This window comes from Arthrobacter sp. Z1-15 (genome assembly GCF_054792395.1).
Genome location: NZ_CP096454.1, coordinates 223,960 through 454,645 on the forward strand (window position 1 = coordinate 223,960; position 230,686 = coordinate 454,645).

At 64.6% G+C, this 230,686-nt stretch carries 200 protein-coding genes, 6 tRNA genes, 6 rRNA genes and 1 riboswitch (2 of these 213 running past the window's edge); of the genes, 126 read left to right on the plus strand and 86 right to left on the minus strand.

Going from position 1 to position 230,686, the window contains the following annotated elements; translation table 11 throughout:
• Positions 1–223 carry the 3' end of a PhzF family phenazine biosynthesis protein gene (locus tag M1D40_RS01135; RefSeq protein ID WP_461169895.1) on the plus strand. 614 nt of this gene lie to the left of the window's left edge, so 223 of the gene's 837 nt are visible here — the last part of the coding sequence; its start codon lies beyond the left edge, outside the window; the stop codon is at positions 221–223.
• Between the two features lie 88 nt (positions 224–311).
• On the opposite strand, the gene M1D40_RS01140 is transcribed toward M1D40_RS01135, so the two are convergent.
• The gene (locus tag M1D40_RS01140) at positions 312–731 is read right to left on the minus strand and encodes a MarR family winged helix-turn-helix transcriptional regulator (RefSeq protein ID WP_461169896.1); all 420 of its coding nucleotides are present in this window, start codon (positions 729–731) and stop codon (positions 312–314) included.
• A gap of 302 nt (positions 732–1,033) precedes the next feature.
• Here M1D40_RS01140 and M1D40_RS01145 point away from each other — a divergent pair, with 302 nt between their 5' ends.
• Entirely contained in the window at positions 1,034–1,609 is a 576-nt protein-coding gene (locus M1D40_RS01145) for a GNAT family N-acetyltransferase (RefSeq protein ID WP_461169897.1), read from the plus strand.
• Positions 1,610–1,662: 53 nt separating this feature from the next.
• Here M1D40_RS01145 and M1D40_RS01150 read toward each other — a convergent pair whose 3' ends face one another.
• Entirely contained in the window at positions 1,663–2,022 is a 360-nt protein-coding gene (locus M1D40_RS01150; RefSeq protein WP_341395337.1) for a universal stress protein, read from the minus strand.
• Positions 2,023–2,325: 303 nt separating this feature from the next.
• Here M1D40_RS01150 and M1D40_RS01155 point away from each other — a divergent pair, with 303 nt between their 5' ends.
• The 3 genes from M1D40_RS01155 to M1D40_RS01165 are packed head-to-tail and all read left to right on the plus strand — an operon-like array spanning position 2,326 to position 5,364.
• Complete coding sequence (locus M1D40_RS01155; protein WP_461170976.1) at positions 2,326–3,282, plus strand: tripartite tricarboxylate transporter substrate binding protein; 957 nt, start codon at positions 2,326–2,328, stop codon at positions 3,280–3,282.
• On the plus strand, positions 3,282–3,857 hold the full coding sequence (locus M1D40_RS01160; RefSeq protein WP_461169898.1) for a tripartite tricarboxylate transporter TctB family protein: 576 nt from the start codon (positions 3,282–3,284) through the stop codon (positions 3,855–3,857). Before M1D40_RS01155 ends, M1D40_RS01160 begins: the two co-directional genes overlap by 1 nt.
• Position 3,858: 1 nt before the next feature.
• The gene (locus M1D40_RS01165; protein WP_341395339.1) at positions 3,859–5,364 is read left to right on the plus strand and encodes a tripartite tricarboxylate transporter permease; all 1,506 of its coding nucleotides are present in this window, start codon (positions 3,859–3,861) and stop codon (positions 5,362–5,364) included.
• A gap of 154 nt (positions 5,365–5,518) precedes the next feature.
• Here M1D40_RS01165 and M1D40_RS01170 read toward each other — a convergent pair whose 3' ends face one another.
• The gene (locus tag M1D40_RS01170; RefSeq protein ID WP_461169899.1) at positions 5,519–6,928 is read right to left on the minus strand and encodes an acetamidase/formamidase family protein; all 1,410 of its coding nucleotides are present in this window, start codon (positions 6,926–6,928) and stop codon (positions 5,519–5,521) included.
• Positions 6,929–7,223: 295 nt separating this feature from the next.
• Between M1D40_RS01170 and M1D40_RS01175 the strand changes: the two genes are divergently transcribed.
• The 11 genes from M1D40_RS01175 to M1D40_RS01225 all read left to right on the plus strand — a co-directional run bounded on the left by M1D40_RS01175 (position 7,224) and on the right by M1D40_RS01225 (position 15,984).
• A complete protein-coding gene (locus M1D40_RS01175; protein ID WP_461169900.1) occupies positions 7,224–8,000 on the plus strand; it encodes a DUF3592 domain-containing protein in 777 nt (258 codons plus the stop codon).
• A 69-nt stretch (positions 8,001–8,069) separates the two neighbouring features.
• A complete protein-coding gene (locus M1D40_RS01180; RefSeq protein ID WP_461169901.1) occupies positions 8,070–8,675 on the plus strand; it encodes a class I SAM-dependent methyltransferase in 606 nt (201 codons plus the stop codon).
• A gap of 233 nt (positions 8,676–8,908) precedes the next feature.
• Positions 8,909–9,433 carry a CGNR zinc finger domain-containing protein gene (locus tag M1D40_RS01185; protein WP_461169902.1) on the plus strand — a complete coding sequence of 175 codons (525 nt, stop codon included), beginning with the start codon at positions 8,909–8,911 and terminating at the stop codon, positions 9,431–9,433.
• Positions 9,434–9,714: 281 nt separating this feature from the next.
• On the plus strand, positions 9,715–11,046 hold the full coding sequence (locus M1D40_RS01190; RefSeq protein WP_461169903.1) for a DUF2252 domain-containing protein: 1,332 nt from the start codon (positions 9,715–9,717) through the stop codon (positions 11,044–11,046).
• A 123-nt stretch (positions 11,047–11,169) separates the two neighbouring features.
• The gene (locus tag M1D40_RS01195) at positions 11,170–11,448 is read left to right on the plus strand and encodes a hypothetical protein (protein ID WP_461169904.1); all 279 of its coding nucleotides are present in this window, start codon (positions 11,170–11,172) and stop codon (positions 11,446–11,448) included.
• A 63-nt stretch (positions 11,449–11,511) separates the two neighbouring features.
• Positions 11,512–12,531 carry an NADPH:quinone reductase gene (locus M1D40_RS01200; protein ID WP_461169905.1) on the plus strand — a complete coding sequence of 340 codons (1,020 nt, stop codon included), beginning with the start codon at positions 11,512–11,514 and terminating at the stop codon, positions 12,529–12,531.
• Positions 12,532–12,587: 56 nt separating this feature from the next.
• Positions 12,588–13,355 (plus strand): SDR family NAD(P)-dependent oxidoreductase, encoded by a 768-nt coding sequence (locus tag M1D40_RS01205; RefSeq protein WP_461169906.1) that lies wholly within the window; start codon positions 12,588–12,590, stop codon positions 13,353–13,355.
• 97 nt (positions 13,356–13,452) lie between these two features.
• On the plus strand, positions 13,453–13,800 hold the full coding sequence (locus tag M1D40_RS01210; RefSeq protein WP_461169907.1) for a PadR family transcriptional regulator: 348 nt from the start codon (positions 13,453–13,455) through the stop codon (positions 13,798–13,800).
• Positions 13,793–14,227 (plus strand): hypothetical protein, encoded by a 435-nt coding sequence (locus tag M1D40_RS01215; RefSeq protein WP_461169908.1) that lies wholly within the window; start codon positions 13,793–13,795, stop codon positions 14,225–14,227. The genes M1D40_RS01210 and M1D40_RS01215 overlap by 8 nt, the downstream gene beginning before the upstream one ends.
• Positions 14,228–14,362: 135 nt before the next feature.
• Positions 14,363–15,610 (plus strand): MFS transporter, encoded by a 1,248-nt coding sequence (locus M1D40_RS01220; RefSeq protein ID WP_461169909.1) that lies wholly within the window; start codon positions 14,363–14,365, stop codon positions 15,608–15,610.
• Entirely contained in the window at positions 15,607–15,984 is a 378-nt protein-coding gene (locus tag M1D40_RS01225) for an ArsR/SmtB family transcription factor (RefSeq protein WP_461169910.1), read from the plus strand. The genes M1D40_RS01220 and M1D40_RS01225 overlap by 4 nt, the downstream gene beginning before the upstream one ends.
• Before the next feature lie 63 nt (positions 15,985–16,047).
• On the opposite strand, the gene M1D40_RS01230 is transcribed toward M1D40_RS01225, so the two are convergent.
• Positions 16,048–17,067 carry a DNA polymerase IV gene (locus tag M1D40_RS01230; protein ID WP_461169911.1) on the minus strand — a complete coding sequence of 340 codons (1,020 nt, stop codon included), beginning with the start codon at positions 17,065–17,067 and terminating at the stop codon, positions 16,048–16,050.
• 408 nt (positions 17,068–17,475) lie between these two features.
• On the opposite strand from M1D40_RS01230, the gene M1D40_RS01235 reads away from it, so the two are divergent.
• The gene (locus M1D40_RS01235) at positions 17,476–17,847 is read left to right on the plus strand and encodes a DUF6355 family natural product biosynthesis protein (RefSeq protein WP_461169912.1); all 372 of its coding nucleotides are present in this window, start codon (positions 17,476–17,478) and stop codon (positions 17,845–17,847) included.
• A gap of 23 nt (positions 17,848–17,870) precedes the next feature.
• On the plus strand, positions 17,871–18,176 hold the full coding sequence (locus M1D40_RS01240; RefSeq protein ID WP_461169913.1) for a DUF6355 family natural product biosynthesis protein: 306 nt from the start codon (positions 17,871–17,873) through the stop codon (positions 18,174–18,176).
• A 259-nt stretch (positions 18,177–18,435) separates the two neighbouring features.
• Here M1D40_RS01240 and M1D40_RS01245 read toward each other — a convergent pair whose 3' ends face one another.
• From M1D40_RS01245 to M1D40_RS01260, 4 genes are all read right to left on the minus strand, one after another.
• Entirely contained in the window at positions 18,436–19,467 is a 1,032-nt protein-coding gene (locus M1D40_RS01245) for an isopenicillin N synthase family dioxygenase (protein WP_461169914.1), read from the minus strand.
• Between the two features lie 159 nt (positions 19,468–19,626).
• The gene (locus M1D40_RS01250) at positions 19,627–20,466 is read right to left on the minus strand and encodes a thiazole synthase (RefSeq protein WP_461169915.1); all 840 of its coding nucleotides are present in this window, start codon (positions 20,464–20,466) and stop codon (positions 19,627–19,629) included.
• Between the two features lie 2 nt (positions 20,467–20,468).
• Positions 20,469–20,708, minus strand: a complete 240-nt coding sequence (thiS, locus tag M1D40_RS01255) for a sulfur carrier protein ThiS (RefSeq protein WP_341395356.1) — start codon at positions 20,706–20,708, stop codon at positions 20,469–20,471.
• Entirely contained in the window at positions 20,708–22,051 is a 1,344-nt protein-coding gene (locus M1D40_RS01260) for an FAD-dependent oxidoreductase (protein ID WP_461169916.1), read from the minus strand. Before M1D40_RS01260 ends, thiS begins: the two co-directional genes overlap by 1 nt.
• Positions 22,046–22,149: riboswitch (TPP riboswitch) on the minus strand. It overlaps the preceding gene by 6 nt.
• Before the next feature lie 204 nt (positions 22,150–22,353).
• Here M1D40_RS01260 and M1D40_RS01265 point away from each other — a divergent pair.
• From M1D40_RS01265 to M1D40_RS01285, 5 genes are read left to right on the plus strand one after another with little or no spacing between them, the layout of a single operon-like run.
• Positions 22,354–23,487 carry an ABC transporter substrate-binding protein gene (locus M1D40_RS01265; RefSeq protein ID WP_461169917.1) on the plus strand — a complete coding sequence of 378 codons (1,134 nt, stop codon included), beginning with the start codon at positions 22,354–22,356 and terminating at the stop codon, positions 23,485–23,487.
• Positions 23,480–24,673, plus strand: a complete 1,194-nt coding sequence (locus M1D40_RS01270) for a FecCD family ABC transporter permease (RefSeq protein WP_461169918.1) — start codon at positions 23,480–23,482, stop codon at positions 24,671–24,673. Before M1D40_RS01265 ends, M1D40_RS01270 begins: the two co-directional genes overlap by 8 nt.
• Positions 24,670–25,626, plus strand: coding sequence for an ABC transporter ATP-binding protein (locus tag M1D40_RS01275; RefSeq protein WP_461169919.1), 957 nt, complete (start codon positions 24,670–24,672; stop codon positions 25,624–25,626). Before M1D40_RS01270 ends, M1D40_RS01275 begins: the two co-directional genes overlap by 4 nt.
• On the plus strand, positions 25,623–26,330 hold the full coding sequence (locus tag M1D40_RS01280; RefSeq protein WP_461169920.1) for a hypothetical protein: 708 nt from the start codon (positions 25,623–25,625) through the stop codon (positions 26,328–26,330). The genes M1D40_RS01275 and M1D40_RS01280 overlap by 4 nt, the downstream gene beginning before the upstream one ends.
• Positions 26,327–27,052, plus strand: coding sequence for a hypothetical protein (locus M1D40_RS01285; RefSeq protein WP_461169921.1), 726 nt, complete (start codon positions 26,327–26,329; stop codon positions 27,050–27,052). Before M1D40_RS01280 ends, M1D40_RS01285 begins: the two co-directional genes overlap by 4 nt.
• Positions 27,053–27,084: 32 nt before the next feature.
• Here M1D40_RS01285 and M1D40_RS01290 read toward each other — a convergent pair whose 3' ends face one another.
• Both M1D40_RS01290 and M1D40_RS01295 read right to left on the minus strand, forming a co-directional pair.
• Positions 27,085–27,402: a hypothetical protein gene (locus tag M1D40_RS01290; RefSeq protein WP_461169922.1), complete on the minus strand. Its 318-nt coding sequence runs from the start codon at positions 27,400–27,402 to the stop codon at positions 27,085–27,087.
• Between the two features lie 96 nt (positions 27,403–27,498).
• Positions 27,499–28,095: a LysE/ArgO family amino acid transporter gene (locus M1D40_RS01295; protein ID WP_341395364.1), complete on the minus strand. Its 597-nt coding sequence runs from the start codon at positions 28,093–28,095 to the stop codon at positions 27,499–27,501.
• A gap of 70 nt (positions 28,096–28,165) precedes the next feature.
• Here M1D40_RS01295 and M1D40_RS01300 point away from each other — a divergent pair, with 70 nt between their 5' ends.
• Together M1D40_RS01300 and M1D40_RS01305 are read left to right on the plus strand one after the other, a co-directional pair.
• Complete coding sequence (locus tag M1D40_RS01300; RefSeq protein WP_461169923.1) at positions 28,166–29,035, plus strand: LysR family transcriptional regulator ArgP; 870 nt, start codon at positions 28,166–28,168, stop codon at positions 29,033–29,035.
• 420 nt (positions 29,036–29,455) lie between these two features.
• The gene (locus M1D40_RS01305; RefSeq protein WP_341395366.1) at positions 29,456–30,376 is read left to right on the plus strand and encodes a hypothetical protein; all 921 of its coding nucleotides are present in this window, start codon (positions 29,456–29,458) and stop codon (positions 30,374–30,376) included.
• Between the two features lie 406 nt (positions 30,377–30,782).
• Here the strand turns inward: M1D40_RS01305 and M1D40_RS01310 are convergent, their stop codons facing one another.
• On the minus strand, positions 30,783–31,676 hold the full coding sequence (locus tag M1D40_RS01310; RefSeq protein WP_461169924.1) for a Cof-type HAD-IIB family hydrolase: 894 nt from the start codon (positions 31,674–31,676) through the stop codon (positions 30,783–30,785).
• Positions 31,677–31,863: 187 nt separating this feature from the next.
• On the opposite strand from M1D40_RS01310, the gene M1D40_RS01315 reads away from it, so the two are divergent.
• Positions 31,864–32,163 carry a type II toxin-antitoxin system VapB family antitoxin gene (locus tag M1D40_RS01315; protein ID WP_152222701.1) on the plus strand — a complete coding sequence of 100 codons (300 nt, stop codon included), beginning with the start codon at positions 31,864–31,866 and terminating at the stop codon, positions 32,161–32,163.
• Positions 32,156–32,848: a LytR C-terminal domain-containing protein gene (locus tag M1D40_RS01320; protein ID WP_341395368.1), complete on the plus strand. Its 693-nt coding sequence runs from the start codon at positions 32,156–32,158 to the stop codon at positions 32,846–32,848. The genes M1D40_RS01315 and M1D40_RS01320 overlap by 8 nt, the downstream gene beginning before the upstream one ends.
• Before the next feature lie 75 nt (positions 32,849–32,923).
• Here the strand turns inward: M1D40_RS01320 and M1D40_RS01325 are convergent, their stop codons facing one another.
• The 3 genes from M1D40_RS01325 to M1D40_RS01335 form a co-directional block, all read right to left on the minus strand.
• Complete coding sequence (locus tag M1D40_RS01325; protein WP_461169925.1) at positions 32,924–34,105, minus strand: Gfo/Idh/MocA family protein; 1,182 nt, start codon at positions 34,103–34,105, stop codon at positions 32,924–32,926.
• A gap of 134 nt (positions 34,106–34,239) precedes the next feature.
• Positions 34,240–35,349: a Gfo/Idh/MocA family protein gene (locus M1D40_RS01330; RefSeq protein WP_341395370.1), complete on the minus strand. Its 1,110-nt coding sequence runs from the start codon at positions 35,347–35,349 to the stop codon at positions 34,240–34,242.
• Positions 35,346–36,086, minus strand: coding sequence for a sugar phosphate isomerase/epimerase family protein (locus M1D40_RS01335; RefSeq protein WP_461169926.1), 741 nt, complete (start codon positions 36,084–36,086; stop codon positions 35,346–35,348). Before M1D40_RS01335 ends, M1D40_RS01330 begins: the two co-directional genes overlap by 4 nt.
• A 224-nt stretch (positions 36,087–36,310) precedes the next feature.
• Between M1D40_RS01335 and M1D40_RS01340 the strand changes: the two genes are divergently transcribed.
• On the plus strand, positions 36,311–37,609 hold the full coding sequence (locus tag M1D40_RS01340; RefSeq protein WP_461169927.1) for an ROK family protein: 1,299 nt from the start codon (positions 36,311–36,313) through the stop codon (positions 37,607–37,609).
• A 16-nt stretch (positions 37,610–37,625) separates the two neighbouring features.
• On the opposite strand, the gene M1D40_RS01345 is transcribed toward M1D40_RS01340, so the two are convergent.
• The 4 genes from M1D40_RS01345 to aceA form a co-directional block, all read right to left on the minus strand.
• Positions 37,626–38,342, minus strand: coding sequence for a DsbA family oxidoreductase (locus M1D40_RS01345; protein WP_461169928.1), 717 nt, complete (start codon positions 38,340–38,342; stop codon positions 37,626–37,628).
• A 12-nt stretch (positions 38,343–38,354) separates the two neighbouring features.
• A complete protein-coding gene (locus M1D40_RS01350; protein ID WP_461169929.1) occupies positions 38,355–39,809 on the minus strand; it encodes an amino acid permease in 1,455 nt (484 codons plus the stop codon).
• 283 nt (positions 39,810–40,092) lie between these two features.
• Positions 40,093–41,724: a malate synthase A gene (aceB, locus tag M1D40_RS01355; protein ID WP_461169930.1), complete on the minus strand. Its 1,632-nt coding sequence runs from the start codon at positions 41,722–41,724 to the stop codon at positions 40,093–40,095.
• Positions 41,725–41,860: 136 nt separating this feature from the next.
• Complete coding sequence (aceA, locus tag M1D40_RS01360; RefSeq protein ID WP_341395376.1) at positions 41,861–43,174, minus strand: isocitrate lyase; 1,314 nt, start codon at positions 43,172–43,174, stop codon at positions 41,861–41,863.
• Between the two features lie 148 nt (positions 43,175–43,322).
• Here aceA and M1D40_RS01365 point away from each other — a divergent pair, with 148 nt between their 5' ends.
• The gene (locus tag M1D40_RS01365) at positions 43,323–44,822 is read left to right on the plus strand and encodes a helix-turn-helix domain-containing protein (protein ID WP_461169931.1); all 1,500 of its coding nucleotides are present in this window, start codon (positions 43,323–43,325) and stop codon (positions 44,820–44,822) included.
• A gap of 57 nt (positions 44,823–44,879) precedes the next feature.
• Positions 44,880–45,776, plus strand: coding sequence for a DNA-formamidopyrimidine glycosylase family protein (locus M1D40_RS01370; protein ID WP_461169932.1), 897 nt, complete (start codon positions 44,880–44,882; stop codon positions 45,774–45,776).
• Between the two features lie 135 nt (positions 45,777–45,911).
• Here M1D40_RS01370 and M1D40_RS01375 read toward each other — a convergent pair whose 3' ends face one another.
• On the minus strand, positions 45,912–49,811 hold the full coding sequence (locus M1D40_RS01375; protein ID WP_461169933.1) for a S8 family serine peptidase: 3,900 nt from the start codon (positions 49,809–49,811) through the stop codon (positions 45,912–45,914).
• A 346-nt stretch (positions 49,812–50,157) separates the two neighbouring features.
• Here M1D40_RS01375 and M1D40_RS01380 point away from each other — a divergent pair, with 346 nt between their 5' ends.
• Both M1D40_RS01380 and M1D40_RS01385 read left to right on the plus strand, forming a co-directional pair.
• Positions 50,158–51,111: a glycosyltransferase family 2 protein gene (locus tag M1D40_RS01380; RefSeq protein ID WP_461169934.1), complete on the plus strand. Its 954-nt coding sequence runs from the start codon at positions 50,158–50,160 to the stop codon at positions 51,109–51,111.
• A complete protein-coding gene (locus M1D40_RS01385) occupies positions 51,108–52,649 on the plus strand; it encodes a polysaccharide pyruvyl transferase family protein (RefSeq protein ID WP_461169935.1) in 1,542 nt (513 codons plus the stop codon). The genes M1D40_RS01380 and M1D40_RS01385 overlap by 4 nt, the downstream gene beginning before the upstream one ends.
• Before the next feature lie 248 nt (positions 52,650–52,897).
• On the opposite strand, the gene M1D40_RS01390 is transcribed toward M1D40_RS01385, so the two are convergent.
• From M1D40_RS01390 to M1D40_RS01400, 3 genes are all read right to left on the minus strand, one after another.
• Complete coding sequence (locus tag M1D40_RS01390; RefSeq protein WP_341395382.1) at positions 52,898–53,743, minus strand: hydroxymethylpyrimidine/phosphomethylpyrimidine kinase; 846 nt, start codon at positions 53,741–53,743, stop codon at positions 52,898–52,900.
• A 101-nt stretch (positions 53,744–53,844) separates the two neighbouring features.
• Positions 53,845–54,306: a hypothetical protein gene (locus tag M1D40_RS01395; RefSeq protein WP_461169936.1), complete on the minus strand. Its 462-nt coding sequence runs from the start codon at positions 54,304–54,306 to the stop codon at positions 53,845–53,847.
• Complete coding sequence (locus M1D40_RS01400) at positions 54,299–54,985, minus strand: TetR family transcriptional regulator (RefSeq protein WP_461169937.1); 687 nt, start codon at positions 54,983–54,985, stop codon at positions 54,299–54,301. Before M1D40_RS01400 ends, M1D40_RS01395 begins: the two co-directional genes overlap by 8 nt.
• Before the next feature lie 249 nt (positions 54,986–55,234).
• Between M1D40_RS01400 and M1D40_RS01405 the strand changes: the two genes are divergently transcribed.
• Together M1D40_RS01405 and M1D40_RS01410 are read left to right on the plus strand one after the other, a co-directional pair.
• On the plus strand, positions 55,235–55,975 hold the full coding sequence (locus M1D40_RS01405) for a queuosine precursor transporter (RefSeq protein ID WP_461169938.1): 741 nt from the start codon (positions 55,235–55,237) through the stop codon (positions 55,973–55,975).
• A gap of 355 nt (positions 55,976–56,330) precedes the next feature.
• Positions 56,331–56,642 carry a hypothetical protein gene (locus M1D40_RS01410; protein ID WP_461169939.1) on the plus strand — a complete coding sequence of 104 codons (312 nt, stop codon included), beginning with the start codon at positions 56,331–56,333 and terminating at the stop codon, positions 56,640–56,642.
• 230 nt (positions 56,643–56,872) lie between these two features.
• On the opposite strand, the gene tgt is transcribed toward M1D40_RS01410, so the two are convergent.
• Positions 56,873–58,147 carry a tRNA guanosine(34) transglycosylase Tgt gene (gene tgt / locus M1D40_RS01415; protein WP_341395387.1) on the minus strand — a complete coding sequence of 425 codons (1,275 nt, stop codon included), beginning with the start codon at positions 58,145–58,147 and terminating at the stop codon, positions 56,873–56,875.
• Between the two features lie 179 nt (positions 58,148–58,326).
• Between tgt and M1D40_RS01420 the strand changes: the two genes are divergently transcribed.
• Complete coding sequence (locus M1D40_RS01420) at positions 58,327–59,376, plus strand: FUSC family protein (RefSeq protein WP_461169940.1); 1,050 nt, start codon at positions 58,327–58,329, stop codon at positions 59,374–59,376.
• 61 nt (positions 59,377–59,437) lie between these two features.
• On the opposite strand, the gene M1D40_RS01425 is transcribed toward M1D40_RS01420, so the two are convergent.
• Together M1D40_RS01425 and M1D40_RS01430 are read right to left on the minus strand one after the other, a co-directional pair.
• Complete coding sequence (locus M1D40_RS01425; protein ID WP_461169941.1) at positions 59,438–60,310, minus strand: DUF6707 family protein; 873 nt, start codon at positions 60,308–60,310, stop codon at positions 59,438–59,440.
• Between the two features lie 60 nt (positions 60,311–60,370).
• Positions 60,371–60,910: an NUDIX hydrolase family protein gene (locus M1D40_RS01430; RefSeq protein WP_341395390.1), complete on the minus strand. Its 540-nt coding sequence runs from the start codon at positions 60,908–60,910 to the stop codon at positions 60,371–60,373.
• Positions 60,911–61,047: 137 nt separating this feature from the next.
• On the opposite strand from M1D40_RS01430, the gene M1D40_RS01435 reads away from it, so the two are divergent.
• Positions 61,048–61,665: a YdeI/OmpD-associated family protein gene (locus M1D40_RS01435; RefSeq protein ID WP_341395391.1), complete on the plus strand. Its 618-nt coding sequence runs from the start codon at positions 61,048–61,050 to the stop codon at positions 61,663–61,665.
• Positions 61,666–61,817: 152 nt separating this feature from the next.
• The gene (locus tag M1D40_RS01440; protein ID WP_461169942.1) at positions 61,818–62,681 is read left to right on the plus strand and encodes a class II glutamine amidotransferase; all 864 of its coding nucleotides are present in this window, start codon (positions 61,818–61,820) and stop codon (positions 62,679–62,681) included.
• Between the two features lie 65 nt (positions 62,682–62,746).
• Here the strand turns inward: M1D40_RS01440 and M1D40_RS01445 are convergent, their stop codons facing one another.
• The gene (locus M1D40_RS01445; protein WP_461169943.1) at positions 62,747–63,865 is read right to left on the minus strand and encodes a glycoside hydrolase family 76 protein; all 1,119 of its coding nucleotides are present in this window, start codon (positions 63,863–63,865) and stop codon (positions 62,747–62,749) included.
• A gap of 191 nt (positions 63,866–64,056) precedes the next feature.
• Between M1D40_RS01445 and M1D40_RS01450 the strand changes: the two genes are divergently transcribed.
• Entirely contained in the window at positions 64,057–64,830 is a 774-nt protein-coding gene (locus M1D40_RS01450; protein ID WP_461169944.1) for a 3-hydroxyacyl-CoA dehydrogenase, read from the plus strand.
• Between the two features lie 127 nt (positions 64,831–64,957).
• Positions 64,958–66,142 (plus strand): acyl-CoA dehydrogenase family protein, encoded by a 1,185-nt coding sequence (locus M1D40_RS01455; RefSeq protein ID WP_461170977.1) that lies wholly within the window; start codon positions 64,958–64,960, stop codon positions 66,140–66,142.
• 119 nt (positions 66,143–66,261) lie between these two features.
• Here the strand turns inward: M1D40_RS01455 and M1D40_RS01460 are convergent, their stop codons facing one another.
• The 4 genes from M1D40_RS01460 to M1D40_RS01475 are packed head-to-tail and all read right to left on the minus strand — an operon-like array spanning position 66,262 to position 71,822.
• Positions 66,262–68,232, minus strand: coding sequence for an IucA/IucC family protein (locus tag M1D40_RS01460; protein ID WP_461170978.1), 1,971 nt, complete (start codon positions 68,230–68,232; stop codon positions 66,262–66,264).
• Between the two features lie 10 nt (positions 68,233–68,242).
• Positions 68,243–68,812: a GNAT family N-acetyltransferase gene (locus tag M1D40_RS01465; protein ID WP_461169945.1), complete on the minus strand. Its 570-nt coding sequence runs from the start codon at positions 68,810–68,812 to the stop codon at positions 68,243–68,245.
• Positions 68,809–70,347 carry a lysine N(6)-hydroxylase/L-ornithine N(5)-oxygenase family protein gene (locus tag M1D40_RS01470; RefSeq protein WP_461169946.1) on the minus strand — a complete coding sequence of 513 codons (1,539 nt, stop codon included), beginning with the start codon at positions 70,345–70,347 and terminating at the stop codon, positions 68,809–68,811. Before M1D40_RS01470 ends, M1D40_RS01465 begins: the two co-directional genes overlap by 4 nt.
• Positions 70,344–71,822: a pyridoxal phosphate-dependent decarboxylase family protein gene (locus tag M1D40_RS01475; protein WP_461170979.1), complete on the minus strand. Its 1,479-nt coding sequence runs from the start codon at positions 71,820–71,822 to the stop codon at positions 70,344–70,346. Before M1D40_RS01475 ends, M1D40_RS01470 begins: the two co-directional genes overlap by 4 nt.
• Before the next feature lie 325 nt (positions 71,823–72,147).
• Here M1D40_RS01475 and M1D40_RS01480 point away from each other — a divergent pair, with 325 nt between their 5' ends.
• Both M1D40_RS01480 and M1D40_RS01485 read left to right on the plus strand, forming a co-directional pair.
• On the plus strand, positions 72,148–72,621 hold the full coding sequence (locus tag M1D40_RS01480; protein ID WP_461169947.1) for a hypothetical protein: 474 nt from the start codon (positions 72,148–72,150) through the stop codon (positions 72,619–72,621).
• 245 nt (positions 72,622–72,866) lie between these two features.
• Positions 72,867–73,172 carry a hypothetical protein gene (locus M1D40_RS01485; RefSeq protein WP_341395399.1) on the plus strand — a complete coding sequence of 102 codons (306 nt, stop codon included), beginning with the start codon at positions 72,867–72,869 and terminating at the stop codon, positions 73,170–73,172.
• A gap of 19 nt (positions 73,173–73,191) precedes the next feature.
• On the opposite strand, the gene M1D40_RS01490 is transcribed toward M1D40_RS01485, so the two are convergent.
• From M1D40_RS01490 to M1D40_RS01535, 10 genes are all read right to left on the minus strand, one after another.
• Positions 73,192–74,121, minus strand: a complete 930-nt coding sequence (locus M1D40_RS01490) for an NADP-dependent oxidoreductase (protein ID WP_341395400.1) — start codon at positions 74,119–74,121, stop codon at positions 73,192–73,194.
• A 300-nt stretch (positions 74,122–74,421) separates the two neighbouring features.
• Entirely contained in the window at positions 74,422–75,201 is a 780-nt protein-coding gene (locus M1D40_RS01495; RefSeq protein WP_461169948.1) for a hypothetical protein, read from the minus strand.
• 646 nt (positions 75,202–75,847) lie between these two features.
• Entirely contained in the window at positions 75,848–76,780 is a 933-nt protein-coding gene (locus M1D40_RS01500; RefSeq protein WP_461169949.1) for an RluA family pseudouridine synthase, read from the minus strand.
• Positions 76,781–76,931: 151 nt separating this feature from the next.
• Positions 76,932–77,468: a MarR family winged helix-turn-helix transcriptional regulator gene (locus tag M1D40_RS01505; protein ID WP_461169950.1), complete on the minus strand. Its 537-nt coding sequence runs from the start codon at positions 77,466–77,468 to the stop codon at positions 76,932–76,934.
• Between the two features lie 193 nt (positions 77,469–77,661).
• Positions 77,662–78,471 (minus strand): Fpg/Nei family DNA glycosylase, encoded by an 810-nt coding sequence (locus tag M1D40_RS01510; RefSeq protein WP_461169951.1) that lies wholly within the window; start codon positions 78,469–78,471, stop codon positions 77,662–77,664.
• A 44-nt stretch (positions 78,472–78,515) separates the two neighbouring features.
• Entirely contained in the window at positions 78,516–83,654 is a 5,139-nt protein-coding gene (locus M1D40_RS01515) for a DNA glycosylase AlkZ-like family protein (RefSeq protein WP_461169952.1), read from the minus strand.
• 87 nt (positions 83,655–83,741) lie between these two features.
• Positions 83,742–85,667, minus strand: coding sequence for an HNH endonuclease signature motif containing protein (locus tag M1D40_RS01520; RefSeq protein WP_461169953.1), 1,926 nt, complete (start codon positions 85,665–85,667; stop codon positions 83,742–83,744).
• Positions 85,668–85,790: 123 nt separating this feature from the next.
• On the minus strand, positions 85,791–86,456 hold the full coding sequence (locus tag M1D40_RS01525; protein WP_461169954.1) for a DUF4232 domain-containing protein: 666 nt from the start codon (positions 86,454–86,456) through the stop codon (positions 85,791–85,793).
• 81 nt (positions 86,457–86,537) lie between these two features.
• Complete coding sequence (locus M1D40_RS01530) at positions 86,538–87,290, minus strand: YcnI family copper-binding membrane protein (protein WP_461169955.1); 753 nt, start codon at positions 87,288–87,290, stop codon at positions 86,538–86,540.
• Between the two features lie 129 nt (positions 87,291–87,419).
• Positions 87,420–87,875 (minus strand): 23S rRNA (pseudouridine(1915)-N(3))-methyltransferase RlmH, encoded by a 456-nt coding sequence (locus tag M1D40_RS01535; protein ID WP_341395407.1) that lies wholly within the window; start codon positions 87,873–87,875, stop codon positions 87,420–87,422.
• A gap of 78 nt (positions 87,876–87,953) precedes the next feature.
• Here M1D40_RS01535 and M1D40_RS01540 point away from each other — a divergent pair, with 78 nt between their 5' ends.
• From M1D40_RS01540 to M1D40_RS01550, 3 genes are all read left to right on the plus strand, one after another.
• Positions 87,954–88,832: a patatin-like phospholipase family protein gene (locus tag M1D40_RS01540; RefSeq protein WP_461169956.1), complete on the plus strand. Its 879-nt coding sequence runs from the start codon at positions 87,954–87,956 to the stop codon at positions 88,830–88,832.
• 284 nt (positions 88,833–89,116) lie between these two features.
• The gene (locus M1D40_RS01545; protein ID WP_461169957.1) at positions 89,117–89,584 is read left to right on the plus strand and encodes a DUF4383 domain-containing protein; all 468 of its coding nucleotides are present in this window, start codon (positions 89,117–89,119) and stop codon (positions 89,582–89,584) included.
• Positions 89,585–89,782: 198 nt separating this feature from the next.
• Positions 89,783–90,565 carry a GAF and ANTAR domain-containing protein gene (locus tag M1D40_RS01550; RefSeq protein ID WP_461169958.1) on the plus strand — a complete coding sequence of 261 codons (783 nt, stop codon included), beginning with the start codon at positions 89,783–89,785 and terminating at the stop codon, positions 90,563–90,565.
• Between the two features lie 18 nt (positions 90,566–90,583).
• Here the strand turns inward: M1D40_RS01550 and M1D40_RS01555 are convergent, their stop codons facing one another.
• Complete coding sequence (locus M1D40_RS01555; protein WP_341395411.1) at positions 90,584–90,859, minus strand: hypothetical protein; 276 nt, start codon at positions 90,857–90,859, stop codon at positions 90,584–90,586.
• Positions 90,860–91,075: 216 nt separating this feature from the next.
• On the opposite strand from M1D40_RS01555, the gene M1D40_RS01560 reads away from it, so the two are divergent.
• Positions 91,076–91,654: a hypothetical protein gene (locus tag M1D40_RS01560; RefSeq protein ID WP_461169959.1), complete on the plus strand. Its 579-nt coding sequence runs from the start codon at positions 91,076–91,078 to the stop codon at positions 91,652–91,654.
• A gap of 140 nt (positions 91,655–91,794) precedes the next feature.
• Here M1D40_RS01560 and M1D40_RS01565 read toward each other — a convergent pair.
• The 3 genes from M1D40_RS01565 to tadA all read right to left on the minus strand — a co-directional run bounded on the left by M1D40_RS01565 (position 91,795) and on the right by tadA (position 92,975).
• Positions 91,795–91,882, minus strand: a tRNA-Ser gene (locus M1D40_RS01565).
• Positions 91,883–91,956: 74 nt separating this feature from the next.
• Positions 91,957–92,442: a pyridoxamine 5'-phosphate oxidase family protein gene (locus M1D40_RS01570; protein ID WP_341395413.1), complete on the minus strand. Its 486-nt coding sequence runs from the start codon at positions 92,440–92,442 to the stop codon at positions 91,957–91,959.
• 62 nt (positions 92,443–92,504) lie between these two features.
• Positions 92,505–92,975, minus strand: coding sequence for a tRNA adenosine(34) deaminase TadA (tadA, locus tag M1D40_RS01575; RefSeq protein WP_445818939.1), 471 nt, complete (start codon positions 92,973–92,975; stop codon positions 92,505–92,507).
• A gap of 103 nt (positions 92,976–93,078) precedes the next feature.
• On the opposite strand from tadA, the gene upp reads away from it, so the two are divergent.
• The 3 genes from upp (at position 93,079) to M1D40_RS01590 (ending at position 95,697) form a co-directional block, all read left to right on the plus strand.
• Complete coding sequence (upp, locus tag M1D40_RS01580; RefSeq protein WP_341395414.1) at positions 93,079–93,714, plus strand: uracil phosphoribosyltransferase; 636 nt, start codon at positions 93,079–93,081, stop codon at positions 93,712–93,714.
• Positions 93,715–94,250: 536 nt separating this feature from the next.
• Positions 94,251–95,114, plus strand: coding sequence for a winged helix-turn-helix domain-containing protein (locus M1D40_RS01585; protein WP_341395415.1), 864 nt, complete (start codon positions 94,251–94,253; stop codon positions 95,112–95,114).
• A 58-nt stretch (positions 95,115–95,172) separates the two neighbouring features.
• Positions 95,173–95,697, plus strand: a complete 525-nt coding sequence (locus M1D40_RS01590) for a SixA phosphatase family protein (RefSeq protein WP_341395416.1) — start codon at positions 95,173–95,175, stop codon at positions 95,695–95,697.
• Between the two features lie 12 nt (positions 95,698–95,709).
• Here the strand turns inward: M1D40_RS01590 and M1D40_RS01595 are convergent, their stop codons facing one another.
• Positions 95,710–97,137, minus strand: coding sequence for a dihydrolipoyl dehydrogenase family protein (locus M1D40_RS01595; RefSeq protein WP_461170980.1), 1,428 nt, complete (start codon positions 97,135–97,137; stop codon positions 95,710–95,712).
• Positions 97,138–97,359: 222 nt separating this feature from the next.
• Between M1D40_RS01595 and M1D40_RS01600 the strand changes: the two genes are divergently transcribed.
• Positions 97,360–98,571: an NAD(P)/FAD-dependent oxidoreductase gene (locus M1D40_RS01600; protein ID WP_461169960.1), complete on the plus strand. Its 1,212-nt coding sequence runs from the start codon at positions 97,360–97,362 to the stop codon at positions 98,569–98,571.
• Between the two features lie 119 nt (positions 98,572–98,690).
• Here M1D40_RS01600 and M1D40_RS01605 read toward each other — a convergent pair.
• Positions 98,691–98,766: transfer RNA gene (locus M1D40_RS01605), tRNA-Arg, on the minus strand.
• 307 nt (positions 98,767–99,073) lie between these two features.
• Here M1D40_RS01605 and M1D40_RS01610 point away from each other — a divergent pair.
• Positions 99,074–100,966, plus strand: coding sequence for a phosphoenolpyruvate carboxykinase (GTP) (locus tag M1D40_RS01610; RefSeq protein WP_461169961.1), 1,893 nt, complete (start codon positions 99,074–99,076; stop codon positions 100,964–100,966).
• Between the two features lie 173 nt (positions 100,967–101,139).
• Here the strand turns inward: M1D40_RS01610 and M1D40_RS01615 are convergent, their stop codons facing one another.
• Together M1D40_RS01615 and M1D40_RS01620 are read right to left on the minus strand one after the other, a co-directional pair.
• Entirely contained in the window at positions 101,140–101,616 is a 477-nt protein-coding gene (locus M1D40_RS01615; RefSeq protein ID WP_461169962.1) for a hypothetical protein, read from the minus strand.
• 4 nt (positions 101,617–101,620) lie between these two features.
• A complete protein-coding gene (locus M1D40_RS01620; protein WP_461169963.1) occupies positions 101,621–103,027 on the minus strand; it encodes a phosphomannomutase/phosphoglucomutase in 1,407 nt (468 codons plus the stop codon).
• Between the two features lie 171 nt (positions 103,028–103,198).
• On the opposite strand from M1D40_RS01620, the gene M1D40_RS01625 reads away from it, so the two are divergent.
• Positions 103,199–105,400, plus strand: a complete 2,202-nt coding sequence (locus M1D40_RS01625; protein ID WP_461169964.1) for a RecQ family ATP-dependent DNA helicase — start codon at positions 103,199–103,201, stop codon at positions 105,398–105,400.
• On the opposite strand, the gene M1D40_RS01630 is transcribed toward M1D40_RS01625, so the two are convergent.
• Together M1D40_RS01630 and M1D40_RS01635 are read right to left on the minus strand one after the other, a co-directional pair.
• The gene (locus tag M1D40_RS01630) at positions 105,345–106,649 is read right to left on the minus strand and encodes a FadR/GntR family transcriptional regulator (protein ID WP_461169965.1); all 1,305 of its coding nucleotides are present in this window, start codon (positions 106,647–106,649) and stop codon (positions 105,345–105,347) included. The two genes, M1D40_RS01625 and M1D40_RS01630, sit on opposite strands and share 56 nt — an antisense overlap.
• Positions 106,650–106,734: 85 nt before the next feature.
• Complete coding sequence (locus tag M1D40_RS01635) at positions 106,735–107,559, minus strand: crotonase/enoyl-CoA hydratase family protein (protein ID WP_461169966.1); 825 nt, start codon at positions 107,557–107,559, stop codon at positions 106,735–106,737.
• An 87-nt stretch (positions 107,560–107,646) separates the two neighbouring features.
• Here M1D40_RS01635 and M1D40_RS01640 point away from each other — a divergent pair, with 87 nt between their 5' ends.
• Positions 107,647–108,432, plus strand: coding sequence for a hypothetical protein (locus M1D40_RS01640; protein ID WP_461169967.1), 786 nt, complete (start codon positions 107,647–107,649; stop codon positions 108,430–108,432).
• Here M1D40_RS01640 and M1D40_RS01645 read toward each other — a convergent pair.
• The 6 genes from M1D40_RS01645 to M1D40_RS01670 all read right to left on the minus strand — a co-directional run bounded on the left by M1D40_RS01645 (position 108,429) and on the right by M1D40_RS01670 (position 113,577).
• Positions 108,429–109,448, minus strand: a complete 1,020-nt coding sequence (locus M1D40_RS01645; protein ID WP_461169968.1) for an aldo/keto reductase — start codon at positions 109,446–109,448, stop codon at positions 108,429–108,431. The genes M1D40_RS01640 and M1D40_RS01645 overlap by 4 nt on opposite strands.
• 174 nt (positions 109,449–109,622) lie before the next feature.
• A tRNA-Ser gene (locus M1D40_RS01650) sits at positions 109,623–109,710 on the minus strand.
• A 99-nt stretch (positions 109,711–109,809) separates the two neighbouring features.
• Entirely contained in the window at positions 109,810–110,418 is a 609-nt protein-coding gene (locus tag M1D40_RS01655; RefSeq protein WP_461169969.1) for a class I SAM-dependent methyltransferase, read from the minus strand.
• Positions 110,408–111,016 carry an ArsR/SmtB family transcription factor gene (locus M1D40_RS01660; protein WP_461169970.1) on the minus strand — a complete coding sequence of 203 codons (609 nt, stop codon included), beginning with the start codon at positions 111,014–111,016 and terminating at the stop codon, positions 110,408–110,410. The genes M1D40_RS01655 and M1D40_RS01660 overlap by 11 nt, the downstream gene beginning before the upstream one ends.
• 24 nt (positions 111,017–111,040) lie before the next feature.
• Positions 111,041–113,161 (minus strand): prolyl oligopeptidase family serine peptidase, encoded by a 2,121-nt coding sequence (locus tag M1D40_RS01665; protein ID WP_461169971.1) that lies wholly within the window; start codon positions 113,159–113,161, stop codon positions 111,041–111,043.
• A gap of 65 nt (positions 113,162–113,226) precedes the next feature.
• Positions 113,227–113,577 (minus strand): hypothetical protein, encoded by a 351-nt coding sequence (locus M1D40_RS01670; RefSeq protein WP_461169972.1) that lies wholly within the window; start codon positions 113,575–113,577, stop codon positions 113,227–113,229.
• Between the two features lie 138 nt (positions 113,578–113,715).
• Between M1D40_RS01670 and M1D40_RS01675 the strand changes: the two genes are divergently transcribed.
• Both M1D40_RS01675 and M1D40_RS01680 read left to right on the plus strand, forming a co-directional pair.
• On the plus strand, positions 113,716–115,752 hold the full coding sequence (locus M1D40_RS01675; protein WP_461169973.1) for an FAD/NAD(P)-binding protein: 2,037 nt from the start codon (positions 113,716–113,718) through the stop codon (positions 115,750–115,752).
• 53 nt (positions 115,753–115,805) lie between these two features.
• Positions 115,806–117,026, plus strand: coding sequence for an MFS transporter (locus M1D40_RS01680; RefSeq protein ID WP_461169974.1), 1,221 nt, complete (start codon positions 115,806–115,808; stop codon positions 117,024–117,026).
• A 10-nt stretch (positions 117,027–117,036) separates the two neighbouring features.
• On the opposite strand, the gene M1D40_RS01685 is transcribed toward M1D40_RS01680, so the two are convergent.
• The 3 genes from M1D40_RS01685 to M1D40_RS01695 all read right to left on the minus strand — a co-directional run bounded on the left by M1D40_RS01685 (position 117,037) and on the right by M1D40_RS01695 (position 120,203).
• Complete coding sequence (locus M1D40_RS01685) at positions 117,037–117,543, minus strand: VOC family protein (protein WP_461169975.1); 507 nt, start codon at positions 117,541–117,543, stop codon at positions 117,037–117,039.
• A gap of 41 nt (positions 117,544–117,584) precedes the next feature.
• On the minus strand, positions 117,585–118,496 hold the full coding sequence (locus M1D40_RS01690) for an alpha/beta fold hydrolase (RefSeq protein ID WP_461169976.1): 912 nt from the start codon (positions 118,494–118,496) through the stop codon (positions 117,585–117,587).
• A 213-nt stretch (positions 118,497–118,709) separates the two neighbouring features.
• Positions 118,710–120,203 (minus strand): aldehyde dehydrogenase family protein, encoded by a 1,494-nt coding sequence (locus tag M1D40_RS01695; protein ID WP_341395434.1) that lies wholly within the window; start codon positions 120,201–120,203, stop codon positions 118,710–118,712.
• Positions 120,204–120,430: 227 nt separating this feature from the next.
• On the opposite strand from M1D40_RS01695, the gene ctaD reads away from it, so the two are divergent.
• Positions 120,431–122,185, plus strand: coding sequence for an aa3-type cytochrome oxidase subunit I (ctaD, locus tag M1D40_RS01700; RefSeq protein WP_461169977.1), 1,755 nt, complete (start codon positions 120,431–120,433; stop codon positions 122,183–122,185).
• 62 nt (positions 122,186–122,247) lie between these two features.
• Here the strand turns inward: ctaD and fmdA are convergent, their stop codons facing one another.
• Positions 122,248–123,663 carry a formamidase gene (gene fmdA, locus M1D40_RS01705; RefSeq protein WP_461169978.1) on the minus strand — a complete coding sequence of 472 codons (1,416 nt, stop codon included), beginning with the start codon at positions 123,661–123,663 and terminating at the stop codon, positions 122,248–122,250.
• A 2-nt stretch (positions 123,664–123,665) separates the two neighbouring features.
• Positions 123,666–125,126, minus strand: coding sequence for an aminotransferase class I/II-fold pyridoxal phosphate-dependent enzyme (locus M1D40_RS01710; protein WP_461169979.1), 1,461 nt, complete (start codon positions 125,124–125,126; stop codon positions 123,666–123,668).
• Between the two features lie 160 nt (positions 125,127–125,286).
• On the opposite strand from M1D40_RS01710, the gene M1D40_RS01715 reads away from it, so the two are divergent.
• Positions 125,287–126,444 carry a glutamate--cysteine ligase gene (locus M1D40_RS01715; protein ID WP_461169980.1) on the plus strand — a complete coding sequence of 386 codons (1,158 nt, stop codon included), beginning with the start codon at positions 125,287–125,289 and terminating at the stop codon, positions 126,442–126,444.
• Between the two features lie 130 nt (positions 126,445–126,574).
• Here the strand turns inward: M1D40_RS01715 and M1D40_RS01720 are convergent, their stop codons facing one another.
• Together M1D40_RS01720 and M1D40_RS01725 are read right to left on the minus strand one after the other, a co-directional pair.
• Positions 126,575–131,083 carry an ExeM/NucH family extracellular endonuclease gene (locus M1D40_RS01720; RefSeq protein ID WP_461169981.1) on the minus strand — a complete coding sequence of 1,503 codons (4,509 nt, stop codon included), beginning with the start codon at positions 131,081–131,083 and terminating at the stop codon, positions 126,575–126,577.
• 364 nt (positions 131,084–131,447) lie between these two features.
• Positions 131,448–131,535, minus strand: a tRNA-Ser gene (locus M1D40_RS01725).
• Between the two features lie 64 nt (positions 131,536–131,599).
• On the opposite strand from M1D40_RS01725, the gene M1D40_RS01730 reads away from it, so the two are divergent.
• From M1D40_RS01730 to M1D40_RS01760, 7 genes are all read left to right on the plus strand, one after another.
• A complete protein-coding gene (locus tag M1D40_RS01730; RefSeq protein ID WP_461169982.1) occupies positions 131,600–132,577 on the plus strand; it encodes an NAD(P)H-quinone oxidoreductase in 978 nt (325 codons plus the stop codon).
• Positions 132,578–132,814: 237 nt separating this feature from the next.
• On the plus strand, positions 132,815–135,106 hold the full coding sequence (locus M1D40_RS01735; RefSeq protein WP_341395438.1) for a carbon starvation CstA family protein: 2,292 nt from the start codon (positions 132,815–132,817) through the stop codon (positions 135,104–135,106).
• The gene (locus M1D40_RS01740; RefSeq protein ID WP_341395439.1) at positions 135,103–135,300 is read left to right on the plus strand and encodes a YbdD/YjiX family protein; all 198 of its coding nucleotides are present in this window, start codon (positions 135,103–135,105) and stop codon (positions 135,298–135,300) included. The genes M1D40_RS01735 and M1D40_RS01740 overlap by 4 nt, the downstream gene beginning before the upstream one ends.
• A 171-nt stretch (positions 135,301–135,471) precedes the next feature.
• Complete coding sequence (locus M1D40_RS01745; RefSeq protein ID WP_461169983.1) at positions 135,472–135,732, plus strand: hypothetical protein; 261 nt, start codon at positions 135,472–135,474, stop codon at positions 135,730–135,732.
• Positions 135,733–135,775: 43 nt separating this feature from the next.
• Complete coding sequence (locus M1D40_RS01750; protein WP_461169984.1) at positions 135,776–136,522, plus strand: bacterial proteasome activator family protein; 747 nt, start codon at positions 135,776–135,778, stop codon at positions 136,520–136,522.
• A 5-nt stretch (positions 136,523–136,527) separates the two neighbouring features.
• The gene (locus tag M1D40_RS01755; protein ID WP_341395442.1) at positions 136,528–136,992 is read left to right on the plus strand and encodes a hypothetical protein; all 465 of its coding nucleotides are present in this window, start codon (positions 136,528–136,530) and stop codon (positions 136,990–136,992) included.
• A gap of 112 nt (positions 136,993–137,104) precedes the next feature.
• The gene (locus M1D40_RS01760; RefSeq protein ID WP_461169985.1) at positions 137,105–137,941 is read left to right on the plus strand and encodes an aldo/keto reductase; all 837 of its coding nucleotides are present in this window, start codon (positions 137,105–137,107) and stop codon (positions 137,939–137,941) included.
• A gap of 74 nt (positions 137,942–138,015) precedes the next feature.
• Here M1D40_RS01760 and M1D40_RS01765 read toward each other — a convergent pair whose 3' ends face one another.
• Genes M1D40_RS01765 through M1D40_RS01780 form a run of 4 tightly spaced genes read right to left on the minus strand, consistent with a single transcriptional unit; the run spans position 138,016 to position 141,212 of the window.
• Positions 138,016–138,414 carry a flagellar assembly protein FliW gene (locus M1D40_RS01765; RefSeq protein WP_461169986.1) on the minus strand — a complete coding sequence of 133 codons (399 nt, stop codon included), beginning with the start codon at positions 138,412–138,414 and terminating at the stop codon, positions 138,016–138,018.
• Positions 138,411–139,298 (minus strand): flagellar hook-associated protein FlgL, encoded by an 888-nt coding sequence (flgL, locus tag M1D40_RS01770; RefSeq protein WP_461169987.1) that lies wholly within the window; start codon positions 139,296–139,298, stop codon positions 138,411–138,413. Before flgL ends, M1D40_RS01765 begins: the two co-directional genes overlap by 4 nt.
• Before the next feature lie 3 nt (positions 139,299–139,301).
• The gene (gene flgK, locus M1D40_RS01775) at positions 139,302–140,705 is read right to left on the minus strand and encodes a flagellar hook-associated protein FlgK (RefSeq protein WP_461169988.1); all 1,404 of its coding nucleotides are present in this window, start codon (positions 140,703–140,705) and stop codon (positions 139,302–139,304) included.
• Between the two features lie 21 nt (positions 140,706–140,726).
• Positions 140,727–141,212: a flagellar protein FlgN gene (locus tag M1D40_RS01780; RefSeq protein WP_461169989.1), complete on the minus strand. Its 486-nt coding sequence runs from the start codon at positions 141,210–141,212 to the stop codon at positions 140,727–140,729.
• A 214-nt stretch (positions 141,213–141,426) separates the two neighbouring features.
• On the opposite strand from M1D40_RS01780, the gene M1D40_RS01785 reads away from it, so the two are divergent.
• From M1D40_RS01785 to csrA, 30 genes are all read left to right on the plus strand, one after another.
• Complete coding sequence (locus tag M1D40_RS01785) at positions 141,427–142,254, plus strand: sigma-70 family RNA polymerase sigma factor (RefSeq protein ID WP_461169990.1); 828 nt, start codon at positions 141,427–141,429, stop codon at positions 142,252–142,254.
• A 128-nt stretch (positions 142,255–142,382) separates the two neighbouring features.
• Positions 142,383–143,291, plus strand: a complete 909-nt coding sequence (locus M1D40_RS01790) for a flagellin N-terminal helical domain-containing protein (protein WP_461169991.1) — start codon at positions 142,383–142,385, stop codon at positions 143,289–143,291.
• 142 nt (positions 143,292–143,433) lie between these two features.
• A complete protein-coding gene (gene fliD / locus M1D40_RS01795) occupies positions 143,434–144,795 on the plus strand; it encodes a flagellar filament capping protein FliD (protein ID WP_461169992.1) in 1,362 nt (453 codons plus the stop codon).
• Positions 144,792–145,226 carry a flagellar export chaperone FliS gene (gene fliS / locus M1D40_RS01800; RefSeq protein WP_461169993.1) on the plus strand — a complete coding sequence of 145 codons (435 nt, stop codon included), beginning with the start codon at positions 144,792–144,794 and terminating at the stop codon, positions 145,224–145,226. The genes fliD and fliS overlap by 4 nt, the downstream gene beginning before the upstream one ends.
• Complete coding sequence (locus M1D40_RS01805) at positions 145,216–145,563, plus strand: hypothetical protein (protein ID WP_461169994.1); 348 nt, start codon at positions 145,216–145,218, stop codon at positions 145,561–145,563. The genes fliS and M1D40_RS01805 overlap by 11 nt, the downstream gene beginning before the upstream one ends.
• 179 nt (positions 145,564–145,742) lie before the next feature.
• A complete protein-coding gene (gene flgB / locus M1D40_RS01810) occupies positions 145,743–146,087 on the plus strand; it encodes a flagellar basal body rod protein FlgB (RefSeq protein WP_461169995.1) in 345 nt (114 codons plus the stop codon).
• Positions 146,084–146,476 carry a flagellar basal body rod protein FlgC gene (locus M1D40_RS01815; protein ID WP_461169996.1) on the plus strand — a complete coding sequence of 131 codons (393 nt, stop codon included), beginning with the start codon at positions 146,084–146,086 and terminating at the stop codon, positions 146,474–146,476. The genes flgB and M1D40_RS01815 overlap by 4 nt, the downstream gene beginning before the upstream one ends.
• Positions 146,476–146,781: a flagellar hook-basal body complex protein FliE gene (gene fliE / locus M1D40_RS01820; protein WP_461169997.1), complete on the plus strand. Its 306-nt coding sequence runs from the start codon at positions 146,476–146,478 to the stop codon at positions 146,779–146,781. Before M1D40_RS01815 ends, fliE begins: the two co-directional genes overlap by 1 nt.
• A gap of 11 nt (positions 146,782–146,792) precedes the next feature.
• The gene (gene fliF, locus M1D40_RS01825) at positions 146,793–148,397 is read left to right on the plus strand and encodes a flagellar basal-body MS-ring/collar protein FliF (protein WP_461169998.1); all 1,605 of its coding nucleotides are present in this window, start codon (positions 146,793–146,795) and stop codon (positions 148,395–148,397) included.
• A gap of 92 nt (positions 148,398–148,489) precedes the next feature.
• Positions 148,490–149,488: a flagellar motor switch protein FliG gene (gene fliG / locus M1D40_RS01830; RefSeq protein ID WP_461170981.1), complete on the plus strand. Its 999-nt coding sequence runs from the start codon at positions 148,490–148,492 to the stop codon at positions 149,486–149,488.
• A complete protein-coding gene (locus tag M1D40_RS01835) occupies positions 149,478–150,092 on the plus strand; it encodes a FliH/SctL family protein (protein ID WP_461169999.1) in 615 nt (204 codons plus the stop codon). The genes fliG and M1D40_RS01835 overlap by 11 nt, the downstream gene beginning before the upstream one ends.
• A complete protein-coding gene (locus M1D40_RS01840; RefSeq protein ID WP_461170000.1) occupies positions 150,089–151,420 on the plus strand; it encodes a FliI/YscN family ATPase in 1,332 nt (443 codons plus the stop codon). Before M1D40_RS01835 ends, M1D40_RS01840 begins: the two co-directional genes overlap by 4 nt.
• A complete protein-coding gene (locus M1D40_RS01845) occupies positions 151,417–151,851 on the plus strand; it encodes a hypothetical protein (RefSeq protein ID WP_461170001.1) in 435 nt (144 codons plus the stop codon). The genes M1D40_RS01840 and M1D40_RS01845 overlap by 4 nt, the downstream gene beginning before the upstream one ends.
• Complete coding sequence (locus tag M1D40_RS01850) at positions 151,848–152,537, plus strand: C40 family peptidase (RefSeq protein ID WP_461170002.1); 690 nt, start codon at positions 151,848–151,850, stop codon at positions 152,535–152,537. The genes M1D40_RS01845 and M1D40_RS01850 overlap by 4 nt, the downstream gene beginning before the upstream one ends.
• 686 nt (positions 152,538–153,223) lie before the next feature.
• On the plus strand, positions 153,224–154,111 hold the full coding sequence (locus tag M1D40_RS01855) for a flagellar hook-length control protein FliK (protein ID WP_461170003.1): 888 nt from the start codon (positions 153,224–153,226) through the stop codon (positions 154,109–154,111).
• Positions 154,112–154,132: 21 nt separating this feature from the next.
• Positions 154,133–154,672: a flagellar hook assembly protein FlgD gene (locus M1D40_RS01860; protein ID WP_461170004.1), complete on the plus strand. Its 540-nt coding sequence runs from the start codon at positions 154,133–154,135 to the stop codon at positions 154,670–154,672.
• A 12-nt stretch (positions 154,673–154,684) separates the two neighbouring features.
• The gene (locus M1D40_RS01865) at positions 154,685–155,851 is read left to right on the plus strand and encodes a flagellar hook protein FlgE (protein WP_461170005.1); all 1,167 of its coding nucleotides are present in this window, start codon (positions 154,685–154,687) and stop codon (positions 155,849–155,851) included.
• 130 nt (positions 155,852–155,981) lie between these two features.
• On the plus strand, positions 155,982–156,299 hold the full coding sequence (locus M1D40_RS01870) for a flagellar FlbD family protein (RefSeq protein WP_461170006.1): 318 nt from the start codon (positions 155,982–155,984) through the stop codon (positions 156,297–156,299).
• Entirely contained in the window at positions 156,299–157,105 is an 807-nt protein-coding gene (locus M1D40_RS01875) for a motility protein A (protein ID WP_461170007.1), read from the plus strand. Before M1D40_RS01870 ends, M1D40_RS01875 begins: the two co-directional genes overlap by 1 nt.
• Entirely contained in the window at positions 157,102–158,016 is a 915-nt protein-coding gene (locus tag M1D40_RS01880; RefSeq protein ID WP_461170008.1) for an OmpA/MotB family protein, read from the plus strand. Before M1D40_RS01875 ends, M1D40_RS01880 begins: the two co-directional genes overlap by 4 nt.
• A gap of 71 nt (positions 158,017–158,087) precedes the next feature.
• Complete coding sequence (locus M1D40_RS01885) at positions 158,088–158,996, plus strand: flagellar motor switch protein FliM (protein WP_461170009.1); 909 nt, start codon at positions 158,088–158,090, stop codon at positions 158,994–158,996.
• A complete protein-coding gene (fliN, locus tag M1D40_RS01890) occupies positions 158,993–159,688 on the plus strand; it encodes a flagellar motor switch protein FliN (protein ID WP_461170010.1) in 696 nt (231 codons plus the stop codon). The genes M1D40_RS01885 and fliN overlap by 4 nt, the downstream gene beginning before the upstream one ends.
• A complete protein-coding gene (locus tag M1D40_RS01895) occupies positions 159,689–160,177 on the plus strand; it encodes a FliO/MopB family protein (protein ID WP_461170011.1) in 489 nt (162 codons plus the stop codon). It abuts the gene before it with no gap.
• Positions 160,178–160,242: 65 nt separating this feature from the next.
• On the plus strand, positions 160,243–161,025 hold the full coding sequence (gene fliP, locus M1D40_RS01900; protein WP_461170982.1) for a flagellar type III secretion system pore protein FliP: 783 nt from the start codon (positions 160,243–160,245) through the stop codon (positions 161,023–161,025).
• Complete coding sequence (gene fliQ / locus M1D40_RS01905) at positions 161,025–161,300, plus strand: flagellar biosynthesis protein FliQ (protein ID WP_461170012.1); 276 nt, start codon at positions 161,025–161,027, stop codon at positions 161,298–161,300. The genes fliP and fliQ overlap by 1 nt, the downstream gene beginning before the upstream one ends.
• Positions 161,300–162,058, plus strand: a complete 759-nt coding sequence (locus tag M1D40_RS01910) for a flagellar biosynthetic protein FliR (RefSeq protein ID WP_461170013.1) — start codon at positions 161,300–161,302, stop codon at positions 162,056–162,058. The genes fliQ and M1D40_RS01910 overlap by 1 nt, the downstream gene beginning before the upstream one ends.
• A complete protein-coding gene (locus M1D40_RS01915; protein ID WP_461170014.1) occupies positions 162,059–163,189 on the plus strand; it encodes an EscU/YscU/HrcU family type III secretion system export apparatus switch protein in 1,131 nt (376 codons plus the stop codon). It begins immediately after the preceding gene.
• A 17-nt stretch (positions 163,190–163,206) separates the two neighbouring features.
• Complete coding sequence (locus tag M1D40_RS01920; RefSeq protein ID WP_461170983.1) at positions 163,207–165,234, plus strand: flagellar biosynthesis protein FlhA; 2,028 nt, start codon at positions 163,207–163,209, stop codon at positions 165,232–165,234.
• The gene (locus M1D40_RS01925) at positions 165,209–166,138 is read left to right on the plus strand and encodes a hypothetical protein (protein ID WP_461170015.1); all 930 of its coding nucleotides are present in this window, start codon (positions 165,209–165,211) and stop codon (positions 166,136–166,138) included. Before M1D40_RS01920 ends, M1D40_RS01925 begins: the two co-directional genes overlap by 26 nt.
• A gap of 58 nt (positions 166,139–166,196) precedes the next feature.
• Complete coding sequence (gene csrA, locus M1D40_RS01930) at positions 166,197–166,466, plus strand: carbon storage regulator CsrA (protein WP_461170016.1); 270 nt, start codon at positions 166,197–166,199, stop codon at positions 166,464–166,466.
• Positions 166,467–166,559: 93 nt separating this feature from the next.
• On the opposite strand, the gene M1D40_RS01935 is transcribed toward csrA, so the two are convergent.
• From M1D40_RS01935 to M1D40_RS01970, 8 genes are all read right to left on the minus strand, one after another.
• Positions 166,560–166,635 (minus strand) — tRNA-Thr (locus M1D40_RS01935).
• A 67-nt stretch (positions 166,636–166,702) separates the two neighbouring features.
• Positions 166,703–167,017, minus strand: coding sequence for a VC0807 family protein (locus M1D40_RS01940; RefSeq protein ID WP_461170017.1), 315 nt, complete (start codon positions 167,015–167,017; stop codon positions 166,703–166,705).
• 8 nt (positions 167,018–167,025) lie between these two features.
• A complete protein-coding gene (locus tag M1D40_RS01945; RefSeq protein ID WP_461170018.1) occupies positions 167,026–167,196 on the minus strand; it encodes a hypothetical protein in 171 nt (56 codons plus the stop codon).
• A gap of 214 nt (positions 167,197–167,410) precedes the next feature.
• Positions 167,411–168,991 (minus strand): alpha/beta hydrolase, encoded by a 1,581-nt coding sequence (locus tag M1D40_RS01950; RefSeq protein WP_461170019.1) that lies wholly within the window; start codon positions 168,989–168,991, stop codon positions 167,411–167,413.
• Between the two features lie 60 nt (positions 168,992–169,051).
• Entirely contained in the window at positions 169,052–170,194 is a 1,143-nt protein-coding gene (locus tag M1D40_RS01955) for a DNA polymerase III subunit delta' (RefSeq protein WP_461170020.1), read from the minus strand.
• Positions 170,191–170,841, minus strand: coding sequence for a dTMP kinase (tmk, locus tag M1D40_RS01960; protein WP_461170021.1), 651 nt, complete (start codon positions 170,839–170,841; stop codon positions 170,191–170,193). The genes M1D40_RS01955 and tmk overlap by 4 nt, the downstream gene beginning before the upstream one ends.
• 13 nt (positions 170,842–170,854) lie before the next feature.
• Positions 170,855–171,979 (minus strand): hypothetical protein, encoded by a 1,125-nt coding sequence (locus tag M1D40_RS01965; protein WP_461170022.1) that lies wholly within the window; start codon positions 171,977–171,979, stop codon positions 170,855–170,857.
• Positions 171,980–172,068: 89 nt separating this feature from the next.
• A complete protein-coding gene (locus M1D40_RS01970) occupies positions 172,069–172,518 on the minus strand; it encodes a hypothetical protein (protein WP_461170023.1) in 450 nt (149 codons plus the stop codon).
• 186 nt (positions 172,519–172,704) lie between these two features.
• Here M1D40_RS01970 and M1D40_RS01975 point away from each other — a divergent pair, with 186 nt between their 5' ends.
• The 5 genes from M1D40_RS01975 to M1D40_RS01995 all read left to right on the plus strand — a co-directional run bounded on the left by M1D40_RS01975 (position 172,705) and on the right by M1D40_RS01995 (position 177,417).
• The gene (locus tag M1D40_RS01975; RefSeq protein WP_461170024.1) at positions 172,705–173,931 is read left to right on the plus strand and encodes a cupin domain-containing protein; all 1,227 of its coding nucleotides are present in this window, start codon (positions 172,705–172,707) and stop codon (positions 173,929–173,931) included.
• A 3-nt stretch (positions 173,932–173,934) separates the two neighbouring features.
• Positions 173,935–174,951 carry a flavodoxin family protein gene (locus tag M1D40_RS01980; RefSeq protein WP_461170025.1) on the plus strand — a complete coding sequence of 339 codons (1,017 nt, stop codon included), beginning with the start codon at positions 173,935–173,937 and terminating at the stop codon, positions 174,949–174,951.
• 126 nt (positions 174,952–175,077) lie between these two features.
• Positions 175,078–175,839, plus strand: a complete 762-nt coding sequence (locus M1D40_RS01985; protein ID WP_341395448.1) for a YoaK family protein — start codon at positions 175,078–175,080, stop codon at positions 175,837–175,839.
• Between the two features lie 69 nt (positions 175,840–175,908).
• A complete protein-coding gene (locus M1D40_RS01990) occupies positions 175,909–177,087 on the plus strand; it encodes a trans-sulfuration enzyme family protein (RefSeq protein WP_461170026.1) in 1,179 nt (392 codons plus the stop codon).
• A 9-nt stretch (positions 177,088–177,096) separates the two neighbouring features.
• Complete coding sequence (locus M1D40_RS01995; RefSeq protein ID WP_341395450.1) at positions 177,097–177,417, plus strand: DUF2516 family protein; 321 nt, start codon at positions 177,097–177,099, stop codon at positions 177,415–177,417.
• A gap of 16 nt (positions 177,418–177,433) precedes the next feature.
• Here M1D40_RS01995 and M1D40_RS02000 read toward each other — a convergent pair whose 3' ends face one another.
• Positions 177,434–178,156: a class I SAM-dependent methyltransferase gene (locus M1D40_RS02000; RefSeq protein ID WP_341395451.1), complete on the minus strand. Its 723-nt coding sequence runs from the start codon at positions 178,154–178,156 to the stop codon at positions 177,434–177,436.
• Between the two features lie 239 nt (positions 178,157–178,395).
• Between M1D40_RS02000 and M1D40_RS02005 the strand changes: the two genes are divergently transcribed.
• Complete coding sequence (locus M1D40_RS02005) at positions 178,396–179,148, plus strand: phosphoglyceromutase (RefSeq protein WP_341395452.1); 753 nt, start codon at positions 178,396–178,398, stop codon at positions 179,146–179,148.
• A gap of 90 nt (positions 179,149–179,238) precedes the next feature.
• Here M1D40_RS02005 and phoU read toward each other — a convergent pair whose 3' ends face one another.
• Entirely contained in the window at positions 179,239–179,901 is a 663-nt protein-coding gene (gene phoU / locus M1D40_RS02010) for a phosphate signaling complex protein PhoU (protein WP_268910053.1), read from the minus strand.
• 182 nt (positions 179,902–180,083) lie between these two features.
• Between phoU and M1D40_RS02015 the strand changes: the two genes are divergently transcribed.
• Together M1D40_RS02015 and M1D40_RS02020 are read left to right on the plus strand one after the other, a co-directional pair.
• The gene (locus tag M1D40_RS02015) at positions 180,084–181,307 is read left to right on the plus strand and encodes a sensor histidine kinase (protein ID WP_341395453.1); all 1,224 of its coding nucleotides are present in this window, start codon (positions 180,084–180,086) and stop codon (positions 181,305–181,307) included.
• The gene (locus tag M1D40_RS02020) at positions 181,304–181,984 is read left to right on the plus strand and encodes a response regulator transcription factor (RefSeq protein WP_341395454.1); all 681 of its coding nucleotides are present in this window, start codon (positions 181,304–181,306) and stop codon (positions 181,982–181,984) included. Before M1D40_RS02015 ends, M1D40_RS02020 begins: the two co-directional genes overlap by 4 nt.
• 104 nt (positions 181,985–182,088) lie before the next feature.
• On the opposite strand, the gene M1D40_RS02025 is transcribed toward M1D40_RS02020, so the two are convergent.
• The gene (locus M1D40_RS02025) at positions 182,089–182,691 is read right to left on the minus strand and encodes a hypothetical protein (RefSeq protein WP_461170027.1); all 603 of its coding nucleotides are present in this window, start codon (positions 182,689–182,691) and stop codon (positions 182,089–182,091) included.
• A gap of 267 nt (positions 182,692–182,958) precedes the next feature.
• Here M1D40_RS02025 and M1D40_RS02030 point away from each other — a divergent pair, with 267 nt between their 5' ends.
• The 6 genes from M1D40_RS02030 (at position 182,959) to glgX (ending at position 189,714) form a co-directional block, all read left to right on the plus strand.
• The gene (locus tag M1D40_RS02030; RefSeq protein ID WP_104055910.1) at positions 182,959–183,441 is read left to right on the plus strand and encodes a CarD family transcriptional regulator; all 483 of its coding nucleotides are present in this window, start codon (positions 182,959–182,961) and stop codon (positions 183,439–183,441) included.
• A 227-nt stretch (positions 183,442–183,668) separates the two neighbouring features.
• Entirely contained in the window at positions 183,669–184,433 is a 765-nt protein-coding gene (ispD, locus tag M1D40_RS02035) for a 2-C-methyl-D-erythritol 4-phosphate cytidylyltransferase (RefSeq protein WP_461170028.1), read from the plus strand.
• A 3-nt stretch (positions 184,434–184,436) separates the two neighbouring features.
• Positions 184,437–184,952, plus strand: coding sequence for a 2-C-methyl-D-erythritol 2,4-cyclodiphosphate synthase (gene ispF, locus M1D40_RS02040; protein ID WP_461170029.1), 516 nt, complete (start codon positions 184,437–184,439; stop codon positions 184,950–184,952).
• A 34-nt stretch (positions 184,953–184,986) separates the two neighbouring features.
• Positions 184,987–186,441, plus strand: a complete 1,455-nt coding sequence (gene cysS, locus M1D40_RS02045; RefSeq protein ID WP_461170030.1) for a cysteine--tRNA ligase — start codon at positions 184,987–184,989, stop codon at positions 186,439–186,441.
• A 134-nt stretch (positions 186,442–186,575) separates the two neighbouring features.
• Positions 186,576–187,574: a 23S rRNA (guanosine(2251)-2'-O)-methyltransferase RlmB gene (rlmB, locus tag M1D40_RS02050; RefSeq protein ID WP_341395459.1), complete on the plus strand. Its 999-nt coding sequence runs from the start codon at positions 186,576–186,578 to the stop codon at positions 187,572–187,574.
• A gap of 28 nt (positions 187,575–187,602) precedes the next feature.
• Positions 187,603–189,714: a glycogen debranching protein GlgX gene (gene glgX, locus M1D40_RS02055; RefSeq protein ID WP_461170031.1), complete on the plus strand. Its 2,112-nt coding sequence runs from the start codon at positions 187,603–187,605 to the stop codon at positions 189,712–189,714.
• A gap of 35 nt (positions 189,715–189,749) precedes the next feature.
• On the opposite strand, the gene glgP is transcribed toward glgX, so the two are convergent.
• Entirely contained in the window at positions 189,750–192,374 is a 2,625-nt protein-coding gene (glgP, locus tag M1D40_RS02060) for an alpha-glucan family phosphorylase (RefSeq protein ID WP_461170032.1), read from the minus strand.
• Positions 192,375–192,637: 263 nt separating this feature from the next.
• Here glgP and M1D40_RS02065 point away from each other — a divergent pair, with 263 nt between their 5' ends.
• From M1D40_RS02065 to M1D40_RS02120, 12 genes are all read left to right on the plus strand, one after another.
• Positions 192,638–194,617 carry an alpha-1,4-glucan--maltose-1-phosphate maltosyltransferase gene (locus M1D40_RS02065; protein WP_461170033.1) on the plus strand — a complete coding sequence of 660 codons (1,980 nt, stop codon included), beginning with the start codon at positions 192,638–192,640 and terminating at the stop codon, positions 194,615–194,617.
• On the plus strand, positions 194,617–196,386 hold the full coding sequence (gene treS, locus M1D40_RS02070; protein ID WP_341395463.1) for a maltose alpha-D-glucosyltransferase: 1,770 nt from the start codon (positions 194,617–194,619) through the stop codon (positions 196,384–196,386). The genes M1D40_RS02065 and treS overlap by 1 nt, the downstream gene beginning before the upstream one ends.
• Entirely contained in the window at positions 196,383–200,249 is a 3,867-nt protein-coding gene (gene glgB / locus M1D40_RS02075) for a 1,4-alpha-glucan branching protein GlgB (RefSeq protein ID WP_461170034.1), read from the plus strand. The genes treS and glgB overlap by 4 nt, the downstream gene beginning before the upstream one ends.
• Before the next feature lie 451 nt (positions 200,250–200,700).
• Positions 200,701–202,230, plus strand: a 16S ribosomal RNA gene (locus M1D40_RS02080).
• Positions 202,231–202,757: 527 nt separating this feature from the next.
• Positions 202,758–205,923 (plus strand): 23S ribosomal RNA (locus M1D40_RS02085).
• 313 nt (positions 205,924–206,236) lie between these two features.
• Positions 206,237–206,353 (plus strand): 5S ribosomal RNA (rrf, locus tag M1D40_RS02090).
• The 16S, 23S and 5S rRNA genes sit together here, the layout of an rRNA operon.
• A 907-nt stretch (positions 206,354–207,260) precedes the next feature.
• Positions 207,261–209,159, plus strand: coding sequence for a DUF5979 domain-containing protein (locus M1D40_RS02095; RefSeq protein WP_461170035.1), 1,899 nt, complete (start codon positions 207,261–207,263; stop codon positions 209,157–209,159).
• Positions 209,160–209,921: 762 nt separating this feature from the next.
• A 16S ribosomal RNA gene (locus tag M1D40_RS02100) occupies positions 209,922–211,451 on the plus strand.
• Between the two features lie 527 nt (positions 211,452–211,978).
• A 23S ribosomal RNA gene (locus M1D40_RS02105) occupies positions 211,979–215,144 on the plus strand.
• A gap of 313 nt (positions 215,145–215,457) precedes the next feature.
• Positions 215,458–215,574 (plus strand): 5S ribosomal RNA (gene rrf / locus M1D40_RS02110).
• 456 nt (positions 215,575–216,030) lie between these two features.
• A complete protein-coding gene (locus tag M1D40_RS02115; protein WP_461170036.1) occupies positions 216,031–216,516 on the plus strand; it encodes an SRPBCC domain-containing protein in 486 nt (161 codons plus the stop codon).
• Between the two features lie 9 nt (positions 216,517–216,525).
• A complete protein-coding gene (locus M1D40_RS02120) occupies positions 216,526–217,899 on the plus strand; it encodes an FAD-binding oxidoreductase (RefSeq protein WP_341395745.1) in 1,374 nt (457 codons plus the stop codon).
• Here the strand turns inward: M1D40_RS02120 and M1D40_RS02125 are convergent.
• The 5 genes from M1D40_RS02125 to M1D40_RS02145 all read right to left on the minus strand — a co-directional run bounded on the left by M1D40_RS02125 (position 217,896) and on the right by M1D40_RS02145 (position 224,666).
• The gene (locus M1D40_RS02125) at positions 217,896–219,611 is read right to left on the minus strand and encodes a glycoside hydrolase family 13 protein (RefSeq protein ID WP_461170037.1); all 1,716 of its coding nucleotides are present in this window, start codon (positions 219,609–219,611) and stop codon (positions 217,896–217,898) included. The genes M1D40_RS02120 and M1D40_RS02125 overlap by 4 nt on opposite strands.
• Before the next feature lie 121 nt (positions 219,612–219,732).
• The gene (locus M1D40_RS02130) at positions 219,733–221,097 is read right to left on the minus strand and encodes a DUF4032 domain-containing protein (protein WP_461170038.1); all 1,365 of its coding nucleotides are present in this window, start codon (positions 221,095–221,097) and stop codon (positions 219,733–219,735) included.
• Between the two features lie 103 nt (positions 221,098–221,200).
• A complete protein-coding gene (locus tag M1D40_RS02135) occupies positions 221,201–222,292 on the minus strand; it encodes an ABC transporter ATP-binding protein (protein WP_341395742.1) in 1,092 nt (363 codons plus the stop codon).
• A 131-nt stretch (positions 222,293–222,423) separates the two neighbouring features.
• On the minus strand, positions 222,424–223,200 hold the full coding sequence (gene otsB, locus M1D40_RS02140) for a trehalose-phosphatase (RefSeq protein ID WP_461170039.1): 777 nt from the start codon (positions 223,198–223,200) through the stop codon (positions 222,424–222,426).
• Positions 223,197–224,666 carry an alpha,alpha-trehalose-phosphate synthase (UDP-forming) gene (locus M1D40_RS02145; protein WP_341395740.1) on the minus strand — a complete coding sequence of 490 codons (1,470 nt, stop codon included), beginning with the start codon at positions 224,664–224,666 and terminating at the stop codon, positions 223,197–223,199. The genes otsB and M1D40_RS02145 overlap by 4 nt, the downstream gene beginning before the upstream one ends.
• Before the next feature lie 169 nt (positions 224,667–224,835).
• Between M1D40_RS02145 and M1D40_RS02150 the strand changes: the two genes are divergently transcribed.
• A complete protein-coding gene (locus tag M1D40_RS02150; RefSeq protein ID WP_461170040.1) occupies positions 224,836–225,708 on the plus strand; it encodes a DsbA family protein in 873 nt (290 codons plus the stop codon).
• Positions 225,709–225,860: 152 nt separating this feature from the next.
• A tRNA-Thr gene (locus M1D40_RS02155) sits at positions 225,861–225,937 on the plus strand.
• A gap of 177 nt (positions 225,938–226,114) precedes the next feature.
• Here the strand turns inward: M1D40_RS02155 and M1D40_RS02160 are convergent.
• A complete protein-coding gene (locus M1D40_RS02160) occupies positions 226,115–227,092 on the minus strand; it encodes a DUF5692 family protein (RefSeq protein WP_461170041.1) in 978 nt (325 codons plus the stop codon).
• Positions 227,093–227,220: 128 nt separating this feature from the next.
• On the opposite strand from M1D40_RS02160, the gene M1D40_RS02165 reads away from it, so the two are divergent.
• The gene (locus M1D40_RS02165) at positions 227,221–227,814 is read left to right on the plus strand and encodes a TetR-like C-terminal domain-containing protein (protein WP_461170042.1); all 594 of its coding nucleotides are present in this window, start codon (positions 227,221–227,223) and stop codon (positions 227,812–227,814) included.
• 67 nt (positions 227,815–227,881) lie between these two features.
• Positions 227,882–228,187 carry an NUDIX hydrolase gene (locus M1D40_RS02170; protein WP_461170043.1) on the plus strand — a complete coding sequence of 102 codons (306 nt, stop codon included), beginning with the start codon at positions 227,882–227,884 and terminating at the stop codon, positions 228,185–228,187.
• On the opposite strand, the gene M1D40_RS02175 is transcribed toward M1D40_RS02170, so the two are convergent.
• Positions 228,150–229,220: an alpha-hydroxy acid oxidase gene (locus M1D40_RS02175; RefSeq protein ID WP_461170044.1), complete on the minus strand. Its 1,071-nt coding sequence runs from the start codon at positions 229,218–229,220 to the stop codon at positions 228,150–228,152. The two genes, M1D40_RS02170 and M1D40_RS02175, sit on opposite strands and share 38 nt — an antisense overlap.
• A gap of 151 nt (positions 229,221–229,371) precedes the next feature.
• Between M1D40_RS02175 and M1D40_RS02180 the strand changes: the two genes are divergently transcribed.
• The 3 genes in view from M1D40_RS02180 to M1D40_RS02190 are tightly spaced (at most 10 nt apart) and all read left to right on the plus strand, a layout consistent with a single transcriptional unit that may run on beyond the window.
• The gene (locus M1D40_RS02180; RefSeq protein ID WP_461170045.1) at positions 229,372–229,851 is read left to right on the plus strand and encodes a DUF1801 domain-containing protein; all 480 of its coding nucleotides are present in this window, start codon (positions 229,372–229,374) and stop codon (positions 229,849–229,851) included.
• Positions 229,848–230,300, plus strand: coding sequence for a helix-turn-helix transcriptional regulator (locus M1D40_RS02185; RefSeq protein WP_461170046.1), 453 nt, complete (start codon positions 229,848–229,850; stop codon positions 230,298–230,300). The genes M1D40_RS02180 and M1D40_RS02185 overlap by 4 nt, the downstream gene beginning before the upstream one ends.
• Positions 230,301–230,310: 10 nt before the next feature.
• Positions 230,311–230,686, plus strand: the 5' portion of a protein-coding gene (locus M1D40_RS02190; RefSeq protein ID WP_341395733.1) for a VOC family protein. It continues 35 nt past the right edge of the window; the window shows 376 of its 411 coding nt (coding positions 1–376); the start codon lies at positions 230,311–230,313; its stop codon lies off the right edge, out of view.

The following is a 230,686-nucleotide window of genomic DNA, read 5'->3' on the forward strand; positions in this document are numbered from 1 at the left end:
CTTCGTCGGAGGAGACCCCGTCTGGGAAGATGCCGTGACCGGCAGCCTGAACGCGGGCCTGGCACGGTGGCTGATCGACACAGAGTTGGCGACGGCGCCCTACACTGCGTCGCAGGGAACAGTACTCGGCCGGCAGGGCCGGGTGCACGTCAGCCTCCGCGACGGAAAGATCTGGGTTGGCGGCCACGTCACGAGCTGCATCGAGGGATCGGTCCGTCTTTAGCGACCGCCCGCCGCACGGTTCCGCAGCCCAGCAGTTCCTTCAGGGCCGGCGGGCGTCGCCCGTGTAGCTCTGCCCCGCTCACGGTGCGTCAGGCCGGCGTGGGCTCGAGCCGATTGATGAGGGCGATCAGCTGGCCGCGGAGAAGCTGGTCCGACAATCCCGCTGATTCCACCGGCGACCCACGCAGTAGATCGATACTCTCGACTACCGCCTGGCCTCGAACGGTGATGCGGGTGCGTATCGAACGCGTGTCCAGCGTGTCGCGAACCCTGGAGACCAACCCTTTAACCTCAAGCTTTTCGAGGACTCTTCCCATGGTCTGAGCCTGGATATGCACCAGATCGGCAAGGCGCGTCTGGCTGATCGGGCCGCTGTGGGCAAGTGCCTCCAGCGTGGTTGCGCCGGCATGGGTGACGTCCAGGCCCGTCAAACGTTGGCTCTGGTAGTGGTCGTTCAGACGTGCGGCCGTACTCAACAAGCGACTGCTCGTCCAATGTGCTGTACTCACGTACGTACTCTCTTCCTTTGACCACCATCCTCTGTTCCAAACCAGGAAGACCTGCGACCGGAACAGTAGCGGCAACCGGACAGGACCTGCCGCGAGGCCGGTGTCTGTCGGTGTACAAGCCAGCCTAGCGGCCTAAAATCTCACGGATCACCACATCGAACGTCCCTGTCACTTCTTGTGCCTGTCCCGCAAAGGATCGGATCACGCGCATAGCAGGATTAACCAGGCGCCAGTCCCCGGCCCTCCGGCCCGCCCAACGGGGCGATATTCGCCCCGATCACGTCGGGGATAGGGTCGGTGGTGTGAGCCACATCCTTCGTTCTGCGACCGCAGCAGATCTTCCCCAAGCGGCCCGAACACTTGCCCTCGCCTTCGATCGCTATCCCTGGACCCGATGGTCCATTCCGGCGGATCACTACGAGGCGCGTCTTGAGGAACTCCAAACTCTCTATTTGAAGCACGCCCTATGCCACGGACTCGTCTTAGTCGACGAGGGGGTGCGAGGGGTGGGGGCTTTCCTTCCGCCTGATACTCCTGAGCCCGGAGGCGATACACAAGCACGCATTGCGGAACTGCTGGGCAACCGACTAGAGATCCTCATGGGACTGCAGCTTCCGAGTCTCCCCTCTGACGCCTGGAACCTGGCGACTCTCGGCGTGCATCCTGCCAGTGCAGGAAAAGGCATTGGATCCGCGATCATCTCTGAAGGCCTTCGACAGATCGACGGTATTGGTTCGGTGGGGTTGGAGACCTCCGACGAGCGAAATGTACAACTATATGAACGCCACGGATTCACCATCACTGCGACGACGCAAATTTCAGGTGGCCCCTCCGTCTACTCCATGTGCCGCGATCTCCCCACAAAGGAAGAAAGATAGTGCACTAGACACGGGCCAAACGGGTCGCCCTTAGCGTCGTCCTCTGTATCGCCTTAGAGGCGCCGGGCCTTAACCGAGATCACCGGGGCGTTGGCCTCGAGCAGGATCTGCTGCGCCGCGCTGCCGAGCAGGAACTTGCCAACCGGGCTGCGGTGCTTGACACCGATGACCACAGCGGAGGCGTCGATCGCTTCAGCAGCGTCGAGGAGATCGCCCACGGCGTCGTGGTTGCGGGGATCCGGCATGCGGTAGGTGACCGGCACGCCGTCGAGCTCGGTGCCTTCGGGGTCGAGCTGGGTGCCTTCCAAATTGAAAACCACCAGGTCTTCCTGGCGGCGCCGGGCTTCTTCGATGGAGGCGCTGAGCGCGGCCTCGCCCTCGGGAGTGCTGGTGCGGGCAACGATGACGGTCATGAAGTCTCCGACGTGGGTGGGGGTGAAGAAGGACGATGAAAAAATTCATCTTGCGGGCGAATTTTGTTCTTCAGGTTCTCCGCACTGAGCAGAAAAAGCAAAACAGGTGGAGTTTGTTAAGAGCGGCAGCCAGGCCGACCCCGTCAATATGACAGGGATCACTTAGGATCTTTGGGTGGTTACTACGACGTTGAGTACTGACCAGCGTTCATGTCCCTTCTCCCCCCACTAAGGACAGTTGATTTCGTGAGCTCTTCACCAGATCGAGCCGGGTCCGGCACACGCCGCAAGCATCCGATCTTTTTGGCCGCCTACGGCATCGTGGCTGTCGCCACGATCGGCTTGGCCAGCTTCTTTTCCATCCAGTCCGCTTCCGGCGGCTCCGATATTCGCGCAAACCTCACCCTGATTGCTCCGGCAGGCGCCGGCGGGGGCTGGGATACGTTCATGCGCGAGCAGCAACAGGCCATGCGTGCCAACGGTTTGGTGAATAACACGCAGGTGGTCAACATCCCCGGGGCTGCCGGCACCATTGGCCTCGGCCAGCTCTCCACCATGTCCGGGCAGGCCAACAACCTGATGGTCACGGGCGCCGGGCTGGTCGCCGGCGTGGCGCAGCTGGACTCCGCCGTTACGCACGACGACGTGCGGCCCATCGCCCGTGTGGTGGAGGAGTACGACGTCGTTGTGGTTCCGGCCAGTTCCCCGTACAAGACTCTCGACGACCTGGTGCAGGCCTGGAAGGCTGACCCGGCGGCGATTGCCTGGACCGGCGGCGGCACCTTTGACCAATTGGTCATGACCGAGCTTGCTCTCGCTGCCGGTGTGGACCCCTCCGTCACAACGTACATCCCGAAATCCGGCGGAGGAGAGGCGGCTCAGGCGCTCATCACGGATACCGCCAAAGCTGCCACATCCGGGTACAAGGATGTTGCAGATCAGGTTGATTCGGGGCGCCTGCGCGCTCTCGGTTTGGCTGCCCCGCAGCGGCTCGACGGCGTCGACATGCCCACGCTGGCCGAGCAGGGCTACGACGTGGATCTCGCCAATTGGCGGGCCATCGTGGCACCTCCGGGAATTACAGATGAGGAATTCGCGGAGCTGAGGACCCTGATCGAGGAAACCATCGCGACCCCCGAGTGGAAGGACGCCGTGGAGCGCAACAAATGGGCCGATGTGTACCTCACCGGTGACGAGTTCGATGAGTTCATGATTTCGGAGCAGCAGCGCATCGGTGAACTAGTGAAGGAGATCGGCTGATGAGCACTCCAGGGCCCTCATCCGCAGGTACTGCGGAGCAGCACCCGAGCGAAAGTACTGAGACTACGGACGGACGGACCCCCGTCCGCACCTCGTGGCGGGACGGTCGCAGCGGGCTGCTCTTGTCGCTCCTTATGGTGGCGTTTAGCACTTATCTACTGTTCGGAATCCTCACGATGGACGTGGGGGAGGGCACGGACTTCCCCGGTCCGAGGTTCTTCCCCGGCATTCTGATGGTTGCCGGGTACGTCCTGGCTGTGCTGCTGGCGCTGCACTACGTGCGTTCTCCGGAACATCCCCAGGAGACGTCCACCCAGCGTTACCGCACCTTCACGGACTGGTCAGCAGTCCTGTGGGCGGCAGGAGGTTTCCTGCTCTTCGCCCTGACCCTGGAAACACTGGGCTGGATCATCGCCGCCGCCCTGTTGTTCTGGTCGGTCGCCAAGGGGTTCGGCAGCCGCCGGCCGGTCTTCGACATTTCATTCGCCCTGCTCTTCAGCAGTGCGGTTTACCTGGCATTCTCGGTCGGCCTGGGGCTCAACCTCCCCTCCGGCATCCTTGGAGGAGGTTTCTAACATGGATTCACTCAATCTCTTGATGGAGGGCTTCTCCTCAGCCCTGACGCCGATGAACCTGCTGTGGGTACTCGTCGGCTGCCTGCTGGGCACCGCCGTCGGTGTCCTGCCGGGACTGGGTTCCTCGATGGCGGTGGCTTTGCTGCTGCCCATCACCTTTGCCCTCGACCCGACTGCCGCGTTCATTATGTTCGCCGGTGTGTACTTCGGCGGCATGTTCGGCGACTCCACCATGGCCATCCTCATGAACACCCCGGGGCAGGCTTCGGCCATCGCGTCCACGTTCGAGGGGCACAAAATGGCCAAGGACGGCAGGGCCCCGCAGGCCCTGGCCACCGCAGCCATCGGCGCGTTCATCGGCGGCATGGTGGCCTCCGTTCTTGTCGTGTTCCTCGCCCCGGCCCTGGCCGATTTCTCGGCGAACTTCGGTCCGGCTGAATTCTTCGCGTTGGCCTTGTTCGCTTTTGTCGCCACGTCCTCCGTGGTCTCCGACTCAGCGGTGAAGGGCCTCGCGGCCCTCGTGATCGGCCTGGGTATCGCCACCGTGGGCATCGACCCGTTCTCAGGCGCCGAACGTTTCAGCTTCGGTGCGCCCGAGATGTTCGACGGCATCTCGCTGATTACCGTGACCGTAGCCATCTTGGCCCTGGGCGAGGTATTCCATATCGCCTCCCGGATACGCCGGGATCCGGCCGACCAGCAGGTCAGCTCCGCAGGCCGTCCCTTCCTCTCACGCGCCGAGCTCAAAGAGGCAGCCCCGGCATGGGCCCGAGGCACCGCGATCGGCTTGCCCTTCGGCGTCATCCCGGCCGGCGGGTCCGAGATTCCGACGTTCATCTCCTACGACGTGGAGCGGCGCATTGACCGCCGCCGCAAGAACCCGAAGTTCGGCAAAGGCGCCATCCGCGGCCTGGCCGCTCCCGAGGCCGCCGGCAACGCCACCACCGGCACCGCCATGGGAGCTCTGCTCGCCCTGGGCCTGCCGGTCTCGGCCACGGCAGCGATCATGCTCGCCGCATTCCAGCAGTACGGACTGCAGCCGGGCCCCCTGCTGTTTGACCGTTCCCCCGACCTGGTCTGGGCACTGCTGGCTAGCTTCTTCATCGCGATGATCGTGCTGCTCATCATCAACCTGCCCTTCGCAGGGCTTTGGTCCAAGCTGCTCCTCATTCCGGCCCCGTACCTGTACGCCGGAATTACCGTATTCTGCGGCCTCGGCGTCTACGCCACCTCCGGGGCGGTGTTCGACCTGCTGATGCTGCTCGGGCTCGGTATGGTCGGCTTCCTCATGCGCCGCCACGGAATGCCCCTGGCTCCGCTGATGATTGGTGTGGTGCTGGGTCCGCTGGCGGAAACCAGCATGCGCGATGCGCTGCTGTCCTCCAACGGTGACTACTCCGTGTTCGTGGACGGGCCGATCCCGCTGGTGCTTTACGCGTTGCTTTTCATCGTGCTGGCGGTCACCGTGCGGTCCAAGATTGTGAACAGGACCCGCAAGGACGTGTAGTTTCCACCTCTCAGCAGCACAATCTCCGAAGGGCCTCGCCGATCAGCGGGGCCCTTCGGCGTTGTAGGAGCCAGCCGGTTCCGCGGCGACCGTCAGGTGGTTCTTTGCATCCGTGACGCCAGCGTAGCGCCGGTCGGCAGAGCAACCGGAGCCCTCAGCCGAAGTCCGCCTTGCGGATCAGCCCGTGGACGCCCACGGTCCGGTCCACCACCTGGGAGACGGCGAAATCGGCGGCCGCCGAAAGGTAGGCGTAGGCCACGGCCCGGTCCATGCCCTTTTCCTGCTCCAGGAAGTCCAGGGCATTGACCACCGCCCTGCGCATCGCCACGTTCAGGTCGCTGCTCACGCCGCCGCCGCCCAGACCGTCCGGGTCGGACAGGCCGATGGGAATCCAGGCCTCCGGCGTCTCCCCGAAGGGGTAGTGGTGCGCCAGTTCCGGGGCGTCGCCGGCACCGGGCTTGCAGACGGTCAGCCGGAAGGTGCCGCGCAGGGACCCTTCCATTGCGGTCAGGGCCACCTCGCCGTCGCCCATGCCCATGTGCGGATCGCCCACGTAGAAGAGTGCGCCGTCGGCCTTCACCGGCAGGTAAAACGTAGACCCGGGGCCCAGATGGCGGATGTCGATGTTGCCGCCGCCGAGGGTGGGCGGCACCGAATTGGCCTCCGCATCCGTGAGTCCGCTGCTTTCGGCGAAGGCCACGCCCATCATGCCCATGAACGGGCGCAGCGGGAAGCGCACCTTCATGTCGCCGCTGGTCATCACGCCCTTGCCGTCCTCGATCGCGGTGAAGACGGAAACGTTGTGATAATCCGCCGGTATACCGGAGGCGCGGTTGTCCGAGGCCGCCGGCGGCATGACTTCCTCCAGCGTGATGCCCTCCGGTGCGGCCGCGCCGTTCTGCAGCGCCAGCGACCCCTTGCCGTGCCGGCTGGACACGACGCCGTACGGAACCCGGGGCACGGCGTCGAGCGTTTCGATTTTCAGCACGTCGCCGGGTTCCGCGCCTTCCACCGCGACGGGGCCGGTGACCACATGCGGTCCGTCGGCATCAAAGTTCCGCGGCGTGCGGTTGTAGCCGGCCGCGATGTCGACGGCGTCCTGCAGCACGCCGTCCTCGGCCACGCTGTGGCTGCCGAAGAAGGAGAGCGGATCCCGTCCCTGGTCTTCCAGGATTCCTTCATGCGAGAGGGCGTCGATGGTGATGGTTTGCCCGGACTTGATCCGCGCGACGGGCGTGGCATGCACGGTGGGCACGTAGCCCCACAGCACGTCGTCGGGCGTGGAGGCGAGGTAGTGGTCGCCGGGAATGTCACCGGTGTGCGGCTGCAGGATCTTCCCCGGCTGGGCTGGCGACGGTCCGGAAGTGCCGGTAGCGGCCGTGCCTGCGCCCGCCGTCGCCGTGCCGGACGAACCTGCGGGAGAGGGTGTCTGGGCCGCGTTGGCACTGCACCCTGTGGCGACAGCCAGAGCACCGAGACCCGCCGCGGCAGAGAGGAATTTCCTGCGGCCCAGTCCCTTGGTCAGCACCTCGGCGGCCTCGCGCCCCAACATCATTGCGTTCATCGTGTCCTCCTGTAGCTCGTGGCAACAAGCTAGTCAGTCGGAGTTTCGGTGCTGTTTCAGGCGGATGAACGGAAGGTGCGGAGGAGCTACGGCGACGACGGCGGTGCCTTCCCCGCGAACGAAGGCACCGCCGTCGTCACACAGTCAACCGTGCCTGGCTGCCCGCGCTAGTCTGCCCCCATGGACCAAAACGCCCTGTAGATTCGAGGGGCCGCCGCCGCCGGGCACCGCTTCACAGCGGCTCTCTTTGACGCAGGCGCGCCGAACAATGATTGACCGCTAGGAAAGGCAGAACGTGCAGCAAAAACCTCCCGGTGCCGATCCGGCTCCGGAACAGGCATCTGACCGGGACGGAGAAACCGGTTCATCCGGCAAACCCGAGGAGAACGTGCCGTTTGTGCCACCGGAAGGATGGACACGCTCCGCTAACCGCAGCACCAGCCGCTTCGCCTTTGAAATCAGCAACACCACCCGGTATTACACCAATGACGGTCAGGGCACGGGGTACTTTGCACCCGGCTGGAACGCGGAGCGGCTGGCCCGCAAAACCGGGGTTTTCCGCCGGATTGCCCTGGTTCTGGCGGTGCTGATCATTGCGGGGAGCGCCGTCTGGATCCAGCACGCCTACGAGACGCAGGATGACTACGCCTGGCTCGAGGCCAACGGAGCGGCCACCACGGCAGTTGTCAGCGACGTAACCGTTGAGCATGAAACCGACCGGTACCACTACGGCAACAGCAGTTCAGGCTGGGATTACATCACCACAACGACGGCGCAGATCAGCTACCCCGCCCAGGATGGCGAAGCCGAGGGAACCATCGAGGAGACCCGGTCGCAGAAGAAATCATTCCCCGAACCGGAATGGAGCACCGGAGAAAAGGTGCGGCTCTACGTGGATCGGCAGGATCCAGCGCACTTTGTGCTCTTTGACGAGACCCGCGAGCGGGACCTTTCCCGGGAAACACCGCTGGAGGTGAAAATCGCCCTCGTGGTTACCGCCGTTTTGCTGATTCTTCCCCTCTTTCTCTACCTCGCCGGAAGAAGAAACGTCCGGGAAGCCCGCAAGCTCTGATCGGCTTTGTCCGCGTCCCGCATGTCCGCGTCGTCCTGCCGCTGACGGCGGGAGACGTACGCTGGAGAGATGCGAAACGAAACTCTCTGGGAAGCAAAAAAGCGGCAGAATCCCGGCCATTCCGCCTGGTACATCTCGCGGTTTCAGCAGATGCGCGAGCAGGGCGCGGATCTGCACGGTGAAGCCCGGCTGATCGACGCACTGGTTCCGCGCGGCGCCCGGATCCTCGACGCCGGCTGCGGTCCGGGGCGAGTGGGCGGCGAGCTGGCTGCCCGCGGGCACCACGTCGTCGGCGTCGACGTCGATCCCGAACTGATCGAAGCCGCCAAGCAGGACTTCCCGGACCTGCAGTGGTTTGTCGGCGACCTGGCGGAGCTGGACCTGCCCGCCGAAGGGGTTGCCGAGCCGTTCGACGTTATTGTCTGCGCCGGCAACGTGATGACGTTTGTGGCCCCCGGAACCCAGGCCGAGGTGCTGGCCCGGATGCGGAACCACCTGGCCGACGGCGGCCGCCTGGTCACGGGGTTCGGCGCCGGCCGAGGCTATGACTTCGGCCAGTTCCTCGAAGACGCGGCGTCCGCGGGGCTGGAATGCCAGCAGAAGTTCTCCACCTGGGACCTGCGGCCGTTCGCTCCGGACTCCGACTTCCTTGTGGCGGTATTCGGCCGGGCCTGAGCCGCGCTAAACAGTCCGGCTGATCCCGGAGGGGACGGGCTGCGAGGGCGCCTGGAAGTCCACGCGCCGCGCCGTGCACTGGGAACACCTGACATAGAGGATGAGCCCGCGGGATACCCGGTGACGGGACTCGGTCAGCCAGGAATGCTCGTGGCCGGGGTTCTGCAGCTGGCGGGGAGACTCGGTTGAGGCCGGGGTGGTAGGCATGGAATCCAGCATGGTGTAATGCCCTTATGCATCTCAACCCTTACGGCGAATACGCCGTCCTGCTCGCGGCGTCGCTGGCCAATGAATGGCCGGACTCCCGGGCGGGGGTGGTGGAGCGCACCCGGGAGTTCGGCATGACAATGGGGTTTCCCGTCTGCCCGGACGATCACCAGCGGACCCGCCGGGTGGTCGATGACTGGCTGGATATAGTCCGCACGCCGGATCCCGGCGGCCGGGCTGCGCTGTTGAACACGCAGATGGCCGACGCCACCGCGTATCCGCGGCTCACAGACCACGACGGCGAAGGCTGGCACCTGCATTACCGCGACGACAACCAGGCGCTGCCTTCGGTGCTGCGGGCCGTGATCAGCGTGGGCACTTCGCTGCATCTCGTGACCCGCGGAATGCACCGCCTCGGAATCTGCGCGGCAGAGCCCTGCGGGCAGGTGGTTGTGGACGTCACCCGCAACGGCCGTCAGCGCTACTGTTCAGTGCGCTGCGCCAACCGGGCCGCAGTCCGCCGGCACCGCTCCCGGGGCGCTCCCGCCTGACTCCCCGCCCTGGTGCCCGGTCGCCCTGGTGCCTGGTGCCCGGTGCCCTGCCCTTCGATGCCCTATCCAACCGGGTGGGTTCCTGCCACGCTTGGACCTGAAAGCACCGGCCGAGGGGGTTTGGGCCGCTGGCAACAAACGGAGGTCACCCGATCATGCCGGAGCAAAAAGCGGAGCAAAAAACCGGGCAAAAAACCGGGCAACACCTGAGCGTCAAGGAACGGACAGCCAAGGGCAAAGCACGCCGGGAAAAGACGCCCCTTTCCAGCCACGCAGGATGGATGCCCGCACCAAACCGGCCCGATCCGGTTGCCCTGCTGGAGGAACAGAATCTCACCAGGGAGCCGGACCTGGTGCCGGTGCGGCACGCCCGCATGCTGGCTTCCCCCTTCACCTTCTTTCGGGGAGCCGTGAAGATCATGGCCGCGGATCTGAGGGACACTCCGCGGTCGGGGCTGCGCGTGCAGCTGTGCGGAGACGCCCACCTGTCCAACTTCGGACTGTTTGCCTCACCGGAGCGTCACCTGCTCTTTGGCCTGAACGACTTTGACGAGACCCTTCCGGGACCGTTCGAGTACGACGTCGAGCGGCTGGCAGCCAGTTTCATCATCGCGGCGCGGAACAACGGGTTCACCGGCAAGGAAGCCCGGGAATCGGCCCTCGCGGCGGTGACGGCCTACCGCGAGGCAATGGCTCAGTTTGCGCAGATGCGAACCCTGGACATTTGGTACGCGCGGCTGTCCGAAGACGCGCTGCAGAGCATGGTGTCGGAGGAGGCTTCCCGGAAGAACAAGATGTCCAAGAAGTCCCGGCGGGTGGAAAAGGCCGTGCAAAAGACCGCAGCCAAGGCACGCACCCGCGACAGCCTGCAGGCGCTCTCCAAACTCGGAGAGTTTGTGGACGGAAAATACCGCATTGTCAGCCAACCGCCCCTGGTCGTTCCCCTGCGGGAACTGGAAGACGCGTACGGCCTGTCCGGGGACGAGGTGCAGCAGGCGCTCCATGAACAGCTCCGGTCCTACCGGGCCACACTGCCGGCCGACCGGCGAACCCTGCTGGAGCGTTTCGAGATCATTGATGCCGCACGCAAGGTCGTTGGGGTCGGCAGCGTCGGCACCCGGGCCTTCATTGTGTTGCTCCAGGGCCGCGACCAGCAGGATCCCCTGTTTCTCCAGGTCAAGGAGGCCACCGGATCCGTACTGGAGGACCACCTGCCCAAGAGCAAGTACCGGCAGCCCGGCGAGCGTGTTGTGCAGGGCCAGCGGCTGCTGCAGGCTGCGAGCGACATCTTTCTGGGCTGGACCAAGGGCGTGCAGGACAACCGGTACCTGTACTGGCGGCAGCTGCGGGATATGAAGGGCTCCGCGGCGGTGGAGGCGATGCGCCCGGCCGGGATGGCATTTTATGCGCGGGCCTGCGGCTGGACCCTGGCCCGGGCCCATGCCCGCTCCGGTGATCCGGTAGCCATCGCCGCATACCTCGGCAAGAGCGGGAAGTTCGATGCGGCGATCACCGATTTCGCCCAGCGCTATGCCGATCAGAACGAGAGGGACTATCAGGCTTTCGCGGCGGCGGTGGGCTCGAGCCGCCTGAAAGCCGCCGAGGAGACCTAAGCGAGCAGAATCTGCCGGCAATTACTGCGGCAGAACGGCCGCGGCTGGTGCATCATGTACCCCAGCCGTCCAGCTTCAGGCACACACGGCCTGGATGAAGCTTCCCAGTACAGGAGAAACCTGATGAATCCAGATGCTGAGATCGAACGGCGCGCCCGCGCCATCGTCATAGCCCGCACCGTCTACAAGGCCGTACTGGTGGTGTGGGTCCTGGCCGCCGCCGCAATGCTGCTGATCTGGTGGTTGACCACGCCGGACGGCTACTTCTGGCCTGTCTGGCCGATCCTGGGACTGGCAGTTGCCGCGATCGCCTGGGGGCTGGCGCTGTACGGCAAATTTGCCTTCAAGATACGGGAGGACAAAGTAGCCCGCGAGGTGAAGCGGCTTCGTGAAGCGGGCTAGCAGGTTCTATTCCCGGGACCACGTCCCGGGAATAGAACGCGGAACCTGCTTCTTTTAGTGCTCATGAAAGCAATTGTGTATTCCTCCGCTGGTGATTCCTCCGTCCTCAATCTGGTTGACCGCGAGGTCGCCGCTCCCGGCCCGGGCGAAGTGCGGGTCCGCATCGTCGCCTCCGGCGTGAACCCCACCGACTGGAAGGCCCGCGCCGGCGGCGCCCCCTTTCCCGAAGTGGTGCCGAACCAGGACGGTGCCGGAGTTGTCGACGCGGTCGGCGACGGCGTCACTCATCCCCAGGTGGGCGAGCGGGTCTGGGTCTACCTCGCGGCCCACGGCCGTCCGACCGGGACCGCCCAGGAATTCGCTGTCCTCCCCGCGGACCGTGTTGTGCCGCTTCCGGAAGGCATCGGGTTCGACGTCGCCGCCAGCCTCGGCGTGCCCGCGATGACGGCGCACCGGGCCCTGACTGTCCACGAGTTCGGGCCGTCCCGTCTTGCCCCGGACGCACTGAGCGGACGCATGGTCCTCGTCCAGGGCGGTGCGGGCGCCGTCGGCCATGCCGCGATCCAGCTCGCCGCCTGGGCGGGCGCAACCGTCATCGCCACGGTCAGCAGCGACGCCAAAGCCGAACTCGCCCGCGCGGCCGGCGCCCACCACGTTGTCCGTTACCCCGACGACGCGGAAGCCGACCGCATCCGCGAAATCGCTCCCGACGGCGTCGACCACATCGTTGAGGTGTCCCCGGCGCAGAACGCGGCCCTCGACGTCGACGTGATCGCCAACCACGGCAGCATTGCCTACTACGCGAACAACAACGGCGACGAATTCACCGTTCCGGTCATCCCGAGCTTCGCGAAGAACGTCCGCTGGCAGGGTGTGCTCGTCTACACCGTTGGTTCGGAAGCACACTACGCGGCGGCGGAGGACATTACCGCTGCGCTGCGCGACGGCGCCCTGCCGGTGGGGGAGCAGGCCGGGCTTCCCCTGACCTGGTTCTCCCTTGAGGACACCGCCGCCGCGCACGACGCCGTCGAGAACGGCACCACCGGCAAGGTCCTCATCCGGGTGGGGGACGAGACCGCCTAGCGTCTTACTCCGCACCGGGCGCGGTCCTGCGCCCGGTGCGTTGCTAGGCTCGTGCCATGAATTCCGCGGCATACCTGAAGCACCTTTTTGGCCTGGACGGTCGCGTGGCGCTCGTCACCGGCGGAAGCTCAGGGATTGGCCGTGCCATCGCGCTGGCACTGGGACAGGCAGGCGCCCATGTTGTTATTGCTTCCCGCACAGCGTCAGCCGTCGACGCCGCGGCGGAGGACATCCGGCAGTCCGGCGGCTCCGCGGCCGGCGTCGCCGCGGATCTGTCCACCCGTGACGGTGCACATGCACTTGCCGACGCTGTCGGCGCCGTCGACATCCTCGTGAACTCGGCCGGAATCAATCTCCGCCCGCCGATGCCAGAGCTGGACGAGGCCGTCTGGGACGCCACGATGCGGGTGAACCTCGACGCACCGTTCATCCTTGGCCAGCGGCTTGCGCCGGGCATGGCCGAACGTGGATTTGGACGGATCATCCACATCAGCTCCCAGCAGGCACACCGGCCCTTCGCCGCCAGCGGGGCCTACGGCGTCTCGAAAGCGGCGCTGGAAGCGCTGGCGCGGTCGCAGTCTGAAGCATGGGCTCCGCACGGGATAACCGCGAACGTCCTGGTGCCCGGGTTCGTGCGGACGCCGCTGAACGAGCGGCTCAGCTCGAACCCCGACGCCGTCCGCTCCCTGTCCGCCCGGACCCTGATCGGGCGCAACGGCACTGCGGAGGACTTCGCCGGCGCCGCACTGTTCCTGGCCGGCGCGGGCTCAGCGTACGTTGTTGGCCAGTCACTCGCCGTCGACGGCGGCTTTTCCGTTCACTGACGCTGTGCCGGCCTCCGTGCTCAACTCGGTGCAACCGGTCCTGAAAAAAACATCACACTAGGTTGCTTTACCAACTAGGTGGGTTCATGATCTAGTCATGGAAATTTCGCAGTGGCCGTCCGAGTGGCTGAGGGGTGTCCTCGCCGCAGCGGTCCTGTCGATCGTCAGCGAGGAGGAAACCTACGGCTACCTCATCGGACAGCGGCTGGCTGAAGGCGGGCTCGGAGTCGTTAAGGGCGGCACGCTCTACCCGCTGTTGACCCGCCTTGAGCAGGACGGGGTCCTCACGGCAACCTGGCGCGGCGGCGACGGCGGTCCGGGCCGGAAATACTACGCAATTACGCCCGCCGGGCAGGAACGGCTTCAATCCCTGCGGGCGGACTGGGGAGTCTTTTCCGCCAACGCGACGTCGATCATTTCCGGAAAGAAGGCAGGCAATGACTGAGCAGCCCTATGCGGAATACTCCGAAGACCTGCGGGATGCACTCGAATTCCGCGGCGTTCCCGACGAAGCGGTCACTCAGATAGTCCGCGAAGTGGAAAGCCATGTGGCGGAGTCCGGCGAGGATCCTGCCATGGCGTTCGGGCAGCCCGGCGACTACGCAGACAACTTTGCGCCGCGCTCACGGCTGGTGCGGTTCCGGGCACTGCTCATTTCGTCCGTGATTCTTGCCGGCGGAGGAGCGTATGTACTGATTTCGGGTGTTTTTGGACTGCTCTCGCCCTCCGCCACGCTCTGGGGCCTGCCTCCCTGGGCTCGGATAGTTTTGGGGGCTGCCGGGATCACAGCGTTCTTTGCGCTTCTGCTCGTCGCGGGTGCGCGGTCCAGACGCAGCGCGTCGACATGGCGGCTTCCGGCGGGCGGGGGATAGCAGGGCATCCGGGCTGCCGGGTAACTGCCGGCCACCTGGCCGGGGGTGCCGCGGGAAGGCGCTGTCCTCGTACTGGCCGCCCAACCGGCTACAATATGTGCGTAAGCATGCACATATGCACTCAAAGGCGGCGTCATGTGGTCAGTTTTACGGAACCGGGTCTATCGGCGGCTGTATGCCGCTCAGGTGATCGCGCTGGTTGGAACCGGGTTGTTGACGGTGGCCCTGGGCCTTTTGGCCTACGATCTCGCCGGGAGCAACGCCGGTGCGGTTCTCGGCACCGCGCTCACGATCAAGATGGCGGCCTACGTGGGGCTGGCTCCGCTGATCAACGCACTGCTGGCGGGGCGGCCCACAAAACGGATCCTGATTGGTGCTGATCTTGTGCGGGCGGGGATGGCCCTGAGCCTCCCCTTCATCAGCGAGGTTTGGCAGATCTATGTGGTGATCTTTTTGCTGCAGGCGGCATCAGCAACGTTCACTCCTGCCTTTCAATCCGTGATCCCGGAGGTCCTTCCTGACCGGGGCGAGTACACGAAGGCCCTGTCTCTTTCACGGCTGGCGTATGACCTGGAGGCGCTGGTCAGCCCGGCTCTGGCAGCCCTGCTGCTGACCATGCTCAGTTACGGCAACCTCTTCCTCGGAACCGTTGCGGGTTTCCTGTGCTCGGCACTGATGGTTGCCGTGACAGCTCTGCCTCCGGTCCGCCAAACCGGCGGCGAGCAGACGTCCGTGTGGCACCGCACCACGCTCGGAACCAGGATCTTCTGGCGGAACCGCAGGCTGCGCGCCTTGCTGGCCCTGAACCTGGTGGTTGCCGCACCAACAGCCATGGTTCTGGTCAACACCGTGGTTTTTGTCCGGGATGTGCTGCAGCGCTCGGACAGTGATCTGGCCCTGGCTCTTGCCAGCTTCGGCATCGGCTCCATGGTTGTTGCCTTGGCTGCACCGCCGGTCCTGGAAAAATTCGGTGACAGGACGGTGATGCTCTGCGGAGCCGCCGTCATTCCGGTTGCTTTGGCTGCCACCGCCGCGGTGGTAGCCGTTGTTCCGGACTCAGGATGGGGACTGCTGCTCGGGCTCTGGCTCCTGCTCGGAGCGGCCAACTCCACGATCCTGACACCGTCGGCGCGGCTGCTGCGGGAAGCCTCCACTGAAGCCACCCGGCCCTACGTCTTCACCGCCCAGTTCTCACTTTCACATGCCTGCTACATTCTGACGTATCCGCTGGCCGGCTGGTTCGGGGCAACTGCCGGCCTGGGCTGGGCCGCAGCAGCGCTGACGCTTGTTGCAATAATGGGCAGCGCGGGAGCCTTCCTGTCCTGGCCCCGGTCTATGCCGGCGGAAGCGCCCGCAGCTGTAGAAAAGGAGGATGGCGCTTGAGCAGCGAACATCCCGGCCCGCCCGTTCCCGAATCAGGGGCGCCCTCACTGGTCCACGCCGTGGAGCCTGGCCCTGAACTCCTGGAGGCGGCGGCGGCCACACTGCGCCTGCTCGCTGAACCAACCCGCCTGGCTCTGCTGTGGAAACTGCTGCGGGGTCCTAAAACGGTTACTGAGCTGACCGCGGGTGCGGGAGTTTCACGCACCGTCGTCAGCCAGCACCTGGCCAAGCTTCGGTTGAGCGGACTGGTCGAGACCCGCAAGGACGGCCGGCATGTCATTTACTCCCTGCGCGACGGGCATCTCGAGCGGCTGATTCGTGAAACCATCAACCACGCCGACCACCGGGTCACCGGTGAACCCAGCCACGGGTGAACCGGTCCGCGGGCAAGCAGCCGTTCCGCGGTTCTGCGGCGGCCGCAGGGCAGTTTCCCGGGTTCACCAGCCGCCGCGCGTGGGTGTGTGACCCTTCCGCGCGTCGTCGGGCATGGCCATTTCGGCCCGCAGGCCCAGGAGGCGGATGGGGCGGCCGGGTTCGATCGCGCCGGCCAGGTCCATGGCCCTGGCTTGGACATCTTCCCGGTCGAACGTCTCCGGGATCTTCCGGGCGTGGGTCTTGGTGGTGAACGGCGCGTACCGGACCTTGAGGGTCAGCCCGATCACCGGCCGGCCCTCGGCTTCCACGTCCTTCAGGACCTGCGCGGTTAACTCCTGCACGGCGTCGTGCACCTGGTCCGGCTCGGTGAGGTCCTGCTGGAAGGTGGTTTCACGGCTGCGTCCGCGGGCCACCCACGGGGTGTCATCCACAACGCTCGTACCGCCTCCGCGTCCGAGCTCCGCGTACCAGGGCCCCATTTTGGGGCCGAACTCCGGAACCAGCGTCGACGGATCGGTCGCAGCGAGCTCCGCGACGGTGGCGATGCCGAGCTTCGCCAGCCGGCCCGAGATCTTGTTGCCGATGCCCCACAGATCCTTGGTGGGCCGCTCGCCCATCACGTCGAGCCAGTTCCCGGCGGTCAGGCGGAAGACGCCGGCGGGCTTGCCGAAGTCGGTGGCGTTCTTGGCCCGGATCAGGGTGTCGCCGATGCCCACGCTGCAGTGCAGCTGCGTTTGCTCCAGGACGTCGGCCTGGATCTGCCGGGCGTAGGCTTCCGGATCTCCGGTCTCCGTTCCCACAAAGGCTTCGTCCCACCCCAGAACCTGCACGACGGCACCGGGCTGGGCCCGCAGGGCGGCCATCACCAGATCCGAAGCGGCCGCGATGCGCAGCGGCATGCCGGACCCCACGCCGAAGGCCCGCGCTTCATAGGAGGCGGTGGAGACCACCGCCCGTTCCGTCGGGTCTCCGCGGCCGCCGACGATGACCGGCTTGCCTGCGAGTTCCGGGCGCCGGAGCACCTCGACCGCCGCGATGAACTGGTCGAGGTCAACGTGCAGAACCCAGGGGTTTCCCTTCACGGGACCAGTGTGCCTCTGCCGCAAGCCTCCGATCCAGACCTGGCCGCCGGGACTTCCCGGCCGGGTGCCGGATTCACCATTGCCCAACCATATTCAAGGAGCTATTTTTGCCGGTTCATGATCGCAATGTATGTGATGAGTGCGGCGATCGTAACGAAACAGAATGGAATAGTCCAGAGCGCCACCCCTTGACTTATGACGCCATTTGATAATAGCCAGAAGAGGGTGGCGCCGCAGACGATGAGAATGAAGATGGCCGCACTCTGCCATTTCCACTTGATCTCAGATTTTCGCGAATTACTCAATTCTTTCCCTTGCATGCTCACCTTACTGCTGGTATTGTCATTTACGTTATTTCGCCACATTCAAAAAAAGTTAAGAACCAATCTACATTGGAGATTGTAACTTATGAAAAATGCAGGCTTTAGAAAAATAACATCAACGGCCGGCGCCACTGCGCTGCTTGCCACGGCGCTTGCATCGGCCTCAGGGCTGATTGGAGCGGGTCCTGCCAGTGCAGGAGTGTGCGGACACTATGAGAAGACCGAGTACTACGACTCGACTATCAGCCTTCCAAAACCCTTCACTTGGAGTCCTTTCTCGGGGGAGAGGCGAGTCGCTCACTATACCCACTGCACCAGTGACGGGTCGAACGTGAACGTGAGGGTTGATACAGCGGACGGTCCCCTGGACCTTTGCCTCCCTCCGGGTGAGTCTCGCCTTGGTTTTGTGAACCAAGACAAGAGAATTTCATACTCCTATGCCATCGGGGGGTGCTAAAAATGAAGGGCATAGCGAGGAAAATGACTACATTCTCGATCACAGCTGGAGTCTTGCTCGGTGGATCGCTGGCACTCGCGCCTGCAGGCCAAGCCGCATCTCCTTGCGGCTTCTACCCGCTCACTACGGGAAATCTCGGAGGTGGGGATGATGGAAACTATGAAAAGGGCATTTATAATCACTGCACCAGCAATGGTTCGACGGTGAAAATCAGAGTCGATTACACTTATGCGTCCGAGGAGTTCTGCGTAACTGCAGGCGAAACGGAACTATATGCAAACCCCAGCCTTGGCGCACTGCGTTACGCGGTCGCAATCGGCGGCTGCTAGGTATTCACCTGCGCTAGCATCCGAAACGACGTTGGCGGGATGTCGCTACTGGGGCTGTGGAACTTGTGTCTGACCGTTCCTCGGCCCCAGTTTTCGACTGTCGTCGTCGTGATTCTCGCCGCGCTGAACACGCGCGTGCAGTTCTTCGCGAGCCTTGTGGCGATCTGCGAGAGAGTCTGGGCCAGGCCCAGCCTGTGCATCCCAACCGGCGGCGGCCAGTCCAGTTTGGCCGGCCGGCCCGCCGGTTGCGCTCCGGGCGTTACTTGGAGGTGAGCAGCTCCGGGTGGTGCAGCTTGGCCACCTGGGGGTGCGCCCGGAGCCAGCCCTTGAGGACATTGGAACCGTAGGACGCCAGCATGGGGTTTTCCGGGTCATCGGAAATTCCGCGTGACTGCGCCGCGAGTTCGGCGGGCAGCTCCACCGGATCAATGACGGCGTCCAGGCGCGGCGACCAGAAGAACGGAATGGCGTAGCGGTCCACGCCGGGGGCCGGAGCCGTCACGCGGTGGATGGTGGCGGAGAGGTAGCCCTGCGTGGCCACTTCGAGCATTTCGCCGAGGTTGACGACAAGTGCCCCGGGGATCGGCTCCACCGGAAGCCAGGTCTCCGACTCGTGCGGGCGGACTTCGAGGCCGCCCACGGAATCCTGCAGCAGGAGCGTCACGAAGCCGTAGTCGGCGTGCAGGCCCACACCCTGGGCGCCGGCTTCCTGCACCTCGCCGCCCACGTAGTGGGCCAGCTTGGCCATCCAGGCCGGGGAGCCTTCAAACGGTTCGGCGAAGTGGTCTTCGGGCAGCTCGAGGGAGACCGCGATGGCGCTGAGCAGTTCCGCGCCCACCTCAGACATAAGCTCCGCCCACTCCATGGACTTCTCCCGCAGCTCGGGAAGGACCTCGTCAGGGAAAAGGTTGGGGCCCTGGACCAGCCAGAACGGCTGATCCGATGGGTAATCCGCCACGGGTTCGCGTTCCGGGCCGAAGTCGATCTGCTCGCGTGAATCCGGGCGGCCCTGGGTCAGCTCGGTCCCCAGCCGGGTGTAACCGCGGAAGTGCGGCGACTTGCGGTTATCCAGCTCCAGCCGGTTCTCCAGCGGCAGGTCGAAAAAGCGCTTGGTGACGTCGAACAGGCCCTCCCATTTGGACTCACCGGCACCGTAGCCAACCAGCTGGAAAAACCCGATCCGGTGGGTTGCTTCGCGCAGCGCAGCAATGAAGTCGGTATTGAAGGAACCGTCGGCATTGCGGGCGGTGCTCAGGTCCAAAACAGGGATGGAATCGGGGATCGCAGTCATGGTTGCGAAGCTACCACCAGCTGCTGTCAAGTGAGTAGCAATTGTTACGTCATCAGATGTCGTATCCACTCTGACCTGCGCGTTCTTTAAGCACCGGGAGAGTCATCGCGTAACGATACGTCTTTCAGCGACATGTTCGCGGCGGCGCCGGCCCGGAAATCACTGCGTAGTTCCGACGGGTTCCCAGTCGCCGCGGGGCCGATGCTCGGGTTCGCCGGAGCCAACGGTCCCCGCCCGGGGAGAGGACGCCACGGCATGGCTGCGGGCCGGAATGCGGCCGGCGCGGAAAGCCAGACGGCCGCCGGCTACGGCATGCCGCATTGCCGCCGCCATTGCCACCGGATCCTGGGCGCGGGTGACGGCACTGGCCAGCAGTACGGCGTCGCAGCCCAGTTCCATGGCCAGAGCAGCTTCGGAAGCGGTGCCGATGCCGGCGTCCAGGATCACCGGTACGGACGCCCGGGAGGTGATGAGCTCGATGTTGTGGGGATTGAGTATGCCGAGGCCGGTGCCGATCGGGGCACCCAGGGGCATGACGGCGGCAGCACCCAGGTCTTCCAGGCGCTGCGCGGTGACCGGATCATCAGAGGTGTAAGCGAACACTTTGAATCCCCGGGCCACGAGCTGCTCCGTGGCGTCCAGCAGCTCCACGACGTCGGGGAGCAGTGTCTCTTCATCGGCGATCACCTCCAGCTTCACCCAGTTAGTTTCCAGTGCCTCGCGTCCAAGCTCCGCTGTCAGCAGGGCGTCGCGCGCGGTGTAGCAACCGGCCGTATTGGGCAGGATCCGGATGCCGTTGCGCTCCAGCACCGCAAAAAGGGAATCGCCCTGCTGTGGGGTGAAGCGCCGCATTGCCACGGTGGTCAGTTCGGTCCCGGAGGCAAGCAGTGCCTGCTCGAGGGTGTGAAGGGAGGTCAGGCCTCCCGTGCCCATGATGAGCCGGGACGACAGTTCTGTGCCGTCGAGTTCCAAGTGGTCGGCTGTGAGAACGCTGGCCATGATTAGCCTCCCTGGATGGCGGTGACGATTTCAACGGTCTGTCCCTCGGCGACTGTCGTGCGGGACCAGGAGCTGCGCGGCACGACGGCGGCGTCCACCGCCACCGCTACGCCTAGGCGCCCGCCGTCGGCCGGACGGCCGTCCGGCAGCAGCGGGCGCCGGGTGGCGCCGGCGACGAGATCGGTGATCGTGGTCTCCCGCGGAACGTTCCTGGGGGTGCCGTTGAAGGTTATGGCGGGCATTACATGCTCCTGTTCGAGGTGGCGGGCGGCGGTGTGCTGAGCGGAGGCGTGGTGGGCGGCGAAGCGGCGGGAGCGGCGGCGGGCGGGTTAGGACTGCTGTGGTCGAAACGGTGCGGGTCGGCAGCGGCCAGGAACCGGGCATCGGCTGCCGGGTTGCTGCCGCGCATGCCGGTGAGAAGCTGGGCTGCGAGGCGGGCAGCCAGCGGAGCCAGCAGCACCCCGTGCCGCGAAAATCCGGTGGACACCGCCACACCGGGTACGGGCGTCCCGTCCGGCCTGCGCAGGGCGCCGAGGTACGGGCGGTCATCGGGGGTAGCGGGGCGGGCCTTGGCCATGACTTCGACCAGATCCAGGTCCGCAACTGCCGGTACGAGGGTCTGTGCGTCCCGCAGCAGGGCAAAAACACCTCCGGCGCTGGCCCCGTTCCGTCCGTCCTCGCGGGACGTGGCGCCAATGACGATCGTGCCGTCGCTGCGCGGCACCAGATAGACCGGTACGCCGTGAACCAGGCCGCGGACGGTGTGCTCGAGCAGGGGAGGCGCTCCCGCGGGCAGCCGGGTGCGCAGGATGTCCCCGTGCACGGGGCGCAGCGGCGGAGCATAGCCGGACGGCAGACCGTGCAGCCGGCTTAGTCCGGTGCCCGCTGCCAATAGCGTCTGTGCGGCGGCAAGTTCCCTCCCGTCCTCCAGCACGACGCCGGTAACGGCTCCGCCTCCCCACAGCAGGCCGGTGGCGGAAGCTCCAATGAGCACGGCAGGGCCGCCGTCTGTCCGGCCGGAAGGACAACCCTCCGTCCCGCCGGGTGCCACCAGGGCACCGAGAAGGGCTGCGGTGAGCCGGCGGGGGTCCACCTGATGGTCGGAGGGAATGCGGAAGACGGACGAAAGGCGGGGACTGAGCGCAGGCTCCAGCGTGCGTGCGGTTCGCAGGGATATCTGCTCAACCGTTGTCCCGTAACTCCTCTGCAGCAGGCGCAAATCTGCCAGCGCCTGCCGGTCGGCGGCATCGGCTCCGCAGACCAGGGTCTCGGTGCGCCGGTAACCAACGGACGCGCCCGCCGCTGCTTCCAGGGCCGAAACGAACGCCGGATATTCGGCCGCGGAGGCAGCCATCAGCGGATACAGGGGCTCTTGGCTGTACTGCACCTCGGAGGCCGGAGCCAGCATTCCCGCCGCGGCCAGAGATGCGCCGCCCCCGGGATCCGGGTCAACCACGGCAACTGTGCGGCCGCGCCGCCGCAGCTCCCAGGCTGCTGCCAAACCGATCACTCCGGCGCCGACCACTACGACGTCGACGGCGGGTGTTCCGGGGACGGAACGGGAGGGCTGGGGTGCAGGATTCACCGGGATGTCCTTTTCCTACGGCGGCATGACCCGCATCAGGTGTGGCGGTCGGCGCTTAAGCCCTCTCAGCCCCCAGGGGGACTCCCGCAGAACCGCTGCTTTACCAGCGTGTCAGGGAGCCTACCACGCCGGGAGCGGGCATCCACCGTCGCTTCGCGTCCCCGGGCGGGCTGGAAGGGCCGCCCTGCAGAGGCGGATCAGCGAATTACGATACACAAATATGCGCTAATCGCTTCGATGTGGTCTGATATCTACGTCAGTCTTTAGGTAAGCCTTACCTTTCGTCAGCGATAGGAATGCAGTTGTCTCCCTCCCATCCTCCTCATGGAACCTCCCGCAGAACCCTTCTGGGCGGCGCCGGCCTGGGCTTTCTGGCCCTTGCCCTGGGCGCCTGTTCCTCCCGCGAAACGGTGGCCGCCGCCGGCGGATCAGCCGGTTCGCAGGGCTTCACCGTGACTGACATGCGCGGCGTGCAGGTCTCCTTTGACGCTCCCGTGCAGCGGATTGCGACGACGGTGATCCCCTCGCCTTCCATGCTCGCCGCGGTGGACGGCGGTTACGGCAAGATTGTCGGCATCAACGAGTCCACCGTCCAGGCCAACCGGCAGGGCCTGTTCGGGGAGATGTACCCGGAGTCGAAGACGACCACCACGGTTTCCCCGTCCAGCTTCACGCCGAACATTGAAACGCTCACCTCCCTGAACCCCGACGTCGTGTTCCAGTGGGCGGACCAGGGCGACGGCCTGGTGGAGCCGCTGGAAACGGCGGGCTTCAAGACCGTCTGCCTGCTCTACGGCACGCAGGAATACCTGGAAACCTGGGTCTCGCTGTTCTCGACGATCCTGGGCAAGCCGGAACGCGGCACCGAAATTGTGGACTGGATGCACGCCGAGATCGAGCGCCTCCGGCAGGAACTCTCCTCCGTGACGACGCCGGTGCGCGTGGTCCACCTGGGCCAGTCCGGAGACGGCTACTCCGCGTCGAACAAATCCTCCTACATGCACTACTGGATGGAGCTGGCCGGGGGCCGGAACATGGCCGCGGACAACATCAGTGCCGAGAACGTGGTCAGCGCCGAGCAGCTCATCGAATGGGACCCCGAGGTCATCACGCTGGGAGGCTTCGACACCCGCACCCCGGCGGACGTGTACGCCGACAAGTCCCTGGCCTCCGTGTCAGCAGTGCGCAACCGCCGCGTCTACAAGGCTCCGCTGGGCGGCTACCGCTGGGAGGTCCCGTGCGCCGAATCTCCGCTGATGTGGCAGTGGGCCGCCGAGATCTTCCATCCCGGGCTCACCCGGCACAACCTCCGCGCAGCCATGCGCGAGAAGATCAGCTACCTCTACGGCTACGACATTTCAGAGACCCAGATCGACGCCGCCCTCCGCCTGGACCTGAACAGCGCAAGCACCGGCTACGAGGTCTTCAGTGCCTGAGACAAGGACGGGCACGACGACGGCGGCTGGCGCGGGCATCGCACGGGCGGCCCCGGCGGCGGCAGTTGAGGCTGCCGGCCTGCCCATGCCGCCGTCGGTCTCTTCCCGGCCGGCCCCGCCCGAATCATCCCGCCCGCCGGCCCGCAGCCACCGGCTGCCGCTGCTGCTGTGCGTCCTGATCCTGTGCGCGGTGGCCCTGGTGTCCATGGCCGCCGGCCGGTACTGGGTGCCGCCAAACGAAATCCTGCGCATCCTCGCCAACGAGGCAACGGCACTCTTCGGCGCCGGCGGGGGAGAGGGCGCGCTGCGGCGGACCTGGACCGATCAGGAAGCCACCGTGGTGCTCGACGTACGCCTGCCGCGCGTCCTGCTGGCGTTCCTGGTGGGCGGGGCGCTGTCCCTGGGCGGTGCCTGCCTGCAGGCCCTGTTCCGCAATCCGCTGGTCAGCCCGGACATCATCGGCGTCACCGCCGGAGCGTCCTTCGGCGGCGTGCTGGTGCTGACCCTTGGCCTCTCCGGCGGCTGGATGGTGGGCGGTGCGTTCGGCTTCGGCCTGGCCGCGCTCGCCGTCGTGCTGGCGCTGGGGCGGATGGGCGGAGCCGGCGGCCCGATGCTGATGATCGTGCTCGGCGGAATCGTGGTGGCCGCGTTTTTCAACGCGATGGTCTCCTTCATCACCTACACCGCCGATCCATACTCCGAACTGCCCTCGATTGTGCACTGGCTGCTCGGTTCCATTGCCGCCGCCAGCTACACCAAGGTCCTCACCGCCCTGGTCCCCGTGGCGATCGGTGCCGCCGTGGTGCTGGCGATGCGCTGGCGCCTGAACGTGCTTTCACTGGGCGACGACGACGCCGCCGCCCTGGGCGTGAACCCGCACCGCTCCCGCGTGGTCCTGCTGTGTGCAGTGGCCCTGATGACGGCCGGCACCGTGGCTGTGGCCGGCGCCGTCGGGTGGGTGGGCCTGGTGGTTCCGCATCTGGCCCGCCTTTGGATGGGACCGGATCACCGGGTGCTGCTGCCGGCGTCGCTGCTGCTCGGCGGCACCTATCTGATGCTGATCGACACCCTCAGCCGTTCCCTGTCCAGCAGCGAACTGCCGCTGGGCATCCTTACCGCCATTATCGGCGCCCCCGTTTTTGTGGTGCTGCTGGCCCGTTCCCAGAAGAAAGGCGCGCTGTCATGACCGTCGTGTCAGCCCTGACAACACCCCTGAGTGCAGCTCCGGCAACCGCGCCGGCCGCCGCTGAACCTGCGGCAGGCAGGTCAGCCGCACCGGCCGCCGCAGCCGGCCCCTTGATGTCCGTGACCGGGCTGGGCTTCCGTTACTCGCGGCTGCGCCCCTGGCTGTTCCGCGGCCTGGGCTTCGAGCTGGAACGCGGTGAGATCCTGTCCATCCTCGGCCCCAACGCACGTGGCAAAACCACCCTGCTCAAGTGCCTCTCCGGGCTGCTGACGCCCCGCGAGGGACAGATCAGCTGCGGCCCCGCCGTCGGCTACGTACCCCAGGACCACGGTGCCGGCGGCACCTCCTTCACCGTGGCCGAGATGGTGCTCATGGGCCGCAGTCGGCACCTGCGCGCCTACCAGACCCCGCGCCGCGAAGACCACGACGCCGCTGACGCCGCCATGGAACGGGTGGGCGTCGCCGCCTGGGCCAACCGCAGCTACGCCGAACTCTCCGGCGGCCAGCGGCAGCTCGTGCTCATTGCCCGGGCGCTGGCCTCCGGGTCCGAACTGCTGATCCTGGACGAGCCGGCCTCGGCCCTGGACCTGCACAACCAGTCCCGCGTGCTGACCGTACTCTCCGGCCTCGCCGCCGACGGGATGGGCGTCATCATGACCACGCACCACCCCGACCATGCCCTGCACGTCTCCCGCAATGCGCTGCTCTTTGTCGGCAGTGACGACACCCGGTGGGGGCCCACCGAAGAGCTGCTCACCGGCTCCGCACTCTCAGCGGTCTACGGATTGCCCATCTGCACCCCCACCGTGGGCACCGTCTCCGGCGACCGCGTGATTGCCGTGCCGGACTTCGGCCCCTCCTGCCGTGCGGACTGCCCCGTGCCTCCCCAGTCCGGCGCCGCACTACCTCCCCAGTCCGCAGCCGCACTGCCCTTCCGAAAGGACCTTCCGTGATTTACCGCCTGATCGGCGACGCCCCGATGCGCGGCCAGCGAGACCCCTCGTGGCGCGGTGCGCTGGACGACGTGGACGCCTACGACCTGAACGACGACGCAGCCCGCGCCCGGATCCTTTCCGCCGGCGGGCTGATCATCGGCGGCGGCGCTGACCATCTGCTCCTGGCTAAACACCGTGACGCGCTGAACGGCTTTGTCCGCGGCGGCGGCCGGGTGCTGGTGAACGGGCAGGTCGTGCAGCCGTTCATCGACGGACTGGCGCCGTGGCGGAAGCTGGAATTCCGCGGCCCGCAGGATGTGCGGCCACACTCCGTGGAACCGCATCCGGTCTGGGACGGCGTCGACTACCGGGATCTTCACTACCGCACGGGCGTCCCCGGGACGCACAGCTACGAGCGGCTGGAGGAAATCGGCGTCGCCGGCTTCTACGGACGCGGCTACCACCTGGACCTGCCCGACGGCGCCCGGACCGTCACCGGAATCGGCCAGTACCGGCTGCCCCTGGACTACAGCTACCGGCTCGGAGCGGGCGAAGTGCTCGTGCACGGCGGCAACGATCTGGAGAGCTTCTCCGACGAAAAGTACTCCACCCGGAAGCTCGGTCCCAACCTGGTGGCCTGGCTGGACGGCGGTTCCGGGAACGGGTCCGTTTCTGCTTCCGGGGTCCGGTCCCGCCACGACGCTGAAGGAGTCCGCGCATGAGCGCCGCAACCGCTACCGCCGCTGCGACGACCGCCGCAGCCACGACCCCCGTCGCATCGACCGCCGGCGCCGCGGCTGCTGCCGGGCCCGGAAGTGCCCCGCGCATCGGCCTGCTGCACGGCGGCACCTTCCCGGCGCTGCGCACCGTGGCCGATCCGGCGCTGGCACCCTACCGCCTCGAGCCGGTCTACCTGCCCGATGCAGATCCGGCCGATCTGGCCGCCCTGGACGTGATTCTGGTGGGAGACCGCCTGCATCAGGGCCAGCTGGCCCGTTTCGCTCCCGCGGTCCGGGCGGCGCTGCAGGATCCGGCCAAGACGGTGGTCGTGCTTGGCGAAAACAAGGTGGAGAACTGGCTGCCGGGTGTCGGCTACACCTTCCGCCCCACCGTGTTCTGGACCTGGCGCACCGGAGAGGACAACGGCACCCGGCTGCGGCTGCCCGGGGATCCGCTGTGGGAGTACTTCACGCCGCGCTCGGTCTCCTGGCACCACCACGGCCTGCTGCATCCGCCGGCCGGTGCGCGTTCCCTGGTTGTCATGGAGGAGGACGGCACCGACTCCGGCGCCCTGCTCTACGTGGACGAGGTGAACCAGCCGGCCCGCCTGCTGGTGACCACCATGGACCCGGTCTACCACCACGGGTCCGGGTTTATGCCCGGTGCGTCCCAGCTGCTGTACTCGCTGCTGCGCTGGGTCACCGCAACGCACGTTCCGGCCTAGGAGCGGGCGCCGGAATCTTCCGGAGCTCGCGGCTAGGTCCTGGTCGGCGTCGTGCCCGGCGCCGAACCCTGCACCTTGCCGAAGTAATAGGCGAGGAAGATGCTCATGGAGACGGCTCCGGCCAGGACCGCGGCCCGCTCGCGGGCGCCGGTGGCGGTACGGCCCAGCAGGGCGGTGCCGCCGGCGGCGTTCAGGGAGCTCCACACGGCGTTGGCCACGGGGCTGGAGAGCCCGACGCCGGGCGGCGCGGCAAACGGCGTCGGAAACTCTTTCCCCTGGACAGCGCTGACCCCGTGCGGCACCGCATTGGCCAGGAGCACTCCGGCGAAGAACCTGGAAACGAGAGGCATGGGCGGTGATCCTGTCAGTGGTGGCGGGGCACGCGGGATAGGCAGTTGGGCCAGTGTAGGAGCCGCCTCCCAGCCTGTACAGCAGCTGCCGCAGCGTCAGCCCAGGACCAGTTTGACCGCCAGGGCAAGCATCACGATGCCGATGAGCAGATCCAGCACCTGCCAGGTGCGCGGCCTGCTGAGGGCTCCGGACAGGGCACGGGCGCCGAAACCGAGACCGGAGAACCAGAGGATGCTGCCGAGGACGGCCCCCGCGGCGAAGACCCACCGCAGGGCCTCGCCGTACTGGTTGGCCAGGCTGCCCAGCAGCACCACGGTGTCCAGATAGACGTGCGGGTTCAGGAAGGTCAGCGCCAGCGTGGTGGTAATGACCGATCCGCGGGAGCGCGGCGCCTGACCGGTCAGCACGGCAGGTTTCAGTGCGGACCTGAAGGACCGGACCGCGAACCAGGTTAGGTAAACCGCGCCGCCCCAGCGCAGGATACGCAGAACCTGCGGGAAGTTTTCCACCAGAGCGCCGATACCCGCAGTTCCCGCAAGGATCAGAACGGCATCGCTCACCGCGCAGAGCACCACCACCGCAGCGACGTGCTCGCGGCGGATGCCCTGCCGCAGGACAAAGGCATTCTGCGCCCCGATGGCGACGATCAGTCCCAATCCGGTCAACAGTCCGGTACCCCAAATGCTCCACATACCTTTGACGGTAGTTCTGCACGGCGATGCAGACAAACGAAAGATTCTGAACCTGCATTAGATTTACTTCATGAACTTTGAGCATCTGCGGGCCCTGGCAGCGGTCATTGACGAGGGCACCTTCGAGGCGGCAGCGGACCGGCTGCACATCAGTCCGTCCGCGGTCAGCCAGCGGATCAAGGCGCTCGAGAAGTCGGCGGGCCAGGTGGTGGTGCGCCGGGCCATGCCCTGCACCGCGACCGACGCCGGGTCGGCGCTGCTGCGCCTGGCCCGGCAGGTGCAGCTGCTGGAAGCCGAGGCCCGGGAAGCCCTGGGGTCCGGGAGCTCGGCAGTGACCGCCACGCCCGTGGCCGTGAACGCTGATTCCCTGGCCACCTGGTTCCTGGCTGTATTTGAGGACGCCGCCGGCTGGGCGGACACCACGCTGGATCTGCATGTGGAGGACCAGGACCACAGCAGCCGGCTGCTGCGGCAGGGCGACGTGCTGGGCGCAGTGACGTCCGATCCGGCACCAGTGAACGGCTGCCGGGCCGTGCGGCTGGGGGCCATGCGTTACGTTCCCGCGGCGGCGCCCGGTCTGCGGGAGCGGTTCACCGGAGCAGCCGGCGTGGACTGGGAGGCGATGCCGGTGCTGCACTTCAATACCAAGGACGACCTGCAGCGCGGCTTCCTTGCCTCCCGCAACGTCTCCGGCACGCCGCCAATGCACACCGTGCCGTCGTCGGAGGCCTTTGTGGCCGCCGTGCGGGCTGGGCTGGGCTGGGGCATGGTGCCGGAACTGCAGGTAGGTTTCGACTTCGACGACGGCCGGCTGGTGCTGCTCGACGCCCAGGCCCACCACGACGTCGTGCTGTACTGGCAGTCCTGGACCCTTCAGTCCGAGCGGCTGGACCGGCTCACGGAGGCAGTGCGCCGAGCCAGCCGCCGGCTGAGAAGTTAGGCCGTGTTGATTGGGTTGATTCGGGTTCGCGTGTGTGAGTCTTTAGCGGTAACGCGACATGAGCCGCCCAGAAGGAGAAGATGAGTGCGATCTGCATTGCCGGGTAAGTCGTCCCCAAACACTACTGTCGCGCTGACGAAGGTTGCTCTTCGGCTTTTTCGACTTTCCGACCTTGCCGATGCGATTGGCGACCTGACGGGGTTGGGGCAGGCGAGTATCGAATCGTTGGTGCGAACGGCAGAGCAGGGCCTCGCGAATCGGCCCTCGGCAGAGTTCACCGCCGTTGCTACTGCGGACCGAGAATGGGTCGAAGGTGTGCTCACGCGCACATACATTGGGCTAGCGGCGGACCCCGCGCGTCCAATCATGGGCGAGAGCCTCATTGGCGCGGGCGCAGTCGTGCGGCTAGCGGATGAAGCGATGACCGCTGATGACCGTCGCGAGGTCGACGCCGCCTCCGACGATGTCCGGGCGTACCTGACTGCAGTATCCGAGTCCATCGCATACCTCATCTCCAAGTGGTACTCGACGAACGAGGAGCCGAATCGCGCCGCTATGTCTCAGGTGGCCGGCGAGACCCTGCAGACTGTTCGAGCGATTCCGGATCTGATTGAGGAGCTCAAAGCACACCTCGATTCATCCCTTGCCCCGGTCCTTGTCCGGCTCGAGCAATCGACGCTGGAGGATCCCAGTTCGCAGCCCGAGCCAGAGCCGGAGCGGATCGTGTTCCAGCTTGATTTCGGCTTCGCGCCCCTAGCAACTGACGCAGAACTCGCTGATCTCGTGAGCGCAGCGGTCGTGGCGGTACTTGAGGAAAGACCTGTATGCATTGAGGTTTCCTTGCCCACCCTCGACGAAGACTTGAAGGGGTTCGGCGACGCCGTGCGCGTGGCTCGGATGAAGCGGGAGCACCAGAACAAGGCGCGACGACTTCGACTCGCACTTTTGACGTTCTTCTCCCCTCAGGTTGAAGCTATGTGGGCCACTTACCTGCAGGGAGTGCCTGCCCGCGTCACGGTGGTTCGCGCACTTCTCAGGGAGCCGGAGACGACACGCGCGAAGCTGGACGTCTGGCGAACGACGCCCCCGCGTGCTTCGGCACCCATCTGGTTGACCCCCGACGAGGTACACGCAGTTGTTGAGAGCGTGCGCCTCGGTCAATGGGACCACCTCAGAGGTGGTGCTGGGTGGCGCGCTGCTGACGAGCTGCCGCGGTCCGTCATCGTCGAGAAGGTGATGGCCAGCATTCTCACCGAACTCGTCCGTGAGGAAGTAACAAGTGAGGAGGGCTGGGCAGCAGATGTGCTGTTCCTGCCGTCCTGGCACATTGGCCAGGGGTAGATATCACCGCGGTCCTAACCGAGTTTGCGGCAAGGACATGTTGATCAATTCTGAGCTGACCCAGATCAGCTGGCGGCGAGGTGACAGCGGTTCGGTAACTGCGGAGGAGCTTGTCCGCGGTCGCGCGGCCACGCTTATGCGATTCGGCATAGCCCCCTGTGTCCCGGGCGAGGGTGGCGCCGTGCTGATGCACACGCGCGATGGTCGAATCGACCCAGTCAATCGTGCCGGCGGGGCCGGCCTGCTTCTGCACCCCGACGAGCCGGTGATCAGCCCATGACCGCGACCTGAATGACGTGGGCTGGCATCAACGGCTCATCAGAGACCACAGGTCGTCAGAGATCTCCTGTCGCGTCACCACTTAAGGCTCGCCCAGGCGAACGCGAATCAACTTGATTAACGCGGCCTAGCTCACGCCGTCGTCGTCGGGTGCCTGGCCCGCAGCCATCGCCGCCCAGCGCTCAAAAAAGGCTCCGCCGGCGTCTTCATGGATCCGGTCGCCGGCAGTCAGCACAGGATAGGGCTTGGCCGGGACGCCGTCGGCCGGGCGCACGTCCACGTGCGCAACGTCGTACCCGAGTGCGTGCAGCTCATCGGCCATGGCGTAGTCGGTGCGGGAATCGCCGACGGTCCGCCAGACGTGCGGGACCTCGGTGCCGGCATCCGCCAGCAGGGCAAGGGCGCGGCGGGCGCCGAGGTCCTTGCCCACCCCCAGTGCCTCAATGTCGGTGGAGATGATTGTGGGATCGATCCGGTAATCGATGGAGTCGTCACTGTCCGGTGCGTGATGATCCAGCCGGCAGACGCCCAGATCGAACTTCCGCATCAGGGCCAGGGCGTCAGTGTCGAATTCCTGCTGCTCCCGGAGGTAGTCCGCGTTGGCTACGTCCACGTGCTGCTCCACCGACACCATGGCGCGCTTGGTCTCGTCGTAGAACATGTGGCCGCGGTACTTGGACGCCACGAGCTGGCGGACGGCGTCGGCATAGGTTTCGGGGAGGGCGAGGGCCGCATCGACCTGCGGTTCGGTGGGACCGGCCCCGGTGAAGGAGAACCACACGGCGCCCTTCTCGCAGATGGCATGCAGGGTGGTGCCGGCCGACAGACCGGCGGCGATCATCGGTTCCATCACCTGTTTGCGGATGAAGTCATCGGAACGGCCGGTGTTGAAAATGACGGGCCAGCCCGCCGCCGCCAACTGCACGAGGTGGTCGATGATGCCCGGCGGAACCGTCCGGGAAACCGGGCTGGCCACGGGGCCGTCGACGTCGAGCAGCAAGCCAAAGCGAGGAGAAGTCACCGTGCCAGTATTCCACTGCGGCCGGTGTGCGGCGAAAACCGCCCGGCCGGGCGCCGGACGTGTTTGTACTGGTGAGAGCCGTATTTAAGGCCCGAAAGACCGCTGTGGCCGTAATGTAACCCCGAATGGGCGCGCCCCGCCGGGCCCCGCTGTTTCAAAGCCTGCACTTCTTCTTTAGTCTGTATTAGTGATCTTCAAAGCTGTTGGCGACGGACGCCCCTACCCTGACCATGGATACGTGACACCCAAGGATTGGGCAGCGGTACCTCCCCGGCAGGTGCGGCTCGATGAGCTGGTAACCACCAAGAGCACCCTCGATCTGGGGGCGCTGCTCGCTGAGGACTCCACTTTCTTCGGAGATCTTTTCCCGCACGTCGTGTTATGGAGGGACACCATGTATTTGGAAGACGGACTGCACCGCGCCGTTCGGACCGCGCTGCACCAGCGGACCATCCTGCATGCACGCGTCCTCGTCATCGATGACTGACAAGACCTCCGGGGCGCCGCACCGGGACCGGACGGCGAAAGCCGACCCCACCGAGTGGCACGGACACCGGATTGTCACTGAAGATGATCTGGGGGCCGTTTTTGATCCCGAAGCTGATGAGGCCCAGCGGGTGCGCCTGGCCCGGCGGCGGCGCCTGCGGCACCGGATTGTCATCGGTGTCCTGGTGTTTGTTCTGCTGCTCGCGGCAATCTTTGCCCAGGCGGTCCTGCGCGGCTGGATAGTGCTGTCCGAGCCGGAGGCGGCACCGACGGCGTCCGCCGAGTGCCCTGCGGGACCGTTCACCTATCAGTCGCCGGACACCGTGACCGTGAACGTCTTCAATACGACGCCGACGCCGGGCCTGGCCACCCAGGTGTCCGATGCGCTAACCGAGCGCGGGTTTGTCCGCGGAACCGTCGGCAACAGCACGGTCAACCGCGCAGGCATGAGCGCCATCATCATCTCCGGCCCGGAGGGCGAAGCAGCGGCGTTCACACTGCAGCAGCAGATCCCCGGAACCCAGTACGTCCAGGACGACCGGGAGGGCTCCGCCGTGGACGTTGTCCTGGGCTCCGGCTACACCACCCTGGTGCCGCCGGAGAATGTTGCGGCCACCGCCACCGGCCCGATGAGCTGTCCCTGGATGACTGAAACGCCGCCGCCAGCCCCGGCACCCGCAGGCTGACCTGCCGCGGGCCGGGTGGCCTGCCGGGGGTGCGGATCCGGATGAGCTCCGGACACGGCGCCTTCTGGTGCAGCCCTAAACGTCGTCGACGGGAACCAAGACGCTCCGGGCGGCAGCACTTTCTTCCACGGCCGCGAGCACGCGCTGCACGGCCAGGCCGTCCTCAAACGAGGGTGACGGTGTCCGTCCGTACCTGATGCAGGCCAGGAAATCGGCAACCTCATGCACAAAGCTGTGTTCCCAGCCCAGGACGTGCCCCTGCGGCCACCAGGACGACAGGTAGGGGTGTTCCGGTTCGGTGGCGAGAATCCGGGTGAAACCCTGACGGCGGACGGGCAGGGTTCCGTCGAAGAACTGCAGTTCGTTGAGGTTCTCCAGGTCAAAGGACAGGCTGCCCAGATCCCCGAACACCTCGATCTGAAGGGAATTCTTGCGGCCCAGGGCCATTCGGGAAACCTCCACGCTGGCCACGGCTCCGCCGGCCAGATCCAGGGTGGCCCAGGCTGCGTCGTCAACAGTTACCGGCAGCGTCCTTGCCGGTTCCCCCGCCGCGGCTCCCGCAGCCTCGGCTTCGGGCCGTTCGGTGACGTAGGTGTGCAGCCGTCCGGACACGCCGATGATGCGGTCCTGAAGCAGGAAGCGGATCTGGTCCACCAGGTGCGAGGCGATGTCCCCGAGCGCGCCCGAGCCGGCGCGCTCCTTGTCCAGCCGCCAGGTCATGGGTGATTCCGCGTCGGCGAGCCAGTCCTGCAGATAGGCGCTGCGGACGGAGCGGATGGTGCCGAGCCGGCCTTCGGCGATGAGTTCCCGGGCCAGGGCCAGTGCCGGAACCCTCCGGTAGTTGAACCCCACCATGGAGGTGATGCCGCGTTCTGCGGCGCGGCGTGCGGCGTCGGCCATGGCTTCCGCCTCGGCCACGGTGTTGGCCAGCGGCTTCTCCACCAGAACATGCTTGCCGGCGTCCAGGGCAGCGATCGCCATTTCGGCATGCAGGTAGCCGGGGGAGCAGATGTCGACGACGTCGATGTCATCCCGGGTGAGCACATCCCGCCAGTTGGTGGTGAATTCCTGCCACCCGTACCGCTCCGCGGCCGCCGCAGCCTGTTCCGCATCCCTGCCGACCAGCAGCTTCTGTTCGTAGGCCGGAGTGTCAAAAAACGCCCGTGCGTTACGCCACGCCTGTGAGTGCGCCTTGCCCATAAAGGCATAGCCGATGACGGCGACCCCCAGCGGGCGGTCGGAGGAGGGGAGAGGCATGCGGAACATCCCTTGAACTGGTTGGAAGAAGCGGGTCTGGTTTGGTGGAAGGCTGCGGCGCTGCCGGGCTGCGTGATTCCGGGCTGCCGTGCTGCCAGCCGGAAGGCGGCCAGCAGCCCGGAATCAGGCCCGGCTCAGGCGAGCGTCAGGGCCGTCGGATCCCAGTCCTCGGGCAGGGCCGGTACCCGGGCGGCGGAGCTCTCCACCGTCACGAAGCTTCCGGTTTCCACGGACTCCGAGATTGCGGCCATGGCGTCCAGCACGTGGTAAGCCAGCTCGCCCTGCGCCCGGTGCGGGCGCCCTTCGCGGATGGCCCGCGCCATGTCCAGCACTCCCGTGCCGCGCGTGCCGGGAACTGACGGCGCCGGGATGGTCGTCCAATCGGTCGAGCCCGTGGCACAGATGCGGATATCGCCGTCGAACATGTTGGGGTCCGGAAACGCAATGGTGGCCTCGCTGCCCGTGATCTCGACGAAGCCCGGCCGCGGGTAGGGCGACTCAAAGCTGAAGATGCTCTGCGAGGAGGCGCCGCCCTCAAACTGTGCAATCGCACTGACGTGGGTGGGTACCGTGACGGCGAATTCCTCGCCGGCGCGCGGGCCGGAGCCGATGGTGCGGACTTCCTTGGCGCGGGATCCAAAGGCTCCGACCTTGCGGATGGAACCGAAGGTCTGCACCAGGGCAGTGAGGTAGTACGGGCCAATGTCGAAGAGCGGACCGGCACCCTCCTGGAAGAGGAAGGCGGGGTTCGGGTGCCACGATTCGGGCCCCGGGGACTGCATCAGCGTGAGGGCGGTCAACGGAGTTCCGATGTCGCCGCGTTCGATCATGCGGCGCGCGGTCTGCAGGCCCGAACCCAGGAACGTGTCCGGAGCGCAGCCCAGCCGCAGCCCGGCGGCATCTGCGGTCTTCAGCAGCCCGAGCCCGGATTCGCGGTCCAGCGAGAACGGTTTTTCGCTCCAGACATGTTTGCCGGCGTTGACCGCCGCGGTGGCGATCTCCACATGGGCTGCAGGAATGGTGAGGTTGACGATGATCTCGACGTCGGGGTGGTTCAGGGCGGCGTCGACGCCGCCGGACTCGGCGATGCCAAACTCCGCCGCACGTGCGGCGGCCACCTCCTCGAACAGGTCCGCCACGATGTGCACCTTCACGTCGGGGAAGGACGTGAGGTTCGTGAGGTATTCCTTGCTGATGACTCCGGCGCCGATGATTCCGACGCCGACAGGTCCCTGCTTGCTCATGCTGCCGGCCTTCCCGCGGTGAGGTAGTTGAAGCTCGCCTGAACGGCGTCCATCATGTTTCCGGCGTAGTCATCGAGTTCGACGACGCCGGTCTCCAGTGCCGCTGCTGCGGCTATAACGTCCCAGACGGGCATGACGCCGTCGCCCACCGGCAGCTGCGCCGCGGGGTCCGGCGTCACCGGGCCGTCCTTGATGTGGATAAACCGGACCCTGTCGCCGAGGCGGGCCAGCAGGGCTGCGGCGTCCTGCCCGCCCACTGCGGCCCAATAGGTGTCCACTTCCAAAACCACTTCGGGGTCCAGATGCGCGGCGAGGACCTCCAGTCCGGTGCGGCCGTCCGGAAGGGTTTCGAGTTCCCACCAGTGGTTGTGGTAACCCACCTTCACCCCGTAGCCGGCACCCTTGGCGGCGGCGTCGTTGAGGGCCGAAGCGGTGGCGGCTATGTCCTCCTCGGTTTTCCACCGGTCCTCGGGGACATGCGGGTCAATCACGGTGCCGATTCCGAGCATCTTGGCCGCGGCGAAGATGGCGTCCTGGTCGCTGCGGAGCAGCGGGGCGTGGCCAGAGGGGGCGCTCAACCCGTTCTCGTCCAGGGCCGCGGCGAGCTCTTGGGGGTTTTCGTGGAAGTTGTACGGTTCCACCTGCTGAAAACCTACAGCGGCCAACGCCTTGAGCGTTCCGGGGAAGTCCGCCTCCAGTTCTCGGCGGACGGTGTACAGCTGAAGGGAAAGTCTCACTCTGCGCTCCTCGGAAAAGTGCTGGCCTGATCTGGTGAATCGACTGCTGATGCAAAGGTGTCTTTCGCGGCAACGGTGCCGGGCGGAACCTGGCCGGACGCCATCAATGTGACGTGCGCCACCTTCAACCTAGGGAGACTTATGCCGACAGTCAAGCAAAAGTTGAACCAGTCGTTAGACTTCTGCCGGATGACTTTCATATGGGGGCGTGCTATTCGTTGGTCATGACATATATACAGGCCCCGGCCGTTGCCGGCAGCGCACCCGCCGGCAGGGACGGAACCGCCGGCAGGAGCGTGGCCAACGGCAGGAGCGGGATCACCGGGGGAGGATCTGCCGGCGCCGGGGCTCCGCCGGTCGGAAACCCGGCGGGGGATATGTTCCAGCTGCTGCGCGACGGGCATGCCCGCACACGGTCCGAGCTTGCGGCAGCAACCGGACTGGCGCGGTCAACGGTGGCAGCACGGGTGGACCTGCTTCTTGCCTCGGGACTGGTGGGCCCGGCCGGCGAAGCGGTGTCCTCCGGCGGCCGGCCGCCGTCGCGCGTTGCCTTCAATCCCGACGCGAAGATGGTCCTGGCAGTGGATGTGGGCGCCACCCATATCCGGGCAGCCGGGACAAACCTGGTGGGAACCGAGTTTTTCCGGTCCGCGGCGGCCATGCCGGTGTCGGCGGGTCCCGAAGCCATTCTGGACTGGGTGGTTGCGGCAGGGCGGGACATGCTCGCCGCTGCCGCCCGCCCGGAAGCGGATTTGGCCGGAGTCGGCATCGGGCTGCCCGGACCCGTGGAGCATCTCAGCGGACGTCCGGTGAAGCCGCCCATCATGCCCGGCTGGGACGGGTTCGACGTCGTCGACTACATTCAGCGCAGCCTCCGGGTTCCGGTGCTGGTGGACAACGACGTCAACATTATGGCGCTGGGCGAGCGTGCGGCGTACTGGCCGGGCCACGACGATCTGCTGTTCATCAAGGTGGCTACCGGCGTCGGTGCCGGCCTGATCAGCAGCGGCCAGCTGCAGCGCGGCGCCAACGGAACCGCGGGGGACCTGGGGCACGTGCGGGTGGCGCGGGGCGACGGCATGGTGTGCCGCTGCGGCAACACCGGTTGCCTGGAAGCGCTCGCCTCGGGGCCGGCGCTGGCCCGGGCCCTGCGGGAGGCGGGCCTGGCGGCGGAGACAGGCGACGATGTCCTGGAGCTGGCCCGGCACGGGGAGCTGCAGGCCATCCGTGCGCTGCGCCAGGCCGGACGCGATGTGGGGGACGTGCTGGCCACCTGCGTGAACCTGCTCAATCCCTCGGTGATCGTGATCGGCGGGGGAATGGCTGCCGCCGGCGAGCAGCTGCTCGCCGGCGTGAAAGAAGTGATTTACTCACGCTCGCTGCCGCTGGCCACCTCCAGCCTGCAGGTGGTGGCCTCCGCGGCCGGAGACCGCGCCGCACTGCTCGGCGCCAGCCTGATGGTGACCGAACATCTGCTCTCGCCCGAGGGCGTGGAGCGGGAGCTGGCCGCGGCAGCCGGGTAGGTTCGAAAGCTGGCTGCTAGCAGCCGTCCGGTCCGCAGGCGGGGCCGTCTGCCGATCCTGAAGCCGGAGGCGTGACCATCTGCAGCGGACGCGATTCCTCCCAGGCAGTTTCCAGCGCCTGGGTGAACAGTTCCGGGGGCTGGGCGCCGGAGATGCCGTACTTGCGGTCGATCACGAAGAACGGCACCCCGCTGACGCCGAGCTGCCCGGCTTCAGCAATGTCCGCGTTGACCTCTTCCGTGAACTCGCCGCCGGCCAGCATTGCCTGCACCCGGGCCGGAGCCACTCCGGCACGGGCGCCGATCTCAGCGAGGACTTCCGGGCTGCCGATGTCGCGGCCCTGCTCAAAGTGGGCCGACAGCAGCGCTTCCTTGACGGCGTCGGCCGCCGCGGGGCCCGCTTCGGTGCGGGCCAGATGGATCAGCCGGTGCGCGGAGAAGCTGTTCGCCACCACCAGGGAATCGAAGTCATAGTTCAGGCCGACTCCCGCCGCCTGGGCCGTGACCTGTTCCAGCATGCCGGCCAGCTGCACCGGATCGATGCCCTTGCGCTCGCTCAGGTACTGCACCTCGGTGCCGTCGTAATGCTCGGGCAGGGACGGGTCCAGCTGGTAGCTGCGCCACGAGACCTCCACGTCGTCGCGGTGCTCAAAACCGGCGAGTGCGGCTTCGAAACGGCGCTTTCCGATGTAGCACCAGGGGCAGGCAATGTCAGACCAAATTTCAACCTTCATGCCGGGTGCAACCTAGGAAACCACTCCGGCATTCCCGCTGCTGCGCGGAGCATCTTCGGCGTTGACCCACTCGATGCCCGTCTCGTCGACCAGCTCGGCGCGCATCCGGCCGTCACCGCGCACCCACAGCCGGTAGGCGACAAAGAGCAGCCCGATCCAGACGACACCCACAATCAGGGCCACCCGGGTATCCGGCATGACGCCCAGCAGTACCACGATAAACACCATGAAGGCCAGTGCCGCGTAGGACGCGACCGGCCAGAACGGCACGCCGAACTCCGACGCCGGTAGCCCCCGGCGCTTCATCTCGCGCTTCATGGCGATGTGCGAAAGCAGGATCATCAGCCACACCCACACAGTTGCGAAGGTGGCGATCGAGGCGATGATCTTGAACAGGTCCTCGGGCAGCAGGGCGTTGAGGACGACGCCGGCGAGCAGCACCGCGGCCATGGTGGCCACCGTCATCCACGGCACGCCGTGCCGGGAAATTTTGGCGAACGACGCCGGTGCCTGGCCCTGCCGGGCCAGTCCGTACAGCATGCGGCCGGCACCGAAAATATCGGCGTTGATGGCGGAGAGCGCGGCGGTGATCACCACGACATTGAGGATATGCGCTGCCGCGGGGATGCCCAGGGAATCGAATATCTGCACAAACGGGCTGGTGGCGCCGTCGATGTCCTGCCACGGGAAGATCATCATCAGCACGGCCAGGGCGCAGACGTAGAAGAGCAGGATGCGCACCGGCACGGTGTTGACCGCGGCGGGGATGGCCTTTTTGGGGTTGTCCGCCTCGCCGGCGGTGATGCCGACCGTTTCGATGCCGCCGAAGGCGAACATCACGATGGCGAAGGACGCCAGCAGGCCCCAGAATCCGTTGGCGAAGAAGCCGCCGGAACCGAGCATGGTCTCCAGCCCGGGGTTTGCCGTGTCCGGCAGTCCGAAGCCGAACACCACGATGGCCGCGCCGCCGACGATCATCGCCAGGATGGCCGTGACCTTGATGATCGAGAGCCAGAATTCCGTCTCTCCGAAAACCTTCACCCGCATCAGGTTCAGTGCCGAGATCAGCAGGACCGCGGCAAGGATCCAGATCCAGCGCGGGACGTCGGGGAACCAGAAGCCCATGTAGATTCCCAGTGCGGTGACGTCGGCGATGGCCACAATGGCCATTTCAAAGGCGAAGGTCCAGCCGGTGATGAAGCCTGCGAACGGGCCGAGGTAACGGCTGGCGTACTGGCCGAAGGACCCTGACACCGGATGCCGGACAGCCATTTCGCCGAGTGCCCGCATGACCAGGAACACGGCTGCGCCGCCGATAATGTATGCCAGCAGGACGGCCGGGCCGGCCGACTGGATCGCTGACGCGGAACCGTAAAAGAGGCCGGTGCCGATCGCGGAACCAAGCGCCATGAACCGGATATGCCGGATATTCAGACCACGGGCCAAGGCCTGGGTAAAGGAGGACATTGAAGCAAACACACCTTGGGATTGGGGAGGTACGCCCAAACTAGGGGCCTATCCATGGTACGCCGGTGCGGGAGGGGCTGCCGTTCGCGGGGTCACGGCGGGCCCTGCGGGGGTGGCGACGGCGGGCTCCGGTAACTTCAACAGGGCGTCGGAAACTTCAATAGGGCCCGGACGGCAGCAGGGTCCGGAGCCGCACCCGGTCCCGGACCCTGCTGGTATTTCTGTGCTGGTATTTCTTTGCTGCGTTGTCCTCGCTGCGCTAACCGGAGCGCAGCTGCCGCCGCTACACCGCAGCGAGCTCCTGCGCTTCATGCAGGAACCGTGCGTAGGCCGGCACCGTCAGGAAGGTCGGGAAGTGCTCGCCGCAGGCCACTTCCTCGAAGAGCTCCCGGGCGTCGTCGAAGCGGTCGCCGTCAAACCGCTGCAGGGCCTCGAATTCCTCGTCCACGAGTTCCTCCACCCACTGGTGCGTGATGATCTCGCCCTCGTCGGTGACGGCTGAGGCATGGATCCACTGCCAGATCTGTGAGCGGGAGATTTCGGCGGTGGCGGCGTCCTCCATCAGGTTGTTGATCGCGGCCGCTCCGTTGCCGCGCAGCCAGGACTCGATGTAGCGGATGCCCACCTCGATGTTGCTGCGGATCCCGGTTTCGGTGATGACCCCGGGGGTTCCCGCGATGTCCAGCAGCGACTTCGCATTGGGAACCACGTCTTCCCGGCTGCGCCCGAGCTGGTTCGGCTTCTCGCCGAGCACGCCGTCGAACACCTCCATGGCCACCGGAACCAAATCCGGGTGGGCCACCCAGGACCCGTCAAAGCCGTCGTTCGCTTCCCGTGTCTTGTCGGCGCGCACCTTCTCCATGGCGACGTCGTTGGCCGCTGCGTCCTTGCGGTTCGGGATGAAGGCGGCCATGCCGCCGATTGCGTGGGCGCCGCGCCGGTGGCAGGCACGGACCAGCTGCTCGGTGTAGGAGCGCATGAACGGTGCCGTCATGGTGACCAGGTTCCGGTCCGGCAGGACGAACCGGGGGCCGCGGGTACGGAAGTTCTTGATCACGGAGAAGATGTAGTCCCAGCGGCCGGCGTTCAGTCCAGCGGCGTGGTCGCGCAGTTCGTAGAGGATTTCCTCCATCTCGAAAGCGGCGGTGATGGTTTCGATCAGCACCGTCGCGCGGATGGTGCCCTGCGGGATGCCGAGCAGGTCCTGGGCCAGGACAAAGATGTCATTCCACAACCGGGCCTCGAGGTGGTTTTCGATCTTCGGCAGGTAGAAGTAGGGGCCGCGGCCCTGTGAGATCAGGCGCTGGGCGTTGTGGAAGAAGTACAGGCCGAAGTCCACGATGCCGCCTGCAATCGGAGTGTTGTCCACCAGCATGTGCTTTTCCGGCAGGTGCCAGCCGCGGGGACGCACCACGATGGTGGGCAGGTCGGTGAGCGAGGTGCCCTGCAGCTTGTAGTCCTTGCCCTCGGGAGAGGTGAAGTCAATGCGGCGGTCCAGTGCATCGCGCAGGTTCAGCTGGCCGTTGACCACGTTGGCCCACGACGGCGTGGAGGAGTCCTCCATGTCAGCCAGCCACACCTTCGCGCCGGAGTTCAGCGCGTTGATGGTCATCTTGCGGTCCACCGGACCGGTGATTTCCACACGGCGGTCTTCCAGTCCGGGCGCGGTGGGCGCTACGCGCCAGGAGTCGTCTTCGCGGATGCTGCGGGTTTCGGGCAGGAACGTCGGGTCGGCACCGTTGGAGATCTGCGTCCGGCGGGCCTGGCGCTGCTGCAGGAGTTCCTGCCGGCGGCTGGCCGTGGCCCGGTGCAGCGCCTTGACGAAGTCCAACGCCTGCGGGGTGAGGATTTCCTCCTGCCGCCGCACAGCGGAAGCGGTGAGGGATATACCGTTCAGGGTGATGGGGTCGTTCATGGCGTTCTCCTTCGGGGTCTTTCGAGGCTGGGGGATGATGCTGCTGCTAAGAATCCGCCGAGATGGCAGAAAGTGCTCTTCTCAGGGCTGGTACGGGCACTTTCTGCCATCTCGCGGGATGGGTTGTGCCGGGGTGTTAGTGGAACTGGGCGGATTCGGTGGAACCGGCCAGCGCCAGGGTGCTGCCGTTCGGGTTCAGCGCGGTGGCGATGGCGTCGAAGTATCCGGTGCCGACCTCGCGCTGGTGCTTGGTGGCTGTGTAGCCGCGGGACTCGGAAGCGAATTCCTTCTCCTGCAGTTCCACATAGGCGCTCATGCCGTTGCGGGCGTAGCCGTGGGCCAGGTCGAACATCGAGTAGTTCAGGGCATGGAAGCCGGCCAAGGTGATGAACTGGAACTTGAAGCCCATGGCGCCCAGTTCGCGCTGGAACTTGGCAATGGTGTCGTCGTCCAGGTGCTTCTTCCAGTTGAACGACGGCGAGCAGTTGTAGGCCAGCATCTGGTCCGGGAACTCAGAGCGGACAGCCTCGGAGAACTTGCGGGCCAGCTCCAGGTCCGGAGTGCCGGTCTCCATCCAGATGAGGTCGGAGTACGGCGCGTAGGCTTTGGCCCGGGCGATGCAGGGTTCAATACCGTTGCGGACCTTGTAGAAGCCTTCCGCGGTGCGGACGGGCTGTCCGTCTTCACGGAGGATGAATTCGGAGTCACGCTCGTCGACGTCGGACGTGATCAGCGTGGCTGCCTCGGCGTCGGTGCGGGCAATAACGACGGTGGGCGTGCCGGCGACGTCGGCCGCGAGACGGGCGGCGTTCAGGGTGCGGACGTGCTGTGCGGTGGGGATGAGTACCTTGCCGCCCAGGTGGCCGCACTTTTTCTCCGACGCGAGCTGGTCTTCCCAGTGAACACCGGCGGCACCGGCCTGGATCATGGACTTCATCAGCTCGTAGGCATTCAGCGGCCCGCCAAATCCGGCTTCGGCGTCGGCGACGATCGGCACCAAGTAGTCATCAACGCTCTGGATGCCTTCGGCGAATTCGATCTGGTCGGCGCGCATCAGGGCGTTGTTGATGCGGCGCACCACGGTGGGAACCGAGTTGGCCGGGTAAAGGGACTGGTCAGGGTAGGTGTGGCCGGAGTTGTTGGCGTCGGCTGCCACCTGCCAGCCGGAGAGGTAAATGGCCTTCAGCCCGGCCTTGACCTGCTGCACGGCCTGGTTTCCGGTCAGCGCGCCAAGGGCGTTGGTGTAACCGTCGTCGCCGGCGTTGCGCACCTGGTCCCACAGCTTTTCAGCACCGCGGCGGGCCAGCGTGTGCTCTTCGGAGACCCGTCCGCGGAGGCGAACGACGTCGTCGGCCGTGTAGTCGCGCTGGATTCCTTCCCAGCGCGGGTTGGTGGCCCAGTCGGAAGCGAGCTGCTCGGCCGTGGGGGCGGTGTTCTGGTCCTGGGTCATTCGAACGTCTCCTTGAAGGGTTTTCCTGCAACCGCCTGCCGTTTTACCGGGGCGGTTCTTGCTGTGAAACCAACACTGCGGCAAGAACAACCCCCTTTCCAGAGGTTTTCTCTGGCAAGAAACGCACTTCTTCGCATAATCTGAAAATGTGACTGACACAACATGGCACCGGCCCGCTCCGGCACCCCGCAAGCCGGTTCCCGGCTCCGACGTCGAACGGACGGTGGACGTCATCAGCATGGGCCGGCGCATCCGGCACCTGCGCAAAACCAAGGGGATGACCCTGGATGATCTCGGTGCCGCCGTGGGTACCGTCGCCTCGCAGCTGTCACTGATCGAAAACGGCAAGCGCGAGCCAAAGCTGGGCATGATGCAGTCGCTGGCCGCCGCGCTGGACGTGAGCATCGACCAGCTGCTGGGGTCGGAGCCGCCCAGCCGGCGTGCAGCGCTGGAGATCGAGCTCGAGCGGGCCCAGCGCGGACCGCTGTACGCGTCCCTTGGGCTGCCCACGGTTCGGATCAGCTCCCGGCTGCCCACTGACGTGCTCGAATCCCTGGTGGGGCTGCAGTCCGAGCTGGAGCGCCGGCTGAACGAGCAGGTGGCCACCCCCGAAGAGGCCCGCAGGGCCAACGGTGAACTGCGGAAAATGATGCGCGAACGCGACAACTACTTTCCGGAATACGAGGAGGCCGCGCAGCAGGTGCTGGACTCCGTGGGCCATACCTCGGGGCCCCTCTCGCAGCACGTGATCGCCGATATCGCGGCCCACCTGGGCTTTGCCCTGCACCATGTTTCCGACCTGCCGCACTCCACGCGGTCCGTGACCGACCTGAAGAACCGGCGGATCTACCTCACCCAGTCCCAGCGCTCGGACCACGATCCGCGGTCGGTGCTGCTGCAGGCGCTGGGCCACTATGTCCTGGGCCATCAGACGCCGCGCAGCTACGGGGAGTTCCTGAGCCAGCGGGTGGCGACCAACTACTTTGCCGCAGCGCTGCTGCTGCCGCAGAACGCCACCGTCGAGTTCCTGCAGCGGGCCAAGGCAGCCAAGGAGATTGCGGTGGAGGACATCCGCGACGCCTTTGCGGTGTCCTATGAGACGGCGGCCCACCGGTTCACGAACCTTGCCACCAGGCACCTGGGCATCCCCACCCATTTCCAGAAGGTCCATGAGTCGGGCATTGTTTACAAGGCCTACGAGAACGACGGCGTGACGTTTCCGGCCGACCACACCGGCGCCATCGAGGGCCAGCCGATCTGCCGGTACTGGACGTCGCGGGAAGTGTTTGCGGTGCCGGACAAGTTCAGCGCCTTCAACCAGTACACGGACACTCCGGCCGGCACCTATTGGTGCACCGCCCGCACCGAGCGGAGTTCCGGCGGCCTGTTTTCACTCAGCATCGGCGTGCCGTACGCCCACGTGAAGTGGTTCCGCGGGCGTGACACCACCGCCCGATCCAAGTCCCGCTGCCCGGACCCGGACTGCTGCCGCACGCCTCCCGGCGAGCTGGCTTCGGAATGGTCCGGATTCGCCTGGCCCAGCGCCCGGGCGCACTCGCACCTGCTGGCAGCCCTGCCGCCGGGGGCGTTCCCCGGGGTGGACGAGACCGAGGTGTATTCGTTCCTGCAGTCACATTCCGGGGACTGACCCGGGGGACTGATTCCGGGGACTGACCGAACTCCGGTCAACCGTTAGGGTAGGTCCATGCCAGAGATGCCCGAAGTGCAGGGTCTCGTCGACTTCCTGCGGGAAAACCTCCTACCGTCCGGCGCTCCGCCGGCTGTCATCTCCGAGGTGGAGGTGTTGTCCTTCGCGGTCCTGAAGACCGCGGACGTGCCGCTGGACGCGCTGCAGTCCGCGCCGGTGTCCGCCGTCGAACGCCGCGGCAAGTTCATTGTCCTCAGTGCCGGCGGGGTGCACCTGGTGATGCATCTGGCCAAGGCAGGATGGCTGCGGTTCTCGGATGCGCTGAAGCCGGGCCGGCTGCGCCCCGGCAAGGGGCGGATGGCGCTGCGCGTGCGGTTCGCCCCGCGGGAAGGACAGGGCAGCGCCGCGGATGAGCCCGGGTTCGACCTCACGGAAGCGGGCACCAAGAAGGCGCTCGCGGTTTATCTGGTGCGGGATCCTTCCGATGTTCCGGGGATCGCCCGGCTGGGGCCGGAGGCGTTCGACGTCGACTTTGACACCTTCGCGGCCCTGGTCGCCGCACACCGGGGCCAGATTAAGGGCCTGCTGCGGGACCAGTCGGTGATTGCCGGGATCGGCAACGCCTACAGCGACGAAATCCTGCACGCCGCCCACCTGTCGCCGTTCGCCACCGCCGCAAAACTGAAACCTGAAGAAGTCTCGCGGCTCTACCAGGCGCTGCGGGCCGTTCTCGAGTCCGCGAACGCCAACGCGGCCGGCCGGCCGGCGGCCGAGCTGAAGGACTCCAAGCGGCGGGCCATGCGGGTTCATGCCCGCACGGGAGAGCCCTGCCCCGTCTGCGGGGACACGGTCCGTGAAGTCTCCTTCGCCGATTCATCGCTGCAGTACTGTCCCACCTGCCAGACGGGCGGGAAACTCCTTGCGGACCGGAGGCTGTCCAGGCTCCTGAAGTAAGGATTACGGCGGGAGACGCCGCCGGTCTCCACACAGAAGAGCAGGCCACGCAGAAGAGCAGGTCCCGGATTCCTCCGGGACCTGCTCTTTGCCGTGCTGGTGGTTACTGCGTTTCGGAACTAGGTCCTTTCGGAACTAGAAGGAATTGCAGCCGCCGTTGTCCTTGTTGTAGGTGTCCAGGCGGTGGATGAACGCCGCCATGGCTTCACGGGACACGTTCTCGTACGGGTGGAAGCTGGCATCCGGGTAACCGGTGGAAACACCGGAGTCCTTCATCCACGAGATTTCCTTGTGGAACTGGTTGTCCACAGCAACGTCGGTGAACGATGCCGTACCGGGTGCCTGGTAGCCCAGCGCATCCTGGACGGAGCACTGCTCGCCGGCGAACCGGCTCATGAAGGCAGCCATTGCATCACGGGCCACCGGAGCAACCGGGCGGAACGAACCGTCCGGGTAGCCGGTGGAGATTCCCGTGGACGCAAGCCAGGAGATTTCCTTGTAGAACTGGGCGCCCGGTGCGATGTCCGTGAAGGGGGATGCATCCGGTGCGTCGTATGCCGGGGAGCCGGCCAGACGGTACAGGAATGCAGCCATGGCATCACGGTTGATGGAGCCGGCCGGACGGTAGGTGCCGTCGTCGTAACCGGTGGTCAGGTCCTGATCGGCCATCCAGTTGATGTCATCTTCGAACATGCCGCCCGGAACGTCCGGGAAGCGCAGCGGGCCGAGTTCAACCTTGGCGACCTGGTCCTTGACGCCTTCGGCGTTGTGGTGGTGCAGGAACAGTGCCTTGCCTTCGGTGGTGCCGGCCTGCCGGTTGACCGCCAGGCTGGCGGCGTCGGCGTCCACGAAGACGCTGGCGCCCTCGCTACCCTCGGCTCCCTGGAACCACAGTGCGGGCTCCGTGACGTTGAAGCCGATCCAGTCGGTGGAATCAACGGGCACCATCTGGCCGCTTTCATCAACGCTGAACGCGTTGATGGTGGAAACCCGGTACTGAATCGGTGCGGACTGCGTAACGTCCAAACCGAGGGCAGCAACGGGGATGGGCAGAGTGACCACATTGGTGTCGAAGTTGTTGGTATCCCTGTCTCCGAGAGTGCCGTTCACCGGGAAGATGGCCAGCGGATCGCCGGTTGTTCCGTCGACGATCGGGTAGAGGGTAAATACCGCGAGGTCCACTCCATCAAGCGTGCCTGTGGCAGCCAGGAAGTCAGCCGCGCCGTCGTTGTTGGTATCGAGCTCCACCGAAATCTGGCTGTTGCTGTTCAGCGAGGCCCAGTTTTCCCAGGTGCTCAAGCCAACGTTGAGGACGGCCTCAGCCGGATCTCCGTTGGCGGCAGCGAGTGCCGGAACGTTGGAGGAAGCTCCTACGGTCCGCAGGTCCAGGGAGTACAGCGACTCCAGGGCCAGGTCGCTTTCGCGATCGCTCTCAGCGCCAAGCACCAGCGGGGTCACGAGCGAAACATAGGCTTCGCTGTCCTGGCCCTGGTTCAGGGCCCGGCCGCTGAAGGAGGCCAGCGTAGAGAGCGCGGACTCGTCAGCGAACGTGATCTTGGAGCTTGCTTTCATGGTGGAGGTCGGCTTCGGAGCGGAGTAGACCGGCACCCGGAGGGTTTCGGAGTTCTCGCTCGTCAGCTGCAGCCGGCCCGAGGCCTCCGCAAGGTACTGCCGTGCGATCTCGGCTTCACCCTGGACCTTCTCAGCGGCGGGGTCAATCGTCTTGGCCAGCGCCGCGGGATCCGCGATGCTGAGCGTGACCGGGACGGTTGCCTGGCCGTTGGCCGGAACGGAGACCGGTGCGGTTGAGGTGGTGATGGAGACGCCGGGAACCTGTGTTGCGGCCAGGTACTCGGCTGTGAAGGTCTGCGGGGAATCCCCCTTGTTCTCGACGGTGACCGAGCGGGTGAGCTCGATCGGCTTGGCGCCGAGTTCCAGGACGCCGAAGTTCACCGAAGTGAGCCGCGGATTCTCGGAATCGTAGGCGAAGACCTTCGTCTCGAGTGCGTCCAGCGCATCCACACGTCCCGAACCAACGCGGTTCGGAGCGTAGGCAATTCCGTCGGCCGTCAGGAGATCGTGGGTGGCGGTGTTCATGATGATCGACTTGACTTCATACGGGTTGTAATCGGTCGCAGCAATCACCAGAGCCGCAATGCCCGCAACGTTCGGAGCCGCCATGGACGTTCCGCTCTTGATGGAGGCACCGGTGCCGGTACCCACCTGGGCGGACTTGATCTGGGTGCCCGGTGCGGCGACGTCCGGCTTGATGACGCCGTTGGAGCCGTGGACGCCGCGCGAGGAGCTGGCGTTCAGGGTATCCAGTGCGCCGGACTCTCCGGTTACTGAACCCAGCAGATCGGTGGCGAGCTCGAGTTCGAGCGTGCCGGCCTCTGCTGCGGGGCGCAGTTCTTCGGAGGAATCCGCAGTCAGCTGGATACCGGGAATCAGCGCGTTGCCGCCCACTCCGGCATCAAAGCCGTTGAGGGTGGAATCGACGACGACGCCGGCGAAGCCGGCCTTCTCGGCGTTGTCCCAGCGGACCTTGGAACCGCATTCGCGGGTGTTGGAGTCGTCATCCCAGGAAAGCCAAACCCACTTGCCGGCATTGTCGCCGGCATCCAGGGGAGCACATCCGTCGGAGTTGTCGCCGTCCGGACCCATGACAACGGTGCCCGTGAGGGCGTCCGCCGGCGCGCCTGCGTAGTTGAAGCTCGCCGTGTACTGGCCGGATGCGGTTCCTGCCGCGGGCGCCAGGACCTTGGCTGCGTCCAGGGTGGTCTGCGAACCGACGCTGTTCGCTACGGTCAGCGCTGTTTCAGCGCTGCCCGGTGAACCGCCGATGTCATAGATGTCTCCGGAGTTGCCGGAGGAAACCACGGACAGGATGCCCTGCGCGGTCAGCGCGTTGACAATGTCGTTTTCCGGATCATCGTAGGCGGGGAAGCTGGAGCCCAGGGACATGTTGACAACCTGGGCGCGGTCGCTGAAGTCGCCGTCGCCGTTCGGGTCCAGGACGTAGTCCAGGGCCTGGCCGACAACCTCGGAGGAGCCTTCACAGCCGAACACGCGGACGCTGACGATCTTGGCTTTGGGAGCAGTTCCCGGGCCGATGCCCATGGCATTAACATCGTCTGCGGTGAGGGTCGAGTAGTCGCCCTCGAAGGTGGTGCCGTCTGCGTTGGTGCCGTAGCCCGCGGCTGTGCCGGCAACATGCGAGCCGTGGCTCTGGCAGTCCAGCGGGTTCGCGTCCGGCTTGGGGATCGGGCTGTACAGTGCGGGAACCGACGGGTCGGCGTTGTAATCGTCGCCCACCAGGTCCCAGCCGCCGGCAAACTTCTCCGGGTCGTAGAGACCTGAATCCGGCGCCGGCATGGAATCCGAAGCCTGCGCCTGGGCGAAGGCTTCCAGGGTGCCCGGACCGCCGAAGTCGGCGTGCGTGTAATCCAGTCCGGTGTCGAGGACAGCGATGGTGACGCCCTCACCGGTCTGGTCCCGCTGAGTCCAGGAGTCCAGGGCCCGGACATCGATATCCCCGCCCTTGTTCTCATAGGTCTTGGGGATGATGCCGGTGATTTTTGCGACGTCGCCGCGGGCAGCGAGGGCCCTGATGGCTTCTGCATCACCGTTGATGGCAACACCGGGAATGGTGTTGGTGGTGGTGTAAAGGATGCTGGAGGAAGCCTGTGCGGCAACTTCCTCAGCCTGTGCTTCAATCGAGGCGCGGATCTGCTGCACCTCGGCCGACTTGTTCTGCGGTGCCGCAAGCCCGTCACGGACTTCCTGCGGCTGAGTCTGTTCAAAGGCGCCTTTGCCGGTGAACTGAACGAACACTGAGACCGGGCCCTGCTTTGTGGACAAGTCAGTGGAGACCTTGAGATCAGGCGTCACGCGGGCAAGGCCCTGTGCCGTCGGATCACCCTGTGTGTTCCCCTCCACGGCCGAAGCCGGGGTCCACATACTGGAGACCAAGGCCAGGCCGGCAAGTGTTGCCAGCGTGGCCCTTCCTGATCTCCGATGGTTTGGATTGTTCATACTTCTCCTTATTTAAAAGAGGATGCCGGAGCCTGGGGCCGGAATCTTTGATCCCGAATCCCACCGACCGAGGCTGGGCAATGAGGTATTGACTAAAGACGAGCTGGGTAGTTCCGCGATTTTTTGGTCAGGAACAATCGGGGCGCTACCTGTACCTTTGTTCCTTCATAAACAGATGTCAACAGTAAAGACGAATCGTTTTATTGGGCATGCTGCAGCGCAGTGCGGCGGCACCTGCCGGCACGGTAATAAGGGCACCAGGGACTCCCGGTATCGTGGGAACTGAAGCGGAGCCAACCCCGGGAGCCAAGTGTCAGCGCCAGTACCACCGTCCGTAGCCGTCATCGTGAGGACCAAGGACCGTCCAAAACTCCTGCAGCGTGCACTCAGGGACATCTTTGCCCAGACCTACAGCGACTTTCGGGTAGTTGTCGTCAATGACGGGGGCCGCCCCGAAGAGGTCCGCTCAGTGCTCGATCTGCTTCCGGAAGCCTCCCGGGCATTGGTCGCGGTGGTGGACCACGAGCAGAGCCGCGGAATGGAAGCAGCGTCCAATGCCGGCATCCGCAGCTGTGACTCCAAGTACATTGCCATTCATGACGACGACGACCTCTGGCACCCTGAATTTCTCCAGCGGACAGTCCACTATTTGGAAAACTGCTCCGACGCGGGGGTTGTCGTTCGGACGAACATACGCTATGAAGAAATCGTCGGGGATGAAATCCGGGAGACCGGTTCTGAACCTTTCTGGGGGGATATTCAGCAAATATCGCTCGGCGAGATGCTGCAGATTAATCGGGCCGTCCCCATTTCCTTCCTCTACCGCCGTTCCCTGCATGAGGAGCTTGGTTACTACGACGAAAGAATGGACGTCTGCGGCGATTGGGAATTCAACATCCGGGTCTTGTCTCGCCAGCCGATCGGGTTCCTCGACGGGGAACCGCTTGCGTTCTGGAGCCAGCGCCCTGCCGCCAGCGGTGCCGACGCGAACAGCATCTTTGACAAGTCGGAGGATCACCGGCGTTTTGACCGCCGTGTCCGGGACGAGTACCTGCGGCAGGACCTGGCCAAGGGCGGTCTGGGAATCCTGCTGGAAGTGAGCCGCCTGATGGAGGACCAGAAAGAGCTGCTGCTGGAGAATCAGCGGCGCATGGACGCGATGCAGGCGCAGCTCAATGATGCCATTGCGCGGTTGGAGGACACGGTTACGCACAGAACGAGTTTCAGCAGCATCCTGCGGCGGGGTAGCGCGGCAGCGTCAGCCCTCCGGGCGGCCCGGCGCGGGAAGCGCCGCGAATGACCGCCCGTATTGCCGTCCTGGCGGACCTTGGACAGGACGTCTACCACGCAGGCGACGAGGCGATGGGGCATGCCGCTGCGGATGAACTGCGCAGCAGGGGGCTGGAAGTGCTGCTGCTTTCCCGGAACCTGGAACAGACGGAGCTGTTGTTTGGCTGCGCTGCAGCAGCAACGCTGCCCTTTCCCTGGCCGCCGGTTGAACGCGAGGCTTACCTGCAGCAGATCCGCAGCCATCTGGACGGCACAGCCGAGCTGCCTGTCGGGGATCCGGCCCGAGCCCTGATCGGCGTGCTGTCGGAGTGCGACGGCGTGGTGGTTGCCGGAGGCGGCAACCTGAACTCGCGGTACGGCTGGCTGCTGTACGAGCGGGCTGCTGTCGTGGCGGTTGCCCGGGCGCTCGGAAAACCGGTGGTCATTTCCGGCCAGACACTCGGCCCGCAGCTGACGGCTCCGGACACCATCGCGTTGGCCGGGATGCTTGAATCGACGGAGCTGAATTCCATGCGGGAGCCGGCATCCCTGCAGCTGGCCCGCAGCCTGGGCGCGGCTGCCGTTGCCGGTTTGGACGATGCTTCCTTCCTGGCGGCTGAAGAACCGGCGATCCACGAACCGGCGATCCACAATCCGACGCTTCATGAACCCGAGCCCGTCGCACCGGCGGGAGCCCGGGCGGAGGCCCTGGCTGAAGGGTTGCCGGAGAACGGCTATGTGGCCGTGACCGTCTCACCTTCGTCCGAGGTGCCCGATGATTTCGCCGCCCGGCTCGGCGAACAGCTGGACGTCCTGTACCGGCAGACCGGATTGCCGGCAGTTTTTATCGCCCATATGGGGATCGGCGCGGACCGCGGCTGGGACATCGACTCGCATGCCGGAATCGCCGCTGCCATGACCACACCGTCCCTGCAGCTGCCGGTCCTCCCGGCGCGGCAGGTTGCTGCGCTGACAGCCGGCGCCTCCCTGGTCTTCACCTCCCGCTACCACCCGGCGGTCTTCGCACTGTCAGCGGGAGTTCCCGTCCTGGGTCTGGCCACGGACACCTACAGCGGAGTCCGGCTTGCCGGGGCTATGGAAAACTGGGGTCTGGCGGACTATGTCCTGCCGCTTCCCGCGCTGCGCGAGGGGCTGCTGGGTCCGGCCCTGGCAGAAACCTGGCAGCGTCGCACTGATATTTCCGCCCATTTGGCAGCGGTACTGCCGTCCCGGTCTGCCTGGAGCAGTTCCTGGTGGGACGCTGTGGCAGCCATTTTTTCGGCGCAGCCGCCGGCACACGGGTCCGTTGCGGACCTGCCGGGGGCACCGCCGTTTGGTGCAAGCGGGCTGTGGCTGGCCGCAGCGCAGCGGTGTGCGGCAGCTTTTTATCCGCGGTCGCGGATGGAGGCACAAGCCAACGTGGAAGAGGACAGGATTCGGTCGTATACGGAACGACAGGGCCATGAACTTGCGGACCTGCAGTCCGAGCACCGGCGCCTGCTCTCCTCACGGACGGTCACGGGCGCCTTGTCCCTGCAACGGGCGTACGCACGGCTCTTTCGGCGCTAGGACACCTGAGGCTTAGCCCGGTGTGCGGCTATCCGGGACTGGCTTGCGTTCAACACGTCAACCCAGCCGCACTGCCGGCCGTACCCAGCCGGCCGGTCAGCCGTACCGCCGGCCGTACCCAGCCGGCCGGTCAGCCGTACCCAGCCGGCCGGTCAGCCGCACCCGCCGCACGGTCAGCGGCGGCGGGTACGGGTCCCGGACTCACGGGTCCCGGAACGAGAGGGATCCCGGAGTGGGAGGTTCCCGGACTAGAGGGCGGGGCCGTTGCCGGCGTTGCCCTGCCACAGGGCGTCGAAGGGTGTGTGCGAGGAGACCCGGTTGCGGATGCCTTCGGTGACGAAGGCCTTGGCGGTCCGGGCAGCAGCCAGCGGGGTGGCACCCTTGGCGAGTTCCGCGGTGATCGCGGCGGCAAGAGTGCAGCCGGCGCCACTGACCGCGACGTCGCCTACCTTGGGCGCCCGGAGCACCTCCATGGTCTCGCCGTCGTAGAACACATCCACGGCGTCATCGCCTTCAAGCCGGACTCCGCCCTTGGCGAGAACCACGGCACCGGAAGCTTCGTGGATGCGGCGGGCAGCTTCCTGCAGGTCCTCCACGCTTTCAATGGCGTCCATTCCAGCCAGAGACATGGACTCGAAGTGGTTGGGGGTAACGAAGGTTGCCAGCGGAAGGATCTGTGCCTTCAGCGCCTGATCGGTGTCCAGTGCAGCACCGGGTTCCTGGCCCTTGCAGATGAGGACCGGGTCCAGGACGATATTCGTCCACGCCTGGCTCTGGAGCGCCTTGGCTACGGTGTCAATGGTGGCAGGGGTGCCCAGCATGCCCAGCTTGACCGTCGTCAGGTCATAAGCGGTCTGGATTGCCTCAAGCTGGTCGCTGATTACCTGGGACTCGACAGGTACGAAACGGTGGTTCCAGTTGTCCTTCGGATCAAATGACACGATGCACGTCAGTGCGGCGATCCCGTAGGTTCCCAGTTCCTGGAACGTTTTCAGGTCGGCCTGGGCGCCGGCACCGCCGGTGGCTTCGGAGCCGGCGATGGTCAGGGTGATTGCCGGAGCAGGGGTTCCGGCGGAGTGTGTGTTAACAGACATGACTCCATCTTCCACCCAAAGCGTTCACCGGTGCCAGCGGAACACCGGCCCACCCGGCACACCGTTTCCGGCCGCGTGAAGGCGCACCCTCTGCGGGCCGGTCAGGGATAGGCGCGCGCAAGGGGCCAAATGGCAGCCCGGCCGGCAGCCATGGACAGGCCAACAGCTGCACCCATGAGCAGCGGCACCATGGCGGACTGCACGATGAGGCCAATGATGAGCCAAGCGATCAGCGTCGGCACCAGGAAGAACGCGAGGACGTGAATGCCCTGGTTCATGACCCGGCGGAGGGACCACCCGAGGATAACGGCAACGGGCAGAGCAGTGAACAGGCCGAGCCCCGCGGCATAAAAGGCGGCGACGATGACGGTCCAGACGTAGCCCCAAAAGTCCCGCGCCGTGCCCCACCCCACTACCGCTGTGGCGATGGAAGCCAGAACCAGGCAGGCAACGGCATAACCGAGGGCGGCAGCCAGCGGCCCGGGAAGCACCCGGCGGGCAGCGCTGCCGGTGTCCGCCGGGGGCAGCGGAAGTGCGACGCCGTCGTCGGCTTTGTCAGTCATCGCGTCTGGCTCCCTGGAATAGGTGGACAACATCTTCCACGATATTGCGCACCACGGGCAGGCGGGAGAGGATGACGAGCTTTGCCGTCAGGGGAGCGACACTGTGTGCGAGCCTGCGGGAGCGGGTCTGTCCGGGTGAGCGGTCGTAGATCCAAAACAGGGTGATGCCCATGTGGACCAGCCATAGCAGTTCGGGCAGGTCATCCCGGATGGCCAGCGGGGGCTGCGGACGCGACACGGTGACGGCCTGCCGGAACAGCGCGATTGATTTCGCCCGCCCGACGCCGTCGTCCGCCGTGTTCCGGCGGCTCCGGCGGTCGGCAGCCGACGACGGCGACGGCGGCATGGCCAGCCGAAGGAAATGCGCCCCAAAGTCGTGATAGGGCTCCAGGATGTCCAAGTGGGCCAGCAGGATGAGCTTGAGGTGTTCGCCCAGGTTGTGTCCTTCGCGCAGCAGCGGCAGGGCACGGGTGCGGTGCTCGTCCTGAAGCTGCCGGTACAGCTCGGCCACGAGTTCATCCTTGGACCGGAAATAGTAATAGGCGTTGCCCACCGATACGCCTGCAGCTTCAGCGATGCTTCGCATGGTGGTTTTGGCGTAGCCCAGCGTGCGGAAGAGCTCGAGCGCTGAATCGATCAGTTGCCGCCTGGTCTGTTCGCTCTTGACCGTGGCGGCCATCAACACTCCTTGTGTTCAGTTGTATGCCCTCAATCTGCCCGGCACGCCCGCAAGTACATCACATTTTTGAACGTGTTCAAAAAGATGATGGTGCAGAGCGGCGGTGATCCTGCAAAGGGGCCGCGGCGGTGTTGCGCTCCGGAACGTGGCAGAATTGACGGCGGCCCTGACAGGCCGCCCGGTGCAGCGGGCACAGTGCTAATACAGCCGGAGACAGCTCAGGCGAACCACTACGAAACGGAACTCTCCATGCACACCTCCACCGGCGTCGATCCGGCGCCCGCCCCGGCCTTTGCGGCCCGTGGCAGCTCGCATTACGACATCATCCTGACGCTCATGTGCGTGGTGATTGTTATTTCCAACATCGGGGCAACCAAAGGTGTGGTGCTCGGGCCAATCTTCGGCGACTTCAGCATCGTCACCGACGGCGGCTTCTTCCTCTTTCCGCTGGCGTACATCCTTGGGGATGTCATCAGCGAGGTGTACGGCTTCAAGGCCGCACGCCGGGCAATCTTCACCGGATTCGCCGTGTCCGCGGCGGCTGCCCTCAGTTTCGCCGTGATTATTGCGCTGCCCGGATTCGATGATGAGTACGGGCAGGCCAAGCAGGCGGCACTGGAACTGGCGCTGGGGCCGGTCTGGCAAATCGTGGTGGCCAGCCTGCTGGGCTTCCTGGCCGGCCAGACACTGAATTCATGGGTGCTGGTGAAGATGAAGGAGCGGTTCCGTGAACGGGCCTTGATCGGCCGGCTCATGGCATCCACCGGTGTCGGAGAGTTCGCGGACACCCTGATTTTCTGTGCCATCGCTGCGCCCGTCATTGGCATAACCGATGCCGGCGGGTTCATTAACTACGTGATCTTCGGATTCGTCTACAAGACCCTCATCGAGTTCTTGTTTGTTCCGGTGACCGCTGTGGTTATCAAGGCCATCAAGAAGCGCGAGCCGAGTTACCAGGCCGCTGCAGCTTCTGCTCCGCCTGCCGGGTAAGGGCCCTGCGGTGGGGCGTTAGGCCTCCTGCCGCCTCTAGCGTCTTTGCTGGCTGTACCGGCTACCGGCTACCGGCTGCTGGCTGTACGGCCTGCTGGCTGTACCGGCTGCTGCGGCCTGCTGGACGGCAGTGTTCCTGTCCGGCAGCGGGAGCGGCTCGCCCGGCACGCGATCTTCCCCGTGCCCTTTTGCACCTGCCCTTTTTGCTCTAGCGTCACATCCATCGCCGTGCGGGCAGCAGGATGCTGCTCAGAGTTGGGCAGGGGCACGGCTGTCGGGAAAGACGCGGTTGAGCGACACGCCTCACGACATAGTTGAGGGGCGCGATTGAGCGCCGCGATTGAGGAGGAACGGCATGCAGGACAACGACAGCAGCAGCAATGACGGCACCCGGAACGATTCCGCGGCGGAAAAACAGAACAATCCCGCGGTAAAAGATCCTGGACAGGACACCGCCGGACGCGATGCCGCTGGCGCGGCAGGTGCCGGGGAAGCTGCCGACAACGAAGGCTTCCATGCCGGTCCTTCAGCTGACGAGGAATCGGCACCCGGCAGCGGGACCGGTGCTGCCTCCGGCGGGCCGGAAGATCCGCCCGAAACGGAACAGAGTCCGGTCGAAGAACAGGACCCGGACCAGAATCCGCCGCTGCCCCGAACTTGGAACTAGGGGCCCGGCCCCGAAGCTGGAACTAGGGGCCCGGCCCCGAAGCTGGAACTAGGGGCCCGGCCCCGAAACCGAACAACCCGAACAGCCCGGCCAGCCCGAGCACATCAGAACGCACGGCCAAGCCCGGCAAGCCCGGCAAGCCCGGCAAGCCCGGCAAGCCCGGCAAGCCCGGCAAGCCCGGCAAGCCCGAGCACATCAGTACGCCCGGCGCCGGCGTCCGGCTCGCTCCGCTACGCCTTCGCGCTGTAGTACTTCCCGAGGGTCTCAGCCTTGAAGTCGAAGAACGTGCCGTTCTCGATGGCGAGCCGGGCATCGTCAACCAGCTTCACGGTGAACCGCTCGTTGTGGATCGACACCAGAGTGGAGGCCACCATTTCCTTCGCGCGGAACAGGTGGTGGATGTAGGCCTTGGTGTAGTGCGCGCAGGCATAGCAGTCGCACCCCTCCACCAGCGGAGTGAAGTCCTTCTTAAACCGCGCGTTGGACAGGTTCAGCCGCCCGTACGGCGTGTAGAACGCCGAGGTCCGGGCAACCCGGGTGGGGGAGACGCAGTCGAAGGTGTCGGCACCGTTTTCGATCGCGGTGAAGATGTCATCCGGCTCTGAAATGCCGAGCAGATGGCGGGGCTTGTCCTCGGGCAGTTCCTCCGTGCACCAACGCACGATGGTTCCGAGGTTCTCCTTCTCCAGCGCTCCGCCTATGCCGAAGCCGTCAAAGTCCATTGATCCCAGATCGCGGGAGGCCTTCCGGCGCAGATCCTCGTACTGTGCGCCCTGCAGCACCCCGAACAGTGCCTGGTACGGCTTGCCGACCCGTTCTTCGGTAAGCCTGCGGTGCTCCGCGATGCAGCGTTCCGCCCACAGACGCGTCCGTTCCAGCGACATCTCCTGGTAGGCGCGCGAATTCATCAGCGTGGTCAGCTCATCGAAGGCGAACATGATGTCCGCTCCGATCTGGTGCTGGACCTGCATGGACACCTCGGGAGTGAAGCGGTGCTTGTCACCGTTGAGGTGGGACTTGAACCACACGCCGTCGTCGTCAATATGCGCGAGGCGTTCCTTGCCTGGCGCGACGGCGTCATCCGCACCGGTGGCGTGGGTGGTGCCGTCCGCGTTCATGTTGATGACCTTCTTAAAACCGGCACCCAGGCTCATGACCTGGAATCCGCCGGAGTCCGTGAAGGTGGGGCCGGACCAGTTCATGAACTTGCCCAGACCGCCGGCCGCGTCCAGGACGTCGGGACCCGGCTGGAGGTACAGGTGGTACGCGTTGGCCAGCAGCGCCTGCGCACCCAGGTCAGCCATCGACTCGGGCAGCACGGCCTTTACCGTGGCCTTGGTTCCTACGGCAATAAAGGCCGGCGTCGCGATCTCTCCGTGCGGCGTGGTGATGGTGCCGGTGCGGCCCTGGAACTCACCGCCGTTGGCCTGCGTCTGCTCAGCTGTTGGGGCAGTGGTTTCGCGCAGGCGCTTACCGAGGGCAAAGGAGAACGTTGAGGAGGACACCCCTCCATTTTGCCTTACCCGCCGACGAGGGAGGTGCGCTGCCGGATTCAGTGCCCGACGTCGTCGGGCGCTGGGATGCGTGCCACATTTTTCCGGAGGCGGTTATCCACGGGAGTACGGTGGAAAGTGCGGTTTTCGGCCGCAGCCTCCTACTGACCTGAAAGGCCGAGCAGCCTGCCTTGAATCACCTGCGCGATATGTTCCGGATCGCACCTGCCCACAATGACCACCAAGTGGCCATCCGGTGCGGACTCGGCGTTGGCGTTCCCCTGCTCCTGCTGCTGGCGTTCGGCCGGGTAGATCTGGCCATTTTCGCCAGCTTCGGCGCCTTCACCGGCATCTACGGCCGCAACGAGCCGCACCGCCAGCGCTTCGGCCACCAATTGCGGGCGGCAGCGCTCATGCTGGCTGTGATTCTTGCCGGCGCCCTGACCTCACGGCTGGACCCCGGCGCCTGGGACATTGTGGCGGGAACGACGGCGGTGGCCGGGCTCGGGACTCTGGCGACCGGATTCTGGCGGCTGCGCCCGGCGGGATCCCTGTTCCACATCTTTGCCTATGCCGCCATTTCGTCAGTACCGAACCAGCCGCCTCTCTGGCAGGCAATGCTGGTAGCTGCAGGCACTGTGCTCTTTTCCCTGGTGCTGGGACTCTCCGGCTGGTTCCTGCGCCGGTACCGCACGCCCTGGGAAAAGCCCGAGCGCCCCCGTTTCACCTCCGCCCAGCGCAGAGCCATTTATGCCGACGCCGGACAGTACGCTCTGGTGGCTGCGATCGCCGGATCCATTGCAACGGCAATGGGCATTGGCCACAACTACTGGGCCATGGTTGCAGCTACCGTGCCGCTGGTGGGGCTGACCGTGCGCAACCGGATTCACCGGGGGCTGCAGCGCATCCTCGGCACCTTCGGGGGACTGCTCCTCACGGCGCTGATCCTGCTGCCGGGGCTGGAGCCGTGGCAGATGGCGGTGGTCATTGCGCTGCTGCAGTTCGGTGCGGAGATGCTCATCGCCCGGCAGTATGCCCTTGCACAGGTTGTGGTCACACCGCTGGCCCTGGTGAGCACCGAACTGGCGCATCCCGGCGACCCGCTGCTGCTGGTTTCCGACCGGGCCGTGGAAACTGTTATCGGTGCGGCGGTCGGCATGACCATGGTTCTGGCTGTTCACCTGCATAACCGGCGCCTCCGCCGGCGCGCAGCTCCGGATCAGTCCGGAGCTGCTGACTAGAGGTCCGGCCTAGGGCCTGACTAGAGGTCCGGCCTGGGGCCAGCCTCAAGACCCGGCCTTCCTACAGGTTTAGGTTGAGTCCGCGAACGGCAATAAGTTCATTGCGGATGCGGCGGTCCAGTTCACTTTCCGACAGCGTCTGGGAACCGCCGTGGGCCCGCAGGTACAGCAGTGCATCGAGGCGCAGGACGCGCCAGTCGCGTTCGCTGTGTTCATCGCCCGCCTCGGCGGAGCGGTGAATCTCGCGGTCGTAGAGGTTGGGTTCGTTTAACTGCCGCTGCAGCATCTCCGCTGCCAGCTTGGCCTTGAGCGGGTCGCTTTCCGCGGCGTCACCAGCCCGGACTGCCTGCGCGTACGCCGCGGAGGTTTCTTCATCTCCGGACTCATGCGTGATGTGGGCGGCCAGCGACAGGGCCGCCTGAATCCAGTTCCACCGGCCGAAGTTTCCGTCGAACGGCAGTCCGGTGATGATGTTGCAGACCTGGAGGGCGTTCTCGGAGTCGTCCAGATCCACATACAGCGTGTGCGCCAGGTCGCGGACGTCCCGCAGGTTGCTTCCGGATTTCACGTTCAGTCCGCGGCTCAGGCGGGCCGAAATTTCCTGGACCTGGCTGTCCCGCGGGTGTGCGGCGGCAGCGGCGGCAACAACCGCTGCGTAGTTTTCCTCTTCAGCCGGAACCACGCGTACAGCATCGGCCGGCGCGCCGGCCGGGGCCGGAGCCTTCACGCGGACGGACGAACCATACGCCAGCCGCAGCGTCATTCCGTCCTCCAGGACCAGATGGACCAGCGCCGGTACACCGAAGTCGTCGTTCTCCACCGAGCTGTCCCGGACCGGAGCCAGCGAGGTGCTTTCGTGCACCGGAATCTGTCCGGGCGCGAGCAGCTCGGCATTGACCCGGAATGTATAAGACTCCGGTTGGCTCTCTGGCATGGCAGGTTCCTTCTCTTCGGACAATCGGCACCCAGTATATAAAGAAGCGGTAACGGGCGTTTAGCGTCCCCAGCTGGCCGAGGCCAGCGCCTGCCGGAGAAGGTCTCCGCGGCCGCCGGCAAACTCGGCGTAGATTTCCGGGCTCAGGGCCTCTTCCGGCGTCAGCCAGGACAGTTCGAGGGCATCCTGCCGGGGATCGCATTCTCCGGTGACGGGGATGAGATAGGCCAGGGCGACGGCGTGCTGGCGTTCGTCGGTCAGCCCGGACTGGGAGGGCGACGGGAAATACTCGGCAACGGCAAACGGCGTCAGCGCCGGCGGCAGCTGCGGAAAGGCCATGGGACCCAGGTCCTTTTCGAGGTGCCGCAGCAGTGCGGCACGGATGGTTTCCCGGTACATGACCCGTCCGGAGACAAAGGTCCGGACCATCTTGCCTTCGTCGGTGGCCTGCAGCAGCAGGCCCACCTCGGTTACGTAGCCCAGCGGGTCGCATCGGACCGGCACCGCTTCCACGTAGACCATGGGAAGGCGCTGCCTCGCCTCACGCAGGTCATCTTCGGAGAGCCAGCCGGGATAGGGATCAGGGGTACGAACACTCATAGCAGTGTTTTACCGCAAAGCGGCGGGGGCACTGAGCCGACGCGCGGCGCTTTGGCCCTCGGCTGAACTGGCCAACCCCTTTCCGGGGCATGTGCCGGGGGTTTCTGAAGCAGGTGCCGGAGGCATACTCTCTGGACATGGCCGGTACCTCGAAGAAGCCTGCAGGGTCCCGGACGGGACCGAAGGCGCCCCTGCCCGAATTGCTGCTCCCGGATGCCGCAGCCTGGCGGAGCTGGCTGGAATCCCACCACGCCGACTCGCCGGGGGTCCTGCTGGTCCTGGGGCGCAAGGGCGGGACCGTCACCGCGTTGTCGTACAACGGGGCGCTGCAGGAGGCCCTGTGCTTCGGCTGGATTGACGGGCAGGCCAACCGCCGCGATGAGGAAAGCTATCTGCAGCGGTTCACCCCGCGGCGTCCGCGCAGTATCTGGAGCCAGCGGAACGTTGGGTTTGTGGCACGGCTGGAAGCGGAAGGGCGGATGCAGCCGGCGGGGCGTGCCGCCGTCGAGCAGGCGAAAGCGGACGGGCGGTGGGACGCTGCCTATGCGGGCCCGGCAGCAGCGCAGGTTCCCGAGGATCTGCTGGCGGCCATCGCGGAAGTGCCCGCAGCGCAGGCCACATACAGCGTCCTGAACGCGCAGAACCGGTACGCCCTGTACTTCCGCCTCAACGCCCTGCGAACCGCTGCGGCCCGGGAACGGAAAATCGCGGACCTGGTCCGGATGTTGGCGGAAGGCCGGACGCCCTATCCTTAGCCTCCGCTGCCGTCGGGGTGACGGAGCCGTACCCTTGCCTTTGCCCGGGAGCCGCGGGACTCTTGAAGGAGTCTGCAGAGTCAGGGAAACCCGCGGCGGGACTGTGGGGCCGCGGCAAATCCGGGAGGTTCAGTATGTGTCGGCTCTTCGGTATGCACGCCGGGCATCATCCCGTTAAGGCCACCTTCTGGCTCCTCACGGCACCGGACAGCCTGGCGCAGCAGAGCCGGCGGGAAGCAGACGGATTCGGGATAGGCGTGTATGACCGCGAGGGCAGGCCCTCAGTGGTGAAGGCACCCATTGCGGCGTATGAGGACAAGGCATTCGCGGCCGAGGCCAGGGACGTCGAGAGCATCACGTTCATCGCCCATGTGCGGTACGCCAGTACCGGCGGCGACGTGAAAACCAACACCCACCCTTTTGAGCAGGACAACCGCCTTCTGGCCCACAACGGCGTGGTGGAGGATCTGGATTTGCTCGACTCCCGCCTGCAGCAGCTGGGTGTGATGGACCTGGTGAAGGGCGACACGGATTCCGAGCGGGTTTTTGCGCTGATTACTGCAGAAATCCGCACCAACGGCGGTGACGTTGGTGCAGCCATAGCCTCCGCACTGGGGTGGGTTGCTGAGAATTGCCGGCTGTTCGCGGTCAACATCATCCTGACCGATGCTGCCAATCTGTGGGCAGTGCGGTACCCGGACACCCATCCCCTCTACGTGCTGGAGCTCGGCGAGGAGGATCAGCACAGCGGGATGAAGACTCAGCGGATCAGTGTCACGAGCCAGCAGTTGAGTGATGAGCGGCGGGCCGCGGTGTTGCTGGCCACCGAAAGAATGGACGACAATCCGAACTGGCGGCTAATGGATCCCGGAGAAATCCTGCACGTGACTCCCGCGCTGGAAGTGAAGAGCAGCCACCCCCTGCCGCCGTCGCCGCGCCATCGGCTCACTCTCGCTGACCTCGACGAGCGTGCCGCGAGCTCGCAAAGCCCCCAAAGCGCCGGCAGCACGGCCTAGGCAGCACCGCCTAGCAGCGCGGCCTAGGCGCAGAGCGCGTCACTGCAGCCTGAGCAAGCCTGATGTCAGCCGAGCCCGCGCCGGACCCGGGCCGCCGCTTCCAGAATCATCCACGCCGAAAGCTGGGTGGAGAGGCCGACGCCGGTGCCCGCCGGGTAATGCTGTTCCGCCGGTTCCAGTGGATGCGGGGAAAAGACGGTCCGCTCTCCGCGCTTGGTTCGTCCGGCCCACAGATCCCGGGCCGTTGCGCCGACGAGTTCTGCTGCCTCCTCGCGCTGCGGCGGAGCAAGGGTTGGTGAGACTGCAGCCAAGGCCAAGTAGCGGCAGAGGATGCCCGTGAACAGCCCTGCGTCGCCGGTGCCGTGCGTGATCAGCACAGCAGTGCCCGGATGGGTCAGCTCCGTCCGGACAGCTCCCACCAGCTCTGCCGCCCGGGCCAGGTTCGCCGGCCCGCCAAGTTCCAGCAGGGCGCCGAGGACGGGACCCTGGTTGTAGGTGAAGACGGCTCGTTCCATGACCGGTTCCCCGGAAACTGCCGGCTTGATGCCGTCTAGGTAGAGGCCGCTGCCGTCAAGGAGTACGGAGTTCAACCAATCAACCAGTGACTGGGCCCGCTCACGCTCGCCGCTTCGTGCGAAGTGCAGGGCGGCCGGTGCCGTGGCGGGAGTGTTCTTGAAGGAGCGCCGCCGGTTCCAATACAGCCCGCCGCCCAGGTCCATGGTGTGTGCGGATCTCAGGGCCTCCGTGAGTGATGCCAGCATGCGCGGATGCGGCCGCGGTTTCACCGGCCCGGCAGGGTCCTCCTGGTTTTGGTTCCGGACGGGGCGGACGGGCACGAGGGTGTCCAGCCGCCCCACTGCCAGCGCCAGCCAGGCCATGTCGTCGAAGTACCAGTTGGTGGCCCGCAGCTCGTTCCGCAGCCGAATGCTGCGCACCAGCCGATGGGCCTGGCCGAGCGCGTCGGGAGCACCGCGCAGTGCGGCATCCACCAGCGCATCCACGTAGTGCGCCTGCCACCAGTAGTGCCAGGGGCCGGGCAGCAGACTCCGGCGCCGTGGACTCTCGACGGCTGCCAGGGCAGTGCCCGGGAGGCCGAGCAGCGGACGGGTGAAGGCCGCCGTAACGGAAGCGGCGGCGTCGTCGGCGCGGGCCTGGATCTCGTGCAGCGGTTCCTCGGGAAGCATGCGCACCACCCTAGACCTCTCCGTGCCGTCATTACAGCGGCGGTGTTGTGTTCGGGCCAGGAAGCGGGGCCGGCACCCTTCTTCCGGCAGGGAGGGCGCGGGGTGCCGGGCGAAGATGCAGTGTGCGGCGGATCACAGTAGGCTCGTCATGCCGCCGCAGGGGCGGCAGCAACTTTACGCAGGAGAATGCAGTGGATATTTCAGGGGCATCGGCACTCGTTACCGGAGGTGCCTCCGGGCTCGGGCGGGCTACTGCCCGCAGATTGTACGACGCCGGCGCATCAGTGATCCTTGTGGATCTTCCGTCTTCCGGCGGGCTGGCTTACGCCGCCGAACTGGGAGACAACGCGCATTTTGTTCCCGGTGATGTCACCAACGCAGATCAGATGGCTGCAGCGGTGGAGGCGGCAATGAATGCCGGCCCGCTGCGCGTGGCCGTGAACTGTGCGGGCATCGCCACCCCCGGGAAGGTGCTGGGCCGCAACGGAGTGCTGCCGCTGGAGGACTTTGCCCGTGTCATTCAGGTGAATCTCATCGGTACCTTCAACGTCAGTCGGCTGGCGGCGCAGGCCATGGCCGAGACGGAGCCGGTGGAAACCGGCGGAACGTCCGAACGCGGAGTCATCATCAATACCGCGTCCGTCGCCGCTTTCGACGGCCAGATCGGGCAGCCTGCCTACTCGGCATCCAAGGGCGGCGTCGCTTCGATGACGCTGCCGCTGGCCCGGGAGCTGGCGCGGCACCTGATCCGCGTGGTGACCATCGCGCCCGGAATCTTCGAAACACCCATGATGGCCGGTCTTCCGCAGGATGCCCAGGACTCACTGGCCAGCCAGGTGCCCCATCCCTCCCGGCTGGGACGGCCGGACGAGTACGCCGCTCTGGCCGTGCACATCATCGAAAACCAGATGCTCAACGGCGAAACCATCCGGCTGGACGGCGCTATCCGGATGGGACCGCGCTGACGTGGCTTCCGATCTTTCGGAGGCTCCGGCAGCTCCTGAGGCTCCTGGCACACCGGCAGCTCCTGACACGCCGGCAGCCCCGGGGCCTACCGCACCCCCGGCCGCCGCTGCATCCCCTGAGGCTGCCCTGAACCTGCCGGATGCCGACTTTTATGCCTTCGAAGACCTGCTCAGCGCCCGGGAACAGCAGAAGCTTGCCGAGCTGCGGACTTTTCTGGCGGAAGAAGTCGCCCCGCATGCCGCCCGGTGGTGGCGGGATGCGTACTTCCCGTCCGAAATCCTGCCCAAGCTGGCCGCACTGGAGCTGTCCACGCCCGTGCAGCAGGGTTACAGCCCGCTGTTTGCCGGGCTGGTCATCGCCGAAATGACCAGGACTGATACGTCCATTGCAACGTTCTTCATGGTCCACCATGACCTCTTCGTGGAAGCCCTGCACGCGTTCGGGTCGGAGGACCAGAAGGACCGCTTGCTCACCGATGCGCTGTCGCTGCGGATTACCGGCGCCTTCGCTTTGACCGAGCCGGAGCACGGTTCCGACGTCGCCGGGGGCATGGAAACCACGGCTGTCCGGGACGGGGATTCCTGGCTCCTCAACGGCAGCAAGCGGTGGATCGGCAACGGGACGTTCTGCGACTACATGCTGCTGTGGGCCCGTGAACCGGAGAGCGGGAAGGTCCGCGGGTTCCTTCTGGACGCCTCGCTGCCGGGTGTGCAGCGGCGCAGGATCGAAAATAAAACGGCATTGCGCACCGTGCAGAACGCAGACATCACCCTGACGGATGTCCGCGTTTCCGAAGCGGACCGGCTCGCCGGCATCGACAGCTTCGAGGACATCAAGCACCTGCTCCGCGGATCCCGGATCATGGTGGGCTGGCAGGCGGTTGGCGCCCAGCTGGCCGCCGTCGACATCGCCCGTGCCTACGCTGTGGAACGGCAGCAGTTTGGCCGTCCTTTGGCATCGTTCCAGCTCATTACGGAACAGTTGGTGCGGATGCTGGGCAACACCGTGGCGAGCACGGGCATGCTCGCCAGGGTCGCGGAGCTGGAACGCGGCGGTTATCCCTCGGCAGCCGGCCGGCGTTCCTCGGACGGAATGGCTCAGGCCGCCCTGGCCAAGTCTTATGCGAGCCGCAAGATGCGCGAGACAGTGGCTTTGGGCCGCAGCATCCTCGGCGGCAACGGAATCGTGACCGATTACCGCATGGCCAAGGTCTTTGCCGATGCCGAAGCCATCTACACCTATGAGGGTTCGTACGAAATCAATTCCCTCATTGTCGGCCGGGACATCACCGGAATTTCGGCGCTGCGTTAGGTCCGCGGTACCCGCCCTCACCGTGAAGCGCCGCCCGCCCTGCGACGGAGGGTTCCCGCGGCGCGGCTTCCCGAGAAGGTGCCGCCCTCCCGGGAAAGGGGAGGGCGGCGGCGGTGGCGTCAGCGCCGGAACTGCGCCAGCGGATTGGCAAGGCGGCCGGAGAACTGAAGTCCGCCGGAGGGGTCGCTCAGGTCCAGCATCTGCTGGTTGTTGCGCAGCTGCAGGCGGTTCAGGCAGGACAGTACAAAATCTCCGGTGAACAGGTCGTGGGCGGCGAACTCGTCAGCCAGTTCCGGATGGGCGTCCTGGTATCGGTGCACCACCGACGCCACCGTTTCCCAGAACTGCCGGGTTTCCAGCTGCCCGTCTTCCTCCAGCAACGCCGCCAGGAACCGGAAGATGCAGTCGAACACATCGGTGAAAATGGACAGGATCTTGTCCTCCTGAGGGATTTCGATCCGCACCCTCGCACAGTTCTCGGGCAGCGGGGTGCGGTCACCCGTCACCACTATTTCCTCGGCGATGTCCTTCATGATCGTCCGCTGCACCGCTCCGTCCCGGAGCACCAGGATCAGGTTCTCGCCGTGCGGCATGTAGGCAAGTTCATAGGCGTAAAAGCAGTGCAGCAGCGGCACGAGGTACGCCTGAAGGTACTGTTCGAGCCAGGTCCGAGCACTGAGACCGGACCGCTCGATGAGCGCTGAAACCATCGGCCGGCCGGCCGCATCGGTGTGCAGCAGCGACGCCATGGTTGCCAGCTGTTCACCGCTGTCCAGCCGGGGGAGCGGACTTTCCCTCCACAGGGCGGAGAGCATCTTGCGGTAGGGCGATCCCTTGGGTGCGCCGGCTTCAAAGTAACGGTTGGTGTAGCCGACGGCGGCGCTTTCCCGCAGGATGCTGAATCCGGCTGCCTGCAGGGTTTCATCGCTGCGGACCAGTTTGTCCAGCCAGTCGTTGATGTCCGGGGTGGCGAGCATGTATTCGGGGGAGAGTCCGCGCATGAAACCCATGTTGACCACGGACAGGGCTGTTTTCACATAGCAGCGGTCGGGACGGGCCCGGTTGAAGAATGTCCGGATGGACTGCTGCGCCTGATACACATCGGATCCGGAACCCAGCCGGATCAGATGCCCCTGGGCAATCTCTGCGGCAAAGGTGACGGCGAGCTTGTTGGTCCACTGCCACGGGTGCACAGGCATGTAGAGGTAGTCAGCGGGGCTGGCTCCGCGGTCCGCGAGTGCGGCATCGAAGCCGGCGAGGACAGCTGCTCCCAGCTCGCCCTCGAGATGTGTGCGGTAGTCCAGTCCGGGCAGGGAAGTGAAGACGGCACGGTCGCGGCGGACGGCTATCCATTCCAGGTGCACCGGCGCTCCGGCTTCCGGCGCGTAGGCCAAATAGTCATCCGAACCGAAGCCCAGGCGTCCGTTGTTGGCGACGAAGCAGGGATGGCCCTCGGTCATGGACTGTTCCACGGCCTGGAAGTCTGCGGCCGGGTCTGCGCCTTCGGTTACGCCGCGGGCCAGAGTCGCCGACGACGGCGCGGCGGGCGAGTTCTTGAAGGCGTGCGAGGCCAGTGTGCTGCTGATCTCCTCCAAATAGACGGGAAGCATCTGCTCGTTGATTCCCAGTGTTTCCGAGAACTCGGTGACGAATACCAGGGCGTCCAGTGCGGTTTCGGTTCCGCCGGCAAACCGGTGAATGCTCGTGCCGGGAATGGACCAGTGATCTAGTTCGAGCAGCCGGGCGCTGAAACGGTACTCGGCTGCGCCGTCGTCGGACACCAGACGGTAATCAGCGGTTTCCTTTGCCGTTGCAGCCGTTGCAGCCGTTGCAGCCGCAGCTGTAGTGATCGGTTCCGGAGTGAAGATGCGTTCATGGGAAAACTCAGCCAGGGCCTTGCGGATCACGTGCCGGTTTGCAGCTTCCCACCGGTCCGGTGTCAGGTGGGCCGTCGTTGCACGGTCCGGCGCAGCGGAGGCGGCGGCCGGGGAAGGAACGGCGCTTGAAGGAACGGTGTCTGAAGGAACGGTGTCTGAAGGAACTGCGCTGGAAGGAACGGCATCTGAACCAGCGGTATGGGAAAAAATCATGGTCACGGGATTACTCCTGAATGGTGGCGGCGGACGGCGAAGAAGCGGGAGCATCCGGCATGCCGCCGGTTCGCACGTAGTCGGCCCTGGTGCAGAAACTCAGCAGGGCGTCCTTGTCCGGAAGGGAGATGGTGCCGGCGGGCACGAAACCCATTCGGGCATTCAGCGCGGCGATCTTGGTGTTGCGGACGTCCGGTTCCACGACAATCCGCTCGGTGTGTTGATCTGCGAAGAGGAAGTCCAGGACCGACCGGAACACGGCAGTGGTGAATCCGGACCGGGGACGTTCAGCAGGGCCCACGAGCAGGTGCATTCCGGTGTCGCCGGGCTGGACGGAGTAGTGGCCCGCCAGCGGTGAGTGCTCCGGCGCGTAGGACTCGGTTAGAAACGCCGGAGTGCCGTCCTCCAGACCCAGCCAGGCATGGTGGTGCGGGTCGGCGGCTATTCGCGCGTATTCGGTTTCCACATCGGACCGGGAAGCGTTGAGCATGCCCCAGAAACGGGCATAGTCGCGGCTCATCCAGCCGTGCAGCAGCGGGGAATCGCGGACGGCGTCCACGGGAACGATGGTGAAGTTCATGCTGATATCCGATCGCCGTCGGGCAGCAGCGACTCGGGGAGGGCGCCCTCAGGTGCCGCGTCCCGGGCAGCGGGCGGTGCTGAGGTCCGGGCCGGCCCGGTCGCCGCAGCGTCCTCCGGCTCAACACCGAACTCCTGGAACGCAATGGCGCGTTCCACCCGGTAGTGCTCGCGGCCCAGCATTTCGCGGATGATCACCGAATTGCGGTAGGCCGCCATGCCCAGATCAGGGGTGACGAAACCGTGGGTGTGCAGTTCCGCGTTCTGGACGAAGATCTCACCGTGCGTGGTGCCGATCCCGTAGTTTCGGTCCACATCGAACCGGCCGGCCCGGTCGCGGCGGATGCGCTCGCCGATTCCGGCCAGGAACTCCGGCTCCCGGTAGGCATACCCGGTCCCGAGGACCACGGCGTCGGTCTCCAGGAGGAGTGTCCGGTCCTGCTCGTCGTGATGCAGTGCCAGGGTGTGCCGGCCGGCTTCCGGATCGTACCGTGCTTCCTGCAGCTCCATGTGGGTCAACAGCCGGGTTCGGGGTTTCCTGTCCAGGCTCTGCGCGTACAGGGTGTCGTAGATGTGGTTGATCAGCTCCGAATCGATGCCCTTGTACAGGTTCTTTTGGCCGGCCACGAGAGTGTCACGGGTAGTTTCGGGCAGGGCATGGAAATAGTCCACGTACTCCGGTGATGTCATCTCGAGGGTCAGCTTGGTGTATTCCAGCGGGAAGAAACGGCCGGAACGCGTGACCCAGTTCAGCTCATACCCGTGTACCGGCAGATCCTGCAGGAGATCAAGGTAAATCTCTGCAGCGCTTTGGCCGCTGCCGACCACAGTGATGCTGGAGCTGGACTGCAGCTCGGCTTTGCGGGCCAAGTAGTCCGAGTTGTGCAGCACCAGGCCGCCGGCCCCCATGATTTCCCGGGCTGCCGCAGGCACATGCGGCGAGGTGCCGGTGCCCAGGACCAGACGGCGGCCCAACCGCACCTGTTTGCCGCCGGGGCCGTCGGTAAGCACGGAGTACACGCCGTCGTCGTACCGCACCTCCGTGACGCGCTCGCCGAAGTGCACGTTGGGCAGTGCGTCTGCGACCCACTGGCAGTAGGCGTTGAACTCGGCCCGCAGCGGATAGAAATTCTCCCGGATGTAGAAGCGGTAGAGCCGGCCCGTCTCCTTCAGGAAGTTCAGGAAGGAGTAGGGGGAGGTGGGGTCGGCCAGCGTCACCAAATCCGCCATAAACGGGACCTGAAGGTGCGCGGAGTCCAGCATCATGCCCGGGTGCCAGTCAAAGCCCGGGCGCTGGTCAACAAACACGAGGTCCAGATCGGGAATGGGCTCGGCGAGTGCGGCGAGACCGAGGTTAAAGGGCCCGACGCCGATGCCCACGGCGTCATGCACGTGTCCCGGCCGCGGAGGGCCGGCGGCATCGGATGCGGCAACGGTGTCGGTCGCGGCAGGAGCGCCGGAGGCGGCGGGACGGCCGGACGCAGCGGCACCGTCGCCGGCACCGTTGCGGTTTTCGGTCACAGGGGAGGGCTTCATGCGGCTGCTCCTGCCAGGTAGGCGTCTCCGGCAGAGCGGATCAGGGTGAGGATTTCCCGAACATCGTCCACAGTGGTTTCGGCGTTCAGCAGCGTGAATTTAAGGTAGTGGCGGCCGGCCACCGTAGTTCCTGCAATCACTGCCTCTCCCGAGGCAAAGATTTCCTTCCTGATGTGCCGGTTGAGGGCGTCGGACTTATCGTCATCCACGCCGGGGGGAAGGTAGCGGAAGACAAGGGTGCTGAGCTGAGCAGGTGCGGCAAGGTCGAAGTCTGGATCATCGGCGAGCACGGCGGAAACCTCCGCAGCCAGATCCACGGCGGCGTCGAGAAGGAGCCCGATGCCGTCGGCGCCCATGAGCCGCAGTGTGAGCCAGAGCTTGAGCGCGTCGAAACGCCGGGTGGTCTGAAGACTCTTGTCGACTTGGTTCGGAACCCGTTCCCGCGCTGCACTTTCCGGGTTGAGGTAGTCCGAGTAGAGGGTCACATGTCCAAGCGAGGCCGCGTTCCGAACCAGCAGTGCACTGGAAGAGACCGGCTGGAAAAAGGTCTTGTGGTAATCGACGGTGACTGAATCCGCGGCCTCGATTCCCTCCAGCAGATGCCGGTACCGCAGTGAGGTGATGAGCCCTCCGCCGTACGCGGCATCCACGTGCAGCCAGGCCCCGTGCTCACGGGCCAGGGCGGCAACGGCGGCAAGCGGATCAATGCTGCCGAAGTCTGTGGTTCCGGCAGTGGCAACGATGGCCATGGGCGTTTCGCCGCGGCCGGTGCTTTCCGCCAGGGCTGTGCGAAGAGCGGCCGGATCCATCCTTCGGTGAGAATCGCAGGGAATGGGCACGACGGCGTCGTACCCCAGTCCCAGGAGTGACGCGGACTTGGAAATACTGAAGTGGCTGGCTTCCGAGGTGAAGATGCGCAGGCCGTCCAGCAGTGCCGGGAGCCGCCGGCCGTCATGCCGCGGGTCGAGCCGCAGCTCCTCGACCGCGTGGTTGCGTGCAATCAGCAGACCCTGCAGGTTGGAGGCGGTGCCGCCGCTGGTGAAAACGCCGTCGGCGCCTGCGCCGAGTCCGAGCCGCTCTGCCGTCCAGTTGATGAGCCGGCGTTCGATCAGTGTGGCCCCGGCGCTTTGGTCCCAGGTGTCGAGGGAAGAATTCACTGCGGAGAGGATCGCTTCGCCGACCAGCGCCGGGATCACCACCGGGCAATTCAGATGGGCGGCGTACTTCGTGTCGTGGAAGTACACCGCATCACGCAGATACACGCCCGCCAGTTCCTCCAGCGCTGCAGCGGTATCCGGCAGCGGCGACTCAAGGTCAACACTGTCCACGGCCGGCAGCAGCCGGGCCGGCGGAATTCCGGTGAATGGCCGGGTGGTCCCGGCAACCGTCTTCGCTACCAGGTCCACGCCCTGCATGACGTCGGCCCTGTAGCGTCCGGTGGTGTGAGCGTTGAACAGCTGGCTCGCGGCTGCCATTTCCAGTTCTGCCTGTGAGGCCAGGTCAGAGCGCTCTTCAGTGTGGTGCAGCAAGGTCACTGCGACTCCCTCGGTTTATTCCAAATGGGTAACTCAGGTAACCCTTACTTAGGGTGACCTTTACGTCAAACTAATGTGACGTAATTGGGTCAGCCCCCGACATGCCGCGGAATTTGGCTACAATTGTGCGCGCCGCGCGAGACGCTTAATCCTCAGGTGGTGCCGGGAAGGGGATATCAGTAGGCTTACTAAAGAGGGTCTGCTGGACCTCCCGGTCTTAAACCCCGGGGACCGGCAGGCAAACGCAGACGGAAAGGCAGAGTTGATGGACGAGCAGAGCATTCCCGATCCCGAGCTGGGCAGCGACCCCGCACTGGCCGACGACATTGCCGACGTAGCGACTCCTGACGAGGTAGCCGACGTTCCGTTGGAGGATCTGACGGATGCGGATGACCTGAGTAACGTCGACGAGCTGATTGACCCCGAAGACCTGAACTACCCGGGGGCGGCGGAGGATAATCCGGACCGCTGGCAGGAGGACCCGCTGGTGAAGGAAGATCCACTGCTCAACGAACCCGGTGTCCTGTCCGACCAGACGCTGCGGGATGAAACCGCCGAAGAACGCTTTGAAGACGGGCAGTCCCAGGTTCCTCCGGAAGTGCCCACCATCGGAGAAGCGGCAAGCGATGTCGATTTCGACGACCCAGTCGCTGCGGATGAAGAAGATGGCAGCGACGATCCGGCCCACCTGGGCGGTGACCCTCTGGCTGACTTCAGCCCGGAGGATAACGAGCTCTAATCGGTTGGGCTGCGGTCAAAGCCGTTGAAGTAGCCGTTGGAGCAGCCGTTGAGGCAGGTGCTGTCCGTGAAAGCGGTGACGTACAGCCGCGACGGCTGTCCCGACGGCGTGGTTTGCGGGAGGTGCCGGAGCCCAAAACAGGTCCGGATTCCGTCCTGGTGCAGGTTTTGGTCCTTCCGGCTGAGCACGAAGGGGCACGCAGGCGGGAAAACCGCGGGACCGCGGTAACCGTCTAACCTGTTTTCATGCCTTCTTTCCGAGCCCAGCTGAATATTACGGGGCTGAAACCCGGCACACCCCCTGAAGCAGTGATGGAGACTGCCGTGGCCGCTCTGGCAGCCAGCCACCATGTTGAAGCCAACCAGCTCGACATTGTCAGTGGCATACCGCGCATCACCCTGCGTTTCATGGTGCCGGACAATGAATGGTCGCTGGAGAACTCCCAGGCGAAGCGGGCGGCAGCCAATATGCGTCATGCGGTGGACGGCGTGGCTGAGGCGGAACGCCTGCGCGTCCTGCGGCGGCAGCGGGGACGGTGGGTTCCGCTCTGAGGGGTTCTGTTCCGTGCGACTAGAAGAGCAGCACCAAGCGTCCCCGGACTCCACCGGCTTCGAGCCTGCGGTGCGCTTCTGCGGCGTCGTCTGCTGACAGCCGGTCAGCAACCCGGAGAGTCAGTGTGCCGTCTTCCACCAAACGGCGCAGTGCCTCCAGCTTTTGGCCTGAATGGTATTCGTCCCGGACTGCAACCGGATGAACCGTAACTCCGCGGCCGGGGTTTTCCTGCCACCAGCGGAACGTTGCGAAGCCGCCGCCGTCCTTCACTGCCGGCACAGCCTTTTCATTCATGACGGCGGCATCGGCGAGCGCATCAACTCCGTCAGGGAAGAACTCTCTGATGTGCTGTGCGGCATCGTCACCGCGCTCCACCATGTAATCCGGCCCCAGATCGGCAACCAGCGCGCGGTCTTTGCCGGCGGCGTCGGCCACCACCACCAGACCTGCCTGCTTGGCCAGCTGCACCAGATAATTGCCCAGCGTTCCCGCCGCACCCGTTACCGCAAGAGACTGTCCGGGCTGCAGGTTGAGCTTTTCCAGGGTCTGCACTGCAGTCAGACCGTTCATGGGAAGAGTGGAAGCTTCGGCGAAATCCGTACCATCCGGAATATGTGCCAGAGAGTCTGCCGGCGCAACCAGATATTCGGCATAGGCACCGCCGTGGGCGCCCAGGGGCAGGGCAATCGTCATGACTCTGTCACCGACCTGCCATCCGTCGGCGCCGTTCACCTCGTCAATAATCCCTGCTGCGTCCATTCCGGGAACGGCCGGCATTCCGATATCTCCTTTGCCCTGTCCTCCGGCCCGAAGTACGGTATCCGTCGGACTCACGGCTGCTGCCTTGACGCGAATGCGCACTTCTCCCGGCCCAGCGTGCGGCTCCGGAACCTCCATCGCTGTCAGGGCCTCGGGGCCGCCGAACTTTTCCACACCGATGATCTTCATACCCGGCGGCAACCACTGCCGTCTGCTGGGTATTCCTGCAGGGCGGCTGGCAGGTTGGGGCGGGCGGGTTGGGGCGGGGAGGGTAAGCCGCGCCGGAGACGGGTAAGCCGGGCCGGAGACGGGTAAACCGGGCGGATAAATCGAGGGTGGGTTAATCGAGGGCGGGTAAGCCAGGGCTGGGCGGCGGGAGAGGGTAAGCCAGGGCTGGGAGAAGGGCGGGCAAGCCGGGGCTGGGCGGCGGGAGAGGGTGAGCCGGGGCGGGATGAGGAACAGAACGGCACGTCCAAGGCAGGTGGGCGGCTACTGAAGGCGGCGCTCGTTCCTCCGCCGTTCATGGTCCACCTGATGCCGGCGTGAACCAGCCGAGACGAGCACGAGGAAAGCTGCTGCTGCTGCCGCTGCCCCGACAACAGACGATTCCGGTGCCGCGCTAAACCGTTCAGCGGCCACGCACCCCAGTGCCCAAACCGCTGCCAGCGCCAGGGACAAGTGTCCCCGGTCCGTCATGCATACGATGTTTATTCCCACGGTCACGGTGATCAGTGCGACCGATGCCCAGGTGTTGCCGCCCCATCCGGCCAGATCTGCATCCGAGCGCGTCAGGAGGAAGGCAAGGGAAGTGCTGAGTGTGAAGACGCCTGCGGCAAGGAACATGCCAAGGGGCACATCGGTCAGGATGCCCTCAGTCCACGTAGGTGCCGGTCTGGCGTTGATGCGGGCAATGCTGAACAGCCCCAGAGCGGTTTGAGCCGCACCGACAATCAGCATGCCGGTTGCTGCCCCGGTAACGGCAGCCAGCAGCCAGCCCAGCGCCAGGATCTCCGCTGCCAGAATCAGCCAGCCGAACCAGGTATGCCGGGGATTCGTACGGTGCCGGGGAAGCCACTGGTACACCGCATACAGGAACCATCCGGCAACCATCGGCAGCCACAGCCACCACACCATGGCGGCCGGTGCCACCAGGGATCCGGCCGGGCTAAGAGCACCCTCCGGATCAAGCGCCGGGAACCGATTGCCTGTGTCAGCTGAAACGATGGCGGAAACGGTGTACGCCACAACCGCTGCTGTCGCTGCGGTCACTGCCGTCCTGCGGATGAGGTCAACCGATGGGGCCGTCCGGTCCGCCGGCTGCGATCCGGGTATTTTGCTCTGCACCGGAGAAGGTGCACCCGATGCTGCGCGCCTCGTCTGTTTGCCGTTCCGCAGCTCGGGAGGCTCCACGGGAGGAGAATGTTGTTGCCGGAGCAGGGAGCGGGGGGAGTTGCCCTCCGCGGGTGCGGAGGCGTGGGGAACCAATGCGGGCTGTTCGGACGGATGAGGCCGGTGCTCGGGTGCTGAGGGCTGAACAACCCGTTTACGGACTGGGTTTGCCCTGGATACGCTCAGGGGCGGAGAGGGGGCCGGACCGTCCTGCAGATCGGGAAACGGCTGTTTTAGATCTGGAGACAGCTGTTTTTCAGCATCTCGCTGCGTGTCCGGAGCATGCTGTTCTCTCGGCCCGCGCTGCGGTCCGGACGGCGTCGTCGGCGGAATCATCAGGGTCCTTCCCCTGCCGGAGACAGCAGGAGCTGCCCGGAAGTTTTCACTCACCCTACCTATAGTCAAGACCGATGGGCAGAAAAACTTTCCCGGGCAGGATTCCGCGACGTGCCGGTTGGTATCGAGTGAGTATTGAATGAGTCGGTTGAATCCGGGTCCGGCTGCTTCCGGTTTAGCTGTTTCCGGGTCAGCCTTCCTGGGGCAAACGGATGTCCCGCGGCTGCGGCGCGCAGGCCAGCGTCAGTCCGCTTCGGTACTGCACGGGTTGCCTCGTCAGCGGGTCGACAAACTCAACAGAGCGGGCGAGCAGCTGCAGCGGCCGGGTGTAGTCGTCAGGTGCCTGCGGCAAGAGCTCCGGGTAGAACGAATCGTTCAGGATGCCGATTCCCAGTGAAGCCATATGCACACGCAACTGATGGGTTTTTCCGGTATGCGGCTGCAGGCGGTACCTGCCCACGCCGTCGTGCGCTTCCAGGAGCTCGACGCGTGTTTCCGCATTCGGTTCGCCCTCCACCTCCTGCGCCAGCAGGTAGGTACGTGACTTGATCATGCGGCTGCGGACGATGCGCGGGAGTTCAAGGTCGGTGCGCACCGGAGCGACAGCCTCGTACTCCTTGGAAATCCGCCGTTTTTCGAAAAGTGTTTGGTACTTTCCACGGGTTTCCGGGTTGGTTGAAAACAGCAGGACTCCGGCCGTCATCCGGTCCAGCCGGTGCATCGGAATGAGGTCCGGAATGTCCAGCTGCACTCGAAGCCGCACCAGCGCGGATTCGGCCACATACATCCCTCCGGGTGTGGTGGGCAGAAAATGCGGTTTGTCGACAACCAGCAGGTTCTCGTCCTGGTGCAGGATGTTGATTTCCACCGGCAGCCGCTTCTCCGGAGGAAGCTCACGGTAATACCAGATGAAGGTGTGCTCGTTCAGGGGTGTGCGTTGCGTCAGCGGAATTCCGCCCACACCTACCACTTCGCCACGGGCAAACCGGTCCACGATTCCGTCCGGATCGACATGGCCGAAGCGGGACAGAACGTACTCCATGGCAGTGTCCCACGGGCCCTCAACCGGCAATCGCAAGCGGGTGGCGTTCACGCCGTTGCGCACGGGGAGCGGAGATTGCATCACCCTTCCAGAGTACCCAGTGCGGCGGGTTGCCTCTGACTGACGACGGCGAGGGCCCAGCTAGCGAAAGCTTTGGCCGCTATCGAACCGTGGGCGTGGACGGAACCCGAAGGCCTTAGCGAAAGCCGTGGGCGTCAACCAAAACCGAAGGCTAGGAGGGGGCGGAGCCGTCGCCGGTGTTCTCTGCGGCTGCTGGTTTTTCATCGACCACATCGGTGAGCCGCTGGAGGAAGCCTGCAACGATCTCCGCTTCATCTGTCGAGAGGGACGCCGCCACGGCCATCATGCGGTCGTGCATCGGTCCAAGGAGCTCACGCATTTCGCGGCTCGACTTTTCCGTGGGAACCAGTTCAAGAGCTCGGCGGTCGGTGGGATGGAGCTGTCGCCGAATGTGTCCGCTGCTCACCAGCCGGTCGATCAGGGCGGTGGTCGACGCGGTGGAAATGGCGAGCAGACGGCTCACATCTGTGGGTCCCAAGCTGTTTCCCTGCTCGTGTGCCCGCATCAGGTACCGAAGAGCCTGCATGTCCTTCTCATTGATGCTCAGTGAATCGCGTGCCCGCCGGCGCATTTCCTGTTCGGCGGCGCGGTAGTCCCGCAGGGCCTTGAGCACGGTTCTGCCGGGCTCCTGGTCCGGGTCTCCCGAATACCAGAAGCCCGGCACTCCTGAAGAGGCGGTCGGACACATACCGCATATAGTACGGCGAGACCCTAGGCGTCTCCGGTTGTGGCGCGGACATGACACGGACGGGTTTGCCGTGGCGGATGAGGTCGCGCCAGAGGCGCCGGTTTGTGACGGCACGGTTGGGTGGGGGTCGCTTACGCCTGACGGAGCTGTTGATTTACCGGCCGGAGAGCTGTAACGATCTCTACCTGGGCTGCTAAGAGGAAGCCATATGGACAGCGGGCTGGCAGTGCGGACAGTAATAGAGGTCCCGCAGCTCCAGTTCGTTGTCCCCGATCAGTTGGTGCATCACTTTTGTTCCGCAGCGCAGGCACCCCCGGGTATCGCGGTTGTAGACCCACAACGGATCCCGGCCTCTGTTTCCGGTGGTTATCCGGCGGCTGCGCGTTTTATTGGCTTCGAGCAGTCGCTTGGAAAGATCGATGATCCGCGGAAGGTTCTGCACTTCTCCCACCGGTGTCAGCGGATGCACGCCCGCCAGGAAACAGATCTCGCAGCGGTACACGTTTCCGATTCCCGCGAGATTGCGCTGGTCCAGCAGCGCCAGGCCGATAGGCCGTTCGGGAACTGCCCGGATCCGCCGCAGTGCTTCGGCCGCATCCCAGTCCGGCCCGAGCAGATCGGGACCAAGGTATCCCACGGCGTCGTCCTCTTCCGCGCGCGGAAGAACGCGCAGGAAACCAAGATCGAAGCCCACCACCTGTTTTTGAGCCGTTTCGAGGATGCAGCGGGCCTTGAAGGCCGGGCGGCGCCACCGCTCACCGCGGTCGTAAACATGCCAGAGCCCCTCCATTTTGAGATGGGAATGCAGCAGCCAGCCCGTCTCGGAATTACCCAGCCGGATCAACAGGTGTTTGCCGCGGGAAACAACGTCGGCAACTGTGTGGCCGGAAAAGTCGGTGGTCGCGAACTTCGGTACCCGGATATCGCACCGGGTGACGGTCTGGCCCGCCAGCGCTGCGTTCAGTTCGCGAGCGGCACGCCATACGGTATCTCCTTCAGGCACCGGTACCTCCCGGGTGTGGAACGGTGGGGTGCAGCCAGACCGGGTCAGACACGGTACCGCAGCCCCTTTGGAGTGGTGTAGAAACCGGCGTGAGTCAGCGCCTTGGCGGCGTCTGTATCCAGGATGTCCTGCCCGTTGACCTTCTCGATGGCCATCTTTTCCGCGGCACCGCGCCGGATGATCCCGACCAGTGCTTCGGCGGAGAGTTCAAGCACTGCCGGATCTTCGGTGAAAGAGAGCAGAGTCTTGCCGCCGCGTTCGGCATAAAGCGCCAGGTTTCCGTCCACCAGGACCACCAGCGCACCGGCCTTCCGTCCGGGGCGGTGTCCGCCGTCGAGCGCCGGCCACGGCAGCGCCGCACCGTACGGATTTGCCGGGTCGGTGGCAGCCAGCGCCACTGCTGCGGGCTCCGGCTTCCGAAGTTGTGCGTCCTCGGAAAAGGACCGCAGCCGGTCAACGGTTGCGGGTACGGCGAACTGTGCCGCACCGAGCTGTTCAATGAAGTAACCGCGGCGGCAGCGCCCCATCTCTTCGAGCCGTGCAAGCACCCGGTACAGCAGGCCAAACCCGCCGGGAGTCCCTTCGCTGGCAACAGAGCCGCGGGTCAGGATTCCGTATCGGTCCATGAGCAGCTCTGCCGTTGCGTGTGCGTGGACGGTGGTGTCGGTTTCAACCGCAGGAAGCATGCTCCAGCGTCCGGCGACGAGCTGCGGTGCGTTGCGCAGAGCGGCTTGCTGGTTTCCCGCGGCGAGACGCATGGAACTTCCGGTGAGGGATGCGCCGGGAGCACGGCCGAGCCTGCCAAGCCGGGCGGTACGGGCACGGGGAGTTGCAGCGCGCTGCTTGTGTGCTGTTTTCCCGCCGGACAGCAGGGACCGGACGGGTGTGAAGGTGTCGTTGCTGATCCGGCCGGACCAGACCAAATCCCAGAGGGCACTGATGACATTGGCATCGGACGTTTCTGCGCCCTGCGCGGCCAGCGCATCAACCAGTTGGCGGAAGAAGTAGGCTCCTCCTCCGGACAGAAGATTTATCAACTGCAGCTGCAGTTCGGAGGGATCAAAATCATCAGCCGGGTTTAGCGTCAGAGGCGCGTTTTCCGCGAGATGCAGGGCAATCCAGCCGTCATTGCCGGGCAGGGAACCGGTTCCTGACCAGAGGACCTCTCCCGTGGCCGTTAGCTCATCCAGCATTGACGGTGCATAGTTGCGCACCCGGGAGGCCAGAATAAGCGGTTCCCAGGCCGACGCCGGAATAGGAACTCCGGAAAGCTGGTCGATGACGGTAACCACGCCGTCGAGTCCGCGCAGCGAGGATCCGACATTCTGCCAGACGGGCAGGAACCGGGCGAAGGTGGCCGGATCGACCGGCTCCACCTCCGACCGCAGCGCCGCAAGCGAACGTCGGCGCAGGCGGCGCAGGACATCGGCGTCGCACCATTCAGTTCCTCCCGGCGTTCCCGGAACGGTGATAACGGCGCCTGGTGTGGTGTCGACTCCGGCTGAGGCATCCAGAATGGTGGTCTCTGCGGGGCGGAACTCACCTTCAACCACCCGGCCTTCACCGGCGAGCCGCTGCAGGGTGCCGGTGACGACGGCGACACCCAGTCCCAGCCGTGCAGCAGCTTCTGCTGCCGTGAACGGGCCGTGCGTTCGGGCATACCGGCTAACCAGGTCACCCAGCGGGTCAGCCACCGGCTCAATAAAGGCCAGCGGAACCCCCATCGGGAGCGGAACACCCAGGGCATCGCGCAGACGGGCAGCATCTTCAATCGCCGCATAGCGGGAAAGTCCGGCGACGCCCACCTTCAAAGCACGGTTGCTGCGGACGAGTTCTTCGAGGAGTTCGGCGGCGTACTCCGGGGTGGCGTGCTCTGACGATGCGGCCGGTCCGGCGCCGTCGTCGGTCTCAATGCCATTGCCGGTCTCAGCCGTGTTGCTGTCGGCCGGCTGCAGGCGAACCGCGGTTTCGGACACCGTAAGCGGTCCCAGCAGCCGGAGCAGGTCCGCCGCGCCCTCGACGCCCCGGACGCGGCGGTCCGCAGCCAGCCGCTGCAGCTCGCGTTCAATCTGCGTGATGATGCGTGCGTCGAGAAGTTCGCGCAGTTCTGCTCTGCCGAGCAGCTCATTGAGCAGTGTCGGATCCAGCGAGAGTGCTGCTGCACGGCGTTCGGCCAGCGGCGAATCACCCTCGTACAGGAACGCGCCGACGTATCCAAAGAGGAGGGACCGCGCGAACGGCGACGGCGAAGGCGTGGTGGTCTCAACGAGCCGAATTTCGCGGCGCTCTATACCGGCGGCGATGTCCTTCAGCGCCGGAAGATCGTAGACATCCTGCAGGCATTCACGCACGGTCTCGAGCACGATCGGGAAAGTGGGGTACTTTTTGGCCACGTCCAGCAACTGCGCTGATCTCTGCCGCTGCTGCCACAGCGGGCTGCGCTTTCCGGGATTTTGCCTTGGCAGGAGCAAGGCCCGGGCTGCGCATTCCCGGAACCGGGAAGCGAACAGGGCGGATCCGCCCACCTCTGCCGTGACAATGGATTCGAGCTCGTCTGCTTCAAAGATGAAGAGTTCAGCACCCGGCGGCTCGTCTTCCATGAGCGGCACCCGCAGCACGATGCCGTCGTCGGACGCCATGGCCGAGCCGTCCAGTCCGTAACGCTGATGCAGGCGGGCTCCGACTGCCAGAGCCCAGGGAGCATGAACCGGCATTCCGTACGGGCTGTGCAGGACAACTCGCCAGTCTCCGAGCTCATCATGGAAACGCTCAACCACCAGCGAGCGGTCGTTCGGCACCACATCCGTTGCCTGCTGCTGATCACGCAGATACGTGATGAGGTTGTCTGCCGCCCACTCATCGAGCCCGACGGCGGCCAGGCGTTCCCGGGCTTTCGCATCATCGCTTCCGGACATTTCCCGGACGAAAGCCCCGAGCGCACGGCCCAGTTCCACCGGCCGGCCCAGCGAGTCTCCGCGCCAGAAAGGCAGTTTCCCGGGCTGTCCAAAGGCGGGGGAGACCAGCACCCGGTCGTGGGTAATGTCCTCGATGCGCCAACTGGTGGCGCCCAGGGCGAACACATCGCCTACCCGGGACTCGTAAACCATTTCCTCGTCGAGTTCACCGACACGCCTGCTGTTTTTGCCTTCGGAATCACCCACGAGGTAAACGCCAAAGAGTCCGCGGTCCGGGATGGTTCCTCCGGAAGTCACTGCAAGGCGCTGCGCACCAGGGCGTCCGGTGATGGTGCCGTCGGTCCGATCCCAGACGATCCGCGGGCGAAGTTCCGCAAACTCGTCGGAAGGGTAGCGGCCTGCCAGCAGATCCAAGGTGGCGTCGAAGGCCGAACGCGGCAGTCCCGCAAATGGTGCGGAGCGGCGGACGACGTCGAACCATTCCTCCACGTCGATCGAACCCAGTGCTGCTGCCGCAACTGTCTGCTGGGCCAGGATGTCCAGCGGATTGGCGGGTATGAAAAGGGGTTCGATTTGTCCGGCAAGCATGCGCTCGGCAACGACGGTGGAATTGAGCAGGTCTCCGCGGTGCTTCGGGAACATGACGCCCTGCGAGGTCTCTCCCACTTGGTGCCCGGCACGTCCGACACGCTGCAAGCCGCTGGCCACTGACGGCGGGGATTCGACCTGGATCACCAGGTCCACGGCGCCCATGTCGATACCGAGTTCGAGGGAACTGGTAGCCACCACGCAGCGCAGGCGTCCGGATTTGAGGTCGTCTTCGATCAGTGCGCGCTGGTCTTTGGACACAGACCCGTGGTGGGCGCGGGCCAGCAACGGCTCACTGTCTGCTGGTGAAGGTTCCGTATCTCGGTACCGGATGGAAACTCCGGCTTGTGCCATCAGTTGCGCGGGAGGCCGGGCGGTCGGTATTCCTGCAATCGGGGCCCCATTAGCCGTGCTGCTGCTGGTTCGATTGCCGGTATCGGTATCGGTATCGGTACCGGTGTCGCTGGAGTCGCGCATACCGGTGCTGACGGTGGTGCCATCCGCGAATGGTGCCCCTGCGGAGTCGTCGGTTCCCGTGGCAGCAGCGGCAGCTGCTTCCGACGCTATCGCCCCCTCTTTCCGGTAGGCATGAATTTCATTTAGCCTGGCAGTCAGCCGTTCCGCCAACCGTCGGGAATTGGCAAACACTATGGTGGAGCGGTTGGCCTCGATGAGGTCGACGATCTTTTCCTCGACGTGCGGCCAGATGCTCGCCTGAGGGGCGTATCCGCCTTCCACCGTGTCTTCAGCAGGAGGTGTGCCGCCCAAGTCCGACATGTCCTCCACCGGAACCGTCACGGTAAGGTTCCAAGATTTAGTGGAAGACGGCGCGACGATCGTGACCGGAGCATTTCCGCCGAGGAACCGGGCAACCGTTTCATGCGGTTCCACCGTTGCAGACAGGCCAATGCGCTGGACGGGTTTGTCCAGCATTGCGTCCAGTCGGGCAAGGGTTACGGCGAGGTGTGCGCCTCTTTTGGTTCCTGCAACGGCGTGCACCTCATCGACGATGACCGTTTCCACTTCCGCGAGAGTTTCCCGTGCCCGCGATGTCAGCATGAGGAACAGTGACTCGGGTGTGGTGATCAGGATGTCCGGGGGCCGGGTCAGCAGTGCCCGGCGTTCATTTTGAGGTGTATCTCCGGAGCGGACCCCAACTGTGATGGCCGGTGTCGACAGGCCCAGGCGTTTTGCCGTTTGGGTGATCCCGATGAGGGGAGAACGCAGGTTCCGTTCGACATCGACGCCGAGTGCCTTCAGCGGTGAAATGTACAGAACCTTGGTTTTGCGTTTCGGTTCCGTGTTTCGTTTACGGCCGGCGGTCTTGGCAGTTTTGCCGGGATTGATCGTGGAAGACGCGTCATTGGAGACAGCAGGAGTCGCTTGGGATGCCGGAGCTGATGCAGATTCCGACGCTGGAGCCGTTTCGAAAGCTGCAGCTGTTTCAGAAGTTATGGCCGCGGTAGTGCCGGCGGCTGAGGCAATAAAACTGTCCAGCGCCCACAGGAAGGCCGCGAGCGTTTTACCGGAACCGGTGGGTGCAACCACCAGCGCATTCGATCCTTCAGAGATGGCTTCCCATGCTCCGGTTTGAGCAGGTGTTGGCGCATCAAAGGCACCCTCGAACCACTCTCTGGTGGCGGGGGTGAACTTCTGCAGCACCGAAGCTCCCGATGTCATGCGACCTATTCTTCCGCACTGCCCTGACACTTTTGACCCTTGAAGGGGCGGTTTGGCTGGAGGCCGAATCCGGGACTGCAGATCCGTTCACGACACCCGGATCGTTGCGGATGCCTGACCGGAGTATCCAGAGCTCAGACCGGCACGGAAGAAGGTGTTCCGTAGCGGATTTCGATCGGGATCCACATATGCCGGCGGAACAAACCACGGCACGCCTGACCTCACATCGATGTGCCAGTTTTCCTTATGTACTTCGTGGTGGTGATGCGAACAGAGCAGTACTCCGTTGTCCGTAGAGGTCGGTCCGCCGTGGTTCCAGTGCCGAATGTGGTGGGCTTCAGTCCAAGGTCCTGGAATCGTGCACCCGGGAAAAGCACAGCCGCCGTCTCGGGCATGGAGGGCTTTGCGAAGATGCGGCGGGAATATTCGTTGGGCACGGCCTATGTCCAGAATTCTGCCCTCACCGGAGAGTACGACGGGCAACAGTTCGGCGTCACAGGCGAGCCTGCGAACTGTTGCCGCGCTAACAGGACCGGAGAAGGCAAAGTTTCCGGGTCTGACTGCGTTTCCATGCTCTGCTGTGTGCCCGTATCCCGCTGTGTGCCCGGGCCCTGCTGTGTGCCCGTATCCCGCTGTATGCCCGGGCCCTGCTGTGTGCCCGGGCCCTGCTGTCTGCCCGGGCCCTGCTGCGGATCCGGATACCGGTGTGTTTTCCGGTCCTGCAGGGGCCTTCGGCTGCGGCTCCGGGCCGTCCATCGGCTTGAGGAGGGAGCCGTAATCGAAGGTCTGCAGCAGAGATGCCGAATCGATCGTCACCAGCACCTGCGGACGGAGACCGCCTGAAGCAGGGACGCCGCCTGTCGCGAGGGCGGTTTTCGCTGCATCAACGAGTCCGCCGAGCAGCCGCTGGGGCCGTGTGCGGACATCTAAACGGGAGAAGGTGTCGGGATTAGCTGGTGTGCCGTCTCTGCCCTCGACACCAGCCGGACTGTTGGTGACCCTTCCTTCAGCAGCCATGACATCGCCGCCTTCGCCGCTGTGGGCCGGTCCCTCGCCGTCCCGCCCCGGTGCGGGCGCTTGCTGTATCCGAGGCCCTGCAGCTGCGTTCATCACCGTCAGCAGTGTCTCGTGCTGGTCATCGGTGCAATAGATGCTCAGATGATTGAGGCCGTTCTTTTTTCGGCCGGGAAACACTCCCTGAAAGCGGCGCAGCTCCTCAACCGTTGGCTCCGCTCCGTCCTGGTCAACCAGCAGCACCCATCGGCGGGCTGCTCTGACGAGGAAGTCCGTGTCCTGACGGACAGCAAGGGAAGCGAGATCAGCCTCAACGGTTGAACCCGTCGCGGCATCCGTACGGTGCCGGATCTCATCAACGGCATTGGCGACAATAGCTGCTGCTGCGGAGGACACCAGTCCGCTTGCGGAAGCGTCCGCGAGGACCGGCAGATCGGGCGGGAGAATCTGTCCGCTGGTGCTGCTGGAGGGCACCAGGTATGCGGCCAGCCGAAGACGCCGCTGCGCTTCGGCGCGGCTGATCCGGAGACGGCAGCGCATGTAATCTGCCGTGGTCCGGAATTCAGCACGGACTTTTTCACTATTCCCCGGCTCGCAGGACGGCTCTGATTGTCCCCACGTATTGTTCCATCCGGATAGATCGGCAGAGTGTGCAGACGACGCTTGGCTTTCCGAACCGGAACTGGCCACACCGGTAACTCCTGCATCGGAACCGTCGGCACCGAGGACGTCTCCTGTTGAACCTCCCGTGCCGAAGCTGTCGATAACCCGGTGCCTCTCCAGGGCCCCGGCGCAGACTACCTGGAGGTATTCCACCCGCCGTGAAATGGCTTCGATGTCCGCCGCGAGGACCGCTGCTTCTCCCGGGGCCATCATTGCGCTGGCTTGCACGGCGTGACGGCTCAGGTGCTGGACTCTCTCGGACGCTTCTCCCACGGACGCCAGGAAGGTAAGCACTCCCGAAAAGTCGGGATCCTTCATTTCAGCCGCTGTCTGCATGAATCAATTCTTCAGGAAACAGGCGACCATGGCTGGAAGAACTTTTCTATGTGGACAATTCCTTGGGGCAGCCGAGACAAAGGGTCCTGTGGAGGAGCACTGCGAATGCCTCGCCCGCAGAACTTACCGCTTCTGGACGGGGCCGACGCTGAGCAGTTCAACGTTCGGGTTGGCGCAGGCAAGAATCTGGTGGTCGATGTTCAGCGACTCAAGGTCGTCCGGCGGATACACGACCAGCTGGGTTGCCTGTTCGGAAACACAATCTTCGCCGTAGTTTTCCGCACGCGTTTCCTTCAGCTCAGAAACCACGGATTGGTTCGGTTCCAGAAGAAGCGGTTCCCCGGTGACCGGTCCGCCTGAGCGGACAGCGGCTGCTCCCAGCGGCTGGCCGGCGGCATTGATATAGGAAACGCCCGGATAGCCCTGTGCTGCGGCGCAGGGCGCCGCTGAAACGTTGGTGAGGACCAGAGTCCGATAGACGCTGCCGGCAGCACCGCCGCCAACGTTTTCCTCAACTGACCCGGCGAGATCGGCGGCTGAACAGGAAGCGGCCCCGGCTGGTGGAACCGGAGGTGCGGCAGTCTGCGTCGGCACCGGCGTCGGCACCGCCGTCCCGGGATCAGAAGCTGCGGGGCTGGCCGGTGCGCTCGCACTCGGAGAGACGCTGGACGACGACGACGACGGCGACTCGGACGACGCTGCCTCCCCTCCGCCCGATCCGCAACCGGCGAGGGCTAAAACGGCACCAATGGCCACAGCTGATACTGACGAAGACTTCCACAACCGCATATTCATAGCCTTACCCTGTCCTCAGGGAGGGGGAGCGTCAATTACGAAGCGCCGGAGGCACCGTAAATGACGCCGCAACCGTTACGGTTTCCGCGTCCGGTACAGTGCTGTGGCTCCCAGGACCAGTCCGAGGACGCCGGCACCCAGACCCGCGTAACCGGCAACTGCGGCGGCCTCAATGTCATCCTCGTCCACGGCATCGTTGCGGTCCTGGCCGTCTTCGCTGTCTCCGGTGCCGTCTTCCCTATCTCCCGCATCGTCGTGGGACTCTCCGTCATGGGAAGCATCCGAGTCTCCGGAACCTTCCGAGACGGTGAATGCCGGGGCCGGAGACTCAAGATCGGCATCCGACTGGCCCTCCGCCGGGAGCTGTGCCCAGTCGGTTTCACCCTCGGAACAGGACTGGAGAACGGGGAATGCCAAAGTCTCTCCTGCTGCATCGGGGAGCCGCACGCTGAGCTGGAAGGTGTCCCGGACGCCGTCGGGCAGCGGTTCAGCAGCCGTAAAAACCACCTGGCTCGTCCGCGACGCAATGCTCGTTCCGTTCTCCAGCACCCGCGGTTCTGCGAATTCCTCGGTAACTTTGCTGATCGTCCAGCCGGGGTGGGCGGTGGGAGTGGCATCGGTGATCTGTTCCGGCAGAGTGACCGTGACCGCCGTCGTCGGCGAACCCGAGCAGCCGTGGGAGGTCTCAAAGGTGAGGAGCGTTGACTCTCCTGCCTCCGTGGAATCCGGGTGAACATGCACATGGGCAGAGGCAGCACCCATGCCGACAGCCATGAGAACGGCTGCTGCTCCCGCGGACGTCAGGGAACGAAGAACAAGCGAACGCATGGAGAACCTTTTCAGAGCGCGGGGCGCGCAGGGCGAAGAGCGACGGCGGAACTTCGCCGCGCGGTGGTGTTTGGGGGCGATTCCACTGTACCGGGAGGGGTATGCAGGGCCCTGGAGGGAAACCATCAGCTATTCGTGGTGGTACGGACGGCCGCCGGCGATCTCCTGCGCGCGGTACACCTGCTCGGCGAGGATGAGGCGAACGAGCTGATGCGGGAAAACCAGAGGTGACAGGGACCAGATGAAATCCGCGCGGGCATGAACGCTTTCATCCACTCCGTACGCTCCACCGATAATCAGCGTGACATTGCGGGAATTGTCGAGGGGCTTCTGCAGCGTCTTCGCCAGAGCCGGAGAGGTGATGGCCTTGCCCCGCTCATCGAGCAGGATGACGTAGTCGTTGCCAAGCTTGGACAACAGGCGCTCCGATTCCTCCTTGCGTGCGGCGTCGCCCTCGCGCGCAGAATGGGGAATGGAGACCCAGGTGAGGTCAAAAGGCTTCTTCAGCCTTTTTTCGTAGCGGCGGATACCGTCCACAACCCAGTCTTCGTGTTTCCGGCCAACCATCAATACACGCAATGCCATGTCTCCATTGAATACCCCGGCACCGTGACACGGAAAAGTTGTGGCAAGCATCACGGGGCGCACGTCTAGACTGCCCGCATGACTAATAAGCATGAAACACGCGCGGTGGTTCTTGGTGGCGGGGGAGTGGCGGGAATTGCCTGGGAGATGGGTGTTCTGGCTGCCCTGCTGGAGCACGGCATCGAACTGAACGACGCTGACTTGGTGGTGGGCACATCCGCAGGCTCCGTTGTCGGCGCTGCCCTGCGGTTCGGAGTGGTGCGTCAGGTGCTGGCGGCGCAGCTCCGGGAGGACGATTCGGCGGAAACGGCTATGGGGCAGGGGGAGCTGGCGCACTTCAGCACCGACGGGTTTCTGAACATGATGGCCGACGCCGCGCGCGGCCCGGGAGGCGAGCAGGAAGCTCGGGCGCGGCTGGGTGCCCTGGCGAGGGCAGCCGGCAAGGGGCTTTCAGAGGATGCCTGGGTACGCACCATCCGGTCGCTTCTGCCGCAACCGACCTGGCCGCCCAAGCTGCTGAAGGTGACGGCGGTAAATGCCGACGACGGCGCCTTCACAGTTTTCGATGCATCGTCCGGTGTTGAACTGGCCCTCGCGGTGGCCGCCAGCTGCACCGTTCCCGGAGCGTGGCCGCCCGTGTCCATCAACGGCCACCCGTATATGGATGGCGGGATGCGGTCAGCTGTTAATGCAGATGTGGCAACCGGGTGTGACAAGGTTTTGGTCCTCTCCTGTGGGCCGGAAGCTCCTGAGAGTCCCTTTGGCCCCACACTGCCCCAGAGCATGGAGCATCTGTCGGGCCGGGCCGGCACCTTCCTGATAGAGGCCAATGAAGCAAGCCTGGTTGCCTTCGGAACGAACATGCTGCTCGAATCAACGAGACGCCCTTCGGCCGCCGCGGGCTTGGAACAGGGAAAGGCGGTGGCTGACGCGGTAAAGCATTTCTGGGGTGCCTGACTGTTCGGTGCCCGGCCCCCCTTGGCTGCCCCCCTTTGGCCGCCCGCCCCTTGCTCGGCCCCCCTGGCCGCCCGCACCCCGTTCTGCACCCGTATTCCGAGGGGCGCAGCGGATTCTCGACAAAGTGTTGACACGCCGAGCTTTTCCGACATGCTAGTAAGCATGCTTAGTATATTGGGTGATGGTAGGCGAAAGCCTAAGAACCCCGGCTGCAGCAGGCTGCGGCCCCACTCGGAGAGGGGTTAGGCCCCGCCTCGTTGATAACGGCAGATAGGAGAAGCTTAATGGCAACATCGGACCGTACCGGAGTAAGTACCGGGCGCACCAGGGTACAGACCGCGTCCATGGTCGTGGGTGCAGTTTTCCTGCTGGTCGGGATTTTGGGATTTATCCCGGGCATTACCACTAATTATGATCAACTGACCTTTGCCGGACACCACTCTGAAGCATTGCTGATGGGTGTTTTCCAGGTCTCGATTCTTCACAACATTGTGCATCTGCTCTTTGGGATCGCCGGATTCCTTTTTGCCCGTTCTGTCTCCGGAGCGCGCAATTACCTCATTTTCGGGGGCGTCATCTATTTGTTGCTTTGGCTCTATGGTCTGTTTATCGGACATGACTCCAGCGCAAATTTCCTGCCGCTGAACAACGCCGACAACTGGCTGCACTTGGTGCTCGGCCTGGGCATGGTGGCGCTCGGCTACTTCTTGTCCCGCAACCGAAAGTCTCCCCGGACTTCGCAGCCGAGGTAGACCGCAACCGCAGGACTATGTGCACTATAACCAGCACCCGCTGAAGGCAGGCGCGGTTCCCCGCGTCTGCCTTCGGCTGTCTGTGCCCAACGTTCAAGGGACTGGTCTCCGGTTGCACCAGCCGGAAGTTGGCTGCGGTGCTTTAATCGGAAAGAGCGGGGCATCCTGCGATTCCACCCATCAGAGAAAATCGGTGAAATGACGAACTACAAGAGCACTTCGACTGATGTGACGGACCTGGAACCAGACACACAGGAGCGAAATGAGAGGGACTACTCAGGGCTGCTCCAGGACATGGTCCTGGAAACCAACGACGTCGAAAGCTTTCTTGAAGATTTGACGCGGCTGACCGTCGACACTCTTTCCGCGTCGGGGAAAGAAGTATTCTGCGGGGTGACCCTGCTGCGGCCAAACCGCGCCGGAACTGTGGCCAGCAGCAGCCCGGAAGCTCAGCAGATGGATGAAGTCCAGTACGAGTACGGCGACGGTCCGTGTCTGGAGGCCGCACGCAACAACCGCACGGTGCTGGTGTCGGACATGAGCCTGGATTCCCGGTGGCAGGAATACACTGACGCAATCTCCGAGTTCGGGCTTCGATCCATTCTGGGAGTTCCGATCCCCCTTGACGGGGAAGCGCAGTGCGGCTTGAACATGTACGCGCGGGAAGCCAACGCCTTCACCGACGAAATGGTCCGCGAAGCCGAAGAGTTTGCCCGTGGTGCCTCAAAGTCCCTCCGGCTTGCCGTGCGCATTGCGCATTTGACGGAGAGCCGCGAGAACCTCAAGGCTGCCATGACTTCCCGAACCACAATCGACCTTGCCGCCGGCATCATTATGGCGCAGAACAGGTGCAGCCAGGACGCTGCCGTGGGCATTCTCCGAGCTGCCTCAAGCGCGAGGAACATGAAGATGCGCGATGTGGCCGCCGCCGTCGTCGCCTCCGTCAGCGGAGCGGAACCGAAGACCCACTTTGTGGATTAGTGCTGTGGATTAACGCTGCTAAACGCGCTGGGGAGGAAGTTTAGTCTTGGGTCGTCCCTCGGCCTTGCCGCCTTCAACTCCGCCCACAATGCCGGTCTCACCGATGTAGCGTCGGCCGGAAACCTCGTTCCAGCGGGAGGCCGAGATTTCCTTTCGGACCAGCCACCGTCCCTCGTCCGCTGCTTCGAGAATGACGAGGGTCCCTCCCCGCGTTACTTGGTATGAGAACTTCAGCTCTTCGGTGTCCTCAAGTTCTTCAGCAGGTCCATCTGCTCTGAGGATGCGCACAGACATTGCGGCCTCCATTGGTTATGCCGGCAATCCGGGGTTGCCGGTCTGCGGCCCAGAATATGTCCCCGTAGTAGTCCTGGGAACAGGTTTTCTCAGGGAAAAGAGCTTTTCGGGCATCAGGCCGCGCGGGCATGCAGGCCGCCGCTGATGCTTCGGGTCCATAATCTTCGGAACTATAATCGGCGTGCGTTACATATCCGGTTCGGGGGAGGCCAAACGATGTCAGCAGCGAACTTTCTGGAGATAAGCATCACCACCGGCACAACCCTGGCAATTGCAGCGGTTGCCTGGTGGGCGCGAAAGTATCCCAACCGGTCCAAAACCCACCCGGAACGTGTCCGGATCCCCAAGGTGGTGCCGATCGTTGGCTGGCTCTTCGTCTCTGTGGGACTCCTGATGGGTCTGTGGGCTTTCACCTCCGCCGACGGCCCTCTCGGTGCCCGGATTGGTTCGACGGCAATAATTATCGGCGGACTGGCCTTCCTCGCTGCGTACCGGAACTTTTACGTGGTTCCGGGTGTCTACGGAATTGCCTTCCGCAGTGTCCTCGGAAAGGAGCATGAGCACCTGTACAGCGACATCGTCCACTATTCGGCGGGCGTAACGAAAGGGCAGCGGTTCCTCACCGTAAAGTTCGTTGACGGCGTCAAGCTCAGCCTGAACATCATTGCCTACGACGTGACACCCATGCTCCGGGCCATAGATTTCCACCACGCCACCGGCCGATGGCCTGTCCGCACCGAAGCCCCTCAGCAAGACATCGATCAGCAAGACCTCGATCAGCAACGGGCCAGCTAACGACCAGGCTGGTGCAGTGCGCGGTTTGCCGGAGCCACATGAGGCGAAGTTCAGCCACCTGTTTCCAGGGTCCGTCCCGCGGGGCACAAGAAAAGACCCCGGTTCCCTTGCTTTACAAGGGAACCGGGGTCTTTCTCAGTTGGCGGTGACGGTGGGATTTGAACCCACGTTGGCTTTCACCAAACAACATTTCGAGTGTTGCACCTTCGGCCGCTCGGACACGTCACCAACGCGTCAACCTTACCGGCTAAAACGCCCTGCCCCAAAACGGCCGGTTGCGAGCCTCGGAGGCCGCGGCGGAACTAGAGGTCGACGACGTCGTTCTTGCCAACATTGGGGGTGCTCCCGGTGACGGCGCTCTTCGCGATCTTGAAGATGCTGGCCACACGGGGCTCGTCGGACGCCCAGTATTCGGCCGTATCCGTGTCGACCTTGATCAGGGCGACCGAGGGATCTTCCCGGCCCTCCTCGAACCACGCAGCTGCAGACGACTTCCACAGCTCGTCAATCTTGCCTTCATCCTTGGTGATCGACGCCGTGCCGCTGATGGAGAGGTAACCCTTGGAATCATGGATGGAGACGTTCACGTTGGGGTTGGTCCGGATCTCGTCAGCCTTGGGGGAGGGGTCCTGCGTGAAGAACCAGAGGTTGCCGTCGGAATCCGTCTCCTGCAGCTCCAGCGGACGGCTCACGAGGTGGCCGCTTGCATCCACGGTGGTCAGCTGCGCAATTTTGGCGTGTTCGAGGATTTTGACGACTGTGTCCAGTCCGTCCTGATCTGCACTCATTGAGAAACTCCTTGGGATAACGGGTTCTGAATTAGTAAGCCTACGTAGGGAATTGGCCCGTGTCAGCCTGATCGCCGAGAGCCGAAAAAATCGGTGAGCAACTTTGCGCACTCCGCTTCCCGTACTTCGGGGAAAACCTCCACCCAATGGTTCAGGCGCCGCTCCCGGAGGATGTCAAAAACCGATCCGGAGGCTCCGGCCTTCTCATCCCAGGCCCCGAACACCACCTTCGGTATCCGTGCCAGCACAATCGCTCCGGCACACATGGCGCAGGGCTCAAGGGTGACCACCAGAGTGCATCCTTCGAGACGCCACTCACCTGCAGCGGCTGCAGCTTGGCGGATTGCCACCACCTCGGCGTGGGCCGTGGGGTCGCCACTGGCCTCCCGTTCGTTGCGTCCGGTACCAATTACGGTCCCGTCAGGACCGATGACGACGGCGCCGATGGGCACGTCGTCGGTGGAAAGGGCTCCGCGGGCCTCGGCAAGGGCAAGATCCATCCACGCCTCATGCTGCGCTGTTGGGGGCATCATGCTCCCATCTTCCCGCAGAACACGCAGTTCCCCGCAGTCGCCGCCGCCGGGCGGGCAGTTGCTCAGCAGGGGTACCTGTCCGTGCGAATGGTAGTTTTGAAGCATGCGCGTACTTGTAGTGGATCACCCCCTTGTTGCCCACAAACTCACCGTTCTCCGCGATAAAAGCACCCCTTCACCGGTGTTTCGACAGCTCACGGAAGAACTCGTCACCCTTTTGGCTTACGAAGCCACCCGCAACGTTCGCGTTGAGCCCGTCCAGATCGAGACTCCGGTCACGACGGCGGTAGGCACCGGGCTGGTCAAGCCCACCCCGCTGGTGGTGCCGATCCTCCGTGCCGGACTGGGCATGCTTGAGGGCATGACCCGCCTGGTTCCCACCGCTGAGGTCGGATTCCTGGGGATGGCCCGCAACGAGGAAACCCTCGAAGCGATCACTTATGCCGAGAGGCTTCCGGATGACCTCACCGGACGCCAGGTCTTTGTCCTGGACCCCATGCTGGCCACCGGCGGAACCCTCCGCGAAGCCATTAAGTTCCTGTTCAAGCGCGGCGCTGCGGACATCACGTGCATCTGCCTGCTGGCCGCTCCGGAGGGACTGGAAATCCTGCAGCAGGAACTGGCCGACGCGAACGTCACCATTGTGCTGGCTTCGATTGACGAGCGGCTGGACGAAAAGTCCTACATCGTTCCCGGCCTGGGCGACGCCGGTGACCGACTGTACGGCGTCGTCGACTAAAAGCTCCCGGAAGACAAGAGAGGTGTCCAATATGTGGACACCTCTCGGAGTGCTTGACTCGCACCCGTTTATAAGATCATTTATGGACGGGTGCTTTTTTATGCCCGGCGGCCGTCCTGCGAGCACTCATAGGGGCCCGGCACTGTGGGCCACGCCCCGGAAATGCCTGTTCCCGGGGTGCTGACTGTGAGGTGGGTCAAAAGAGCGCTTTCCACGCCCAATAGTGTGAGGTGCATCACTTTTAGGCCCGATCCGTCCACATGGTGAGACGATCACCGCATTATTACTTGCGCGTACTCCTTTGTTACATGCAATAATCCGTAATGTGAACATCCACACGGCAGCACCTGTCGCAGTCCTTCCCGCCGGCCCCGCCGGCGAGAAGCCGTGCTGTTGTCGAATGCACGCCTGAGTTACCCACCCCCATATCTCAGGCACCACTCAGGCCCAATGACGGGCGAAAACTGCGCCATCTCGACCCGGGCACACCCCCAGCATTCGAGCGTGATGACGGTCATTCACATTGAGGTTGCAACATGTCAGTAGCATCAGGGTACGTACACATTTCACTGCGCAATGCGCAGAACCGGGCCGGCGCGGCCCGGCAGGGCGCAGCAGGGGACTTTCCCCGCCAGTACGGCGGAGCGACGTACGGAGCCCAATATGGAATTCAAGGTTTCGGCCAGCAGCCGCCACGCCCGCTGCAGCCCGTATCTCCGGCCAGCGATGCGGCACCCATGACGGCCCCAACAGCAGTCGTCACGCCCAACGGAATCCCCGGCCCCCAGTCCGTCAGCAACGACACGGTAGCCCGCGGGTTTGTCATCTACGTCGGCCTCGACGAAGACACGGCAGCTGCCAACGGAACATCGCTGACGAAGCTCGCCCAGGAAGTGCGCGCCTACATCCAGACGCTCTGCCCCGGAGCGCAGAGCCATGCCGCAGTGGCGCTGGCACCGGCAGAGGCTCCCGGAGCCGATATCGACGTCGTACGCCAGGCACTCGGTGATCCCACCGCCCAGCGCCGTCCCCGTCCGGAAGCCGCACCGCCCGTGCAGGCGCAGAGCGCCCCGCGTCCGTCCGGAGTCCTGATTGACCTTTCCCGCCGGGAAGTGCATCTTGACGGCGACACCCTGAACCTGACGTTCAAGGAATTCGAACTGCTCAACTACCTGGTGGAGAACGCCACCCGGACCGTGGGCCGCGAGGAACTGCTGGCCGGCCTGTGGCGCAACGCCGAGGAAGTGCCGAACGAGCGGACCATTGACGTGCACATCCGCCGGCTCCGTTCAAAGCTCGGCCGGTTGGCGAACACCGTCCGGACGGTCCGCGGCCAGGGTTACCGCTTCTACGAGCACCCTGAAGTTGTTGTCTGGGCAGCACCCGAATACAGCATCTGACGGATCGGCGGTGCCGGGACCGGAATTCCGGTACCGGCACCGCCGATAGACTGGGCCAATGAGCGGCCACCACCTAAAAAAGCTGATGCTCCTGCGGCACGCGAAGGCGGCTTGGCCCCGGGACGTTTCCGACCATGAACGGCCGCTGTCCAGCCGCGGACACCGGGACGCCCCGCTGGCCGGACGCTGGATGGTGGAAAACGACTCCATTCCGGATTTCATTCTGTGTTCCTCCGCCCTGCGCACCCGGCAAACCTGCACCTGGATCTGCGAGGAGCTGGGGGACAAAGGACCAACCCCGAAGCTCGAGGACAGTCTTTACAGCGCCACAGCAGCACAGATCCTCAGTGTCATTAACAATGTTCCGGAGACGGTTACCAGCCTGCTGGTAATTACCCACCTTCCCGGAGTCCAGGACCTCGCCATGCGGCTGGCCTCAGTGGAGTCGAACGAGGACGCGGTCATGGAAATGGCCACCGACTATCCCACATCAGGCCTGACCGTCATGGAATCGGCCAAACCGTGGGCAGAGCTCGACGGGCGTGACGCCCGAATCTCCGACTTCATCGTCCGCCGGGCCTGACGGCAGAAACCCCTACAGCCCGTACTTTTCCAGCAGCCGGAGCCAGATCTCGCTGATGGTGGGATACGAGGGCACCGCGTGCCACAACCGCTCCAGCGGCACTTCGCCGGTAATGGCAATAGTGGCCGCATGCAGGAGTTCGGAGACGCCCGGACCGGCAAAGGTCATTCCCACGACTACCCTGCGGTCTTCGTCCACCACCATCTGCGCCCAGCCCCGGTAGTCGTCGGCGAACAGGGCTGACCCGGCCACCGACAGCTCCAGCGAGGTCTCTGAAGCATTGATGCCGTCCGCCCGGGCCTGTTCCGCGGTCCGGCCGACCATGGCGATCTCCGGATCCGTAAAAACCACCTGCGGTACGGCAACATGATTAGCCGTCGACGCTTCCCGGCTCCACGCCCGCGGTGCAGCGGTGGGCGCTAACTCGCCGCGGGCACGTGCTGCAATGGCCGCCCCGGCGGCACGGGCTTCGTATTTGCCCTGATGCGTCAGCAGCACCTTGCCGGCGGCGTCCCCCACCACATAGAGCCAGTCAGTGCCGTTCACCAGGCCCGTGTCATCCGAAGTCAGCCTGCCCGCGTCGAACTGGTCCGCGTCCAAACCCAGATCCTCCAGGCCCAGCTGCTCCAGCGCCGGAGACCGTCCGGTGGAGACGAGCAGCCGGTCGGCAGATAGGACGGAACCGTCCTCCAGCCCCATCTCCACACCGCCGTCCGCCGTGCTGCGCACAAACTCGGTGGCGGCAAACGTGCGGAGCTCCACGCCGTCGGCCTCCAGCCCCGCCTTGACCAGTTCGCGTGCCGGGTCCGGATACATGTCCAGAACGTCGTGCCGCGCCACCAATGTGACCCGGGACCCGAGCCGGGCCCACGCCTGCGACAGCTCAGTGCCCGAAACTCCGCCGCCGAGGACGATCAACCGGGCAGGAACCTCCTGCGCCGAGGTCGCTTCCCGCGTGCCCCAGTACTGGACCTGGTCCAGCCCCTTCAGTGGAGGTGCGATGGGCAGGGAGCCGGTGGCGAGCACGACGGCGCGGCGCGCGACAAGGGTGGAGGTGCCGCCGTCGTCGTAGTGGACCTGCACCTCCCGCGGACCGGTTATCCGCCCCCGTCCGCGCACCAGCCCGATTCCGGCGCCCTTCACCCAGTCCTCCTGGCTCGAATCGTCCCAGTGCGACGTGAAGCTGTCGCGGCGGTCAAGCACGGCCTGCGGATCCAGGGTTCCGGTCACGGCCTCCCGGGATCCGGCAACGGCTTTCGCGGAGGCGAGGGCGGTTCCCGGGCGCAGCAGCGCCTTCGAGGGCATGCAGGCCCAGTAGGAGCACTCGCCGCCGATCAGGGCCGGCTCCACGAGGACGGCTTCCAGCCCGGCCTGCGCCACCCGGCCCGCTGCATTTTCTCCCACCGCCCCGCCGCCGAGGACGACGACGTCGGTCTCCATCCGCTGCGGCCGCTGCCCGGAGGCACCCGCCTGTCCGGTGCGTTCCTGTCCCGATCCGTCGTATTCGGTGCCGCTGCGTTCAGTCATGCACTAGAGCTTGGCACGCGGCGCGGCCCATGCGAAAGCCCCGGGCGCCGGACGCCGGGCGGGCAACGGCGCAGGAAATCGGGAAGCCTGCGCCTAGGCTGGTAGAACGGCTCAACGCAACAGCAAGGAAAACCAATGGCCCTTGAATCCGTCATCATTGCAGGCGGAGGCATGGCAGGATTCGCCACGGCCCGCGAGCTGCGCTCCCGCGGCTTCACCGGACAACTGACCCTCATCGATCCTGAGGGTCTGCCCTATGACCGGCCGCCGCTGAGCAAGGACTACCTGCTCGGCACCCGCACCAGAGATCAGATCCTGCTGGCCGGAGAGGACTGGTTCCGGGACCGGCGGATTGAGGTCCTGGCCGGAAGGGCAGCTGCCCTGAAGCCGGACGAGGGCGTGGTGCTGCTGGAGGACGGCCGGGAGCTGGCCGCTGACAGAATCGTCCTGGCCACCGGTGCCGCCGCCCGTAAACTCGACGTGCCCGGCGGTGACCTGGAAATAGTGCTGGAGTTGAGGAACCGGGCGGACGCAGACAAACTGCGGGATGTGCTCCGTCCCGGCGTGCGGCTGGCCATTGTCGGTGCTGGACTGATTGGAGCCGAGACGGCATCGGCAGCGCTGGCGCTCGGGGCGGAGGTCACACTGGTTGACCCGGTTGACCCGCCGCTCGTGCCGGCCGTCGGGACGACGCTCGCGCGGCGGCTGCACCGCATGCATGAAGAGCGGGGGATCCGCGTCCTTACCGGAATTCCTGCGGCCATCACGGTTCAGGGGCAGGAGCACCGCCTGGCGCTGGCGGACGGCGCCGCCGTATACGCGGACGCGGTGCTGGTGGGTATCGGCGTTGTACCGGAAACGGGGCTGGCCGTTTCAGCCGGGCTGGATACCGACAACGGCATCCTGGTGGATGAGCACCAGCGCACCAGTCATCCGAAGATCTATGCAGTGGGTGACGCCGCACGTGTCCGGCTGCCCGACGGAACACTGCTGCGCCGGGCTGAACATTGGGAACACGCGAGGAATACGGGCATAACCGCCGGTGCTGCTCTGCTGGGCCAGGAGCTGCCAAACCACGGTGCCCCGTGGTTCTGGTCGGACCGGCACGGGGTGCATGTGGAGGGGGTTGGGTCGATGGCGGGGGAGGGCCGCGTAGTGATCCGAAAAAAAGAGGGCCTGCCCGCAGCTGCCTTCCGGCTCGATGCTGACGGCCGGCTGGAAGGGTGTGCCGCCATCGACGGCGGTTTCACGGTGCGGGCGGCCCGCCGCATCATCGACCGCCGAATTCCGGTGGATCCCGCCCAACTGGCGGACTCCGCCGTTGACCTCCGAAAACTGGCCCGCTGACTGGAGGTGGCAGCGGGGAGGCAGCGGGGCGGCTTCCGGGACAGGACCCCCGGCACGCTCCCCGGGCAAAGAAAAAACCCGGTTCAACCAGTATTTCTACTGGTCGAACCGGGTTTCGCTGGTGCGCGCGAAGGGATTCGAACCCCCAACCTTCTGATCCGTAGTCAGATGCTCTATCCGTTGAGCTACGCACGCATTTGGATTATTTTTGAACTACCGGCCCCGTTGAGGCTTTCATTCAAAGTTTGTCCGTGGCTGTTTGGCCGTAAATAACTATAGCCCAGTTTCTGAGAGCTGCCTAATCGCTGGACGTGACGTCCGTCAACTAGACCGGTCTATATGACGTTCGTCACATCCGAGTAGGCTGGGCCACAAAAGTTCGTTGAATTCTAGGGAAACACTTCATGGCCGCCATTATAGGTACTACCTTTTTCGCCGGGGCGCTCGGCTCGCCGACAACTAGCATCACAATCACACCACTGACCCAACGAAGGGAAGAGTCATGGGCGATGACGCGCGTCAGCTAGTTCTCAATGAGAGCGGCGAAAACGCTGCTCCGAGCCATTTGGACAGCACCACACCGGAGGCCTCTGCGGAGGCCCCAACCACCCACCGGGCCCTGCTGGCCTGGGTTCAGCAAGTAGCCGAGCTGACGCAGCCGGACCGCGTGTACTGGGTCGATGGATCCGAGGCGGAAAACAAGACACTGACCGATGAACTGGTTGAAGCCGGAACCCTGGTTCGGCTGAACCCGGAGGAATTCCCGAATTCCTTTGCTGCATTTTCCGATCCCAAGGACGTGGCACGCGTCGAGGAGCAGACGTTCATCTGCTCCGAGAAGAAGCAGGATGCAGGCTTCACCAACAATTGGATGGAACCGTCGCAGATGCGGGCCAAGCTGGACGGTCTGTTCTCCGGCTCCATGCGCGGACGCACCATGTATGTCATCCCCTTCGTGATGGGTCACCTCGAAGCGGAGGACCCCAAGTTCGGCGTCGAAATCACCGACAGCGCCTACGTCGTTGCCTCGATGCGGATCATGGCCCGCATCGGCACGGATGTACTGCGCAAAATGGAAGAACTGGACGCGTTCTTTGTGCCGGCGCTGCATTCCGTCGGAGCTCCGCTGGCTGAGGGCGACACCGACGTCGCCTGGCCCTGCAGCGACGAAAAATGGATTGTGCATTTCCCCGAAGACCGCTCCATCTGGTCCTACGGCTCCGGCTACGGCGGCAACGCCCTGCTGGGCAAGAAATGCTACGCCCTGCGCATCGCGTCGATCATGGCCCGGGATGAGGGCTGGCTCGCCGAGCACATGCTGATCCTGAAGCTCACCAGCCCGGAAAAGAAGGACTACTTCGTCGCCGCGGCCTTTCCGTCCGCCTGCGGTAAAACGAACCTCGCCCTGCTGGATCCGACCATCGAGGGGTGGAAAGTCGAGACACTCGGCGACGACATCACGTGGATGCGTTTCGGGCACAACGGCGAACTGCGCGCCACCAACCCGGAAGCAGGCCTGTTCGGCGTCGCTCCCGGCACCGGCTGGAGCACCAACCCCAACGCTATGCGCGCCATAGCCAAGGGCAACTCCATCTTCACAAACGTGGCGCTCACCGACACCGGCGGTGTCTGGTGGGAAGGCATGACGGACGAGGCCCCCGCGCATCTGACTGACTGGCTCGGAAACGACTGGACGCCGGAGGCCGGCCACCCCGCTGCGCACCCGAACTCCCGTTTCTGCACTCCGATCGACCAGATCGACATGCTGGCGGAGGAATACCATTCCCCGAACGGCGTACCGGTTTCTGCCATTCTCTTCGGCGGCCGACGCAAAACCACGGTGCCCCTGGTGACTCAGTCCCGCGACTGGACCAACGGCATCTTCATGGGTTCCACCCTCTCCTCGGAAACCACCGCGGCCGCAGCGGGCCAGGTGGGAGTGGTCCGCCGCGATCCCATGGCGATGCTGCCGTTCATGGGTTACGACGCCGGAGACTACCTGCGCCACTGGATCACCCTCAGCGGTAAGGCGAACCAGGAGACCCTGCCCAAGATCTTCCTGGTCAACTGGTTCCGCCGCACTGCCGAAGGCGGCTTCGCCTGGCCCGGTTTCGGCGACAACGCCCGGGTGCTGAAGTGGGTCATCGAGCGGATCGAAGGCACCGCCGACGCCGTCGAAACTCCGATCGGATACGTGCCCACCGGGGAATCCCTGGACCTGAGCGGACTGGACATGACCCCCGCGGACGTCGAGGCCGCCGTCCGCGTCGACCCCGAGGAATGGAAGAAGGAACTCGCCGGCATCGAGGAGTGGTACGCCCGCTTCGGAGAATCCCTGCCCGAGGACCTGGTCGCCGAGCTGGAGACGCTCAAGAAGCGCTTCGCGGCTGTCTAGCCCCGGCGGCTGCTTAGCCGTGGCGTAAATACTGATGGAAGGGCCCTTTCCGGTGACGGAAGGGGCCCTTCAACTTGTGGCGGCACGTCTTGGGGCGGCGTTCTGACGGGCAGCAAAAAACCGGCGGCACCGTGCGTTGTGCACGGTGCCGCCGGCAGGTGGTGAAGCTGCGGTTAGGCCTCGTCAGCGCCTGCGGGGGACTCTTCAGTTCCCCAGACCAGACGGTCGCCCGACTCCCACTGCGGTTCGTTGAACGTCCAGGAGCCATCGGTCTCGGAGTAGGTCTGGATGGCCGAGATGGAGACCCCCTCGGAGTGTTCAGCCACTACGTGAATGGCATCCGTCGCCTCATCCGGCAGGTGGATGTCGGAGAACACGGCAGCGGCCCGGTTGTCCGCCTTCTGCTCGGTCAGCACCTGGTAGATGTCATCGATCATCGCATCGGCGTCGAGGTCTTCGTCGCTTTCCTCGGGTGCCACGGCAATCATCCGGAGCTCGCCGTCGTTCTGCACAACCAGTGCGGCCGGCAGGAAGGCACCCTGTGCCTCAAGCTGCTCCTGGGCCACGCCGAGCGCGGTCCCGAACAGGGAATTCAGGTCCTCCTGGACCTGGGCGGAGGGCTCTTCGCCGTTCAGTTCAACATCAGCCATTGGTTCAGTTCCTAACTAGTTCAAGTACGCGGTCGCGGACCCGCACCATGGTGGGGAGGTCTTCGGCTTCGGCGTTCAGCCGAAGGAAGGGTTCGGTGTTCGACGCGCGGAGGTTGAACCACCACTGTCCGTCATCTGAGGTGAAAGTCAAACCGTCGAGGGCGTCCACGGTGACGCCGTCGCGCTCGAATTCATTCCGGACGCGGGCAACCGCCGCCGGAACGTCCGAGAGCTCCGAGTTGATCTCTCCGGAGGAGAAATACGGCTCGTATTCGCGGGCGAGATCCGAAAGCGGCAGAGTCTGTTCACCCAGCGCGGCAAGCACGTGCATGGCTGCCAGCATGCCGGTGTCGGCGTTGTAGAAGTCGCGGAAGTAATAGTGCGCGGAGTGCTCGCCGCCGAAGACAGCGCCTTCCTCGGCCATCTGCGCCTTGATGAAGGAATGGCCGACGCGGGTGCGGACGGCACGGCCGCCGTCGGCCTCCACCAGCTCCGGAACCGCACGGGAGGTGATGAGGTTATGGATGATGACCGGGGTCGCTTCACCGGCGGCCTTGGCGCGTGCAATTTCACGGCGGGCCACGAGGGCGGTGATTGCCGACGGGCTGACCGGGTCGCCCTTTTCATCAATCACGAAGCAGCGGTCGGCGTCGCCGTCGAAGGCCAGGCCCAGATCCGCGCCGTGCTCGACGACGGCGGCCTGCAGGTCGCGCAGGTTTTCCGGCTCGAGCGGGTTGGCCGGATGGTTCGGGAAGGACCCGTCCAGCTCAAAGTAGAGGTCGACGATTTCCAGCGGAAGGGCGGACAGCATCGTGTCGCCCAGAACGGCCGGGGTGGTCAGGCCGGCCATGCCGTTGCCGGCATCCACCACAACCTTCAGTGGACGGATACCGCCCAGATCCACCAGGCTGCGGAGGTACTCGGAGTAATCCTTCAGGATGTCCCGGACGCTGATGCGGCCCGGTGTCTCGACGGCGGGGATTGTGCCCTCGTTCAGGTACTGCTCTGCCTTTGCCTGGATGTCGTAGAGGCCGGTCTCGGAGGAGATGGGCACGGCTCCGGCCTTGGACATCTTGATGCCGTTGTACTGGGCGGGATTGTGGCTGGCCGTGAAGGTGGCACCCGCAGCATTGAGGGCTCCGCAGGCGTAGTAGAGCTCATCGGTGGAGATGAGGTCCAGCAGCAGGACATCGGCGCCGCGCATGGTGGCTCCGGCGGCGAAGTCCTTGATGAATTCAGGGGAGGACGGGCGCATGTCGCCGCCCACCAGCACGGTCTGACCGGCAAGGTCGAGCACGTCCACAAAAGCGGCGCCGACAGCCTTGACGATCTGCGGGGTGATGGTCTCTCCTACGACGCCGCGGACATCGTAGGCCTTAAAGGACGCGGAAAGATCGAATGCACTAGTCACCCCGACAGTCTATAGGCCAGCTTTCCCTCCTCCGGCTTTCGCCCTCCCGGTTTTTCGGCGATCTGCGCGGTTCTTGGCCGGTATCCACAGGCCCGCTGCGCAGCCGGCGGTGTCCACAGGCGTTTCCCGGGCTGGAGGAAATCGTCAGCCGCGGCTGGAATAGTGGAAGGTATGGAATCCCAGCAAGACACTCAAAATCCTTCGTCCGCCGAGCAGGAAACAGTGCCCCGCATCGACGGCGGCCTGCACGGAGGCCCGGCAGGGACGGACCCCGTGCTTCGGGCCGAAGCAACCGGTCTGCTGAGGGCGCTGGTCGGCAACGACGCCGCCGAGTTTCATGAGGGGCAGTACGAAGCCATCGAGGCGCTGGTCTCGGGCGGCCGGCGGGCGCTGGTGGTCCAGCGCACCGGGTGGGGCAAGTCCGCGGTGTACTTTGTGGCGAGCCTGCTGCTGCGTGCCCGCGGAGCCGGGCCAACGCTGATCGTATCGCCGCTGCTGGCGCTCATGCGCGACCAGGTGGCGGCCGCAGCCCGCGCAGGAGTCCGCGCCGTGGCGATCAACTCAGCCAACCAGCTGGAATGGCAGGACATTTCCGCCAAGCTCCAGGCGGACGAGGTGGACGTGCTGCTGGTCTCGCCGGAACGCCTGAACAATCCCGGTTTCCGGGAAACCCATCTGCCGGAACTGATTCGCCGTTCCGGGCTGCTGGTGATTGATGAAGCACACTGCATCTCGGACTGGGGACATGATTTTCGGCCTGACTACCGGCGCATCCGCAGCCTGATCGAACAGCTGCCGGCCTCCGTGCCGGTATTGGCCACCACGGCCACAGCAAATTCCCGGGTCGTTAAGGACGTCGAGGAGCAGCTGGCTTCCGGCGGCGAGGACGTTTTCACCATCCGCGGAGCGCTGGCCCGCCGCTCCCTGCGACTCGGAGTGCTGCGGCTGCCCACGCCGAAGGCGCGGCTGGGCTGGCTCCTGACACACATCGACGAGCTTCCCGGATCCGGCATCATCTATGCTCTGACGGTGTCCGCGGCCGAAGACACCGCCAAGCTCCTGCAGAAGGCCGGGCACCCGGTTCTGGCCTACACGGGACGCACGGACCCTGCAGATCGGGAGCAGGCGGAGGCGGCGTTGAAAAACAACGAGGTGAAAGCCCTGGTGGCCACCAGCGCACTGGGCATGGGCTTCGACAAGCCCGACTTGGGGTTTGTGGTCCACCTTGGAGCACCCTCCTCGCCGGTGGCGTACTACCAGCAGGTGGGCCGTGCCGGCCGCGGCACCCCCAGCGCCGATGTACTGCTGCTGCCGGGGACCGAGGACAAGGACATTTGGGAGTACTTTGCCACCTCCTCCATGCCTGCGGAGGGCACGGCCAGTGCCGTACTGGCGGAGCTGGCATCGGGGTCGGTCATGTCCACCGGCGCCCTGGAAACCCGGGTAAACCTCAAGCGCTCGCCACTGGAACTGCTGCTGAAGGTCCTGGCCGTGGACGGTGCCGTGGAACGGGTGTCCGGCGGCTGGCGCGGCACCGGACAGCCCTGGAGCTATGACCGGGAGCGGTACGAGCGTATTTCAGCGGCGCGCGTCAAGGAACAGCAGGCCATGCTCGATTACGAGAGCACCACGGCATGCCGGATGGAATTCCTGTCCCTGCAGCTCGATGACCCGGCCGCAGCCCCGTGCGGACGCTGCGACAACTGTGCCGGCCGCTGGTTCTCCGGCGACGTTGCCGCCGAGGCCACCGATCATGCGGACCAGGCACTGAGCCGGGTAGGCGTGGATGTTGACCCGCGGGGAATGTACCCCTCGGGCATGGACCGCTTGGGCGTGCCGGTGAAGGGAAAGATCAAGCCTGAAGCAGCGCTGTCCACCGGACGCGCGCTGGCCCGCCTGACGGATCTCGGCTGGGGCGGACGGCTGCGGGAGATCTTCGCCCCGGACGCCGGAGACACAACGGCAGATGAAGCACTGCTCAAGGGCTGTGTGCAGGTGCTCGCCCAATGGGGCTGGGAAGAACGGCCGCTTGCAGTGGTCAGCATTCCGTCGCGGTCGCGTCCGCAGCTGGTCGGCTCGCTCGCACAGGGCATCTCATCCCTTGGCCGCATCCCGTATCTCGGGGCGCTGCAGCTCCCGCACGGCGGGCCGACGGGAGGCTCCGGAGGAAACAGCGCGTTCCGCCTGGCTTCGGTCTGGGACCAGTTTGCGGTTCCCGAAGAAGGAGCCGCCTGGTTTGCTGCCAATCCCGGTCCGGTTCTGCTGGTGGATGACTTTGCTGACAGCCGCTGGACCCTCACCGAAGCAGGCCGGGTGCTCAGGCAGGCCGGCGCGGCTTCCGTGCTGCCTTTTGTGCTGGCGCTGAAGGCATAGCGAACAGCTCGTACAGGGCGGGCTCGGGGGCGATCCGGGCAATCTGCGGCGCCGGTCGGCGGGCCGGCGCCGCGGGGGGAGCCTGCTCCGGGGCTGGGGCCTGCTGCGGGGACGAGAGTTGTTGCGGGGCCGGGAGCTTGTCCGAGGCGGAGGGCTGGCGCGGGGCGGAGCGCTGCTGCGGAGGCGGGGTTTGCTGCGGGGGCGGGGTCTGCTGCGGGGACGAGGGCTGGTGCGGGGCGGCGCTCTCTGCCCGGAAGCTGCGCGGCGCCGGGGAGCTGCCTGCTGTCAGGGGCCGTCTGAGAACCTTGGTGCGCTTCAGCGCGGGCTTCGGGGACCGCTCCGCCGCTGCCTCCGGTGCCGGTGCCGGAGTCGGGGCCGGAATCTCAGGCAGCGCCTGGCCCTCCAGCGCCTGATCCTCAACAAGTACCGGAATCTCGGCCGCAGCCGCAGCCGCAGCCGCAGCAGATTTCCGTGCCGGAACAACTTCCCCAGCCGGGGCCTGAGCCCTCGCTGCAGGAGGGTCAGGAAGGCGCATCGGAACGGGCCGGAAAACAGGCGGCTGCGCTGCCGGAGCTTCTGCCGGCGGCCGCCGCAGCCAGCGCTCAGCGGATGCAACGTGGACCGTCATCAGGGAGCGGGCCAGGTCCGCATCACCGAGCGTCAGGGCCTCGAGGATGGCTGTATGTTCGCCCAGGACGGCGGAGACCGCTCCGGCTTCGACGATCCGGTGCCAGGTGCGCAGCCGCAGGGCACTGCCGGTGAGGGAATCCAGCATCCCCGCCAGGTAAGGATTACCGGAAGCCCGGGCTATCTGCGAGTGGAAGGCGAAGTCATGGGCCGCCAGCTGGACCGCAGATGCCTGGACAGGAACCGAGTCCAAGCAGGTCCGCAGGGCAGCCAGGCCGCGGGCGTTGATGCGTGCAGCAGCATGGGCGGCAGCGCCGGGCTCGAGAATGCGCCGCACTTCCAGAAGTTCCGGCGCTGAAGATTCCTGATGGATCTCCACCATGAAACCCATGGTTTCGGTCAGCAGTCCCGGCTCCAGGCTTGTCACATAGGTGCCGTCGCCGCGCCGGACGTCGAGAACCCGGATCAGTTCGAGTGCTTTGACGGCCTCGCGCAGCGAGCTTCGGGACAGGCCCAGCTGATCACTCAGCTCATTTTCCGGCGGCAGCCGGTCACCGGCCTTCAGCTGCCCGCTGATGAGCATTTCCTTGATCTTGGTTATTGCTTCATCGGTAACAGCCACCCGACTATCTTAAGCGCCCGGGGCGGCAGCCCCGGACACGTGCGCGGACACCGGAATCGGGCCGGAGCAGGCCCCTCGCCCGGAGTCAGTTTCCGGTGAAGGCCGCGGGCCGGCGTTCGGCGAAGGCCGTGGCTGCTTCCTTAAAGTCGCGGCTGGCCAGGAACGCAGTGTTCCACAGCTGGACATAGTCCAGGCCGGACTGCACTGAGGCTTCCTGCCCGTGGTTCATCACGTGCTTTACGCCCTGGACAACAAGCGGAGGGTTCGCGGCAACGGCGGCGGCCAGCTCGCGGCCCCGGCCGACGACGTCGTCGGCCACTTCGGTGACGAGGCCCAAGCTGTAGGCGCGGTCGGCGTCGAAGTCTTCCCCGGTCAGCGCGAGGTGCCGGGCTGCGCCTTCCCCAATGATGCCGGGAAGCCGCTGGAGGGACCCCAGGTCCGCGACGATGGCGACCTTGACTTCGCGCACGCTGAAGGTGGCGGCGGGGGAAGCAATGCGGATGTCAGCGGCAGTGATCACGTCCACTGCGCCGCCAATGCACCAGCCGTCCACTGCGGCGATCACCGGCTTGGAACATTTCGACAGGGAGCTGACCGCCTCCTGCAGATCCCTGATCCGGCGTCGGAAATCTTCCCGGAGCCGTGCATCCATCCCGCCGGCGGCAAGCATCGGAGCGAAAACAGGCGCCATGGCCGGCAGATCAAGGCCATAGCTGAAGTTTCCGCCGGAGCCGAACAGCAGGACGGCGCGCACGCTGTCATCATCACTGAGGGCAGCAAAAACCTCGGGCAGTTCCTTCCAAAAATCAGGCCCCATGGCATTGCCCTTGGAGGGGCCGGTGAGCTCGACTTCAGCGATGCCGCCGGATATGTGCACCCGCAGTGAACGCAGGGAAGTGTTCGGGCTCATGTCGTCTCCGTTGTTCGGCGGCCGGGGCTGCACGTCAATATACCGGGCGGAAGGCGCGGGCACCGTGAGCGAAGCTAGGATCAAGGTATGGAGTTTCTGGTGATTGTTCTGTTTGTCGTGGCCATTGTCGTGGTGAATTTCGTGGTGGTTCGGGCTCAGCGCCGGAAAAGCTCCGCTTCCGGAGAGGCAGCCGGAACAGACGGCGGCCAGGAAGACCGGCAGCGCACAGTGAAGCCGCAAAAGACACCCCGAAAGCCGGCAGGAGCCAAGGCGGCACCGGCCGGAACGCGGACGTCGGCTGAAGCGGCCCACGAGGCCAACGCCAGGCTCAACGCCGTCCAGCACCAGCAGGTGTATGCCGCGATTGCCCAGGGGCACCCCATCGCCGCCGTCAAACTTTATGCACAGTTCACCGGTCTGGGGGTCCGTGCCTCCGCTGCAGCGGTGGAGAACCTGGCCATGCATCCTCAGCCGTTCCAGCCGCCGTGTCCGGCCGGAACCGCGGCTGATGCGCCCGCTCCCGCCGGGGCGGGCCCGGAGGGGCCGGAACAGGGAACTCCCGCAGCCCGGAGCGACAGCACGGATGCGCCCGGCGCCAACGACGGCGACAAAGCGTCCGGAGCGTCCGAAGCGTCCGGCCCGTCCGGGACAGCGGCTGCGGGTCCTGCCGGCTCCGCAGGGGCGGGAACGGCAGGCGGCAGCGCCTCCGGCTCAGCCAAAGCCTCCGATGCCGGACCGGGTGGTGCCTCCGGTTCCGAAAGCGCCGCTGCACCTGCAGGTCAGCAGGGCGGGGCTGCAGGCAAGAAGCCGGCCACCCCGGAAGAGGATGAAATCAGCAAGTGGGTTAAGAACCTGCGGCCGGAAGACTTCTAGTACTGCCGTGAGCGTTGGTTGAGCCCATCGGCCCCGTAGGGGTAGTTGCCCACCGCCGGACGGCTGAGGTCGGTAAGCCGCTGCAGCTCCGCATCGGAGAGCCGGAGTGAGGCCGCGCCAAGGTTGTCGGCGAGCTGTTCGACGGTGCGGGCGCCGAGAATCACCGAGGTCACACCCGGCTGTGCCGCGAGCCAGGCGAGGGCAACCTGGGCGGGAGTGGCTTGGTGGGCTGCGGCAACGGCCTTGAGGGCATCAAGGATCTGCCATGTGCGGTCGTTGTTGCTGCGCAGGTCCCATCCCTGGAACTGGCGGGTGGGATTGTCTCCCACCCGGGTTTTGCCCGCCGGAACCGATTCCCTGCGGTACTTTCCGGTGAGCCAGCCGCCGGCAAGCGGTGACCAGGGCAAGAGGCCCAGTCCGGCGTCGAGCGCTGCAGGAACTACTTCGGACTCAATTTCGCGTTCCAGCAGGTTGTACTGCGGCTGCAGGGTCACCGGTTCATTCCAGCCGTGTGCCCGCGCGGTGAACACAGCCTTGGTGAGCTGCCAGCCGGTGAAGTTGGAGAGCCCGTAGTAGCTGATCTTGCCGGCGGTCACTGCGTCCTGCAGGAAGCCGAGGCTTTCCTCCAGCGGGGTCAGCGGATCCCAGGCATGCAGCTGGTACAGGTCAATGTGCTCCACTCCCAAGCGTTTGAGCGATGCGTCGAGTGCCTGGCGCAGGTGCCGGCGGGAATTCCCGAGGTCGTTGGGGCCTGCGCCCATGGGAAACCTGCCCTTGGTGGCAAGAACTACATTCCGGGCGGCCTCGGGCCGGGCCTGCAGCCAGTGGCCAATGATTTCCTCGGAGGTGCCGGCGGTGTAGACATCTGCCGTGTCAATGAAGTTGCCGCCGGCTTCCACGTAGGAGTTCAGCAGGTCATGCGAGACCCGCTGGTCGGATTCATTGCCGAACGTCATGGTTCCTAGGGCGTAGGTACTGACGACGGTGCCGCTGCGGCCCAGTAAGCGCATTTCCATGGAACATCCTTCAGGTTGGCGGAGCAGCAGCGAAGGAGCTGTCTGCTGACTGGCCTAAACATAGTTCGGGAAACAACATAGTCCGGAAAGCAGTCCGGGGGACAGGAGCACGGCCGCCTCAGGGCCTAAAAATCCGGGCACAAAAAAACCCCCGGTTGCCCGGGGGTCTTAGCGCGGAGACGGGGAGATTTGAACTCCCGGTGGGCTTTAGGCCCACACTTCATTAGCAGTGAAGCCCATTCGGCCGCTCTGGCACGTCTCCAAATGCTCTCTGGTAGCTTCCGCTGCCAGCCTGACAAGACTACCCATAAGGGACGGGTAAGAGCAAAACGTCAGGGAACGGCCGGATGGGCCCTCCGCCTTACGGCCGCCCGAGGCGGCGTGCAGTCACCGCGGCATGGGGGCGCCGGCCGGTGTCGGCCCGCCGATGGGTTTCAAGCACTTCAAACCCTGCTGCCGTCACTTTTGAGACCAGCTCGTCCACCGGCCAGAAGTACGCCGGCATCACTGCATGAGGGAAACGTTCAACCTCAGGACCTTCAAAGAACCCGGTCAGCAGGGCCCCGCCCGGACGCAGGCAACGGGCGTATTCCGCCAGGACAGCCGGGAGCTCGGCGGGCTCCAGATGAATCATTGAATACCAGGCGAAGATCCCGCCGAGCGAGCCGTCCTCCACCCCCAGATCCTCCAGCGAGCCGACACGAAACGGAAACCCCGGAGACAGTTCCGCGGCCAGCGCCACAAACTCGGAAACCACGTCCAGGCCCTCAACCCGGGCGCCGTGTTCGGCCAGGAACCGAGTCCAGTGACCGGGGCCGCACCCGGCGTCGACAACCGGCCCCTTCAGCCCGGCTGCCCAGGCCGCAACTAGCTCGCGGTCCGCGGGATGGGTGTGTTCGATGCTGCCGACTGCCGTCCGGTACTCCAGCGCCCTCGGGCCGTACGCGGAGCGCACGGCGTCATGGTTCACGCAGATCTCCGTCGGCGGGCATCCCGGAAGCAGCCGGAGTTTCGGAAACGGGTGCCGCGTTTCCGGGCTCCGAAACGCCGGCGCGGTACATGGCGGAGAAGAATCCATATTTCTGCACACCTTCGCCGTGCCGGGTGCCGGCATACTCGCTGATCAGGGCAGAGAGCCTGCCCTGGAAGTCGGAGCGCTGGGCGTCGGAGAGGTACAGCGTCACGCTGGTTTCGGAGTGCCGCCCCGACTCCGGTGCCAGCCGGTAGTTCTCCAACGCCGACTCGAGGATCGCCGGACCCACCAGCGCGGATTCGGGCAGCGCAGGATTGAAGGTCAGCCCGAGTGTTTTGCCCGTTGCCCGGTAGGGGATTTCCCTCGCGTTCCGGGCTCCGGCACGCACCGGCTCCGCAGCGGCGAACCCGTGTTCGGTCAGCAGCTGCAGATGATGAAGTGTCGCCCCGGGCGTGGAGCCCAGCCGCTCGGCGATCTCCTTGTTGGTCAGGGTCTCCCCGCGCAGGACCTGGAGGATCCGAATCCGCAGCGGATGGGCCACCGCCTTGGCCTCGTCCGCCGTCGCTTCCCTCCGCTGCACCGGTTCACTATTCACCGTGCCGAGTATAGGCCGCAGGAGCTAGCCCAACCGGCCGGTCAGGGCCTCCCACAGGAACTCGTAGGACATGGCGTACATGCGGGCCGCCTGGCGGTTGTCCGAGGCTCCGGCGTGGCCGCCCTCAAGGGCCTCATGGAACCAGACGTTCTGCACCCCCATGGCCTTCATGCGCGCGGCCATTTTCCGGGCCTGCACCGGACCGACGCGGTCGTCGCTGGTGGCGGTCCAAATCAGCGTGGGAGGGTAGTCGGCGTCCTCCTTGAGCAGGTGATAGGGGGAGAAGGTCTTCACGAACTCCCACTGCTTCGGATCATCCGGATCGCCGTATTCGGCAATCCACGAGTATCCGGCGGAGAGCTTGGTGTAGCGGCGCATGTCCAGCAGCGGCACGCCGCAGGACACGGCGCCGAACAGGTGCGGATAGGTGGTGAGCATGTTGCCCACCAGCAGTCCGCCGTTGCTGCGGCCCGTGCAGCCCAAGTGCTTCCGCGAGGTGACGCCGCGGTCCGTCAGATCCCGGGCAACGGCGGCAAAATCCTCATAGGCACGGTGCCTGTTTTCCTGCAGTGCTGCGCGGTGCCAGTCGGGTCCGTATTCACCGCCCCCGCGGATATTCGCCAGCACATACACGCCCGAACGCTTCACCCCGCCGTCATCGGTGAAGCTGCGCTCCAGCCAGCCGCGACCCACCACGCCGCTGTAGGTAGGCGTCAGCGCCTGTTCAAAACCGCCGTAGCCGTTCAGCAGCGTGGGGTTGCCGCCGTCGAGCACCAGGTCCTTCGGTCCCACCTGGAAGTACGGCACCCGGGTGCCGTCGGCTGACACGGCAAAGTGCTGTTCCACCGTGCAGGCGGAGGCGTCAAAAAACGACGGCGACTCCTTCACCACTGCAGCGGAACCGCCGGCGCTGCCCAGGGTTCCGCGGGACAGAGTGGACGGCGTCAGGAACCCGGTGCTGACCAGCCAGTAGTCGTTGCCGGCTTCCTCGTCTTCGTCGTCGACGCCGTACGCGTCCACCGTGTGCAGCGGCGGGCAGGCGTCCAGGACCGTCGCCTTCCAGCCGTTGGCCGGGTCCAGCACCGAAATCTCGGAGGACACATCGCGCAGCAGGTTCAGCAGCAGCTGGTCCCGTGTCCAGCTCCATGACTGGAGGGACGTTGCAGGATCAGGCGTAAACAAAGTGGCCAGCTTCCGGTTGCCCGAAAGGAAATCTTCCAAATCAGCGGCCAGCAGTGAACCGGCGGAATGCACGACGCCGTCGAGCTCCCAGTCCTTGCGGGGGCGCAGCACCAGCCACTGCCGGTGCACATCAACGTTCACATCCAGGGGAACATCCAGGCGCACCCACTGCCCGTTCCGCCGCAGGAACGTGGAGCTGTTGTAGAAGTCGACGATGTCCACGGCGAGGTCCCGTTCAAAACCGGGCGTCTGGTCGCGGGCCACCACTGCCATCATGTGGTCCTCGGGAACTTCGAAATACGGCTCGGCATCGGCCAGGGCCATGCCGCGGCGCAGGATCCGGCTGGTGCGCGGGTAGGAGGAGGAAGTCATTGAACCGGGACCGAAATCGGTGCCTACGTACAACTCGTCCGGCCCGGCCCAGCTGATCCGGTTCTTGGCGGCCGGAATGTCGAATCCGTCCGGCACAAACCCGCGGTCGACGACGTCGAACTCACGGTAGCGGGCGGCGTCGCCGCCGTCGGGGGAGAGGACCACCAGGGCACGCCGGTACGTTGATCCGTCTGACGGGCGCAGGAATGCGGATCCGCCCCAGACCCACTCCGTGCCCTCGCTACGGCTGAGTTCGTCCACGTCCAGCAGGATTTCCCACTGCGGATCCTCGGAGCAGTAGCTCTCCCAGGTGGTGCGCCGCCACAGGCCCTTGGGATGCTCGGCATCGCGCCAGAAGTTGTAGTAGTACTCGCCCCGCTTGGCCACCATGGGAATGCGGTCCGTGGAATCGAGGACTTCGAGCAGCCGCTTTTCCGTCTGCTCGAATCCGGTTTCCGCCAACAGATCCTCGGTGACTTTGTTTTCACCGCGAACCCAGTCCAGCTGCCTGTGCCCGTAAATATCCTCAAGCCACAGGAATTCGTCATCAGCGGAGGGGCCTGCGGACAGATCGGAAGTCGAGGAAGTCATGTGCCCATCCTAGGACGCCCGTCACGCAGGCCGCCCGGACTTCGAAAACGGCGTCGGGACGTGTCTCAGGCAGGGATGCTGCGGACGTAGAGAAGTGCTTCCCGGGCAAAAGCCGTCCAGGCCGTGAGCGTCGCATCGGAGTCGGTCCCCGCCGGCACCTCGACCCATTCCCGCATGGTCCGCTTGCCGATCGTCACCGGGCCGGCAATGCCTTCGGCCTGCAGGGCTGCGGCGCGTGCCCGGGGAAGTTTGAGGATCAGGCTGTCCCCGGAACTCGAACCGAGGAACGCGAGAACCTTCTTTCCGGTCCGCAGCGCCGGACTCCGGAACATTGTCCCGACCGCTACCGGCCCGTCGTCCTGCAGGGCGCGCGCAATGTCGCGCAGCAAATCCTGTGCATCGCGCGAAACCGGCATGAGGGCGTTTCCTCCAAACGGGAGTCGGCCAAGGTCCTGCGATGGTACGCCAATGCCCGGACGGACAACAGCACCGGGCGACGCGGCTGACTGTTCCGGCGTGGTGGCCCCGCGGTACGGGCCGGATACTCTTGAGGCATGACGAATACACAGAGCTTTCAGGTGGCCGTGATAGGAGCGGGCCCGCGTGGAATCTCTGTGGTGGAGCGGACACTGGCGGGATATCTTGCGCTGGCGCCGCAGGACAGGCCAGTGCTGGGCATCACCGTCATCGATCCGTTCAACCCGGGCCCGGGCCACGTGTGGCGCACCGGGCAGTCACGCCTGTTCCTGATGAACACCCCCTCTCTTTTTCCCACGGTCGTTCCGGCCGGAGCTACGGCCGCGGAGCTGGCAGCCTCTCCCACCGGGCTCTCCTTTGACCAGTGGCGAATCCTGATGGCCGATCCGGACACCGGCGTCCACTCCGGTCTGTCTGCCGGGGACCGGGAAGAACTGGCCGCACTCACTGCCGGCGCGTTTCCCAGCCGGGCGCTTTACGGGCGGTACCTGGAGTGGACCTACGCCCGCCTCGAGGAGGCGGCTGCTGCTGCGGGAGTACAGCTGCAGCACGTACGGGCCGAAGTCCTCAGCCTGGCCAGGCGCGGGTCCGGCCCGGGCTGGACGCTGGAGGCGGCAGGGGAAGGCGCCCTGGCCGCAGACGCCGTCGTCCTCGCCCTGGGCCACCTGCCCGCCGCCCTCAGTGCCGAACAGGACCGGCTGCGCGACGCTGCCGACCGGCACAACCTGCGCTACCTTCCCCCTGCTGTGCCCTCGGATGTGGATTTCTCCGTGCTTCCGGCCGGCGAACCGGTGCTGGTGCGCGGTCTGGGCCTCAACTTTTTCGACATCATGATCCAGGTAACCGTGGGCCGCGGAGGACGTTTTGTGCCCAGCGGACAGCCGGCCGGCCGTGCGCTGCGGTACGAGGCCGGCGGGCGCGAGCCCATTCTGGTGGCAGCCTCGCGCCGCGGGACGCCGTACCGGGCGAAAGCCCGCCTGGACACGTATGTGCCGCGCAGTGTGAAGCTGCGCTATTTCACCGAAGAGGCCGCGGCCGTGTTCCGGAACGAGGGCATCCTGCCCGGCTTCGACCATGACCTGTGGCCCCTGCTGCACCGGGATGCCGTCTGGGCGTATTACTCCACCCTGGCACGGGTGGCTCCGGATGAACTGTCGGCTCCGGCCGCCGTATTCCTGGACGAGCTGCGTGCCGCCCTGGACCTGCCCGGTCCGGAGTGGGATGCGGCGAAGGAAAAAGTCCTGGACCGGTTTGTCCCCGCCCACCGGCGCACCAATCTGGAAGCGCTGGCCCAGCCGCTCGGCCGGCGCCCCTATGCCGGGGCAAAGGACCTCGACGACGCCGTCCTCGCCTATCTGGAGGCTGACGCCGCCGGTTCCGCCGCGGGCGAGGACGACCCGCTGAAGATGGCTATCGGTGCGCTCAATGCCGGACGCACCGTGCTGAAAACCATTGTGGCCGACGGCGGACTCGCCGAAGCGTCCTGGCTTACCGAACTGCGCGGCTGGTTTGAGCCGCTCGTGGAAGGCCTGGCGAGCGGACCGCCGCCGGAGCGGATCGAACAGCTGGCAGCCCTGGTGCGTGCCGGCATCGTGCACTTTGTCGGTCCCGATCCGCGCTTTGACGTGGATGAAGCCCGCGGAGTGTTCACCGGAGCTTCACCGTGGACGGGCACTGAATATGCGGCAAAAACCCTGGTGGAAGCAATGATGCCCGCCAACCGCGTGGACCGGAACATTTCGCCGCTGCTCGGGGGCATGCTCCGGGACGGACTTGCCCGCCCCAAGGTGATGATGGCCGCCGACGGCACGGCAGTGGTGACGCCCGGACTCGATGTGACGCTGCCGCCGTACCGGCCGGTGGGCATCAGCGGCGATCCGCAGGAAGACCTCTACGTGCTGGGGCTGCAGCTGTCATCGGTCCAGTGGGGGACAGCCATTGCCGCAGAGGCAGGATCTCCTGCCCGGGCCGGGGCGCGTACGGTCCGCGATGCGGATGACATCGCCGCCGCACTGCTGGCTTCGGCGGCCCGCGGAGGCGGCAGCAGCGGTGCCGGCACGGCGGACGGCCGGCAGCTGACGGCCACCCTTCCCGGCGGAGCGCCCCGGGGGTAAGTCCGCCCAGCGCGGCTCGCACATTTTCCGGCCGGCAGCGTCATACTGGGGCGATGTCTACTGGTGCGGTGTCCCGGGGAACTGAAAAGGCGAAACGCCGTCATGGGGCAGCGCTGCTTGCCGCCGGTTTCACCAACGGCCCGGCTGCCCTGATCGATTTCCTGATCCCGCTCTGGGCAGGCCTGGCCCTCGGAGCGGAAGCGGCGCAGATTGGGCTGCTGGTCGCCGCGGAACTGCTGGTCTCCGTGGTTGTGCGCCCGGTTGCGGGCCGGCTGGCCGACACCCGGGAGCGGCGGACGCTCGCCGGCGTTGGCGCCCTCATCTACGGCTTGTCCTGCTGCGGATACGCGGTTGCCGACAGCCTTGCCGCAGCTTACGCCGCGGCGGGGCTCGGCGGTGTCGGCGGAGCCCTGCTGTGGGTCTCGCTGCGCGCGATCGTGAGTGAACGCCTGGCAGTGGACTCCGGAGCGTTCGCCCGCCTGATGTCGGTGCAGGAAACGGGAACCTGGGTGGCGTTCGTCGCCGGGCTGACGCTGCTGGGACGAACCGACCTTTTTGAGCCGGTCCTCCTGGCCTGTGCCGGTGCGTGCCTGATCGGCGCCGTGATGCTCTTCGCCAGTCCGTCCCGCACCGCTCCCAAAGACGCCGGCCGCAGCGCCCGCGAGATGACTACCCGTGCAGTAACCCGGCGGGTGCGGCCGATGCTGATCGCGTCCGGGGCTACTGCGGCGGCTGAAGCGGCCGTGTCCATCCTGTTGCTGCTCCACCTGCAGCGCGGATTCGGGCTCGGGGTCATTGAGACGGCCTATGTGTTCCTGCCCGGCGCCGTCGCCCTGGCCGTACTGCCTCCGCTGCTGCACAAAGTCGTTGTACGGACCGGACGCCGGCGCGCCGTCATAGCTGCTTCCGTAGCCAGCGCGGCCTTTGCCGCTTCCCTGGCCTGGGCGTCCAGTCCGGTGATGATCGCGGCCCTGTGGATCCTGAGCGGGCTGGCCTGGGCCGTGCTGATGCCCATCGAACAGGCGGTTGTGGCCGAAGCGGTGCCGGACAGTGTTGGCAGCGCGATGGGCGTCTACACGGCGGTCGGGCTGCTGAGCGCCGCGGCGGGCGCACTGGCGGCGGGTTTCGTCTATGACTACGTGTCCTGGCAGGCAGCCTGCCTGGTTTCGGCAGCCATGATCCTGTCCGGTGCAGTACTGGGCCCGTGGGCAATCCGCCGCCTCGGCGTTGACGATATTCCCATGGAAGACACGGTCCCGGCCCCGCCCGGGTAGGAAAAACTCCTCAGGGGTTGGGGACGTTTATGCCCATTGAGCGCAGCGAATCGGCCTGCCCGCCCGACGGATCCAGTGCCCGGCCGGCAGTGAAGATGACCCGCGTGTTCTCCGGCGTGGTGATCTCCAGGTCCGCGGTGTTCCACGGGGTGAAACGCGGACCGTCAACGCATCCGGGCACGAGTTCGGTGCACGCCGCGGCAATGCCCTCGATCTCGCTTTCCACGCAGGCGAAACTCACCGTCAGCGAGGGGCGGCCGGCTATGCCGTCGGCCGGGACAAGCAGCGCGTCCTGAAACGCCCACCGGCGCAGGTGGGTCAGCTGGCCGGGAATGGTAAACAGGTCGATAAAACCCAGACCGTGAATCCAAAAGTCCACCGATGCCGCCAGGTCCTCTGTGGGCACGGTGACGAACATGGGCATGCCGTAAATGCCGCGGTACACCGGCGGCGGAACCGCGTCGGGTCCCGGTGCGGGGACGGGGCTGATGTCAAAGGAGTTGAAGTTTTTGCTCATGCCCCACAGTCTGCAGGTTGACGCAGCGTCAGGGTCAAGCGCTACTGGGCCGGACCGCCGCCGGTGAACCGCCGGAGCATCCGGCAGAACGCCACGCTGTTTTCGGTGGGCCACCAGTGTCCGCCGTCGACCGGGCTGATCCGCAGGTCCCGGACTTCCGTGCCGAGTCCGTCCGTCAGCCGCGGCGAGAGGAACGGATCATGCAGAGGCACCAGCACATGCACGGGAACCTCGACGCGCGGCAGCGGTGACCGGCCCGAGACGCCCGATCCCAGCAGGTTGGCGCGGTAGAGCTGCAGGCCGCGGACCGCATTGTCCGTGGCGGTTTCCGCGGTGGTGCCGGCCCGCCGGGCATAGCGCGGACCCAGCACGCGCCACAGGGCTTCCGGCAGGACCGGAAGCTGGAAGAAAGCGACATAAGTGCTCCGCAGCGCCTGCCCTGCGGCAAGAAGCCACCGGCGCGGATCGCGGACGCACTGAGAAAACCAGCGGTGCAGGTGGCCGATGTCCGGCCCGGAAATGCTGGTGAAGCTGAGGATCCTGCCGGCGGCGCGGGCATCCCGAACGGCGGCCCAGCACTGGATCGAACCCCAGTCGTGGCCGACCACGTGAACCGGTCCGCCGGCCTGCTCCAGCACGGCGTAGAAGTCCTCAACCAGCACTGGCAGCCGGTACGGCGCCAGCGGGCTGCCACCGTTCCCCGGCGGAACCTCGGCTGTTGGTGCGTCAGCGTCCGCGGCAAGCCGGGAAGCCCCTGCATCGCGGGTGTCGTAGGCGATCACATGATGATCGGCGGCCAGATCGTCAATGACGCTGCGGAAGATGGTGTGATCATCGGGATAGCCGTGGACCAGCAGGACCGTGGGGGTGCCCGGCCCCGCCGGCAGTCCGTACTCGAAGACGGCCAGCCGGGCGCCGTCGTTCTCCACCGTGTGTTGCCTGCTTGCCGGCATGTGGATCTCCTCTTCCCGCTGGTGCTGGTGCAGCATCCTCTCAGATCTGAAGGCAGATGAGAACGGGTGCCCCCGGGTCCGCCGGCAGGGACGGCAACACGGTACCGGCAACACGGTACGGGCAACACGGTAACGACGACGGCGGCCCGCACCTCAGAGGTGCGGGCCGCCGTCGTGCAGTCAGCTCGTTGCCGAGGCCGATACGCTACCGGATTAGAACGGGTACTGCCGGGGTTCGCGCTGCAGCGTGACGGTGTGGTCGGTGGTGAATTCCTCGATCGCCCATTCACCGTTGAAACGGCCCAGGCCGGAGTTCTTCTCGCCGCCGAAAGCCACGTGGGCCTCGTCCTGGACGGGAATGTCATTGACGTGGGTCATGCCTGCCTTGATACGGCGGGCAAACAGGACCCCGGCGTCCAGATTTGAGGTGAAGACCGAGCTGGCGAGCCCCAGGTCAGTGGCGTTGGCCAGCGAGAGGGCGTCTTCGGCATCGGCGGCGCGGATGATCCCGGCAATCGGACCGAAGATCTCTTCCTGGAAGAGTTCCATGTCCTTGGTGACGTCGGCGAAAACGTAGGGGGAGAGAACCTGTCCGTTGGTTTCACCCTCGACGACCAGGCGTGCGCCCTGCTCCTTGGCGAGCTCGATCTTCTTCTGCAGCCCTTCGAGCTGCTTCGCGTTGATGATCGGGCCCACGGTGTTCTGCGGGTCCCGGGGATCTCCGGACTTCAGCGTCTTGGCGTGTGCGGCGAACTTTTCCACGAATTCGTCGTACACGGCGTCTTCGACGATGATCCGGTTCACGGCCATGCAAATCTGGCCCTGGTGCAGGAACTTGCCCATGATGGCCGCCTTGACGGCCTGGTCCACGTCCGCATCGGCCAGGACCACGAACGGGCTGTTGCCGCCGAGCTCCAGTGCCACGTGCTTCAGGGTGGGGCCGCTGGCAGCCAGCGCGCCGAGGTTCTTGCCCACCGGAGTGGATCCGGTGAAGGAGATGAAGCCCGGAACCGGGTGCTCAACAAAAGCGTCGCCGATTTCGGAACCGGCGCCCACCACCACGCTGAGGACACCCGCGGGCAGGCCTGCCTCTTCGAAGATCTTGGCGAGCATGAGTCCGCCGGTCACCGGGGTATCGGATGCGGGCTTGAGCACGACGGCGTTGCCCAGTGCCAGCGCCGGGGCCACCGAGCGCTGGGAGAGGTGCAGGGGGAAGTTCCAGGGGCTGATGACGCCGACAACGCCCAGCGGTCCGCGGTACACCCGGGATTCCTTGCCCGGCGTGTCCGATTCCAGGATTTTTCCGGAGACCCGGTGCGGGAAGGTGGCCGATTCCTTGGTGATGGCGCGTGCGGACTCCACCTCAATGGTGGCCTTGATGACGGTGCTGCCGGATTCGGCGGCGAGCCAGGCGATGATCTGCTCACGGCGCTCGTCGAAAATCTCAGCCGCACGTTCCATAACCGCACGGCGGGCAGAAGGCGTTTGTGCTGCCCACTCCTGCTGGGCCTTGGCCGCAGCGGTGTAGGCCTCGTCCAGGTCCTCGCGGGAAGCCTGGCGGATGCTCATCAGTTCCGTGCCGTCAAAGGGACTGGTGTCGGTGAGAACCCGTTCGGAGCTTCCGTCCCGCCACTGTCCGGCAATGTACTGCTGCGAGGGAATCCAGTCGGTGAGGGCGGGGGTGGTCGACTCAACCTGTGTTGTCATGAGCTCTCTCCTTGATGAAATCTCGACGTCTGTCCCGGGTGCAACCGGGTTCTGGGCCGTTTCATTCCCGCAGAGCCGGGTTGTGATGGCAGGCAGGCGGGGACGCATCGCCTGTTGTCTCTGGACGGCAGGGAAAGAGGAGACCTACGATACAAGCCACGGCGGATTCCGGGGGGACGGCCGTGGGCACGATGATCTGGCCGGTGTACCCAAGGGGATGGCATCCAATGTCGACGCTCAAATACTCCACAGATGAATCCGGAACCTTTGTACCTCCGCGGGTGGTGCCCCTGTCCAAGGGCCGGGTCGTCGTCAACTGGATCACCTCCACGGACCACAAGACCATCGGTTACATGTACCTGATCGCGTCGTTTGTCTTCTTCTGCCTTGGCGGCGTCATGGCGCTGGTTATCCGCGCCGAACTCTTCGAACCGGGCATGCAGATCCTGCAGACCAAGGACCAGTACAACCAGCTGTTCACCATGCACGGCACGGTGATGCTGCTGATGTTTGCAACACCGCTGTTCGCCGGTTTCGCCAACGTCATCATGCCATTGCAGATCGGTGCTCCCGATGTCGCGTTCGCCCGCCTGAATGCCCTGGCCTTCTGGTTTTTCCTCTTTGGCAGCACCATCGCCGTAAGCGGCTTCATCACGCCGCAGGGATCCGCATCCTTCGGCTGGACCGCGTATGCGCCGCTGTCCAACACCACCTTCTCACCCGGCGTCGGCGGTGACCTCTGGGTCTTTGGCCTCGCCCTGTCCGGCTTTGGAACCATTCTGGGTGCGGTCAATTTCATCACCACCATCATCTGCCTGCGGGCTCCCGGCATGACCATGTGGCGCATGCCGATCTTCACCTGGAACACACTGGTGACCTCCATTCTGATCATCATGGCTTTCCCTCCGCTGGCAGCAGCCCTGTTCGCGCTGGGCGCCGACCGCCGGTTCGGAGCACAGATCTTCGATCCGGAGCGCGGCGGATCCATCCTGTGGCAGCACCTGTTCTGGTTCTTCGGCCACCCCGAGGTTTACATCATCGCGCTGCCGTTCTTCGGGATTGTCTCGGAGATCCTGCCGGTCTTCAGCCGCAAGCCCATTTTCGGCTACAAGGGTCTCGTTTTTGCCACCATCGCCATTGCCGCCTACTCAGTAACCGTGTGGGCGCACCACATGTATGTCACGGGCGCCGTCATGCAGTCCTTCTTCGCCTTCATGACCATGCTGATCGCCGTACCGACCGGCGTTAAATTCTTCAACTGGATAGGCACCATGTGGCGCGGGTCGCTAACGTTTGAGACCCCCATGCTCTGGAGCATCGGGTTCCTCATAACATTCCTCTTCGGCGGACTGACCGGCATCATCCTGGCATCGCCGCCGCTGGACTATCAGGTTTCAGACACCTACTTCGTGGTAGCCCACTTCCACTACGTGGTCTTCGGAACCGTTGTCTTCGCGATGTTCGCAGGCTTCTATTTCTGGTGGCCCAAGTTCACCGGAAAGATGCTCAACGAGCGTCTCGGCAAGATCCATTTTTGGCTGCTGTTCCTGGGCTTCCACGGCACGTTCATGATTCAGCACTGGCTGGGGGTGTCCGGGATGCCCCGTCGGTACGCGGACTATCTGCCGGAGGACCGGTTCACGGCCATGAACCAGCTGTCCACCATCTCTTCCATGCTTCTCGGCATCTCGCTGATTCCCTTCTTCTGGAACGTGTACATCACCTGGCGGCGGGGCAAGAAGGTGGAAGTGGACGATCCCTGGGGCTTCGGCGGATCGCTGGAGTGGGCCACCTCCTGCCCGCCGCCGCGCCACAACTTCACCGCGCTGCCGCGGATCCGGTCTGAACGGCCGGCACTGGATCTGCACCACCCGGAGCTGCAGCCTCGGCCCAACAACGAGACGGACAACCCGGCGGTTAAGGTGTTCGGCGCCGCGGACATGGGCAGTGAGACGCCCAACAATCCCGACCCCCGGCAGTAAGCGAAGATCCTGCCGGAGGCAGTTAGGGAGCAGGTGCGTCCCCGCGCCTCGTCCTCCGCCCGTCAGCGCTTCCCGCGGCTCTTTCCGCCGAGCCGCCGGCTGAGAGTCTCGGGGAGCAGATGCCGTGCAGTGCCGGCCAGATAGGTGCCGATGGAGGATGCCTCCGGGAGCAGGGCGCGCTTGGCCACCGGCACCGCACGGAGGGTCTTTTCCCGCGGAACGTCCGACGCCGGTGCATGCGGCAGCGGGGTTGCCTGGCTGACCTGATGCGGGGTCCCGGCGGAAGGCCTGACATCGAAGTCAAAGATGGCCGTGGGGATGTAGACCGTGGCGCAGGCATTGGGGAAGTCAACTACTCCCGAAAGCCTGCCTTCCACCGGGGCGGCGCCCAGCAACAGATAGGCCTGCTCCGGGGTGTAGCCGAAACTGGTCAGGTAGTTGATCGCGTGCAGGCAGGCCTGCTGGTAGGCCAGCCGGGCATCCAGGTACTTTTGGCGTCCGCGGCCGGTGACCGAGATGCCGGAGAAGGAGATCCATTCCTCGTAGCGGGGCTCGGGATCGCCGGGCAGAAACGCGGGACTGTCCTCCAAGTGGTAGGTGCGCATGCCCGAGGGGATGAGGTCAACGTGCAGGTCAATCCAGCCGCTCATCTCAATCGCCCCGCAGAGGGTGATCTCGCCGTCACCCTGGCAGTAGTGCAGGTCACCGACCGAGAGCATGCCGCCGTCAACGTAGACCGGGTAAAAAATCCGGGTGCCGCGGGTGAGGTTCTTGATGTCCTGGTTTCCGCCGTTCTCCCGGGGCGGGGCGGTCTGCGCGGCCGTAACCGCGACTTCGGCGGCCCGGTCCGGCTCGACCCCGCCCAGCAGGGCTCCTTCGGGGAGCGGCGGCAGCGCAAGCGGCGGAACGCGCAGCGGGTTGCGCGCCGTCAGGGCGGCCTCGCGCCGGTTCCAGCGACTCAGCAGTTTTGCGGAGGGCGCGGTCCCCATGACGCCGGGATGCACCTTGGATTTCAGCCGGACCTCAGGAATGTGCCTGGAGATCGCGGTGCCCTCGTTGAAGTCCCAGATCGCCTTGTAAGCGTCGGGGAACCGGTGGGTCAGCAGGCCGCCGCCGTTGGTGCGCGGAAAGATCCCGGTGTAGCCCCACCCTTCACCGGCCAGCGGTCCGGACGTCCCCTCGCTGATGGGCCCGACGTCGACAATGTCCACCACCAGCAGGTCACCGGGCTTCGCGCCGGCTACTTCAAACGGGCCGCTGAGCTGGTGCCCGGTGTGGAACGGCGCCGTCAGGACGTCGCTGGCGGAATCGTCGTTGCGGATGTGGCCGTCAAACCACTCCCGGCAGTCCACCCGGAAGGTTTCGCCGGGACGGACGGTGGCGACCGGCGGGATGTCCGGGTGCCACCGGTTGTGGCCGGGTTTGGCCTGATCCCGGAACGGCTTGGTGTTGTCGAGGGTAAACAGCGGCTCTGGCAAGGTCACTCCTGACTCACTCGGATTGTGTTCAATTTAGGGTCCGCCGGGTCGGGCAGCACCATACCCGCTTCGACGCCCGAGAGGAGGTAATCGATGACACGCCCGTTGATGCGCTCGCCGGGGAGCACGGCCGGAATGCCCGGGGGATACGGGGTGATCTGCTCCGCTGCAATGCGGCCCTCCGCCTCCTTGGCGGGAACCACTTCCACGGGTCCGAAGAATGCGTCGCGGGGAAGGCGGACGGTTGGCATTTCCAGATCAGATGAATCTGGCAGCAGGACGGGGGTTGGGGTGGGCAGTTCGGGCGCGGCCTGGACCAAAGCGCCCAGCGCTTCCAACAGCCGGTCGGCAGTCTCCGGGCTGTCCGACTGCGAGAAGGTCGCTTCGATGCGCCTGTGGTCGTTGATTCCGACGTCGATACGCCGCTCGGCACGCAGCCAGTCGGCCGCCTGGTAGCCGCTGATGCCCAACTGCTTCACATCGATCAGCACGTGCAGGGGATCAAAGTCGTGGGATGCCTCTTCGCGGATGAGTTCGTCATGCAACACATACATGCCGGGCAGTTCATTGATACGGGCCCGGGTGATTTCCACCAGTTCAAGGGCGGCGCTGAGTTCCTCCCTGCCGGACTGCACCATCTGCCGCCGCCACCCGTCCAGTGCGGCATACATCAGCACGTTGGTACTGGTGGTGGCCAGCAGATCGGCGCATTGCTTCAGCCGGACCGGGTCCACCAGCGAGCCCTGTAGGTGGTACACGGAGCCCTGCTCCAAGCCCAGACCGAGCTTGTGGACACTGACCACGCAGATATCCGCGCCGGCGCTCATGGCCCACGTGGGAAGGTCCTGGTGGAACGGCAAATGGGCGCCCCACGCCTCATCGACAATCAGCGGCTTGCCCCGCCGGTGGCAGATTTCGGCGATGGATTCGATGTCGGCGCAGGTGCCGTACGGGGTGGGGCTGACGATCAGGCAGGCAGCGGCATCCGGATGCCGCTCCCACATCTGTTCGACGGTTTCGGGGGACGGCGGGTGGGCGATGTGCAGGTCGTTGTCCCACCGGGGCCGGAGCCAGCGCGGCTGCAGTCCGGACAGGATTAATCCGGCGGTGACCGATTTATGGGCGTCGCGTCCGATGAGGATCTCACCGGTGCCGCGGGTGACGGCCAGAATGGCAGCCTTAACCGAAAGTGAGCTGCCGCAGGTGGAAAAGAAGGCCTGTTCCGCTCCCACCGCGTCAGCCATCAGGTCCTGGGCCTGCTGCAGATATCCGTTGGATGAGGACCGGTCATCAAGCCCGGCACTGGCGAGGACATCATTGCGGAAGGGATCGGCGCCAAGCACCTGCAGGGTGCGCTTTTCGATGCCGCGGCCCTGCCGGTGCCCGGGCGGAGTGAAGCCATAGCGGTCGAGGCGGTGGTATTCATCCAGGGCATCAAGGATCGGAGCTTCATTCTGGTCCACGGTTATTGCCTCCACTAAGCCGGACGAAGATTTAGTAAGTGTGCTTACGATAGGCATAAAGGTGGCCCGTAATACAACCCGGGAACCCCCACGGCGAGGAATGCTAACCTTGATGGTGAGTTCAGAAGGCGGCTCTTCACCTCGTACCTCAAAGGTCTTGATGAACAGCTCCGCTGAACCATTTCCCGGTGTCCGAACCTTCGGCGTCGAAGAAGAACTTCTGCTCGTGAACGGGCGCACCTTCCAGCCCATACCGGTCGCCGAGGAGACAGCCGCTGCTGCTGCCGCCCTCTGCTCCGGAAACCCCGGCTTCAGCGTCACCCTTGAACTCCAGCAGGAACAAATTGAGGTTGCAGGCCCGCCGCAGGTCAGCCTTGCGGCTCAACTCGATTCGATCCGCACCGGGCGGCAGCTGGTTGACGAAGCGGCCTCCGGTTTCGGCGCCCGTGTTGCGGCGGTGGGAACCTGTCCGCCGCCGCTGGCACCGCATCTGGTGCCCATGCCGCGTTTTCGCCACATGCAGGAGCGCTTCGCGCTCACGCTGAAGGAACAGTTGACCTGCGGCTTCCACGTACACGTGGGGATAGCGTCTCCCGAGGAAGGCATTGCCGCCATGGACCGCATCAGGGCCTGGCTGCCGGTGGTCTTGGCGCTGAGCGCCAACTCGCCGTTTTGGAACGGTTCCGACTCCGGATACAGCAGCTACCGCTATCAGGCGTGGAGCCGCTGGCCCACCGCGGGACCGCCGCCGGTCTTTGGGACAGCGTCGGGATATGAACGGCAGATTCAGATGCTGCTGGCCTCCGGAGTTCCGCTGGATGACGGGATGGTCTACTTTGACGTCAGGCTCTCCAAGCACGTGCCCACCCTCGAGGTCCGAATCGCTGACGTCTGCCTGGATGCCGGCCATGCCGCCGGCATCGCAGCTCTTGTCCGTGCCTTGGTGGAAACAGCAGTGCGCAGCTGGCATGCCGGCAGCAGACCGGATGACGTCAGCGCAGCCGAGGTGAGGGCATGGTCCTGGCTGGCCAGCCGTGAGGGAATGGGCGGAAACCTTGTCAGTCCCCTCAGCCGGTGCCCGGCTCCCGCCGGAGACGTGCTGTCCCAGTTGCTGGAAATCGTCCGGCCGGTTCTGGCCGAATGGCAGGAGGACACCGCCGTCGAAGAAATAATGGCCTCAATTCTGCGTGACGGAACCGGGTCAGTGCGCCAGCGGAGCGCATTTGGGCGCAGGGGTTTGTTCTCCGACCTTCTGGCCGATTCCGTTCTGCGGACGAATGCCGGCTCAGCTGCCCAGCTGCTGCCGGATGCTTCATAGCAGGCAGCAGGCAAGATAGAACCGACAATGAGGCCAAGTGGGTATTTCGGCCTTCACATGGCCGGGGGAATGCCAAAAGTGCCGTCCGGGAGCTGGGCTACCGGACGGCACTTTTATGTCAGCGGAAGAACTACCGGCCGCTGAGGCAGATCAGATACCTTGCCCATTCCAGGGCGTACCGAATCCAGCCCCGGATATCCCACCAGCCGTGCGGCGGAACCGGAGCCACGCACACCGGAGCGGGCGGCACCGGCGGTGCTTCCACTGTCACCGGAAGCGTGACCGTGGTTGCGGAGGGATCCGCGGTCAGTACGAGCGTGCCCGCGCCGCTGGCCGTGGCCGGAACGGTGACGTTCACGGTCGCCGTACCCGAGGCCACCGCGGCGCTGCCCAGGGCAACGGCGGCACCGGCAGCATCAACCCAGCTGATCGCCAGCGAAGAATTCGCCGGGCTGCCCAGTGAGGTCAGGTCCAGGCCGGAGACGGTGAAGGACACTGCTGCGCCGGGAGCTGCAGCGGACGGAGCTCCCTGCACGGTTACGCCCTGGCGGGCGAAGTCCGGCGAGAGCGGGCTGTTCGCTTCGATGTAGCTGATCCACGCGTCACGGTCGACGAGCCCGGAGTCACGGGTATCGGTGCCGTCGGTGAAGACACTGAAGTTGTCACCGCCCTGCGCCAGGAAGCTGAACGTTCCCACGCGGTAGGCACGGTCCGGGTCCAGGGCTTCTCCGTTGACGGTGACCGTCTGGATCCGGGAGCCCGCGGCCTGGGCCGGGTCGTACGTGTAGGTGACGTTGTCGGAAAGCCCCAGCGCGAGGAAGGGGCGTGAGCCGCCCTCCGGCTGCCACTGCTGCTCCAGCATCGTTTTCAGCTGGGTTCCGGTGAGGGTGGTCGTCCAGAGATTATTGACGAACGGCAGCACGGCGTTGGCTTCGGCGTACGTGATGACGCCGTCGTCGCCGTAATACAGCTCGGCCCGCAGGCCGCCGGGATTGGTGACACCGATTTCGGCGCCGCCCCGCTCCGGTGCGGCCAGTGTGCTGAGCAGGGAGTCCGCCACCAGGTTGCCCAGAGTGGATTCCGAGCCGCGGTCGTCGCGGACGGTGCCGTTGAACGCCGTCGTAATATCGGCGGTGACAGATCCTACGGGCTCGTTGCCGACCTCCGCGGAATAGGCCAGCGCCGCGTCAACAATGGACTTGACCTCGGCCACCGCGGGGTAGGTGGCGACCAGCGCATCGGCGCTTTCCGTGGTGCGCGGAACGTTGGTTGCCGTGTAGGAGAGGACCTCGTCGGTTTCCGGGTTGTAGTCCAGTTGGATTTGTCCGATGAACTCTCCGTAGGAGCCGGTCTGCAGCACGGGACGGGTTTTGCCGTCGACGCCGGGAACGGGGGCATCCCAGGCGTACTGCTTGTGCGTGTGGCCGGTGTAGATGGCGTCCACCAGGGCGGACGTGCCGGTGACAATCTCGGTGAAGGCGCCGCCCGCGGCGAGCTCCTGTTCCAGGGTGGCGCCGTCCGGGGTGCCGCTGCCGGCACCCTCGTGGTACTCGGCGATGATGACGTCAGCCAGACCCTCGGCCTGAAGCTGCTCGGCCACCCGGTTGACTGCCTCGACCGGATCGCCGAATTCCAGCTCGGCGATGCCGCCGGGGCTGACCAGCGTGGGTGTCTCACCGGTGACGGCGCCGATGACGGCTACGGAAACCCCGTTGACGTCCAGGAGGGTGTATTCATCCAGCGCGGGCGTGGTGGTGCCCTCGAGGTAGACGTTGGCGCCGAGGTACGGGAAATCGGCGGCGGCGTCCACCCGGCCTGTGAGGTCCTCGAAACCGGCGTCGAACTCGTGGTTGCCCACGGCAGAGGCCCGCAGGCCCAGCGCATTCAGGACATCCAGCGTGGGCGCATCCTGCTGTACGGACGACGCAAACAGGGAGGCGCCGATGTTGTCGCCGGCGGAAAGGAACACCGAGCTGCCGTCGGGGGCGGCGGCCTTGAGCTGTTCAACGGTTCCGGCGAAATTCACGGTGTTGGCGTCAATCCGGCCGTGGAAGTCATTGATGTTCAGCAGGTTCAGTTCTTCGGTCTCGGTACCGGCCAGGCTCAGGTCGAGTCCAACGAGGATCGGGTCGTGGTCCGAGGAGCGGTAGGGGTCCGGTGCGTAGTAGTTGGTGACGTTGGTGTTAAAGCGGCTGTATTCCAGCGCCACGGATTCCACGGAGTTGATGTTCCAGATGTCGGCTCCGGTGACGGTCTCGGCCGCCTCCGGGGATCCGAGCACGTGATCGAGGGAGCCGACCAAACCGCTGAAGGCGTAGGAGTGCTTCCCGGTGGCTTTGCCCAGGTTCACGTAGCCGGCGTCGGCCAGCACCTTCATGGGATCCTCGGCGGCGTAGGAGTTGAAGTCGCCGAGCAGGAACACCTTGTCCGTGCCGGCGGATTCGGAAACCGTGTCGGCGAAGGCGGTCAGAGCCTGCGCCTGGCGCACGCGGTCGGCGTTCCAGCCGCCCTGCCCGGTGTCGGCGTTCTCGCCGGAGTCCGGCGCCGATCCCTTGGACTTGAAGTGGTTGCTGATGGCCAGGATGGCTGAGCCGTCTTCGCCTCCTGCGGGCTTGAAGGCCTGGGCCAGCGGCTCGCGGGCGTTGGAGAAGACCGTTTCGTCGTTGAGGATGACGGAGTCGCCCACGGGCTCGGCTGTTGCGGTGCGGAAGATGAAGGCGGTGCGGATCACGTCTTCGTCGTCGGGCAGGGCAGCGGGGGAGCGGACGTAGTCCCAGGTGCCCGGTGCCTGCTCGTTCAGTGCGGCCGTCAGGTTGGCGAGTGCATCATCGCGGTCCTTGCCGAAGACTGCGGAGTTTTCCACCTCCATGAGTGAAACGACGTCGGCGCCGAGGGCATTGATCGCGGCGACGATCTTGGCCTGCTGGCGCTCGAGGTTCTCCGCGTTGGCGGCACCCCTCGCATCGCAGCCGCCGCGCACGGTCAGCGGTGCGCCGGCGCGGTCGCTGTAGTAGGTGCAGCCGGGAATGCTGTCTCCGGTGGTGCTGAAGTAATTCAGCACGTTGAAGGAGGCCAGCTTCAGGTTGCCGCCCACGCTTTCGGGAGCCGTGGTGCGGGTGGCTTCGAACGACGCCGGTGTCGCCTCGGCGGCATTGGCTGCGGTAAGGGCGGTGAGCGGCTGGAACTTCCAGGCGCTGTTGCGGAAGTCCAGGATCACGCCGGTGGTGAAGGCGGCGGCGGCGCCGATGCGCACCGGGTTTTCCGGGGTCAGATACGGCAGGGGAATTCCCTGGTTGGCGGCGCTCAGAAAGTTGGTGCTGGCGCCGTCGTCGAGCTTCACTGCCCGTGCCGCATTGTCGGCGACGACGGCGGCATGCTCTGCAGTGCCCACGGCAGCCACAGCAGTGGGCTGGACCAGGGGAGAGTCACCGGCAGCCAGGCCGATTTCGGCGTACTGGTTCAGCGAGTAGTTGTCCGTGACGGTGAAGCTGCCCTGCGGTGCCAGCAGCATGCCTTCCAGGGTTTCGCGCTCGGCATCGGAGGCGGGCCAGGCCACGCTGGCGGGCTTGACCTCCTCGGCCGGCTCGCTGAGCTGAGACATGTTGCCAGCTGCAACCGTGAGCTGGGTCAGCCCGTAGTACTCGCCGACGGTTCCGGTGACTTCCACGTAATCACCGGCAGCAACGGAGCCGACAGTATCCGCGGAAAAGACAAAGATTCCGTGCGACGCCGTGTGGCTGGCGGGATCGAGGGTTCCGCCGGTTCCCGGAGTCTGCAGGTAATAGCCGTTGAAGCCGCCGGTGGGATAGACACCGGTGACCTTGCCCCGGGTGGTGACGGTTTGGCCGATCAGCGGGCTGGCGTCCCCGGTGCCCTGAATCTCGGCAATGGCCACGGGGTCTGCCGGGTCAACGGGAGCCGTGGGGGTGGGGGAAGGCGTGGGGGTGGGGTCCGGTGTTGGAGTGGGGTCCGGTTCGCCCGGCACCGTTCCGCCGGTACCGGTGGGGGTGACAGCGGCACTGAGCGTGAAGTCAGCGGCGTTGTTGTTGGAGTCGGTGAATCCGGTCCGGTTCAGGGACTTCGGATCGGCGTTTCCGGCCGGTGCCGCGGCGGCAGCGGTTTCGAAGGTGTTGGAGCTGCCGTAGCCGAGCAGGTCCACCACTGAAGGCTGCCCGGTGACGGAGCCGGCGGGCAGGGGATCCACCCGGGTTGCCTGGTTGGACAGGATGAGGGTGCCGCCCGAGCCGCTGAAGCTGGCACCGACGCTCGCATCCGCGGCCGGCAGCGGGGCGCCTGTGGTGCCGTTCGAGGCTCCGGAGATCAGATAGTGGCCGCCGGCGGGAATGGTGCCGGCGAGGGCGCCGATTCCGGTGGGCGCCGCCGTCGAACCCGCGGACCGGTACTGCAGGGACCAGCCCTCCAGGCTCACATCGGTATCCGTCGGGTTGTACAGTTCAACGAATTTGTTGGCGAAGGGCGCGTTGGCGCTGCCGCCGCTCAGGTATGCCTCGTTGATAATGACGCCGGGGACAGCTGCAGCGCTGTCCTCGGCGTAGGCCGGAAGCGCCGTCATCGGTGCCGCCAACAGGCCGGCCGAGAGGGTTGCTCCCAGGGCCGCCTTCCAGGTTGAAGGTCTCATGCCTCATGCTCCTAGGTCAGCTGGAACCAGCCGACGGTAAATGCTGCCGTGCAGCCGGCAGCGAGGGGGGTAACGCGAGTGACGTGGGTAATACTATGTGGCGCAGGTTACGAATGGGTGACCTGGAGGTGTCCGGGCGTGAGGGTCGGACTTTCGGCTAGGCCGAGGGCGGCCAAAGCTCGGGCCGCGGGCGGTGTATTCAACGGCGTTCTGGAAACAATGCGGGAGGGTAATAGCCTCCGGGCATAAAAATAAGGCGTATCAGCTTCCGTTTCCGGAAGTTGATACGCCTTATCTTTTGGATGGAATACGGACTGCGGCGCCCCGGGGGACATTAGACACAAACCGTTTTCCGCCCCAATTGCGGAAGGTAAGGGATTCGAACCCTTGGTACGGGGTTACCGCACACTGGTTTTCAAGACCAGCTCCATCGGCCGCTCGGACAACCTTCCCCACTAGTAGTCTGGCAGAAAGGTGCAATTCACCAAAATCTGATCACACCCCGTGGAGGACAGAATGAGAGCAGTTGTCATCACTACGCCCGGAGGCCCGGACGCACTGCAGGTGCAGGATGTGCCCGCGCCGGTCCCGGGACCAGGGGAAGTGCTCATCGATGTGGCGGCTGCCGGATTGAACCGGGCAGACGTGCTGCAGCGGCAGGGGCACTACCCGGTGCCAGCGGGCGCTTCGGAGTACCCCGGTCTGGAGGTCTCGGGCCGGATCGCCGCCGTCGGAGACGGCGTGGAAGGGTTGTCAGTGGGGGCCGACGTCGTCGCCCTGCTGACGGGCGGCGGTTATGCCGAGCAGGTCAATGTTCCGGCAGGCCAGGTCCTTCCGGTTCCGGCAGGGCTGGACCTCATTTCCGCGGCGTCGCTGCCCGAGACAGCGGCCACCGTCTTCTCCAACCTGTTCATGGCAGCCGGAGTGACCGAGGGGGACCACGTCCTGATCCACGGCGGCGCGGGCGGCATCGGCACCATGGCGATCCAGATGGTGGCCGCCTTCGGTGCCGTGCCCATGGTGACGGCCGGCTCGGACGAAAAACTGGAACTGGCCCGGTCCCTCGGCGCACAGGTGCTCATCAACTACAAGGATGAGGACTTTGTCGAGCGGGTGCGTGAAGCCACAGGCGGCCGCGGCGCCGACGTCATTCTGGATGTCATGGGCGCAAAGTACCTGCAGCGCAATCTCGAAGCGCTGGCGGTCTCGGGACGGCTGGTCATTATCGGGCTGCAGGGCGGCACCAAGGCTGAAATCGATCTCAACCTGGTGATGCGCAAGCGGCTCGCGGTCATTGGAACCACGCTGCGGTCCCGGCCGGCCGAGGAGAAAGCCGCCATCATGCAGGCCGTCCGCAAATTCGTCTGGCCCCTGGTGGAAGCAGGGAAAATCCGTCCCCTGGTGGACAAGACCTTCCCGCTGGCCGACGCCGGTGCGGCGCACGAGTACTTCGATTCAGGCCGCCACACGGGCAAGATCCTCCTGACCACCTGAGCCGGGCTGCCTGCCTGATCTGAACGCCGGAACCAACCGGCGGATACGCCGCCCGGGGTCCCGCGGGGCGGCATCCGCCGGTGCTGCGGCGCGCCCTGCGGGCACCGTGTCCGGACTTTGTGGAGCACATCACAGGTGCACTGCTAATCTCGGTGGCAAGAGTGCGGGTTTTCCGTCTCCTGGGCCGGTCTCACTGCCCGGCCTTTCCGAGTTCTTACCGCAAGCAAAGGGACCCCCATGAGTGAGAATCGCCGGCACCGGGCCGCCCCCGGACAGCCTGAGGACAGTGACGTCCTGGTGCAGGATCCCGATCTTCCGCCGGTTGCGCTGGACCCCGAAACGGCTGAGGCCGAAGACCGCCGCTGGACGCCGCTGAAGATCGCCGTCTGGTCCGGCATCGCCCTGCTGGGCGGGGTCAGCTGGTACATGCTGGCACTGGTCCGCGGGGAAACCGTCAACGCCATCTGGTTTGTCTTCGCCGCAGTCTGCACCTACTTCATCGCGTACCGCTTCTATTCCAAGTTCATTGAGCGCAAGCTCCTGCAGCCCAATGACAGGCGCGCCACCCCCGCCGAGTACAAGGCCGACGGCAAGGACTATGCCGCGACCGACCGCCGGGTGCTGTACGGACACCACTTTGCCGCCATCGCCGGAGCCGGCCCCCTGGTGGGCCCGGTCCTCGCCGCACAGATGGGGTATCTGCCCGGCACTATCTGGATCATCATCGGCGTAGTCCTGGCCGGCGCCGTCCAGGACTACCTGGTCATGTTCTTCTCCATGCGCCGCGGCGGCAGGTCCCTGGGCCAGATGGCCCGCGAGGAGCTGGGCCGGGTGGGCGGAACCGCGGCCCTGATCGCCACACTGACCATCATGATCATCATTGTCGCCATCCTGGCCCTGGTGGTCGTCAACGCCCTGGCGGAAAGCCCGTGGGGTGTCTTCTCCGTGGGCATGACCATTCCCATTGCACTGTTCATGGGCGTTTACCTGCGCTTCCTGCGCCCGGGCAAAGTCACCGAGGTGTCCGTCATCGGCTTTGTTCTGCTGCTGCTGGCCATCATCGGCGGCGGAATGATCGCGGACACCGCACTGGGTGACGCCCTGACCCTGGACAAGACCGTCATCGCCTGGGGGATCATCATCTACGGCTTCATCGCCGCTGTGCTTCCGGTCTGGCTGCTGCTCGCGCCGCGCGACTACCTCTCCACCTTCATGAAGGTGGGCACCATCGTGATGCTCGCGGTGGCCATCATCATCGTCCGCCCGGAAATCACCGTTCCGGCGATCAGCGAATTTGCCTCTGCCGACAACGGCCCGGTTGTGGCCGGTCCGCTGTTCCCGTTCCTGTTCGTGACCATTGCCTGCGGTGCCCTGTCCGGCTTCCATGCACTGATCGCCTCCGGCACCACGCCGAAAATGATCGAAAAGGAACGCCAGACCCGCTTCATCGGCTACGGCGGCATGCTGATGGAATCCTTCGTGGCCATCATGGCCCTGGTCGCCGCCATTTCCATTGACCGCGGCATTTACTTCGCCATGAACTCCTCCGCAGCCGCCACCGGCGGAACGGTGGAAGGCGCCGTCGCGTTCGTCAACAGCCTGGGACTTGCCGGCGTGAACCTCACCCCGGACATGCTCACCAACATGGCCTCAAACGTGGGGGAGGAATCCATCGTGTCGCGCACCGGCGGCGCACCAACCCTCGCCGTCGGCCTAGCCCAGATCATGCAGAGCCTCATCGGCGGTTCCTCGATGATGGCGTTCTGGTACCACTTCGCCATCATGTTTGAAGCCCTGTTCATCCTCACCGCCGTTGACGCCGGCACCCGCGTGGCCCGGTTTATGCTGCAGGACTCCATCGGCAACTTCATCCCGAAGTTCCGGGATACCGGCTGGCGCACGGGAGCCTGGATCTGTACGGCCGTCATGGTCGGAGGTTGGGGCTCGATCCTGATCATGGGGGTCACGGACCCGCTCGGCGGGATCAACACCCTGTTCCCGCTCTTCGGCATCGCCAACCAGCTGCTCGCGGCGATTGCGCTCGCCATCTGCCTGGCCATCCTCGCGAAGAAGAACGTATTCAAGTACATCTGGATTGTGGTGCTGCCGCTGGCCTTCGCGTCCGTGGTGACCATCACCGCCTCGATGTACAAGATCTTCAGCCCGGTTCCGGCTGTCGGCTACTGGGCGCAGCACAATGCCTTCAAGGGAGCTCTGGACCGGGGCGAGACCAGCTTCGGCACCGCCAAGACGGTGGAAGCCATGGAAGCCGTCGTCCGGAACACGTTCATCCAGGGCACGCTGTCCATTGTGTTTGTGACGCTGGCAATCATCGTCATCATCACCGCGGTCATTGCCAGCATCCGCTCGTTCCGCGCCGGCGGTTCTCCCAGCGCCGAAGATCCGGCCGTTCCCTCCCGGATGTTCGCCCCGGCGGGCTTCCTGGCGACGCCGGCGGAAAAGGAGCTCCAGGCGCAGTGGGACGCGCTGCCCGCGGACCGGAAGGTTGTCCGGAAGGCGCACTCATGAGCACCGGGACGGTAAAGGACGGACTGCGGGGTTTCGTGCGGTTCTTCCGGGATGTCATGGGGGAGGACGCGTACCGCAAATACGTCGCCTTCCATGAGTCCACCGGCTGCACCGGACCGCTGCTGAGTGAGCGGGAGTTCTGGAAGGACAAGATGGACCGTCAGGACTCCAGCCCCGAGGGCCGCTGCTGCTAGCGCAGCTGAGGAGCCCGGCGCGGCGGGTGTTCCCGTGATCGAACACCCGCGGAAACGACGGCGGCACCTGCCCGGGTGCCGCCGTCGTCGTCTCTTGATGCAGGGCGCGGGGTTTGTGTCGTTTCGTAACCAAGCCTTGAGCGGAGCCGGGGCCGGTGCCTACGGTGGATCATGGAAAAGCACAAGAACTCGAATGACCTGCCGCAGGACGAGCACCTGCGGGAAGACATCAGCCTGCCCGCCCCGGAGCCGGACGGCGAGGACGGGCATCTGGCTGACGACATCAACCTGCCGGAAGAAGAACATACGGGCGGGCCGGAATTCGATGACCGGCACTACACGGCCGGCCAACTCAACGCAGGGCAGCAGGTGGCGGGACTGAGTCCGGACGGCGAATACGCGAAAATGCGGACGGAGGAGCTGGAAAGCTGACCCGGCACCCGGCTTTGAACCCCAACCATGAGAGCATTAACGCATGACTGACGAGAACGGATCCGCCGCCCGGCCGGATGTAGCGCCTGCGCCCGGTTCCGACACTTCATCAAGCTCCAACGATTCCGGCGGCCGCCCCGATGACACGCCGTCAAGCAATCCGCCCGTTAAATCCCGGGCTGCCGGTGACGGCTCTCCGGGGAGCTCTCGCGGGGACGGAGTTGCCGTACCCGACGGCGGCGGAGGCCCGGGCGGTCACGGGCACAGCGGAGAGGGCAGCTCCGGCCCGGCCAAGCTGCGCGATCTGGTGGATGAACCGGCCAAAGTCATGCGGATCGGCACCATGATCAAGCAGCTTCTCGAAGAAGTCCGTAATGCCCCGCTGGACGATGCCGCCCGCAACCGCCTCGCCGAAATCCATGAACGCTCACTGCGGGAACTGGAGGACGGGCTTGCCCCCGAACTGGTCGAGGAGCTCCACCGGGTGAATCTTCCGTTCCTGGATGAGACCGTGCCCACCGACGCCGAGCTGCGGATCGCGCAGGCCCAAATGGTCGGCTGGCTCGAAGGGCTGTTCCGCGGCATCCAAACCGCCATAGCCGCACAGCAGACGGCCAACCAGCAGATGGCGTCCCGGCTGCAGCTGCGACAGCTGCCGCCCGGCACGGTGCTGGCGCCCGGCGTCGTCATCGGTGACAACGGCGAGCCCCGGCGCGCCGATCCCGCCGGACAATCCCGTCCCTCTTCCGCCCATCCCGAGCCGCATGCCGGTCCCGGCCAGTACCTGTAGGACCAATGGCACTTTTTGCAGCCGCCCGTCAGGGGCGGAAGGACGACACCCAGCTCGGGAAAGGTGTGTGGCGCCGCGCCCATGACCGCTTCACCCGCGGCCTGGACCGCTACCACCAGATGCTGGAAGGCGTGGAAGACGACGCCGTGTACAACGAGCTGGTGACCGTCGCCAACGGACTGGCCGAGCTGCTGCCCCGGGTCCGGGAAGTCTGCGTCACCGCGCAGCGGCGCCTGCCGAGCGACGGCCAGGACATCCCCGGCTCCCTCATTGCAGTGCACCGGGCGCTCTCGCGCAGCGGCAACTCCCTGGCGGCCACCGCCGAGGCGGCGGCCATGTCCCGGCTTGAAGGCGAACGGTGGGGGTTTGCGTCCGCCGGCCTGGAGAACGTTCACCGCCGCGCCCGGCTGGTGGCCGAAGACGTGCTGGAGGCCGAGCGGGCCCTGAAAGCCGCCGTCGGCGCCCCGTAAAATACCTGAAGAATTTTCCGCAGATCGGGAATAGGGCGGACACTTTTTTCGCGTCCAGCATAGAGGCGTCACGGAAAGCGGATTTCAGCCGGCGGTTTGCAAGGATAGGCGAATGACTACTTCACCGCTTGTGACTTTCAATGACGGCAACACCATTCCCCAGCTTGGCTACGGAGTGTGGCAGGTCGAGGATTCGGTGGCCGAGAAGGTTGTGGGGCAGGCCTTCGACGCCGGCTACCGCCACATCGACACCGCCAAGATCTACGGCAATGAAGCCGGCGTCGGCCGCGCCATCGCCGCCACCTCGGTTCCGCGCGAGGACATGTTCATCACCACGAAGGTCTGGAACGCGGACCAGGGCTACGAAGAAACTCTCAAGGCTTTCGACGCTTCCATGGAGCGCCTCGGTCTGGAAACCCTGGACCTTTACCTGATTCACTGGCTCCAGCCCAAGCAGAACAAGTACGTGGACACCTGGAAGGCCCTGATCGAACTGCAGAAGCAGGGCCGTGTAAAGTCCATCGGTGTCTGCAACTTCACGGTTGAGGCCCTGCAGGAAATCATCGACGCCACCGGCGTTGTCCCGGTCCTGAACCAGGTTGAGACGCACCCCTACCTCAACCAGGCCGAGCTGCGCGCCTTCGAGGCCAAGCACAACATCCTGCACGAGTCCTGGTCCCCGCTGGGCTCCGGCAAGGGCCTGCTCGAAGATCCGAAGCTGGTCGAAATTGCCGCCAAGTACGACGGCGCCACTCCGGCCCAGGTGGTCATCGCCTGGCACCTGGCACTGGGCAGCATTGTGATCCCCAAGTCCGTCACGGAGTCCCGGATCAAGGAAAACTGGGAGGCGCTGAACGTCAAGCTCTCCGATGAGGACATCGAAGCCATCAACGCGCTCGACAACGGAACCCGCTACGGAGCAGACCCGGCCACGGCCGACTTCGCCTAATAGCGTCAGGCGCACTATAGAGGGGCGCACACCCAACCGGGTGTGCGCCCCTCTTTAGTGCGTTGGAGGATCGGTTAGGCCGCCGCGGCTTCCTCCAGAGGAACCCGGACCGGCCAGTCCTGCCCGTCGAGGATGACCTGCGCGCAGCGCAGTGTCCGGGTGTTCAGGACGATGGGTGCCAGCAGGTTTACCGTGGTGCCCGCCTCCGTGGAGTTGGCGACGACGAGGACCCGAGCCTCGGCGGGGTCGGCGAGCTCCAGCTGGAGCCGTTGCTCATCGCTGATTTCCGGCTGGTACTCCGGCAGATAAACGGCGGCGTCCAGAACAAAAAGCCGGAGGCCTTCGGTGTTGTCCGAGCCGCGCTCTGTTTTCAGCGAGTACAGCCCCTCCGCGCCGTCCACGGCCGAGAGGACGAAGTCTACTTCGGGGGCAAAGCCCGGCGGCGGTGCCAGGAATGTTGTACGCACGCTCATCGCAGGAAGTCCATGAGGCTGGGCTGCAGGGCCCTGGCCGTCACCGAGAGGGCAGTCTGATAAGCGACCTCCTGCAGCTTCAGGTCCAGGATGACCTTGGCGGTGTCCAGGTCCTCGATGCCGGAGCGGCGGGCTTCCAAGCTTACGGTCTGGTCCAGGTTGGTGTCCCGTGCCTTCAGGACGGCAGCGTGCCGGACTCCCACTTCGGTATGGCGCGAGAGGATCGCGTTGGCACGGGCATCTATCGACGCCAGATGGCCCGTCACATCCGCTCCGGAGCGCAGGTCGGCCGCGAGGCTGTCGACCAGGGCGAAGACGGAACCGGGGCCGGAGCCGAAAACGGCTGATCCGTCGGCGTCGACCCGGACCGGCGCGCCGCCGTCGACCCTGCGCATCACTCCCGCACCCGAACCGCTGTGGACATATTCCCCGTTTACCGCAGTGAAAGCACCCTTGGCGTTGGAGTTTCCGGCGAAGACGCTCCGCCCGGCAAACGTAGTGTTGGCTTCCTTGAGCAGATCCTGCTTCAGGCCCTCAAGCTCAGTGGCGACGGCGTCCTTGTTCGCGGGAGACAATCCGGCGCTGGCGCCCCGCAGTGTCAGGTCCTTGATGCGGCGCATCAGGTCCGAGGTGTTGTCCAGCGCGGAGTCCACCGTGGTGAGCCACCCGTCGGCGTCGTTGATATTGGAGCTGTACTGGGCGTTGGCCCGGATTTCCGCCCGAACCTTTAGGGCGTCAGCTGTTCCGGCCGGGTTGTCCGACGGCCGCGTGATGGCGGTGGAGGATGAAACCTGTTCCTGGAGCTTGGCCATGCGCGACATGTTGGCCTGCAGGTTCTGCTGGGCGTTGCGGGCCAGGGTCTGGTTGGTGGTGCGGGTGATCACGGGTTACCTTCCAACAATTCCGGTGCGGTTAATCAGGGTGTCTAGCATTTCGTCTATGGCGCTCATGACGCGGGCGGCGCCCTGATAAGCGTGCTGGTACGCCAGCAGGTTCATGTTTTCCTCGTCCAGGTCCACTGAGGAATTGGCCAGCTGCAGTCCGACGGCGGATGATGCGGCAACCCCGGCGAGCTTGGCCTGCTGCATTTCGCTGCGGGCTGCTGCGCCGGTGCCTGAGACGAAGGCTGACCACGCTTTGTCGGGGGAGCCCTCGGAGGTTCCCAGTTGGGAGATCTTGTCCGCGACGGATCCATCGAAGCCGCCGGTGCCGTTTCCGGCGGCAATCCCGGATGCACTGGTGGGAATGACGTGCAGGCTAAGCGCCGGCTGCCCGGCGTCGAAGCTGAAGAAATCCAGCCCTGTTGTGCTGCCCGGTGTTCCGTCCCCGGGTGCGGTTCCTGTGCTGTGCACTGCGTTGACCGTTGAGGCGAGTTTCTCGGCCAGCGCGTTGTATGATGCAGCAGCCTTGGTCAGGTCGGCGCCCGGAGCCAGAATGCTCAGGGCTCCGGCCATTTCGCCGCCGGACAGCGCCACTGAGTCACCGCGCCGGTGGCTCCACACGAGCTGGACCGGGTCACCGCCGAGGGCTGAACTGCCTACCACTTCGACGGGCCGGAAAGTTTCGGCGGTGACAAAGGCGTTGCCGCCCACCAGGACGTCCACCATGCCGTCGGCGCCCTCGCGGACGGTTCCTCCGGCCAGTGCCGCCACTGTGGAGGCCAGGGCGTTCCGCTGGTCCAGGAGTTCGTTGACGGAGCCGCCGTTGGACAGTGCAGAACGGATCGCGCCGTTGATGCTGGCAAGCTGGGCGCCGGCGGTGTTCAGCTCATCGGCCATGGCGGAGAGGTCCGAGCGCACGTCCTTGAACTGATGGATTACGGAGAGGTATCCGGAGGAAATGCGGCTGGCCACCGTCGCGGCTTCATTAAGGAGAACCTCGGCAGCGGCAGGGTCGCCCGGCTTGTTCGATACGCCCTGCCAGGCGGCCCAAAAACCGTCCAGGGACGCCGAGATGCCATTGTCGCCGGGCTCGTTGAGGCTGACCTCCAGGGCGGAAAGTGCGTTGGCCCGGACCGCTGAAAAACCGGACACTGCGGTGGTGGCGCGCACTCGGGCATCCAGCTGCATACTGCCGAGGCGGGCAATACCGTCCACCGTGACGCCCTGTCCCACGCGGGGGCCGGTGCTGAACCCGGTGGATGACAGGGGCGCGGTTGCTGATGTTTCCAGCCGCTGCCGGGTGTATCCGGGGGTGTTGGCGTTGGCAACATTCTGCCCGATGACGTCCAGCCCTCTGCGGGCAGCAGTCAGTGCCGTGTATGCGGTATTCAGGCCGCTGAATGTGCTCATCGCGAGTAGGGTCCTTCGGGGTTAAAGTTGCTGGTCAACGAGGCGGGCACCGGCTGTGGACACGGCGGCGGAACCTGATGCCGTGTAGGTACCGTTTTCGGCGTTCAGGCTGGCGAGGGTTTCCTGGGCAGACCGTGCCGCCGCCCGCAGGAACTGCTCGTTTGTGTCCCGAAGCTCACGGATCTTGATGGTCAGTTCCGTCATGGCCTGCAGGTGTCCGGCAAAGATCTCGGTCCATGGCCCGGGGGGAGCCGCGGCCACAAGCTCGCGCAGTGTGGCGTCCTCGCCCGTCCCCCAGTCCAGTGCCAGTGCTGCCACGGCGACCGTCCGGCCGAGTGCCGCTGCCCGCAGGCGCTCCAGCACCTGCTCCACTTCACGGGTGGCATGCTGCAGCCAGCGGCTTTTGCCGGAGGTGAGCAGGAGCTGTTCTTCTTCAAGCTTGAATACGAGCAGCTCCAGCAGCTCGCGTTCTTCCCAGAGAAGTGCAGACAATTTCTGCGTACCCATCTCCACTCACCTCCTTAAATTGATCTTGTATGTCCAAAATTTCCGATAAAACATAACGATTCGTCGGTTGTCCGTCACTATCGGCATCCCGGCCCGCAATGTTAGTGGTATCTTCACGGTATACGCTCGCGCGTGGGGTTTTTAGTGGTCTCAGCCCTAAGCCATGTGCCAGGTAAACATATGTCTGTCACAAGGGCTTGGGGGTCCGCACAAATTGAACCGTCTCGAACGCAACCGGCTAGTGGTGGAAAATCTTCCCTTAGTTGGTTATTTGGTCTCTGAAACATGCGCAAAAGCAACTCATCTGTCACGCGATGATCTTGCATCGGCAGGATCAGTGGCGCTCATCATGTCCGCTGATTCCTTCAATCCCGAATTGGGTGTTCCTTTCGGTGCCTATGCGCGCCGCCGCATCATCGGCGCTTTTGCCGATGAAATGCGCTCGGTGGACTGGGCCACCAGAACCGCCCGCCGCCGGATCAAGGAAACCCTGGCCGTCAAGGAAACCCTCACCGCTGCCCTGGGGCGCACGCCCGCTGTGGGCGAGATTGCCTCGGCCCTTGGGGTGGAGCCGTCGGTGGCGCAGGACGCCCTGGCGGATGCATCACGGACCGTTTCCAGCCTCGACGAGTCCACCACTGACTTTCTGGCGACAACGCTCCCGTCCCCCGAGGGCTCCCTCCTTGCAGCTGAGCGGCTGAAGTATCTGCAGGCCGCCGTATCCGCCCTGCCGCCCAAAATGCGGTACATCGTGGAACAAGTCTACTTTCACGACCGCAGCGTCAAGGATTTGGCGGCTGAACTGGGTGCCACACATTCAGCGGTTTCTCAGCAGCGCGCTGAGGCTGTTCGCCTCCTCCGTGACGGCTTGGGTGCCCATTACACTGACGACGACGTCGCTCCTCCCATGCAGTCACGCATTGCGCCAGCACGCCGGGCCGCCTATTTGTCCACCATGGCAGACCGGACCATAGGTGGCATCACGCGCGAGCATTTCCCGCCGCGCGCTCCGCTGGCCGATTCCGGCCGCATGCCTGCCTAAGCGGATTGCCGGGCAGAGAATAACAACTTTTGCAGAACTCCTAACACCTGATGATCCTCCGCCGATAGCTATGGTTGCCGGCCCATGGATGGGCCGGTCAGTACAGCCCACTCACGGAGGAATACATCATGGGTTTCACAATCAACACCAACACCGCTTCAAACAATGCGTACCGCAACCTGACGCTGAACCAGAATGCACAGTCCAAGTCCCTGGAGAAGCTTTCCAGCGGCCTGCGCATCAACCGTGCAGCTGACGATGCAGCCGGTCTGGCGATCTCTGAAGGCCTGAAAAACCAGGTTTCCGGCATGACGCAGGCAGCGCGCAACGCGCAGGACGGCATCAGTGTTATCCAGACCGCTGAAGGTGCCCTGACCGAGGTCCACTCCATCCTGAACCGGGTTCGTGACTTGGCTGTCCAGTCCGGTAACGACTCGAACAACCCGGATTCCCGTGCCGCGATCACAACTGAGGTCAAGGCGTTGGCCAAGGAGCTGGAGCGCATCGGTACCTCCACGAACTTCAACGGCATCGACCTGCTCAAGTCAACGGCGGCTGATGGCGCTCCCTCCGTCCCCAAGACTCTGACCTTCCAGATCGGTGCGGGAGGCGTAGCGGACAACGACCAGATCGCCGTCAAGATGGTTGATGTTGCCGCAATTGGTGATGCCCTTGACACCCTGGCCGGCACAGCGGCTGTAGTCGCCGATGACGGTACAGTCACGACCCCTGCTACGGGCGGCTTCATCAGCGCAGAATCCGCGCTGAAGACGATTGAGGCGCTGGACAAGGACATCAAGACCATCTCCAGCGCACGCTCCGAGCTCGGTGCATCGCAGAACCGTCTGGAATCCACCATCAAGAGCCTGAACGTGTCCATCGAGAACCTGTCCTCCGCCGGATCCCGTATCCGCGACACGGACATGGCTTCGGAAATGGCCAACTTCACCCGCTCGCAGATCCTGTCCCAGGCCGGCACCGCAATGCTGTCCCAGGCCAACCAGATGAATTCCGGCGTGATGCAGCTCCTGCAGTAGTAGCAGTCGCAGCAACTAGCACCACCAGCGTTACTGGCAGGTGAATGACCGCCGGCGGCGGAGAAACTGACTTGGACCTCACACTCTCCGCCGCCGGCTTTTCTCCTGCCTCATCCGTATCAGTCCAAGGAGATCAGCACACATGGCAGGAATCGACGGCCTGATCAGCGGCCTGAAGACCAGTGAGATGATCGCCAGTCTCATGCAGATCGAAGCGCGCCCGCAGAATATCCTGAAGACCAAGGTGGCCGCCAGTCAGACCTTCGTCAGCGCCCTGCAGCAGCTGAACACCAAAATGGCCGCCATGGCCGAGGCCGCCGGCAGCACCGCAAAGCCGGCCGGAACTGACCTGTACTCCGCCGCCAGCAGCTCGGACAAAGTCACCGCCGCCGTCACAGCCGGCGCAGCCGCGGGATCCCTCGATATGGTGGTCAAACAGACCGCATCGGCGCAGGTCAGCCTCTCCGCAGCCCTCACATCCTGGCCCACTGATGCCACCGAAATCACCATCAGCGCCGCCGAAACATCCACCACCCTCAACGTTGACGGCAAGTCCCTCGACGAAGTGGTCTCCGAGGTCAACAAGGCCAATAAGGGCGTCAGTGCCGTCAAAATCGCGGCCGGGGTCGACGCCGCCGGGACCGCCCAGTACCGCATCCAGCTCACCTCCACCGCCACCGGTGCCGATGCCGGGTTCAGCGTCACGGCAAACGGCACCGATCCGTTCAGCACTGCCGGCGGGGGAATGGTGCTGAAGGCCGCCCGCAATGCCGAAGTCACCCTCTGGGCCGGCGTGCCCGGTGCTGAAACCACCATTTCCTCCGCGACTAACACTTTCACCGGCCTCATGCCCGGCGTGGACGTGACGGTGACCTCCGCCTCGGACACTCCCGTCACGTTGACCGTGGTCCGGGATGACAAGGCAGTCACGGACGTCGCATCCAAACTGGTCGCCGGCCTCGTGGATATCTTTTCCTACATCAACCGCAATGCTGCCGTCACCACCTCCACGTCGTCGGGTACCACAAAGGCCACCGGCGGCCTCTTCACGGGTGACTCGGGCGTCCGCGACATCAAGCAGAGCCTGATGACCGCCGCGACGTCTCCGGTGGGCGGCCGGTCGCCGTCGGAGATCGGCATTGTGATCACCAAGGACGGCACGGTGGAGTTCGACGCCGAGAAGTTCGCCGCAGCCCTGGCCGCCGATCCGGGCAAAACCCAGGCGACGCTGCAAACCATTGCCGGCCGGGTGGAAGCAGCCGGTAAAACGGCATCGGACAAATATGACGGCACGATCACCCAGCGGATCAAGGGGCAGGAATCCGAAGTCCGGTCCCTCACCACACAGATCGAGGACTGGGACCGCCGGCTCGCATCCCGCCAGTCCACTCTGCAGAGCGTGTGGTCCAACTTGGAAGTAAAGCTGGGCCAGCTGCAGTCACAGCAGGAATGGCTGACATCCCAGATCGATTCGCTGAACTTCACTTCAGGAAGCAAGAAATGAACCTGACCTACGGAATGGCCGCCAAGCGCGCCGAATACGCCCGCAATGCCGTCATGTCCGCAACACCCGCACGGTTGCTGACCATGCTCTACGACCGTCTCCTGCTGGACCTGAGCCGAGCCGAAGCTGCCCAGCTGTCCGGCAACTGGGCGGTGGCATCGGAGAACCTGGTGCATGCGCAGGCCATCGTCTCGGAGCTGACGGGCACGCTGAAGACGGACGTCTGGGACGGGGCCGAAAACCTCAAGGCCCTCTACGCCTACAGCCTCACCACCATGATGGATGCCAATATCCACCGCAGCCCCGAGCGGACCCGCGAGTGCATCGACCTCCTGGAGCCGCTCCGGCTGGCCTGGCACGAGGCCGCGGCACAGGTGCCCGCACAAACATCAGCGCCGTTGAATTCCGGAGGCACCCTCGGTGTCGGCTGAAGCGATCGGCCCGGACCACTCCGACGAAGCCGCCGAGAACCTGGCCCTCTGGGAGCGGGTGCTCACTGAACTCGAAGACAACCTGGAGATCTTCCGGGAGCCGGCGGAAATGGTCTCGGTCCAGGCACGTGAACTGGCATTGACGTGGCAGCCCGCGTCGAACCTGGGGCCGCTGCCCGTCGAGCTGATGCCGCGTGCCCGCCTTCTGGCCAAGGCCCAGGAAAGGGCCTACATCCAGCTCCGTGGCGAGGCCAGAACAAACCGGCGGCAGTCCGAATTAATCCGCAGCGTTCCCGGTCCTTCGGCGGCGGCTGTTTATTTGGACGTGGCGGGCTAATCCGGGCATCCCCGAAGCACTCGGAAGCAAAACTAAAACTACCTGCAGTCGCATCCTAATTACTCGGAAAAACTACTTACATACCTGTCGGACAGGCCGATAACAACTATCGAGCAAGGAATGCTCATTTCCAGGCCACGGATCGGCCGCACTGTCCCTCAGCGAGAAGCGGGTTTTCCGTGTTCGATTCCGTGTCCTCAATTGCGCTGCAAAGCGCCCTTGACGGGTTGGCTCTGCGTCAGCGCACCATTGCAAACAACATTGCAAATGTGAACACCCCGGGCTATCACGCCCAGCGGGTGAGTTTCGAAGATGCACTGGCCACCTCCGTCCGTGCGGGTTCCGGCGTCGCAAAAGCCACCACGGAACGGTCCATGGAGCCGACGCGGCTGGACGGCAGCAACGTCAACCTTGACACCGAGACGCTCTCCAACATCGACACCGTGCTGCGGTACCAATTCGCCACGCAGGCCGTCGGCGGAGAAGCGAACTCCCTCCGCACCGCGCTGAGGACCTCCTCATGACCTTCGACGCCATCGGCATTGCCGCCACCGGCCTGACCACTCACCGCAAGTGGCTCGACGCCGTTTCGGACAACCTGGCCAACGCCAACAATGTTTCCAGCACCGACGGAGCCGCTTTCCAGGCCCGCTATGTAGTGGCCCAGGAGGGCCCGGGCGTCAGCGGCGTCTATGTTTCGGGCGTTGAGTATGGAGACGCCGAGGGCCGGATAGTTTACCAGCCCGACCACGCCCTTGCCGACGCTGACGGTTATGTCCGCTACCCGGATATCGACATGTCCGAACAGATGAGCAACCTGATTCTGGCGCAGCGCGGCTACGAAGCAAATGCCGCCGTGGTGGACCGCGCCAAAGCCACCTATGAAGCCGCCCTCCAGATTGGACGCTCCTGATGCCCGTTCCCCCCATTCCGGCCATCTCCGGCGTAACCCCCACCAGCTACCTTGACGCGGTTCCGGCGACGGCATCCACCGATGGATCGGCCTTCGCCGCGTCACTGACCGGCGCCGTCGACAACATTTCACAGCTGCAGGCGACATCGAAGAGCCTCGCGGTACAGGCCGTGACCGGTGATCTCGACGATATTCACAGTGCTTCCATTGCGTCCACGCGTGCCCAGGTAACCCTGGAACTGGTGGCCGGAGTACGGAACAAGGCAGTTGACGCATTCAACGAGATCATGCGGATGCAGGCCTGATGGCGCGTCCCATGAACGCCGCCTTCGGACGGATCGGCGATACGGTGCGCAGCTTTTCCCTGGCGCAGAAAACCATCACCATCATTGGTGTTGCCGTACTGGCTCTGGGGATCGCCCTGCTGACCAGCTGGCTCACGAAACCGGCCTACACTCCGCTGTTTTCCGGCCTGTCGGCAGCCGATGCGAACACCATTGTGGAACAGCTCAAGACCGACGGCGTTCCGTACGAGATCGCCAACGGCGGCGGCACAGTGATGGTGCCTGAAGAGAACGTGTATGACCAGCGGCTGAAAGCCGCCGGCGCAGGCCTCCCGGCGTCGTCGACGGGTGGCTACTCGCTCCTGGATGACATGGGTGTCACCTCCTCCGAGTTCCAGCAGTCCGTCACCTACAAGCGGGCACTGGAGGGCGAGCTGGCGAAGACAGTGGGAGCGCTCGACGGCGTGAAAGCGGCAACCGTCCAGCTTGCGATTCCGGAAGACACCGTCTTTGTATCCGAAAAGGCGGATCCGACCGCTTCGGTGTTCGTGGAGACCGAAAACGGCGTCACCCTCGGAGCCGATCAGATCCAGGCCATCGTCCATTTGACCTCTGCCTCCATTGACGGCATGGACGCCACCAACGTGGCAGTGATTGATTCGGCCGGAACCGTCCTCTCCGCCGTCGGCATGGGCGCCACCGGGTCAGCGGACAAGCAATCCTCGGACTATGAGGAGCGCGTGTCGGCATCGGTGCAAACGATGCTGGACCGCATGGTGGGCCCGGGAAACGCCACCGTGGCGGTTGCCGCGGACATGAGTTACGAGTCCGCCAACCGCGTGGAGGAGTCCTTTGTCAGCCCCGAAAACGCGCCTGCCCTGAATGAAGCCACCACCACCGAGGCTTACACCGGTGGAGGCGCAGGCGGCGCAGCCGGCGTACTGGGCCCCGACAACATTGCCGTACCCGGTGACGGTGCCGGCGACGGAACCTTCAATTCCGAGACGAGCACCCGCAACAACGCGGTCAACAAGGTCACGGAAACGCGCGAAATTCCCGCAGGAGCGCTGAACCGCCAGACCGTGTCAGTGGCACTGAATACCGAGGCGGCCGCAGGCCTGAACCTGAACAACGTCGAAGCCCTGGTGGCTACGGCCGCGGGTATCAATGCCGAGCGCGGAGACCAGCTGACAGTGGAGATGGTGGCCTTCAACACCGGCGGCGCAGCGGCTGCCCAGGACGCGCTGGCAGCCGCCGCGGATGCCGCGGAGGAAGGGCGCCGGGCGCAGCTGGTCAACAACATCATCCAGGCCGCCGGAATTGTCCTGGCTGTGCTGCTGCTCATGGTTTTCTACGCTGTGCGTTCCCGCCGGCAGAACCGCGAGTCCATCGACATTGGCGAACTGCCGGAGCTCGATCCGCTGGCACCGGCCACCAAGCTGGCCATGATTGGTCAGAGCGAACCGGCCACAACGGCAATCAGCATGTCCACGGATACCGCCGGCTTGCCCATAGTGCCCATCGGAAGTGATTCCACCGAACGCAAACGAGTGGAGGTCGATGCCCTCGCGGGTCAGGACCCCGCCCGCACCGCCGAGTACCTGCGTACGTTCATGGATGAAGGACAGCCCGCATGAGTGACACGACAACTGCCGCTCCGGTAACCGCGGTCGCCCAGGTGCAGGCCCCTGATGCGGCCATCGACCCCGCCGCTGCAGCCGTGGCGGCCATGAGCGGGGCCCGTAGGGCCGCCATCGTGCTCATGCAGATGGACACCGGCCGGGCGGCGGGTGTGCTGAAACAATTCACCGAAGCCGAGGCCCAGGAGATCGCCGCGGAAATTGTGCGGATGAAGAGGGTGTCTCCGGACGTCGCCGAACGGATCCTGCTGGACTTCCACGAGCTCACAGCCGAGGGAAAGCACCTGGCGCACGGCGGACGTGATGTCGCCATGGGAATACTGGAAGCTTCTTTCGGCAGCGAACGTGCCTCCGGCGTCATGGACCGGCTCGCCTCGTCCCTGGCAGGGGCTTCCTTCGATTTCCTGGAACGGGCGGAACCCGCGCAGATTGTCTCCCTGCTCGAGGGGGAATTGGCCCAGACCGTGGCCCTCGTGCTGGCGCACCTGCGCCCACAGCATGCGTCCGCCATTCTCGCAGGCCTGAGCAGCACTCTGCGAACCGATGTGGCCCAGGCTATTGCCACAATGTCCCGGGCAACGCCTGAAGCCGTGCGCATTGTTGCCGACACGCTCCGTGAGCGTGCCGCCGCTGTCGGCGCAGCACGCGACACCGCCAATGCGGTTGGCGGCATTCAGCCGCTGGTGGACATCATCAACCGTGCGGACGCAGCCACCGAGCGGGCCCTTCTGGACGCCCTGGAGGCCCGTGACCCGGAGCTGGCGGAAGAAGTGCGTTCACGGATGCTGACCTTCGCTGACCTGGTTAAGCTGGAACGCCGCGACGTCCAGCTCGTGCTGCGCGGCATCGACGTCACGACTCTGGCACTGGCCATGAAGGGTGCCCCGGACAGCGTCACCGACAGCATCCGCAACAACGTTTCCGAACGCAACCGGGAGATGCTCGACGACGAGATCAATTCCTCGGGCCCGGCGCGGCTGTCGCAGGTGGAGGAGGCGCGCGCCACCATTGTGCGCGTTATCCGTGACCTTGAGGCCCAGGGCACCATTACTGTGCGCCATGCGGATGAGGAAGAATATGTTAGTTGAGCCGGCTCCGGCCTATTCCCGCATGACGTACCCGGCGCTGGAGGACGTCAACCTTCCCCGCGGCAGCGTGCAGGAACAGGCCCGCGGGCACGCCTCAGGATTTGCCGCCGGACTCCGCTCCGCCGCCGCTCAAACGGGGATTCTCCGCGCGCAGCTTGTCGCCGACCACGAAGCGGCGCTTGCCGCCGGGCGGAACGAAATTAACCGTGCCGTGGACGCGCTTAACCGCGCGGTGCGCAGCTTGGAACAGTCGGTCATACCAGCGGTCGAAACAATTCAGGCGGATCTTGAGGCAGCCTCCGTCGAGCTGGCTGAAGCCCTGCTCGGCCAGGAACTGAAAAACTCCGAAACGTCCGCACGGGCGGCACTGAACCGGGCTTTGACCGGGGTGCCCCGCAACGAGGTCCGCGCCGTGCGGCTGCATCCGAGCGATCTGGCTGCACTGGACCTGGAAACGATCTCCGCCGCGGACGTCCGCCTGAAGGCAGACCACACGCTGAACCCCGGGGACGCCGTCACTGATTTCGCCCACGGATACTTGGACGCCACACTGGCCTCAGCTGTCGCACGGGCGCGGTCCGCACTCTCGGGCGGCACGGCATGAGGAACACTGCCGGCCACCGCTCGCCGCATTTCGCCGAGGCGTTAAAAGCCGCCGCCCCCACGCGCGTGGGTTCGGTCGCCTCTGTGCTGGGACTTGGGCTGGACATCACCGGGCTCGACGCCGGGGTCGGTGACATTGTGACCGTCGGCGAGGGGTCCGCGGCTATTCACGCCGAGGTTGTTGCGGCAAGCCGGGACGGAATCCGCTGCATGCCGTTCGGACGAGTCGTGGGGCTGTCCGCGGGGACTCCGGCCCGGTCCTTGGGCCGGCCGCTGCTGGTTCCCACCGGAAGCGGCTTGCTGGGCCGCGTCATTGACGGACTCGGAAATCCCATTGACGGCAAGGGTCCGCTCATCAGCGGGCCGAGGGTACCGCTCGACAACGAAAGCCCGCATGCCATGCAGCGGGCAAGGATCACCACCCCCCTGCAGCTGGGTGTGCGTGTCATGGACACCTTGACGACCGTCGGCAAGGGGCAGCGCATGGGACTTTTTGCCGGCTCCGGAGTCGGCAAGTCCTCGCTCCTGTCCATGATTGCCCGGGGCACTGACGCGGAAGTTTCGGTTATTGCCCTGGTGGGGGAGCGCGGCCGTGAAGTCCGCGAGTTCCTCGAAGACGATCTGGGCGCCCAGGGCCTGGCCCGGTCCGTCGTTGTTGTTTCCACCTCGGACGAGCCAGCCGTGGTGCGGCTGCGGGCTGCATTCCTGGCCACCCGCATTGCTGAGTCCTTTCGGGACAGTGGTGCCGACGTCGTGCTGATGATGGATTCGCTGACCCGTGTGGCGATGGCCCAGCGCGAAATTGGCCTGTCCGCGGGCGAGCCCCCCGCCACGCGCGGCTACCCGCCATCCACCTTTTCCCTGCTGGCGCAGCTTCTGGAGCGGGCAGGCACCGGCGAACGCGGATCGGTAACGGGAATTTACACGGTCCTGGTCGACGGTGATGACCACAACGAGCCGATAGCCGACGCCGCGCGTTCCATCCTCGACGGCCACGTGGTGCTGGACCGGAAACTGGCCGTGTCCGGCCACTTTCCCTCCGTTGACGCGCTGGGTTCAATTTCCCGTGTTGCATCGCGCGTTGCGGCCCGGGAGGACAGGCAGGCGGCCGCAACACTTCGAAAGGTCCTTGCCGCCCGCCGGGCAGCACAGGATCTGCTGGATGTGGGCGCCTATCAGCGCGGCTCGAATCCGCTGGTAGATGCCGCTGTGGACTACCAGGACGCCATCAACAGCTTCCTGCAGCAGGGTATGGATGAGCAGACCCCTGCGGACGCCGCTTGGCTCCAGCTTCATCAGCTGGTCCGGATGCTGGAGGCCCCGCGATGAGCCGTGTCTTTCCCCTGGCCGGGCTACTGAGGCTGCGAAGGCTCCAGGAAGAGGCTGCGGCGGTAAAGCTGGCCACTGCCAATGCGCGTGTCCGGGAGACCGCCGAAGAACAGGCCGAAGCCTACTTGTCCCTGACGGAGAGTCCGTTGATGGCCACTGACAGCGCCACGCTGCATGCCGTCGCCGCCGCCCGGGCTTCATCGCGGGCCATGCTGGCGGATCTCGCCGCGCTGGGATCCCGGCTGGAATCCGATGCCGCAGCGGCACAGACAGTGTTTTCCGCTGCGCGTGCCGAGTCCGTGGGACTGGAAAAACTGGAGGCACGGCATGCCGGTTATGTTGCTGCCGAAGATCAGCGGACGGAACAAACGGTTCTGGACGAGTTAGCGGGTACCGCCTGGCAGCGCCGGCAGAAGGAAGCAACGTCATGAGCATGACCGATGCGATAGGACGCGTTGCGGAGATCCGCAGCACGCTGCAGCAGCTCAGTGCCGCGCCCCCGGCAACAGTTTCAGCACCGGCAGCGCCGGTAAATCTGACGTCTGCGTCCGCTTCCGGCGGGAACGGCGGAGATTTCGCCGCAACGCTGGCTGCCATGACCGGCACCGGCTCATCGGGCGCCACAGCTGCGTCAGCCGCCGGTGCTGCATCCGGGAATGGTGCGGCCGCGACGGGCAAGGTTGTGGATGCAGTGCAGAAGTATCTGGGATTGCCGTACGTCTGGGGCGGAAATGATCCGGCTGTGGGACTGGACTGTTCATCCTTTGTCCAAAACGTGTATAAAGACCTGGGTTATTCGCTGCCCCGAGTCACCTGGGACCAGATGAACTCCGGTACCAAGGTGGATTCCATGGCCCAGGCCCAGCCCGGTGACCTGCTGATCAGCCATGACGGCGGCCACGTGGCAATTTACCTGGGCAACGGCAAAGCAGTTGATGCTCCCCAGCCGGGGCAGACTATCCAAATCCGGGATGCCTGGGAAACCGACGCCACCCTGACAACCATCCGGCGAATCCTGCCCACCGAGGCCTCGGCGTCCGCTGCTCCCGCAGCAGTGGCAGACATCGTGGCAGCTGCGCGCGCGGCCCAAGCGTCACTGACAGGAGCCTTCTCATGAGCTTAGCCACAGGATTCACCGTCGCTGCCGGCGTGCCGCCCCGTACCGAATCGGGCAACCTGGCGCAGTCCGGAGAAGCAGCCACCTCAGCCGTAGCCTTTGCTGCGGTTGCGCAGGAGCTCGCTTCCGGAGCGCTATCCGGTGTACGCGCCGCAGGGGAGCAGACAGCATCAGCGTCCGCCGAGACCGCGTTCGCTCAGCCGGAGGCCTCGAAGGCAGAACCCAAGGTGCCAGCAGGGGGTAGCGGCGTGTCATGGGACAACCCCGCCAGGTCGCTGATTGGCTGGTATTTCGGCGAGCCTCAGCCGCCGATGCAGATGCTAAACCATGACCCGGCACTGCCGGGAGCGTCTCCCGCTCCGGGTTCTGGCGCTGGATCCGTTGCTGGAGCCTCCGGTCCGGTTGGTTCGGAGGGACCCGCGACTGCCAAGGCTTCGGTTCCGTTAGACCTGTCCTCGGGACAAACGGGAGCGGTCCCTGCGGTGGCCGGCACCGGCCCTGCTGCGAGCGCTCGGTTTTCGAGCCCGAACTCAGCCGCACCCGTTCCCGCTCCGCCCAACCTCAACCTGCAGACAGTCGCCGCCGAAACGGCAGCGCCAGTTGCGCCGTTGGTCAAAACACCCGGGGAGCATCAGCTGCAGCCGGTTCCTCCGTCGGCTGTGCCTGCACAATCTGCAGGGGCTGGGGTGACGCCGGCGCTTGCGGCGCCGGCCACCCCCGGGCGCGGAGAGCCCGGGACTGCAGCCGTTTCCCTTCCGGTGCCGTTGCCCGAGGGCACCATGCCCGTCGGCTCCCTGGCCTCAGGCACCGGTACAACAGAGCCTGCGGTGAAGATCAGCGCACCCGGTACGTTCGTTCTCCCTGTTGCGCCTGCGCTGCCGCGCGAAGCCGCGGAGCCGGTGCCGCCTGTCCTGCCGGCTGCGCCTGTCCTGCCGGGCACCTCGCCTCAGTCCTCGGGTGGAGCCGCACGCATGGCACCGGTTTCGGCTGCAGCCGTCTCCGGCCTTGCCGGGCTCGAAGTTTCGACTAAGGACGCATCAGTGGTGCAGCCGCCGGTTGCGCTCGCACCCATGGCGGCCCCGGCGGCCCCGGTTGCCGTTGCGGCCACCGGCCACACGCCTGCGGCGGCTCCTCAGCAGCTGCTAAGCCAGGTTTCCCAGCCGCTGGTCCGGCTTGCTGCGGCCGGCCCCGGTGAACACGTGATGACGCTCAGCGTTAATCCCGAGAACCTGGGGCCTGTGACAGTACGCGCAGTGATCAGCAGTGAAGGCGTGCGCGTGGAAATGTTTGCTCCAACGGAAACGGCGCGGGAGGCACTCCGGCACATTCTCGTGGAACTTCGGCGGGATCTGGCCGGTGCCAGCAATGGACCAGCCGCGACGCTGACGCTTTCTGACCAGAACTCTCCGGATAATGGCAGCGGCGGTGGCGCGGCGCAGGCCGATGACCGCAGCGGCAGGGCAGCAACCGCATCTGCGGAACCGGTGAACCTTCCGGCGGCAGGCCTCTCTGAAACTTCACCCCAGCGTTCCGGGCCCACCGGTGCGACGACCGCCCTGGATGTCATGGCATGAACACCCTAAGGAGAAACACCCGTGCCCATTGAGGCAGTGCCACCGCCCAGCGGAGTCCAAACCGCTGAAGCGGCCCGTAACCCGAAACAGACCATGGACAGCGAGGTGTTTATGCACCTTCTGGTGACGCAGCTGCGCAACCAGGACCCAAGCTCGCCCATGGACACCAACCAGATGATCTCCCAGACCACCGAACTGGCAATGATGGAGCAGTTGACCACCATGGCCGGGCTGGACGAGGAGAACTTCTCCCTGCAAATGAGGACTTCCGCGGCCGCCCTCATTGGCCGAACCGTTAGCTACACCGGTCCTAATGGTGTGGAAGTGACCGGAGTTGCCACATCGGTTTCCTTCGTCAACGCAGTTCCGACCGTCACGGTGGGTGGCAAGGAGATCCAGCTTGACTGGATCTCCGGCGTCGTCGACTCATCCGCAGTTCCACCTGCCGTTCCACCCGCGGTTCCTTCTCCGGAAGTACCGCGGGCTCCAACTCCGGATCCTGACGGGGAAACTCCCCCTGCATTGCCCGGTTCTTCCATACCTCCCCTTCTTAATAGCTGAAAGGCCTTTCCCATGCTCCGTTCCCTGTACTCCGGCATATCCGGACTTCGTTCGCACCAGACCATGCTTGACGTCACCGGCAACAACATCGCCAACGTCAACACCTCCGGCTACAAGGCGACTGCGGTGCAGTTCCAAGACACGCTGTCCCAGCTCACTCAGGGCGCCACGGCCCCGGGAGTGGACGCAGGCGGCGGCAACCCCGCTCAGGTGGGGCTCGGGGTGCAGGTGGCAGGCATCAGCACCAACTTCGCGCAGGGTTCGGCGCAGGCCACCGGGCGCGGTACTGACATGATGATCGACGGAGACGGTTTCTTCGTGACCCGGCAGGGAGGACAGACCCAGTACACCCGTGCCGGTGCCTTTAACGTTGATGCAAACGGCCGCCTGGTCACCGCCGACGGCAGCCTGGTCCAGGGCTGGGGAGCCGAAAACGGCGTGGTTGCAGCAGGCGGGGCGCTCACCGACATCACCATCCCCTCCGGGGCCATTGCACCGGCAGCGGCGACCACCAACGCTGCACTCGCCGGAAACCTGCCAGACGATGCCGTTACCGGCACCAAGCTCGTCAGGGACCTGGAAGTCTTTGACGCCGACGGCAACTCCTCGTCCGTGCCGGTAACTTTCGAACGCACTGGCACCGGCTGGGACGTCTCCGCTGACGGTGCAACGACTGTATCCCTGGCCTTCACTGCCGGTAAGCTCACCGCTCCGGCTAATCCGGTTCTTACCGTTGGGGCTGTGGCCGTGGACCTCGCTGCGATCAGCGGATACGCGGACGTGGACACCGTTGCCGTGGCATCCCAGAACGGCCGCAGCGCCGGAACCCTTGATTCTTGGTCCATGGCTGCGGACGGCACGCTCGTCGGTTCCTTCTCTAACGGATCCAAGCAGGCGCTGGGACGCATCGTGCTGGCAGGATTCACAAACCCGGGCGGGCTGGAGAAGGTTGGCGGCTCGTCCTACGTGGCCACGGCCAACTCCGGCGCAGCCGTAATCGGCGGTCCCGGTGCGGGCGGAAACGGTAACGTGGCGGCCGGCTCCCTGGAGATGTCCAACGTGGACCTTTCGCAGGAATTCACCAACCTGATTGTTGCCCAGCGTGGCTTCCAGGCTAACGCGCGCATCATAACCACATCGGATGAGGTCCTGCAGGAATTGACAAACCTCAAGCGCTAAAGTGACTAGCCTCATCGGTCCAGCCGCATCATCGGACCGGTGAGGCTTTTCTCTTCCTTACGAAGAGCGCCGCGAAGCCGAATGTAGAAGTGATGGCTCTTGAAGCCAGCTCTACGACCGGGACGGGCTCATGATTGTTCTTACACGGCTGAACGATGCCCGGTTCGCCATTAATCCCGACCTCATAGAGCGGATCCATTCCACCCCGGATACCACTCTGGTGATGGTCGACGGGGCTAAGTACATCGTGACCGAAAGCCTGCCCGAAGTCATCGAACTAATCGCGGGATACCGCGCCAGGGTGATCTCCATGGCCCGGGATATCCCGGCAGGGGCCTTCCGCCTGGGACAGCCTCTGGGGCTTGTCCCCTCCGCCTCCGACACCACACCGTCCGGCGACAGCCGGCCGGGAGGCGTTACCGTGCCACTTCGTCCTAGGAAAATGTAATGGATCCCGCAACAATCATCGGGCTTGTTCTGGCCTTTGGGTCGCTTTACGCGATGATCACCCTTGAGGGTTCCCACCTCACGGCCATCCTTATTCCGGCCCCCATGATTTTGGTGTTCGGGGCGACCCTGGCAGTGGGGCTGGCCGGCGGAACCCTCAAGGACTTCATCCTGTCCATCAAGGCACTGCCCCGTGCCTTCACCGGCCGGACGCCGGATCCGCGGGAGACTATCGCCTCGGTGGTGTCCCTCGCCGAAAAGGCCCGCAGCGAGGGCCTGCTGGCGCTGGAAAAAGATGCCGGCGAAGCGGAGAACCCCTTTCTGCGGACTGCCCTGCAGAACATTGCTGACGGTACCGACGGCGAGGAACTGCGGGTCCTGCTCGAAGATGAGATCGCCACGAAAACAGCCACGGACAAGGTGCCCGTCAAGTTCTACAACGCACTCGGCGGCTACGCCCCGACAATCGGCATCATCGGCACCGTGGTCTCGCTGACCCATGTACTGGAAAACCTGGACACACCGGCAACCCTGGGTCCCATGATTGCCACAGCTTTTGTCGCCACCCTCTGGGGCCTGCTTTCCGCGAACTTTCTGTGGCTTCCGATTAGCACCCGTTTGAAGCGGCTGGCGGACCTGGAAGCCGATGAAATGGTCCTGCTGATGGAGGGGGTCCTGGCGCTGCAGGCGGGAAGCCAGCCGAGGCTGCTCGGCGAGCGGCTGCGGGCCATGGTCCCGGCCCATGCCCTGACCGACGCCAAAGAACCCAAAGAACCCAAGATTAAAGACACCAAAGAGGCGGCATGAGCGCCCCGCGGCGCCGCCGGCCCCAGGAGGATGAGGAAAGCCACCCTGACGAACGGTGGATGGCATCCTATATGGACATGGTGACGGTCCTCATGTGCATGTTTATCGTCCTGTTCGCCATGTCCACGGTGGACCAGCAAAAATTCGAGCAGCTCCGCGACTCCCTGGCCACCGGATTCGGAACGGTGGAATCCAACACCGTGGACACCGCCGTTGGCATTATCGCCTCACCGGAACAGTTGGACGATAAGGAAATCCTTGAACCGGAAGCCGGCTTGCCCGGGGCGGGGGAAGCAGAAGAGGAAATTCCAGACGCCACCGATCCGGCAGCACTTGCCGCGGCCGAGGTCCAGGACCTGACCGTGCTTCAGGAACGGATCAGAGCCGGCCTCCAAGAGAAGGGCATGGCTGACACGGTGCGGTTTGAAATCGACGACCGCGGCCTGACCATCCGGTTGGTGAGTTCAGAGATGTTCTTCGCCCCGGACGCCGCCGATCTCACTGGCCAGGCTGTGAAGGTGCTCGAAACCATCGGTCCCATTGTTGCCCCCACTTCCTATCACGCATCCGTGGAGGGACACACAGCACAGGTGCGCCAGATTACCGACAACGCACTGGACTGGGAGCTTTCCTCCTCCCGTGCAGTCAAGGTGCTGCGCTACCTGGTGGAGGAATCAGGCGTGGAGTTCAGCCGGGTCAAAGCCGTTGGCTTCGGCGAGTCCCGGCCGCTCACTCCGGGCACCTCGGCGGCTGAGCTGGCGCAGAACCGCAGGGTGGACATTGTGGTGCTTTCGGGACAGACCGAAGAGGTCCGCCGGCTGATCCCGGGAATCGTCTCCGGGCAGCCGGTCGCCCCGCAGCCGGCCTCCCCGCAGCCGGCCGCCGGTATGCAGGAGCCAGGGCAGCATTAGCCCTGAGGCGCCCCCAAAAGCAGGTTTTGGAAAGGCTTACGCCGCCGGTCCCGGTGCCGATAGTGGCACTTGTGACGGTCCATCATGAAACAACTGCCCTTGGCGTGCCCGCAAACGCCGCCTCCCCGGAGGCCTATGATTTCCGCCGTCCAACCACCCTTGCCCGTGAGCACGCCCGGGTACTGGAGATGGCCTTCGACACCTTTGCCCGCCAGTGGGGCACCCAGCTGACCGCCAAGGTCCGGGTGCTGTCCCAGGTGACCAGCGAACGGGTGGAGATCCTTAGTTACGACGAATACGCCGCCGGCCTGCCGGCCGTCACCGGAATGGTCCTGTTCAACGTTCCCAACATCGGGGCCAAAGCCGTTATCCAGTTCCCCACACCGGCCGCCCTGTCCTGGGTGGGACACATGCTTGGCGCCACCGGAGCACTCGTGGCTCCGGAACGGAAGTTCACGCAGATTGAGCAGGCACTCCTGGGACGCATCATGGATGATGCGCTGGACGGGCTGCACTATTCCCTGGGAACGTTGTTGCGACTGCCGATGACGCTTGCGTCCATCCAGTACAACTCCCAGTTCGCGCAGGCGGCGGCCTCTGCTGACCCCATGATTGTTGCGCGGTTTGAAATGGTGGTGGGCGACAACGTGGCGCCGGCGACGGTTGCCATTCCTGCCGGCGCTCTGCTGCCGCAGCTCGACCCTGTGGGAAGCGCCGGATCGTCGGCACCGCCGGCGGAACTGATCCGCGGGCAACTCGCCCACGTTCCGGTGGAGGTCCTGCTGCAGCTCGATTCCATCCCGGTGAAACCGGCAATGGTCCTGAACCTTGCCGTCGGCGATGTCCTGAACCTGGGCCATCCCCGCCACCGCCCGCTGAACGTCACGGTCGGAGGCCATCGGTTGGCCCAGGCTGCGGCAGGTTCCAGCGGTTCACGCCTGGCCGGCGTCATTGTCAGTACCGAGGAGAATAAAAAATGAGCATCCCCACATCCCTGCACACAGACGCGGCATCGGCACTTGTCCGTCTGCTGCCCACCTCCATCGTGTTGGAGCCGCTGCCGTTCCCCGGCAGCGGCATGCCCCTTGAAGAGGTGGCACAGGCAGTCACAGCGTCATTCGTGGGTTCCGAATCGGCGGATCTGGCGCTGGTGCTCGACAGCAGCACGCCCCTCGCCGACATCGCCGGATCCCCGTCTCCGTTCCTCTCTGAAGCGGACATCCTGCGGCCGGCGCTGGAGGCTGCGGGCTCAACGCTCGGCGTCGGGGTCCTGGGCGATACCCATATTGATGACGCTTCAGCGCTGTTCAGCCACCCCTCCACTGTGGTTTTTGAACTGCACGGGCATGACGGCCGCGCCGGATGGTTTGCCATCCGGCTGCGCGACACTCCCCACGGCACCGGAAACGACTCCGCCATGGCCGGCAAGCTTAGCCGCATCAACAACGTCGAAATGGCGTTGACGGTCGCCATCGGCCACACCCGCATGGCGGTCCGTGACGTCTTGAACCTGGAACCGGGACGGGTGGTGGAGCTTGACCGTTCCGCCGGAGCACCGGCCGATATTCTCCTGAACGGACGGTTGATTGCGAACGGCGAGGTGGTGGTCATTGACCAGGACTATGCCGTCCGCATCACCAAGATCCTCGATGTGGCCGAAGGTCTCAGCTAAGTGGAGACAGTTGCCCTGGTCCTCCGGGTAGTGGTTTCGCTCGGTGCGGTCCTGGCCCTGGTCTGGTGGTTCCAGCGGCGGCTGACCCGCAACGCACGGGCGTCCGGCGCCGAGCCGCTGGTCCGCGTCGTGTGCCGGCAGGCCATCACGCCCAAGGCGTCGGTGGTGGTGATGGAAACCGGCGGGCAGCGCTTCCTGCTCGGTGTCACTGAGGCTTCCGTGAACGTCCTGCACACGTCCGAGGCGGAACTCCCGCCGCCGGTCAGTTTTGAGACGCATCTCGAAGCGGCAGTCCACAACCCCGCGCATAACCACGGCCCAGGCAGTACCGGTTTGCTTAACACGCGTCCGCGGCGCCGTGCCGATGGTCCGGCCCACGCGCTGAATGGCCAGCCGGAGGCCGCTCATCCGCTCCTGGCCGGTTCCGTCCTATCGCCTGCCACTTGGCGGCAGGCCGCCGCTGCCCTTCGCCGGGGCAGGAACGGGTGAAGGCCGCTCTCCACCGCCGCCGGCTGGCCGGGTTCCTGGCTCTTGCACTGCTTGTGTTCGGCGCCATGCTCGCGCTGTCGCTGGCCGCTGCCGCTCCGTCCCATGCCGTGACCTTCGACCCGTTGCCGCCCGCCGACCCGTCTGCCCCCACCGATCCTTCCGCGCCCGACGACGGCGAGGGCCTAAGCATCGACATCAACGGAGCCGACGGCGGGCCCTCCACCGCCGTCGTCACCCTGATCGGTATCACCCTGCTGTCGGTGGCACCGGCGCTGCTGCTGATGATGACGTCCTTCACGAAGATCTTCGTGGTGCTGGCCATGACCCGCAACGCCCTGTCGCTGCCGTCAATTCCGCCCAACCAGGTGTTGGCCGGATTGGCCCTGTTCCTGTCCCTGTTCATCATGGGTCCGGTCCTGACGGAAATTAATACGCTTGCCGTTCAACCGTTCCTGAACGGGGACCTCACTTTCGAAGGTGCGCTCGACACCGGCTCCGGACCCCTGCAGCAGTTCATGCTCGCCCACACCAGGGAAGAGGACGTTGCGCTCATGACCCGCGCCGCGGACCGCGAGAACCCGGAGAGCCCTCAGGATGTGCCGCTGCTGACGCTGATTCCCGCCTTCATGATTTCCGAGCTGCGGGCGGCCTTCATCATTGGCTTCGTGATCTTCATTCCGTTCCTGGTGATTGACCTGGTGGTATCAGCGGCGCTGATGTCCATGGGCATGATGATGCTCCCGCCGGTGATGATTTCGCTGCCGTTCAAGATCCTGCTCTTCATTCTGGTTGATGGGTGGGGACTGATCATTACGTCCCTGATCAACAGCTACCAGGGAGGCACCTGATGGATACCAATTCGGTCCTGGACATTGGGCTTCAGGGGCTGTGGGTGGCCGCGAAACTGTCAGCGCCGGTGCTCATCACTGCGCTCGTGGTGGGGTTTGCGGTGTCCCTGGTGCAATCCATTACTCAAATCCAGGAAGTCACCCTTTCTTTCGTGCCCAAGGCCATCGCCGTCGGCATCGCCCTGCTCGTGTGCGGGCACTGGATGATCGCCGAGATGGTCTCCTTCACCAACGAAATGTTCGCCAAGATTCCGCAGCTGCTGGGCGGCGGCTGATGGGAATCAGCATCAACCAGGAATGGCTGGAGGCAGTCATGCTGGCCGGCGCGCGAATGGTCGCGTTCCTGGTGGTGGCGCCGCCTTTTTCCTACAATGCCTTTCCCGCACGGGTGAAGGCCATGTTGGGCATCGGCCTCGCCCTGGCAGTCGCGCCGGTGGCAAGCGAGGGATACACATCCCTCGGGACGGCGGCGTACTTCACGGCGCTGGTCCTGGAACTGGGTGTGGGGTTCGTGCTGGGATTCCTGGTGCTGGTTATTTTTTCCGCCCTGCAGTCCGCGGGAAACCTGATTGACCTGTTTGGCGGGTTCAGCCTTGCACAAGCCTTCGATCCGCAGTCCATGGTCAACGGGGCCCAGTTCACCCGTCTCTTCCAGCTGACGGCGCTGGCCCTCCTCTTTGCCTCGGACGGGTACCAGCTGATTATCGGCGGGCTGGTCCGCAGCTTCACGGCCTTGCCGCTTGGAGGAGGGATAGCCCTGGCCGATCCGGTCTCCACCCTGGTGTCAGGTGTGTCCCAGATGTTCGTGGCAGCCGTGCAGATTGCCGGTCCGCTGCTGGTGGTCCTGTTCCTGGCGGACGCCGGGCTGGGGCTGCTGACCCGGGTGGCACCGGCGCTGAATGCCTTTGCCCTGGGGTTCCCCCTGAAAATCCTGCTGACACTCACCCTGGCCGGAGTGGTCTTTGTGGCCCTGCCCCGCATCGTTGCTGCCATCACGCAGCAGGCCGTCAGGGCCCTGACGGGAGTGGGCTAGGTGGCGGAGGAAGGCACCGGAGAACGGACCGAGCAGGCCACTCCCAAGCGCATGAAGGAAGTGCGGTCCAAGGGGCAGCTGTCCCGTTCGGAGGACCTGACGGCATGGATTGGGGTCGGAATTGCGGCACTGATGATGCCGATGACGATAAACCGCGGCGCACAGGCCGGATCCGAGGGGCTGCTGGGAGTGGACGCCATCACCGCAAATCCGGATCCGCGGCTGGCGCTGACTCTCCTTGGTGAGGGACTGGGTGCGCTCGGATTTGTCCTTGGACCGCTGCTGGGCGTTGTCGCGGCTGCCGTCCTCCTCACTGCTGCCCTGCAGGGCGGCATCCACTTCAAGAAGTTCAAAGGCAAATTCGAGCAGTTCAACCTGGTCACCGGAGTAAAGCGCGTGTTTGGCACGCAGGCACTGTGGCAGGGAGTGAAGGCCCTGCTGAAGACCGCGGTCGTGGGCCTGGTCCTGTACATGGTGATCCAGGGCCTGATGCCCGTGCTCACCACCGCCGGAGGGCTGCCGGTGGCGTCGGTTCTGGAAGCCGCAGCCGGGGGAACGGCATCGCTGCTGCAGGCTGCGGTGGCTGCCGGGCTTGTCCTGGCTGTCGCGGACATTTTTGTTGTCCAGAAGCGGAACCGGAAAAAGACCCGGATGACGTTGAAAGAGGTCAGGGATGAAAACAAGAACATGGAGGGTGATCCCCTGATCAAGTCCCAGCGCCGTGCGCGGCAGTTGGCAATGAGCCGAAACCGCATGATTGCCGCCGTTGCCGACGCCGACGTCGTTCTGGTTAACCCGACACATGTTGCTGTGGCCCTGAAATACGAGCCCGGCAAATCGGCGCCGCGGGTGGTGGCCAAAGGAGCCGGCACTATTGCCACCCGCATCCGGGAGGAAGCTGAGACACAGCGTGTCCCCATGGTCCGCGATATTCCGCTGGCACGTGCGCTCCACGCGGCCTGCGAGCTGGGCCAGGAGATCCCGCCGGACCTCTACAACGCCGTCGCGCGCATCCTGGCATTCGTCATGGCGCTTAAAAGCCGTGGTTCAACGTCCGGCGTGCACACCATGGCTGCTCCGCAGACACCCCCCGCTACCCCCAGACCCATCCACCGTAAGGCGGCGACGTGAAGTCGAACCTCGTCAAAATGGCAGTGCCCGTAGGCGTCATCGGCATCATCCTGCTGCTGGTCGTGCCGATTCCCGCCGTCCTGCTGGACATCCTGATCATCATCAACATCCTGCTGGCACTGGTGATCCTGCTGACCACGATGTTCGTGCGCAAGCCGCTGGACTTCTCTGTATTCCCCTCGCTGCTGCTGGTGGCCACGCTGTTCCGGCTGGGCCTGAACGTGGCATCCACCCGGCTGGTGCTGGGGGAGGGGTACGCCGGCCAGGTGATCGAAGCCTTCGGACACGTTGCCGTCAATGGTTCACTGATTATCGGTGCCGTGATCTTCCTGATCCTGGTGGTCATCCAATTCGTGGTGGTCACGAAGGGTGCCGAGCGGGTCGCCGAAGTGGGTGCCCGCTTCACCCTGGACGCCATGCCGGGCAAGCAGATGGCCATCGACGCCGACCTGAACGCCGGGCTGATCACCGACACGCAGGCAAGGGAACGAAGGGCCGAGGTATCCGCCGAGGCCGACTTCTACGGCGCGATGGACGGCGCATCAAAGTTCGTCAAGGGCGACGCAATTGCCGGCCTGATCATCATCATCATCAACCTCATCGGCGGCATCGCGATCGGCATGCTCCAGCGGGGCATGGACATCGGCGAATCGGTGGGCACCTACAGCCTGCTGACCATCGGCGACGGCCTCGTGACTCAGATACCCGCACTGCTGATGGCGGTTTCGACCGGCATGATCGTCACTCGGTCCAACGCCGAAGCGGACATGGGCTCGACAGCCTCCGCCCAGCTGGGCCAGTCCCGCAACGCGCTGATGATCGCGGGAGGAGCGGCTATTGTGATGGCACTTATCCCGGGGATGCCGAAGCTGCCGTTCATTATTATTGGCGCGCTGCTCATCTTTATCTCCCAGCGAATCAAGGCCAGTGAAGCTGCCGAAGAAGCGAGCAAGGAAACTGCCCTTGCCCGGCTCAATGAACCCCCGGCGGAAACCACGGATGACCTGATCGAGCAGATGCGGGTCCACGCGTTGGAGATCATGCTGGCCCCGGACCTGGTGGGCATTGTCACCGGCGGTTCCGACGACCTCCTGGCACGCGTCCGCTCGCTCAGACGGAAAATCGCCATGGAACTTGGCATTGTGGTCCCGCCTGTGCGAACCCGGGACAGTGTGGACCTTCCCTCCGCCACTTACGTCATACGCATTGCGGGGGTGGAGGCAGGACGCGGCGAAGCGCCGGCGGGCAAGGTCCTGGCCCTGGGGGATCACCTCGAGGGGCTGCCCGGAACCGCCACCGTGGAACCGGTCTTCGGGCTCGCCGGCAAGTGGGTGCCGAACGAGATGCGCCACGCGGCGGAAATGTCCGGAGCCACGGTTATCGACAGGGTTTCGGTTTTGGTGACGCACCTTTCCGCTGTTATCACGGCGAATGCTGCCCGGCTGCTGTCGCGCGAAGACGTGCGCATACTGACCGAAGGGGTAAAGCAGGTGAACCCGTCCGCGGTGGACGAACTCATTCCCGGGGTTATGTCGCTGGCCGAGGTGCAGCGGGTGCTGCAGGGGTTGCTGGCGGAACAGATCCCCATCAATGATCTTCCGCGCATCTACGAGTCACTGCTGCTGCGGGCCAAGATTTCCCCCGATCCCGAACAGCTGGTGGAGGTTGCCCGCCAGGCCCTGGGCCCGGCCCTAACCGCTCAGTACATCGACCGGAACGTGCTGCGCGTCATTATGATCGATCCGGGGCTGGAACAAACCATGCTGGAGGCGCTGCGTCCATCGGATCAGGGCACCCAGATCCTGCTGGATCCGCCACGCATCGATGCGGTCATGGCGTCGCTGAAGGCAGCCGTTGCCGCAGCGGAAAACGCGGGCTACGCTGCGGTGCTCGTTTGCGCCCCCGCCCTGAGGCCGGCCATCCGCCGGCTGGTCGCGCCGCAAACGGGAGGACTGCCTGTTCTTTCGTATTCGGAGGTCACAGCGGCTAGCGTCAGCATTGAAACAGTGGGGGTGGTCCGTGGAACCGAGACGATTTCAGCTTGAAGGCCCGTCGATTGAGGCGCTGAAGGCACAGGTGCTGGCCGAACACGGCCCGCGTGCGCGGATAATTGCCGCCGAAAAGGTGACTGTCGGGGGCATTGGCGGGTTTCTCGCCCGCCACCACTATGAGGTGACGGTTCAGCTGCCGCCCCGGGGCCGCCGTCGTGCACCGGGAGAGCCCGACGCACATAAGGATGCCGGCATCGCGGCGCTGCTGGACCGCGCCGAGCAAGTTGAAGCGCGCCTGCAGGCTCCCGCCGGTGAAGGTGCCGCCGCGGTGTCCACGGCATCGCCGGCCTTCGCGGAGCTCATGGACACGCTGACGTTCAGCACGGAAACCACTGACGTTCCGGCGGCCGAACCGGTGTCGCTGATTCCGGTGGCGGAAACGCAGCACCGCGTCCGGTCCGCTCCCGCACCGCTGTCCGGAGCAGGCGACCTTGTGATCGTAGTGGGCCTGGGGGAGGACGCGCTGGAAGTCTGCCGCTCCATGTCACGCGCCGTGGGTGCAGGATCATCCGGGGTCCGTGCCGCCGGCCTGGTGACGCCCGACGACGTTGTCCGGGCCGGTGACCGGCGTGCGGTGGCAGCGGCGCGGGCCGCCGGAGTGATGGGCGGCTACGGCATTTTCCTCGCATACAGCCTGGGCCGGGGTGCCACCGAACTGGGGAGGCATGCGACGCTGGTTGCGGCGTTGTCGGCGGACCAGCTATGGGTGGTGGCTGACGCGGGCCGAAAACCTGATGACACGGCCGCCTGGGTCGGTGCCGTTCGAGCAGCAGCCGCTGTAGAGGCACTGGCCGTGGAGGGTCTGGAGGCAACGGCGACTCCGCAGACCGTGAACGCACTGGGCCTGCCCATCGGCTGGCTCGACGGGGGGCCGGCTCCCGCTCCGGTGCTGTCATGATGCTTCGAGGGGCAGCACGGGCCGCAGCAGGGACCGGGACGTGGGATAGAGTGGGCGAATGCTGGTCCTAACGCGCAAATCAGGCGAACAGATCCTGATTGGAGACGATATCGTCATCACTGTCCTTGAAGGGCGGGGCGACGGTGTGCGCATCGGCATTGATGCTCCCCGCGGAGTCAGAATCCAGCGGCAGGAAGTGCTGCGTGCCGTGGAAGAAGCCAACGTGGCTGCCGCAGATGCCGCCCCCGATGCCGAAGAGCGTATTAAGGCCATGCTGGCTGCGCGGCGTCCGGCACCTAAGCCTTCCGCACCGCTCGATAATCCTTAAGAGCCTCCGCTGGGATTTAATCCACCTGATAATCCGCACAAAAAAATCCCCCGGAACTTCTGCGAGTTCCGGGGGATTTTTCGTTTTTTGCTGTGGAGCCTCCTGCCAGAATCGAACTGGCGACCTTCTCATTACGAGTGAGACGCTCTACCAACTGAGCTAAGGAGGCGGGCTTCATCTATCCGCTAACGGCCAGAATCCACAAGGAACAACTTTATATGCCGCAGGGCGGCTGGTCAAAACGAGGGGCTATGTGTGTAGGCCATCAGGATCCGCAAACCGCAGTCGAGCAGCAGCGCCGCGCCTGCCGTGAGACCGGTGACCCGCCATATCCGGCGGAACTTCGGCATCCGTTCCCAGAGGGTGTCCCAATCCGCCGGCCAGCCAAAACGGCCTTCAAGGAGCGGACGGCTCAACAGGTAGGCCAGGGGGTAACTGGTCAAGGAACTGGCAAGGAACCACAACCCGGAAAGGCCCGTCGCCCAGGCACCGCGCGCCAGCAGGAAACGCATGTCGCCGGCCAGCAGGGAGACCGCCGTGCTGAAAACCATCAAACTGATCACAACAGGGTCACCGGATTAATGCTGCGCTTGCGCGCCAGATCGACGGCCGTGTCCACCAGGGAAAGCGCCGTGCCGGCCACCAGCACGGTGTAGGCGCCTGCCCCGGCGGCCCGCAAGCCGTAAAACACGGCCAAGGGCAGCAGGAGCCCAGCCAGCAGGCGCAGCACACCGAATATCCGGCCCCGGCCTGAAGGGCTGCTGCCAGAAGGGCTACGGCCCCGGGACACCGCTGGGTTCCCTTTCACTGCCGGGCCGCCACGGTTGCGCCGATGATGCGGACCGCCGGGCGGTCCCGGTGACCGACGCAGGTTTTATCTGCATGAGTAAAAGCTACGTCGGGTGAATAAAGGCGACAAGAGACTGCGCAGGAAGGCAGAAGCGCTAGGAGCAGACCTTGTCGCCGGACGGAACCGTGCCGTCGATGAAGTAGTCGTCCACCGTGTCGGCGATGCACTCGTCTCCGCGGCCGTAGGCGGTGTGCCCTTCGCCTTCCCAGGTGACGAGGGTGGCGGAATCCAGCTGTTCGGCGAGGGAGACGGACCACTCATAGGGTGTGGCCGGATCTCCGGTGGTTCCGATAACCAGCAGGTCATCGGCATCGGAAGCGTGGATCTCGTGCGGTTCGTTCACGGCGTCATAAGGCCAGGCCTCGCAGGTGATGCCGCCGTAGCCCAGATACTTCCCGAGGGTGGGGGATGCCTTTTCCAGTTCCTCGGCATCACTGCGCATCTGCTGATCGTCGCTGGTCATCGGATAGTCCAGGCAGTTGATGGCGCTGAAGACCACGGTGCTGTTGGACGCGTAGGTTCCGTCAGGATCCCGGTCGGCACTGAGGTCGGCCAGCCGCAGCATGAGCGACGGATCCCCCTGCAGGGCGGCCTCGAGGGCCTGGGTCAGCACGGGCCAGTTCTGGTCGTTGTACAGCGGCAGAATGAAGCCGCTGACGAAGGTGGAGACCGTTACCGTCCGGCCGTCCTTCGCGGTCATCGGACTCGCTTCCACCGAGGCGATCAGCGCACGGATGGTCTCGATGGCCTGCTCCGGCGTGCCGGACAGGGGGCAGCCGCCGGAGGACAGGCAATCCTCGACATACGCCCGGATGGCCTTTTCGAAGCCTTCCGCCTGGCCCAGCGTGATTTCCTCGTTGCTCGCCGCCGGATCGAGTCCGCCGTCCAGCACCATCCGGCCCACGGTCTCGGGGAACAGCTCGGCGTAGGTCGCTCCGAGGAAGGTTCCGTAGGAGAAGCCCAGGTAATTCAGTTTTTCATCACCGGCAACGGCACGCAGGATATCCATGTCCCGGGCCGCGCTCTCGGTGTCCACAAACCCCAAAACCGGTCCGGAGTTTTTGGCGCATTTGTCCGCGAGTTCCTGGGCGCTGGCCCGGGAAGCGGCGAGGCCGGCCGGGGTGGAGGGGTCCAGGTACTCGGACCGCTCCTCATCCAGCTCTTCGTCGGTCAGGCACTGAACGGGTGTGGAACGGCCGACGCCGCGGGGATCGAAACCGAGAAAATTGAAGTTCTCCCGGAGCCGGTCGGTGGTGATTCCCTGCAGGTTCTCGCTGACGGCGTCATACCCTGAGCCGCCGGGGCCGCCGGGATTGACGAGGATGGTCCCCTGCGCGCTGCCGTCGGACTCGGCGAGGATGACAGCGAGGTCAATGCTCTCCCCGCCGGGATCCGCGTAGTTCATCGGCACCTCCACCGTGGCGCACCGGAACTCGTCGGCGACGCCGGCTTCGCACCCGCCCCAGCTGACCTCCTGGCTGTAGTAGGGCAGCAGGTCCTCGGGGACGTCGCCGATGACCTCCGCCGCGGCGGATGAGGTGGTGCCGGCTTGCGGCGCGGCACTGGTTTCCTCCGCCGGGCTCTCACCGGTGCAGGCGGTCATGCCGGCAAGCACGACGACGGCGGACGCTGCAGCCAGCGCGAGTCGGGGGAAGCGGCGGCTGGCTGGGGTCATCGTTGCTCCTGGTGGCAATGGGTGTTTTTGGGGAAGCGGCCGGGGCATGGCCGGACACCGTTATAACAGGCTAACCGCCATGGCCTCGATGGCCAGCAGCGGGGCCACGTTCGTGGAGACCAGACGCCGCCGGACCACGTTTATTTCTTCCATGCGCAGCAGCGTCTGTTCCGGTGAGCCGTGCGAGGCGTATTCGGCCAGTTCCCGGCGCAGGTTCTCGTTCACCAGGCTGTCCCCGCTGCCGAGCTGGAGCATCAGGACATCGCGGTAAAAGGACAGCAAGTCCGTGAGCGCCCGGTCAAAGTAGTCATTCTTGGACCGTTTCGCCCGGCGCACCTGGTCCTCTTCCAAGCGTTTCACCTGACTGCGGATGGCCGGGGGAACGGTGCCGGTTTCGGGTGCACCGAGCGAGGCCAGCAGCGACCGGCGTTCAGCGGCGTCGCGCTGTTCAAAGGAACTGGTGGCTTCGGCTTCGGCCAGGGCCACCAGATCGGCGGCAGCCTTCATGGCTCCGCTGACGTTGCGCAGGGACAGCGGCAGCCGCACGATGGACTCGCGCCGGCTGCGGGCACCCTCGTCGGTGGCCAGCCGCTTGGCGATGCCGATGTGGCTCTGTGCGGCCCGGGCCGCGTCGCGGGCAACATCGGGGTCGATGCCGTCCCGGCGGACCAGGAGCTCGGCCACATCCTCCACCGGAGGCAGGCGCAGGCTGACCGCCCGGCAGCGTGAACGGATGGTGACCAGAACGTCACCGGGGCTGGGAGCGCACAGCAGCCAGATGGTCCGCGGCGGCGGTTCTTCGATGGCTTTGAGCAGCACGTTGGTGCTGCGTTCCTGCATGCGGTCGGCGTCTTCGACAATGATGACGCGCCAGCGGCCGGTGGAGGGCTTGTCCTGGGCTTTGCGCACCAGCTCGCGCGCCTCCACGATGCTGATCGTCACCTTTTCCGTGGTGACGGAGGTGACGTCGGCGTGGGAACCGGCCAGCGCCGTGCGGCAGGCCTTGCATTCTCCGCAGCCGCGTGCGGCCGGATCAGGCTGGTCACAGAGCAGCGCAGCGGCAAAAGCGCGGGCCGCGTTGGACCGGCCGGAGCCCGGCGGGCCGGTGAACAGCCAGGCATGGTTGGGGGTGGACTGCGCGGCGCCGCGCCGCAGCTGGTCCACTACCGGGTCCTGGCCCTGCAGGTCGTCCCAGACGCTCACGGCAGCAGCTCCTGAACCCGGGCCAGGACGGCCTCCGCCAGTTCGTCCACAGGCCGGCCGGCGTCGAGCACCAGGTAGCGCGCGGGATCGTTCCGGGCCTGTTCCAGGAAAGCCCTGCGGATGCGCAGGTGGAAGGTGTCGGGTTCGGATTCGAGCCGGTCTTCCTGTGCCTGGTGAGCGGTGCGCCGCAACCGGCCCTGTTCGGGATCGACATCCAGCAGCACGGTGAGGTCCGGCGAATAACCCTCGGTGGCCCAGACGTTCAGCTGCCGGACCTCGTCGGTGCCCAGGGAACGCCCCGAGCCCTGGTAGGCCACGGAACTGTCGATATAGCGGTCGCACACGACCACATCTCCGCGTTCCACGGCCGGCCGGATTACCTGCGCCACATGGGCGGCCCGGGACGCCGCGAAAATCAGGGCCTCGGTGCGGGCGTCAATCTCCCCGTTGCCGTGTTCCAGCACCAGCGAGCGCAGTTGCTCGCCCACCGGGGTTCCTCCCGGCTCGCGCGTGCGGACAACTGTCCGGCCCGCTGCTTCCAGCGCCGCAGTGAGCTCTTGGGCCTGGGTGGACTTGCCGGCTCCGTCGCCGCCTTCGAACGTAATGAACAGGCCGGCAGGGCGGGCGGGGGAATTGGAAATACTCACCCGCCTAGCCTACCTAGTTCGGCTGGGAAGCCGTTGCCGGCGGAGCCTGCTCCAAGGGCCCGGCGAGTTGGCTGAGGAGATCCGAAAGGGCTGCGCTGCGCCGGGCAGCCATGCGGGCATACTGATCCGCCACGGAAGTCAGCGAAGAGCCAAGGGCGCTGCCCAGCTCGGGCGAATTCACCCCAACGTGCAGCCCCTGCCGGGATCCGTAGCTGCCCACGGCGATTGTTCCTCCGCCGGCATCCAGAAACCGGATGTCCAGACCGTTGATACGGATCGTCCCGCCGTCGTAAACGGTTTCGGTTTCATGGCTCCAGTGGCGCACGACGGCGACGGGCGGCTCAAGCCCGGCAAGGAAGGCCGCTTCCTGCAACGGATGGCTGGCGGATTCCCGAGGGGCCAGTTCGGTTTCCACTGCTCCGAGGTCCCGTGCCTCCTCTCCGGCGGCGCCCAGGCGGACCCGCACGCGCACGGCCACCGGGCAGCGGTTTGTCACTTCGAGCGTGCTGTCCGTCAGGACGGCCAGCACGGTGTCGGCGGCCGTCACGGGATAAGCCGGTGCCGGTGCCGGCGCTGTTTCCGGCTCCGGATAGGGAACAGCGGCGCAGATGAACAGGCGGTCCGTGCCGGGGAGGTCCAGCAGGCCGGCGGCCTCGGCCGGGGAGCTGACGTTCCGCGGACCGAAAGTTTCGGCATGCAGCAGCGCCAGGGCACCGAAAGCCTGGCCGGTTGGATCAGCCCACGAGGGAGCGTGCGTCGTCAGCGCGGCAACCGCCACGGAGCCGGTGTGCCCGGAGTCGGGAACATGGGTGAGGAATCCGCACCGCCCTGTGGCCCGGGCCGCCGCGACAAGCGCAGCTGTCCACTCCTGCGTGTCCAGGGGAACTCCCGTTACCAGCACGGCCGCCCGGGAGGCGGCCAATTCCACGGCAGTATCCACGCCGGCACCGGGGGAACCGGACTCCCGGACCGGGACGCCCAGATTTCCGAGGAGCCGGGCTAGGGACGGACCGCGGACTCCGCCCAGGACGGCGGCTTCCGAGGCATAGCGGGCCACCCTTTCCAGGCCGGCGCGCGTCAGTGAGCCGTCGTCAAAAACCACCACGGGGACCCGATGCGGTGTGCTGCTGGCATCCATCCGACAAAGCCTAGGTCTCCACCCTGTCATCCGCGATGCCTCCAGTTGATTTCCCCCGGCCGGAGGCTTCATTAGCCCTGGCAGCGGCATCAGCGCCTGTCGACGCGCAGCCTGATCTTGACCAGAGCGCTGTAAATGCTGTCGCGCTGTTTGAGGTACGCGGAAATGGTCTCGGCGTCGGAGTCGTCCTCCAGCGGTTCCGTCCCCAGGACAAAAACCACGTAGCGGCGGCCGACGGCGTTACCGGTCCATTCGTCCGGAACCGGATGGCGGAGCCACACCTCATGGGAAAGGCAGAACTCCACCTGCTGTGCCCGGAGCGAAACGTACATGGTGTCGGTACCCAGGGGCAGGATGTCGCGGTCCTCATCCAGGCGCCGCAGTCCCAGCTCAACAGCAGTTTGGCTCAGTCCCTCTCCTGCCTCGGCCGTGTAGGGATGCACGAGCGCGTAGGAAGTCGGTTCCGCGAACGGGTTGGGCGCGGTCCACAGGGTGAGGCCGAAATCAGTGCCGGGGACAAGGGGAGCAGCAGGTTCCATGCCGCGAGGCTAATCCCCCGGAACGCGAAAGAGAACAGCGGGAAACCGATTGACCGGGGCCCTGCACGGAAAAAGCCAAGTGCGTGTACACCCCCTCGCCGCCCCGCCTACCGTGAAATATGTGAGCCCGCCGGAGCGCCGGACACTCCGCCAAGGCGGTTGCCGCATCGAGTGAAGGATCATCTCATGACGGATACCACGAAGGTCGAACCAAGTGTCGGCTCAGGTGACGCAGCAGGCACCGACAACATTCCCCAGCCGTTCCGGGAAGCTGACGGCAAGGGCTGGATTGACCTCGGCCCCAGAGACATCTGGCGGGACCGGGAGAATCCCGACATGCTGGTTCCCCCGCCCCGTGACGGAGGCGTGCTGCCCAACTGCAAATTCAGTTTCTCCGACGCCCACCAGCGGCTCCAGCCGGGCGGCTGGACCCGTGAAGTGACCAACCGGGAACTGCCCATTTCCACCGACGTCGCCGGGGTGGACATGTGTCTTGAACCCGGTGCCTACCGGGAGCTGCACTGGCACAAGGAAGCAGAATGGGGCTTCATGATTACGGGCAATGCCCGGGTCACGGCCATCGATGAAAAGGGCCGTTATTTCATCGACGACGTCGTGGCCGGCGACCTCTGGAACTTCGAGGCCGGCCTTCCGCATTCCATTCAGGGGCTGGACCAGGGATGCGAGTTCCTCCTGGTGTTCAGCGACGGGGACTTTTCCGAGTACAACACGTTCCTGCTCAGCGATTGGTTTGCTCACGTCCCGGTGGACGTTCTGGCGGCAAACCTGAAGACAACCCCGGGCGAGATTTCGTCATTTCCACAGGACGAGAAGTACATCTTCAAGGCCAACGTCCCCGGCCCGATTTCCGAAGTCGAGCGGCCGACTCCGGAGGGGCGGGTGCCCGAAATGTTCAGCTTTCACATGGAAAACGCCACACCCATCGTTTCGGAAGCGGGAACGGTGCGCATCGTTGACGAAAACGTCTTCCCGGCGGCCAAGACCATCTCGGCGGCGTTCGTCGAGATTGAGCCCGGAGGCATGCGGGAACTTCACTGGCATCCGAGCGGCTCCGAGTGGCAGTACTGGGTGCAGGGCTTTGGAAGGATGACAATTTTTGATTCCGGCGGCATCGCCCGGACCTTCAACTACCAGGCGGGCGACGTCGGTGTGGTTCCGCGCGTCGCCGGGCACTACGTGCAGAACATCGGCGACGAGAAGATCGTCTATCTGGAGGTCTTCAAGAACCCGCAGTACAGCGAGGTGTCGGCCAACAAATGGCTGGCATCCAACCCGGCCCAGATAGTGGCGGACCACCTGAATGTCACGACTGATTTTGTTGAGTCCATGCCCCGCAACGACGAGCCCTCGCCGGTGATCTGGTACGACCAGTCGAAGGTCCGGAAGGGCTGACCGGTGGCCCGCATCCTGGTTGTCTCGTCCAGCCTTTTCGGTGCCAACGCCGAGCTCGCCGCCCTTATCCGCAACGTTCTTGCGGAGAGGGGAACTGAGTTTCGGCTGCGCGGCGTAAAGCAACTGGTGCTGGGAGACCAGGCAGCACCGGCGGCACGGGGCATCCTGGCCAGGGGAGAGGACCTGGCCTGGGCGGACGGCTTCATTTTCACGTCGCCCTCGCATACCGGTTTGTTGTCCGCCTCCCTGAAAGCCTTCATTGATGAGCATCACGATGCCGCCGAGACGGGAGCCTTCATCGACAAGACCTTCACGGCAATGGCCACCGGTGTCTATCAGCATGCGGGCCAGGAACATGTGGTGGATGAACTGAACACCGCGGCGGCGGTCTGGGGATGCGTTCTCGTGCCGCCGTCCGGAGCGGACGCCGCTGTCAACCATCTCAACGGGAACCCCTGGGGGCTGAGCTTCACCCTGCGGCACGGCCGGATAGACGGAAGGCAGGCTGCCGAACGGGTGCTCAGCTCACATCTCACCCGTTTTGTCGCGGTCACCGATGCGCTCGCCGCTACCCGGAACTCCCGGCGGCCAGCCGAGCCGGAAAAGTTCGGCACCAGCAATCGAAAGGCGGAAAAGACTGTGCACACCCCTACAAATCCCTTGCGTGCAACGGATGTTTTCGTGGGTCCGCAGGAGACTCCGCGGGAACCGGCAGCTTCGGCCGGCAGCCAACCCCGTTCCTCCCGCATTCCCGGGCAGGCGGCCTCCCGCGGAAGTTCCGGGGGAGACGGCGGCGGGTCGGCGCATTCGCCCACCAATCCGCTGCGGGCCACCGACGTCTTCCGCGGCCCGCACCATGCGGGATCAGGCACGTCCGCAGGGTCGCCGGCATCAATGTCCGGTTCTCCCGGGCATCACGGAAGCGGCCACAGCAGTTCAGGCGGCGGATCGGGGCACTCGCCCACCAACCCGCTCCGGGCCACCGACGTTTTCCGCGGACCTCAGCAGAGCCGCGGGTAGTCAACCGGCAGGGGAATGCAAACGTGTTCCCCTGCCGGCTTCCCGCAGGGAACAGCTGCCTGAGCGGGCATGGATCCCAGCGCGGCCGGCCGTCGTAAGCCACCCTCTCCGGAAAGAAGCGAGCCCATGAGTGCTCCACCAACACCCCCTGCCGGCGTGCAGTATGTGTACAAGCATCCGGAGGTCATCCGGTTTCCGCTGATGGAACAGCCGTTCATCGGCTTCCTGCTCGCCTTCACCGCCGGGCTGCTCAACGCCTGGACGCTGGCCCATGCAGACACCTTCGCCACCGTCCAGTCCGGCAACGTGGTTTCCAGCGGCTTTTACCTGGTGGACGGAGACTGGGGAAGGTTCGTGCCGGCCATAGTCTCCGTGCTGTGTTTCGGGGTGGGATCCGCGCTGTCCGGGGTCCTGATGACGGCCTTCCTGCGCAGCGGCAGGTCTTTTACCCCCGGCATGCTGTTCTCGCTGTTTGCCCTCCTTGTCATCGGTACCCTGCTGGCGGCGCTGACCGACCTGGATCCACGGTTCATCGCGTACGGCGTGAGCTTCGTGGCCGGCGGCATGGGTAATTCCTTCCACAAGAACCACGGCATGCTCTACGGCGCCGTGGCCGTGACTTTTGTGGTGCAGATGGCCTTCAACTTCCTGATGCAGGCCGCATTCTCCAGGAAGGGGATCAACGGCGAACCCAATCTCTTCTGGTCGGGGCTCTTCTTCCTGGTGCTGCTCGGCTTTGCGGGAGGCGGCGGGATCGGGTTCGTGCTGGACCTGTGGTTCAACGGGGCGTCCATAGCTTTCGCTGCGGTGCTGATGCTGGTCCTGGCGATCGTTTCGCTCCGGCAGCCCGGCGACCCGGACCCGACGCCCGGCGGCAAGTTCGTCTAGAGCGCCGTGCAGGGAACCCGCGGGAACGACACAATGGCACGTGTTTCCGCCGCGCACTAGGCTGTTTCAATGACCCCTGAGCCGAACTCCCATTCCGCCAACCTCGCCCGTGAGACTGTCGCCGTATCGGCCGGCAGGCCGGAGCGGGGACCCGATGCTCCGGTCAATCCGCCGATCGTGCTTTCCTCCACTTTCCAGGGCGCGGGTACCCCCGCCAGCGGCGAGCGCGTGTACGGCCGCTTTTCCAACCCCACCTGGGATCCGTTTGAAGCGGCGCTGTCCGAGCTCGAAGGTGCCGCGCTTCCTGCGCTGGTCTATTCCTCCGGGCTGGCGGCGGTGGCGGCCGCTCTTTCCCTGATTCCCCTCGGCGGAATCCTGGTGATGCCGCGGCACAGCTACCAGGGCTCGCTGCTGCTGGCGGAGGAAGAGGCTGCCAACGGGCGGTTTACCGTCCGCACCGTGGACATCGCCGATACCGATGCAGTGACGGCTGCCCTGCGCGGGTCCGGCACAGAAGAGGCAGACTCCCGTCCGGCCAGCATGCTGTGGGTGGAGAGTCCCACCAACCCCATGCTCGAGGTTGCCGAAATCGAGACCCTGGCTTCCGCCGCCCACGACGTCGGTGCGCTGGTTGTCGCAGACAACACCTTCTCCACTCCCATGGTGACCCGCCCGCTGGAGCTCGGAGCCGACGTCGTCCTCCACTCGGTGACCAAGTATCTGGCCGGACATTCGGACGTGGTTCTCGGCGCACTGGCCACCTCCAGCGAGGAACTGCGGACCCGCCTGCACAGCTACCGGTCACTGCACGGGGCCGTGGGCGGTCCGTTTGAGGTGTGGCTGGCACTGCGCGGCCTGCGGACCCTGGCACTGCGCGTGGAGCGCTCGCAGGCCACGGCGGGAATCCTGGCGGAGCGGCTGCTTGTGCACCCGGCGGTGGAGGCCGTCCGTTATCCGGGGCTGCCCGGCGACCCGAGGCATGAGCGGGCCGCAAAGCAGATGGACGGCTTCGGGTCGATTCTCTGCATCGAAGTTGCCGGCGGGGCGGCTGCGGCGCAGGCCGTGGCCGAGAACGTGCGTCTGTGGCTGCCGGCCACGTCGCTGGGCGGAGTGGAATCACTGATCGAGCGCCGCCGCCGCCAGCCGGCGGAGCCGCAGTCCGTTCCGGAGAACCTGCTGCGGCTTTCGGTGGGCATCGAGCACGCCGAGGACCTCTGGGCCGACCTCGCCCAGGCCTTGGCACGGTAGGCTGAAACAGTGATTTACGTCTTCCTCCTCGAGCCGCTGTTCTACCGGGCCCTCGGCCTGGCCACGCTGGTGATTGCGCTCTGGGCGTTTTCCGATGCCGTACGGCGCAAGCCTGCGATTTTTGAGGCCACCGGCAAACGGACCAAGGGCTTCTGGATGGGCATGACCGGAGCTGCGACTGCCGTGGGCATCCTCGGTACGCTGAGCCCCGGCTCCCTGCTGCCGTTTACCCTAGCGGGACTCGTGGCGGCCTGCGTTTACCTGGCTGACGTCAAGCCCTCAGTCAGCGGCACCGGCCGGGGATCTTCCGGACCCTACGGCCGCTGGTAGCCGGAACAGGGCCGGTTCAGGCCGGTGCGACGGCGTCCCAGGCCACGGTGATCTCGCCCAGGCGCCACCGCGCGGGGCCGGTCAGCAGCGGCCACCCCGCAGCGCGCAGGGCCGCGCACATGGCCAGCCAGCGCTGCCGGTTGCCGTAGGAAGCCTGCGGCGCGGCCTGGATCCACGCGGTGTCCATGGCCTGAAGCAGGGCATGGACTTTTTCGCCCGGAACATTGCGGTGGATCAGCGCCTTGGGTAGCCGCTCGGCCACATCGGAGGGCAGCACAAACGCGCCGAACCGCAGTGAAATGCTCAGCGACAGCGGACCGCCGGAGTCCAGTTCCACCCACGTGGAGCGGCGGCCGATTTCATCACAGGTCCCGTCAACGAAAATCCCGCCGTCAGCCAGCCGGGACCGAACCATATCCCAGTGAGCCCCGTACTCGTCCTCGGAATACTGCCGCAGCACATTGAACGCGCGGACCATGACCGGCCGGCGCCCGTCCACCGGCAGCTCGAAACCGCCCTGCCGAAAGGACAGCCCGTTCCGTTCCAGCGCCTTCGCCGAGCGGACGCGCACGGGGTCGATCTCGATGCCCACGACGTCGACATCCGGACGGATGCGGCCAAGCCTGGTGTGGAGTTCGACGGCGGTGGTGGGAGCGGCGCCGTAGCCAAGGTCAACGATGAGGGGATCTGCGGCTCGCCGCAGCCGCCAGCCCTGCGGACCGGCCAGCCAGCGGTCCACGCGCCGGAGCCTATTAGGGTTTGTAGTGCCCCTGGTCACATTTCCTACGGGTTTTTGCGGTTTTTGCACCAAACAATGTTACTGGCCGGGCGGTGTGCCTCAGGACGCGGACCTCGCGGGCTGCATGAGGGGCACCGCTGACGGACGTGCGCGGGACTGTTCTGCGGGAACGGCATGCAGGCATCCGCAGCGGGCCGCCGGCCTGCCCCGGCGCCGGGTCCTCCGTTACCATGACATATATGACTTACAAACTGATCCTTCTGCGCCACGGCCAGAGCGAATGGAATGAAAAGAACCTGTTCACCGGCTGGGTGGACGTGGATCTGACGGACCTTGGCCGGGCCGAGGCCCTCCGCGGCGGCGAGCTGCTGGTGGAAGCCGACATCCTGCCCGACATCCTGTACACCTCGCGTCTCCAGCGGGCCATCAATACGGCCAACATTGCCCTGGGGGCCGCGGACCGCATCTGGATCGACGTGAAGCGCAGCTGGCGCCTGAACGAGCGGCACTACGGTGCGCTCCAGGGCAAGGACAAGGCGCAGACCCTCGCGGAGTACGGCGAGGAGCAGTTCATGCTGTGGCGCCGTTCCTACGACACCCCGCCGCCGCCCCTGCCCGACGACAGCGACTTCTCCCAGGCGCACGATCCCCGGTATGCGGATCTGGCGCAGGATGAACTGCCCCGGACCGAGTGCCTCAAGGACGTCCTGGAGCGCTTCCTGCCGTACTGGGAATCCGACATTTCCCAGGACATCAAGTCCGGCAAGACGGTGATGATCGCAGCGCACGGCAACTCCCTGCGCGCGCTGGTCAAGCACCTGGACGGCATCAGCGACGCCGATATCGCCGCCGTGAACATCCCCACCGGCATTCCGCTGGTTTACGAACTGGATGAGGATCTCAAGCCCGTGAAGGCCGGCGGTACCTACCTGGATCCGGAAGCTGCAGCAGCGTCCATCCAGGCTGTGGCCAATCAGGGCAAAAAGAAGTAGCGTCCGTCCCGGTACGGTCGAGGCATAACAGGAAAGGGCGGCCCCGCGGGGCCGCCCTTTCCTGTTATGCCTGTTCCTTCCGCCGGGCGCCTACCGGCTGGACTCGGACAGCGGCTGCCATTCCCCGGTGACCAGGTAGTTCACCTTGCGCGTCACGGAAACCCCGTGGTCTGCAAAGCGTTCGAAGTAGCGGCTCGCCAAAGTCAGGTCCACCGTGCTGACCGCGGACACCTGCCAGTCAGGAGCGGCCACGGCCTTGAAAACACCCGCATGCAGCTCGTTGATGCGGGAATTGCAGGCGTAAATCTCGGTGCTCAGGTCCAGGTTGCGCGTCTCCAGGAGTTCTGTCAGCAGCTCTGAAATACGGATATCCAGGCGCGCCATTTCGCTGAACGTGTCCACCATCGGTTCGGGAACAACCTGTTCGGGGTACCGCAGGCGTGCCAGCTGGGCAATATGGCGGGCGAGGTCGCCCATCCGTTCCAGCGATGCGCTCATTCGCAGTGATCCCACGATCATCCGCAGGTCGCTGGCGACGGGGCCCTGCAGCGCGAGGATGTCGATGGCACGCTCGTCGAGGTCGTTCTGGAGGAAATCAATCCGCGCATCGGCGGCGATGACGTCCTGCGCCAGCTCGGTGTCCGCACCTTCGAAGGCGAGGGTGGCTTTCTGCATCGCTTCGGTGACGAGCTCGGAAATCTGGGTCAGCTCTTCGCCAATCTGATGAAGCTCGGCTTGAAAAACCTTACGCACTTCGGGTCCTTTCACTTGTACAGCACTCGTCCAACGTCCCTTAGCTGCCTGTCACAGCCGCATTGGCAGGATTTCAGCAGCGGGTTAACCGTTGGGCATCTTCAGATGAACGTTAGTTTAACGCGGGGACTTATGCCACCGCGGGTCACCCCGGGGCCCGGCCGTCAGCCTAAGCTAGGAGAGTGAATCCTGTATTGCTGGGCCTGGTTGCCGGAGTGCTCGGCCTGGCCGTGGGAGTGTTCGGCGTGCTTGGCTATGTGGTGTCCCGGCACCAGCGCCGGGAACTGGCGGCCGGCGACGAGCCGGCCATCCCCGACGGCGCGGCTGAGGTGCTGGCCGCGATCGGGCGGGCCTACATCGTGGTGGACGCCGTCGACGGCGTGGTCCGGGCAAGCCCGGGAGCCTATGCCTTCGGCCTGGTCCGCGGGCACACGCTGGTTCCGCCCGAACTGTTGGAGCTGACGGCGCGGGTGCGGCGTGACGGCGTCATTGAGGAACGGCAGCTGGAGCTGCAGCGCGGCCCGCTGGGGCAGGGAACCACCATCCTGCAGGTCCGGGTGTCCACGGTGGGAGAGGAATACATCCTGATCCTGGCTGACGACCACACGGAGATTGCCCGCACCGAAGAGGTGCGCAACGACTTCGTCGCCAACGTTTCGCATGAGCTGAAAACCCCCGTGGGTGCCATCTCGCTGCTCGCCGAAGCGCTGGACGATGCCGCCGGCGACGAAGAGGCCGTGCGTCGCTTCGCCGCGAGAATGAGCAAGGAGTCCTCCCGGCTGACCGCCCTGGTGCAGGACATCATTGAACTCTCACGCCTGCAGAGCACCGACATGGTGGACCGGGCCCGCGAGGTGGACATCAACCGGCTCGTCGCCGATGCGGTGGAGGCCAACCGTCTGCCCGCGGAGAATAGAAACACGACGGTCGTCGTCGGCGGCGCCGTTGAAGGGGCCGTTTACGGGGACGCGAAGATGCTGACCACCGCCTTCCGCAACCTGATCGACAATGCCATCCGGTACGCGCCGGAGGGGAGCCGGGTGGGGATAGGACTGCGCTCCCGCGACGGCATGGCACAGGTTGCCGTCACGGACCAGGGGCCGGGAATCCACCCTGACGACCAGGAGCGGATCTTCGAACGCTTTTACCGGATTGACAGTGCACGGTCCCGGCACACCGGGGGAACCGGCCTGGGCCTGAGCATCGTCAAACACGTGGTGGCTAACCACGGAGGAGAAATCACCCTCTGGTCCCAGCCGGGGCAGGGGTCCACCTTTACCGTTAGGCTGCCGGAAATGGAGTCTGCGGAAGTTGCGCCGGTGCGCCCGCAGGAACGTGCCGCGGCCACCCCCAGGGGCAGGGCGGCGCCGGCCGGCGGCAGCCAGGAACAAGGAGTCAGTGCTTGACCAGGATTCTGATAGTCGAAGACGAGGAGTCGTTCAGCGACCCCCTTTCCTACCTGCTCGGGCGGGAGGGATTTGAGGTCTGCGTGGTGGACAACGGCACCGACGCCGTGACCGAGTTTGACCGGCGCGGCGCAGACCTGATCCTGCTGGACCTGATGCTGCCGGGGCAGCCGGGCACGGAGGTCTGCCGGCAGATCCGCCAGCGCTCCGATGTGCCGGTCATTATGCTCACTGCCCTGGACGGGGAGATCGACAAGGTGGTCGGCCTCGAGATCGGCGCCGACGACTACGTCACCAAGCCGTACAGCTCCCGTGAACTGCTGGCCCGGATCCGGGCGGTCCTGCGCCGCCGGGGCGACGGCGGTGACGCGTCCGGTCCAACAGTGGAAGCAGGTCCGGTGCGCATGGACCTGGACCGGCACGTGGTCACGGTTAACGGAGCGGATATTCCGCTGCCGCTGAAGGAATTCGAACTGCTGGAGATGCTGCTGCGCAACTCCGGCCGGGTGATGACCAGGGGGCAGCTGATCGAACGGATTTGGGGTGCCGATTACGTGGGCGACACCAAAACCCTGGACGTACACGTAAAACGGCTGAGGGGAAAGATCGAGCCGGATCCCTCCCTTCCGCGGCACCTGGTGACGGTGCGGGGGCTGGGGTACAAGTTCGAAACCTGATCCCGGGAACCGGCACAGAGACCGCAAACAGAAGGGACCCGGCGTTCGGCCGGGTCCCTTCTGTTTGCGTTCGAGCTTCTCCGCGGGCTTCCGCGGCAGGGAGCTTACTGCGATTCGGCAGGTGCCGTGGGTTCCGTGGTGGCAGTGCCGGTGTCGATCCCGGTGTCCTGCTGGACGTCGGTGGCCTGGTCCGAGGGGACCATCGTGGCGGTGTCCATGGGTGTGGCGGAGGGCGTCGGCAGGTACTCGCGGTAGTCCTCCAGCGTGCCGTCAACGACGGGAACGTTCAGCTCCACGGTCTCAGCTCCGTCGCTGGCATCCGCGCGCAGTCCGGTGCCCGGAAGGACATCGACGTTGGGAACCGTTGTCTGGTCGGCGGGGGCGTCCTCGAAGATGACCTTGTCGCCGGACTCGATGGTCCACTCCAGCGTGGTTCCGCCCATGGCCAGGGAGAACTCGACGTCGTCGGGGGACGCGTTGACCACTGTGCCCAGCACGCGGCCGGCCTCGCCGTCACCGTTGCTGACCACCAGGAGGTTTCGCAGCTCCACCTCGCCGACGTTTTCCACGATGCCGTCCGACGGTGAGTATTCGCGCACCGTTGCCTGCTCGTTCACTGCGCTGCAGCTGGAGACTCCCAGTACGGCCAGCGCAATTACACCGGCGGCAGCTGCGCGCTGCGCCCGGTTCTTGGGTGTGAATCTCACAGCACAAAACTCCTGGGGTATTGCGGTCTTGCGACCTGAGGCTATCTTTTGTGCCTAGCCTATCGGCAAACGGCCTAAATGTTGGATTTCCGGCGCTTAGCGGAGGACTCGAAACGGACCTTCGCCAAGCCATCGCCGCAGGTGGGAACACGGGGAGCGGGTCGGATAATACCTAGGCGGATCACGATCAGGTACCTGACCTGCGAAAACTCTTCTCGGCGTGTCGCACCCATGGTAAACTAGAGGCTGGGAAAGGGGAAAGTCCACATGGTTTTTGAGGTTGGCGAAACAGTTGTTTACCCTCACCACGGTGCCGCGAAGATCGAAGAGATCAAGATGCGGACCATCAAGGGCGAAGAGAAAATGTATCTCAAGCTTAAGGTGGCACAGGGTGATCTGACCATAGAAGTACCGGCTGAGAACGTTGACCTCGTTGGGGTGCGCGATGTGGTGGGCAAGGAAGGCTTGGAGCACGTGTTTGACGTGCTGCGCGCCGAGCTTACCGAAGAGCCCACCAACTGGTCGCGCCGGTACAAGGCAAACCTGGAGAAGCTTGCGTCCGGTGACGTGGTAAAGGTGGCAGAGGTCGTTCGTGACCTGTGGCGCCGCGACCATGACCGCGGACTTTCTGCAGGAGAGAAGCGAATGCTTGCGAAAGCCCGCCAGATTCTGATTTCGGAGCTGGCACTGGCTGAAAAGACGGACGAGGACCAGGCCGCAGTTGTCCTGGACAAGGTCCTGGCAAGCTAGTAGCACGGAACAAAAGCACAGCACGAAGGCACGCTGCCGGTCCTGAGGGACCGGCATTTTGTCTTTAAAGCACGGCATTTTGTCTTTAAAGCATGAGGATCCCCGGCCTGGAAGCAGGCAGCGTGTGCCTTCGCAGGGCCTGTTTGCCGTGCATCTTTACGGCGGTGCTGACGCGGAGCCCCGGCCGCCCTGCGGCTGCCCCGCCGGGCGGGCACTAGGCTGAAGGGGTGTCTTCAACAGTTTCCCGCGAACAGCGGATTGGTGTCATCCTCGTAGCAGGCGGTTCCGGGCAGCGGCTGGGCTACGGCATCCCCAAAGCCCAGGTGCCGCTGGCAGGAACTGCCCTCCTCGCCCATGCCCTGCAGGGAATTGAAGCCTCCGGGGTCGCTGCAGCGGTCAGCGTGGCCGTTCCCGCGGGGGATACCGTCATGCGGACCCTGTGCCGGGAATCAGCCGTCAGCTGTTCGCTGACCGTGGTCGACGGCGGCGCCACCCGCGCAGATTCCGTCCGCGCCGCCCTGCAGGCCCTCCCCGGGGATCTCGACGCGGTCCTGGTCCACGATGCAGCCCGGGCGCTGACGCCGCCGGAGGTCTTCCGCCGGGTCGCAGGCGCGCTGGCATCGGGAGCCGCCGCCGTAATTCCGGCAGTGGCTGTTACCGACACCGTCAAGACCACGGCGGTTACCGCGTCCGGACAGGCGGGCATCGCGCCGCGGGTAGTCACCGGCACCCCCGACCGTTCCACTCTTCGCGCGGTGCAGACACCCCAGGGTTTCGAGGCCGCACTGCTGCGCCGTGCCCATGAGGCTGCCCGCGGGTTCACCGAGGCGCAGGCCGCGGCGGTGACCGACGATGCAATGCTCGCGGAGTCCCTGGGCACACCCGTGTTTGTCGTTGAGGGATCTGAACTGTCGCTGAAGATCACCACCCCGCTCGACCTGCTGCTGGCCGAAGCGGTGCTGGCCCGCAACCACGCCAACCCCAAGGACTGACTGATGCCTGCTGTAAATCTGCCCCGCACCGGAATCGGTGTTGACGTCCACGCTTTCGCTCCCGATGACGCGCCGCGCCCGCTGTGGGTTGCCGGGCTGCTGTGGGACGGCGAACGCGGCCTGGCCGGGCACTCCGACGGAGATCCCGTGGCCCACGCCGCGGCGGACGCCCTGTTCTCCGCCGCCGGGCTCGGCGATCTGGGAACGCATTTCGGCACCGACCGACCTGAGTATGCCGGCGCTTCGGGGCTCTCCCTGCTGGAGGAGGCGGCCCGGATCGTGCGCGCCGCCGGCTTTGAGATCGGCAATGTAGCAGTTCAGCTGATCGGCAACCGGCCCAAGTTCGCCCCCCGCCGGGCTGAAGCCGAAGTTATGCTCAGCGGTGCGGCCGGCGCCCCGGTCAGCGTCTCGGCGACCACCACCGACGGCCTGGGCTTTACCGGGAGGGGCGAGGGGATCGCCGCGGTGGCCACCGCCGTCGTCGTGCAGGTGCAAAACCCGCTGCTGCCCGCCGGTTGAGTTCGCATGCCCCGGCAGGCGATAGCCTAGAGCGGTGAGCTTGAGATTCTATGACACCGCAACTGCGCAGGTCCGTGACTTCGTTCCCCTCAAAACGGGCGAGGTGAGCCTGTACTACTGCGGTGCCACAGTGCAGGGCATGCCGCATGTGGGCCACATCCGCTCCGCCATCGTTTTTGACCAGCTGACCCGCTGGCTCCAGTTTCGCGGCTACCGGGTCACCACGGTCCGCAATGTGACTGACATTGACGACAAAATCCTGGCCAAGGCGGCGGACTCGGCGGGTGCCGAGGCATCGGCCGACGTCGTTCCCGACGAGCAGTGGTGGGCCCTTGCCTACCGCTTTGAGCAGGAATTCGCCAAGGCGTACGACATCCTTGGCGTCCAGCGGCCCACCTACGAGCCGCGCGCCACGGGGCATATTCCGGAAATGCACGCGCTGATTTCCCGGCTTATCGAGGCCGGCCACGCCTATCCCGCCCTCGATGATTCCGGGGACGTGTACTTCGACGTCCGGTCCTGGGACAGGTACGGGTCGCTGACCCGCCAGAACATCGATGACATGCAGGCAGCGCCCGACGCCGGCCCCCGGGGCAAGCGCGACCCGCGCGATTTCGCGCTGTGGAAGGGGCACAAGGAAGGCGAGCCGGAAACTGCCGCCTGGGACAGCCCCTGGGGCAAGGGCAGGCCGGGCTGGCACCTGGAATGCTCGGCCATGGTCACCAAGTACCTCGGGCCGCGGTTCGACATCCACGGCGGCGGCCTGGACCTGCGCTTCCCGCACCACGAAAACGAGATGGCGCAGTCGCAGGCAGCCGGAGACGGCTTTGCCAACTTCTGGATGCACAACGGCATGGTCACCTTCGAGGGCGAGAAGATGTCCAAGTCCATCGGCAACACGGTCAGTCCTTCACAGATGCTGGCCGAAGCCTCGCCGCGGGTGGTGCGCTACTACCTGGGCCAGGCACATTACCGGTCCGTGCTGGACTACCGGCCGACGTCGCTGCAGGAAGCCGCAGCCGCTGTTGAACGTATTGACGGGTTCATCAATAAAGCCCGCGCGAAGGTTTATGGAACCGGGGATCACGGCTTTGTCCTGAGCTCCAGGTCCATGCCGGCAGCCTTCGCCGAGGCGATGGACGATGACCTCAACGTTCCCCAGGCTCTGGCCGTGCTGCACGATACGGTCCGCACCGGGAATACCGCGCTGGCGGAGGGAAACACCGAAGCGGTCCGGGACGCCCTGCGCGCAGTGCTCACCATGACCCTGGCCCTGGGCCTGGACGCGGTGCAGCAACCGGCCGCCGGCAACTCGGCGGAGCACGCCGCCCTGGACACTCTTATCCAAGGACAGCTCCGCGAGCGGAATGCGGCCCGGGCCGCCAAGGACTGGGCCCGCGCCGACGCCATCCGGGATGCCCTCACCGCTGCCGGCATCGCAGTGGAAGACACGCCGGACGGAGCGCGCTGGACGCTCGCCGACGGCTGATCCCCCCGCCGCCGGGGCGGCGGTCGGGGCGTGTATTTAGCTTTGGGAGTACACTTCCGCAGCGTGGACAGCGGCCGCCCGGGAGCCTGCGTAAACTAGAAGTAATGCTTTCTTCTAGGTTTAAGGTGTAATCGATGGCCAACAACGGACGTCCCGGCGCAATGCGTAAAGCCAAAAAGGGCCCCAGCGGGGGCACCGGTGGATTGGGCCGCAAGGCTCTTGAGGGTAAAGGACCCACACCCAAGGCTGAAGAGCGCCCGTACCACAAGGCGTACAAGAACAAGCAGCTCGCAGAACGCTCGGCAGCCAAGCGCGGCGCCGGCGACACCCGCGCCGCCGGCGGGCGCAGCGGAACCAATGTCCGCGGCAAGGTGGCGGAGGAAGTAGTCACCGGCCGCAACTCCGTGGTCGAGGCCCTGCGCGCCGGCATCCCCGCCAAGGCACTGCATGTGGCGGTACGGATCGACATGGATGACCGCGTCCGTGAATCGCTGAAGATGGCGGCTGACCGCGGCCTGCCCGTAATGGAAACGCACAAGCCCGAGCTGGACCGCATGACCAACGAGGCCGTGCACCAGGGCCTTGTCCTGCAGATCCCGCCGTACGACTACGCGGACCCGATGGACCTCGCCCAGGAAACCATTGAGGCCTGGAAAAAGGGCCACATCCGCAACGCCCCGCTGTTCGTGGCGCTGGACGGCATCACCGACCCGCGCAACCTTGGTGCGATCATCCGCTCCGCCTCCGCATTCAGCGCCCACGGCGTCATTGTGCCGGAACGGCGTGCCGTGGGCATGACCGCTTCGGCGTGGAAGACCAGTGCCGGTGCCGCTGTCCGCGTGCCCGTGGCCCGCGCCGGAAACCTGAACAGCGCCCTGAAGGCTTTCAAGAAGATGGGCATCTTTGTTCTGGGCCTGGACGGCGACGGCGACGTGTCGCTGCCGAATATCGTCCTGGCCAAGGATCCGATCTGCATTGTGGTGGGTTCCGAGGGCAAGGGCCTGTCCCGTCTGGTTCGCGAGAACTGCGACCAGATCGTTTCCATCCCCATTGACTCGGCTATGGAATCCCTGAACGCCTCCATGGCCGTCGGCATCAGCTTGTACGAGATATCACGGCAGCGTTCCGCCTGATCCGCGGCGGAGTCATCCGAGAGGCAGCATGGCAGACCTGATTGGTGATCCACAGGGCCAGGCCGCCGCACGGCGGGTATCCCGGCCCTTCCCCCTTGGCGTACGGAACACGGTTCCCGGCATCGAGGAGGTGCCGGGAACCGTCAACGTGTCCGTTTATGCTCCCGGCCTGTCCGCAGTGGAAATCCACTTCGAGAAAGCGCCGGGAGTCTGGGCCTCCGAGCCCCTGGGCGAATCAGTGGCGGGGATCCACCACGGCCGGGTTGCCGGGCTCGCCTACGGCGCCCGCTACGGGTTCTGGCCCCAGGGCCGGGAGCTGCCCGGTGAGCCGGGCAGCTTCCAGCTGCTGCTGGACCCGTACGGGCGGGGGATTGACGAGGTGCCCGGCGAGGGGGATGTGCCGCTGTTCTTCTCGGTGCATGTTGATTCGGCCTTTGACTGGGGCTCCTCACGGCAGCCGCACACTCCCTGGCGGGACACCGTCATCTACGAAGCGCACGTCCGCGGGCAGACCATGCTCCACCCGGACATCCCGGAAGACCTCCGCGGCACCTACGCCGGCTTCGGGCACCCGGTCATGGTGGACTACCTCCGGCGCCTCGGCGTGACCGCCGTGGAACTGCTGCCGGTCCATTTCCACACCGACGAAGAACACCTGCGGGCCCTTGGCCTCACCAACTACTGGGGTTACAACACACTGGGCTTCTTCGCTCCGCATACGGAATACGCCACCCGCGCCGCACGTGAGGCCGGCGCCAAGGCTGTTCAGGACGAGCTCAAAGGAATGATCAGGTCCCTGCACGAGGGCGGCCTCGAGGTCATCCTCGACGTGGTGTACAACCACACGGCCGAGGGCAAAAAGGACCAGCCGGCACTGAGCTGGCGCGGTCTGGGCGATGAGCGGTACTACCGGCACGACGGCGAGGGCCGCTACGTGGACACCACCGGCTGCGGAAACACCCTGGACTTCAGTGAACCGCGGGTAATCCAGCTGGCCCTGGACTCGCTGCGCTACTGGGTTCAGGAGTACCAGGTGGACGGATTCCGCTTCGATCTGGCTCCTGCCCTCTGCCGCGACGCGGACGGCCGGTTTGACCGCAGGCACCCCTTTCTCATTGCGCTTGCGGCGGACCCCACTCTCAACGGGATCAAACTCATTGCCGAGCCGTGGGATATAGGCCCGGACGGATGGCAGACCGGCAACTTTCCTCCGGGCTGGGCTGACTGGAATGACCGGTTCCGGGACACCACCAGGGACTTCTGGCTCCGGGACCAGGCCGAGCTTGCCGCCGGCGGAACGGGCGGCTCCGTGGCCCGGCTCGCCGGTTCGCTGGCCGGTTCCGCCGATCTGTTTGCCGGCTCCGGCCGGACGGCGCTCTCCTCGATCAACCTCGTTACTGCCCACGACGGTTTCACCCTGGCAGACCTGACCTCCTACGAGCGCAAGCACAATGAGGCCAACGGTGAAGACAACAGGGACGGCAGCAACGACAACCGCAGCTACAACCACGGCGTGGAGGGTCCCACCGACGACGAGCGCATCAACGCCCGCCGGGCGCAGAGCGCCCGCAACGTCATGACCACGCTGCTGATGTCGCTGGGGGTTCCCATGCTCACCGCGGGCGACGAGCTGGGGCGGACCCAGCACGGAAACAACAATGCCTATTGCCAGGATTCCCCGCTGGCCTGGGTGCACTGGAATCTGGACGCTGACGCTGAGCAGATGCTCGCTTTCACCCGCACCCTGCTGAGCCTGCGGCGGTACTTCCTTGCCTCGCAGCCGTACCGTTTCCCCGCCGACGCGCGCGGAACCTCGCTGCTCTGGTTTGACGCCGACGGCCAGCCAATGCCGCAGGACAAATGGCAGGATCCCGGCACCCGCGTGGTCCAGCTGCTGGTGGGCTCCTCAGCGGGGGAGCTGAGCGGACTGCTGGTCCTGAACGGATCGCTGGAAGATGCCGAAATTGTCCTGCCGGATGCTGAAGCGCTCCGCGGCTCCGGCGCTGTCCGCGACGGAGACCACTCCTATGAGCTGCTCCTGAGCACGGCTGCCGGCGGGCAGGCAGGCGCGGGCGGGCAGCGCCGAGGCGGGGACAAGGACATCCTTCCGGCCAACTCCGTCAGTTTGTACCGCGCTTAGGTTTCCGGCCTAAGCGCGGCAGCTGCCCCAACCGCCTAGGCGTTTGCCACCAGCCCCAGTTCAGCCTTGGAAGCCAAGCCGGAGTGCACCGGGAGCACGCGGACCGTATAGCCGAACGGGCCGGCCTGCTCGATGCCGATCGTCCCCGAGAACAGGTGGCGTCCGGACCCCAGATCCTCCGTCTGCTCCAGTTCCGCGCTCCGCGGGTCGCTCAGGTGGTCATTTTCCAGCGCCTTGCCGTAGGCAACCTCCACGCTGACGTCCTCCGGGCGGAGTGATCCCAGCGAAATGTAGGCCTGCACCGTCAGCTGGTCGCCAATCTGCGGATCATCGGTGATGCCGATGGAGTCCACGTGTTCCACGGACACACCGGACCATCCGTCGCGGATCCGCGTGATCCAGGCTGCCAGGTCCTTGGCTGCTGCGAAACCGTCGGCGGAAGCCGCGCGGCCGGACTGTCCGGCGGGCCGGTACAACCGGTTGACGTACTCCTTCAGCATGCGGTTCGCGGACACCGCCGGGCCAAGATCGGCCAGCGTGTGCTTGACCATTTCCAGCCACTCGCCGGGCAGCCCGTCGGATGAGGCCGCGGACGGTCCTGCTGCCCCCGCCTGGGCGGGAGGTTCCTTGCCGTAAAACAGCGGCGTGACGGCGTTCTCCAGAAGGTCGTACAGTGCCGCCGCCTCCAGATCGTCGCGCTGCTCCGGGTTGTAAACCTCCCGGGTGTGGGCACCCTTGGTGGGATTGGCCGAGGGGATCGCCCAGCCGTTGTCGCCGTCGAACATCTCGTCCCACCAGCCGTCCAGGACGGAGAGGTTCAGGCCGCCGTTGATCGCGGACTTCATTCCGGACGTGCCGGATGCCTCCAACGGCCGCAGCGGGTTGTTCAGCCACACGTCGCAGCCGGGGAACAGCGTGCGGGCCATGGCAATGTCGTAGTTGGGCAGGAACACAATCCGGTGGCGCACCTCGGGGTCATCGGTAAACCGGACCAGGTCCTGGATCATCCGTTTGCCCTGTTCATCCGCCGGGTGTGATTTGCCCGCCACCACCACCTGGATGGGATGCGTGGGGTGCAGCAGCAGCGCCTTGAGGCGGGCGGGATCGCGCAGCATCAGGGTCAACCGCTTGTAGGTGGGCACGCGTCGGGCAAAGCCGATGGTCAGCACGTCCGGATCCAGGACGTTCTCGGTCCAGGCCAGCTCGGGATCGGTGGCGCCGCGCTTGCGCCAAGCGGAACGTACCCGCCGGCGGACGTCGGTGACTAGGTTCGAGCGCAGCCGCCGGCGCAGGTCCCACAGATCCTGGTCGCCGATTTCGTAGGCGCGGCCCCAGTCGCGGTCGTGGACCGTGGCCACGCCGAATTTCTCGCGGGCCAATTTGGTCAGTTCCGGATCCACCCAGGACGGAACGTGGACGCCGTTGGTGACCGAGGTGATCGGAACCTCCGAGACATCGAATCCCGGCCAGAGGCCCGAGAACATCTCGCGGGACACCTCCCCGTGCAGCTTGGCCACCCCGTTGGCGCGCTGCGCCAGGCGCAGGCCCATCACCGCCATGTTGAACTTGGAGGGGTCTCCGCCGTCGTAGCTTTCGGCTCCCAGCCCCAGCACCTTGTCGGTGGGTACGGACTGCGCCAGGCCGGCACTGAAGAAATGCCGGATCTGAGCCTGGTCAAAACGGTCGATGCCGGCAGGCACCGGCGTGTGGGTGGTGAACACGGTGTTGGAGCGGCTGACAGTCAGCGCTTCTTCCCAGCCCATTCCGTTATCCATCAGTTCCCGGATCCGCTCCACGCCCAGGAAGCCCGCGTGGCCCTCGTTGCTGTGGAAAACCTCGGGTCCGGCGGTGCCGGAGAGGCGCTCATACACACGCAGCGCCTTGACGCCGCCCATGCCCAGCAGCAGTTCCTGCTGCAGCCGGTGGTCGCCGCCGCCGCCGTACAGGCGGTCCGTGATGCCGCGGGCGGCGTCGTCGTTGCCGATCACATCCGAGTCCAGCAGGAGCAGGGGAACACGGCCGACGTCGGCACGCCAGATCTGCGCCGAGAGCCGGCGGTTGTTGGGGAGCGGAAGGCTCACGCGTGCGGGCGTTCCGTCCTCTTCACGCAGCAGCGTCAGCGGCAGCCCGTTGGGGTCCAGGACCGGGTAAGTCTCCAGCTGCCATCCGTCGCGGGACAGTGCCTGCTTGAAGTAGCCGGCCTGGTAGAGGAGCCCGACGGCTATCAGCGGGACACCCAGATCGGATGCGGCCTTCAGATGGTCGCCGGCGAGGATGCCCAGACCGCCGGAGTACTGCGGCAGGACGGCGCTGATGCCGTATTCCGGCGAGAAATACGCCACCGACCGCGGCGCATCTTCACCCAGGCTTTGGTACCAGCGGGGAGCCGCCAGATAGTCGTCAAGGTCGGCACCCAGTTCCTGGATGCGCTCCACGAGGCCGGCATCGGCTGCCATCCGCTCAAGGCTGGCGCGGCTGACGGAGCCGAGGAATTTGACCGGATCCTGTCCGCTCGCCACCCAGGCGGCCGGGTCGAGGTCAGCAAAGAGCCGCGTAGTGGGCTCATGCCAGGACCAGCGCAGGTTTGAGGCCAGCCTGCTCAGCGGAGCAATACTGTCGGGGAGGACTGTTCGGACGGTAAACCTTCGAATTGCCTTCACCCCGGTTACGCTAGCGCAAACCCGGTGCCAAAGGGGATGGATGCACCAAACAATCGGTCAAATGACCTCCAGATTTGCCGTCCGCGCCCCGCACTGCCGGAATAGCGCAATACGCGGTGCCACCTGCAGGAAAACACCGGGAAAGTACGTTGCCTTAGCATTCTGTCCCGATTGTCGCTAACGTCTAGTCTGTGACCAGTTCCAGTGCGAAGCCATCTAAAGACCTGTCCGCTGAGGAACTCCGGTTCGGCCGGATTCCCATCATGAATGTGACCCCGGTGGTGGAATGCGGCCGCATCCCGGCCAAAGCCATTCCCGGTGAAGACCTCGTCGTCGGGGCCACGGTGTTCCGTGAAGGCCATGACCTCGTGGGAGTCAGCGCTGTCCTGTACGACCCCGAGGGCCTGGAGGTCCAGCGGGTCCGCATGCACCCCGTCGGCATTGGACTGGACCGCTGGGGAGGACTGCTTCGGCCCGAATCAACCGGCAACTGGAGCTTCGCCGTCGAAGGCTGGGCGGACGTGTACGGAACCTGGCACCACAACGCCGAGGTGAAGATCGCCGCCTGCGTCGACGTGGAGCTGATGCTCGCCGAGGGCACTGCACTCTTTACCGCCGCAGCCGCCGGGCGAAGCGCTGAGGACGCCGCTGTGTTTACCGCAGCCGCCAACACCCTCGCCGACTCCGGTCTGCCCGTCGAGGACCGGTTTGCCGCGGGCAGTTCCGACGCCGTCCTGGCGGTGCTCGAGAAGGAACCCATCCGGGACCTGGTCACCAGCAGCGAGCGTTTTCCCCTCCTGGTAGAGCGCGAACGGGCCGGCCGCGGCTCCTGGTACGAGTTCTTTCCCCGGTCCGAAGGTGCGGTGCTGGACCCCACCACCCGCGAATGGACCTCCGGGACGTTCCGGACGGCTGCGCGCAGCCTGGAGCGGGTAGCCGGCATGGGATTCGACGTCATCTATCTTCCTCCGGTGCATCCGATCGGCACGACCCACCGGAAGGGCCCGAACAACACGCTGGTCGCCGGGCCCCTGGACCCGGGATCGCCGTGGGCCATCGGAGCATCCGAAGGCGGACACGATGCCATCCACCCCGATCTGGGTACGTTTGAAGACTTCGACGCCTTCGTTGACACTGCCCGCGAACTGAACCTCGAGGTGGCGATCGACCTTGCCCTCCAGGCATCGCCGGACCACCCCTGGGTCAGCAGCCACCCGGAATGGTTCACCACACGCGTGGACGGGTCAATTGCCTACGCCGAGAACCCGCCGAAGAAGTACCAGGACATTTATCCCCTGAACTTCGACAACGACTACACCGGCCTGTCGGAGGAAATACTCCGCATCGTGCTCATGTGGATTGGCCACGGGGTAAAGATTTTCCGCGTGGATAATCCGCACACCAAGCCCCTGAAGTTCTGGGAATGGCTGATTAAGTCCGTCAATGACAAGCACCCCGACGTGATCTTCCTTGCCGAGGCGTTCACCCGGCCTGCCGTAATGCACGCGCTGGGCATGGCCGGGTTCCAGCAGTCCTACACCTACTTCACCTGGCGCAATACCCGCAAAGAACTCGAGGAATACTTCACGGAGGTATCCTCGGAAACGGCGGCGTTCTTCCGCCCCAACTTCTTCGTCAACACGCCGGATATCCTGACCGAATTCCTGCAGTACGGCGGTCCCGGGGCATTCAAGATCCGCGCCGCCCTGGCGTCCACGGCCAGTCCCCTGTGGGGGGTCTACGCCGGCTACGAGCTGTACGAGCATGTGGCCCGCCCCGGCGCCGAGGAATATATCGACAATGAGAAGTTCGAGTACAAGCAGCGTGATTTCGCCGCGGCAGAGGCTGAAGGCCGCAGCCTGGCGCCCTACATCACCCGCCTGAACGAAATCCGCCGCTCCCATCCGGCGCTGGGGGACCTGCAGAACCTGACGGTGCATTCGAGCACCGACGAGGCCACCATCGTTTATTCAAAACACAAGCAGCTCAGGTCCGGAGACCCGTCAAGCAGGGACACGCTGATCATTGTGGTGAACACAGACCCGCACAGTGCGCGTGAGTGCACCGTGTCGCTGGATCTGGCGGCCCTGCATCTGGACCCGCAGGACTTCAACGAGGATGGAACCTATTGGGTGGATGATCTCATCAGCGGCCAGAGCTGGCGCTGGGGAGAACACAACTACGTCCGGCTGGACGCCCATATCGAGCCCGCCCACATTCTGTCAGTTCGGAGGAACTCCTAGTGCCCAACCCGTTTCAGCTGCATGCTCCCGGGCTTACCAATGACCCTCACTGGTATCGCAAGGCAGTTTTCTATGAAGTGCTCGTCCGTGGTTTTGCGGATGCCAACGGAGACGGATCCGGTGACTTCACCGGATTGATCGACAAGCTGGATTACCTGCAGTGGCTGGGCGTGGACTGCCTCTGGCTTCCTCCGTTCTTCAAGTCCCCGCTGCGCGACGGCGGCTACGACATTTCCGACTACTATGACGTGCTGGACGAGTTTGGGACGATCAGCGACTTCAAGCGCCTGGTGGCGGAGGCCCATGCCCGCGGCGTGCGAGTGATCATTGACCTGCCGCTGAACCACACCTCGGACAAGCACCCGTGGTTCGAAGAATCCCGCAGTGACCCGGACGGCCCCTACGGAGACTTCTACGTGTGGTCGGACACCGATCAGAAGTACGAAGATGCGCGCATCATTTTTGTCGACACCGAGGAATCGAACTGGGCTTTTGACCCGGTGCGGCGCCAGTTCTACTGGCACCGCTTCTTCAGCCACCAGCCGGACCTCAACTTCGAGAATCCCAAAGTCGTTGAGGCCATCTTCGACGTCGTGCGGTTCTGGTTGGACCAGGGCATCGACGGCTTCCGCGCCGACGCCATCCCGTACCTCTTTGAAGAGGACGGCACCAACTGCGAGAACCTGCCGGCAACGCACCGGTTCCTCAAGGATCTGCGCACCATGGTGGACGAAAACTACCCGGGCCGGGTCATCGTGGCCGAGGCCAACCAGATGCCGCACGAGGTTGTGGAGTACTTCGGCGACGAGACGGGCGCGGAATGCCACATGGCCTTCCACTTCCCGATCATGCCCCGCCTCTTCTACGCCCTGCGCGACCAGAAGGCGGCGCCCATCATCCAGACCATGGAGGAAACCCCGGACATTCCGGCGGGTGCGCAGTGGGGAACCTTCCTGCGCAACCATGACGAACTGACGCTGGAGATGGTGACCAACGAGGAACGCCAGGCGATGCTCGGCTGGTATGCCCCCGACTCCCGGATGCGCGCCAATATCGGCATCCGGCGGCGTCTTGCCCCGCTGCTGGACAATTCGCGGTCGGAAATCGAACTCATCCATGCGCTGCTGCTTTCGCTGCCGGGAAGCCCCTTCCTCTACTACGGCGATGAGCTGGGAATGGGCGACAACATCTGGCTGGAGGACCGGGATTCCTCCCGGACGCCCATGCAGTGGAACCCCGACCGAAACGCCGGTTTCTCCACTGCTGATCCGGGCAAGCTGTACCTGCCGGTGGTGCAGTCGCTGGTTTACCACTTCAACCACGTGAACGTGGAGGCGCAGCTGGCAAGCTCCAGCTCGCTGCTGCACTGGATCCGGCAGATGATTATGGTTCGCCGGACCCATCCCGCGTTCGGCCTGGGCTCCTACCGGAACGTGCCCACCGAGGCGGAATCCGTCCTGGCGTTCCTTCGCGAACTGCCGGCGGACAACCCCGAGGGTGAAGTCGGTGAAGTCATGTTCTGCATCTTCAACCTGTCCCAGCACCCCGTCTCAGCCACAGTCAGCCTGCCGGAGTTCGCCGGCAGGGGCCTGCGTGATGCGTTCGGTGGAACCCCGTTCCCGGCCTTCGGGGCGGACGGTTCGGTGACCCTGACTTTGGGCAGCCACGACTTCTACTGGCTGCGGCTGCGATCGCCGAAGTCCAATATGTCGTCGCCCCTCACCGAAGCGATTCCCGTGATTCCCATTTCGGAGGCCGTGAAGAAATGACCCAGCTGATGCCGTCCCTGCCCGAACTCCTGACAGCCTGGCTGCCGCAGCAGCGCTGGTTCCCTGCCAAGGGGCGCGACGTCACTCTGGACCGGGTGGGCGGTATCCGGCTGGAGGACCCCAGCGGGCTCGCGGAGCTGGAGGTGCACATCGTTGCCGTCAGCTCGGGGCACCGCACGGATATCATCAGCGTGCCCGTCAGCTACCGCAGCTCCGAGGTTCCGGAGCTGGCTGCCTCCCTGCTGGGACGCGCACAGCACCAGCAGGCGGGGGAGCGCTGGCTGTACGACGGCGCCGCTGATCCCGTGTTTGTTACCGCGTGGCTCGAGATGATGCGTGAGCAGTCGGCTTCCCTTGACGGCCACACCCACGGCGTCGCCCTCGGCGGCTTCGAAGACTGGCCGCCATTCACGGAAACCGTGCCCGCCAAGCTGATGAAGGGCGAGCAGTCCAACACTTCGGTGGTGGTTCCGGTTGAGCCCAGCCAGCTGATTCTGAAGTTCTACCGGGTCCTGGCCGCCGGGGAGAGCCCCGACGTGGAAGTCAGCGCCAAACTCACCGCCGCGGGTTCCCGCGACGTCCCGGCCACCCTGGGCTGGGTCACCGGCAGCTGGCGGGATCCGCAGGCGAACGACGGCGATGCCTGGGTCACCGGGCACCTGAGCGTCCTGCGGGAGTTCATCCCCAACAGCGAGGATGCCTGGCGCACGGCATCCGCAGCTGCCCTGAACAGCACAGATTTCACTGCCGAGGCGGAAGAACTTGGGGCAGTGACCGGAAGAATTCACCGGCAGCTGGCACAGGCCTTCGGCAGCCAGCCTCCCACGGCCGCGGAACGGGCTGACTTCCTGGAGTCCCTGGGAAACCGGATCCGCTGGGCCTGGAAGGAAGCCCGCAGCCATGTGGGGGAGTACGACGAACCCCTGGAATACCTGCTCCAGCAGATCGCCGACCTCGAGATCCTGCCCAACCTTCAGCGCATCCACGCTGACTACCACTTGGGCCAGGTCCTGAAATCCGGCAGCCACGGGTGGATGGTCCTCGACTTTGAAGGCGAGCCGCTGCGTCCGGCCGAGGAACGCAGCGTTCCCGACGTCCCGCTTCGGGATGTGGTGGGCATGCTCCGTTCCATCGACTACGCCGCCGGCGTCGCGATGGTGGAAGGTGCCGACGGCGCCGACGGAACCGCTGTCTCCGGGTCACGCAAACAGCAGCGGCGGGCCCTGGAGGCCGCGCGCTGGGCAGCCACAGCGTCTGAAGCGTTCCTGCGCGGCTACGAGAAGGAAACCGGCACGCAGATAAACCGCAGCGACCCGCTCTACCTTGCCCTGTGGCTGGACAAGGCCCTTTACGAAGTTGTTTATGAAATCCGCAACCGTCCCGATTGGATTCGCGTGCCCGTCGCTGCCGTCCGGCAGATTCTTGAGCAGGCACGCAAGCAAGCCCACGGGACGAGCAGCCAGGAAGAGAACACAGTGAACAAGACCCCCCGGCCCGATCCTTCAGCCAAGAATTCTGCAGCCAGGAATTCCACGCCGGAACCAGCGCTTCCTGCGCGGCCGGGCGCCGTGGCGTCGCCGGAAGCTGCGCTGCCCGCGCAGCCTCGTGACGCCGTCGTACCCGCACAGTCGAACGATGCCGTGGTTCCTGCGGAGGCAAACCCGGCGCCGGTGCACCGCAACCCGCTGCCGGTGTCCGCCGATGTCCTGCAGGCCGTTTCCGAAGGTCGTTACCACCAGCCCCATGCCATCCTCGGGGCCCACCTCGATGACCAGGGACTGGTTACCATCCGGGCCCTGCGTCCGCTGGCCGAGGCAGTCACCGCCGTGACATCCGCGGGCCGGGTTGATCTGGAGCACGAGTACAACGGCATTTGGGTCGGCACCCTTCCCGCTGACCGCCCCGGCCAGGTCCCGGATTACCGGCTCGAAGTCACCTACGACGGGTTGGAGCCGCAGCTTTTTGACGACCCCTACCGCTTCCTGCCCTCGCTGGGGGAAATCGACCTGCACCTCATCGGTGAAGGCCGGCACGAGAAGCTGTGGACGGTGCTCGGGGCCAACCTGCACCACTACAAGTCAGTCCTCGGTGACATCGACGGTGTCAGTTTTGCCGTGTGGGCACCCAACGCCCAGTCGGTGCGTGTAAAGGGCGACTTCAACGGCTGGGACGGCACCCTGAACGCGATGCGCTCCCTGGGCGGTTCCGGCGTCTGGGAAATCTTTATTCCTGATGTGCAGCCCGGAGCCCGCTACAAATACGAAATCCTCGGGAGTGACGGAGTCTGGCGGGAGAAGGCTGACCCGATGGCGCAGGGCACTGAGGTGCCGCCGTTGACGGGCTCCCGCGTAGTGGAGTCCACCTACTCGTTCCAGGACGCCGAATGGATGGAAGCACGGGCTGCCCGTGACCCGCACAATGCGCCAATGAGCGTGTACGAGGTGCATCTGGGGTCGTGGCGGCTCGGTCTGGACTACCGGCAGCTGGCCGACCAGCTCGCGGAATACGTGACCTGGCAGGGATTCACGCATGTGGAGTTCATGCCGGTTGCCGAGCACCCGTTCGGGGGGTCCTGGGGATACCAGATCACGTCCTATTTCGCTCCCACTGCCCGGTTCGGCCATCCGGACGACTTCCGCTACCTGGTCGACAAGCTTCACCAGGCCGGTATCGGCGTCATTCTCGACTGGGTTCCCGGACACTTCCCCAAGGACGAATGGGCGCTGGCGAAGTTCGACGGCCAGACGCTGTACGAACACGGGGACCCGCTCCGCGGCGAGCAGCCTGACTGGGGCACCTTGATTTTCGACTACGGACGCCGCGAGGTCCGGAACTTCCTGGTGGCCAATGCCATCTACTGGCTGGAAGAGTTCCACATCGACGGCCTGCGCGTCGATGCAGTCGCGTCCATGCTGTACCTGGACTACTCACGTCCTGCGGATCAGTGGCGGCCCAACGCCTTCGGCGGGCGGGAAAACCTGGAGGCCATTTCTTTCCTCCAGGAAGTCAACGCCACCGCCTACCGCAGGGTCCCGGGTATCGTGATGATCGCCGAGGAATCCACGGCGTTCCCCGGCGTCACGCAGCCCACCAGCAGCGGCGGTCTTGGCTTCGGCCTGAAATGGAACATGGGCTGGATGCATGACACGCTCGAGTACATGTCCGAGGACCCGATTAACCGGATGTACCACCACGCCAAGCTGACGTTCTCCCTGGTTTACGCCTACACGGAGAATTTCCTGCTGCCGATCAGCCACGACGAAGTTGTGCACGGCAAGGGATCCCTGCTGCGCAAAATGCCCGGGGACCGCTGGCAGCAGCTGGCCAACCTGCGCGCATACCTGGCGTTCCAGTGGGCGCATCCGGGGAAGCAGCTGATCTTTATGGGCACGGAGTTCGGCCAGGAAGCCGAATGGTCCGAGCAGTACGGCCTGGACTGGTATCTGACGGATACGCCGCAGCATAAGGGCGTGCAGCTGCTGGTGCGGCAGCTCAACGAGATCTACGTCAATACCCCCGCCCTGTTCGACCGGGACAATGAGCCGGCGGGTTTCCAGTGGATCAATGAGAACGACGGCGCCCGCAACGCCTTGTCGTTCATCCGGTACGACCACCAGGGGAACCCGCTCGTGTGTATTGCCAACTTTGCCGGCACACCCCACGAGAATTTCCGGCTTGGCCTGCCGTGGGCGGGCGAGTGGGTGGAAGCACTGAACACCGATGCGGTTGAGTTTGGGGGCTCCGGCGTCGGCAACATGGGCATTGTTACCGCGTTGGAGGGTGCCTGCAACGGTCAGCCTGCCTCGGCAACACTGACCATCCCGCCGCTGGGCGTGCTGTATCTGAAGCCGAAGGACATCTAGCCGACGGACCTTATGGGGGCCGCCCCGGACCTGCTGCAAACGCAGGCTTCGGGGCGGTTCATAGCCGTCCAAAATCGTGCTAGAGTTAATACCCGCGCTGATCGAGGCAACGAGAACAGCTGAGCGTCACGGAGCCCACGGTTCCACCCGGTTCGCCGGACGGACGAGCAGCCGTTTTGACAGCCTCTGGACAGAGCGGTAAGATAGAAAAGTTGCTCCGGAGCGACGCAGAGCGGAAGATCCCCTGGATCTGAGCCTGCCGGTGCCGGAAGCAGTCTGTTGTTTGAGAACTCAATAGTGTGCCAAGTTTATTGATACCAATTATTTTAATTGGTTGAACTGGTTCTTCCGCCCACCCCGTGGGCGCGGAGGACTTTTTTAGCTGGTTTCGAATTTAGTGCAGGACCGTGCAGCCAATTTTCCTTGGCTCCGGCCCTGTGTCTGTAACACATTTACGGAGAGTTTGATCCTGGCTCAGGATGAACGCTGGCGGCGTGCTTAACACATGCAAGTCGAACGATGACTTTTGTGCTTGCACAAAATGATTAGTGGCGAACGGGTGAGTAACACGTGAGTAACCTGCCCTTAACTTCGGGATAAGCCTGGGAAACCGGGTCTAATACCGGATACGACGGACCACCGCATGGCGGTCCGTGGAAAGCTTGATGCGGTTTTGGATGGACTCGCGGCCTATCAGCTAGTTGGTTGGGGTAATGGCCCACCAAGGCGACGACGGGTAGCCGGCCTGAGAGGGTGACCGGCCACACTGGGACTGAGACACGGCCCAGACTCCTACGGGAGGCAGCAGTGGGGAATATTGCACAATGGGCGAAAGCCTGATGCAGCGACGCCGCGTGAGGGACGAAGGCCTTCGGGTTGTAAACCTCTTTCAGCAGGGAAGAAGCGAAAGTGACGGTACCTGCAGAAGAAGCGCCGGCTAACTACGTGCCAGCAGCCGCGGTAATACGTAGGGCGCAAGCGTTATCCGGAATTATTGGGCGTAAAGAGCTCGTAGGCGGTTTGTCGCGTCTGCTGTGAAAGCCCGGGGCTCAACCCCGGGTCTGCAGTGGGTACGGGCAGACTAGAGTGCAGTAGGGGAGACTGGAATTCCTGGTGTAGCGGTGAAATGCGCAGATATCAGGAGGAACACCGATGGCGAAGGCAGGTCTCTGGGCTGTAACTGACGCTGAGGAGCGAAAGCATGGGGAGCGAACAGGATTAGATACCCTGGTAGTCCATGCCGTAAACGTTGGGCACTAGGTGTGGGGGACATTCCACGTTTTCCGCGCCGTAGCTAACGCATTAAGTGCCCCGCCTGGGGAGTACGGCCGCAAGGCTAAAACTCAAAGGAATTGACGGGGGCCCGCACAAGCGGCGGAGCATGCGGATTAATTCGATGCAACGCGAAGAACCTTACCAAGGCTTGACATGAACCGGAAAGGCCTGGAAACAGGTCCCCCACTTGTGGCCGGTTTACAGGTGGTGCATGGTTGTCGTCAGCTCGTGTCGTGAGATGTTGGGTTAAGTCCCGCAACGAGCGCAACCCTCGTTCTATGTTGCCAGCGCGTTATGGCGGGGACTCATAGGAGACTGCCGGGGTCAACTCGGAGGAAGGTGGGGACGACGTCAAATCATCATGCCCCTTATGTCTTGGGCTTCACGCATGCTACAATGGCCGGTACAAAGGGTTGCGATACTGTGAGGTGGAGCTAATCCCAAAAAGCCGGTCTCAGTTCGGATTGAGGTCTGCAACTCGACCTCATGAAGTTGGAGTCGCTAGTAATCGCAGATCAGCAACGCTGCGGTGAATACGTTCCCGGGCCTTGTACACACCGCCCGTCAAGTCACGAAAGTTGGTAACACCCGAAGCCGGTGGCCTAACCCCCTTGTGGGGAGGGAGCCGTCGAAGGTGGGACCGGCGATTGGGACTAAGTCGTAACAAGGTAGCCGTACCGGAAGGTGCGGCTGGATCACCTCCTTTCTAAGGAGCACCTCAAGGTTGCGTGTCCTTCCACAGTGTGGGATGCGTGCTTTGCAGGAGATGCCCATATCGAAGGCGTTTGTTCTTCGGTGGGTGCTCAAGGGTGGAATATCAATAGGCAGGTGCCCGGCGTTGAGCCCGGCAGCATGAGTACGCCGTTTCTTCCCCGCTTGCGGGGGTGGACCGGTTGGAAAGGGTTGCCGGTGTTTCGAGTACCGGGTTTTACCGTTTGGCACACTGTTGGGTCCTGAGACAACAGGACCGTATGAACTGACAATCGTTATGGTTGGAAGTGGCACGGGTTCGTGTTGTTTCTGGTTGTTCCTGCGCAGACCTAAGGCTTTCACGGTGAATACGTGGGGGGTGCGGGGTGTGACGGGGTTGTTGTTTGAGAACTACATAGTGGACGCGAGCATCTTAAAATTATTAAGTGCAATTTCAGATAAACCTGGTGGATCCGGGTGCTCTTCGGGGTGCCTGGTGAGATCGTGGTTTTCTCGATAGCGATAATATTTATTGATCTTTGTGGTCAAGTTTTTAAGGGCACACGGTGGATGCCTTGGCATCAGGAGCCGAAGAAGGACGTAGGAATCTGCGATAAGCCTGGGGGAGTTGATAACCGAGCGTTGATCCCAGGATGTCCGAATGGGGAAACCCCGCCCGGCGCGCGAGTGACCGGGTGACCCGCATCTGAACACATAGGGTGCGTGGAGGGAACGTGGGGAAGTGAAACATCTCAGTACCCACAGGAAGAGAAAACAACAGTGATTCCGTTAGTAGTGGCGAGCGAACGCGGAAGAGGCTAAACCAGTGGTGTGTGATAGCCGGCGGGCGTTGCATCACTGGGGTTGCGGGACTTTCCGTACCAGTTCTGCCGGATTGGTGAAGTGAGTGCAGGTGCATAGGTGAACCGGTTTGAAAGCCGGGCCGTAGAGGGTGTTAGCCCCGTAACCGGAATGTATGCTGCCGCTTGGAGAGGATCCCAAGTAGCACGGGGCCCGAGAAATCCCGTGCGAATCTGCCAGGACCACCTGGTAAGCCTAAATACTCCCTGATGACCGATAGCGGACAAGTACCGTGAGGGAAAGGTGAAAAGTACCCCGGGAGGGGAGTGAAACAGTACCTGAAACCGTGTGCCTACAATCCGTTGGAGCAGGGCGATGCCACTTGTGGTGTTGTGCTTGTGACAGCGTGCCTTTTGAAGAATGAGCCTGCGAGTTAGTGTTACGTCGCGAGGTTAACCCGTGAGGGGAAGCCGTAGCGAAAGCGAGTCTGAACAGGGCGATGCAGTGGCGTGATCTAGACCCGAAGCGGAGTGATCTACCCATGGCCAGGTTGAAGCGCGTGTAAGAGCGCGTGGAGGACCGAACCCACTTCAGTTGAAAATGGAGGGGATGAGCTGTGGGTAGGGGTGAAAGGCCAATCAAACTCCGTGATAGCTGGTTCTCCCCGAAATGCATTTAGGTGCAGCGTTGCGTGTTTCTTACCGGAGGTAGAGCTACTGGATGGCTAATGGGCCCTACAAGGTTACTGACGTCAGCCAAACTCCGAATGCCGGTAAGTGAGAGCGCAGCAGTGAGACTGTGGGGGATAAGCTTCATAGTCGAGAGGGAAACAGCCCAGACCACCAACTAAGGCCCCTAAGCGTGTGCTAAGTGGGAAAGGATGTGGAGTTGCGAAGACAACCAGGAGGTTGGCTTAGAAGCAGCCATCCTTGAAAGAGTGCGTAATAGCTCACTGGTCAAGTGATTCCGCGCCGACAATGTAGCGGGGCTCAAGTACACCGCCGAAGTTGTGGCATTCAAATATTAGCCAAGCGGATGGTTTATCCATTTTCGTTCAAGCGTTTGGATGGGTAGGGGAGCGTCGTGTGGGCAGTGAAGTCGCGGTGTAAACCAGCGGTGGAGCCTACACGAGTGAGAATGCAGGCATGAGTAGCGAAAGACGGGTGAGAAACCCGTCCGCCGAATGATCAAGGGTTCCAGGGTCAAGCTAATCTGCCCTGGGTAAGTCGGGACCTAAGGCGAGGCCGACAGGCGTAGTCGATGGACAACGGGTTGATATTCCCGTACCGGCGAAAAACCGCCAATACTGAACGGGGGACACTAACCGCCCGATACCTGACCGGCCGCCCTTGTGGCGACCCGGTTTTTGGTGGAGCGCGGGACCTGATCCCGGGAGGTAAGCGTATTAACAGGTGTGACGCAGGAAGGTAGCCGGGCCGGGCGATGGTTGTCCTGGTCTAAGGATGTAGGGTCAGCGATAGGTAAATCCGTTGCTGTGTCTTTGATGACGATCCTGAGATCTGACGGGACCCACTTTGGTGGGAATCCGGTGATCCTATGCTGCCTAGAAAAGCATCGGCGCGAGGTTTTAGCCGCCCGTACCCCAAACCGACACAGGTGATCAGGTAGAGAATACTAAGGCGATCGAGAGAATTATGGTTAAGGAACTCGGCAAAATGCCCCCGTAACTTCGGGAGAAGGGGGGCCCCAACCTTGATGGACACTTAGCTGTCCGGAGGGGATCGGGGCCGCAGAGACCAGGGGGAAGCGACTGTTTACTAAAAACACAGGTCCGTGCGAAGTCGCAAGACGATGTATACGGACTGACTCCTGCCCGGTGCTGGAAGGTTAAGAGGACCGGTTAGCCCTTACGGGCGAAGCTGGGAATTTAAGCCCCAGTAAACGGCGGTGGTAACTATAACCATCCTAAGGTAGCGAAATTCCTTGTCGGGTAAGTTCCGACCTGCACGAATGGAGTAACGACTTCCCCGCTGTCTCAACCATAAACTCGGCGAAATTGCAGTACGAGTAAAGATGCTCGTTACGCGCAGCAGGACGGAAAGACCCCGAGACCTTTACTATAGTTTGGTATTGATATTCGGTGTGGCTTGTGTAGGATAGGTGGGAGACTGTGAGACCCGGACGCCAGTTCGGGTGGAGTCATCGTTGAAATACCACTCTGGTCATACTGGATATCTAACTTCGGCCCGTAATCCGGGTCAGGGACAGTGCCTGATGGGTAGTTTAACTGGGGCGGTTGCCTCCTAAAGAGTAACGGAGGCGCCCAAAGGTTCCCTCAGCCTGGTTGGCAATCAGGTGGCGAGTGTAAGTGCACAAGGGAGCTTGACTGTGAGAGAGACATCTCGAGCAGGGACGAAAGTCGGGACTAGTGATCCGGCGGTACATTGTGGAATGGCCGTCGCTCAACGGATAAAAGGTACCTCGGGGATAACAGGCTGATCTTGCCCAAGAGTCCATATCGACGGCATGGTTTGGCACCTCGATGTCGGCTCGTCGCATCCTGGGGCTGGAGTAGGTCCCAAGGGTTGGGCTGTTCGCCCATTAAAGCGGTACGCGAGCTGGGTTTAGAACGTCGTGAGACAGTTCGGTCCCTATCCGCTGCGCGCGCAGGAAATTTGAGAAGGGCTGTCCTTAGTACGAGAGGACCGGGACGGACGAACCTCTGGTGTGTCAGTTGTACTGCCAAGTGCACCGCTGATTAGCTACGTTCGGATGGGATAACCGCTGAAAGCATCTAAGCGGGAAGCCCGCTTCGAGATGAGATTTCCATACACCTTGTGTGTGAGAGGCCCCCAGCCAGACCACTGGGTTGATAGGCCGGATGTGGAAGCGGGGACTAAAGACCCGTGAAGCTGACCGGTACTAATAGGCCGATAACTTACACCACACCACAATCTGGGAGGACACGACTTCAAACGGTCCTCCAAATTATAAAGGGTTGTGTTAGATCATGTGCTGCTTGCGTCCACTATGTGGTTCCCGGATAACAAACCCGTGTGGTTTGTCACTCCTGGAACCGGCACCATCGCTCTCTTAACAGGGCGCGGGTGCCGTAGAATAAAGAATGTTGTATTCACCTATGGGGAATACACGCCTGACTGTTCGGCCTTTAGGGGTTGGTGGTTGGGGTGTGTTTCTTGTTGTGACCATTGTTTTCCCCTCACCCCGGGTTTGTTTGGGGGTGGTGCGGGTGGAAGGGTTACGGCGGTCATAGCGTGGGGGAAACGCCCGGTCCCATTCCGAACCCGGAAGCTAAGACCCACAGCGCCGATGGTACTGCATCCGGGAGGATGTGGGAGAGTAGGTCACCGCCGGACAAATTCTGGCAGAGAGGTTGAGGTCCGCACCGTGTGGTGCGGGCCTCAGCTGTTTAAGCACCCGGTTGTTTAACCCCGGTTGTTTACCCCGGGTTCTTCGGTAGCGGGTGTTCAGCTGCGGGTGTGTGGGGGTCCTGTCCTGGCGGGCGGGGTCCTGTCCTGGTGTGTGGGTCCTGTCCTGGCGGGCGGGGCCTTACGTGTTTAACCCCCTGCTTTCCCCTCACACGTGTTGGGTTCCTCTCACTCGAGATGGCAGCAACGGCACGTCTGAGCGCCGGGAAGAGCACTTGCTGCCATCTCGCGGGGAAAGGATAGGGCAGAACCGCCGGCCGGGCCGGGAGCACGAGCGCCGGCACCCAGGAAGCAACCCGGGCTTCCGGCACGGCCGCAAAGCCCGCCATGCTTGGGTCCCTTTCCCGATCCTCCCGCCGGGATGGCAGCAACGGCACGTTCTGAGCGCCGGGAAGAGAATTTACTGCCATCTTGCGGCAAGCGGGAGGGAGAGTACGGGGAGGGGGAACGAAAGGTGGGCGGCGATAGTACCGCTCCGGACCCATATATACGACCCCGACCACAGCTGTAACGCCATTATCATCAGTCTCAGTAGATGATTCCTGTACTTCCCCTTTTCATGCGCATGCCCAGCCGGTAGCCTCGCTGACCACGGAGCCTAGGGATGTAGTCCGTCCACAACTCGGTTCTGCGTATATCCAACTGGGCCAAGTCGGGAAAGCGGGAAGTTATGAGTCTGCATCACAAATCCGGCCGTGCGCCGGGCGCTAGTCATTTGATGAGGGGAGGCAGGGCCGGCGGTACGAGCCTGGGAATCTTTGCCGTGCTGTGCCTTCTGATGCAACTGGCGTCACCGGCCCATGCCGTGTTTTCGGGTCCGTCGCCCGGAGAAGAGGTGCCTCTGGACGTCGTTGAAATTACGATGACCGGCACCGGGCCCGGCACAGCGGTGACGGGTGGGCTCCCGCCGATCGGTGCCGCCTTCGATCCGACAACGGGCTACCCAGCCGATGTTCCCGCGGGGTATGAAACGGCTAACGAACCCTTTGCCGGCATCATTAACACGGTGGATCAGGCGGGAAACACCCAGCAGATGTACTGTATCGATATTCGCACCGCCACCTATACAGGCCTCGGCTACGAGAACGGCTCTTGGGACGAATCCAACGTCCCTAACATCGGTTATGTTAACCGGGTCCTCAACAGCTACTTCCCGGATCAGCCGGGACTTCCCCCAGCCGCCAATGACAGCATCCGCGCCGCTGCCGTACAAGCAGCTGTCTGGTTTTTCAGCGACGGTTACGTGCTTCAGGACACCGACGCCATTCGCCCGCTGACCGCGCAGATTGTCGCCGACGTCCTTGCAGCCGGACCGCTCACCGAACCGCCGGCGCCGGATGTGAACATTACTCCCCCGGTAGCGACCGGTCCTGTTGACGGGACCACAGGACCGTTCACTGTGACAGCAGGAGGCGGAGCGACTCTCACTGTTACTGTGCCGGACGGATTCACCCTATATACCGATGCCGCAGGAACTGTTCCACTCGTGGAAGGGACCCCGGTTGCTTCAGGCACGCAACTTTGGGTGCGAAGTGACGCGCAAACAACGGCGCCGGCAGTGATCACCGCGGAGGCAGTGGTCCCGGTCGAGACCGGCAACGTTTACCTCTACGCCGGAAACAACCCATCAGTAACCGAGGCCCAAAAGCTCATTCTTGCGGCAAATTCCTCGATCAGTTCCACCGCGCAGGCGACAGCGGAATTTTTCCAAACCGGGGTGCTGACGGTCAACAAGACGTTCGCCGGTGATGCCGTGGGCCAACAGGGGGCGATCCTCCTCAACATTGATTGTGGAAACGGGTTCATTTTCCAAGCCACCATCGACGCCGGGAGCACTGAGGACCAGACGGCCACCTTCACAGGCATTCCCCTGGGAAGCACATGTGTCGTGACTGAACCGGAAACGGGATCAACGACTGCTGTCGAAGTGGTGTCCTCCGCACCCCAGGAAGTCGTGATCGAAGCCAGCTCAGCCGTCACTGTCAGCAATACGGTGAGCTACCGGCCGGGAGCCCTCAACGTCGCCAAAACGATCACCGGGAATGCTGCCGGTCTGCAGTCAGAGATCGTTCTCGATGTCGTGTGCGGAACAGTCCTGACCACCAGCGTTGTCATTCCCGCAGGGACGGCGGCCGGACCATACGGGGAAACCTTCACTGACATTCCGGCAGGAACGGAATGCACGGTGACGGAATCGAGCTCGGGTGCGACGTCGGAGGTTACCGTTGACGCGGGAGATCCGGTGACGGTAGTGATTGAGCCGGGCACCACAGTAACTGCGGGGCTGACCAACACGGTGCAGTTTGTGAACGGATCACTACAGGTTACTAAGATCGTGGCCGGAAACGGTGCGGGGCAACAGTCCGCATCGGTCCTGAACGTTGTTTGCGGGAACGAACTCGAGCAAGTGGTGCGGATCCCCGCTGAAACCCTCCCGGGGGAGTATGTCCAGGTCTTCGACGGCATTCCCGCCGGAACCGAGTGCACCATCACCGAACCAACGTCCGGTGAAAACGGCAACGTCACTGTCGAGACGATACTGCCCTACAGCGTCGTGATCGTCTCGGGCGAAACCGTAGCGGCGACGGTTACCAATACCTATGCCGTGTTGGGTAAGGACAGACTGGCCAGGACCGGGGCAAGTGCCAGTGCGCAGATATCCCTGGCCGGAGCAGGAGCGCTGCTGATCGGAACGCTCCTCGTTGCCGGCGCAGCACGACGGAAAGTGGACTAGGTCCCAGCCGCCGGCGGTATGAAATATCCCGACCGCCGGTGGTCAGCACCGGACCCAAAGGGACCAGCTGGTGACCACCTGCTGGCCAGCAGGTGAAGGAGCCGGGCCTACGGGTATGACTGTGGGTAGCTTTCCCACCCGGGGAGCTACCCACCGTCATGCCCAAGACGGTGAGGGCATCACGCGGGGTGCGGCAAAGAGGTAAACCTGCAACGAAAAACGCAGTGAAAAGCGTCGCCGAGGCGTCACCCGAGGCGTTTTAGGGACCCCAGTCACAGCTAATGCAACCGAGTTGCGGCGGGGTCCAAACCTGTGTAAAGTCTTCTAAGTCGCCGCGGCCGGGAGTTGAAAAACTTACCGAGCAGGGCGGCCAAACCCCACCAAAAACATCCTGGTGATCCATCCTGCCCCACGGGCCGGGAACGGAAAGCCGGGGCTTTTGTGCGGGCTCCTCCGGAGGAAAAAGACGCGGTTTCGGGAATTATCCCGAATTGCTAAAACAGTCCGGATGAAATAGAATAAAGAAACACTGCAGCGAAGAGAAAAGAAAAACAAACCATTGTTTTTCCGAGTATTTCGGATGCATCTGTTGTTTGAGAACTCAATAGTGTGCCAAGTTTATTGATACCAATTTATTTTAATTGGTTGAACTGCTTCTTCCGCCCACCCCGTGGGCGCGGAGGACTTTTTTAGCTGGTTTCGAATTTAGTGCAGGACCGTGCAGCCAATTTTCCTTGGCTCCGGCCCTGTGTCTGTAACACATTTACGGAGAGTTTGATCCTGGCTCAGGATGAACGCTGGCGGCGTGCTTAACACATGCAAGTCGAACGATGACTTTTGTGCTTGCACAAAATGATTAGTGGCGAACGGGTGAGTAACACGTGAGTAACCTGCCCTTAACTTCGGGATAAGCCTGGGAAACCGGGTCTAATACCGGATACGACGGACCACCGCATGGCGGTCCGTGGAAAGCTTGATGCGGTTTTGGATGGACTCGCGGCCTATCAGCTAGTTGGTTGGGGTAATGGCCCACCAAGGCGACGACGGGTAGCCGGCCTGAGAGGGTGACCGGCCACACTGGGACTGAGACACGGCCCAGACTCCTACGGGAGGCAGCAGTGGGGAATATTGCACAATGGGCGAAAGCCTGATGCAGCGACGCCGCGTGAGGGACGAAGGCCTTCGGGTTGTAAACCTCTTTCAGCAGGGAAGAAGCGAAAGTGACGGTACCTGCAGAAGAAGCGCCGGCTAACTACGTGCCAGCAGCCGCGGTAATACGTAGGGCGCAAGCGTTATCCGGAATTATTGGGCGTAAAGAGCTCGTAGGCGGTTTGTCGCGTCTGCTGTGAAAGCCCGGGGCTCAACCCCGGGTCTGCAGTGGGTACGGGCAGACTAGAGTGCAGTAGGGGAGACTGGAATTCCTGGTGTAGCGGTGAAATGCGCAGATATCAGGAGGAACACCGATGGCGAAGGCAGGTCTCTGGGCTGTAACTGACGCTGAGGAGCGAAAGCATGGGGAGCGAACAGGATTAGATACCCTGGTAGTCCATGCCGTAAACGTTGGGCACTAGGTGTGGGGGACATTCCACGTTTTCCGCGCCGTAGCTAACGCATTAAGTGCCCCGCCTGGGGAGTACGGCCGCAAGGCTAAAACTCAAAGGAATTGACGGGGGCCCGCACAAGCGGCGGAGCATGCGGATTAATTCGATGCAACGCGAAGAACCTTACCAAGGCTTGACATGAACCGGAAAGGCCTGGAAACAGGTCCCCCACTTGTGGCCGGTTTACAGGTGGTGCATGGTTGTCGTCAGCTCGTGTCGTGAGATGTTGGGTTAAGTCCCGCAACGAGCGCAACCCTCGTTCTATGTTGCCAGCGCGTTATGGCGGGGACTCATAGGAGACTGCCGGGGTCAACTCGGAGGAAGGTGGGGACGACGTCAAATCATCATGCCCCTTATGTCTTGGGCTTCACGCATGCTACAATGGCCGGTACAAAGGGTTGCGATACTGTGAGGTGGAGCTAATCCCAAAAAGCCGGTCTCAGTTCGGATTGAGGTCTGCAACTCGACCTCATGAAGTTGGAGTCGCTAGTAATCGCAGATCAGCAACGCTGCGGTGAATACGTTCCCGGGCCTTGTACACACCGCCCGTCAAGTCACGAAAGTTGGTAACACCCGAAGCCGGTGGCCTAACCCCCTTGTGGGGAGGGAGCCGTCGAAGGTGGGACCGGCGATTGGGACTAAGTCGTAACAAGGTAGCCGTACCGGAAGGTGCGGCTGGATCACCTCCTTTCTAAGGAGCACCTCAAGGTTGCGTGTCCTTCCACAGTGTGGGATGCGTGCTTTGCAGGAGATGCCCATATCGAAGGCGTTTGTTCTTCGGTGGGTGCTCAAGGGTGGAATATCAATAGGCAGGTGCCCGGCGTTGAGCCCGGCAGCATGAGTACGCCGTTTCTTCCCCGCTTGCGGGGGTGGACCGGTTGGAAAGGGTTGCCGGTGTTTCGAGTACCGGGTTTTACCGTTTGGCACACTGTTGGGTCCTGAGACAACAGGACCGTATGAACTGACAATCGTTATGGTTGGAAGTGGCACGGGTTCGTGTTGTTTCTGGTTGTTCCTGCGCAGACCTAAGGCTTTCACGGTGAATACGTGGGGGGTGCGGGGTGTGACGGGGTTGTTGTTTGAGAACTACATAGTGGACGCGAGCATCTTAAAATTATTAAGTGCAATTTCAGATAAACCTGGTGGATCCGGGTGCTCTTCGGGGTGCCTGGTGAGATCGTGGTTTTCTCGATAGCGATAATATTTATTGATCTTTGTGGTCAAGTTTTTAAGGGCACACGGTGGATGCCTTGGCATCAGGAGCCGAAGAAGGACGTAGGAATCTGCGATAAGCCTGGGGGAGTTGATAACCGAGCGTTGATCCCAGGATGTCCGAATGGGGAAACCCCGCCCGGCGCGCGAGTGACCGGGTGACCCGCATCTGAACACATAGGGTGCGTGGAGGGAACGTGGGGAAGTGAAACATCTCAGTACCCACAGGAAGAGAAAACAACAGTGATTCCGTTAGTAGTGGCGAGCGAACGCGGAAGAGGCTAAACCAGTGGTGTGTGATAGCCGGCGGGCGTTGCATCACTGGGGTTGCGGGACTTTCCGTACCAGTTCTGCCGGATTGGTGAAGTGAGTGCAGGTGCATAGGTGAACCGGTTTGAAAGCCGGGCCGTAGAGGGTGTTAGCCCCGTAACCGGAATGTATGCTGCCGCTTGGAGAGGATCCCAAGTAGCACGGGGCCCGAGAAATCCCGTGCGAATCTGCCAGGACCACCTGGTAAGCCTAAATACTCCCTGATGACCGATAGCGGACAAGTACCGTGAGGGAAAGGTGAAAAGTACCCCGGGAGGGGAGTGAAACAGTACCTGAAACCGTGTGCCTACAATCCGTTGGAGCAGGGCGATGCCACTTGTGGTGTTGTGCTTGTGACAGCGTGCCTTTTGAAGAATGAGCCTGCGAGTTAGTGTTACGTCGCGAGGTTAACCCGTGAGGGGAAGCCGTAGCGAAAGCGAGTCTGAACAGGGCGATGCAGTGGCGTGATCTAGACCCGAAGCGGAGTGATCTACCCATGGCCAGGTTGAAGCGCGTGTAAGAGCGCGTGGAGGACCGAACCCACTTCAGTTGAAAATGGAGGGGATGAGCTGTGGGTAGGGGTGAAAGGCCAATCAAACTCCGTGATAGCTGGTTCTCCCCGAAATGCATTTAGGTGCAGCGTTGCGTGTTTCTTACCGGAGGTAGAGCTACTGGATGGCTAATGGGCCCTACAAGGTTACTGACGTCAGCCAAACTCCGAATGCCGGTAAGTGAGAGCGCAGCAGTGAGACTGTGGGGGATAAGCTTCATAGTCGAGAGGGAAACAGCCCAGACCACCAACTAAGGCCCCTAAGCGTGTGCTAAGTGGGAAAGGATGTGGAGTTGCGAAGACAACCAGGAGGTTGGCTTAGAAGCAGCCATCCTTGAAAGAGTGCGTAATAGCTCACTGGTCAAGTGATTCCGCGCCGACAATGTAGCGGGGCTCAAGTACACCGCCGAAGTTGTGGCATTCAAATATTAGCCAAGCGGATGGTTTATCCATTTTCGTTCAAGCGTTTGGATGGGTAGGGGAGCGTCGTGTGGGCAGTGAAGTCGCGGTGTAAACCAGCGGTGGAGCCTACACGAGTGAGAATGCAGGCATGAGTAGCGAAAGACGGGTGAGAAACCCGTCCGCCGAATGATCAAGGGTTCCAGGGTCAAGCTAATCTGCCCTGGGTAAGTCGGGACCTAAGGCGAGGCCGACAGGCGTAGTCGATGGACAACGGGTTGATATTCCCGTACCGGCGAAAAACCGCCAATACTGAACGGGGGACACTAACCGCCCGATACCTGACCGGCCGCCCTTGTGGCGACCCGGTTTTTGGTGGAGCGCGGGACCTGATCCCGGGAGGTAAGCGTATTAACAGGTGTGACGCAGGAAGGTAGCCGGGCCGGGCGATGGTTGTCCTGGTCTAAGGATGTAGGGTCAGCGATAGGTAAATCCGTTGCTGTGTCTTTGATGACGATCCTGAGATCTGACGGGACCCACTTTGGTGGGAATCCGGTGATCCTATGCTGCCTAGAAAAGCATCGGCGCGAGGTTTTAGCCGCCCGTACCCCAAACCGACACAGGTGATCAGGTAGAGAATACTAAGGCGATCGAGAGAATTATGGTTAAGGAACTCGGCAAAATGCCCCCGTAACTTCGGGAGAAGGGGGGCCCCAACCTTGATGGACACTTAGCTGTCCGGAGGGGATCGGGGCCGCAGAGACCAGGGGGAAGCGACTGTTTACTAAAAACACAGGTCCGTGCGAAGTCGCAAGACGATGTATACGGACTGACTCCTGCCCGGTGCTGGAAGGTTAAGAGGACCGGTTAGCCCTTACGGGCGAAGCTGGGAATTTAAGCCCCAGTAAACGGCGGTGGTAACTATAACCATCCTAAGGTAGCGAAATTCCTTGTCGGGTAAGTTCCGACCTGCACGAATGGAGTAACGACTTCCCCGCTGTCTCAACCATAAACTCGGCGAAATTGCAGTACGAGTAAAGATGCTCGTTACGCGCAGCAGGACGGAAAGACCCCGAGACCTTTACTATAGTTTGGTATTGATATTCGGTGTGGCTTGTGTAGGATAGGTGGGAGACTGTGAGACCCGGACGCCAGTTCGGGTGGAGTCATCGTTGAAATACCACTCTGGTCATACTGGATATCTAACTTCGGCCCGTAATCCGGGTCAGGGACAGTGCCTGATGGGTAGTTTAACTGGGGCGGTTGCCTCCTAAAGAGTAACGGAGGCGCCCAAAGGTTCCCTCAGCCTGGTTGGCAATCAGGTGGCGAGTGTAAGTGCACAAGGGAGCTTGACTGTGAGAGAGACATCTCGAGCAGGGACGAAAGTCGGGACTAGTGATCCGGCGGTACATTGTGGAATGGCCGTCGCTCAACGGATAAAAGGTACCTCGGGGATAACAGGCTGATCTTGCCCAAGAGTCCATATCGACGGCATGGTTTGGCACCTCGATGTCGGCTCGTCGCATCCTGGGGCTGGAGTAGGTCCCAAGGGTTGGGCTGTTCGCCCATTAAAGCGGTACGCGAGCTGGGTTTAGAACGTCGTGAGACAGTTCGGTCCCTATCCGCTGCGCGCGCAGGAAATTTGAGAAGGGCTGTCCTTAGTACGAGAGGACCGGGACGGACGAACCTCTGGTGTGTCAGTTGTACTGCCAAGTGCACCGCTGATTAGCTACGTTCGGATGGGATAACCGCTGAAAGCATCTAAGCGGGAAGCCCGCTTCGAGATGAGATTTCCATACACCTTGTGTGTGAGAGGCCCCCAGCCAGACCACTGGGTTGATAGGCCGGATGTGGAAGCGGGGACTAAAGACCCGTGAAGCTGACCGGTACTAATAGGCCGATAACTTACACCACACCACAATCTGGGAGGACACGACTTCAAACGGTCCTCCAAATTATAAAGGGTTGTGTTAGATCATGTGCTGCTTGCGTCCACTATGTGGTTCCCGGATAACAAACCCGTGTGGTTTGTCACTCCTGGAACCGGCACCATCGCTCTCTTAACAGGGCGCGGGTGCCGTAGAATAAAGAATGTTGTATTCACCTATGGGGAATACACGCCTGACTGTTCGGCCTTTAGGGGTTGGTGGTTGGGGTGTGTTTCTTGTTGTGACCATTGTTTTCCCCTCACCCCGGGTTTGTTTGGGGGTGGTGCGGGTGGAAGGGTTACGGCGGTCATAGCGTGGGGGAAACGCCCGGTCCCATTCCGAACCCGGAAGCTAAGACCCACAGCGCCGATGGTACTGCATCCGGGAGGATGTGGGAGAGTAGGTCACCGCCGGACAAATTCTGGCAGAGAGGTTGAGGTCCGCACCGTGTGGTGCGGGCCTCAGCTGTTTAACCCCCCGGTTGTTTACCCCGGGTTCTTCGGTAGCGGGTGTTCAGCTGCGGGTGTGTGGGGGTCCTGGCGGGCGGGGCCTTCACGTGTTTATCCCCTGTTTCCCCTCACACGTGTTGGGTTCCTCTCACGCGCGAGGAGGTTCCTCTCACTCGAGATGGCAGCAACGGCACGTCTGAGCGCCGGGAAGAGCACTTACTGCCATCTCGCGGGGAAAGGATAGGGCAGAACCGCCGGCCGGGCCGGGAATGGGTTCGGAGGCAGGGAGGGCCGCCGCGTGCTATCCGTCCGGGGCCGCCGCCGTGTTTGGCCGTCCGGGGCCGCCGTCGTGTTATCCGGCCGGGCCGCAGTGATCCAAATGGCAGGGGCACAACGGACAGCCGATCCGGCTAGGGTTGAACGATGAACTCTTCCCTTTTCTCCCACGCCGAGCAGCCGGATCCCGCGAAGGAAGCCGCCGCCGTTCAGGACATCGTCGTGGAACGTGTTGTCCCGCGCGAGCTGCACGAGGCGTTCAACGGTTTTACCGAGTACCTGCACCTGTGGTGGCCGGAGCAGTACACGGAATTCGGGGAGGGGACCCACCCGGAGTTTGAAGCCGCTTCCCTCACGGAGACGGGACCGGACGGACAAACGGCAGTGTGGGCAACGGTGACCAGCAGGGTTCAGGACGCTGAGCTGGCACTGGACTGGGTGGCCGGGCACAGTCCGGGGACGCCCACGGAAGTCCGTGTCACTTTTACCCCGTTGAGCGAAAATGAGACAAGGATCAGCCTGACGCATTCCGGTCTCGGCCAGGTGGCCGAGGTCGTGGAAACGCACTTGGGTTTCTCCGCTGCCTGGCCGCAGATTCTTGACCGGTACGCGCGGTTCATGGGAGCCCGGTAGCATCCTCGTATGACCGCACACGCACTTCCGGACCTCGCCGGCTCCCTGCCCGGCATCGCCGTCGATACTGTCCCCGAGGTACTGGCAGCCTATGCGAGCGACCAGGGGCCAGTGCTGGACTACGCCAATCCGCTGGCGGTTGTCCGGCCAGAGTCGGCGGCCGAGGTCCAGGAGGTGCTCCGTTGGGCTTCGCGTACCGGAACTGCCGTGGTGCCGCGGGGTGCCGGGACCGGTGTTTCCGGGGGAGCGCATGCCACCGCCGGGTGCATAGTGCTCAGTCTGGAGCGCATGAACCGAATCCTGGAAATTCGCCCGGAGGATGAAATCGCCCGGGTCGAACCGGGAGTGATCAACGCCGAGCTCAGCGCGGCCGTCGCCGAATACGGGCTGATGTACGCCCCGGATCCGGCCAGCTACCGCATTTCAACGATCGGGGGCAATGTAGCCACCAACGCCGGCGGTCTGCGCTGCGCGAAGTACGGGGTGACGCGGGACTCTGTCCTGTCACTCGACGTCGTCCTGGCGGACGGGACGCTCATCACCACTGGACAGGAAACCTTCAAAGGAGTCGCCGGGTATGACCTGACGAGCCTGTTCACCGGTTCCGAGGGGACACTGGGAATCGTGGTGGGCATTACCGTGCGGCTGCGTTACCTGCCGGTCAAGGTCTGCACCCTCGCCGCCTTTTTCCCCGACCTCGACAGTGCAGCCGCCGGAGTCCTCGCCGTGGGGAAGGCACGGGTGCAGCCGGCCATTATGGAACTGCTCGACGGCGCAACCATGACGGCCCTCGACACTGTCCACGGTTCCGGCTTGCGGAGCCGGGGTGAAGCGCTGCTGCTGATCCAGACTGACGGATACGGAGCCGACGCCGAAGCTGAAGTGGTTCGGTCCGTCCTCGCGGCCCTGGGCGGGACTGTGAGCCTGGAGGGCTCCGAAGAAGCGCTGCGCCTGGTGGACCTGCGCCGGCACAGCCGCGGCGATGCCGTCCACACCCAGCTCCGCGTGGGGGAGGACGTGGCTGTTCCGCGGTCCCGGCTGGTCTCCTATATCCGCGAGCTGCACCGGATGGCCGGAGATCACGACGTGCGGCTGAAAGTCGTGGCGCATGCCGGCGACGGGAACCTGCATCCCACCTTCTGGGTGGAAACTGCTGAGGGCAGCGCCGCAGCCCTGAGGCTGGACGCCGCCCTCGATGAATCCATCACAGTGGCCCTTGCCATGGGCGGTACCATCACCGGCGAACACGGGATCGGCCAGTTCAAGCTCCGCTGGCTGGCGCAGGAACAGCAGAAAGAACTACGCGATCTGCAGAGCCGGATCAAGGATGCCTTCGACCCGGCCGGAATCCTTAATCCCGGAAAAGCGATTCTCCCGCGCTAGTCCAGCTTCAGCCACACCGTGCGGTTTGGCCGCAGCCGGGTGCCTTCCATCGCTGACGGCGAGCTTGTTGCCAGAACGGGAAGGTCCGGAAGCTGCACGGGCTTCTCGCCCATGTTCATTGCGACCAGGACACTGCCGTTGACGAAGGCCACCAGACCCTCGGCATCGTGCTCGGGCCACCATTTCAGGGAACCGGCACCCAGTCCCAGGCCCCGCCGGACGGAAAGGGCCTGGCGGTACATATTCAGCGACGACCACGGGTCCCGCTGTTCAACGTCCCGGGAGTAGCGGCCCCAGTAGGCCGGCTGCGGGAGCCAGGACCGGCCGGCGGAGCTGAACCCGAACGAGGGCTCATTGACCCGCCACGGCAGCGGAACACGGCTGCCGTCACGGCCTACCCGCGCGCCGGCGGTCCGGTGGTAGGTGGGGTCCTGGCGGAACTCGTCCGGCATCATGGTGTGGTCGGGCAGGCCGAGCTCTTCGCCCTGATAGAGGTAGACACCGCCGGGCAGGCCCAGCATGAGCATGGTGGCGGCCCGGGCGCGGTCCGCGCCCAGCAGATAGTCCGGCTGGCTGTCCCGCGGGCCAATGCCGTCTCCGCTGCGCAGTTTGTTGGATTCCAGCCCGAACCGGGAAACGTGGCGGACGACGTCGTGGTTCGACAGTACCCAGGTGGTGGGCGCACCAACGGTATCGAAGGCCCGCAGAGAGGTTTCGATAATGTCCCGCAGCGCCTTCGGCTCCCACGGATGGTTGAGGTAGGCGAAGTTAAACGCCTGGTGCATCTCATCGGAGCGGACCCAGTCGGTGATGCGCTCCACGGGGTCCACGTTCGCCTCGGCACAGAGAACGCGGTCGCCGTCGTATTCATCCAGAAGCTTCCGCCAGGACCGGAAGATCTCGTGAATGCCTTCCTGTCCAAACATGGGAGCCGCAGAGCCGGGGAAGCCCTCGGAGGACGCGCCGTCGGCGGCTCCGCCCCAGTCGGGCAGGCCGGACTTCTTGATCAGGGCATGCGCAACGTCCACCCGGAAGCCGCCGACGCCGCGGTCGAGCCAGAAGCGCAGGATTCGTTCAAACTCGTCCCTCACCGCCGGGTTGTCCCAGTTGAAGTCGGGCTGGGAGGAATCAAAGAGGTGCAGGTACCACTGCCCCGGCGTGCCGTCCGGATTGGTGGTCCGCGTCCAGGCCGGGCCGCCGAAGTGCGACTGCCAGTTGTTCGGCGGGTTCTCCCCGTTCTCGCCCCTGCCGTCCCGGAAGATGAACATGTCCCGCTCCGGCGAGCCGGGTGCCGCTGCCAGCGCTGCCTGGAAGAGAGGGTGCTGGTCGGAGCAGTGATTCGGGACCAGGTCCACGATGACGCGGATACCATACTCGCCGGCCCGGGCTACGAGGGCGTCGAAGTCCTCGAGAGTGCCAAAAAGCGGGTCCACCGAGCAATAGTCTGCAACGTCGTAACCCGCGTCTTTCTGCGGCGACCGGTAGAACGGTGATAGCCAGACGGCGTCGATGGCCAGTTCGGCCAGCGTCGGAATCTCTTCGGTGATACCCCGAAGATCGCCGATTCCGTCACCTCTGAGATCACGGAAGGACCGGGGATAAATCTGGTAAATGACTGAGGAGCGCCACCATTCCTGACCCGCTGGCGGTACATGGACGGGGACGGTCTGAAGAGTGGCTCCCGGTGGGTGGGAAACAACTGGTGTGGACATAACTGGGCAGGGACCTCCTATCTAGCATGAATGCTACCTATAGTTGTTAACGCCCTGCCGGCGGTGCCTTTTCCCTGTTATGCGGTGAGATCCGGCATAGACCCCGGTGATCCGGACAACCTCAGGACATCTGCTCAGGTGCGCCGCCGGAGTCCAGGATCTTCATGGTCCTGGTGTCTGCGGTGAGCAGGATGGCAGCCTCGTCCCGGCGGTGGCGGAGAACCGTGTCCATGTATGACTGCACTGCCTCAGCCATCGGAACGTTCCGGTTTTCCTTTTCCGACATGTACCAGCGGTGCTCGAGGACCTCGTGCACCACCTCGGCCTGCTCGAGCTTGCTGCCGAGCTCACGCGGTACGGATTTCACGATCGGCTCGAAGACCTGGGTTACCCACAGATGCGCGCTGAGCTCCTCGTCAAGGTCCGGGTTGTTGTCTGCGCGGTAGGAATCCATGTCGTTCAGCAGCCGGCGGGCCTGGTTCTCCTGGGCATCAAGCCCGGTCAGGCGCAGCAGGCGGCGCTGGTGGTGTCCGGCGTCGACCACCTTGGGCTGGAGCTGGACCTGGGTTCCGTCGGCGGTGGTTTTGATGGTGAGTTCGTCGACATCGAACCCGAGGTCATTCAGGCGGCGGATGCGGGCATTCACGCGCCAGCGTTCGCCGAGCTCGAAGGATTCCTTTTCCGTCAGCTCCGCCCAGAGGTTGCGGTAGCTGTCCATGATCCGCTCGCTCGTGGCCAGCGGATCCACGCTTTCCTCGATCAACCCGCCTTCAGCGAGGTCCATCAGCTCCCCGGCGATGTTGACCCTGGCGATCTCCAGGTCGTACTCGCGCTGGCCGCGGGACAGCTCCGGGTAGAGCTCGCCGGTTTCAGCATCTACGAGGTAGGCGGCAAAGGCGCCGGCGTCGCGCCGGAACAAGGTGTTGGAGAGCGAAACATCGCCCCAGTAGAACCCGGCCAGGTGCAGGCGGACCAGCAGCAGGGCCTGGGCATCGATCAGCCGGGTGAGGGTGACCTCGCGCAGGGTCTGGGAAAAAACGGCACGGTAGGGCAGCGAGAAGCGCAGGTGCTTGGTGACGAGGACCGGCTGCAGCTCTTCGCCGTGGACGTCATACCGGCCGGTGATGACCGCAACCGGCGCAACCGAAGGGACATTCAGCCGCCGCAGCTTGCGCAGCATGTGGTATTCCTGCCGGGCCACGTGTTCGCTGGTTTCCTTGATCGCGATGAGCGAATCACCCATCCGGGCAAAGCGGACCACGTGCCGGGAAATGCCGCGGGGCAGAGCGGCCAGGTTTTCCTTGGGCCAGTCCTCCAGCGGCAGATGCCAGGGCAGGTCCAAAAGTGCGGGATCCATGGATGCCGCAGTGATGTTCAGGGAGGCAAGGGCCTTCTCCGGGGTGGAGACATGAAGCCGCGGCAGTTTGCCCGGCTGATCCCAGTCGGTAGGTTCGTCTCGCCAGTTTGCGCCTGCAGGTTCGGTCATAAGCACATGCCCTTTGTCGAGCGTTGTTGATTAAACAGCAATGCGGTGGTCCCCTCAACGAGTCTAGTTCAGTCGAGGGGGCCACCGCATTGAGGCGGGCAGATCAGGCGTGGTCGGCCAGGCGCTCACCGTTGCTGGTGTCGAAGAGGTGCACATGGCCCACCTGCGGGCGGACAAACAGGGTGTCACCCTTCATCGGGGGACGGCGCCCGTCGACACGGACCACCATGTCCCGATCCGTGCCGTCAAGGGTGGTGTGCCCGTAAACATACGCATCGGCACCGAGTTCCTCCACGACGTCGACCTCCACCTTCAGGCCCGCGCCGGAGGAATCCACGATCTCCAGGTCTTCGGGCCGGACGCCGAGCGTGACGGTGTTGCCGGCAGCAGCACCAAGAACCGAACTCGCCACCGGGTAGACGGCACCGCCGAAGGCTACACCGCCGTCAACAACGGGCAGCTCCAGCAGGTTCATTGCCGGGGAACCGATGAAGCCGGCCACGAAGACGTTGTTCGGGTGGTCGTACAGGTTCCGCGGAGTGTCCACCTGCTGCAGGATGCCGTCCTTGAGCACCGCAACCCTGTCGCCCATGGTCATGGCCTCAACCTGGTCGTGGGTGACGTAGACGGTGGTGACGCCAAGGCGCCGGGTCAGCGACGCGATCTGCGTACGGGTCTGGACGCGCAGCTTGGCATCAAGGTTGGACAGGGGCTCATCCATGAGGAAGACCTGCGGGTTACGCACGATGGCGCGGCCCATGGCAACACGCTGCCGCTGCCCGCCGGAGAGGGCCTTCGGCTTGCGGTCCAGGTAGTCCTCGAGGTCCAGCAGCTTCGCCGCCTCGCGGACCCGCTCCAGCCGCTCTTCCTTGCCCACGCCGGCAATCTTCAGTGCGAAGCCCATGTTGTCGGCCACGGACATGTGCGGGTAGAGCGCGTAGTTCTGAAAAACCATGGCAATGTCACGGTCTTTCGGCGGAACGTCGGTGACGTCCCTGTCTCCGATGAGGATGCGGCCGGAGTTGACGTCTTCGAGTCCGGCGAGCATGCGCAGGGAGGTGGATTTTCCGCAGCCGGAGGGACCCACCAGAACCAGGAACTCGCCGTCGGCGATCTCCAGACTGAGGTTATCGACTGCCGGGCGATCCGTGCCCGGGTACAGGCGCGTGGCCTGGTCAAACGTTACCGTTGCCATGATATTTCTCCTTCACGGGCAGGTACGTGCCCGACGATCCGTTGTGAAGTGCTATTGAATTAAGGAACAGGTGGCAGCGGTTGTGGCCGCGGTCACAGGGTCAGTATGCCATACCCGCCCGGCGGCACCACTTAGCCCCGGTCGCGCCGTAATTCGAGCAGGGTCTCCAGGACTCCGGTGAACGCCTCCGGCGACTGGACCCGGAAGGATGCCCGGGTGTCGCCGGGGCCGATCTTGACGCCCAGATCACCGGGGAGCAGCGCAGCAAAACCGTTCTCGTCGGTGACGTCGTCGCCGGCGAAGAGCACCGCCGTCGCGCCGGTGAGCGTGCGCAGCGTCCGGATTCCCTCGCCCTTGTTGCTGTGGACCACGGAGGTCTCGAGGACCCGCTTGCCGTCAGTCACCTGTACCCCGTCAATGGCCGTAAGCCGGGCGCGGGCTGCTTCGGTGGCTGCCGCGGCGACGTCGTCGGCCGCGCTCCGGGTGTGCAGTACGACGCCGGCGGGCTTGGTTTCCATCCAGGTGCCCGGATGGGAGTCAATGATTTCCTCCACTGCTGCCCGGGCCCGGTCCAGCAGCCGGTCCTGTTCCTGAGTCAACTGCAGCGGCTCGGCATCGGGCCCGGTCCAGGCTTCAGCGCCGTGGCTGCCGATCAGCAGGGTTTCCGGGTCGGGGGTTGCGGCCCGGCGGAGACTGTCCAGTGCGCGCCCAGAAATCATCGCGGTGAAGGTGTTGGGCAGGGAAGCCAGCTCCCGGACGGCGGCGGCGGACCCGGGCAGGGGGCGCGCGTCGTCGGCGTGTTCCACCAGGGGAGCCAGCACGCCGTCGAAATCCAGTGCCACCAGCAGCGTCTGTGCAGCCGCCAGCTGTTCCAGGGCCTCCGGGAGGCCTGCGGGAAGTTCGCTCATTTGCCGCTCTCCGTCTCAGTCTCCGTCTGCTGCAGTGCGTTGAGGAAGTTCTTGGACCAGCGCTCGACGTCGTTCTGAAGGACCTGGCGGCGCATCAGCCGCATGCGCCGCTGCGCCTCGCGGTCCGGCATGTTGATGGCATCAAGGATGGAGCTCTTCAATCCGTCGATGTCGTGCGGGTTGACCAGGACAGCCTGGCGCAGCTGGTCCGCGGCGCCGGCAAACTCGCTCAGGACCAGGGCTCCGGTGTTGTTGATGCGGGCGGCCACGTATTCCTTGGCCACCAGGTTCATGCCGTCGCGCAGGGCGGTGACCAGCATGACATCGGCGGCCAGATAGAGGGCCACCATTTCCTCCACCGGATAGCTGTGGTGCAGGTAGCGGATGGCGGTGCTGCCCATGGTGTCGTAGGTGCCGTTGATCCGGCCCACGGTGCCTTCCACTTCTTCGCGCAGCAGCCGGTACTGCTCCACGCGCTCGCGGCTGGGGCTGGCCACCTGGATCAGCGACGCGTCCTCAACCGTGAGCTTGCCGTCTTCAAGGAGCTCGCCGTACGCCTTGAGGCGGTGGCTGATGCCCTTGGTGTAATCCAGGCGGTCCACGCCCAGCAGGACCGTTTTGGGATCGCCCAGCTCGCGGCGGATCTGCCGGGAGCGTTCGATGATGTCCTCGCGCTTGGCCAGCTCGGTGATCTGGTCCACGTCGATGGAGATGGGGAAGGACTCGGCCCGCGAAACGTAGGACACGCCGTCCTCGTTGGTCACGTGCACCTGCTGCTGGCGGACGGAATGTCCGGCGAAGCGGCGGACGCAGCGCAGGAAGTTGCTGGCATCCGAGGGGCGCTGGAAGCCGATGAGGTCCGCCCCGAGCAGGCCCTCGATGATGTTCCTGCGCCACGGCAGCTGGGCGAAGATCTCCAGCGGCGGGAACGGAATGTGGTTGAAGAAGCCGATTTTGAGGTCGGGCCGGTCCCTGCGCAGCATCTGGGGGACCAGCTGCAGCTGATAGTCCTGTACCCAGACAGTGGCGCCCTTGGCCGCCATGGTGGCGGCGGCGTCGGCGAACCGGCGGTTGACGGTCCGGTACGAATCCCACCACGTCCGGTGGAACTCAGGCGGGGCAATGACGTCGTGGTACAGCGGCCACAGGGTCGCGTTGGAGAATCCCTCGTAGTACAGCTCCACCTCGGAGTCGCTCAGCGGCACCGGCAGCAGGTGCATATTGTCGTGGTCGAACTCCTTGAGCTCCTCGTCCGGAGCTCCGTGCCAGCCGACCCAGGCGCCGTCGGCCTTGGCCATGACCGGAGCCAGTGCGGTGACGAGCCCGCCGGGGGAGCGGCGCCAGCTTTCGCCGTCTTCGGTATTCACCCGGTCAACGGGAAGGCGGTTGGAAACTACGATGAAATCGAAATCGCCATACCCGTCCGTGGCATTTTTTTCTGCAGGATCAGCGGCAGCAGCGTTCACGATATGCACCCCTTGGTTGGCTTTTGTATTTATGCCACTCTATCCAAGGCCGGAAACTTTGTGTCTGCTGCGGGCGTTGGAAGTAAGGGCAGCATGGCTTGGTGGCCTAAACTGTTGCCTGCCGGCCGCCTGCCCAACCGGGCAGGCGTGAGAGAAAACATGAGGAACTATGACTGAGCGGAACCCCAAGCCCAGCAAGGCCGATCGCACGGCTGCTGCGCGTGAACAGGCGCGCGCCCTGCGTGAAGCACAGAAGAAAAAGGAGCGGCGCAACAAGCTCCTGGTGCGCTGGGGCGTGGTCGTTGCCGTGGTGGCGATCATAGTGGTCGTTGCGCTCATCGTGATTGACTCCATGCGCGGCGGCAGCGGCACGGAAGCTCAGACCGGCCCGGCGCCGGCCAACGCCAATGAATACGGCGGCATCACGCTGACCTCCACATCGGAACTGAAGTCCACCGAGCCGTTCGACGTCGACGTCGCCTCGCTGCCCGAAGCGCCCACGGAAGCCAAGGACGACGCCCCCGTTCCGCCGGGCATCACCCCCGCGGCAGCCGGCGAGCCGGTTCCGATTGTGGTCTACGTGGACGTGAACTGCGTGCACTGCGCCGACTTCGAGGAAACCTACGAGGACAAGGTCGCGTCCTGGCTGGACGCCGGTGAGGTTACCTACGAGTACCGCACGGTGGCCTTCCTGGACCGCGGGTCACCCAGCAACTTCTCCTCGCGCGGCGCCAACGCAGCCGCATGCGTGGCCGACAGCAACCCGGGATCGTACTGGGACTTCATGAACGCCGTGTTCTCGAACTACGAAAACGGCGAAATGAAGAATGCGGAGCTGGCCGAAATGGCCGAGTCCGTGGGCGCCGGCGATGCAGCCGACTGCATCCAGAACGACGGCTTCCGCGCCTTCGTCAACTACACGGACCGCCTGGCCCGCGTGGACTACGTCAGCGGAACGCCCACGGTGTACGTCAACGGCGCCGAGACCAACGCCAACGACTTCGAAACCGCCGTTCAGACGGCAATCGACGCCAACAAGTAAGTTTTGGGGCTTCGCCCGCAGCGCCCGTTTCGCGTGAAACCTGTTTGGGTTTCGCGGGAACGGGCGCTCTGGGTTAACCTTGACTAGCGCAGTCACCGTGTTTGCCTTTTGGCAGGGCACGACGACGGCGCGCAGCCGGCTTGGCCGGCACCGCCCCCTTAGCTCAGCTGGCCAGAGCACCTGTCTTGTAAACAGGGGGTCGCCGGTTCGAATCCGGCAGGGGGCTCCACGAAACCCCTCCTGATCAGGCGAAACGTCCGATCAGGAGGGGTTTTTTCTTGTCCGGTTTTCGATCCGGCGGGCCGTGGCCGGATACGGCGGCCGCCGTGGTCGAACCTGTGGAGGCTCGACCACGGCGCGTGGTGTCCGCTGTGCACCCGGCCGGAACCGGAGGCGGACAGCGAGGTCAGAGGGTGACCCTTCGGCCCACCTCCGGCGACGCCGGCAGGGGCACGGAAGACGCGACGGGAAGGTTCGCGTCGCGCACCTCCCGGTACTGGGGCAGGTGGGTGTACAGCTCGTCGCGCAGCGGGTTGCGGTGCCACTTGAGAATGGTGAACACCTGGTAGACCGCGACGGCGATGTTGGCCGCAAGCGAGATGGCCGACACGACGAACAGCGCGGTTGGGTTGTGCGAAGACTCGACGGCGAACGGCGACGTGCTCACGAACGTCGGGACCGCCATCGTGAACATCATCCACAGCGCCAGCGTGTGGGCGCGGTGCTGCAGCCATGCACCCTTCTTCAGGAAGAACGCGGGGATGGTGCAGGAGATAAGCAGAGCCGCACCGGCGTAGAAGGCGTGGTCACCGACGCAGTTGTAGACGTAGGCGAAGTTCCACAGGTCGTACGCGATGATCCAGAACCACATCATGTCCGGCCAGATCATGTCTTTCGACTTGTCACGCGACACGATGATGCCCGTCCAGCCACAGATGGTGAGCAGGTTCAGGATGCCGGCGATGGCGTTCATATAGTTCCACGGGCCGCCGACCATAAAGACGCCGTCGTGCATGCCCTGCAGACCGGCCACCTCGACGTCGCGGATGACAGCTTCGGCGATGTTGATCGCCAGGATCAGCGGAGGGAACATCAGCATCCAGCGGTTCTGTGCCATTCGCGGGACGTACCGAATGAGCATGAAGCCCAGGCACCCGAGGAGTGCCGAGTACACCTTTACCCAGTGGAACCAGGTGCCTGTGGAGGACCCGTCTCCGGCCGTTGTGGGCCACACGAACAGGGTCAGGAGGATGGGCAGGGCCACGAAGAAGGCCAGACCGGCCCACTTCCAGCGCCGCGTCACCTCGTTGAGCGCAATGAGGGCAACCAGGACGACGCCGAACATCGCCCAGGAGTACCAGGGAATCGATTCGAACAAGAACATCTTTGGGGACCTCTCCTTAGCGGCCCGCGGCATGCGTGCCGTTCATTTCTAAGGTAGAAAGCCCGCCGTTCCGCGTCATTAGACACCTGTTGCGATGTGTCTAGAAACGCCCGGTGCTACCTTCAGGCATGACCGAAGAGGATACCGAAACGGAGCGGCATGCCGGGGCACGCGAGGCTCTGGCAGCCGCGCTGAAAGCCCGGCTGCGCACCGAGCCGCTCGACAAGGTGACGGTCACGCAACTGACACGTGACTGCGGACTGACGCGGCAGGCGTTCTATTACCACTTCCCCGATGTGCGGCACCTCGCGGTATGGGTGTTCGAGACCGAGGTCGCCCGCCGGGTCCGAGCCTTCGCCGCTGAGGTGGGATGGGCCGACGGACTGGTCTGGTTGATGCGGTACATGCGCGACAACCGCTCATCGACGCTCGGGGTGCTCAGTGGGGTGGGCCAGCCCGGGCTCGAGCGGTTCCTGTTTTGGCAGATGCGGCCTGTCACCGAGGCTGTAATGGACCGGGAAGGCGGGGGACCGGTGCGCCTGCAGGACCGCGTGCTGGTGGTCGACTTCTACACTTCGGCCGTGCTCGCCGTGGTGCTGCGATGGGTCGCGGACGGCATGGTCGAACATCCCTACCGCGTGGTCGGCAATCTGGAGGTCATGCTGCACGGGGCGGTACGGGAGTCGGTCCGCCGGCTCGACGAACGGGCCGCGCCGACTTGATCATTACCCGGCCGAACTTCTTCACCTCCCCGCCCTGCACCACCCGGACGGTACTGACAGGAAGCTGATGGCCGCTGAAGCCGAATATGTTCCCCGTGAGTATCCGTCCGTTGCGCTGGCCGTGGACCTGGTGGTTTTTGCTGTCACCGCAGGCACCCTGAATGCCGTTTTCGTCCGCCGCGGGGCCCACCCTTTCAAGGGTTCCCCGGCCCTGCCCGGCGGGTTCGCTTTACCCGCTGAAGACGCCCTGGCCGCGGCATGGCGCGATGCGGGCGAAAACCGTGTGCTGGTCGAAAGCCGGAGTCGGCACGACGTGGGCCGCGCCCACGTCCGGTCTAATCAGCCGTCCCGCGCCACAGCAGGTCCGGTGTGATGTCCGCGATGGCGTCGGCACCGATGCCGGACATGGTGAACCGCAGTTCCTCGGTAAGGTGTGCGAGAACGCCGGCTGCACCGTCTTCGCCCTCGGAGGCCAGGCCCCACATCACCGGCCGCCCCACGAAAACGGCACGCGCGCCCATCGCCAGCGCAGCCGCTACGTGATCCCCGGTCCTGATCCCGCTGTCGACGTAAACCTCACAATCGCCGCCGACAGCCTGGACCACCTCTGGCAGCGCCTGGGCCGAAGTCACGGACCGGCCGAGCCGCCGGCCCCCATGAGTGGAAACCAGTACGCCGGCGGCCCCTGCATCTACTGCCCTGCGCGCATCATCGCCGCGCAGAACGCCTTTCACCACCACTTCAAGACCCGACCGTTCGCGTAGTTCGCCAATGACGTCCAGGGTCAGGTCCTCCGCCGCGGCAGGGGCATCCTCCGGAAGGCCGGTCAGGTCTTCGTCGAGAAGATTCCCGAGCCTCTTCTTCCCCGGGGTTTCGGGCCACAGCAGGGGGTCGATAACCAGCCCGCCGGAGGCCAGCCGTGTCGTATCCACGGTCAGGATCAGCGCCTTCGCGCCGGCGTCCGCGGCTCGCTGCACCAGCGCGTCGGACAACCCCCTGTCCCTCATGACGTACACCTGGAACCACCACGGGACGCCTTCTTCCGCGATCTTCCCGAACGGAACGGAAGTGTTGGTGGAGACGCCCAGCAGCGACCCGGTGCGGCGGACGGCACGCGCCGTCGCAAGTTCGGCTAGGGGAGTGGCCGCGTTCTGCTGCGCCATCGGAGCAGCCAGGACAGGTGTTTGCAGCGGTACTCCCAGCACTGATGTTTCGGTCCGGCGCGCGGAGGTGCGAGTGAAGGCCCGCGGGCGGAAGCGCAGCGCATCCCATTGTGCCGCGGCGTCCTGCACGGATTCGCCGCCGCCTGCCGACCCGGCAAAATAGCCGTACACGTAGTCGGGAAGCTCTGCCTTTGCCTTCTGCTCTAATCCGTCCACATACGCCTGCCCGCCATTGGGTTCCATACTGTTCCTGTTCGTCCGGAGCGGTCCATCAAGGACGGCATCCTCATCGTGCCCTTTTGCTTCCGGATCGCTCAGGAATCAAGAAGCGCCGGACCTGTTGCTGGTCTTAGCGTAGAGGCACACTTACGGGAACGGGCAGAAAGAGCAGATCGTGGCGAACCGGCAAGCCGCAGGAACTGAACCGGAAGAAGTCCGCGAGGGCGGATTCTCTGCGGAGGAGCGCGCGGCCATGAAGCAGCGAGCGGCCGAACTCAAGACGGCCGGGCGGGGAAGGAAAGCGGACAAAGCAGCCGCCGACCTGAAGGCCGTCCTGTCGAAAATTGCCGAAATGCCGGCATCGGACCGCGCGCTGGCTGAACGTATTCATGCCGTGGTGACCGCTGCAGCCCCGGAACTGGTGCCGAGGCTCTGGTACGGCCAGCCGGCCTACGCGCGGGCCGGGAAGGTCGTTTGTTTCTTTCGCAGCGGTGAAGTGGACAAGGGGCGCTACTGCGTCTTCGGCTTCAATGAGGAAGCGCAGTTGGATGAACCCGACGGCGTCTGGCCGGTCTCCTACGCGTTGGCGCCTGAGCTGACGGCGGCCGGAGAAGCAGCAATTCGCGCGTGCATCGAAAGGGCCGTGGGGGCATGACGACGGCGGCGCAGGCGGTCAGGGTGTCCAGGCACCTGGACGATCTGGCCCGGCTGCGGCGGGTGCGTGACCGGATTGACCGGGAGTATGCCAAACCGCTGGATGTAACGGCGCTGGCCCGCGGCGAATTCATCTCCGCCGGCCATTTCAGCCGCCTGTTCCGCAGTGCCTACGGGGAGTCCCCGTACTCCTACCTGATGACGCGGCGGATCGAACGTGCCATGACCCTGCTCCGCCGCGGGAACCTCAGTCTCGCTGACGTGTGCTTCGCGGTTGGCTGCGGGTCCCTGGGAACCTTCAGCACCCGGTTCGCCGAATTGGTGGGCGTGCCGCCGGGGGCATACCAGCGGCAGGCGCAGGACAGCCTGGCCGGCCTGCCGCCCTGCATCACCCGGCGGGCGACACGGCCGATAAGGAATCGAGAAGTGCGGCTGGTGCAGCCGCAGTAGGGAGAGCAACATGGACATCACGATCAACTGTGCCTTTCTTCCGCACACCGACCCGGATGCCTCGCTGGCGTTCTACCGGGACGTTCTGGGATTCGAGGTCCGCAACGACGTCGGCTACGAGGGGATGCGCTGGATCACGGTGGGACCGCCGGATCAGCCCGGCACCTCGATTGTCCTGCAGCCACCCGCCGCCGACCCGGGCATCACGGATGAGGAGCGCCGCGCCATTGAGGAAATGATGGCCAAGGGTGTTTACGCCGGGATGATGCTGGCAACCGCGGATTTGGATGCTGCCTTTGCACAGGTTGAGGCCGGGGGAGCGGAAGTGGTTCAGGAGCCCATGAACCAGGACTGGGGAATGCGCGACTGTGCGTTCCGGGATCCGG

Coding starts and splice junctions, on each gene's coding strand:
- M1D40_RS01150 (WP_341395337.1), bottom strand. CDS start 2,022: ATGACCGTCATCGTTGCCCGCACCAGCACTCCCGAGGGCGAGGCCGCG.
- M1D40_RS01160 (WP_461169898.1), top strand. CDS start 3,282: ATGAGCACTCCAGGGCCCTCATCCGCAGGTACTGCGGAGCAGCACCCG.
- M1D40_RS01165 (WP_341395339.1), top strand. CDS start 3,859: ATGGATTCACTCAATCTCTTGATGGAGGGCTTCTCCTCAGCCCTGACG.
- M1D40_RS01170 (WP_461169899.1), bottom strand. CDS start 6,928: ATGAACGCAATGATGTTGGGGCGCGAGGCCGCCGAGGTGCTGACCAAG.
- M1D40_RS01180 (WP_461169901.1), top strand. CDS start 8,070: ATGCGAAACGAAACTCTCTGGGAAGCAAAAAAGCGGCAGAATCCCGGC.
- M1D40_RS01185 (WP_461169902.1), top strand. CDS start 8,909: ATGCATCTCAACCCTTACGGCGAATACGCCGTCCTGCTCGCGGCGTCG.
- M1D40_RS01190 (WP_461169903.1), top strand. CDS start 9,715: ATGCCCGCACCAAACCGGCCCGATCCGGTTGCCCTGCTGGAGGAACAG.
- M1D40_RS01195 (WP_461169904.1), top strand. CDS start 11,170: ATGAATCCAGATGCTGAGATCGAACGGCGCGCCCGCGCCATCGTCATA.
- M1D40_RS01200 (WP_461169905.1), top strand. CDS start 11,512: ATGAAAGCAATTGTGTATTCCTCCGCTGGTGATTCCTCCGTCCTCAAT.
- M1D40_RS01205 (WP_461169906.1), top strand. CDS start 12,588: ATGAATTCCGCGGCATACCTGAAGCACCTTTTTGGCCTGGACGGTCGC.
- M1D40_RS01210 (WP_461169907.1), top strand. CDS start 13,453: ATGGAAATTTCGCAGTGGCCGTCCGAGTGGCTGAGGGGTGTCCTCGCC.
- M1D40_RS01215 (WP_461169908.1), top strand. CDS start 13,793: ATGACTGAGCAGCCCTATGCGGAATACTCCGAAGACCTGCGGGATGCA.
- M1D40_RS01220 (WP_461169909.1), top strand. CDS start 14,363: ATGTGGTCAGTTTTACGGAACCGGGTCTATCGGCGGCTGTATGCCGCT.
- M1D40_RS01235 (WP_461169912.1), top strand. CDS start 17,476: ATGAAAAATGCAGGCTTTAGAAAAATAACATCAACGGCCGGCGCCACT.
- M1D40_RS01240 (WP_461169913.1), top strand. CDS start 17,871: ATGACTACATTCTCGATCACAGCTGGAGTCTTGCTCGGTGGATCGCTG.
- M1D40_RS01245 (WP_461169914.1), bottom strand. CDS start 19,467: ATGACTGCGATCCCCGATTCCATCCCTGTTTTGGACCTGAGCACCGCC.
- M1D40_RS01250 (WP_461169915.1), bottom strand. CDS start 20,466: ATGGCCAGCGTTCTCACAGCCGACCACTTGGAACTCGACGGCACAGAA.
- thiS (WP_341395356.1), bottom strand. CDS start 20,708: ATGCCCGCCATAACCTTCAACGGCACCCCCAGGAACGTTCCGCGGGAG.
- M1D40_RS01275 (WP_461169919.1), top strand. CDS start 24,670: ATGACCGTCGTGTCAGCCCTGACAACACCCCTGAGTGCAGCTCCGGCA.
- M1D40_RS01285 (WP_461169921.1), top strand. CDS start 26,327: ATGAGCGCCGCAACCGCTACCGCCGCTGCGACGACCGCCGCAGCCACG.
- M1D40_RS01290 (WP_461169922.1), bottom strand. CDS start 27,402: ATGCCTCTCGTTTCCAGGTTCTTCGCCGGAGTGCTCCTGGCCAATGCG.
- M1D40_RS01295 (WP_341395364.1), bottom strand. CDS start 28,095: ATGTGGAGCATTTGGGGTACCGGACTGTTGACCGGATTGGGACTGATC.
- M1D40_RS01300 (WP_461169923.1), top strand. CDS start 28,166: ATGAACTTTGAGCATCTGCGGGCCCTGGCAGCGGTCATTGACGAGGGC.
- M1D40_RS01305 (WP_341395366.1), top strand. CDS start 29,456: ATGACCGCTGATGACCGTCGCGAGGTCGACGCCGCCTCCGACGATGTC.
- M1D40_RS01320 (WP_341395368.1), top strand. CDS start 32,156: ATGACTGACAAGACCTCCGGGGCGCCGCACCGGGACCGGACGGCGAAA.
- M1D40_RS01325 (WP_461169925.1), bottom strand. CDS start 34,105: ATGCCTCTCCCCTCCTCCGACCGCCCGCTGGGGGTCGCCGTCATCGGC.
- M1D40_RS01330 (WP_341395370.1), bottom strand. CDS start 35,349: ATGAGCAAGCAGGGACCTGTCGGCGTCGGAATCATCGGCGCCGGAGTC.
- M1D40_RS01340 (WP_461169927.1), top strand. CDS start 36,311: ATGACATATATACAGGCCCCGGCCGTTGCCGGCAGCGCACCCGCCGGC.
- M1D40_RS01345 (WP_461169928.1), bottom strand. CDS start 38,342: ATGAAGGTTGAAATTTGGTCTGACATTGCCTGCCCCTGGTGCTACATC.
- M1D40_RS01350 (WP_461169929.1), bottom strand. CDS start 39,809: ATGTCCTCCTTTACCCAGGCCTTGGCCCGTGGTCTGAATATCCGGCAT.
- aceB (WP_461169930.1), bottom strand. CDS start 41,724: ATGAACGACCCCATCACCCTGAACGGTATATCCCTCACCGCTTCCGCT.
- aceA (WP_341395376.1), bottom strand. CDS start 43,174: ATGACCCAGGACCAGAACACCGCCCCCACGGCCGAGCAGCTCGCTTCC.
- M1D40_RS01370 (WP_461169932.1), top strand. CDS start 44,880: ATGCCAGAGATGCCCGAAGTGCAGGGTCTCGTCGACTTCCTGCGGGAA.
- M1D40_RS01375 (WP_461169933.1), bottom strand. CDS start 49,811: ATGAACAATCCAAACCATCGGAGATCAGGAAGGGCCACGCTGGCAACA.
- M1D40_RS01385 (WP_461169935.1), top strand. CDS start 51,108: ATGACCGCCCGTATTGCCGTCCTGGCGGACCTTGGACAGGACGTCTAC.
- M1D40_RS01390 (WP_341395382.1), bottom strand. CDS start 53,743: ATGTCTGTTAACACACACTCCGCCGGAACCCCTGCTCCGGCAATCACC.
- M1D40_RS01395 (WP_461169936.1), bottom strand. CDS start 54,306: ATGACTGACAAAGCCGACGACGGCGTCGCACTTCCGCTGCCCCCGGCG.
- M1D40_RS01400 (WP_461169937.1), bottom strand. CDS start 54,985: ATGGCCGCCACGGTCAAGAGCGAACAGACCAGGCGGCAACTGATCGAT.
- M1D40_RS01405 (WP_461169938.1), top strand. CDS start 55,235: ATGCACACCTCCACCGGCGTCGATCCGGCGCCCGCCCCGGCCTTTGCG.
- M1D40_RS01410 (WP_461169939.1), top strand. CDS start 56,331: ATGCAGGACAACGACAGCAGCAGCAATGACGGCACCCGGAACGATTCC.
- M1D40_RS01425 (WP_461169941.1), bottom strand. CDS start 60,310: ATGCCAGAGAGCCAACCGGAGTCTTATACATTCCGGGTCAATGCCGAG.
- M1D40_RS01430 (WP_341395390.1), bottom strand. CDS start 60,910: ATGAGTGTTCGTACCCCTGATCCCTATCCCGGCTGGCTCTCCGAAGAT.
- M1D40_RS01435 (WP_341395391.1), top strand. CDS start 61,048: ATGGCCGGTACCTCGAAGAAGCCTGCAGGGTCCCGGACGGGACCGAAG.
- M1D40_RS01440 (WP_461169942.1), top strand. CDS start 61,818: ATGCACGCCGGGCATCATCCCGTTAAGGCCACCTTCTGGCTCCTCACG.
- M1D40_RS01445 (WP_461169943.1), bottom strand. CDS start 63,865: ATGCTTCCCGAGGAACCGCTGCACGAGATCCAGGCCCGCGCCGACGAC.
- M1D40_RS01460 (WP_461170978.1), bottom strand. CDS start 68,232: ATGATTTTTTCCCATACCGCTGGTTCAGATGCCGTTCCTTCCAGCGCA.
- M1D40_RS01465 (WP_461169945.1), bottom strand. CDS start 68,812: ATGAACTTCACCATCGTTCCCGTGGACGCCGTCCGCGATTCCCCGCTG.
- M1D40_RS01470 (WP_461169946.1), bottom strand. CDS start 70,347: ATGAAGCCCTCCCCTGTGACCGAAAACCGCAACGGTGCCGGCGACGGT.
- M1D40_RS01475 (WP_461170979.1), bottom strand. CDS start 71,822: ATGGCAGCCGCGAGCCAGCTGTTCAACGCTCACACCACCGGACGCTAC.
- M1D40_RS01480 (WP_461169947.1), top strand. CDS start 72,148: ATGGACGAGCAGAGCATTCCCGATCCCGAGCTGGGCAGCGACCCCGCA.
- M1D40_RS01485 (WP_341395399.1), top strand. CDS start 72,867: ATGCCTTCTTTCCGAGCCCAGCTGAATATTACGGGGCTGAAACCCGGC.
- M1D40_RS01490 (WP_341395400.1), bottom strand. CDS start 74,121: ATGAAGATCATCGGTGTGGAAAAGTTCGGCGGCCCCGAGGCCCTGACA.
- M1D40_RS01500 (WP_461169949.1), bottom strand. CDS start 76,780: ATGCAATCTCCGCTCCCCGTGCGCAACGGCGTGAACGCCACCCGCTTG.
- M1D40_RS01505 (WP_461169950.1), bottom strand. CDS start 77,468: ATGTGTCCGACCGCCTCTTCAGGAGTGCCGGGCTTCTGGTATTCGGGA.
- M1D40_RS01515 (WP_461169952.1), bottom strand. CDS start 83,654: ATGACATCGGGAGCTTCGGTGCTGCAGAAGTTCACCCCCGCCACCAGA.
- M1D40_RS01520 (WP_461169953.1), bottom strand. CDS start 85,667: ATGCAGACAGCGGCTGAAATGAAGGATCCCGACTTTTCGGGAGTGCTT.
- M1D40_RS01525 (WP_461169954.1), bottom strand. CDS start 86,456: ATGCGGTTGTGGAAGTCTTCGTCAGTATCAGCTGTGGCCATTGGTGCC.
- M1D40_RS01530 (WP_461169955.1), bottom strand. CDS start 87,290: ATGCGTTCGCTTGTTCTTCGTTCCCTGACGTCCGCGGGAGCAGCAGCC.
- M1D40_RS01535 (WP_341395407.1), bottom strand. CDS start 87,875: ATGGCATTGCGTGTATTGATGGTTGGCCGGAAACACGAAGACTGGGTT.
- M1D40_RS01540 (WP_461169956.1), top strand. CDS start 87,954: ATGACTAATAAGCATGAAACACGCGCGGTGGTTCTTGGTGGCGGGGGA.
- M1D40_RS01545 (WP_461169957.1), top strand. CDS start 89,117: ATGGCAACATCGGACCGTACCGGAGTAAGTACCGGGCGCACCAGGGTA.
- M1D40_RS01550 (WP_461169958.1), top strand. CDS start 89,783: ATGACGAACTACAAGAGCACTTCGACTGATGTGACGGACCTGGAACCA.
- M1D40_RS01555 (WP_341395411.1), bottom strand. CDS start 90,859: ATGTCTGTGCGCATCCTCAGAGCAGATGGACCTGCTGAAGAACTTGAG.
- M1D40_RS01560 (WP_461169959.1), top strand. CDS start 91,076: ATGTCAGCAGCGAACTTTCTGGAGATAAGCATCACCACCGGCACAACC.
- M1D40_RS01570 (WP_341395413.1), bottom strand. CDS start 92,442: ATGAGTGCAGATCAGGACGGACTGGACACAGTCGTCAAAATCCTCGAA.
- tadA (WP_445818939.1), bottom strand. CDS start 92,975: ATGATGCCCCCAACAGCGCAGCATGAGGCGTGGATGGATCTTGCCCTT.
- upp (WP_341395414.1), top strand. CDS start 93,079: ATGCGCGTACTTGTAGTGGATCACCCCCTTGTTGCCCACAAACTCACC.
- M1D40_RS01585 (WP_341395415.1), top strand. CDS start 94,251: ATGTCAGTAGCATCAGGGTACGTACACATTTCACTGCGCAATGCGCAG.
- M1D40_RS01590 (WP_341395416.1), top strand. CDS start 95,173: ATGAGCGGCCACCACCTAAAAAAGCTGATGCTCCTGCGGCACGCGAAG.
- M1D40_RS01595 (WP_461170980.1), bottom strand. CDS start 97,137: ATGGAGACCGACGTCGTCGTCCTCGGCGGCGGGGCGGTGGGAGAAAAT.
- M1D40_RS01600 (WP_461169960.1), top strand. CDS start 97,360: ATGGCCCTTGAATCCGTCATCATTGCAGGCGGAGGCATGGCAGGATTC.
- M1D40_RS01610 (WP_461169961.1), top strand. CDS start 99,074: ATGGGCGATGACGCGCGTCAGCTAGTTCTCAATGAGAGCGGCGAAAAC.
- M1D40_RS01615 (WP_461169962.1), bottom strand. CDS start 101,616: ATGGCTGATGTTGAACTGAACGGCGAAGAGCCCTCCGCCCAGGTCCAG.
- M1D40_RS01625 (WP_461169964.1), top strand. CDS start 103,199: ATGGAATCCCAGCAAGACACTCAAAATCCTTCGTCCGCCGAGCAGGAA.
- M1D40_RS01635 (WP_461169966.1), bottom strand. CDS start 107,559: ATGAGCCCGAACACTTCCCTGCGTTCACTGCGGGTGCACATATCCGGC.
- M1D40_RS01640 (WP_461169967.1), top strand. CDS start 107,647: ATGGAGTTTCTGGTGATTGTTCTGTTTGTCGTGGCCATTGTCGTGGTG.
- M1D40_RS01645 (WP_461169968.1), bottom strand. CDS start 109,448: ATGGAAATGCGCTTACTGGGCCGCAGCGGCACCGTCGTCAGTACCTAC.
- M1D40_RS01665 (WP_461169971.1), bottom strand. CDS start 113,161: ATGACTTCCTCGACTTCCGATCTGTCCGCAGGCCCCTCCGCTGATGAC.
- M1D40_RS01670 (WP_461169972.1), bottom strand. CDS start 113,577: ATGCCGGTTTCGCGCGATGCACAGGATTTGCTGCGCGACATTGCGCGC.
- M1D40_RS01675 (WP_461169973.1), top strand. CDS start 113,716: ATGACGAATACACAGAGCTTTCAGGTGGCCGTGATAGGAGCGGGCCCG.
- M1D40_RS01680 (WP_461169974.1), top strand. CDS start 115,806: ATGTCTACTGGTGCGGTGTCCCGGGGAACTGAAAAGGCGAAACGCCGT.
- M1D40_RS01685 (WP_461169975.1), bottom strand. CDS start 117,543: ATGAGCAAAAACTTCAACTCCTTTGACATCAGCCCCGTCCCCGCACCG.
- M1D40_RS01690 (WP_461169976.1), bottom strand. CDS start 118,496: ATGCCGGCAAGCAGGCAACACACGGTGGAGAACGACGGCGCCCGGCTG.
- M1D40_RS01695 (WP_341395434.1), bottom strand. CDS start 120,203: ATGACAACACAGGTTGAGTCGACCACCCCCGCCCTCACCGACTGGATT.
- ctaD (WP_461169977.1), top strand. CDS start 120,431: ATGTCGACGCTCAAATACTCCACAGATGAATCCGGAACCTTTGTACCT.
- M1D40_RS01715 (WP_461169980.1), top strand. CDS start 125,287: ATGAACAGCTCCGCTGAACCATTTCCCGGTGTCCGAACCTTCGGCGTC.
- M1D40_RS01720 (WP_461169981.1), bottom strand. CDS start 131,083: ATGAGACCTTCAACCTGGAAGGCGGCCCTGGGAGCAACCCTCTCGGCC.
- M1D40_RS01730 (WP_461169982.1), top strand. CDS start 131,600: ATGAGAGCAGTTGTCATCACTACGCCCGGAGGCCCGGACGCACTGCAG.
- M1D40_RS01735 (WP_341395438.1), top strand. CDS start 132,815: ATGAGTGAGAATCGCCGGCACCGGGCCGCCCCCGGACAGCCTGAGGAC.
- M1D40_RS01740 (WP_341395439.1), top strand. CDS start 135,103: ATGAGCACCGGGACGGTAAAGGACGGACTGCGGGGTTTCGTGCGGTTC.
- M1D40_RS01745 (WP_461169983.1), top strand. CDS start 135,472: ATGGAAAAGCACAAGAACTCGAATGACCTGCCGCAGGACGAGCACCTG.
- M1D40_RS01750 (WP_461169984.1), top strand. CDS start 135,776: ATGACTGACGAGAACGGATCCGCCGCCCGGCCGGATGTAGCGCCTGCG.
- M1D40_RS01755 (WP_341395442.1), top strand. CDS start 136,528: ATGGCACTTTTTGCAGCCGCCCGTCAGGGGCGGAAGGACGACACCCAG.
- M1D40_RS01760 (WP_461169985.1), top strand. CDS start 137,105: ATGACTACTTCACCGCTTGTGACTTTCAATGACGGCAACACCATTCCC.
- M1D40_RS01765 (WP_461169986.1), bottom strand. CDS start 138,414: ATGAGCGTGCGTACAACATTCCTGGCACCGCCGCCGGGCTTTGCCCCC.
- flgK (WP_461169988.1), bottom strand. CDS start 140,705: ATGAGCACATTCAGCGGCCTGAATACCGCATACACGGCACTGACTGCT.
- M1D40_RS01780 (WP_461169989.1), bottom strand. CDS start 141,212: ATGGGTACGCAGAAATTGTCTGCACTTCTCTGGGAAGAACGCGAGCTG.
- M1D40_RS01790 (WP_461169991.1), top strand. CDS start 142,383: ATGGGTTTCACAATCAACACCAACACCGCTTCAAACAATGCGTACCGC.
- fliD (WP_461169992.1), top strand. CDS start 143,434: ATGGCAGGAATCGACGGCCTGATCAGCGGCCTGAAGACCAGTGAGATG.
- fliS (WP_461169993.1), top strand. CDS start 144,792: ATGAACCTGACCTACGGAATGGCCGCCAAGCGCGCCGAATACGCCCGC.
- M1D40_RS01815 (WP_461169996.1), top strand. CDS start 146,084: ATGACCTTCGACGCCATCGGCATTGCCGCCACCGGCCTGACCACTCAC.
- fliE (WP_461169997.1), top strand. CDS start 146,476: ATGCCCGTTCCCCCCATTCCGGCCATCTCCGGCGTAACCCCCACCAGC.
- fliF (WP_461169998.1), top strand. CDS start 146,793: ATGAACGCCGCCTTCGGACGGATCGGCGATACGGTGCGCAGCTTTTCC.
- fliG (WP_461170981.1), top strand. CDS start 148,490: ATGAGCGGGGCCCGTAGGGCCGCCATCGTGCTCATGCAGATGGACACC.
- M1D40_RS01835 (WP_461169999.1), top strand. CDS start 149,478: ATGTTAGTTGAGCCGGCTCCGGCCTATTCCCGCATGACGTACCCGGCG.
- M1D40_RS01840 (WP_461170000.1), top strand. CDS start 150,089: ATGAGGAACACTGCCGGCCACCGCTCGCCGCATTTCGCCGAGGCGTTA.
- M1D40_RS01845 (WP_461170001.1), top strand. CDS start 151,417: ATGAGCCGTGTCTTTCCCCTGGCCGGGCTACTGAGGCTGCGAAGGCTC.
- M1D40_RS01850 (WP_461170002.1), top strand. CDS start 151,848: ATGAGCATGACCGATGCGATAGGACGCGTTGCGGAGATCCGCAGCACG.
- M1D40_RS01865 (WP_461170005.1), top strand. CDS start 154,685: ATGCTCCGTTCCCTGTACTCCGGCATATCCGGACTTCGTTCGCACCAG.
- M1D40_RS01870 (WP_461170006.1), top strand. CDS start 155,982: ATGATTGTTCTTACACGGCTGAACGATGCCCGGTTCGCCATTAATCCC.
- M1D40_RS01875 (WP_461170007.1), top strand. CDS start 156,299: ATGGATCCCGCAACAATCATCGGGCTTGTTCTGGCCTTTGGGTCGCTT.
- M1D40_RS01880 (WP_461170008.1), top strand. CDS start 157,102: ATGAGCGCCCCGCGGCGCCGCCGGCCCCAGGAGGATGAGGAAAGCCAC.
- fliN (WP_461170010.1), top strand. CDS start 158,993: ATGAGCATCCCCACATCCCTGCACACAGACGCGGCATCGGCACTTGTC.
- fliP (WP_461170982.1), top strand. CDS start 160,243: ATGCTCGCGCTGTCGCTGGCCGCTGCCGCTCCGTCCCATGCCGTGACC.
- fliQ (WP_461170012.1), top strand. CDS start 161,025: ATGGATACCAATTCGGTCCTGGACATTGGGCTTCAGGGGCTGTGGGTG.
- M1D40_RS01910 (WP_461170013.1), top strand. CDS start 161,300: ATGGGAATCAGCATCAACCAGGAATGGCTGGAGGCAGTCATGCTGGCC.
- M1D40_RS01920 (WP_461170983.1), top strand. CDS start 163,207: ATGGCAGTGCCCGTAGGCGTCATCGGCATCATCCTGCTGCTGGTCGTG.
- csrA (WP_461170016.1), top strand. CDS start 166,197: ATGCTGGTCCTAACGCGCAAATCAGGCGAACAGATCCTGATTGGAGAC.
- M1D40_RS01940 (WP_461170017.1), bottom strand. CDS start 167,017: ATGGTTTTCAGCACGGCGGTCTCCCTGCTGGCCGGCGACATGCGTTTC.
- M1D40_RS01950 (WP_461170019.1), bottom strand. CDS start 168,991: ATGACCCCAGCCAGCCGCCGCTTCCCCCGACTCGCGCTGGCTGCAGCG.
- M1D40_RS01965 (WP_461170022.1), bottom strand. CDS start 171,979: ATGGATGCCAGCAGCACACCGCATCGGGTCCCCGTGGTGGTTTTTGAC.
- M1D40_RS01970 (WP_461170023.1), bottom strand. CDS start 172,518: ATGGAACCTGCTGCTCCCCTTGTCCCCGGCACTGATTTCGGCCTCACC.
- M1D40_RS01975 (WP_461170024.1), top strand. CDS start 172,705: ATGACGGATACCACGAAGGTCGAACCAAGTGTCGGCTCAGGTGACGCA.
- M1D40_RS01985 (WP_341395448.1), top strand. CDS start 175,078: ATGAGTGCTCCACCAACACCCCCTGCCGGCGTGCAGTATGTGTACAAG.
- M1D40_RS01990 (WP_461170026.1), top strand. CDS start 175,909: ATGACCCCTGAGCCGAACTCCCATTCCGCCAACCTCGCCCGTGAGACT.
- M1D40_RS02005 (WP_341395452.1), top strand. CDS start 178,396: ATGACTTACAAACTGATCCTTCTGCGCCACGGCCAGAGCGAATGGAAT.
- M1D40_RS02030 (WP_104055910.1), top strand. CDS start 182,959: ATGGTTTTTGAGGTTGGCGAAACAGTTGTTTACCCTCACCACGGTGCC.
- ispF (WP_461170029.1), top strand. CDS start 184,437: ATGCCTGCTGTAAATCTGCCCCGCACCGGAATCGGTGTTGACGTCCAC.
- rlmB (WP_341395459.1), top strand. CDS start 186,576: ATGGCCAACAACGGACGTCCCGGCGCAATGCGTAAAGCCAAAAAGGGC.
- glgX (WP_461170031.1), top strand. CDS start 187,603: ATGGCAGACCTGATTGGTGATCCACAGGGCCAGGCCGCCGCACGGCGG.
- M1D40_RS02065 (WP_461170033.1), top strand. CDS start 192,638: ATGAATGTGACCCCGGTGGTGGAATGCGGCCGCATCCCGGCCAAAGCC.
- glgB (WP_461170034.1), top strand. CDS start 196,383: ATGACCCAGCTGATGCCGTCCCTGCCCGAACTCCTGACAGCCTGGCTG.
- M1D40_RS02115 (WP_461170036.1), top strand. CDS start 216,031: ATGAACTCTTCCCTTTTCTCCCACGCCGAGCAGCCGGATCCCGCGAAG.
- M1D40_RS02120 (WP_341395745.1), top strand. CDS start 216,526: ATGACCGCACACGCACTTCCGGACCTCGCCGGCTCCCTGCCCGGCATC.
- M1D40_RS02125 (WP_461170037.1), bottom strand. CDS start 219,611: ATGTCCACACCAGTTGTTTCCCACCCACCGGGAGCCACTCTTCAGACC.
- M1D40_RS02130 (WP_461170038.1), bottom strand. CDS start 221,097: ATGACCGAACCTGCAGGCGCAAACTGGCGAGACGAACCTACCGACTGG.
- M1D40_RS02135 (WP_341395742.1), bottom strand. CDS start 222,292: ATGGCAACGGTAACGTTTGACCAGGCCACGCGCCTGTACCCGGGCACG.
- otsB (WP_461170039.1), bottom strand. CDS start 223,200: ATGAGCGAACTTCCCGCAGGCCTCCCGGAGGCCCTGGAACAGCTGGCG.
- M1D40_RS02150 (WP_461170040.1), top strand. CDS start 224,836: ATGACTGAGCGGAACCCCAAGCCCAGCAAGGCCGATCGCACGGCTGCT.
- M1D40_RS02160 (WP_461170041.1), bottom strand. CDS start 227,092: ATGTTCTTGTTCGAATCGATTCCCTGGTACTCCTGGGCGATGTTCGGC.
- M1D40_RS02165 (WP_461170042.1), top strand. CDS start 227,221: ATGACCGAAGAGGATACCGAAACGGAGCGGCATGCCGGGGCACGCGAG.
- M1D40_RS02170 (WP_461170043.1), top strand. CDS start 227,882: ATGGCCGCTGAAGCCGAATATGTTCCCCGTGAGTATCCGTCCGTTGCG.
- M1D40_RS02175 (WP_461170044.1), bottom strand. CDS start 229,220: ATGGAACCCAATGGCGGGCAGGCGTATGTGGACGGATTAGAGCAGAAG.
- M1D40_RS02185 (WP_461170046.1), top strand. CDS start 229,848: ATGACGACGGCGGCGCAGGCGGTCAGGGTGTCCAGGCACCTGGACGAT.